Source organism: Providencia sp. wls1916 (genome assembly GCF_009706585.1).
Classification (GTDB): domain Bacteria; phylum Pseudomonadota; class Gammaproteobacteria; order Enterobacterales; family Enterobacteriaceae; genus Providencia; species Providencia lanzhouensis.
This window is the reverse complement of sequence record NZ_WLUL01000011.1, coordinates 57,672-228,136: the sequence shown is the minus strand read 5'-3', so window position 1 is coordinate 228,136 and position 170,465 is coordinate 57,672. Positions and strand designations below refer to the sequence as shown.

Here is a 170,465-nt window from a genome sequence, read left to right as displayed (position 1 = left end):
TCAGATAAATAGTGCGTAATTAATGTTAATGGAGCCAATAAAGGCTGTGTTCCTTGGCGGTATTCGAGGATTAACTTACTCAATGCTTGCCTTTGGTTTGATGTCAGATAACGTTTAAAGTAACCTTGGATATGCATAAGCACATTAGTGTGATTGCGCCTAGTCGCTTGGTGTTGTAATAAATTCATAAACTTATTTCGATACTCATCAAAATAAGAATCGATTGAATCCCATTCATTGTTACTAGCAACAAAACGACCAAGTTCTCGATAAAGAGGCTGTGAATGCGCCAATAAAAGGAGCTTATATCGAGTATGAAAGTCGATTAATGAGTGCCGATTGAAGGAGTTTTTCTTTAGTTCATTTAGCTCATGAAGAGCAAATACCCGTATAATAAAATTTTCTCGAATATGAGGATCGCTTAACCTGCCATCTTCCTCAACAGGCAACCAAGGCATTACTTTGAGTAATTGTTCAGTAAAAAGCCCAATTCCAGACTTTTTATTACCATTGCCAACTGAATCATATACTCGAACCCTTTCCAAGCCACAGCTAGGTGAGTTTTTACATACAATATAACCACTTAAATTTAAAAGCCCACTCAAATAAGTGGTCGAAAACTGAAGCATCTCTTCAGTTAAATCGCCTTCACGACCATCGCTGAACTTGAGTCTAACGCTATTTTCGTCAGATTTAACTAGCCTCAATGCAGGTCTAGGTGTTGGTAAACCAATCGCCATTTCCGGGCATGCTTGTTGGTATTCGAAATAATCTGATAACTCATCTACAGCAAAGTGAAAGCGCTTATGACCACCATCAAATCTAACGCTATCACCCAATAAGCATGAGCTAATACCTACAGTGATTTTTTTATCTGATGTATTGCTCATATCACTAGAGGTAAGAAGATTAACCATCATTGCCACCTTATATGAAATCACTTATATACGAAATTGATTTATAGTAATAATTGAATTCATATTAGTAACATTGCACTTTATTTACTAGCTTTATAAATCACTACTCCACACTCTAATAAAACAAACAAAAAAGCCCCACTGAAGTGAGGCTCATAAGCTGCTGACGTTGTAGTTATTCTTATCACAATATCAGCTATTTTACGATCGTAAAGTATTTTATTAAATCTTCTCTACATACCTATCTAATTCTAATTTTATGTCTAACATCATCAACATTCCGTCAATGACCCCCTCCGCTTTTTGAAGTTTTTTCCCTATATGGGTATCTGAGCATTTATGTTCTCTAGCTAGCTGCATGAATGTTTTCCCAAATAAATAATAATCCAGTAGCAGGTCATGCATCTCTCTATTCTTTATACTTAATTGAGCCATACAGCTAGAGATAATCATGGCGTCATCTTCACAACATTGAGGTCGAGATTTCACCTTACTAGGTATTAAGCGACTAAATCCTGCCGCTGTCGAATACCATTGAACTGACTCGATGTTATCCGCAGCCCATGCGCCCCACATTTCTAGTACTTGTTGAATATTACGCATCCGTTACCTCGTATTAATTTTCGAGCTTTTGCCGTCGGATTCAGCGTTAATACGTTTAGCTATAGAAATGGCACTATCTGATTCTTTGGCGAGATTTGAAGTGCCTCTTTCTCTTGTCTTGTACATAGTCATTAATCGCCCATTTATCACAGCATGATTTTCAGCCTTAACATCGGTAGAATATTTTTTTACTGTCGCACGATAACATCCTAGGTACCGAGAAACCTCAGCCATATTTCCATATGTCTTAATAAGCAACTCTGGAATAGTCATGATTTCAGCTTTCATAAATCCCCCATCTGATAAGTGATCCCTTTCTGGTACCAATCAGGTAACGTGAACTCAATTCGACCTATTACACCGCTAGCCCGTAGTGCCTGAATTCTTTTAAGCTCAATCTTCATGTGCTGATATAACTCATCCATTTGCCACGGTTTCAACTTCACTGAAGCACCTGCTAAACGAGCTATGCGGTCAATCGTCATTTCGCTGTAAGTGATAACAGCGTGAGCATTGAATTCGTGTGGGTCTTCGCCAAGTTTTCGATGGCAACCTACGCAGTGAGCGAAAGCATTAAAGGGATGGTATCGGGTTGATTTGTGTCGTCGTGATTTGAAATGTGAACAGTGGAGTTTTGAAGGTTCGTGTCTAAATTGTCTTCCGCAGTAGTCGCATTCATAAGTTGCTCTTTCCCGGACCAACTGCGAAAACACAATATCGTGCTTGTCGCGTTTTAATGCCATTTATTTCTCCTGAATATCCCACTCAGCGACAACAATCACAACCATCGGGTTTTCGCTTAACTCTATCGTCCTCATAGTATCTACGGCATGCGGTAATATAAATTTGCGCTTTAACACTCCAGCACACTTCCTGACCGCATCATTTGATTTATGAATAGCCCAGCATAATTTAAGGGTAGTAAGTGCGCTCATAAACACTTCAGCCTCATTTCTCATCTCTCTTGTTGCTCCTTAAGTTTCATATACTCCGAGTTATTGGGAATGATGATTGGGATGCCTTTCTCAATACACCATTGTTCATGCTTCTCCATCATTAGAAGCATCCGTGCTTTATCCATCTTGCGGGTTTTCTCACGCTCTCCGTTTTCATCACGACCTAACCAGTGACCGACAAAATATTCATGAGTTTCTTCATTAGTGATTGGCTTTGATAGAACGACTTCACCAGCTCCATTTTTAATATCAATGACAACACCACGCGCACGTAGCCAATCGCCTGTAGTTTCTATCCACATGCGCCATGTTCTATTCATTGATATTGTTCTGAGGTCACGCCATTCGGTGATTCTGATTCGGTATCGCTTACCGGTTTCTGTTACTTCTGAGAGGGTTTTGAAAATGCCTTTGAGATTAGATTTGTGGAGACAGATATCATCTGTCAATTAGCCTCCTATTTTACCCTTGCGAAAATTAGTTTTGAGGCGTAGCCTAATAACGTTAACTCGTTAATTAATCAGTTTTTACCTAGCGGCCATCGTATAATGGCTATTACCTCAGCCTTCCAAGCTGATGATGTGGGTTCGATTCCCACTGGCCGCTCCAATCGTCTTATCGCTCCCCTTACTTAAATCCATATTTGTTTTTCCAATCGGCAATGATTGATAACGCTTTGTCACGCTTAGTGGGTATCACTGCGCTTTCAAGTTGCAAAACTGGATCAGGTATTTTCTCACCTGATTTAATACGATTAGCCATAGCCTTAAGCTCAGACGCGCAAAGTTTTATAACCTCTGAATCCGATAAGTTTCGACTTCGCATTTCTGAGTAAATTTTAGTGACCATCCAGTAACAAGCGCTCGACTGCCAATTAAATCTACGCCAACCTCGCTCTGAGCAATACTTCTTGAACACGTTGTATAGTTCAGTTTCCGTGGGCAATCCGAGCTGAGTAAAGTCTTCCTGTTTGCACCACTTGATGAATTGACCGACTGCGGGGAAAAAAGGCGAATCACTTGCCCTCGCGTGTCTCATTCCGTTTTGAAGTTGCTCACGGGTAGTAATTCCATTTTCAGCAAAAGCGGCAATCCACTGGCGTTTAGCTGCGAGTTCATCACTTTCATTTTTGAAGATGGTATTTACTGCGGCAGGAAAGATTTGTTTCAGATTTCGGAATAGCACATCAACAAGTTGCTCAGCCTGTGGGCTTACTATTTTTTGCGGCGTACTGTCTTGAGCAATTTTAGCCAGTGCGCCTGCATCTCGATTAGCAATTACAGTTGCCAAATGAGGTTTCATATAAATTCATTCTCCCATGCTTCACGAGTATTCCAGCTTTGTGTTGGCTCTTGCTCTACAACTCGTTTGTTTCGGTTTGGTTGCTGACTTTGAATGACTAAAGTCGCCCATTTTTTGCGAAGTTTTGCAGGAGATAACACGACGCTACACCAAAACGAATCGCGGTTAGCCCATTGGAATAATCGGCAAATATCTTTGTGTGAATACCCGTCTAGTTGGCGCATCAAGCGGATATCATTAGCCCATGATGACCAGTTTGGCTCTTTGGTTGCAGGACTGATTATCAACACTTGCGAGTAAATCCATTGAGCTGCCTTGAGGTCATCAGCATTTCCCCACTTGTTACCTTTGGGGGAACAAACAACAGCATTGGGATCAACCACTGAAATTTTTTCGGATGGTTGGTCAGGGGATTCGATAGAATTCTCTGACGATATATTATTTATTTCTTTTTTCTTTAAAGTATTTCTTTTGTGTGTCTCCAGATTAGAGACATCATTTGTCTCTAAGTTAGAGACGTTTTTTGTCTTCAAGTTAGAGACACTGTCTCTAGATTGATTTTTCCATGCTGAAACCTCTTTGTTGACACCAATTTTTTTACCATCAAGAATGATATAATTCATTGAAAGTAATTCATTCTTTGCCTTATTAACGTTCTGCCTTGATAGTTTGGTCATCTCAGCTAATTGAGAGTCAGATATTCGATCGCTTTTCTTTCCAAAACCATAAGTTTTACGAATTAACGCAAGCATGACTCTAAATTGCCTTGCGGTTAGGTCGCAGCACATCAGCGATTCAAGTAACTCGTTGGCAAGCTTTGTATAGCCACTGTCCAACTCTGCCATTCTTGGTTTCTCCGGCTTAACGGGAAATTTAAATACCTCCGCTGTATTCATAGCGACCTCCATATCGATTTGTTTTGAAATTAATATTCATGTAAAATTACTCCTGCATAACGAAATACGATGAAGGCCTAGTTGGTTGCCGCCTCCTAGGCTTTTGCTTTTTAGAACATTGAAACTTGCTTGATAGTCTGTTTGGCTCTTCGTTTACTTACCATTGCTGGCTTACTGCCATATTTATCTATCCATGTGTTAGCTACGTGATAACAATCATCAAATATTGCTCCACGACGACTAGCTTGTGAGCACCGTCTAAAATGAGATATCCCCTCATCCGCGGCTAATTCCAAAGCCACTCCATCCTGATAACCTAATTCAATCAATTTTTTAATAATATTTTTTCGGATAAATTCATCAGGATTCATTGATATTTACCTCCTGTAATGAACCTGTTTTCCATAGTGAAAACTCAGCCATTTGCTTCCACAAAAAGCGATATTCCTCTTCACTAATTTTCTTTTCACCCGGCAAAACAAAATCAATTACCCCTGCCGCTGCTAATGTCTCGCATAGCTCAGGTATCTTTTCGGTTCTACGAGTGATAGTTGAGTCATGAACGCCTAATGATTTAGCGATGACTGTTTGAGATGTTGTTCTGATAACTTGATAAGCGGTTGCCACCAAGTGATTGGATACAAATCGGTTAAACGATTTGCGTGAATTTGCGTTTTCCATAATTTATATTCCTTCATATACAGTTAATCCGTTACCCACGATCCTGTGGGTGTGCTGCTCTGAGAAGTTCCTCTGAGCGATTCCAAAGAATATAGACGCCCTAGAGTTAACTAGGGAAAACAAACCTATATTCAAATGTTAAAGAACGAGTAAATCTATACTGCTTTTGGAGGAAAAATGTCATCGATAGTGACGTTAATTCCCTTATTGTTAAAAAAACTTACTAGCTGCCTGCATACTTCAAGGTCTGCTTTACGCCGACCATTTTCATAATGGCTAATGTTTCCCTTTGTGCAGCCAAGCTCTTTAGCTAAATCAGTCTGAGTAAGCCCAAGTTTTTTTCTATATCGGCTTATGTAATTCATCTAAACCTCCTTATTCTTTATCACGAAAGTATACGTAAGGTATCCGTAATTTCAACAAAAAAGTATACACATTGTCGGTCTACATTTATGTATACATATCGTATTATTAGGTTATGAAAATGAAATGGTATGAACTAGCCAAGTCCCTTATGAAAGATAAGGGCATTACATACGATCATATGGCAGAGCATTTTTCGGTATCGAAAGGTGCCGTTGGGCATTGGATGACAGGAAAGAGAGAGCCTGCATTTAGTGAAATAGCTAGAATACTTGCATATGTGGGCATCAATAACCCAACCATAAATCAAGATGGTACTATTAGCATTAACGAAGATTCGATCAGTAGAACTGAGCCAATCTATGAATACCCTTTACTATCTAAAGTACAAGCAGGTTCATTTACCGAAAATAGTAACTCTTATACGGAGAAAGATGCCATTGCATGGATACCTACAGCCAAGAAAGCAAGTGATCGCGCTTTTTGGCTTGAGGTTGAAGGTCACTCAATGACAGCAGCACAAGGAGGCAAACCTAGCTTTCCTGAAGGAATGTTGATACTTATTGACCCAAAAGAGCCTGTGAATGTTGGTGATTTTTGTATCGCTAGGCTAAACGGTAACGAATTTACATTTAAAAAATTAATTAGAGAATCAGGGCAAACATTCCTTGAACCTCTTAACCCGAAATTTGATTTAATCCCAATAAATGAAAACTGCGAAATCATAGGTAAAGTTATAAAGTGTCAATGGTCTGATGACACCTTTTGAGGAGAAAGCATGGCATTCAATGATATTGAACTAGCAAATATTGAAAAGTGCATGGAATTTTTCTTAGAAAAACGCCGCCCAGCAGAACATCTCAGAGATGAGCTCGATTTACAGTATCGTATTGAAGATGACTCGGTCGTTATATTCGAGGTTAGACAGCTAACATGGAGTGACTCAAGAGTAGAAGAACCTGTAGCAAAAATAATACATAACAAAATCACTGGTTCTTGGTCACTACTATGGATGGATAAAGACAGTAACTGGCATCATTACGATGAAAAAATGTTAGGTAGTTTTTCAGATGCCATTAAGCTTGTAGAAGATGATTTACAAGGTTACTTTTTTGGCTAACGATACATTCAGAGTATTACTGACAAAACAACAGTAAATAGCTTTAAATAACCTCAGTCCTCCCCACGAGGGCTTTTGTATGTAAAATTCGCAGCCTCCCAAACGGATAACCACATGAAAAAAATCATTATTTTATCAGCTTTAATTTCGTTAACTGCCTGCTCTTCAGGAAAAAATGACAACTCTCCTGCACAAGTAGGAATGGCTAACCCTGCTTCTGTTTATTGCGCGAAAATAGGCGGAAAACTTGACATAGTTAACACTAACGATGGACAAGTAGGATATTGCACCCTCCCCTCTGGTGAAAAAATTGAAGAGTGGTCTTTGTACAGAAGAGATCACAAATAAACATAAAAGCCCTAATGGGCTTTTTTTATATCCTCAACTTCACTCCTATTTAAAATCACTCTTACAAGACAAATAATTTTTCAAATAAATTACCTGAGAATACAGATAGTTGACAATTAAACACAAACAAAGTCTACATTTTGTATTTACAAGCATCTACGATTAGTATACATTCAAGCACATCGAAGGCACACACCCTGAGATAAATGCTCTTTAACATCTTGCCGATTACGTGTGTTTTATACAGTACGGCATAGCGGAACGCTCAGAGGAACTTCTCAGAGCAACCACTGAGTGGTTTTTGGGATTAGTAAAAGCACTACGGCACATATGGTATTAGGTGACCATCCCAATCACCAAAGATCACTTAGGAGGCAAATATGACAGCTATTATTTTTTTACCAGCAAAAGAAAACTCAAAGATGCGCAGATATAAACGTAACGGAGAGTACTACAAGCAACGTAACAAGTTAAAAGCTAAACAAAAAAGCCGCTCAGTGGAAGAAATATGGGACTCGATATTTAAACCAGTAGATGAAACAGATGTACTGGCAAACTTGCTTGTCAGGATAAAAGACACACCCGATGTGCAACACAAGCAATCACGGCTACGCAAGCCAATTACGCAAAGTGGCGAAGTGACAGCGAGAGCTTAAAGCTTATTAGGTGAGCGGGTGATAGATAAGAATTAGAAATATGATAAAGCCCTATTAAGGGCTTTGAATGACTAAACGTTTTTACGTTCGATTGTCTGCTCACCCCAAAACAACTTATCGTCTGTTGTTTTAGAAAAAGCTAGAGGGAGCACTTCATCAGAACCTTCTTCCCAAATTTTCTCAGCTAAAACTTCATCATTTTTAGCTAGCTCAAATATAGCTTGAGCAATCTCAATTGAAGTTTCACGGACTTTCGCCCACTCAGATATGTGATGATCTTTCATGCTTTATATCCCTTAGTAGTTGGTACTAAGGGAAATAATAGCATGAATACAGAAATTTAAAAAAGCAGCTTAACTTGCACTGCAATTACAAAAGTTCACGCTCAACAATACCCCACTAAAAGATTAATAAGGAGGCAAAATGCCACACGCTAAAGCATCAGTAGATATTAACTTGAAACTCATTCTGTCTGATGAAATGCAACCAAAAGTAAAAGGTATGGCTGAAATATCTGTACCTGAAAATGAGCCAAATATTCAAATGCTATTGGATGAATTTGTGAAAAATCTAATCGGGAACGAAGCGGTGAAAACAGCTCTCAAAAAAGCCGCATTAGAAACACTAGTCAGAGACATTATCCATTAAAAAAGACTTACCCCTTTCATATTTAACCGAATAAATATTACCAACATCAGGGGACTTTCTATCGCTATCGCAAGATAAGTGAGGATTTCGCACATCCGGAGATAAGCATGAATATAGATAAATACAAACTTTGTTTAGCTCAATCACAAGCTGGAATTGCACGCTATCTCAAGGATGAGAACGGATGGAGCGAAGCAAATGAAACATTAAAGACAGCATATGGAGTCAAATATGAACGCAAAGCAGAAATACATAAAACAGAAAATATTCGCCCTACTGCGCGAGTCTGACATGACTGATAAACAAATAGACGAATTAGTTGCTGATTGGAAATTTAAACAGCAATGCGAAAAGACAAATCGAATCCTACGGCAAGTTAACTCTCGTGGGTCATACGCATTCACGTAAGGAGATAGCCATGCCCCTTATTTTGGATATGTGCTGCGGTAGTCGTATGTTTTGGTTTGACAAGGAAGACAATAGAGTAATTTACAGCGATATAAGGGTAGAAAAACACATTCTATGTGATGGCAGGAAGCTAAATATAACACCAGATATTATCGCTGATTTCAAAAGCCTTCCCTTTCCTGATAACTCATTTCACCAAGTTGTATTCGACCCGCCGCATTTAATGAGCATCGGAAACAATAGTTGGATGTTTAAAAAGTACGGACGATTAAACAAAGAAACATGGAAAGAGGATTTAGCTAACGGATTTAGTGAAGTATTCCGAGTGCTGCGGCCAAACGGAACATTGGCTTTTAAGTGGAACGAAACTCAAATTCCTACAAAGCAAGTATTAGCCCTTACTGACCAGAAACCGACGATAGTTCAGCGCGTAGGCAAGAACGATAAGACCCACTGGATATTATTCGTTAAGGACGCCCCTATGAGAATTCAAATATATAGCCCTGATCCTAAATTTGATATTGGGGAAATGGCTATTGATATTTATAACGAAATTGACGGAGAGGAACTTCGACAACTATCTGAATCAACCAAGGATAGGATTCTAAAGAAAATACAGGATGTATTGGAAGAGAGGCTTATTCAATGAACGAAGGTATTTATTACGACATTTCAAATGAAGACTATCACCATGGATTAGGTATTAGTAAGTCACAACTTGACCTGATAGATGAATCTCCGGCTGATTTTATATGGCATAGGGATGCGCCAGTAGATAACGAAAAAACAAAAGCTCTAGATTTTGGTACGGCTTTGCATTGCTTATTGCTAGAGCCTGATGAATTTCAAAAAAGATTTAGAGTTGCACCGGAAGTAAATCGTAGAACCAATGCAGGAAAAGAACAAGAAAAGGAATTTCTTGAAATGTGTGAAAAGGAAAATATCACACCAATTACCCATGAAGATAGCAGGAAGCTATCACTCATGAAAGATAGTGCGATGGCTCACCCAATAGCTCGATGGTGCTTAGAGGCGAAAGGAGTCGCTGAAAGTAGCATCTATTGGAAAGACAAGGATACGGACATTCTTTGTCGTTGTAGACCGGACAAGTTAATCGAAGAGCATCACTGGCTAGTTGATGTAAAAAGTACTGCCGACATACAGAAATTTGAACGCTCTATGTATGAGTACCGATATCACGTACAGGACTCTTTCTATTCGGATGGATATAAGTCACTAACGGATGAAATACCTGTTTTTGTTTTTCTTGCAGTAAGTACAACCATTGATTGCGGACGTTATCCTGTCAGGGTATTTGTTTTAGACGAACAAGCCAAATCAGTTGGTCGCACCTCTTATAAACAAAACTTATTCACCTATGCGGAATGCCTTAAAACTAACGAATGGGCAGGCATTCGCACGCTGTCACTGCCTCGCTGGGCTAAGGAATTAAAACATGAGCACGCCACCGCTAGCTAAATCTGATCTACAAAAGACTCAAGGAACAGAAGTAAAAATAAAAACTAATGAGCAAAAACTTGTAGAGTTTATTAATCAGCCCGGAATGAAAGCCCAATTATCCGCTGCGTTACCTAAACATATCACATCTGACCGCATGATTAGAATTGTCAGTACCGAGATTCGTAAAACCCCCTCTCTTGCAAATTGTGATATTCAAAGTTTTATTGGTGCTGTAGTTCAATGCTCACAATTAGGATTAGAGCCGGGTAATGCATTAGGTCACGCCTACCTTCTGCCTTTCGGTAATGGTAAGTCAGATAACGGACAACAAAATGTTCAACTCATCATTGGCTACCGAGGAATGATTGATTTAGCAAGGCGCTCAGGTCAAATCATTAGTATATCCGCAAGAACAGTACGCCAAGGCGATAACTTTCATTTTGAATATGGGTTAAATGAAAACTTAACTCATATACCCGAAGGAAATGAAGATTCACCAATTACCCATGTTTATGCTGTTGCTAGGCTAAAAGATGGAGGTGTTCAATTCGAAGTTATGACCTATAACCAGATAGAAAAAGTTCGTAATTCAAGTAAAGCGGGTAAAAATGGTCCATGGGCAACCCACTGGGAAGAAATGGCAAAGAAAACAGTCATTCGCCGACTTTTTAAATACTTACCTGTTTCCATCGAAATGCAAAAAGCCGTCATACTTGACGAAAAGGCAGAGGCAAATATTGAACAAGATAACTCTGCAATTTTTGAAGCTGAATTTGAAGAGGTGAATAGCCATGGCAATTAACCTATTCATCGTGACAGCTCACTTAGGGAAAGACTGTGAGCAACGATGGACGCCAAACGGAAAGGCAGTTGCATCTTTTAGCTTACCAGTAAAACAAGGTTATGGAGAACACGAAAAAGTATCATGGGTTATCTGCAAGATGTTTGGAGTTAAAGCTGAAAAACTTCCCCAATACTTAACAAAAGGAACAAAAGTTACGGTCACTGGTGAGTTCGTCATGGAAGAATGGACAAGCCAGAATGGAGAGAAGAAATCAACACCAGTCATTATCGTTAACCAGTTAGATTTTAGTGGTAACAGCAATCAGGCAGGAATCCAGCAGCCAGCACGACAACCTCATCGGTCACAGCAGCAAGCTCCACAGAATGAGCCACCTATGGATTGGAATGACGAAATCCCCTTTGCCCCTATCGGACTCCCCTATCCTCGCCACGCTATTTACGTGATTTAACGATGGGCTCAATGCAAAGATGCAAAGATGCAAAGATGCAAAGATGCAAAGATGCAAAGATGCAAACAGGATATATATGTACATTAAGCAATTGCAACAACAAATTCATCAGCAAAATAAAGATGCTGGATGGTGGGACAATCCACGCGAAAAAGGAACGCTACTCTGCCTAATTCATTCAGAAATCAGTGAGGCAATGGAGGGAGAACGCAAGGATTTAATGAATAGCCATTTGCCACATCGAAAAATGGCTGAAGTTGAACTTGCTGATGCTGTTATTCGTATTTTGGATTATGCCGAGGCTTTTGGCTATGACATTGAAGGCGCAATAACTGAGAAACTCGAATACAACAAGCATCGCACAGATCACCAACGTGAAAACCGCGCAAAGGAAGGTGGGAAGCAATTCTAATCTAACTCGCAGTGAGGCAATGAAGGTGATGACACATAGATATTGATTCAGTTTATTAGGCGTGGATTAGTCACATGGATGTGAGTATGATTCCTGCTTTAAATAAGGAGGGGTTATGGATAGTGATGATAAACTAGAAAAAATAGAGCACGCTGTTATTCTTATTCTATACATCGGTTTTTTTTTAATGGTATTTTTTGTCATTTTAGCTTTAATAGCATTGAATGATGTATCGCTGAGCTTTGGAGATGGTAGCTTGTGGTCATCTATATTTAGCTTCATTTCATCGCTAGGAGTAATTGCCACTTTATGGGTTTATTGGAAGCAAAAAATAAAATCAGATACTGACGCAAGAACAAAGTTAGAAAAAAAAGAAAATGCAATTAAAAAATTATATACTCAAGAGATATCTAAAACAGTGGAAATCTATGACGAAATAAAAAATCTAATAGATTACGCAAGGAATAACACAATAACAAATAAGCAAAGGCTTGTAGTTATATATAACATTTCTCCCTCATACGTTATATCTATAATCAATACCAATAACACTGATATAGAAAAATTACTAACAGTGCAAAAAAGAGATAGTGACACCCTAAAAGGGATATTGTTAAACTCCACTGATATAAGTGATGAACTTTATGAGCATATATTCAGCTGCCTTAATGCTATTACTGACATAACTCAATTAATGAGTTCCTTTTTCTCATTAGCTAAAAGAGACCCAAAAAACATTAGTCAAGATAAAGAGATGATTTACTGCGATTTGAGTTTTTTAGAAACGTTTTTTATAGGAACTGGAACGAATGACCAAGTTTCACAATTAAACATAATAAGAAATCGTCAAACTATTAAAGATATATACAGGCAATATCAATAATAAAAGCCCTGCACTAGCGGGGTTTTTTACACCTAAAATTCAGAGTAACAATTCATGCAAATAATCGGATATGTATTACTGTTTGTAATGCAGGGTTCTGCTGTACAGTTACTAAGCAAATATACACAGCAAGAGTGAGAGGGATGTAGTGAGGTTTTTAAGAGAGAATCAATAATTAAATTCATCTATAGCAAAATATGGAGACTATTATGAATACAAACCTTTCTGTTGAGTGCTTACCAATATCTAAATACTGCGAATTGTTTGGTGAGAGCACTGATGCAATCAATAAACGAGTTCAAAGGCGCTTCTGGCAAGAGGGAGTGCATGTATTAAAGGTCGATGGTTCAAAAGAGCGTTGGATTGATATAAAGGAAGTCAACAAATGGGTCAGAAAAAACAAACAGAATACCTACTACCAAGAGGCGTAACCATCCGCCAAAATAAAACCAAAAATACCTTGGTTATTACATTCACTTATAAAGGGGTTCTGTGTAGGGAACCTCTATCCAGACTAACCGTAGATAATAAAAACATTAAATACGCAGAAAGGTTACTTGCTGAAATTCAAAATAATATTGAAAAAGGTACATTTAATTACCACAAGTATTTCCCTAACTCTAAAAAATCAAATTTCTTCGGTGATAATAATCGTGAAAAAAGAGTTATTGATTATTTGGAGGAGTATCTTGTGATTTGTGAAACAAGAAATCTATCACCATCGACTATCAAAGGCTATGAAAAGTGTAAAAATGCCTTGTCTGATTTGCATCAATTACATGTTTCATCACTAACACCGGCAATACTAAAAAACTGGATACAGAAGCAAACGACAGTATTAAAAACCATCCGCAATCAGCTCTCTTTCTTGCGTAGCTCGCTAGATGAGGCCATTACTGATGGGATTATATCAATTAATCCTATCAGCCTTGTATCTGCATCAAGATATAAATCAAAAAATAGCGGTGCAGAAAGTAACTATATTGTTGACCCATTATCACCACAAGAAGTATCCGCCCTACTCGCTGCAGCAAAATACGAGCAATGGAAAAACTTATTCCAGTTTGCCATTAATACTGGATTAAGAAGCTCCGAATTATGTGCATTGAGATGGAGTGATATAGATTTCATAGAAAATACCGCACATGTGCAGTCCGCAAGTGTCGTTGGCGTTATTAAGAAAACCAAAACTAAAGCCGGTACCAGAAAGGTAGAATTGAACAGTGAAGCAATGAACGCCTTGAATGACCAGAAGCAATTCACGTTTATGAAAGATGGTGTGATTTTTGAAGACCCAAAAACAAATAAAGCTTGGGCAGGCGCTGATGCAATCAGAAAGAAAGCATGGGTGCCAACGCTGAAAAAAGCGGGCATTCGATATCGCAATCCATATCAAACAAGGCATACATTTGCCACAAGACATATTAGCCAAGGCGCTAACCTGTTTTGGCTAGCTGGGCAAATGGGGCATAAAGGGCCTGAGATGTTATTTAGGCACTATGGGAGTTATCTTAAGGAGTATGATGGAGGTACGGTGAACAATAACGATAATCTATATTCCGTTACACTCATTTAGACTTGGGCTGACAGCGTTAGTAGATAGAGCACAACTAAACCTAGCCGCCTAACTTGTGTGAAAGTATACTAACCGATGGGTATAGTTCATGAAAGAAATATTATTTATTCTATTTTAATCAAGCTGAATAAAAATAAGGTTACTTTTAAAAACTTCAATAATTTGTGTTTTTATATATTCCATAGTAAATTTTCACATTATTTATTATTTAGTACAGCTAGCAAATAATTAAATATGTGGCTAAATATTTCTATACGCATGCAGTTATAAATATTGGGTAAATAAAAATGCTTAAAATAGAAGATGTCTTTGGGGTTAGTGGAAAACAAGTTGAAAGTTACATCGAACGTGAGCATGTTGATGCAAAGCTAATAGATGCATTAAGAACAGAGAAGCAAATTATAGTTTATGGTGCGTCAAAGCAAGGAAAGACAGCCTTGGTTAAAAAGTATATTAGCTATGATGACCATATTTTGATTAGTTTATCACCTGCACATACTTTAAAGCAGATATATCAAGCAATACTTAGAAAATGTAATGTTGTGCTTAAGACTTCTTACTCAGAAGGTACAGGAGAAAAAAGTAAGGTTACTGGAAAAGCATCAATTCAAGGAGCTGTAGCACTGATTGCTAAAGCAAGTGCATCTCTCGCGATACAAGATGAAAAAAACACAAGCAATATAGAAAACTACGATGAAATTGAGTTTAATTTAGAGTTGCCTGATGATATTGCACATTTGATTCATCATGTTGGTAGCAAGAAAATTATTATACTTGAAAATTTTCACTACCTTCCAGAGGAAATACAAAGAGCATTTTCTTTTGATCTTCGTACATTTAATGACCTGAAAGTACGGTTTATTATACTAGGGGTATGGAAAGAGGCTAACCGACTCACCCAATTTAATGGGGAACTACAAGATAGAATTAGTGAAATACCTGTTGAACCGTGGCTGGAGGACGATTTTAGAAGCATAGCAAGGAAAGGTGGGAATCTATTAAATATAGAAATTACACCTGTGATTATTGAAAAGTGTATATCCAATTCGTTCGGAAGTGTTGGTGTTTTTCAAGAGTTATTAAAGGGCTCATGTATTGCGGATGGTATTCTCACAAAACAAGAAACAATAAAACACTTCATTAATATAGATGCTGTTGACACTGCAATAGAGATAAAAACTAGTGAATATTCTGGGCGTCATTTACGAAACTTAGAAACTATAGCTGTTGCGAATAGCTCATCTATAACTAAAGGCGGTCCTTTGCCATATTTTCTAAATTATTATATCGTAATACATATTCTTACCTTAGGATATCATGGTTTAAATGGCGGAGTTAGCAAAGAAAATATCCTTCATGCAATAAAACAAACACATCACAGAAAGGATGAACTAAAAGGACACCAGTTGGTTACGACTTTAAAGGCTCTTACAGGGTTACAAGCTAATAAAGGAATAACTCCTCCAGTAATTGCGTATGATTCAAATTCTCGACAATTAAAGGTTGTAGATTCTACTTTTTACTTCTTTTTGAAAAATGCAAATTTAGAGGAAGTTAAGTCAGAAATACCTTGCCCAATGGATGGATTAGATGTATAGCTTCAAATTTAGTTCTTAGCTTGCTTTGAGCGAGGGCATCAAACTAAATTGTTAGCCCTCTCTTATATTCCATTTTTCAATAGTTTATTTGTTTATATTTACACTACCATCTAAGAATATTAAAATTATTGCTAGTATAGTCTACTACATTATCGAATAGTTAATTAAGTAACGTCCGTCATTGGTAATGAGTGACCTATCAGATTAGAGCTAATCAATAGCTTAAACATGTCCGGTTAATTCTGAATTAATATAACTCAGCCTAAAATTATTAAAACTGAATAACCATTGATTACTAAATTTATAGCATCCATTCCCGCTTTAAAAACCAAGATATCACCAATAACCTGTTCTTTTGAGCCCATACAGATTTTATAGCCAGCACTATGACAGCGAATAGCCCTCCATGTGCACTCCTAGTGCACATGATTGCTCCTTACTAAAAATATCTTTTCATAATCAATGCATTAAAAAATTACGGACTCGGGTTCAACTCCCGCCAGCCCGCCAATTCATCATTAGCGGGCTTTTTTTATATCCTACGCAGCCTAATATAACCTAACTACCACAACCACTTTAGACTGCCTCCAACAACCCATCAATGATGCATCATTTCATGCACAATATCCTTACCGCTCATAGAATATGGATAATACGTTGGCCAATTATCTAATTGAGTCAATAAAGCCTCTTGAGATTCATTTCCCATATAGAGATGAAAATGCCCAGCTTTTTCTGGCGCAATAATATGATCACTAAATTGAATAAATTTAGGGGCTTGGCTATCTTTATCCTTACACTCAAATAAATAACGGACGCCCTTCTTACCTGAAGAATAATTTAAAACTCGGTAACCCGCGTAATCATATTGGCACTGAGAGACTTTATCCCCTCGGTGAAATTCAATAATATTATTCTCAATGCCAATCATATCCACATCAGTTTTATACCCTTTGGCATAATAATCTCGATATTCTTGCGCTGTTTTATCCTTATTCTTTGCAGCCTTATTCTGCATTACGGGATCTAACGTTCCATTAGCAAGATAAGGCTCCACAGATTGCCAAACACCATCCCAATCACTCAATTGACGGTCTTTAACATCACTATTATCAAAAATACCTTTTGCAGCATTGCGTTGTGCTTCCGTTTGCGGCTTATCATGATGATGTTCATGCGCCATCGCTGTGTAACTGAATAAACTAGTAAGCACAAGCAATGAAAGAATATTTTTTACCATCATTTTTCTTCTCTCGTTTGAACAAAATTCCCAAAACGCTTATTAAAGCGAGCAACATTCCCTTCCTGTGAATGGGTTTTCTGTTTCCCTGTATAAAACGGGTGTGAATGAGAGGACACATCGAGAAGAACATATGGATAACTTTGCCCTTCAAACTCAACAGTTCTCTCTGTTTTTATCGTCGACCCAACTTTGAAATACACATCAGCAGCGGTATCGTGAAAAATCACTGTCCGATAATCCGGATGAATATTCGGCTTCATAGCCCCTCCAATTGTTATGTTATAATATAACAATAATATTTTTTTTCATCGTTGACTACTCTTTTTTAGCCTTAATATTTATATGGTTTATTCAGTTTATTGTTGGCTGATGATTAAAAATACCAAACAGTACGATCGGAAAGCCAAACGAGGACGATGAAACAAATCCAAAGTTGATGGTAAAAATTGCAGTCAATGATGAGTAATGAAAGCGTTTAATGATCAATAGCAATTCATTTTTATAAGAAGAGAATTAAGGTAGAAGCAATTCTAAACTCTCGATTTTGATAACAATTAATACTCCGCTATCGCCCTACCCATAGAAAATTCACCGTTCAAAACATCATGTTAACTATATATTTCTCATCAAGGGCTCCAACTTGACAGTATTTAATCCGACATAACTACTATTAAGTTACTATTTAGATAAAACAACTGTATTTTTGAATTGGTAAGGATAAACATCCGTATTTTATCGTATCGTTTACCTGAAAAATGACGCCCTGCTCTATGATTGTTTCATTAAATTTAATATAAGAATAAAGAAATAACCTAATTTAGTCTGAACTAAACAATTTTAATAAAAAAAACTAATGATTATTTTTATATCTTACTCGTCTACGCATTTGAGGTTTTATACTTATTTAATTAGAATTTTTGCCTATTGATGTTAAGCACTACTCAAACTTATATGTCATGAAGGAAATGAAAATGACAGGAAAATATCCTATTGCCAAAATAGTGGGGAGCAGAATAAAGAAACTTAGAAAAGAATACGGATTAACAGGAACAGAAGTAGCAGCGTATCTCAATGTGAGTCAACAACAGTATTCTCGTTATGAGCGTGGTATCAATAGAATTGATATAGATTCGCTCGTTATAATAGCTGACTTCTTCAAAATAAGTATACATTACTTCTTTGAAGACATCTCCATCGCACAAGTAAATAACAGAGCGGTGCAAGCAGAAATATATTAATAATGAATACCTGCATTCGAAGTTACGCTCTAAATTTTAAGGATCTCCTTATATTTATCCTATCATTTAACGAATAATCTATGCTCATATTTTCGGGCACTATAATTCATTAGAGTTAATGAACATTACGCTTCCATTAAATTACTGTGGTATCAATATATTGATACCACGTTATTAACCTGCTAAGGCACAGTCTTAGCCTATTAAAATTAGTATTACATAAAGGATTTAAAAATGAAAAAGACATTATTAACCACTTCAATTATCGCATTAACTTTAGGTGCGGCGTCGACTGCATTTGCAGCTGATGTAGGAAGCGGCACAATTGAATTTAATGGCACAGTGAATACCGGTGCTTGTACTATTGCACCTTCTTCAGTAAATAAAGAAGTTCAATTAGGTTCTGTACCAGTAGCATCATTGAAAACAGCCGGAGCACAAGGTCCAAACGTTGACTTCACATTAGAATTATCTGACTGCGTATTAGATCCAACTGAAAGTGAGACAGATTATTCTAAAGTTAAAGTAAGCTTTACTGGCCAAATGGATACCGCTGGTAACTTATGGGCGAGTACAGGTACGGCACAAAACGTAGGTGTCTTATTCCAAAATGATGCTGGTCAAAGCATCAAAACTGGCGACACTATTACTCAAAATCTGAACGCAGGTGCAAATACAATTCACTTATCTGCACGCATGCAAGCATTAGGTCAAGCAACTTCAGGTTCTGTTAAATCAACTGTTGCATACGTTTTAGATTATCAATAATTTTTAATATTACTATTCATTGTAATAAACTTTAATTAGTAATTAATTTACTGGATATGCTACGCCTAAAATTCATAGCATATCCAGTTATTATTTAAATAAAAACCTATAACAATAATACTTTTTATATAATATTCCGGTCAATTAAAATGAACAAATTTAAACAAAACATAGTGACGAGTTTAATATCTAGCTTATTTTTATATTCAAACTATGTAAATGCAGACTCTGTTCAATTTAATCAGGATGCTTTATCTATTTCTGGTGATACAAATATTGACTTGAGTTCATTTGAAAAAAATCACTCACAGGAAGGCGCTTATTTTTCTAACGTATCAATTAACGGTAGAAGGACAAACTTTTTTGATAAAATTGACTTCTTTAATAAAGAAGGATCTATACAACCCTGCATTTCACAAAAAATAATAGATGTTATTGGCTTAAAAGAAGAGTTCATCAATAAAATACCAACATGGTCAGATGGCCAGTGCTATGATTTATCAGCACAGGACGATAATATTTCATCACTCTTTGATGATGAAAAGCAAGAACTTTCATTATCAATACCGCAAGCTTATTTCCTATACTCAGATGAAAACTGGGTGCCGCCTATGCAACGTGAAGTAGGCATTAATGCACTAGTATTTGACTATAATATAGTAGAAAACTACATAAAATATAAGAATGCTCAAGATACAAATAACTTAAGCTCATTTGGTGCCATTGGTACAAATATGGGACGTTGGAGATTCCGTAGTAACTATCAATTCCAAAAAGATTTTAATAATAGCAACAATGATAGTTTTAAATGGGTTCAAACCTATCTTTTTACTGATTTACCTGACTTATCAGCTAAGTTCTTTGTAGGAAAATATTATACAGCTAGCCAGATTTTTGATTCTGTACGCTTTAATGGCGTAAGTGTTTTCACTGACGACAATATGCTGCCATCAATTCTAAGAGGTTATGCACCAAATATAACCGGTACAGCAACCAGTAACGCGACTGTCGTTATTTCTCAGAATGGACGTATATTAAGCCAAGTAAAGGTTGCTCCAGGACCTTTTTCTATTGATAACTTGAGTTCTGCTTTATCGGGTACCTTAGACATCAAAATTACGGAAGAAGATGGTTCTGTTAGAGAGTACCAAATATCATCAACTAACATTCCATTTTTAACTCGACCAGGTATGTTTCAATATAAATTAAATGCCGGTCGATTAGCACCAATGGGTGAAAATAATGTTGATAATGATTTTATTTCAACCGAATTTTCTTGGGGATTATTTAATAACTTATCCGTTTTTGGTGGTTTATTTTCAACATCAGATAGTGAATATATTGCTTATAATGCGGGTCTAGGTATAAACATGGAGCGCTTAGGTGCAATATCATTTGATATTACACAGTCTAAAAATCGCTTACATACTACAAATTCAAGTACAGGTGAAAGCTATAGAATCAATTATGCAAAACGATTCTCTAACTCCAGTCGACTCGATTTAACTGGATATCAGTTCTCAAATGAAGGATTCATGTCCGTTAATAATTTTATTTATACGAAAGGTAATCCATCGAACCATCATTTTCGCCAGAAAAATGTTTTTACAACATCATTTACTCAGCAAATACCTGATTTCAATGCTGATGTAAGCTTAAGTTATTCAAGAGAAAGTTATTGGAATGAACCTAAAAACAACGATACTTTAAGTGTATCGTTTAATAAAACAATTAAAAATGACTTTTTTGATAATGCGCTTTTATCATTATCAGTCAGTGAAAGTAGTTATGTGAGAGGAAGTAAATCTAAGCAGGCTTATCTTTCATTAAGTATTCCTTTTGTTGGCGAAAAGAATTCGCGATTACAATATTTTAGTTCATACAATGACCAAGATAAAAAATACAGTAATAATGTTAATTACCATACAAAAATCGATAGCAATAATTTAAGCCTGGGACTTTCGACAAGAGACTTTTTTGAAAATACAACGATAAACGCATCTGCATCTCGTGATACCCAATATGGGACAGCACAGATAACGGGTTCATTTGGTGATGATTATCGTACATTAAGCGGAACGCTAGATGGCTCATTAACAATTACAAGCCAAGGTCCTGTTTTACATAGAAGAGTCTATGACAATCAAGCAAGAATGGTGATTGATACCGATAATGCTAAAGATGTTTCAATCAATCAAAACGAGTCAATTACAAATAGATTTGGCTTAGCGGCAATTAGTAATGTGCCGACATATTACAAATCAACTCAATATGTTGATCTGAATAATATACCTGAAAATGTCAGTGTGGATGATAGCGTCATTGAATCAACTTTAACTGATGGTGCCGTCGGTTATGCAAAACTCAATACGATTATTGGCGAAAAAGCATTAATTACCATCAAGTTTCCTGATGGAAAAACACCACCGTTTGGAGCTTTAGTTTATGACTCAGCAAAAGATACCGTATTAGGTATGGTTGCTGAGAATGGTCAAGTTTATTTAACCGGAATTCAACCGAACCAAAAATTAATCGTTAAATGGAATGGTGGGCAATCATGTCAGTTAGTGACGGATAGCCAGATCATTCAAAATATCAATAATGTGATTTGTAATAAAGAATAAAATATTATGAAAAAATTTAAATTAATTATCAGTAGCTTATTACTAGTTAGTGCATATACACATGCATCAATTTCAGCAGACCGTACACGAGTCATTTATAATGAAGCCAGCAAAGGCGTTAGCATTGTTGTAGAAAATACTGACAGTAAAGACCCTTTTTTAGTTCAATCTTGGATTGAAGATGAAAATAGCCATAAAATTTCTGATCCATTAATAGCATTGCCATTATTGCAGCGTATTGAGCCCAATCAAAAGAAGCAAGTCAGGATCAGCACTACGAAAAATAATTTGAAAGCTCCAAGTGATAAAGAATCATTATTCTATTTTAATGTACTAGGAATACCGCCAAAAAGTGAACTAGAGAATGCGGTTGAAATTGTTATTCAATCTAGATTTAAACTTTTTTATCGACCAACAGGATTGAAAAAATACCCTGATAATAACTGGCAAAAAGAATTAAAAATTGAAAAAAGTGGTAATTCATTAAAGTTAACAAATCCAACTCCTTACCATGTTGTGATTATTAACATTAATGATAATGCGAGTAAAGTTGAAAATTTCCAAGAAATAGTTATTAAACCAAATAGTAATGCCAGCTACTCCTTGAATGATAAAAAAATAAAGTCATCCAACATGGTATTAACGTATATTGATGATTATGGAACACCAAAACTATTAAATTACACCTGCCAAAGTGCAACATGTTCATTAGTTAATGAAAAATAGGAAGAGATCATGACACCCTATTTTAATAAAGTAGTATCAATTATTATAATTTCGCTTTCGTTTTTAAGCTTTAATGCACTTGGAGCCGTAGCAAACTGCAAACCCGCGGCTGGTGGAACATCGATACAACAAGATATTAAATTTGATATTACAAGCAATAGTAGCGCTATAACAACCGGAACACAATTAGCGACTGCATTATCTTCTTTTATGTCTTTACAATGTGATTTTACAGGAAGCGTAGCTACACCTAATCACGTTTATTTTAAAAATGTTGTTCCTCAACAAACTAAAACACTATTAATAAATAGCGGCGTTACCGTTACTCAGCAAAGCGCAATTGGTGGGGGTACAATTGCAACAATTACCAACGCCAGCGTACCTAATATTGACTTAGGATATTGGAGCCAACCTTCAGTAGGCACTGCTGTAAATATTGGTATCATGTATAATTTTGCCGTCCTAAAAGGTAGTAATGCATTAAAACCATTTGATACAGGTAATTTTTTATTAGGTTATCATGAAGATTATCAAGGTAAATATATTGGTGCTCCTGTATATGCACATATCATTGGTAATTTAACGTTACTCTGCCCTACTCCTGAAGTCAGTGTGACTACATCAAATGGAGGAACTGTTGGCTTTGGTACTATTTCGCCAAAACAAATGAATGCTGGGGAAGTTGTCAGCCGTACATTTAATATAGGCATGTCAGTTCCACAAAATTGTGAAACAGGGTTAAATGTATCTGTTCGATTTGAACCAAATAATAATTCTATATTGGGAAATAAATACCTTGATATGGGAAATGGATTACAGACCGTAATTAAAAGTAATTCAACCGAACTCGAATTTAACCAAAATTATGCTATTGGCGAAATTAAACCGCAATCACCTGTAAATGTGCCATACACTGCAACCTTAAGTCAAATTAGCGGGCGCTCAATTACGTCTGGTCCATTTTCTAAAACAATACGTGTCGTAGTTTCTTATTAGTAATTCGAGGCATCTGTGATAACTGCGTTTTTATCATTAATGCCTTTCTTTAAAAATAGCCCTAAATAGACGATCGTTATTTGACATTTTTTGGGTGTTGCTGTACTAAGTACAAGTACACATAATAAGGAGTAACTTAGATGAAAAAGTTAACCTTAGCCTTAGTTGATGACCACCCGATTGTCTTATCAGGCTTAAAAGAAACACTATCCCAATCACACAACTTATCCATCGAAGGTGCATTTACCAGCGATGCTGAGTTGTTTTCTTTTTTAAATCACCATACTGTTGATGTCATTGTTACTGACTATATGATGCCCAATAACACGCAATCAAGTGATGGGCAAAATTATATCCAATTTCTACAGCGTAAATACCCAAATACAGCGTTAGTGGTATTAACGATGATATCTAACCCCATGATTATTCAAACGTTATACGATAACAATGTCAATGCGGTTGTCTCGAAGGAAGCGCCACTACCAGAGCTAATCAAAGCCATTACCTTAGCGGGTCAAGGAAAACAATACCGTCAACCTATTGCAGATTTAACGACAACAATAAAAAGCCGTAAAGCTTCGACCCTTGATGAAAGAGTGAAAACACTCTCGCCTCGAGAGTTAGAAGTATTGCGCTTATTTGTTCAGGGAAAACCGATTGTTGAAATCGCCAAATTGCTCAATAGAAGTGATAAAACCATTAGTCTGCAAAAAAATGCAGCCATGCGTAAATTAGGTGTTGAAAATAACCAAGCTCTAATCAGTTATTGCATTACACACCATTTGTTTGACTAAGCTTATTTAGCCAAAACGTTAATTCATCGCAAATCACTTTATAGGTATCGGCTATGTTTAAGTTTGGTTTTTCCATATTCAACAACTCTTCAAGCACGTGAAGTCTACTAGCAAGTTCACGCTGTTCCACGCTCACTAATGCGCCCCGAATACGATGTGACAGCTGTTTTACTGCCTCTATGTTATTATTTTTCACCGCTTCGCAAAGATCATGAATATCAACAGTAAAATGTTGAATAATATTATCTCGGTCATTGCTATCAAGTGGGTTAATAAATACCATAGTGGCAGAATCAGAGAGAAGCGTAGAAGAATAGGTAGGGAAGAAACGGTTGAATAATTGCGCTAAAGTATCTAGTTCAATTGGCTTAACTAACCAGGTATCCATCCCTGCGGCTAAACAGCGTTCTTCTTCATCCTTCAAACCATTTGCCGTAACACCAACAATCGGGCAAGTTTCACCTTCACTCCGCAGCTGTTTAGTTAACTCATACCCATTACGGTAAGGCATATTGACGTCAGTTAAAACAATATCAATGACTTCATTATCCCAAATAACTAAGGCCTCTTCGCCATCGCTAGCCATAAAGACTTCGCAACCAAGTAATTCTAACTGCTCTTGCAGTATAACCTGATTTATTGGGTTATCTTCTGCAACTAAAACACGCAATGAGTATTCATTCGCATAAGATGGTGTCTGTTGAATTGGACAGCTTAAAGGCAATATTGAATTTTCATCATTTTGCAGTAAAAAAAGCTGTTGATTTAATTCAGATAAACGGAAGCTTGCTTCATCACTTATCCATATTTTCCCTTGCCAATTTTTAGGTAATGAAAAGTTCTCGATTAAAATACTTACGGCAATGACCAATGATGAGTCTTCAGGCAACTCAGCCTCTGTGAAATAGACTTTTGCTCCCCAACGAGTTAGCCAATCATACACATTGTTGGTTAGTAGAGGATCTATTGTCCGCAGCCAAATATGTGAACCCGTTAAACTCTTCCAATGTATATTGTTGTGATCTAGTTCTAACGGCAATGTCACTTTAAAAGAGCTACCATGCATCAGCTCGCTTGCTACGCTGATTTCGCCCCCCATCAGCTTGACTAATTTTGAGCAGATAAATAAACCTAAGCCTGTTCCTCCGTAGGTATGGTCTCCAGAGTGTGCTTGATAGAAAGGTTCAAATAACTTTTCTTGTTCTTCTTTACTAATTCCAACGCCAGTATCGTTTACAAACAATATGATATTGTTATTGTCACCATTTTTTAATTCAATCGTCACTTTACCATGATGTGTAAACTTAATAGCGTTACTGACTAGGTTACCAAATATTTGTTGTAATCGTGCTGAGTCACCAATTCTAATGGCATAGATATTAGGATCAATAATGGCAAATAACTGAAGTTTCTTCTGTTGAGCTAGGCCTTGATATAACTGAACGGTTTGCTGTATTAAATCGAGTAGGTCAAATGACTGGTGTTGAATATGAATTTGATTGGCTTCTATTTTACTGATATCAAGAATATCCCCGATAAGATGCATTAATAAATGCGATGTTGTAGACATTCTATCAAGAAAATGTTTTTGCTTAGGAGTTAATGCTGTATTTTCTAATAATTCTAATGTCCCAATAATACCATAAAGCGGAGTTCGTATTTCATGGCTCATCGTGGCTAAAAAGGTTGATTTAGCTTGGTTAGCTTCTTCAGCTAAACGCTTAGCATGATTAAGCTGTGCTTCTGTTTCTGCTTGTATAGTGATATCAGTAAATGCACATAAAATAACTGGGCGTTGCTGATAATGAGTTGCAGTGCTAACAATATAGATAGCGTGCTTCCCTGATTTTAAAACAGTCGTAACCTGCTTCTGATCAGAAATAACACGGCGAAGTAATTCATTATATTCAATAGAATCATAAGGATGAGAAGTATCTGGAATTTTTAACCAGTGCTGAGCTAGTTCATTAGCAAAACGAAGTCCTAGTGTTTCTTTATCAATAACACAAAGCCCTATCGGTGTGGTTGCAATCAATGTTTGATTGAACTCTTCACTTTCTAAAATAACTTGTTGTGAATGTACCGCAGGCTGTAATATTTTTTTATGGTACCAATGTTTATAACCCCAGCCGCAGAAAATACTAAACAGAAGAGATATAACAAGGCTAATTGGCAACCATAAGTTATCTTCAAAAAATGCGGCATAACTAATTCGGTAATAGCCCACCCAATCTGTATTTTCAAAACTTAATTTCATCACCAAGCCATTTTGTGTATAAAAAATACCTTCTAATGGCTCAACAGGAACAGCTGACTCTCCCAATAATAGGCCAAAATCTTCATGCAAAAGCCAGAATTCATGCCTCAATGTTGGGTTTAACATTTTCTCTAGCATACTAAGATGATCTTTACTTAACAGAGAAACTGCATAAATATCTTTTGGTGAAAGATGAGCACTTTGCCACAAATCAGCATTGAAGCCTGCTGGAACAATGCCCATTAAATTATTTTTAAAATTTTCTGCTTTTAGCCAAATAACTGGGGGTTCTTGCTCGTCTTGTTTTATATCAGCAAACTGCTTATTTATTAATGATAAATTTTTTCTAACACTATCGGTTACTGAGCGAAATAATTCAGGCGAAATAGCCTCTCCCCCCATTAAAGTACCAACCGATGGAACGCTAATGCTAATATAGTCATGCTCGTTAACAAAAAATACAGCAGCGGCTGGATAGTATGAGCGCCCCCAAAATGTGGAGTAAAAATCTGCTAAATAAGCCCCTAATGAAAATAAAATACTCGGAACTCTGGAGCACTCTAAATTGGTTCCACAAGCTAAAGTGAATGGCATAGCAACGATAGACTCTTTACCTTCTAATAGTCTTAATGGCCATTCTTTCGGTAAAAATTGATCATTGATGGAGTAAGTTCGACTTTCAAGCAGTTCAGATAAATCTTGATTCTGTTTATTTAGTGCTTTTAAAAAAGTTTCTTGTTCAATCAAATAACCAATAAAAGATTTGAATTCAACTTCTAAACGCCTGGTTTCTTGCTGAACAATCCTATCAGCACTCCAAAATAATGTTGTGATTAATACAAATAAAAGAGGCAGAGTAACTGTTAATATACTATTAGTACGCCCAGAACTGCGCGTTATACGAGAAAAAGCAGTTGGTGATTTATTTGGCATCGTACTATTCTCTGCTATGACAGGGACAATCCAATATATCTATCATAATATAAAATAAGCCAAGTAAACAGAAAAGTTTTTACTTTAATATTTATACAATTGCAGATGTATAATAATCTTTTAAGTCATCTAGTTCCCAACCAAAACCATTTAAACCTGAAATATACATAGATAATTTAGGATGACGCCCAATTATATAGAATAACCTATTATAAAACTCAGGAAAATTAACTTCAATAATTAATAGATATTTGAATAAAACATCAACTGTAAGCGCATTTTCACCACGCTCATATCTTGATAATTGTTGTTGACTAATACCTAACTTTTTTGCAACACATTCCCCACTAATACCTTTTTCAATGCGATACTTTTGCATACACTTTCCTACCAGTTGACTGATATAATATAGTTTTTCTTTTTTCATGATAGATAACAACCTTAATGTCATAAATTAAATCTACTGCCTAGCGCCAAATTATACTAGGTTAGAATCCCTATAATATAAGGCATTCCTTATTTGATGGTCGACAAAGATAATGAATTGAAAACTAAGAATTTTATATTAATCAATTAAACAATATCATTACAAAAGCACAGTTCACCCTTTACTTATAAAGTATAGTAAATACGTAAGGCGAATATTAATGAAAAGTTTCAATCTTTCATACAACACTATATTTTATTTAAATATTCGTTAAGTACAACAACATATCATAAAAAATAATATTCTGTTTTTTTTAATTAAAAACCCTGCTTGCTTGTATATAAAAAATCACTTTTATATACATAAATAAAATAAGTCACTCAACCAAACACCAATAAAGAGTGATGATAAGTATTATTCTTACGCTTACAACGCTGAACTTTAGACTAAAAATACACCGGTATAGCTTTAAGCATTAAAATATAAACTAAATCAAGAGATAAAGCTGATGGTGTTCCAAAAAAGACTTTTATATGAATTTAATAAATAAAATTTACATATCACACCATAAAAACATAGCTAGGTAAAAAAACCATTTTGACAAAAAGTGCGAAAAATTCCCTCACTATTTTCGTACCATAGTAAATACAATAGCTTAATTAATTATCAAAATAAAAAACTTCATATTACAATCATATTTTACTAGTAAAATATTCAAAGTAGCAGACTAGAACATTAAGAATTCAATATTATTTAAATATAAAACTAATATTTTTGCCATCTGATCAGCTCAAAAAATGAATTGCATTAAATCGTCAACAAGCACATCGAGTCAAAGTGAAACCCATCTATTTACCTCCCCTCATCATGAAATTTCTTCATGTTCGAAGTGAAATTAAGTCGCTTTAACTCCCTGTCTCGCTCTGGCATAAATTAAACATATTAACTTACTGGCTACATAAAATTGATGAATGAGAAAACGTGCAACATCTCTGTAATCAAGAAATAAACGCCGTTTTCCTATTAGAGCTAGGATGCAAAAATCATGAATACAGAATTTACCTTTAATATTACGCGCAGCATTTTTGATGAAAATTACAACCCATCGGAAAACACGCGGATTACTACCAACTTTGCAAATTTAGCCAGAGGCAAAAGCCGCCAAGAAAATCTGCGTAATGCATTGTCGATGATCAACAACCGCTTCAATTCATTGGCGTATTGGGATAACCCTAAAAACGATCGCTATGCTGTTGAGTTGGAAATTATCTCTGTCGAGATGAATATCGAAGAAAAAGATAGCGCCTTCCCTGTCATTGAAATATTAAAAACCAGCATCATCGATAAAAAAACGCAGCAACGTATTGAAGGGATTGTAGGGAATAATTTTTCTTCCTACGTGCGGGACTATGATTTTAGCGTTTTACTTTTGGAACATAACAAAGACCAAGCAGAGTTTAGTATTCCTACTAAATTTGGCTGCCTGCATGGCAATATTTTTAAATCGTTTATTAATTCCAAAGAGTACAAAGCGAACTTTAATAAATCACCGGTGATCTGTTTAAGTGTCTCAAATAGAGATACCTACCATCGCACTGGGAATCAACACCCTATATTAGGTATTGAATATCAGCCAAGTAACGCTTCTTTAACGGAGCAATACTTCGCAAAAATGGGCTTACAGGTTCGTTACTTTATGCCAAAAAATAGCGTTGCCCCTTTGGCCTTTTATTTTACGGGAGACTTGCTGAGCGACTACAGCAACCTTGAGTTAATCAGCACTATTAGCACCATGGAAACGTTCCAAAAAATTTATCGTCCTGAAATTTATAATGCCAACACGGTAGCGGGTGAATGTTATCAACCGAGCTTAAATCAGCAGGATTACTCATTAACAAAAATTGTTTATGACCGTGAAGAGCGCAGCCAACTTGCCATTGAACAAGGTAAATTTACTGAAGAGCACTTCATTAAGCCTTACCAAACGATCCTTGAAAAATGGTCTGCAAGCTATTCCGTTTAATAAAAATCGGTCAATTTAATAAAATCGCGTATTTATAAAAAATAAAATAAAAGGTCACCTGCAATGAAAATATTATTACCTACTTCCACAGCCGGTAGCTTACCGAAACCATCTTGGTTAGCTGAACCAGAAAAGCTTTGGTCCCCATGGAAACTGAACAACGAAGAACTTATCACCGGCAAACAAGATGCCCTGCGTTTATCACTGGACGATCAATTACGTGCGGGTATCGACATCGTGAGCGATGGCGAACAAACTCGCCAACACTTTGTGACCACCTTTATTGAACACTTGAGTGGTGTGGATTTTGAAAAACGCCAAGTGGTAAAAATTCGTGACCGTTACGATGCCAGCGTACCAACCGTTGTGGGCGCTGTTGCTCGCCAAAAGCCAGTATTTGTGGATGATGCTAAGTATCTTCGTCAACTCACTGACAAACCGATTAAATGGGCATTACCGGGTCCAATGACCATGATCGACACGCTCTATGATAACCACTATAAAAGCCGTGAAAAATTGGCGTGGGAGTTTGCTAAAATTCTTAACCAAGAAGCCAGAGAGTTAGAAGCCGCAGGTGTCGATATTATCCAATTTGATGAACCCGCATTTAACGTATTTTTTGATGAAGTCAATGACTGGGGGATCGCTGCCCTCGAAAGAGCCATTGAAGGACTGAAATGCGAAACTGCAGTACATATCTGTTATGGTTATGGCATTAAAGCCAACACCGATTGGAAGAAAACATTAGGTTCTGAGTGGCGACAATACGAAGAAGCTTTCCCGAAACTGCAAAGCTCAAATATCGATATCGTTTCACTGGAATGCCACAACTCCAATGTCCCGATGGACTTGATTGAGCTTATCCGTGGTAAAAAAGTGATGGTCGGTGCAATTGACGTGGCAACCAACACTGTCGAAACTCCGGAAGAAGTCGCCAATACATTGCGAAAAGCCCTACAATTTGTTGATGCAGACAAACTTTACCCATCAACTAACTGTGGCATGGCGCCATTATCTCGCGATGTTGCCAGAGGGAAACTCAACGCGTTAAGCGCAGGCGCAGAGATCATCCGAAAAGAACTTGGCGCAAAATAAATTACCCCAGATTTGGTGATCTCATCCATCGCCAAATCTCATCATTTTTAAACCCTTCATCGCCACTCACACCCTTTATTCGTATTTACTGAAAATCTCTGAAATTCTTTCAGCCATTATCACAGAAACCCTCTATCAATGTTGCTGTCTAGACATTTTCCCTCCTATACTTTTTTTGCTCAAAAAGTGACTAATAACAAAATAACTGGAAGGAAATAATCATGAAATTATCTCTACTAGGATGTTTATTGGCAGCTTCATTTTCTTTGCACGCTTATGCCGCAAGCGAGCCACCAATCCGATTAGTGATCCACGGGGGAGCCGGTACTATTACCAAAGACACCATTACTCCAGCACAAGAAAAAGAGTATCAAGAAAAACTGACCGAAGCCTTAGAAGCAGGCTATGCGGTACTCAATAAAGGCGGTAGTAGCCTTGATGCGGTACAAGCCTCTATTAATGTGATGGAAGATTCCCCGCTATTTAACGCAGGAAAAGGCGCCGTTTTTACCCACGAAGGCAAAAATGAAATGGATGCGTCGATTATGGATGGCAGCAACCGTAAAGCAGGGGCTGTGGCAGGTGTCACCAACATTAAAAACCCGATTAATGCCGCTTATGCCGTCATGACCAAAAGCCCTCATGTCATGATGGTTTCTAAAGGTGCTGAGCAATTCGCCGCAGAACAAGGTCTTGAAATCGTTGACCCATCCTATTTCCGCACTGACTTCCGTTGGCAGCAACTTCAAAAAGCCAAAGAAAAAGAGAAAGTGGTACTCGACCATGACGGTAAAACTGCCGCTCTCTTTATTGATCCAATGATGTATGACTACAAATATGGCACTGTTGGCGCGGTCGCTCTCGATAAAAACGGTAATATCGCCGCAGGGACATCCACAGGTGGCATGACCAACAAACGCTTCGGTCGCGTCGGTGACTCCCCTATCATTGGTGCAGGGAACTACGCTGACAACAATACCGTCGCCGTTTCAGCCACAGGCTCTGGCGAAATGTTCATCCGTACCGCAACCGCCCACAATATCGCTGCTCAAGTCAAATACAACAAAACGCCTATCGACCAAGCAGCCCGTAATGCACTGGATGAAGTCAAAGAGCTAAACGGAAGTGGCGGTGTGATTGTGTTGGATAAAACCGGTAACTACGCGATGGAGTTTAATTCAGAAGGGATGTACCGCGGAACAATAGGTAATGATGGTAAACCGCAAGTCGCGATTTATAAAAACGATTAAGTTCCTAGTATTTAAATTTGCTACACCATAAAAATACAAAAGCCCACCAATGTGGGCTTTATAAACGATATCTCTATAAGCTCGTCTCTATAAACCATGCCTATATAGACAACAGCTTTCAGCCTAATGACTTTTCAACTACGCCACTGGCCAAATACCCTTTATGGAACGCAGCTTGCCTTGGAGAGATACGCGCAACCGCCTCTGCTGAGCAAGAGGCATCCACCAGTACAAAACTGGCATCATCCCCTTTTGCTGGCCACACTTGCTTGCCCTTTTCATCCAGTGGCAATACATTGCCCGTGGCGATAGCAAGGGAGCGAGATAATGCCAACTCATCAGGGCGCGTGTACAACTGCGCATATAGATTGGCTTTTTCTAACATGTCCCCGAGACCAAATGGCGACCAGTGATCAATCACACTGTCAGTCCCTGTCATCACAAACACACCATTTTTATTCAGCGTTTTTAATGGCATATGTAATGTACCGATAGGCACTGTCGACGCTATCGTAATCTGCTGCTCAGCCAACCGTTTTGCCATCACATCGGCATCTTCAGGATTTAACATAGCTAACGCAAATGCATGGCTAATCGTCACCTTGCCACGCAAGCTGCGGTTTTCATCCACCGTTTTTATCATATAGCTGATAGCAGCAAGTCCTGCCGGGCTTGTCTCATGCAGATGGATATCAACCCCTTTGTTGTAATCCAGCGCAATCTGGAACATCGCATCAAGGGATTTTTCCATCGCACCATCCACATTGGTCGGATCTAACCCTCCCACATAGTGTGCACCCGCTTGCATCGCTTCTCGCATCAAAGGGACTGATTTTGACAGCAACAAGCCATGTTGAGGGAATGCCACAATTTCACACGTGAGATCTTGCTGACGTTTATCCAACACTTTTTGCAGTGCTTCAAGGTTTTTTAATCCAGAAACAGGCTCAATATTGCAATGGCTGCGCGCGATAGTCGACCCCTGAGATTGAATCAAATCAATCAGCGCATGCGCTCTTTCTTGCGTGAAAGGCTGCAATTCAGGCAACATTTTCTGTTCAAGGGCTATCATATCCATAATGGTTTTACCTTCACGGGACTGTGGCGCTTGCCATGCTCCTCCGTAAAAGGTTTTATCCAGATGAATATGCATATCTCGAAATGCAGGAAGCATCAATTTGCCTTGCGCACTGTACGCATTCAGAACGGTATTTGGATGCTGTTTATTGGGTAACACCGCCACGATTTTACCATCATTAATTTCGATAGTTTTTAGCTCAGTTTGTGTCCCAATCACCGTACTATCACGGAAATTAAAACCTGTTTCGAGTAACGCATCATCAAGATAATAATGTTTATCTGTGATACGAGAAACACCAGACTGCGGTACGCTTTGCACCGCCGCCCCCGCAGATACTGAACCTAATAATGTACAAGCCGCCACCACTTTTGCGCTTGTCGTCAGAAACTCTCTGCGACCAGACAACTGTTCTGTATTCATAGCAACTCCTTATCATCGGGAGTTCGACCTTATCGTATAAGGCCGAACGAGTGAGGCTTAGCCTTGAATAATATGGGTTCCCGTCTCGCCACGTAATGCTGCTGGCAGAGCTTCAGGCGTCGTGATAATCACGCGCTTACCGCCATTAGCGATAAACGATAAACTGGCTTCGATTTTCGGTAGCATGCTTCCTGCTGGGAAGTGCCCCTCTGCCATATAGCGTTTCATATCCGTCGTTGAGGTTTCACCAAGGGCTTTTTGTTCCGGTTTGCCAAAGTGAATACACACCTTTTCAACGCCCGTGGTGATGATTAAAATGTCCGCATTGAGCTCTTTAGCCAGTAGCGTAGTCGATAAATCTTTATCAATAACAGCATCCACACTTTGATAACCGCCCTGCCCATTATTCACAACAGGGATCCCACCGCCGCCAGCCGCAACAACCACATAATCATGTTCGGTCAATGTACGAATTGCTGCTGACTCAATGACTCGTTTAGGTTCAGGGGATGCCACCACGCGGCGATATCCGCGTCCTGAATCTTCAACAAAGTGCCAATCAGGGTTTTCCTGCTGCAATACATCAGCTTGTTCTTTACTGAAAAATGCGCCAATCGGCTTAGTCGGAGCCGCAAAGTTCGGGTCATTTTTATCAACTTCCACTTGGGTCACTACCGTTACTGCTTGGCGATGTTGCTGTTTCGCTAATACGTTAGTAAGTGCTTGCTGGACTAAATAGCCAATCCCCCCTTGAGTATCCGCCACACAGTTAGCCAGCGGTGTCAGTGGTAATCCTTCCGTCACATGAGCAATTTCAGCGCGACGTAAATCCAACCCCACCTGCGGTCCATTGCCGTGAGTCAGCACAATATTGTAATTACCTTTAAGCATATCGCTGATGTGCTGAGCCACTTCCTGAACCGCTTTTTCTTGAGCTTCAATGGATTGGCTGCTGTTATCTTTAATAATACTGTTGCCCCCGATGGCAACAACCACGAGTTCTTTCATGATTAAGGATCCTGATACCGAATATTTAGCAGATAGTGGGTGTATCGCGTACACCCACTATAAAGATTGGCTTATTACGCTGATTTACTAAGCTTTTCAGCTTTTTCAGCTTGTTGCTGCTCCACTGATTGGCGACCATCTAAAAAGTGTTTGATAACAAACAAAGCCGCCATCATGAGGTATGCGTAGACAAACATCAATGCCGAACCTGTTGCAATACCCACAGCCGGAGAATGGATGATGCCAAAGAAGACCAATACTGCACCCACTGCCGCCGCAATCGCGCCACGTAACGGCTTGTTTAAGATAGCGAAGATAGCGATACAGCCCCATAACATACTTGCCAACGGTGCACCGTTACCTAAGTGAACCAGACCTTGATAGTAAACGCCTTTATGTAACAGAACTTCCGTACCAATCGCGCTTGCAGACGTACCTGCCGCTCCCATGACACTGTTAACCATCGTCAATGCCCAGTTCGCAATCCATGGGAATAGACAGATGAAAATCACAGGTACTTCGACTTTCGGTGTTTCTCGCACCACTTGGTTAGCGGTCACTACACCGATAAACACTAAGATAGGGACAATGGCCGTCATTGGGATCACTGCGAGCATAAATGCGCCAATACCAAATAACGGGACGATAAACATGGTGATACCGGATGCTAAGGTATAACCCACACTCGCGCCCATCGCTTTCCAACCCGCATGACCCACATACACTGTCACAGGGAATGGATTACCCAGCACAACACCCACGGTTGAAGATAAACCGTTTGCCAGCATCACTTTACGTGTGTTGTATTCATCACCCGCTGCGTGAGCACTTTCAATATTTTCAAGGTCAAAGATGTAGTTCGCTAAACCTAAAGGTACCGCTGAGGCTAAGTACGGCAGTGCATGAGGTAAACCTTGGAAGAAGCTATCCACATGGATGCTTGGCGGGTTAAAACCAAATGACGCCATGGATGCCGTAATCGCTTCTGGGCTTTGTAAACCCGAAATCCATGCTAAGGCAGAACCCGCGATAAGCAGCAGCAACCCTGTAGGAATACGTGCAAAGATAGGCTTTTTACCAAACCAGTTGATGAAAATTAACAGTAGGACAATAAACGATACCGTTGGTGCTTCAAATGCTTGCAGCATCGGGTTCATTGCCAGTAACAATAATCCGAGACCCGATAAACACGATAATAATACGGTACGCGGGATCATCTTACGGATGGTTTCACCAAGGAAAGAGCCCCCCACTAAAATCATTGATTCCACAAAACACCAGACCAACGCAATTTGCAGAGCAAATTCAGGATCTTTGGTGGTTTGGTAAACCGGCATGATCACTAAGAAGGTCACGGTGAAGATAGAAGGCGCACTTGGACCTGATGGTAGTGCCGTAACGTCATTTCGTCCTGTTTGCTTGATCATCTGCTGACCAAAGTAAGCGTAACTTACACTGGCAAGCAATACAGCAAAACCAAACGCTGGCGCGATACGACCATAAACAATTTCCGCTGGGATGCCGACAACAAAAATCAGTAAGCCCATCATGGTGAGTAGGTTCGTGAGGTTATTGGTCATCAAACCAAAATAGGCCGCCAAATCACCACGTTTCCATTTAATATTTAATAGACTCATATTCTTACTCCCATTCCCCTCACACCTTAGCAGCACGTTGTTGACGGTCTATCTCTTATGCCACTGAACAATTCAGGGAATGCGTTGCTTTATTTTTATCGCCCGGCCGAAGCCGGGCATTATTTTTTGCTTAGTGAGTTTTGGGCTCAATACCACTATGCATAGTGTTTCGCGTAAGAAAGCATCGCTTTTTCGAAGCAATCAAACGGAGGATGTACAATCCCTGCCCCAATCATTCCAATACCTGCATCTTTATGCGCAATCGCCGTGTTAATCACCGGAAGAATGCCACTAGCTGCAACTTTCGTGATATCAATCGCTGTCGGAATTCCCATGAAACCTAGCAATGGAATGGTGACGTTCGGGTTCTCACCAAGGGTGATTTCACGCATTTGGCGAGAGAAATCCACCGCTTCTTCAACGGTTCCCCCAACGAGCGCCACGATAGCCGGTGCTGTTGCCATCGCAAATCCACCAATCCCGTAAGTTTCTGTGATAGCCGAGTCACCAATATCTAAACCTGAATCTTCCGGTTTATAACCCGCGAACATTGGACCAATAACTTGCTGAGAAGGACCTGTAAACCACTGCCCCGGTAACCCGCTAATGCGTAAACCAAACTCATAACCATTACGTGCCATGGTAGTCACGACAGTACTGTATTCAATGCCGTGCGCCGCATCCATTGAGGCTTTACACATTGCCATCCATGTAGGACCCGAGAAATAGTCACTACTTGCCACGAAATCAAACACTTCTTTTTGCTGTGCAACCGTAAAATTGGTTTGAATAATTCCCGTGATCAGCGCTTGGATCAGCAATGTTGTTCCCGCATTGTTACGGTTATGGCATTCATCACCCATATGTAACGCTTGTGCCAACATTAAGCGCAGGTCGATTTCACCGACGATTTTCATGGCGTCACGCAGCATTGGACCCAGTACATCACGCATCCAATTCAAGCGGTCAATAACGCTTTGGTCATTGGCACCCATGCGCAAGATTTTTGCCATCTGCTCACTCAAGTTAGTGAATGCGCGGTTGCCGTAAGTTTTGTTTTCGACAATATGCATAAACATCGATGCCGATGTCACGCCCGCCATTGACCCTACGCAATCATGTTCATGGCATGGGGAAAAGATAATTTCACCAGAGGCCGCTACACGTTCCGCATCCGCTAAGTCTTTTGCCAATCCTTCAAAAACTAAAGCACCTGTCACTGCGCCTTTCATTGCACCACACATATCTTTCCATGCCACTGGCGGGCCGGCATGTAGAATGGTGTTTTTCGTCATGCCCGGTACCACATTAATGGCTTGGTCATAACCCACGAGTACTGGCTGGGACTGAATAATGCGCTCAAGCGCTTGTGCGTTCGCCGCTGCGATTTTTTCTTGTAACGCTGCGTTGCCTTCAATTTGGTCAAGCGCACGGATCACGGCTACGTTACCTTGCCCCGGTGGAGTCCAATTCAGTTGAGTCACCGGAACGTGCTGTTTTTTCAGATCATCACTGAACATCTCAATGCCGATATTGATAACGTTCAATGGTTGTTTAAATAATGAAGTCATTACGCTTTCTCCCCTTTCCAGACAAACTCACGTCCTAATAAACCTGTATTGGTACTGCTACTCGCCCAAATCACACCTGCGTCAGTGAGCATCTTGACCTGTGCATCCATCGATGGCGTATCTTGGTCAGTACCCAGCACATAGCCAAGGATCACCAGTTCACGTCCTTCTTGTTTCGCTATCGCTTTTGCTGTTTTGATAGCGTCAATCATCACGCCGACCGGATCTTCATGAGAGCCAAAACCAAGCACGAAATCCATCATGATCACACCAACTTCCGGGTCACGAGCTTCTTGCAGTAAACGCTCTATTCGGTTTGTTGGATCAATCATTGGGTGTGGCTTACCATTGGTAAAATCATCATCACCAAAGTCGAGGAAGGTATGGGCGACACTTTTATTGATATCTTTCAGACGGTAGTCAGGGTTAGGTTGAATATTGCTGTAGACGTCATCGTATTTTTCCAGCGCTGCAAACATGGCTTCATCACACAATGTCCCGCCACAGAAAAGACCACGAATGTATTTTTGTTCCGGTTTAAGTAACGCTCTAACTTCATCAATTAAAGGTAAGTTGAGAGGATGAAGGTCTAAATCTTCTTTACGAATACCTGTCAGTAAAACCGCTTTCAGAGCAGCTTCTTTGGTGCCTTGGGCAAAGGTTAAGCCTGGTTTATCATCCGGTAACGGTTGACTTCCTAAGAAACAAACCACCACTGGCTTATGGCATTTTTCAGCTTGTTCTAACACTTTTTTGGCAACCATTGGTGCTGGTGGCTTAGAAATGAGTGCAATGACTTGGGTTTCATCATCCGCATCCAGCATTTTGAGTGCATCAATCATCATGATGCCGCCAATTTTTTCACTTAGGTCACGACCACCCGTACCGATTAGCTGAGAAACTCCAGCACCAAATTCATGGATTCGCACGCTCAGTTCTTGGCTCCCCGTACCGGATGCCCCAATAATTCCGATGCTACCGCGACGAACATTGTTACCAAAACACAAGGCTGTCCCATTGATGATCGCTGTCCCGCAGTCTGGTCCCATCATCAACAACCCTTTTTGGCTCGCCAACTGTTTCAGTGCCAGCTCATCGTCTATCGAGACGTTATCGGAGAACAGCATCACGTTGAGATCATTTTCCAGTGCAATACGCGCTTCACGAGCCGCAAATTGCCCATTAACCGAAATAACCGCTAAGTTGGCATCAGGAATGTGCGTTTTTGCAGAGTTGATTGTGGCGTATTTGGCTTCATGCTGCCCACCGCCTTGATTTTTCTTATTAAACAGGTCTTCGATAGCAATCAATGTCGCATCATTGGCTTCATCGCTAGGTCCTTTAATCACTATCATTAAATCGCCGTTTTTGGCTTCTTCTAATTCTGGTGTTAATAAACCTAAGTTTCTTAATACGCCTTTATTCATTTCTGTTGCCATTGCCACAAAGGCTTGCTCAACATTTTCAAGTTGATTGGCTTTGGTGGAAATAGACATCAATGACACTGAATCAAAATAGGTATTCTTTTTTATGACCACTTTAGTCGACATGTGTTTCTCCGAAATAATGAGTCAGAAACAGCGCATCGCGAATGCCAAATAGCATGTCGCAACCTGAACTAGACCCGATATTTAAAATCTCTAAAATTTGTGGATAAATATTTGTTTCTCGCCCATCAACTAAACATTGGATCAGTTGATGCATATTTTCGCGATACTCTTGGTTTAATGCTTTTTCTAACGTGATGGCACTGATGGGTGTTGTATTCGCCTTGCTTTGCGAAATCCCTTGATAAAAGCTCGGATAGCAGGAATTCGCAGGGTGATGTTTCAACAACAAAAAAGCCATTAGTCCCACTAAATAATCATCTCCCGAAGGCGTTAACCCAATTCCTAACCCAACAAACTGGCTCACAATATGAGTTAATGCTTGGTACCGTTTATTGATTAATAAATTAATTAAGCTAGAGCGTAATTCATTTAATTTTTTTGATGATTCAAGATAAAAACAATTATCCCCTTGGTAGTTAAACAGAGAATGTGTTTTATCATTTAAAATAGAATCAATTTCGTTAATTTTAGACTGAAGAAAATAACGGTATTTTTCTTCGGTTAATTTTTCATTAATAAAATAAACTGTTGGTGGGTTCCATTTTTTACATAATAAAAATGAAATAGTATATTTCTCACCAATATGGATTTCATTATTTAAAATATAAACAGAATCCCCCGTAGTGATATTTAACGGTGAAAAATCCTTATTAATAATTCGGCAGCTATTAGGAGCATTATCCGTTTGCGAGCCAAGCAAGGTATAAAGTTGATTATCAATTGAAAAATTAATGGCTTTATTAAAAACCTGCTCTATATTCCCTGTTAATGATGGCTGATGCAAAAGATGCAAGAAATGTGCATCAGCCGTTAACCCATAAATGCTTTGCCGCTGAGATTGGTGTCTGTTCACAATCCCCCTTATGGGTGGTTACGCACCCGCTGCAATCAGTAACTCAGCAATTTCGTGATAGCCTTTTTCCTGTGCCAGCTCTAACGGCTTTTTACCGTATTTATCTGTCATATGTGGGTTGGCACCGTGATCTAACAGCATTTTTACGATTTGCTGCTGTTTTACGCCACCATCATTCAGCACAATCGCTTCTAGCAACGGAGTCCAACCGACAAAGTTGGTGTGATTAACATTAATGTCCGTGTTTTCCAGTAATTCACGCACAATTTCCACATGCCCTTTTTCACTCGCTGGCGTGATCCCAACACCACCAAAACGGGTTAGTAAATCTAAATTAGGATTAGCAGGTAATACTAAACGTAATAGTGTTAAATCATTATTTAGGCAACTTAATAAAAATGGGTTAAAACACGTTTGGTCTTGTTTATTAATATCAGCACCCGCATGAATAAGAAAATCAACGCACTCATAGTGCTGATTTAAACTGGCATTCACAATAGCAGTGCGACCTTGTCGATTGGTACTATTAATATCAACACCTTTTTCAAGGCAATTTTTTAAAATAGCTAATTGACCTTGTTCTGCTGCTTTAAGAAAATCTTGAACGAGTGTGTTTTCTGTCATAATGCTCTCCACATTTAGCTATTTAAATTTCCTGATAGCCAAATTAAATATGAATTAAAGATTATTTAGCATGGTTAGAGCATAACAATTGCCATTAATAAATAGAATCCATTTAAATTTAATTCATCAATCTGCCACCTTATTATTGATTTAAATTCAACAATTGAGCATTTTTGTGCGTGAAAGCATCCTTCACTGACCTTTACCGATGTTTTTTTGTCTATTTTATATGCAATTTGACCAAATAATTTTGTTAATCTTTTTGCCAATTTTTTCTTTCTTCAATTTTGTGACAGCCATCAAATCAAAGGTTTTAGAATTGTTAATATTGTGATTTTTTTGTTTATGAACTCGATATCCCCTAATGGCTATTTTTTCATTTAATTCAATAATATTAATTAGTTTGAATGTAAACATGCGTTTCATTAGTTGCTTTTTTGAGTGACATAAATTAAATACTATTTATTGTACAGAATAGATAAATATCCCCGAAGAGGGCTATTAAAAACAATCGATAAAAAGCCTGTTTTTTAAGCTATTGAATTGTATTCACAGAAAACGTTATTTAGGCTAATTTTCACGCACTTTGGGACACGACACATGAACTCTATTTTTACTGAAGAAAATTTATTGACCTATACCACCGCGGCTAAATTTGCCAGTTTCAGTAAAGCAGCCGAAGAACTTGGGATTACCACCTCCGCGGTGAGCTACACCATAAAACGTATCGAAACTTATTTAGATGTCGCACTGTTTATTCGCGATACCCGTAATATTGAACTGACCGAAGCGGGATACTATTTTTATCGCAAAGCCACAGACCTTCTGAATAATTTTCATCTCATCAAAAAAAGTATCGACTCCATTGAACAAGGGATTGAAGCACGTGTTCGCATCTGTATCAATCAGTTGATCTACACCCCTTACCATACGGCGAAGTTGCTACAAATCTTGAAAAAGCAATTTGGTACCTGCCAGATCACTGTGACCACAGAAGTGTATAACGGTGTTTGGGATGCCATTATCAATAACCATGCGGATATTGCGATTGGGGCGCCGGGTACACTCATGGATGGCGGCGGGATTGATTACACAGAAATTGGTGCCATACACTGGCAGTTTGCCATAGCGTCTAGCCACCCTTTAGCCTTAATGCCTGAGCCAATTGCCGAAAGCCAGCTTCGCCTCTACCCAAATATTATGGTGGAAGATACGGCGCATACCATCAATAAACGTGTTGGATGGCTACTGCACGGGCAAGAGGCGATTCAAGTGCCTGATTTCAACACCAAATGTCAGTGCCAAATTTTAGGTGAAGGGATCGGATTCCTACCCGACTATATGGTCAAAGAACATGTAAAAACCGGAGTCCTAGTCACTAAGCAAATACAAAACCCAAGGCAGGATTCTCACATGTTATTAGCCACTCAACACTCTGCGACAGGGCTAGTCACCCAATGGATCAGAAAAGAGTTTATGGCAAATGGGGTCTTAACGGAACTTTACAGTGATTTGCTCAAGCCCATCGCCAATTAACGCGGTTCTAATTGATGAGCTAACTGCTCCGCCAATACTGAAACCATCTCCGATGACTCTTTGTGGAAATGCATCGCCAGTTCCATCTCTTGGGCTGGAGGAAACCCCTCTTCTGCTGTCAAGATTCGATGCTGGGATAATTTCGCGCGTACGGGTAACAGGCTAACGCCTAATCCGTCGGTAATCGCACTTTGGATACCTGCCAGACTAGTGCAAGTATAAGTAATGTGCCAAGGGCGTTGTTCATTATCTAACAACCTAAACATATCATTCCGGTACAGCCCATTCTCTGGAAAAACAATCAGAGGAACAGAATCTGTGGGAAGAACATGTTGCTGGCGACTCGCTAGCCAGCAAAGAGGCTCTGACCAATGATAATCACTATGAAACTCCCCTTTTCGTTGTTTCACAATGATCAAATCCAACTCACCATGTTGATAGCGTTGCTGTAGTTGGCGACTCAACCCGCTAGTCACCTCTAATCGGACATTAGGATGCGCTTGCATAAATGCCGCCAATGTTGGTGTCACTAATCCCGACGTCAAATCTTCAGGAAACCCTAATCGCAGAGTTTGAATAATCGCATTGCCTGTTATTTTCATAAAAAACGTATCGTTAAGTGCCAGAATATTTTTCGCGTATCCAAGCAACACTTCCCCTGTTTCTGTCAGGGTTAACATCCGATGCCCCCTTACAAACAACGGCTGTCCAATAAGACTTTCTAATCGCTGAACTTGCTGACTTAACGTCGATTGCGTTGAATTTAATTGTTGTGAAGCCACCGTAAAATTTCCCGTTTCTGCGACGGTAACGAATGTTTTCAATAATACAAAATTAAGCAACGAATTCATTTTTTTAATACCTGAGATTTAATTATTTAATTTTTAAATATCACAGTTTTTGATTAGATTGAAGGGAACAACGCATTTGATGGACATTACTGAAATGACACCATGTCAACTCATCAGTAATCTTATTAGAATACTCGATAAATCAGGAGCACAAACCATGCTCGATAAACAATTTTTACAACATGCAATCACCCTCGCCGCTGACAATGTTGCCGCAGGTGGGCGTCCATTTGGTGCAGTGGTCGTCAAAAATGAGCAAATTATTGCCACTGGCGTGAATCAAATGTTGGAGCGACACGACCCTACCGCACACGCTGAATTACTCGCATTACGCCAAGCAGGAGAGGTGCTAAATAGCGTCAGACTCGATGATTGCACCGTTTATGCTAGCGGTCAGCCTTGTCCTATGTGCCTTGCTGCGATCCGCATGTCTGGCATTAAACGTGTTGTTTATGCCTATTCGAACCAAGATGCTGAACCTTTTGGATTATCAACAGAGGCGATAGCTGAGGCATTAAGAGTCTCTCCTGACCAACAAAGTGGTTTGCAATTTATCCAATTAAAACCGAAGGATGAGACGCAATCCATGCTGTATCAAACTTGGTGGCAACAGCATCACGCGTAAACATGAAAAAACCACTTTCTGCCTCTTTTGGCTTGATTCTGACGATTGCCCTTGTCGGTATTAATTTACGCCCCTTTATGACAGGACCTGGGCCAGTCATCGAAAATATCATTAAAACCACCGGAATGAGCTACCAGAGCGTTTCACTGTTAACGCTGATCCCCATGTTACTCATGGGTTTTGGAGCTTTGGTCGTCCCCGCATTAAATCAAAAATTAGGTGATAAGTGGGGTATCAGCCTCGCGATGCTACTGCTGCTGATAGGCTCTTTCTGCCGATTATTTGTTTCTGATGCGAACGCACTGTTAATGACCGCATTTTTGTGTGGAATGGGAGCGGCTTATATTCAAGCGGTTTTCCCCGGTTTGATAAAATTTTCGTTTCCACAAAAAATGGCCGCCATGACGGGATTATATTCAGCTACCTTGATGGTCGGTGGCGCGCTGGGAGCGCAATTAACACCGCTAATTACCCACCTTTCAGGGAATTGGCAAAGTGGGCTAGCATGGCTTGCATTTCCAGCACTGATCGCCCTGATTGCCGTCTTCATGAATATTCGCTCTTCGAACACGAAAAATACGCCAGCTCAGCTGAGTGTATTAACTTATCTTAAGCTGCCCAGAGCATGGCTATTAATGGCGGGATTTGGTTTAGTGAATGCGGGTTATGCAACTGCCGTGACATGGCTGGCACCTTTCTTTCAACAACAAGGATTTAGTGCTACAGAAAGCGGTTCTCTGGTGGCGATTTTAACCGTTTTTCAAGCTGCTGCGGCACTGATGATCCCGGTATTAGCATCCCATAATATTGACCGTCGCTTTTGGCTCACTGTCACGCTGGTGAGCCAAGCATTGGGATTTGCCGGGTTAATCCTGTTTCCTAATACACTACCGTTGCTGTGGGTAGGTCTGCTGGGCTGCGGACTGGGTGGCTGCTTCGCCTTAACCATTATTACCTCTTTAGATCATATCCCTCATCCTGCTAGCGCGGGGATCCTGACTGCCTTAATGCAAGCAGGCGGTTTTATCATCGCCGCTTTTGGACCTTTGGTTGCGGCAGCATTACAGCAATTTAGTCACAGTTTTACCCCTGTTTGGTTGCTGCATTGTGTCCTAGTTATGATGACATTACTGCTATTTTTGCGTTTAAATCCTAAAAAGTATCACCAGATTTTTAGCGTGAAATAAGCTTAGTTACCAAGGAGATGGCCTCATTGCCATCTCCTTCACGCTACGCAGTGGTTTTTTCTTGCGCCAATGCAGATTTTGGTAACCCAAAAATTTTGTCAAATGCCCAGTTAAAGAAAAAAGTATAAATCGGGATAAAGATAATCAGGGCAAAATCTAAAATAAGTGCCTGCCAGAGCGATATTGATAACCACCATGCAATCAATGGGATCAAAAATACCACCAGCGTTAGCTGGAATAACACCGCATGAGCAAAACGACGTCTAAACGTTCTAATTCTTGATTTCTGCTTTGATTCCCAATATTCAAATACCACATTGAAAATAAAATTCCATGTCACCGCAATCGTGGTGATCACCAGTGCTAAAGGTCCTGTGGTTCCCGCGGAATTCCCCGAAAGAAAAGCCAGTGCCAACGATGAAATCATCCAGCCAATAACTTCGTAGCTCGTAATAAAAACCACTTTACGTTTAATACCTTGCATTTTTTATCTCATATTCTGTTTGCCGAAGGCTGGTAAATTAAATCAATATTAATGATAATAAAAGTCAGCTACTATCAACAAAACTGAAAGATCTAAGATGCCATTTAATAGTGAAAACCTGATGATTTTCTTAACTGTGCTCGATAAAGGCTCTTTTTCCGCAGCGGCAAGAGCACTTCATCGAGTCCCTTCCGCGATTAGCATGGCAATTGCCAACCTTGAAGCAGAGCTTGGTTTTTCGCTGTTTGAGCGCCATACGCGAGAACCCAAACCTACGGAACAAGCGCTTTCCCTCGCCCCCTATGCACGAAATATTGTGGATAACTTACGTCAGTTGAATGTTTTCTCACGAGAACTCACTCAGGGGGTGGAGAGTACACTCACAATCGGGGTCGCTGAAGGGGTTAATCCCAATGTGTTAGTTGATACATTGCACGCCCTGAGCCAACGTTATCCGTTGATGCATGTGGAGCTGATCACCGCTCCTCAAGATGATATTTTGCCACTATTGCACAGTGAGCGCGTTCAATTGGCTATCGCTTTTGGTGGGTTATATGTCAATGCTCAGGAACAGTTCGAATGTATTGGTTATGAATCATTAACAGCGACCATCAGCGCCGATTATCCCTCTAATAAACCGAATAATGCGCTGTATATCGAAGATCTTGTTCAAACACGCCAGATTATTGTCGCTAGCCCTCACCACCCTATCAGTGATTTCCGCTCTATTGTTTCTAGCCATTATTGGCGTACGGATAGCTTCACGATGGCGTTAGAATTAGTTAAAAAAGGGATGGGTTGGGGAAATTTACCGGCTTCATTAATCAAAACTGATTTAGAGGCAGGTTTACTCAAGCGTTTAGAATTTAAAAACACCCCGAATGGCTTAGTGCTTCCTGTCCATGTGGTCTGTTTAAAAGGTCAAGTACTCAAACGCGGTGCCCAAGAGTGTATCGAGCTTTTAAAAACAAATATGTACTAACAAATTTCAGTAATTTCAGGATCGGCTCAATCCCCCTCCAAAAGTTAGGTAAATCCCCATTTACATCATAAAGGTAGCCCGTATCCGCGATACGGCTCTTTTGTTGGTAAACAGTGTTTGTTGATCAATTGTGAAAATCACTTGATATTGCCAATGCTTTTAAAGATAATAATTATCAATATCATTCTTATTGACAACAAAATTTCTGTGGTGAACAACATGACCAAGCCACTTTCTGACATTATTGAAGAAACCACAAAATCAACCTCACTGACTGATTTTGCTGCTAAAAATGGGCTTATTGAAAGCCAAAAATTATTAGGTGCATCAGGCAAAATTGCCATTGAACACCGCGGTGAAATTTATCAATTGCGCCAAACTCGCACAGGTAAATTAATTCTGACCAAATAGTTTTTAGTCTTCACAACGCAGTTTGCTTTAAAAGTACTGTTTGTTTCAAAAATACAATTAGCTTTAAAAACACAATATATCTCGCAAGCCACCTAAGTCGTCATACTAGGCAGCCAGCTTAACTCTATACATCAGGACACAGTTTCTTATGGTGTTTATTACGGGCTTTGCTGCTGTAAATCTGGATAACCTCAAGGCGAACTTTCGAACCCTATCATCACTTGTTGGGTTCAAATACCCCTTTTCCCCTATTCCGTTGAAAGCGTCTTTGTCTCAACACCCTATAAACACGCCATAACGCTCTGATGATAAGTCAGTTTTTAACGGTGCATCGCACTCATCAAAGAGTTAACAATTTTTAGGGAGTATCACCTGTATGTCTCAAGTATTACGCTTATCTGTGCTGGCGAGTGCCTTGCTGCCTCTAATGGCAACCGCACAGACTGAAAAATCTCCAACTAACAATAACCATTTAACTAACAGTCACCACGATGTGATGACTGTTTATGCCACGGGTAATGAGCGAGATAGCTTTAATACGCCGATGATGGTTACCGTCATTAAAAATGATTCACCAGAAACCAAAACAGCCAATAATGCTAACGATATTTTGCGGAAAGTGCCGGGCATTGCACTGACAGGAACTAGCCGTACTAACGGTCAAGATATCAGCATGCGCGGATTTGACCGTCGTGGAATTTTGACGTTAGTCGATGGCGTTCGCCAAGGTACGGATACTGGGCACATTAACGGAACATTTCTTGATCCCGCGCTTATCAAACAAGTGGAAATCATTCGCGGTCCATCAGCGCTTTTATATGGCAGCGGCGCGATGGGTGGCGTGATTGCTTGGGAAACCGTGAATGCGAAAGATTTACTGCGTGAAGGTCAAAGCCAAGGTTTCCGCGTTTTCACTCAAGGCGCTACCGGGGATCACAGCTTTGGCTTTGGCGGCTCCGCTTTTGGTAAAACCGATGACTTTGACGGGCTATTCAGCTTTGTGACGAAAGAAAGCGGTGATGTTCGTCTTGGCGGCGGCGAGAAAATGGATAACAAAGAAACCATTGCCAATATGCTCGGTAAAGGCACATGGCAACTGGATGATGCGCAAACCCTGTCGGGACAAATTCGTTATTACAATAATGATGCTTATGAGCCAAAAGACCCGCAACAGCTCGCCACCAGCAACGATAATAAGAAGGTTAACCGCACAACGCGTCAGCGTGACTTGCAAGCAACCTATCAGTTAAATCCAGACGATAATTCATGGCTCAATTTAAAAGCGACTCCGTATTACTCTGATGTGAATATCACCTCCAAAGGGAAAGAGTCTAACTACGAAGGGCGCAGCCAAAAAACGTATGGTATCAAATTGGATAACCGCTCCGATATCTATGAGTTACCACTCGCTGCACACAACTTTACCTACGGTACTGAAGCGTATCGTCAAAAACAGACCCCTTACGCTGGAACCACTCAGTTCCCTGATGCAGAGATCACCTTTGCGGCTGGCTTTATTCAGGATGAGATTACCTTAAAAGATTTGCCTGTTTCCTTCATTTTGGGAACTCGCTATGACAACTACAAGTCCACCGCCAAGGGCAATAAAGATGTCAAAGAAGATCAATGGTCATCAAAAGCGGCAGTGAGCATCACCCCAACCGATTGGTCAATGCTGTTTGCGTCATACTCTGAAGCTTTCCGTGCTCCAACAATGATGGAAATGTACAACGATTCCCTGCATTTCCAACAAGGCCCAATGACTAACTACTGGCGCCCTAATCCAGACTTAAAACCTGAGTCCACGCGTACTGCAGAATATGGTTTTGGTTTACGTTTTGATGACTTACTTATGGCTCGCGATAACCTGCGCTTCAAAGCCAGCTATTTCGATACAAAAGCCAAAGATTATATTGATACTCATGTCAATTTTGACCGCTTTAACCTGAAAAATAACTACACCACATCCATCAATACCAAGCGTGCCAAAATTTGGGGAACGGATGTGTCATTGGATTACACCACCGACTACTTTGCGTGGGGTCTAGCTTATAACCACACCGTCGGCGTCAATGAATATACAGGCAAAGCCATTGAATCCATTAAACCGGATTCACTCACCAGTAACCTCTCCATTCCAGTTGCAGACAGCGGTTTCTCTGTGGGCTGGTTAGGTGAGTTCACTACTCATACCGATTTCGATAAAACATCCAAATTGAAGCAACAACCGGGCTACGCCGTTCATGATTTCTATCTAAATTATCAAGGAGATGGAAGTCTTAAAGGGTTAGATACCAGTGTTGTTTTAGGAAATGCTTTTGACAAAGAGTATTACTCCTCTCAGGGGATTCCCCAAGATGGTCGTAATGCTAAGCTGCTCGTCAGCTTCCAATGGTAATTCACACTACATAAAGGAGAAACCTGTGAATTCAGCACTTTTCGAACGTTATCAACAAGCCAAAGCAGATAATAAAGCTAGGTATGCGAGAGACCTCGCTGCTTATCTGAATGTTTCTGAAGGGGAATTACTGCATAGCCGCGTTGGGCGCGATAAGGCTAAACGCCTGAGCATTGATGCGCCAACGTTATTAACTGCTTTGGAGGCTGTCGGTCCAGTCAAGGCTATTACCCGTAATGAGTATGTGGTCCATGAGCAAGTCGGGCGCTATGAGAATGCTAAATTTAGCCCTCACGGCGGTTTAATTCTTAATCCACGCGCACTGGATTTGCGTATGTTTTTCTCTCATTGGGACAGCATTTTTACGCTCTCTGAAGAGGCTAAACGAGGTGAACGTCATAGTATCCAATTCTTTGATAAACATGGCGATGCACTGCACAAAGTGTATACCACCGATGAAACCGATATGGATGCATGGAATGCGCTTATCGAAAAATACGTAACCACCGAAAACCCACTATTATCCGTTGAAAAAGTGCAGCCACACCACGCTCAGCCAATTAGCGATGAGCTAAAACAACAGCTTGACCAAGAGTGGCGCAATATGACGGATGTTCACCAATTTTTCATCTTATTGAAGAAAAATAACTTAAGCCGTCAACAAGTGTTCCGCGCTGTCAGTGATGATTTAGCTTGGCAGGTGCCAAATGATTCATTCAATCAGCTGGTTAATACAGCTTTCGCTGATCAAAACGAAATTATGATTTTCGTAGGTAACCGTGGATGTGTGCAAATTTTCACAGGCAAAATCAAACGCTTGATGCCACACCAAACTGAAGGTTCTGACATCAAATGGCTGAATATTTTCAACCCTGATTTCACGCTGCATATGATTGAAAATGGTGTTGCAGAGTGTTGGGTCACTCGTAAACCAACGGAAGATGGTTTTGTGACAAGCCTGGAAGTGTTTGATGACCAAGGCAATCAAATCGCACAAATGTACGGACAACGCACTGAAGGGACGCCAGAGCAAGAACACTGGCGCCAGCAAGTCATGTCCCTGCCAAGAATCTAACACAGGTATTTGACGATGAAACAATGGCTTCTAATGGTAATCACACTGGCAACCTCATTGGTTGCCCATGGCGCTGACCGTTTAGTGACACTCGGTGGCGATGTAACTGAAATTGTCTATGCGCTCGGCGCACAAGATAGTCTGGTTGGGCGCGACAGTAGCAGTTTACATCCCGAGCAAGCAACTAAGTTACCCGATGTCGGCTATATGCGAACACTGAACCCAGAAGGCGTGCTCTCTTTGCGTCCAACGTTGGTGCTCGCCAGTGAGCTTTCCCAACCTTCAATTTCATTAACCCAAATTGAAAAAAGCGGCGTTAAAGTGATTAAAGTGACAGGAAAACCGAAATTAGAAGCCATTCCTGAAAAAATCACCACCATCGCCAATGCGGTGGGATTACCCGAGAACGGAAAAAAGTTAGTCGAACAATTTAATGCCGAGCTACTCGCCATCCCCACTAGCCCTCTGAATAAAAAAGTGGTTTTCTTAATGAGCCATGGTGGAATACAACCGATGGCAGCTGGGCAAAAAACGGCAGCCGATAGCATGATCAAGGCCGTTGGTGCACAAAATGCCATGCAAAACTTCTCTAGCTATCGTCCGCTATCTCAAGAAGGTCTTATTTACAGCCAGCCAGACCTCGTCGTGATCTCTGAGCAAGGTGTAAAATCCTTAGGTGGCGTTGACAAAGTTTGGGAATTACCGGGGTTAGCACTCACTCCTGCAGGAAAAAATCGTGCTCTTTTAGTCGTGGATGATACTGGTATGTTGAGCTTCAGCTTAAGCACCCCCAAAGTCATGCAGCAGTTAAGAGAGGCGTTAGAAAAAAGCGAATGAGCCGTTTTAAGCACCCTTTATTTAAAATTTTGATGTTATTGGTGTTACTGGGGGCAGTCACTTTGGCTGCCTCTACCGCTGGTGCAATTAACTTACCGTTAAAAGTGCTTTGGTTTGCACCATCCACCGATCCTGACTGGCAAATTTGGCTCACCATTCGTCTACCAAGAGTGTTACTCGCCATTTTAGTGGGATTGGCTTTAGCGGTTTCCGGTGGGATGATGCAAGGGTTATTTCGCAACCCTCTCGCTGACCCCAGTTTATTAGGGGTAAGCAGTGGTGCCGCATTGTGTGTAGCAGCATTCATCATTTTACCGTTCTCCTTACCCACATTAATGCTCAATTACGGCCATCTTGGCGCAGCATTCGTTGGCAGCTTAGCGGTTTCACTGATCATTTTTAGCCTCAATCGTATGTCTAATGGCAATTTGGCACGGCTGCTATTAGCAGGAATTGCCATCAATGCCCTATGTATGTCACTAATTGGGGTACTGAGCTATATGAGTAATGACCAACAGTTACGCACATTTAGCTTGTGGATGATGGGGTCATTAGGCAATGTGAATTGGACATCGCTAGCGATTGCCGCCAGTGTGATTATCCCCACTTGCTTACTCTGCTTTTGGCAAGGCAATACATTGAATATTCTGCAATTAGGGGATGAAGATGCACACTATTTAGGGATAAATGTTGAACGCAGTAAGTTTGTTTTATTATTCCTAAGCGCCCTATTAATTGGCTGCGCCGTTGCTATGAGTGGTGTGATTGGCTTTATCGGGCTCGTTGTTCCTCACTTAATACGTATGACATTGGGACCCGATCATCGTTGGCTTATTCCTGGTTCTGCCATTGTGGGTGCTTGCTTACTCTTAGTTGCCGATACCCTTGCTCGCACTTTAGCCGTTCCCGCAGAAATCCCCGTGGGCTTATTAACGGGTTTGATTGGCGGACCTTACTTTTTATGGCTAATACTGCGCCAACCTGCCGGAAGGATCTAACCGATGCCCAATTTACTCGATGCTAAAAACCTCAGTTATCGTATTAATAATCGAACATTAATCGATGATATCAGTTTGTCTATACAGCAAAATCAAATGGTGGTGATTATTGGTCCTAATGGTGCGGGAAAATCCAGTTTATTGAAATTGCTCACAGGCTACACCTCCCCCTCTCAAGGTGAGTGCCAGCTAGAAGGTCGCCCATTACCTGAATGGGAGCCTCAAAGCCTCGCTAAAAAACGTGCCGTGATGAAACAGCATAGCCATTTACAGTTTGCGTTCAGTGTTGAGGATGTTGTGGCGATGGGAAGAACTCCTTATGGTTCTGAACATAAGCAACGCGCCATTGATATTGCTATGGAGCAAACCCACTGCACCCCACTACGCCATCACGATTATCGCCAATTATCCGGTGGTGAACAGCAGCGTGTTCAGCTTGCGCGAGTGTTAGCTCAATTATGGCAACCGGAACCAACACCAGCCTGTTTATTCCTTGATGAGCCTACTTCTGCCCTTGATTTATACCATCAACAGCACAGTTTGCGGCTATTGCATCAGCTTACCCGTGAAAGGCCGCTAGGCGTTTGTTGTGTGTTGCATGATTTGAACCTCACCGCACTCTATGCCGATAAAGTGTATCTTATTCATCAAGGGAAATTAGTTGTGGCTGGAACACCACAAGAAGTGTTAACTACCGAGAATTTAACCCAGTGGTATCAAGCGGATTTAGGGGTACAGCCGCATCCAGAAACGGCAACCCCTCATGTGTATCTGCGCCATTAATAAACAGCCGCGGCTTTCATCATGCTCTATCACATAATGAAGACCGCGACTTAACATCATAATAAATTGAAGTATTTATTTGGCTTCGGTGGTGGCGGTAACTGCTTAGCATCAATCATATCAAGAGCATTGCGTTCAAGCCCGTTACATAACGCATTCAGTGGCAAGCTGTTGTCCAGCACATCGAATGGGTCTTCCAATTGTTCCGCTAATGCATCCCACGCCAAGAACGTATAGGAAACAAATACTGAAACCAAAGGCGTCATGTAATGTAAATCCCCCACCAACGCAAACGGTAATAATGTACAAAATAAATAGACCGTACGTTGCAGGATCAATGTATAAGCGAAGGGGATCGGCGTATTCGAAATACGTTCACAGCCGCCTAAAACTTCAGATAACCCGTTCACATCTTTATTGATAGACTGAAACAGCACATCGCTGATCAGATTGTTATCTCGCAATGCCCCGACACTCAAACCAATATGCATAAGAATTCGGCTGGTGGGAAAAGGGCTTCTAATAACATCTAAAAAAACATCTCGCGGCAATAAACGATACAAATCTATATTTGGGTTAGTACGTCTAAGTTCGTGATTTAAGCTCCAACTAAACGCAATCAACAAATTAGCAAATGTGCGATGCGCTTCAGGATCATTCGGCAATAATCCTTTTATGTTTCTTAAAATATTACGTTGGTTGGTTAATATTGCGCCCCAAAGCGTTCTTGCTTCAACTAAGCGGCTGTAGCAGGCGTTATTACGGAACCCCAAAAAGATAGCTATTGCTATCCCTAATAAGCTAAATGGGGCTATTGTCAGATGGATCCCTAATTGTTCGTACCATTGATAGATTAAAATAGCGACAATGGACATCATAATATTAAGCGATAATCTAAAGGTGATTTTAGACAGCACGGAACCGTGCCAGTCGAACAACCTAAAGAACCAGTGTTGATGCGGGCGAATGACCATAAATTAATAATAATTGAAAGGATAGTTATGTGTGATGATTATCACATAAATTATTTTGGCAATCCATATTTTGATGATCTCATCAATTTACTCATCTTAAGCTAAATAGTTTAGTAATAAACTATTTAATTGTTTATCTATTCTATCATCTATTTATTATTTTTCATTTTTTAAGATTTCAGGTATTGACTCAGATTAATTTATAATTAATTTAACCTAGGCAATACTAGCATTTGAAATACTTATTTAATTTAAAATTAATAGCCAAGTAAATTAAACAATTTATATACAGCACGCAAATATAATCAATTGATTAATTTTTGGTTATATTTTGATTAAATATCAAATATCTAGCATTATATTAAGTTAAATTCTTAAGGAACTCTTAATATTAGCGGCAATATTACCGTTATCATTTAATCATCATTTAAAAAATGATTAATATAATTCCAATTATAAAAAAATTAATAAAATTTTAATTTATTAAGAATGGTTGTTTGTTTATGAAAAAAACAGAATATTTTCTAAAAAAATTCCGTGCGCTAATCATGAGTGACAAAAGTTATCTCACGAATAAATTTATTAAAAAATTAGGGTATTACCCTAACTTTAATGCGCCGAAAAGCTTTAATGAAAAAGTGAATTTCCGTATGATCCATGACCGAAATCCACTGCATAGTCAATTCGCCGATAAACTCGCGGTGCGTGACTATGTTACGCAGACTATCGGGCAAGAACATATCGTTCCTATTCTCGCCACTTATCAACATGTGGATGAAATTGATATTACGAAACTGCCCCAGCGCTTTGTATTGAAATGCACCCACGACAGCGGCAGCAGTATTATTTGCACCGATAAATCACAGTTTGATTTACAAAAAGCCAAAGACAAGCTGTCATTCCATTTACTCAAAAATCTCTATTACATTACTCGTGAACGCCATTATAAAAATATTCCTGCGCAGATTATTTGCGAGGAATATATCGATTTGTTTGAGCAGAAAAAGAGAAAGCTAGTACCCGAAACCTGCCGCATTCATTGTTTCTCGGGTAAACCCGTTTACGCAGAAATCGATTATACCGACGAAGATGGCACCGAGTTTATCAACCTTTATGATACGGAATGGCAATTGCAGCCGGTCAGTTTTGGTTATCCTCAAATGCTAGAACCGGTCAGTGAACCAACACAATTTAGAGAGATGCTAAGATTAGCTGAAATTTTAGTGACGCCATTCGATTATTGCCGAGCTGACTTTTTAATGGCAGAAAACAAACTCTATTTTAGTGAACTTACCTTCGCACCCAATGCGGGACGTACCGTGATCAGCCCACTCTCTTGGGACTTTAAACTTGGAGAGTTATGGGAGCAGAAAATCACAACGCCAAACATGCTTCATTCACGCAAACCTGAGCTCGTACTCGCCAACCTCAATAAGAAAAAATAGCCATAAAAAAACGCGCTACTCATTCAAGATAGCGCGTTTTTTTTTCATTACTAGTGGCGAGCAATTTATCAAGCACGGTCAGTTTGCCAATACACTTGCCTTACGACGTAAACTTGCAATCAGCATATAAATTGCCGTCACTAACAGCACAATAAAGAAGAAATTCGTTAACCCGCTATGTTGTTCTAACATTGTTCCCGCTGCGATAGGTCCCATCGCAGAGCCCACACTATAACTAAATAACATCACTTGGGTCGCTGCCACAATAAATGACGAGTCCAAATTATCACACGCTAAAGTGATCGCTATCGGATACAAGGCAAATGATGACATTCCTAGCAGGGCTAGCGCCACAATCATCACCACATAATCTGATGAGATGTAAATCATACCCATCGCAAAAACACCTAATAATGAAACCATGGCTAATAATAAGGTTTTGCTCATCATTACTGACAATTTACTGATCACTGGCTGAATTAACATGCCACCCAAAATAATGGATGCCATCAAAACACCAACTTGATCCGTCGTAAAATTATCTTTTTTCAGTGATAGCGGCATTAGCCCATAAATGGTTCCCATCACAATACCGGATACCATACACCCCATAATAGCTGGCTTACTTAAACGAGTGATCTGCTTAAATGATAATTTTTGATGCAAGCCACTTGCTGGTTGCCCTTGACGTACCAATAAAGGCGGTAAAACTGCCACTAGCAGTAAACCGAGTACCACAATAAAAGGAACAACGCCCTGAGTACCAATCACACCAATAGCAAGCTGCCCAAGTGTTGTTCCCCCATATAACGAGGTCATATAGAAACTCAGTCGTTTTGCTCGCTCTTTTGGATTATCTCCAATCAGTAACCAAGATTCCACCACGACAAAAATTCCTGCTACCGCAATACCCGCAATTAAACGATTTGGTAGCCAAGCTTCAATTGTCGGTGTCCATGGCAGTAAAACAACCGTTGCTGCCAACATTAATAAGAAACTAATAAAGGAGAGACGGTGACCAATTTTTGCGATCACAGGCTCAATCATCATTGAGCCAATTAATAAACCAATATAGTAGGCACTCGCTAACCAGCCTGCATATTGCGTATCAATGTCAAAGCTACCCATTGATAACGGGATCAAGCTCATCAAGTAACCTGAAGCAATAGCAAATAGTGTTAAGCCTGCAACAGGTACAAAGGTATTGTCGCCTTTACGCATTAACATGGTGGACATTTTCACGTCCTACTCTCCAAAAATAAGATAAATATTGTGCGCTGCAGACGTCGATAATCACGGCAAAATCATTCATAAAAATGAATATATTTTAGCGACTGGTGCAGTGATGAAATTAAATAGATGAGGCTAATTTGAGCGCAATATAGATCTTTCAAGACCGGAATGACAATGAGAAAAACTAATGATGACTAGTAAATTTATTTATGTGAGAAAAATCACGTTTTTTTATGCAGTAAAACCCCCTAGAAAATCGCCATAAAAACAAACAATTCATTTAATATCAATATCATAAAAAGAAAACCGAAAAATCCCTATCGTTACTTTTTGAAACAAAACTTCCTACTTCCATCCTCTCTTTCAAAATATATTTATCACTTTTCTTAAAAAGAAATCTATTCAAAACTATTTTTGCTAATTAATTAGCATCAGGCTTATCAATATACTTAATTAGTGGTATTTATTACTCAAACGCCCATTATTTATAAATTATTATCTTTTTTTAATAATCATCTTCTAACTTCTGGTTGTCTTCTAACTGTCTTCTAACTTCGAGTTGCCTTCTAACTAGTTTTTGCTGTGGCAAGGCGGTAAGCATCAGTTAGCCTGGGGAGCATACATAAGTATGTGACTCAGGTAACTTATGCGAAACCAACACAGCCACAGTGAAAACTAGGACGAAGACAAGCGTCGCCATAAAGTTGTCCGACTGATACCGAGAAACTCCGCCACCGCCTTACGATCCCCATTAAACCTTGCCATCACTTCCTCTAGCGTCTCGGTTCCTTCCTGCGTCTTTGCCGGATTTACCTTTGTTTTCCTTTCTGGCGATAGCATCTTGAGCATGTCTGGATTGATGCTTTTATCCGCATAGGCACTACAATAGAGCGCGACACGCTCCATTAAGTTACGTAATTCTCGTACATTGCCTGGCCATGAATAGGAGAGAAAAAAGTCTCGACAACTGAGAAGTTGCTTAACTCTAAAGGCTGGAAGAGGCAGTTGTAATCCGGCAAAAGCAAGTTTCAATAATCGTTCTGCAAGCGTGAAAATATCCTCATTACGCTCTGATAATGCGGGAACTTTCATGCGAAGAACACCTAGGCGATAGAAAAGATCGCCACGGAATTTGCCTTGCGCTACCCATTCATCAAGGTCGCAGTGGGTCGCACAGATAACACGAACGTTAACCTGTAACGGTCGATACCCTCCTACTCGTACCACGGAACGCTCTTCTAACACACGCAATAACCGAGTTTGTAACGCTATTGGCATCTCACCGATTTCATCAAGAAAAAGGGTTCCCCCATTCGCTAGTTCAAACAACCCTGCTCGACCGCCTCTACGCGAGCCAGTAAATGCGCCTTCTTCGTAACCAAACAGTTCCGCTTCCAGTAATGTTTCAGGAATGGCACCACAGTTGACGGCCACAAATGGCATTTGCTGTTTACTGCGTTTTTGCTGATTAAACAAACTGTATTCGTGATGAATAGCTTGGGCCACCATCTCTTTCCCCGTGCCACTTTCACCTTGTATTAACACCGTGGCATCTGAACGGGCATACAACATAATGGTTTGACGAACTCGCTCCATTGCAGGCGACAAACCAATCAGGTCATTAATCGTGTGTCTAACTTTTGCTGTATTCAGCTGAGGATAACGTGATTGCTCAGTCACATGGCGATGGGACATTCTGCTGAGCTCAATCGCATCAGAAAAGGCTTGTCGAATGGTCTGTGTCGAGTAGATAAAAATCCCTGTCATACCCATTTCTTCAGCAAGATCTGTAATTAATCCCGCTCCCACAATGACTTTTACCCCCATGGCTTTTAGTGCTTTTAGTTGTGCTCGAGCATCTTCGGCAGTGACATAGCTGCGCTGTTCAATCTGTAATCCAAAATTATGTTGAAACTGCTCTAATGCAGGGATAATTTTTTGATAACTAATAATGCCAACTTTATCGCTAATTTCCCGAGCCTTCGCTAATGCTTGCATCACATCAAAGCCATTAATATTCACAATAATAACGGGAACCGAAACATGACTTTTTAAATATGTCCCATTAGAGCCTGCGCTGATAATCGCGTCACAATGCCCCTTCTTTAAACGGCGTCGAACTTCTTCCGCGGCTTGCTCAAAACCGATATTCAGTGGAGTGATGTCAGCTTGTGCACTAAATTCAGGGCTAATATCACGAAATAGCGTGTAAAGACGAGATACTGACACCGTCCAAATAATGGGTTTATCCATTGTTCTCCTCCACTGGGTTTACTTCTACGCGGGGTTTGCTTCGCGCTGTGATGTTTCACTTTTGTTTCATGAAACAATATATCGACTCAATGAAACATGCTAACCAATTGGTTAAAAAATGGCTTTCTTGTCACATAAAAATAAAAGCTTTTATCTTATTGATATTTAAACTTAATAATAACCTCACGCTTTCCTTCTGAACTGGCACGTCAATTGCTACCTAACTATAGTTAGTAAAAGTCATATCGTTAGTAAAAGTCATTTACACATGATTAACCAACTCCGAGGTGTTTATGTCTAGCCGTTCCGCAGGTCAAAAATTTCGAGATGCCGTTAACAGCGAATCCCCTCTTCAATTGGTCGGTACTATCAATGCAAACCATGCACTCCTTGCTCAACAAGCTGGGTATAAAGCCATTTATTTGTCTGGCGGCGGCGTGGCGGCTGGTTCATTAGGGATCCCAGATTTAGGCATTTCTACACTGGATGATGTGCTGATTGATATTCGTCGCATTACTGATGTCTGTGATTTACCGTTAATGGTGGATGCGGATATTGGTTTTGGTCCTTCCGCATTTAACGTAGCCCGTACCGTCAAGTCGATGGTGAAAGCGGGTGCTGCTGGGCTGCACTTGGAAGACCAAGTTGGCGCGAAACGTTGTGGTCATCGCCCTAATAAAGAAATTGTGTCCACTCAAGAAATGGTTGACCGAATCAAAGCTGCTGTCGATGCAAGAACAGATGAAAACTTTGTCATTATGGCACGCACTGATGCGCTGGCCGTTGAAGGGCTTGAGGCAGCTTTAGAGCGAGCAAGTGCTTACATCGAGGCGGGTGCCGATATGCTGTTTCCCGAAGCGATTACTGAGTTAGGCATGTATCAGCAATTTACTCAACATACGCAAGTGCCTGTATTAGCTAACTTAACTGAATTTGGTCAAACTCCGCTGTTTACTTTAGATGAGTTACGAAGTGTCGGCATTGCCATCGCCTTGTATCCACTTTCCGCTTTTCGTGCCATGAATAAAGCCGCTGAGCAGGTATATAACACCTTACGCCAGCAAGGCACCCAGAAAAATGTCGTGTCACTTATGCAGACTCGTGAAGAGCTCTATAAATCCATTAATTACTATCAGTATGAAGAAAAACTGGATGCGTTATTTTCACAAAATAAAAAACGCTAATTTCTTTTCTTGCAGCACATAAACCGTGAATCGAGCAAGTTGTAATCTCTTCTGCCCCCTACAAGGAATCAATGATGAATGAGCAACTTAAAAGTACTGGTTTCAAACCCAAAAAATCAGTCGCCTTATCAGGCGTAACCGCTGGCAATACGGCACTTTGTACCGTAGGTCGAAATGGTAATGACCTCCACTATCGGGGCTATGATATCCACGATTTAGCCACTCAGTGTGAATATGAAGAAGTCGCCTATTTACTTATCCACGATAAACTCCCTAACCGCACTGAATTGTCAGCGTACAAAGAAAAACTTAAACCTCTAAGGGGTTTGCCGACAAATGTAAAGCAAACATTAGAGTCCATCCCTGCCAATACGCATCCGATGGATGTCATTCGCACTGGCGTTTCGATGATGGGCTGTGTATTACCAGAAAAAGATGTGCATACCGTCGCTGGCGCTAAAGATATTGCCGACCGATTACTTGCATCTCTGGGTTCCATTTTGCTGTATTGGTACCACTTTAGCCACCATGGTCGCCGTATTGAAACCATGACTGATGATGACTCCATTGGCGCCCATTTTTTGCATCTGTTACACGGTAAAAAACCATCTCCTCAGTGGGAAAAATTCATGCATATTGCCTCTATTTTATATGCAGAACATGAGTTTAACGCCTCAACATTTGCAGCTCGTGTGATTGCTGGAACGGGCACCGATTTTTACTCAGCAATTACAGGTGCCATTGCGGCGTTAAGGGGACCGAAGCATGGTGGCGCCAATGAAGTTTCATTAGAAATTCAGCAACGCTATGCCTCTATTGAGGAGGCGGAACAAGACATCGTGGCTCGAATTAAAAACTCAGAAGTTATTATTGGCTTTGGTCACCCCGTTTATACCTTGGCTGATCCCCGCCATCCAATCATCAAATCCGTCGCCTTACAGCTTTCAGAACAAAGTATGAATCGGCATTTGTACACCATTGCAGATCATATTGAATCCGTTATGAAACGTGAAAAAAACATGTTTCCTAATCTAGATTGGTTCTCTGCGGTGGTTTATCACTTAATGGGCGTTCCTACGGCGATGTACACCCCATTGTTTGCCATCGCACGGATTGCGGGATGGTCAGCTCATGTGATTGAACAACGCCAAGATAATAAAATTATTCGTCCTTCAGCAAACTACACTGGCCCAGAAAATAAACTCTTTGTTCCCATTGAACAGCGCTAATTAAGGTAAAAATAATGACCACGCAAACTCAAATGACCCCACATGTTCAATTTGATAAAGTGATGACGGATATTGTCGATTATGTTATTGATTTTCCTATCACTTCAACGTTAGCTTACGATACCGCCTATTACTGTTTACTGGACACACTAGGCTGTGGAATGGAATCACTTGAATATCCGGCTTGCAAAAAGTTATTAGGCCCTATCGTCCCTGGTACACACGTCCCAAATGGCACAAAAATTCCCGGAACACAATTTCAATTAGACCCTGTTCAAGCTGCATTTAATATTGGAACCTTATGCCGCTGGTTAGACTTCAACGACACTTGGCTAGCCGCGGAATGGGGACATCCTTCCGATAACCTAGGTGGTATTTTAGCCACCGCGGATTGGCTTTCTCGTGAAAATCTCGCTAGAGGCAAAAAGCCGTTAGTGATCCGAGACGTCCTCACAGCCATGATCAAAGCTCATGAAATTCAAGGCTGTATCGCTCTCGAAAACGCGTTTAATAAAGTCGGTCTTGACCATGTCATTCTGGTCAAAGTGGCATCAACCGCCGTCGTGGCTCAAATGCTAGGACTCTCCCGTGAGCAAATTCTCAATGCTGTTTCCCTTGCATGGGTTGATGGTCATAGCTTACGTACCTATCGACACACTCCAAACACAGGCTCCCGCAAGTCATGGGCAGCAGGTGATGCCACCTCGCGCGCAGTTCGCTTGGCACTCATGGCGCAAAAAGGAGAAATGGGCTATCCAACTGCATTAACTGCCAAAACATGGGGCTTTTATGACTCTCTGTTCCGTGGTCAGCCGTTTAAATTCCAGCGACCTTATGGCTCTTATGTAATGGAAAATGTATTGTTCAAAATTTCTTTTCCGGCAGAATTTCACGCTCAAACCGCAGTTGAAGCCGCTTTACAATTGCATGAACAACTTAGTTCAATGGGAAAAACCGCTGACGATATCGAGTCTATATCAATTCGTACCCATGAAGCTTGTGTGCGCATTATTGATAAACAAGGACCATTACAGAACCCGGCAGACCGCGATCATTGCATTCAATATATGGTAGCAATTCCGCTTATTTTTGGTCACCTTACCGCATCTGACTATGAGGATAGTATCGCTCAAGATAGCCGAATTGATACGCTGCGTGCCAAAATGCATTGTCATGAAGACCCTGAGTTTACACAGGATTATCATGATCCTGACAAACGCTCTATCACCAACGGTCTGACTATCACATTAAAAGATGGGCAAACCTTGAGTGAAGTCGTTATCGAATACCCTGTTGGTCACAAACGCCGTCGTCCAGAAGGTATGCCTCTATTACTTAAAAAGTTCAGAACCAACTTAGCGCGTCAATTCCCAGAAGCTCAACAACTGAGAATTTTATCTGCATCATTGGACAAGCCATTGTTTGAGAATATGCCTGTTAATGAATTTCTCGATTTATGGGTGATTTAGTTTTGTTATTTTTTTGATTTACAGACAGTCAAAGGCTCCGCTCCATCGAATACCGTTGACTGTCTGCTCATCACAAATACCCCGGTTTATGGCATTTGTGGCACAAGTGTAGAAGTATCATCTTGTCCCGTGGCAATATTTTCCGCTGGTCCTAATGACGCCATCACTTCTTCCCTTAACTTTTCTACCTCTTCATCAATTTCTTGACGCATTTCTGGTGAACATTTTTCTAGTAACTCGCTTAACGTACCCATAATCCCTCCGGTTTCACTAAGTGAGATGCATATTCCGCATCTGCTGATTTAATCAACTTGATATAAAATTGACTCTCGTCACAACCCTTTTTATTACCTGCACATAACACAATTCCACAACTTCTTGGATCAAACGCAAAACAAACTCGAATGGGTACCCCCGAAACTTGGATCCTGAGTTCTTTCATATGAATAAATTTAGAAAGTTTTAATCTATCTGCATAAGGGCGCCCTAAATGAGGTCCATATTCAGAAAGAATCAAAAGCATCGAAAGTACTTTCTTTTTTACTTGATAGTTTTGAATCTCTAACCAATCGTCAAACAAAATCCTCGTTCTTATCGTCCATGTCAACAAATTAAACCTCCTTACTTTGAGAAAAAAATTCAACTCTCTGGTTATTAAGAAAAACTCATTTTCTAAAAAAACAGAAATCAAATAACCGATTAAATACGGGGTATTGCTGTTATAACGAAAAAATTAAGTAGATTAAATAAAAAAAGAAACTCGATAAAATGAATGGAATGCGCTTCGCAGAAATCGCGGCAAGAATAAAACAGGCGAAATAATATCAAAGTAAATTATTAAGTTTTATTTGCTTATTTTGATTATGATAGAAACAAAAAAGCCCCAGTTTACTCAACTAGGGCTTCAAAAATGTCAGTCTAGGAATTTACTTTAGCAATCTCGCTCTCACTGATTTGCCTTTGATTTTACCTTGCTGTAATTGCTTCCACGCTTTGTTCGCCACTGATTTTTTAATAGCGACATAGGCATGCATGGGGTGAATCGCAATTTTACCAATATCATCCCCTTCTAGACCAACCTCTCCAGTTAATGCGCCCAGAATATCCCCAGGACGTATTTTGGCTTTTTTACCGCCATCTAGGCATAAGGTTGCCCATTGGGCTTCTAATGGTGTAATGCGCAATCCTGTTGGCTCTGGCAGCCAATTCAGCTTCATGTTAAGCATCTCTTCGAGCACGTTTGCGCGTTGAGCTTCTTCAGGTGAGCATAGGCTTATTGCTAAGCCGCTTTGTCCTGCACGAGCTGTACGACCAATGCGATGAACATGCACTTCAGGATCCCAAGACAATTCAAAGTTAATCACCATTTCCAGTGCTTTAATGTCTAAACCTCGAGACGCCACATCCGTTGCGACCAAGACTCGGCTACTACCATTTGCAAATTGGACTAAGGTTTGGTCGCGATCGCGCTGTTCCATATCACCATGCAAGACTAGGACACTTTGACGGCTATCCATTAAAGCATCATAAACCGCCTGGCAATCCTTTTTCGTGTTACAGAACACGACACAAGAAGCTGGCTGTTCACGGCTTAACAGCTTTTGCAGTAAGTCAATTTTGTCATGTCGAGACACTTCATAAAACTGCTGCTCCACGTCAGGTAATTCGTTAACCGAATTAATTTCAATGGTTTGTGGATTATTTTGGATACGTCGGCTAATTGCTGCAATGCTATCCGGCCATGTTGCTGAGAATAAAAGTGTTTGTCTATCTTCTGGCGCGAAAGAGATTACTGCGTCAATATCATCCGCAAACCCCATATCTAACATTCGGTCGGCTTCATCAAGTACCAGTGTCTGTAAATGATCTAACCGCACCGTTTCTTTATGTAAGTGGTCAAGCAAACGCCCTGGTGTTGCCACCAAAATATGTGCTGCATGCACTAAAGAATCACGCTGAACACTAAAAGGTACACCGCCACATAAAGTTAAAATTTTGAGATTAGGAATATAACGCGCTAAACGGCGTAATTCATTCGCGACTTGATCCGCTAATTCTCTTGTTGGGCATAAAACGAGGGATTGGGTATTAAAGTTTTTTGCATCAATACGTTGTAATAGCCCTAGACCAAAAGCAGCTGTTTTTCCACTCCCCGTCTTAGCTTGAGCTCGCACATCTTTGCCAGCAAGGATAGCGGGTAATGCCGCTTCTTGAATTGGGGTCATGGTTAGAAAACCCAATTCATTGAGATTGGAGAGCTGCTCCGCAGGAAGCGCATTTAGTTCAGCAAATGAAGTCACAGTTAACATTCCGAATAAAATAAAAGAGATCATCACGAGGGATCATAGCCCCTCGTACATGATACTAAAAAATAAATTGATAGCGAGTTTGACTGGTATAAATATGATTAGCTTTGGCAATGATAGGGTTTGCGCCATCTGATTCAGCATGCCCTAAACCATCAAATGGGTATTGCGGAGCCAACACTATTCCAGAAAATGGCGTATAGGTTTTACTTTTACCTAAAACGGAGACTAAATGGTTCCCCGTATACAGATGGATTGCAGGTGATGTACTCATCATATTCATTTGTACATCACCATTGGGAGAACCCAGTGTCGCCACAATTTGTTGCCCGTCGACTACTGGCTCATCAAACACAAAAGTATGATCGTATCCACCTACCGCTTGTTGCTCTTCGTCTTGTAAAAAGTCACAACCAATGCGTTTCTTTTGCCTAAAGTCGAAATAAGTGTCAGTAACTTCACGCCACTCTCCCGTTGGAAGCCCTTCATTATCTTGTGGCAAGAAATACGCAGCCTGCATTTGGAGATCATGCTCAAATGCAGTACGATCTGATTGTTCACCCGCAAGATTAAAATAGGTGTAATTAGTCAGGTTAACCGGGCAATCTTGGTTACATTGATATCGGTAGTTAATGACTACTTGGTTATCATCAGTGAGCTCATAATGTACTTCAACTTTTAATTCCCCCGGAAAACCTTGGTCACCATCAGAAGATACAAGGGTAAAAATCGCTTGCTGTTGGTCAGGTTGAGCGATTGACCACACTCGATAACTAAAGTTATCACGCCCACCATGCAAACAATGTGCACCTTGATTATGTGCAAGTTGATACTTACGACCTTCAAGATCAAAAGTGGAATTTGCAATACGATTTGCGACTCGTCCTACCGTTGCGCCAAAATAGACTCGCTGCTCCATTTGAGCGGCCATATTAGGCGATCCTAAAATGATATCGCGTTTACCACTCGCCAACGGTAATATACAACTCACCCAGCTGGCGCCTAAACTACTCAAAATAATTTTCATTCCCTGTTTATTTGTGAGTGCTACGACCTTCGGTGTGCGCAGAGTGTGACGTTGTTGCTTGGTAAACTGCATTTTTCCCTAATATCCCTTATATTTCCACTTATCGTGTAACCAACATAATTTAACAATAATAAAACGAATTCTCGATGACGTAAAAAGAAAAAAGCTGAGCGCATAATACGTCAGCTTTTTCAAAAGTGCTTAATGATTAAATAAGAATTAATGCAAACAATCTTTATCATAAGGGTCTAAGTGGGTCATAACATCCAGTACTTGTGGGTTTTTCATTAATTGTTTCCTTACGTTTACCGCTATATCATGCCCTTCTAGAATTGTCATTTGACCATCTAACTCTAAATGAACATCCACAAGGAAAAAGTCGCCAGATTTGCGTGTCTTCAAATCGTGGAATCCTTTAACTCCCGGAATACCTCGAAGAACATCGCTCAATTGTTCAAGCGTTTCTTCATCAGCCCCTTTATCCATTAAGTCTTGCATAGATTGATAAGTGAATTTGAATCCCATTCGGAAGACAAATGTCCCCACAATTAAAGCAGCAATAGGGTCAAGAATGCGGATACCGCATAAACTACCAATAATCCCGATAGCGACGACTAATGAAGAGGCTGCATCAGAACGCGCATGCCAAGCATTCGCCACTAACATGCTAGAATTAACTTTATTTGCTACATGCAGCATGTAGCGGAATAAGCCTTCTTTCGCAACCAAAGCCGTTAATGCAGCAACTAATGCAATCGTATGAACTTCTGGGATTAAATCTGGGTTAATCATTTTTTCGACCGCAGACCACCCCATTCCCACACCCACGATCAACAAAATAATCCCTAAAATAAGGGATGCACCATTTTCATAACGGAAATGACCATATGGGTGATCAGCATCTGGCTTCTTATGGCTTTTTTTATTCGCAATAAGGACAACAAAGTCTGCAACTAAATCCGAAAGTGTATGAATACCATCAGCAATTAAGCCTGAAGAGTGGGAAAATATCCCAACAATAATTTGCCAAATAGACAATAGAGTATTCACCGCCACACTGATCAAAGTGCTTTTTTTTGCGGCTTTAAATTTCTCTTGTTGCAATTCGAATTCATTTTTCCCGGAAGCTGGGATTTCATGTTTATGCATAGTTTATTTTCTTAATGAAAAACAAAACAATTATCATTTAAATATAGTTTATTTTCAATGACTTAATCAAGCTCAATGATATTCTCATATTGTTTGTTAAATGTCTCATAATAAATTGTAAATAATTGATTATATTGATTGAGAATGGTTATTCTTTATTTTTCTATCCTTGATAAGATAAAAAGCCATAATCAGATAAAAGCTATAAAGGAAGATATTCATAACTAACCTATCCTCTATTATAGATAGAGTGTAGGTTCATCTTTATTAGATAGCCATGTTACTGTGAATTCAATATCACAAAATCATAAGTGTAATATGACTTATAAAATGATAGGTATATAATCAAATTAAAATAACAAATGAAGAGGTGGCTATGTATAAGAAAATATTGGTTCCTATTGATCTGTTAGAAGATGATTTAAATTCAAACATCATCAAACATGTGGAAGATTTGGCAACGTTGGGGAAGCCTGAGATTCACTTTTTCTCGGTGATCCCAAGTGTAGAACTATTTTTTGGTATTGAAGTCGCTATCTTACCTGAAAGCCATAAAAACTCGGCTGAGCGTGCAACACTCGCAATGCGGGCATTAGAAGAAGTGATCAAAGATACTAAAATTCCAAGTTCTCAAATTACATGTCAAGTGAGTATTGGTTCAGCAAAAGACGAAATTTTAGATTACTCAAAAACCATTAATGCCGACCTAATTGTCGTCGGTTCTCATCATCCAAGCACATCCACTTATTTATTAGGTTCGACTGCATCCGCCATTGTGCGTCATGCGCAAACATCAGTGTTTGTCGTTCGTTAATCTAAAGCTTACAAAATAAAAATGCCGCATCATAGAAAACTGACGCGGCATTTTAATGCATTATTTCTTAACAGAGTTCATTAATTTATCGTCTGTCGACCAAATGCGGTATTTCACTTCCATATCTTTTGGCGCATAAACAACAATTGGGAGTTTGCTGTTATAACGAACAAATGCTTCATCACCTAATTGAGTGGTAATAAAGCGGTCTTTTGCAGGTTCGCTACAAGCCATCATTGTTGAGGCAGGTCCTTTGACTTCGTCTAATTTGTAGTAGTTATATCCCCAACCCTCTAAGGTTTTTTCTTCTAAGTCACCCATAAACCATTGGCGATTACAATCTGCTTTAATGGTTTTTCCGATAACCAGCTCAACCATGTAGTCATATTCATTTTGCTGAGTATCAAGCTGGATCACATGACGAGTCATACCAGATTCTGCTTTCGGGTAAGGCGCGATCTTTCCTAAATCTTCAGTCGCCATTGCACAAGAAGACACTGCTACCGCAGCCATTACAGACAAAATCGCTTTTTTCATCATAAAATTCCTATTGGTAAAAAAATAACAACATTAAAAACTAGGGTTTGATACATAGTAGGTCAATTCAACCACTTTAATCACTATAGATGATTCTTAATTACAAAAATATAGATAACTCATTAATCCTTTAGTGATAATACTTAATATTAGTATAAGGATCATAAAATTAATAAAAATTATGTAAATCCGCCCCATCAATATGTACATAAAACAATCAATGGTTATACTGAAAGTGAGGCTTAATTCATTATGAGGAGGTAGTATGTTATCTGCTGATCAAGATTTAGTTTCACAATTAATCTCCACACACCCCCGCTTTCAATCTCTCTATGAGAAGCATCACCAATTAGATAAAGAAATTAGCAAGCTTGAAGGACCTTCAGGTGCCGGCTATAACGAACAGGTTGCCAAACTTAAAAAAGAAAAATTGCATCTAAAAGATGAAATGCAGAGAATAATGCAAACCAGTCGATAAGGTGCCTTTAAACTGCAGCTAATCTTACTTTATCAAATACATTGGGGTCTTAGCTTCAATGCATTAGGCTCCAATAAGTTAGCTACAACACAATTGGCGATAATACAGTGTTAATGGCATAAGAAATTTCTCTTATGCCATTTTTGCTATTAATGGGGGGAAAATGCTTTTATATTGATTTAAGCGCCTATAAATAGTTGCTATAAAGATATATATTAAATATATCTTTATTTGAGGAGAAGCGATGATGGTGGGTAAAAGAATATCGAGGGAAATCGTAACGATAGAAAAAATGATAAAAATCTATGAAAAGGCACATCCTGCTCCTGAAGACAACCCAGAACATTACCAAATACTTTTTTCCTATGCCGTAAAACGCCTAAATAAATGCCGTTATGGTGAAGAAAAACCAGCCTGTAAACAATGCCCTATACATTGCTACCAACCAAAGCAACGTGAACAAATGAAAATCATTATGCGTTGGGCCGGCCCTAAAATGCTATATCACCATCCTATTTTAGCAATTCGTCATCTCATTGATGATAAAAAACCTGTCCCGGAGCTACCTAGTCGGGAACGTACTACATCCAACCTGAAAAAATGATCTTATCAACAGAATATTTCACCACACCAATTCGGAATTACATCACTGAGAAAAACAAATTTATCGGTGTAAATGTTAAATATATTTAACGACAACTTGTTCGTTAGCCTCGTGTGTTTTTTTTCACTATCTTATTGGTTTTTTATCAGTTTTTAAACTCACTCACGTTATCTTCTCAATTTTCATCGAATCTCGATAAAATGACTTTAGCTCTCTATCATGTTTCTATTTCCAGAAATGACGTTCATATAAAAATTAGTAACAGAACATAATTAATAATCAAAACCCATGCTTATGAAAAATACAAAAATGATAACACTGCTCAATTAATACTAAAAATGAGATATACATCTCAATATTTAGCTTAAAACGCATGTTTTGATAAAAAACAAAAATCAATATGATTCAATAATTTTATCAATAATGTCATTAACAATTTTATACATTAGATAAATTTATTATTGATACTTTTAACGAATATACCCTAAATAATTTGCATCACTATTATTTATGATAAGACACAAATAATGACTACTTACCTTTAAAAGATAAAAAAACAATGAAAAAGCGTAAAAAAATACAAAATATTAAAATCTAAAAAATATCGAAAAACTGGAATTTAAAACCACAGTTACCGGTAACTTGTAGAATAAGTGAATAGAACACCAAATAGGTTGCTCGGAAAAACCGATTAGTTTTCCTATAAGCATCGTAAAAACCATATTTCGAAACATTTATTAATACTTTAATTTACGATATGACATATAAAAAAACAGCTCATATAATTTCAATCATCAAGGTTATAGTGATTTTTTATATCAATAGAATTTAAAAACTTGATATTTGATTTCGACTATTACTTAAAGAGCTAATTTTAATAAAGGTGCTACTATGAACAGTCAATTAAGTCATCAGGTGATAAAAAAAGTACGCATAGATAAAAGTAACCCACATGCGATACTCGATTTAACCTCTAAGGGTCTTATCATAATAGAAAAAGGGTCAATATTGCTGGAAACTCCAGCCGCAAATGAGAGCCTACATGAAGGTGATATTCTCTACCATAAACAGGGGTCATATTCGTTTAAAACAGAGAACAATACACTAGATGGTGAATTCTTATGGATCTCATTGGATGATAAGTTTTTACGTGAGTATTTATCTCATTACGGATCACAATTAAGTGAGATTGAGCGAGCTGACAATGTCGCTAATGACATCATCAAGTTTACAACAAACCCATTGATTAATGAGTTAAAAAATAGCTTAGAATCATTTATTCAAACTCAATATCCTGAAATGATCCTTAAATTAAGGATTAATGAGCTACTCTTGTTATTATCTTATAGTGAGCAAGGTGCAACTCTGTTGTCCAATTTACGACAACTCAGTAATCGTCAAGCTGAGCGTTTGCAGACATTCATGGAAAATAATTATTTAAAAGAGTGGAAGTTAAATGAGTTTGCCAGAACGTTTGGCATGGGCTTAACAACATTCAAAGAGCTATTTCATACTGTTTATGCAACATCACCTCGTTCTTGGATCAGTGAGAAGCGCATCATGTATGCACACCAATTATTGATAAATACGTCGATGAGTATTGTAGAAGTTTCTATGGAAGCCGGCTTTTCAAGTCAGTCTTACTTTACTCAAAGCTATCATAAGCGCTTTGGTTATACCCCCAGTAGGTCGCGTAAAGCCGCCTAGTACCTTCCTCACGTTATATGCCCTGTCAGTATAGGATTAATGTCTTAGCTACACTGACAGAAAGGCAACCCCGCAATAAATCATATCGTTGAAAATAAAAAAAGAGCCTACTATTTAAGTAAGCCCCTTCTTTTTATTTAGAACCTTATTAATCAGTTCGCTTGAATCACTTTCAAATCAATAATTGACATTGAGTTTGGCGGCACTTCACCAGGAATACCTTCTGGGCCATAACCACCTTCAGGCTCAATATAAATTTTGACCATTCCGCCAACACCCACTTTCTCTACGAACGAGTTCATGGGTGGTGGAAGTTGATCATAAGGTAACACCATTGGATTTTTTTCTGTATGCATAACGGTCACCTTGCCATCGGTAAGTTGTTCTCGCATGATCAATGTGATTTTTTTGTCTTTCACATTTGTAATTGGTGTACCTTTTTGTAAAACCTTATAATAAGTATAATTATCTAACTTACTGTATTTCTGCTGTTTTATACCCTGCAGGATCTTCTGATTCCGCTTTTCATTCTCTTTGGCAATAGTCGTATTATCCGCAGATGGGATTTGGATAATGGTCGGCGCTTTACCTGTAGGTGACTTTTTGCTCGTTCTTAATGCATCATTCTCTTCACGTAACTGAGTCACGCGCTGATTAAGATCCCTAATTTGCGCTTTCAGTCCCTCATCTGTTGAAAATGATTTCAAGGATGCCAACTCATCTTTTGCTTTCTTCAAACTATCTTGAACACTAGCAAGCTCCAGCTTAGATTTGTTATCCGCCGCTGTTTTTTCATCGAGCTGCTTCTTGAGTTGAAGCAATTCCTGATCTTTTTTCGAGAGATTCTCGGCATTAAATTTTTCAGCATCTAACTTTAACGCATTCAATTGTTTGTTCGCATCTAGCAGCTTTTGCTCGATGTCTGCTTGCTGTTTGTTGCGATTGGCAATGTCACCTTCAAGCTTAGCAATCAATGCTTCTTTTTCTTTGGCTTGTGACATCAATTGAGTATTTTGAGACTCTAGCTGCTGTTTATCAGACAGTTGCGCTTTTAACGAATCTTGAATGCCTTTATTCTCTTGATCTAACTTTGTTAAAGCTTCTTCTCGGCCTTTGAGTAAGCTAATTTGCTTATTCAATTCCGCAGTTAATTCTTTGACTTGTAGGTCAGTATCTTTGCCTGCAAGTTCAGTCTGTTTTTCTAATTCAGCACGCAGTTTTTGCACTTCAGTATTTGCTTGTGCTAACTGTTTTTTCGCATCCGCATAGCTTTGCTCATTCGATGTTAGCTGCGCTTGTAACTGTGCGTACTGATTTTGGCTATCCGCCAGTTGCTTAGCTATTTTTTCATGGGCATTTTGCTGAGTAACCTGTTGTTTCTTCGCTTCTGCTAACTCAACATCCAGTGCATTTTTTTGCACTAACTTAGCGGTTTGCTCAACTAATGTTGCTTGAATTTTATCGTTCTGCTGTGATTTTTCAGCGAGTTGAGTCAAAAGCTTCTGGTTTTGCTCAGATAAAGCTTTAACTTGTTTGTCGCTAGCTTGAGCCATCAACGCGGCTTTATTTTCCAGCTCTTGCTTCACGTTTTGCAAGTCTGTACTAGCCTTAGCTAGCAGCTGCTTAGATGTAGCTAATTCAGCTTCTACCACAGATTTTTGTTTTACTTTATCTGCCAGTTGCTGATTTTGTTGTTCAAGCTGCTTAACCGCGTCTTGCTGTTGTTTCAGTGCTAATTGGACATCATTTTTTTGCGCTTGAGCCTGCTTTAGCTCATCTTCACGCTGTTTCAGTAAGGCTTGTTGCTGTACTAAGTTGGCACTTACAGACTTCAGCTGTTCATCAGTATTACCAGATGACTGCAATTGCTGCTTCGCGTCAGATTGCAATTTGGTAATCTCGGAGGTTAATTGCTCGATGTGCTGATGAGCATCCGTGACTTGTTTGTCTTTGTCAGCCAACTGCTGCTTCATTTGCGCGGTCAGTTGCTGATTCTGTTGTTCAAGCAGCTTAACCGCATCTTGCTGTTGCTTGAGTGCTAATTGGACATCATTTTTTTGCGCTTGAGCCTGCTTTAGCTCATCTTCACGCTGTTTCAGTAAGGCTTCTTGCTGTACTAAGTTGGTACTCACAGACTTCAGCTGTTCATCCGTATTGCCGGATGACTGCAATTGCTGCTTCGCGTCAGATTGTAGTTTGGCAATCTCGGAGGTTAATTGCTCGATGCGCTGATGAGCATCCGTGACTTGCTTGTCTTTGTCGGCAAGTTGTTTTTTCGCATTTGTCGCTTCAATCACACCATCACTCAGCTGTTTTTCCAACTGTTTGATAGTGTCTAATGACTGGCTATTTTGTTTGGTAAGGTTATCCAGATTAGCTTGTTTTTCAGCAATCACTTTCTGCGATTTAGCTAATTCACTATTCAGCCCATCGATAACAGCTTTATTATCAACAGATTTTACAACACTTTGTAATTGCTCAATTTGCAACTTACTTGCTGCAATGTCGCCACTGAGTTTAGCTATCGTCGTTTGCTTTTCAGTAATGATGCGATTTAATTCAGCAATGTCTTTATTGTAGTTAGTCAGTTTAGTGACTAACTGACCATCAGTTAGCAGCTTATTGTACGAAATCAGCTCACCAACACCTTGAGCAACGCCAAAGCGATACAGATTTTTTAATTGCTGTTGCTCAATGAGCTTTGCCAACTGAGCCAGATTGACTGAGTTTTCAGTCCCTGCTTTCTTCGTGAAATTCGAAGAATATAAGCCAAGAGGATCAATAATGACTTGGTATTTGGCAAAATCCTTCGCCAAATACTTAGGATTCCATTGATTACCTTGTAGCAAATAGGAAGATGCAGGCTGGTAAGATTGAGACTCAGAAGGCAACAAACAGACGTCGATAGCAGGTTTGATATCTGTGTCTGCTACTTGAGCTGGTTCTGCTACTTGAACAGGTGTTTTAGGCTCAATAGGTGTTGATGCCGATGCTTTTGTATTTTGAGATTCAGATGACGTCACCGCATTCGATGATCGCTGAGCCACCTTTTTCTCTTTAGTATTCTTTACTTTACCCGCCGTAACTTGACGGTTTTCTTTCGGCACAGGAACTGGCGAAAGAGAGGATAAGACATCATAACCTTGGGCTTGTGATTTAACACTCAGTGGTACTTCGACAGGTCGAGGCTTTGGTTTTTGACCTTCATTTTCAGATTGAAGGTAAGTATCAAAGTCATCGATGACATTGTTAAAACGCTCCGCGTAGGAAGCTGTTGAAAAACATGTCGAAAAAAGTGCCAGAGAGACACAAAGCCTTAGGTTAAGTCTCATAATCCATTAATTTTCTGCAAAGTTGATTCCGTTGATAGCACTGCGTTGTAACGCACCTTAGCACAAAGAACTTTTGTTTTAGATTCAATAGCCATTTGCAATAGCTCAATGGTATCTGGGCTAGCAGTTGCTTCGATTTGTTTGTATAGCTGATTAATTTCACTCACTTCTTTAAATGAGCCTACCAGACGGTTGTAACTTTCTGGTGATAGCGTTTTCAATGAACTGAGTTCTTTAATACAAGTATTTAGTGGCGCAACACCCTGCTGCTCAACAGCACTTGGTGAACGATCTAAAGCATTATTTAAAACGTTCTGAGATTCAGGGTAAGAATCATCAGCCTTACTATTTTGCTGTGAATTATTCGTTGCTGCTGTGGTGGTTTGAGAATCAGCTAATGCCGTCTTTTGCGCATTTGGACCAGTGACACAGCCAGAAAGTAAAGCCGTGCTTACCGCAAGCAAAGACGCGACATAAAATTTATTTTTTAAAAACATATATTTACCTTACCAGTACTTTTCTTCGCTATTATTATGATGTCCTAGAAACCTAGTGTAAGCTAAAAACTCGCTATTTTCTATATAGCCGAATAGAGAAATAGAGACTTCTCATAAATCTTATGCATTTTTATTTTGTGCCAATTTAGTTTTACAACCACGGAATTGTTATTTTAGTACATTAATACTCATATCTCTCTAAATAAGATATCGCATACCTGTGTATATTGATTATTCTTGCACATTAATTAACATCAAAAACACATTTTATTAGTAATAAATCAAAACAAGCGTTGCTCGCTCATCCTATCCCTCAAGTTTTTATCAACTTAATCTAATTAATTAAATTAAAATCATGATATTACAAGCAGGTACATTTACTCAGTCAAAAATTGAAAATACTCATATTTTGAAATGTCGCAATGAAATGATAAAGATCACTTCGATAACAAAGCTAGGTATTGAGTAAAATAAAATCCTACACTTATTAAATCAGCCAATGAATAGCAGTTATCTTAAAAAGATATTGAGCTTAAATTAACGCATAACGTGATGTAACGCAGATTTTTATTTTAATACTAGAAAGGTACAACAAATTAATTGTGGGTTTGAATGAGAGAATTAAATAAAAATGCCATGATTAATTGAGAAGATTCATGCCCAGTTATTAACTGGGCATGAAAAACAAAACTTAAGCTTTGCTAGGACGTAATGCAGGGAATAGGATTACATCACGAATAGTATGGCTATTAGTAAATAGCATGACCATACGGTCAATACCAATACCTAAACCTGCTGTTGGTGGTAACCCGTGCTCTAATGCGGTCACGTAATCTTCGTCGTAGAACATCGCTTCATCATCACCTTCGTCTTTCTGACGAACTTGCTCAGCAAAACGTTCTGCTTGGTCTTCTGCGTCATTTAACTCAGAGAAACCGTTACCAATTTCACGACCACCAATGAAGAATTCGAAGCGATCAGTAATGAATGGGTTATCATCATTACGGCGCGCTAATGGAGAAACTTCAGCCGGATATTCTGTAATAAAGGTTGGTTGAATTAAGTGGCTTTCAGCAACTTCTTCAAAGATTTCGCACTGAACACGACCTAAACCCCAGCTCTTCTCAATCTTGATTCCGATAGACTGCGCGATCGCAACCGCTTTATCCATATCATCCAGGTCAGCAACGTTAGTTTCTGGACGGTATTTGCAGATAGCTTCTTTCATCGTCATTTTGGTAAATGGTTTACCAAAATCGAACTCTTGTTCACCATATTTAACAACGGTATTGCCTAATACTTTCTGCGTTAAAATACGGAATAAGTCTTCAGTCAGCACAATCAGGTCACGGTAATCGGCATACGCCATATACAGTTCCATCATCGTGAATTCTGGGTTATGACGAGGAGATAAACCTTCGTTACGGAAGTTACGGTTGATTTCGAATACGCGTTCAAAACCACCGACAACTAAACGCTTCAGATACAGTTCCGGCGCAATACGCAGATACATATCAATATCTAATGCATTATGGTGAGTCACAAATGGACGTGCAGAAGCACCACCTGGAATAACTTGCATCATCGGAGTTTCTACTTCCATAAATCCATGTTCGACCATGAAGTTACGAACTTCCGCTAAGATCTTAGAACGGATGATGAAAGTGTTACGAGATTCATCGTTAGCAATCAGGTCAAGGTAACGTTGACGGTAACGTGTCTCTTGGTCTGATAAACCGTGGAATTTATCTGGTAATGGACGCAGAGCTTTAGTCAGCAAACGAACTTCATGACAGTGAACGGTCAATTCGCCAGTTTTAGTTTTAAATAAACGACCTTTAGCACCTAAAATGTCACCTAAGTCCCATTTTTTGAACTGTTCGTTGTAGATACCTTCTGGCAGATCATCGCGTGAAACGTAGATCTGAATACGGCCACCAACATCTTGTAATGTTGCAAATGACGCTTTACCCATGATACGACGAGTCATCATACGACCCGCAATAGTCACTTCAATGTTCAGGTCTTCCAGCTCTTCTGCAGATTTTTCACCAAATTCAGCGTGAAGCTTATCAGAGACATTTTCACGACGAAAATCATTTGGGAATGGAATACCCTGTTCGCGTAGCGCAACCAGTTTTTCTTTACGGGCTTTGAGTTCGTTATTTAAATCGGGAGCTTGTTCTGCACCCTGTTGCTCTTGAGACATTTTTTCCTCACAGGCCAGCTTTTAAACTAGCTTCAATGAATTTATCCAAATCACCATCCAGCACGGCTTGCGTGTTACGCGTTTCCACACCAGTACGTAAGTCTTTAATGCGTGCATCATCAAGGACGTAAGAACGAATTTGGCTTCCCCAGCCAATGTCCGATTTATTCTCTTCCATCGCTTGCTTATCTGCGTTCTTCTTCTGCATTTCCAGTTCGTATAATTTCGCTTTTAACTGGCGCATGGCTTGATCTTTGTTTTTATGCTGTGAACGGTCGTTCTGGCACTGAGTCACAATGTTGGTCGGTATATGGGTGATACGCACCGCAGACTCAGTTTTGTTAACGTGCTGACCACCGGCACCCGAGGCTCGGTATACGTCGATACGTAAATCAGCAGGGTTAATTTCGATATCAATATCATCATCAACTTCAGGATAGATAAACGCTGAACTAAATGAAGTATGACGACGACCGCCGGAGTCAAATGGGCTTTTGCGCACTAAACGGTGAACACCCGTTTCTGTTCTTAACCAGCCATAGGCATAATCACCGATGATTTTAATTGTTGCAGATTTTAAACCCGCCACATCACCATCTGACTCTTCGATAATTTCTGTTTTGAAGCCTTTTGACTCAGCCCAACGCAGATACATACGCATGAGCATACTTGCCCAATCTTGCGCTTCTGTACCGCCAGAACCTGCTTGTAAGTCGATATAGCAGTCAGCGCTGTCATATTCACCGGAGAACATTCGGCGGAATTCAAGTTGCTCTAACTTGCCTTGCAGTGCTTCTAACTCAGCGCCCGCTTCGTTGAACGTTTCTTCATCATCAGCTTCTACCGCCAATTCCAATAAACCTTCTACGTCTTCAATACCTTGGGTCAGTTGGTCAATTGTCTCAACAATCGCCTCAAGGGAAGAGCGTTCTTTGCCAAGTGCTTGAGCGCGTTCTGGTTCATTCCAAACATCCGGCTGCTCAAGTTCTGCATTCACTTCTTCTAAGCGTTCTTTCTTGGCATCATAGTCAAAGATACCCCCTCAGAACCGTTGTCCGTTCAGACAGGTCCTGAATTTTGCTTTTTACTGGGTTTATTTCAAACGTCATTTTCACTATCTTATAGTTGATCAATAAAGATAAATATTTTCATTCACGAACCGTTTAGTATAACGGAATTCCTGTCAGGTTTATAGGGCATCAATCCTCTATTTCTGAACGAACTTTTACCGTGGTTTTAATCGGGCCAAATGTGTTCAATCATCAATTGCACATTTTTATTTCCGCGAAACTCGTTCACATCTAACTTAAACGCGATTTTCGCTTTTTTGACGCTATTATCTGGCCATCTACGGACATCAATATTGAACATAATGCCATCCAACATCGGCCCTCCATTCACGGGTTCTAACATCAATTTTAAATGTTTCTCGCCCACCAACTTTTGTTGCAATAACTGGAAATGCCCATCAAATACAGGTTCAGGAAAAGACTGCCCCCACGGACCGCTTTCGCGAAGTAATTCCGCCGTCTCTAATGACAGTTGATTACGCAATAATTCGCCGTCACTCCAAATAACGCCCGATAATTGCTCAGGTTGAATAAGTTCTCCCATCAGCATTTCGAAATGGTATTTGAATGCGTCAAATTTGCTCTCTTCAAGCGACAGACCCGCAGCCATGGCGTGTCCACCAAACTTTTGCATTAACCCCGGTTGCAGCGTATTTAATCGCTCTAATGCATCGCGCATATGAACGCCCTGCACTGAACGACCAGAGCCTTTTAATAACCCATCTCCGGCAGGCGCGAACGCAATAACGGGGCGATGGAATTGCTCTTTAATTCGTGAAGCTAAAATCCCAACCACCCCTTGATGCCATTCGGGATGATATAGCGCTAAACCGTTCGGTAACTGATTTTCGCTGTATTCGATTTTGTTAAATAGCACCAATGCTTCTTGCTGCATACCCGCTTCAATTTCACGGCGGGTCTGATTTAAACCATCTAACTCATTGGCTAGCTGGCGTGCATGTGCCATATCATCCGTCAACAGTAATTCAATACTGACAGACATATCATCCAGCCGACCAGCCGCATTAAGTCTTGGTCCCAGCGCAAAGCCAAAATCATTCGCGACCAGACGAGAGGCATCTCGCTTAGATACCTCAATTAACGCTTTGATCCCAGCACAGCAGCGCCCTGCTCTCACTCGATTCAACCCTTGATGCACCAGAATGCGGTTGTTCGTATCCAATGGCACCACGTCTGCTACGGTACCCAGCGCGACTAAATCAAGGTATTCCGCTAAATTAGGCTCGCTGATCCCTTGCTTTTCAAACCACTGCTGTTGACGTAAATGGGCTCTTAACGCTGACATTAAATAAAACGTTACCCCAACACCAGCCAGTGATTTCGATGCAAATTGGCAATCATTAAGATTCGGATTGATGATAGCATCCGCCGTCGGTAGCGTTTCTCCCGGTAAATGGTGGTCGGTAATAATTACCTTCATCCCATACTCGTGAGCAGTCACCACGCCATCATGAGAAGAGATACCGTTATCTACCGTAATAATCAGATCCGTTCCCTGCTTATAGGCTTCGTCCACCACCAATGGCGTTAAACCGTAGCCATTTTCAAAACGGTTTGGAACGATATAGTTTAAATTCCTATACCCCATCGCTTTAAGCGCACGGATAGCTAATGCTGTACTCGTTGCACCATCAGCATCAAAATCCCCAACAATAGTGATTTTTTGGTGCTCCACCAGCGCCAAATAGAGCAGCGTTAGTGCATTTTCAACCCCTGATAGCGAACGGTAATCAAGCAAATTAGACGCTTTACGCTCCAATTGAGCGAGAGAAGTTATCCCTCTAGAGGCATAAATGCGCTGCAAAAGTTCAGGAACATTAGGTAATGCCGCGGCATTACCTGTTAATTCTCGTTGACGTAAAAAAGTTTCGACATTCACAATGATGATTATTTCTGTTCAAGTATTTGGAGTAATTCGTCAGGTTTTAAAAAGCCAGGGAGTACTTGTCCGCTTGGTAAAATAATGGCAGGCGTTCCTGTAACTTTAAATAATTGACCTAATTTCAAATGATTGCCTAAATCGATTTTACAGTCATCAATCATGGCAACTTCGTCACCTTTGAACGCTTTAGTCAACGCATCTTTTGGTAATGCATTACACCAGATTGATGCCATCTGTTTTGCTGTGTCGCTCTTCATCCCTTGACGCGGGAAGGCTAAGTAGCGCACAGTCACCCCTTTGCTGTTTAACTCACCCACTGTTTCGTGTAATTTCTTACAGTAACCACAGCTAATATCAGTAAAGACCGTTATCGCATATTTTTCATTGGGTGCTTTAAAGATGATCATCTCGTTTTTCAACGCTTCCATCTTCTTCAACAAAGGCTGGTTACTGATGTTCACCGGAACTTTTCCGCTGAGATCATAAATTGGGCCTTGTAACAGGTATTTACCATCGTCCGTCACATAAATTACGCCATTATCCGTTTCCACCGTATTTAATCCCACAATTGGGGAAGGCTTAATGGATTCCACTTGCATATTATAATGTGCCAGTTTTTCGATAATCAGTTTTTCTTCCGTTGCGCCATAAACCGATGCCGTTAATGACGCGATACAGGCGGCTAAAACAAGTAGTTTGCGTTTCATATTTATCCTTTCACCCATCACCCTCTCGGATGATGCTGCTCATGTAAAGCACGTAGCCGCTCAGTAGCGACATGTGTGTAAATTTGGGTTGTGGATAGGTCGCTATGACCTAACAACATTTGTACAACGCGTAAGTCCGCGCCGTGATTCAATAAATGGGTTGCAAATGCATGCCTTAATACGTGAGGAGATAACGCATCCCCATCAATATTAGCAAGTACGGCATAATATTTTATTCGGTGCCAAAATGTCTGGCGGGTCATCTTTGTACCACGTTTGCTTGGAAATAAAACATCGCTAGTTTTCCCATTCAGTAAATCTGGGCGCCCTTGCGCTATATATTTTTCCAGCCAGTAAATCGCCTCTTCTCCCAGAGGGATCAAACGCTCTTTATCACCTTTACCAACGACCCGAACGACGCCTTGACGCAAGCTGATATCCGAAAATGTCAGCCCTGTCAGCTCAGAAACCCGTAAGCCACAAGCATACAATACTTCCAACATGGCTTTGTCCCGTAACTCGAGCGAGTCTTCAGTCGCAGGTGCATTAAGCAAATCTTCAACTTGTTTTTCACTGAGATCTTTGGGTAATCGCTGCGGAATTTTTGGTGCTGCGATTACCGCGGAAGGATCATCCGCTCTTATCTTTTCGCGATAAAAATATTGAAATAACCGGCGAATCGAACTCAATAAACGCGCAGAACTTGCAGCTTTGTATCCGCCATCAATACGTTCTGCGAGAAAAGATTGTAAATCAATCGACTGAACACTTTCCAAATGCAATTGCTGTGCATCCAGCCATCTATCTAACGATTGGAGGTCATTACGATAAGATGCCAAAGTGTTTTCAGCAAGATCTTGCTCCAACCAAATTGTATCAAGAAACTGTTCAATTAACGGATTCAGTTGTTTACTTTCCACGCCAGATCCTATGCCTCTTTATTATTACAGTGCAATCTATTATGCCTGATTGTAGCACCATCTGTTACAATACGTCCCTCGTGATAAAAACCAGCGCTGGATATAGTAATAATATATATGAAAATAGGTCTTTTTTACGGTTCAAGTACCTGCTACACCGAAATGGTCGCAGAAAAAATACGTGACATTCTTGGTGATGATTTCATTACCCTCCATAACGTCAAAGATACACCGCCAGAATTAATGGAACAGTACGATGCTCTTATTTTGGGTATCCCTACGTGGGATTTCGGTGAAATTCAGGAAGATTGGCTAGAAATTTGGGAAGCGCTTCCCAAACTTAACCTTGCGGATAAAATGGTCGCAATGTATGGCATGGGTGACCAAGTTGACTATAGCGAATGGTTTTTAGATGCACTTGGCATGCTCTATCACCAGCTTAAACCGACTGGCGCACAGTTTATTGGCTTTTGGCCGACTGAAGGTTATGAATTTGAAAGCCCGAAACCGCTCACGGAAGATGGTGAGATGTTTGTGGGTCTTGCATTAGATGATGTGAACCAGTTTGAACAAACCGATGAGCGAGTCGCACAATGGTGTGAGCAGATCCTACAAGAAATTGAAGCTGCTCTTTAACACGCCAAAAAACAACTAACTGCAATATCAAATATCAGGGTATTGCAGTAGTAATTGATTGAGATTGCGCCAATTCTCTTCGGAAACAGAATCCTTTACAATCCACAAGCGAAGCTTCTGAGGCTTACCTTGCAATGCATTAAGCGTTAATAAAATACCAAAGCGGCTACACCATGGCGCTTTGATAATTTCCCACTCATTCTTTTTCCATTGAAGCTTATTCCCATTCACCAATACAGCCACACCTTTGACTTTAGCGATATTTTTTTGGCTTTTTGCCCAACTAGCTACCAACACCACTAATAATGGTAGCCAAATCATTGAATTACCAGGAGCCCATGGCGCAACAAGCAAAATAATGCCCGTTACCCCATGAAGACAGGTGGAAAAAAGCTGAGTTTTCCATGAAATGGAAAGATTAGATTTCCACAGGACCACGATTTTTATTTCTTTCTTGAATGAGTTTAATCATAGAGAACAGTTCTTCGTCCTCCGGACGCCCGTGATTCATCAACCAATTGAACAAATCTGGGTCTGGACATTCGAGCAGGCGCACAAAAATACGCTTATCGTGGTCTGTTAGCTCGTCATATTCATATTCAAAAAATGGCATGATAGAAATATCAAGCTCACGCATGCCTCTCCTGCACGCCCAATGAATTCGCGCCTTGTTATTGATATCGATTTGACTTTGCCCGCTAGGCATTCCATTATCCATTTCACTACGACCTTTTGTTGCAGTTGACTGATAAGATTGATTATTTTAAATACTCTATCAGATAATCTGTCAATAAAACATGTCACACTCTACATAGTTCACATTTTAGGTTGTAAAATACCGTTTTTCTACAAACTATTTACCCTCTTATGCTGAATAATAGGTTAATGGCACTTTAGTTCGGTTTGAGGCTTGCAATGTGACCTAGCTATTTTACCATTAAGCACCATTATCAAATAAAGAACAACAGGTGAAATCATGACTTCCCATGTAGACAACGCACAACAGTTTCCCCTCGATTCTCAGTCTTTACCCCTTGTTTTGATTTCACTGGAAAACTGGGAACTTATCCACCTACACGGCGCTGATGCAGAAAAATATCTGCAAGGACAAGTCACCGCCGATATCAGCACACTTGAGCATGCACATACACTAACCGCTCATTGCGATCCAAAAGGAAAAATGTGGAGTGACCTACGTTTATTCCATCACTTAGCCGGTTATTCTTATATTGAAAGACGCAGTGTTGCTGATGCCCAACTCGCAGAGTTAAAAAAATACGCTGTTTTCTCTAAAGTCACTTTTGAAAAGAAACCAGAACTGAAATTACTGGGTGTGGCAGGCCAAGGCGCACGAGAAGCGCTTTCATCCGTGTTCGCCACACTACCCGATACCCAAAACCAAGTCATCGCAGAAGGCAACAGTACCCTTCTACATTTTGACCTTCCCGCAGAGCGATTTTTAATTATTACAGACGAAACGACTGCTCAAAACATCACCGAGACCTTAAATGCGACATTGGTTTCTGACCAACAATGGTTAGCATTAGAAATTGCGGCGGGCTTTGCCGTTATCGACCAAGAAAATAGTGCCCAACATCTGCCTCAAGCTGCAAATTTACAAGCCATCCCTCACGGAATTAGCTTTAAAAAAGGCTGCTATACCGGCCAAGAAATGGTTGCACGCGCCAAGTTCCGTGGTGCCAATAAACGCGCGATGTACTGGCTAACGGGCACTGGCTCCTCACTTCCAACTATTGGTGATGGTGTTGAGTGGCAACTCGGTGAAAACTGGCGCCGTACCGGAACAGTACTCGCCGCCGTGCGTTTAGGGAATGGAGAACTTAGCATCCAAATCATCATGAACAACGATATGGAAGCTGATAGCATGTTTCGCGTTATGGGTGACGAGCAAAGTCGCCTGACCATTGCACCACTGCCTTATTCATTAGAAGAAGATAAATAATTGGGGTTTTTATGTCATCTGCAATAAGTAATAAGCCACTCGACGTTTTGAATTTTGGGGCTTTTACTGAAGTCGTACAATTTTTGATGGAGCTCGATAAACTGAAAAGCGTTTATCGCAAGAATAAATTATTAAACCGCGAAAGACACGAAAACACAGCCGAACATAGCTGGCAGTTTGCTGTTGCTGCTATGGCTTTTGCCCCTTATGTGCCGGGCGTTAATCTTGAACGCGCCATTAAACTTGCGCTCGTTCATGATATCGTCGAAATTGATGCAGGTGACGTTTTGGTGTTTGATAATGCCGCTCGTGAAGCCATTCATGATGACGAAGTCAAAGCAGCTAACCGCCTGTTTAATCTACTGCCAAGCCCGCAAAATGCTGAATTCTTAGCATTATGGAATGAGTATGATGCCGTCGAGACATTGGAATCGAAATATGCCAATGCCATTGATAGAGCCATGCCGATGTTATTGAACTTGCATAATCAGGGTCAAAGCTGGGTTGAAAACCATATTCGTCATGAGCAGGTCGTTAGTAAATGTGACTATATTCAGGAGATCCTCCCTGAATTTTGGTTGCAGCTTAAACAGCAATTAGAGCAAGCCCACCAAAAAGGCTGGCTGCTGTAATTAAAAAAATAAAACAAAAAACGCCAGATAAATATCTGGCGTTTTCATATTAAAAAGCTAAAAAATTAATTACATATACTCATCAATAGGCACACAAGAGCAATGTAAATGGCGGTCGCCATAAACATCATCAAGGCGTTTTACCGCTGGCCAGTACTTGTTCACTCGTGTTGCGTGAGATGGGAATACCGCCAATTCACGGCTATAGCTATGACCCCACTCTTCTGCCAACTCAGTTTGAACGTGTGGCGCATTGACTAACGGGTTATCTTCCAGCGTCCATTTACCTTGAACCACTTGATCAATCTCATCGCGGATAGCCAGCATTGCATCGATAAAGCGATCGATTTCCACAATACTTTCTGACTCAGTAGGTTCGATCATCAACGTACCTGCAACTGGGAATGACATGGTTGGCGCATGGAAACCATAGTCAATCAAGCGCTTAGCAATATCCAGCTCACTGATGCCTGTATCTTTCTTGATTGGACGTAGATCCACGATACATTCATGAGCCACATAACCTTCTTGTCCGGTATAGAGGATCTCATAGCGACTCGCTAAACGCTTCGCAATATAGTTAGCGTTCAAGATTGCCACTTGGCTGGCTTTTCTCAGCCCATGAGAGCCCATCATTCGGATATACATCCAGCTAATTGGCAGAATAGAAGCGCTACCAAATGGCGCAGCAGAAACCGCACCTTGTTCGGTTAGCATTTCTTGAGTGACGACAGAGTGCCCTGGTACAAACGGTGCTAAATGTTTCTTCACACCGATAGGTCCCATACCTGGGCCGCCACCGCCATGAGGAATACAGAAGGTTTTATGTAAGTTCAAGTGAGACACATCCGCGCCGATAAAGCCCGGTGTTGTCAGCCCCACTTGTGCGTTCATATTCGCGCCATCTAAGTAAACTTGCCCGCCATATTGGTGGATAATTTCACACACTTCGCGAATGCTCTCTTCATACACACCGTGAGTTGACGGGTAAGTCACCATCACGCATGAGAGCGCTGCACTATGCTCCTGCGCTTTTTCTCGCAGGTCAGCAAGGTCAATGTTACCTTCATCATCACAGCGTACCACCACCACTTCCATACCCGCCATGTGAGCAGAGGCTGGGTTAGTTCCGTGAGCAGAGGCTGGGATCAAACAAATATTACGTGCGCCTTCATTGCGGCTTTCATGGTAACGACGGATTGCTAACAGACCCGCATATTCCCCTTGAGCCCCTGAGTTAGGCTGCATACAGACAGCATCATATCCCGTCAATTGCACTAGCCAGTGGGAAAGCTGCTCAATCATTTGATGATAACCTTGCGCCTGCTCCGGTGGACAGAACGGGTGTAACTCACCAAATTCAGGCCACGTAATTGGCAGCATTTCCGCAGCAGCGTTAAGTTTCATAGTGCAAGAACCTAATGGGATCATCGCTTGGTTCAACGCTAAATCCTTACGCTCTAAGCTGTGCATGTAGCGCATCATTTCCGTTTCGCTATGATAACGATGGAAATTTGGATGGGATAAAATCACGTCATCACGCAACATGGCTGCTGGAATTGCACTTTCACTTTCCGAAACTTGCTTATCTAATTTTTCGAAATCCAGTTTTTGGTCAGTACCCGTGATCACAAAGAACAGTTCGTTGAGATCTTGGCGAGTGGTAATTTCACTGAACGTAACACCCACTGCACCGTGAATATCTGTCCGTAAGTTTATTTTTGCTTTTTCAGCGCGCGCTAAGACCGCCGCTTTGTCTACTACTTCGATAGCCAGAGTATCGAACCACGTTTTATGGCGCAGAGCGATGCCTGACTCTGTAAGCGCTTTCGCAAAAATTGAGCTAAAGCGATGAATGCGCTGAGCAATCATTTTCAAGCCTTCAGGCCCATGATACACCGCATACATCGCGGCAATATTGGCCAGTAAAACTTGGGAAGTACAAATGTTGGAGTTCGCTTTTTCACGGCGGATATGCTGTTCACGAGTTTGCATCGCCATACGTAGCGCAGTATGACCTGCAGCATCACGAGAGACCCCGATAATGCGTCCCGGCATCGCACGTTTGAATTCATCTTTACACGCAAAGAATGCAGCATGAGGGCCACCATAACCCATTGGTACACCAAAACGCTGCGCTGAGCCGAAAACAATGTCAGCCCCTTGTTTTGCAGGTGCTGTCAATAACACTAATGCCATCATATCGGCAGCCACACAGCTGACAATATTCTTCGCTTTTAGTTTGGTAAATAACTCGCTGTAATCATGAATATTCCCTGTGGTGCCAACTTGTTGCAGTAATGCACCAAACACACCTTCGTGTTCCAGCACTTTTTCCGCACTGTCGACAATCACTTCAAAGCCAAATGTGCCTGCACGAGTCCGCACAACATCAAGGGTTTGAGGATGGACGTCATCCGCAACGAAAAAGCGTTCTGCATTTTTCAATTTACTGATGCGTTTTGCCATCGCCATGGCTTCTGCTGCCGCTGTCGCTTCATCCAGCAAAGAAGCTGATGCTAAATCTAAGCCCGTTAAATCAATCGTTAATTGCTGGAAATTCAGCAGTGACTCAAGACGACCTTGGGAAACTTCGGGCTGATAAGGGGTATAAGCCGTATACCAGCCTGGGTTTTCGAGCAAATTACGTAAGATAACAGGAGGAAGGATCACTGGGGCATAGCCCATGCCGATATAACTTTTATAACGTTTATTTAGGGAAGCAATCCCTTTTAATTCTGCGAGCGCTTCTTGCTCGGTTGCACCACCGCCGACTCTTGGTGGCTCAGGCAGTAAAATGGCTTTCGGGACAATTTTGTCCATTAAATTATCGAGGGAAGTCGCGCCAACAGTACCTAACATGGTTTTTATTTGTTGTTCTGATGACCCTATATGGCGCGAGATAAATTCTGAACGGTTTTCTAGTTGACTCAGTGACATCGACATATCTGTGTTCCCATCCTTTTTGCTATGCGTAGCGTAGGTTATAAGACTCTAGCGATGATAAAACCTATTGATAAACTGCGAGATAAGTGGACTAGTTCAAACTAACCTTGGTTAAAAATATTCATTATGTTCTTGATATTTCGCACTGTAGCAAGCGATCACACTACAGTGCGAAACATGATGCTGTGGATTACTCTTCCGCAGCGATCATGCTCAGATAACCTTGAGCATCGATAAGGTCAGCTAACTGAGAGTCATCGCTCATCTTAATACGGAAAATCCAGCCTTCTTGATATGGCGATTCGTTCACCAGCTCTGGAGAGTCGCTGAGTGCACTGTTAACTGCAATAATTTCACCACTAATCGGTGCATAAATATCGGATGCTGCTTTCACAGATTCAACGACAGCACAGTCGTCCCCTGCGCTCACTACATCACCCACATCGGGTAAATCAACAAACACCATGTCGCCTAAAGTTTCTTGCGCATGTTCAGTAATACCCACAGTGAACTCACCATTTCCTTCATCACGCAGCCATTCGTGTTCGCGGGTATATCTTAATTCTTTAGGTGCATTGCTCATTTCTAGCCTCTCTTTTGATTCTGACCATATGTTCTTGAGAAAAAGTTTTTGAGAAAACGTTTTAAAATCAATTTGTATTAGAAAATATCTAATTACACTAATGCCTTACCTTCACGGACAAATCCTGGTTTTACCACTTCAACCGGCATTTCCCGCTGACGAATTTCAACGATGGCGTGATTTTTAATGTCACCCGGTACACGCGCTAGCGCGATACTGAAACCTAACGTTGGAGAGAATGAACCACTAGTGATCACTCCCTCATGCAATTTACCTGATTCATCCGTAAAGCGCACAACCTGTTCAGCACGTAAAATGCCTTTTTCGCGCATCACAATACCCACCAGCTTATCGGTACCTTTCGCTCGCTGTTTTTCCAACGCTTCACGGCCAATAAAGTTTCTGTCTTGCGGCTCCCAAGCAATTGTCCACCCCATATTGGCCGCTAATGGAGAAATAGACTCATCCATATCTTGCCCATAGAGATTCATACCCGCTTCAAGACGCAGAGTATCACGAGCGCCTAAACCTGCTGGATGAACGCCTGCCTTCAGTAACTTATGCCAGAAATCCACGATATGCTGTTTCGGCATCGCAATTTCATACCCTTTTTCACCGGTGTAGCCCGTGGTCGCAATAAACAGATCGCCAGTTTGAACACCATAAAAAGGCTTCATATCTTTGATGGCAGCACGTTGTTCTTCAGTCAGCAACGCGTGAACTTTTTCTTGAGATTTCGGACCTTGAACGGCAACTAATGCCAAATCATCACGTACAGTAATCGCGACCGCATAATCTTTCGCGTGCTGCTCAATCCATGCTATGTCTTTGTCTCGCGTCGCAGAGTTAACCACAAGGCGGTAGAAATCATCTTCAAGGTAATAAACAATCAGGTCATCAATCACACCACCTGATGCATTCAGCATACCTGTATACAGTGCGCGACCTTTGATGGTGAGCTTAGCAATATCATTGGCGAGAAGATAACGAAGAAAATCGCGGCAACCTTCGCCATGTAGGTCAACAATCGTCATGTGGGAAACATCAAACATTCCTGCATCGGTTCGAACAATATTATGTTCGTTGATTTGTGAACCATAGTGCAGTGGCATCATCCAGCCATGAAAATCCACCATTTTTGCGCCGCAGGCTATATGCTCATCATATAGAGTCGTTTGCTTTACCATGAATACCCTCTTTACATTACTGTGTCTGATGGGGTGATTGCGTAATGAACGGCATAAATTTTTTTCTGTGAACCCCGTTTCATCAAAACGCAAATCATCGGATTTGATTCAAAACCGCTAACATTCAAAATTGGATGCTATAAATAAAAATAGGGTGATGTACTCTCTGTATTACTGATTGCGCCCTCACATTACCAGTGGTTTTTGTTAAATAATTGAGAACGATCACTCAATCCCTTCATATTTGGCTTATTAGTGCGCAAAATATCATCGTAATTGAGACTTAACCCAAAAATGTGGACAAATTCAGAAAAACACATAAATTAGAAAAACTAATCCGAAATCATGGGTAAATTAGTTTTTCTCAGCTATTGCTAGGCAAGACTGGTTGCGAACAAAATGGAAAGAGAAATAAAAAACCCGAGTATTTAAAATTAAACACTCAGGTTATTTGGAAGAGAAAATTCAGGCGGAATTAAGCGTTATTAGTCGGTAGTTGCTTTAGCCATTTTGGCATATCCGATAAGCCCATCGCGTGGTTTAGTAGTTGAGGCTTAACACCCGGTAAACTGTCCGCTAAAACAAGACCAATATCTCGCAGCAATTTCTTCGCAGGGTTGTTGCCATCAAACAGTTCACGGAAACCTTGCATTCCCGCTAACATCACCGCTGCGCTGTGCTTGCGGCTACGTTCATAATCACGCAAATAGAAATATTGACCAAAATCTTTGCCTTCACGATGTAGCCTTCTGATTTCACCAATCAGCATAGCGACGTCCATAAAACCAAGATTCACCCCTTGGCCCGCCAAAGGATGAATGGTGTGAGCCGCATCCCCGAGTAGCGCTAAACGCTGCGCCGCAAACTGACGCGCATAACGTCCGGTTAATGGGATAGTTAAACGGTCGCTTTCTAATTGGCAAAAACCTAAATTAACATCAAATGCGACGGTCAATTCTTTCTCAAATTCTAACTTATCTAAATCTTGACGACGCGCAGCGGCTAAGTTTGGCTGAGACCAAACAATCGAACATAAGTGCGGGTCGCTTAGCGGTAAGAACGCGAGGATGCCTTCCCCATTAAAAGCCTGGCGAGCAATACCTTCATGGGAACGTTCGGTTCGAATAGTTGCTACCAGTGCGGTATGTTCATAATCCCAGAAAGTGAGCGGAATATCTGCATGACTACGCAGCCATGAATTTGCGCCGTCAGCCCCGACTATCAAGCGAGCCGTCAGCATATTTTCATCATCTAACGTGATGAAAACGTCATTTTCTCCCCATACCACCTTCTTGATGGTTGCAGGGGCCAGTAAAGTTACATCACGCAATTGGCTGGCTTTTTGCCATAAGGCATCGCGCACCACATTGTTTTCAACGATATGACCTAAATGCGAGAGATTTTGGTCTTTAGCAGAAAAAGCAATACGACCGAAACTGTGGTTATCCCACACTTCCATCCCGCTATAGGCGGCAGCACGCATCCCTTTGATTGCTGACCATACATCTAAATGAGTCAATAATTTTTCACTGGCGGCATTGATTGCCGACACGCGTAGCGCATGGGGATCGTTAGCAGAGAATGGCGTTTTAGGTGGATGGTTTTCAACGACCGCCACACGTAAACCACTGCCTTCGAGTCCACATGCCAGTGCGAGTCCAACCATACCACCACCGGCGATAACCACATCAAACGATTGCATATTTTTATTCCTCTTAGTTTTGTGGTTATTTATGTGCGACCCAGCCAAGGGTTTGGCGGGCTAAAACATCACGAACAGGCGGCAACATCTCCATCGCCATCAGACCTAAATTACGCCCCACAATTAATGGGAAGCAACGATTAGCAAATAAGCGCACCAGACCATCGGTCATGGTGACTGTTTTTTCTCGATCGGCTAATCGGGTTTGTTGGTACTGACTTAGCAATGAATAACTGCCAATATCTTGCTGATTATCATGAGCATTGACGACTAACTCAGCTAATTGCATGACATCACGGATCCCAAGGTTGAAACCTTGCCCTGCAATTGGGTGTAATGTTTGCGCTGCATTTCCCACCAACGCAACACGGTGACTGACAGGATTCACCGCTTTTCTTAACACTAATGGGTAACAATTACGTTTACCAGCTTGGGTTATTTCCCCTAAACGCCAGCCAAATGCTTGCTGTAATTTGCGAATAAAGGTTTCATCATCCCACGCATTAATATCGTCAGCATGTTCTTGGCGATGACACCAAACTAACGAGCTACGCCCTTCGGACATAGGTAATAATGCCAAAGGACCAAATTCAGTAAAGCGTTCGAAGGCACGCCCTGCGGGGTCAATCGATGTTTTCACATTAGCAATAATTGCCACTTGTCCATAATCATCTTGCTGCCATTGCATATTGCAAGCTTGACCAATCGCAGAACGGCTACCATCCGCCGCCACTAATAAACTGCCCGTGATTTGCTCACCGCTGTCTAACGTGACAGTCACGTTGTCCACTGTACGCTCAACATGCTCCACTTTAGCAGGACAATAAAGTGTAACGCCGGGTGCTTTACGTAACAGTGAAAATAAACGAGCACCTGCTTCATGCAATTCGATCACATTACCCAATTCAGTGATTTGGTGATCTTCAGCATGAATATTAACAAACCCTGCATGCCCTCTATCGGACACATGAACGTGATTAATGGGGGTAACGCAATCAGCAAATGCAGACCAAACACCAATCGACGATAGGTACTGGCAAGTGCCGTGCGCTAACGCAATCGCTCGTGCATCAAAGCCCGGATGCTGGTTATCCGGTTGAGATGCTTCGATTAGTGATACCGAAACACGTCCTCGACTGAGTGATGAAATTGCCAGTGCCAATGTCGCGCCAGCCATTCCTCCCCCAACAATAATCACATTCATAGGTTGTTAATTACCTTCTATTATTACTTTTTACTGCTTAACCTAAGCGTTTTTTAGCCGCCGCCATTAACGCTTCAATTTCATCAGGATCTTTAACGACCATCGCCGTTAAGTTTTCATTCCCATCTTCAGTGATAAGAATGTCGTCTTCGATACGTACGCCGATACCACGGTATTGAGGCGGTACGTCAGCATCTGGCGCAATATATAATCCTGGTTCAATGGTTAGCACCATGCCCGGCTCTAAAATGCGGTCTCTTTCTACACCGTAAAAACCGACATCATGAACATCTAAGCCCAGCCAATGGCTTAAACCATGCATAAAAAATGGATGATACGCTTTGTTTTCGATCAATTGTTCGACGTCACCCTGCAAAATGCTTAATTTCACTAAGCCTTCTGTTTTAATGCGAACAATTTGACGAGTCACTTCGTGGATACTGGTGCCTGGGCGGTAAAGTTCTAATGCGGTGTTAATAGATTGAAGCACGATATCGTAAATTTCACGCTGTTCTTTGGTGAATTTTCCGTTCACAGGGAAAGTTCGGGTGATATCCCCTGCGTAACCTTCTAACTCTGCACCGGCATCAATTAGGACTAAGTCCCCATCTTTCATCGCACATTCATTTTCTGTGTAGTGCAAAATGCAGGCGTTTTCGCCACTACCGACGATGGTGTTATAAGATGGGAAACGCGCACCATGGCGAGTAAATTCATACTCAATCTCACCACAGAGTTGGTATTCATACATATTCGGGCGGCAAGTTTCCATTGCACGAATATGGGCTAATGCTGAAATTTCACCCGCTTTGCGCATGACGGCCATTTCTGCATCCGACTTAAATAGGCGCATTTCGTGCACCATTGGACGCCAGTCAATGAGCGTGCGAGGGGCTTTTAAGTTGCGACGGCTTCCTCGACGCAGAACATCCAATGCACCGAAAACCAGTTTATCCGCGTAATCAAATTCACCTTGAGCGTGATAAACCACATCGAGACCATTGAGTAATTGATAAAGCTGGTCAACGATTTCATCGAATGGCAGCGCTTTATCAATACCTAATTTTTCTGGTGCAGCATCTTGTCCTAAGCGACGCCCAAACCAAATTTCTGCGGTAAGATCGCGAACACGGTTGAATAGCACGGTGTGGCTATGTTTCTCGTCACTTTTTATTAAAACTAAAACCGCTTCTGGCTCACTAAATCCAGTCAGATATAGAAAATCACTGTGCTGGCGATACGGATATTCGCAATCCGCATTACGTTGTGCTTCAGGTGCTGAAAAAATAATAGCAGCACTTGCTGGCGCCATTTGAGCCAATAATGCATTACGACGAGAAATAAATTCCTGCTTATTCATACCGTTATTGCCTTATTATTTGGGTTTTAGATTGGTTGCTTGTTTGATAATTAGCTAAAAATCAAACGGCAATCAGTTCAAATTAGGTAAATCCGTTCCTTAACCGTAGGTGACTGACAATGCAGAAAGCCTACAGTTAGTGGGTCGCTACCTAATATTATAGATTAGTGAAGAACGGGCTTGATATTCTCAACAGCGGTTGGGCCTTTTTTCGGCTCAGCCAATGCGATATAACACAGTTGAACGGCAACTCTCACATATTCAACAACTTCTTCTAATGCTTGCTCTAACTCTTCTTGGTCTTCTTCTTCATCATAACCAAGCATACCGATGTTACGTAGATCGGTAATTACTTCACTAATCTCTTTTTTATCAGTCAGTTTAGGTTGAGCAACACCAATGCCAAGTAAGAAGTGGTTAACCCAGCCAGCTAGTGCATCCGCATGGTCAAACACAGAAGCGTCTTCATCCGGAAATAGCATATTGAATGCAAATTCGGTGTCATCTAATGCTTCAAATGTGAGGTCATACAGTTCACGCAGCGGTTGTGAAACGGTTTGCGGAAACGCAAGTCCGTCATTTGCTAGATCATGAACAAGGGTTTGCCAACCGAGGTCACGGCTTCCTCCACAAATCAGTCCGGTTATTAAACCATGGATCTCGGCGGCAGTGAGTGCGATTGAGTGCTGTTGGAGTAAGTTGTCCAACGATTCATAGTTAGGTAAAGATTTTTGTATAGACATCTGAATTCGTCATGTTAGCTTGGGATTCGTGATATGCTACCACCAAGGATAGCCGCTAGACCAGTCTGCTTTTTTTGTCTGAGTTATTATTAGCTTATTTTTATTCTAAACTAGTAATATATCGCCAATGCCTATCTAAGCATAAGCTATGCAAAAATTAACAACATTTACGCCAAATGTCCTACTTTTATTGGCGAAAAAGATTTTAGTATGGAGGTATCATGTCCGCACAACCCGTTGATATTCAGATTTTTGGGCGCTCTATGCGCGTTAATTGCCCAATAGAACAAAAAGAAGCGCTCTTAGAGTCAGCAAAAGAATTAGAAGAACGCTTAAAAACGTTAAAAGACCGAAGCGGTGTTACTAACACTGAACAACTTATTTTCATTGTCGCATTGAACGTCTGTCACGAATTAGCACAAGAAAAGACAAAAACGCGCGATTATGCTTATAATATGGAAGAGAAAATAAAAGTATTGCAGCAGACGATTGAACAAGCGTTGCACGATCAGGTGAAAATCACTGAGAGGCAGGTATTGCCCCTAGAGTAAATATGCTTATTAATCAATCACTAGTAAAATAATAAAACGAAAAATTAGGTTGCATTTACACTCTAATTTCGTACAATGAAGTCACTGAGTAACGAAAGTTCTCAAAACAAATTTCTCTGAGATGCGCGTCAGTGGGTAAGTCCCCTGAGCCGATATTTCATACCAAACAGAATGTGGTTATTGCGCTGGTGAGCATGCCTGATTCGCTCAGGAAGCCTAAAGGTTGCTAAACTGCGTTCACCTTGAACCAAGGGTTCAAGGGTTACAGCCTACAACGGCATCTTGGAGACCTCCCTTCTATTTAGTCTGCGCTGTATTCTTTGCACAAAATCTCAAACCCACACTAAAAATTACGTATTCCTATTCCTTGCGATATACTGTTTTGTAAATTTTTCCACGAGTTATCAACTTGATATTAGGAATATGATTTATGGAAACGGTTATGTCAGATACGCTATCTTCACTACGTCAGCAAATCCGTAAATCTATTCGAGCTACCAGACGGGAACTGACGCCTGAAGTTCAAGATGATGCGGCACAACGCATTATCGCCCACACACTTAATCACCCAAAAGTCGCACAGGCTAAAACTATCGCCCTATTTCTTTCGTTCGATGGTGAAATTAATACACGTCCATTAATCCAAGCCCTTTGGGATCACGGTAAACAAGTTTATCTTCCCGTTATTCACCCTTTTGATCCTCACCACCTATTATTTTTGCACTACACGCCGAAGACTACCTTAGTAAAAAATAAATTTAATATTGAAGAGCCACAATTGAATGTATTAGATGTATTACCTATCGAGCGACTGGATATTATGATGATCCCGCTGGTAGCTTTTGATAGCCAAGGGCAACGGTTAGGAATGGGAGGCGGATTTTATGATAGAACATTGGCAAATTGGCAACAAACTGGCTTTTATCCTATTGGACTCGCCCATGATTGTCAGTTAGTTGAAGATTTACCTGTCGCGCACTGGGATATTCCATTACCAGAAATTATCACCCCGAAAAAAATATGGCGCTGGTAAATACCAACGCCACTGTGCTTTTAATGAAATGTTTTTAATGCATCGACTGATTAGAACAGCAGACGAGCACGGATGGTGCCTGGTAGAGATTTTAATTTCAGTAATACTTCATCCGCTTGGCTTGGTGACTGCGTCAACACATCAATAACCACATAGCCCACATTCCCCGAGGTTCGCAAGTATTGCCCAACCACGTTAATGTTATTTTCAGTAAACACTTGGTTGATACTGTTCATGATACCAGGGCGGTTTTCATGAATGTGCAGTAAACGGTTAGTATCATCCATATGCACTGGCAGCGAAACTTCAGGGAAGTTAACCGCAGATAATGTTGAACCGTTATCTGAGTATTTTGCCAGTTTACTTGCCACTTCTAAGCCAATATTTTCTTGCGCTTCTTCCGTTGAACCACCGATATGTGGAGTCAGAATAACGTTATCGAATTTAATCAACTCAGAAATGAATGGGTCATTAGGATCGTTGTTTGCTGCTGGTTCCGTTGGGAAAACGTCAACCGCTGCACCTGATAATTTCTTGCTTTCTAACGCTGAACTTAATGCAGGAATATCAACAACAGTACCGCGTGATGCGTTGATGAAAATCGCACCTTGCTTCATTTGCTCAAACTGCACTTCGCCAAACATGTTTTTCGTGCTGGCCGTTTCAGGCACATGTAAGCTCACCACATCGCTCATTTTTAATAATTCTGGTAATGAACGAACTTGAGTTGCGTTACCTAATGGCAATTTGTTTTCGATATCATAGAAGTAAACATCCATACCGATACCTTCAGCTAAGATCCCTAACTGTGTACCGATATGACCATAACCGACAATACCTAAGCGTTTGCCACGAGCTTCAAAGCAGCCTTTCGCTTGTTTTTCCCAGATCCCGCGGTGTGCTTGCATATTCGCTTCAGGAATACGACGTAACAGAAGTAATAACTGACCTAATACCATTTCCGCCACGGAACGGGTGTTGGAGAATGGTGCATTAAAGACAGGAATACCGCGCTTCGCTGCAGCATCGAGATCAACTTGGTTGGTTCCAATACAGAAACATCCCACAGCCACCAATTTTTCTGCTGCGGCAAAGATCTCTTCCGTCAAATGAGTACGGGAGCGGATCCCCACAAAACGTGCATCTTTAATCGCTTCTTTTAATTCTTCGTCCGACAGCGCACTTTTGTGATATTCGATATTGGTGTAACCCGCTGCTTTGAGGTTATCCACAGCACTTTGGTGAACACCTTCAAGCAGTAAAAATTTAATTTTGTCTTTCTGCAAAGATACCTTGACCATTTACCCTACCCTATCGTACTTAATTTTTGACCGATGAATTTCGTATGAACTCAAAATAATTCGAGATGCACGCCATGAAATTAAGGCACTCCAGCCCCCTCACATGCACCTTGAAATAAAACGAGAATACCAACATAGCAAAATTCAGCGCAGTAGCAATACAAACGATTGCTTAGACTCTGCTAAAAAGTGTGATGAAAAAGAAGTTATGTGGTGGAAAATCTAGAGCGGTAACACAAAATAAGCATTTTGCCCACCCAATGGGCATTTGTGTGAGATATATCACCAAAATAACGGAAGGTAAAAAAAATTTAAATAATTTTCATGTTGATGATATTTACAAAAGTCATTAACCATCAAACTATTTAGTTAAAAACACGCTAATCAAAAACAAAATAAGCCAGTGAACTCAAAAAGCCACTGGCTTATCATTACATTCTGATTAATTACAACTTAATGGTTTTTACGCCATCAGCCGTTCCCATCAGCACAACATCCGCACCACGGTTAGCAAATAACCCGACTGTTACGACACCAGCAATGCCATTGATTTTATTTTCTAATGCGACTGGGTCGAGAATTTCTAAATTGTGAACATCTAAAATAACGTTGCCGTTATCCGTCACCACGTTTTCACGGTAAACTGGCTGACCACCCAGTTTGACTAGCTCACGAGCCACATAGCTACGCGCCATTGGGATCACTTCCACTGGTAGAGGGAATTTGCCCAGTACGCCCACCAGCTTAGATTGGTCTACAATACACACGAATGTTTTAGCAATGGCAGACACGATTTTTTCACAGGTTAACGCTGCACCACCGCCTTTGATCATGTTCATATTACCGTCAACTTCGTCAGCACCATCAACATAAACATCTAATGAATCCACGCTATTACAGTCAAAAACGGGAATACCCAAGGATTTTAATTTTTGCGTTGATGCTTCAGAGCTAGAGACTGCGCCTTCGATTTGCCCCTTCATTGTTGCTAATGCATCAATAAAATGAGAGGCAGTAGACCCCGTACCAACACCAACAATGGTGCCTGGTCTAACATATTCTAATGCTGCCCAACCTACTGCTTTTTTTAATTCATCCTGAGTCATGCGAGAGCCTTATACTGAAATAATGAGTCATTAAGTAGATGCTCAATAGTATATACCGGACACCCAGCAAGTTGCAGTATTGTTATTAGGGATTGTGCACTACTTCTTATGAAAAATACCCTTTAGGAATATTTGCAAGTGTTATCCCTAAAAATATGGCATAGTGATTGGCAGAATAACAAGAAGGAGAGTTTTTGATGAAGCGCCCTGATTATCGCGCCTTGCAAGCACTGGATGCCGTCATTCGTGAACGCGGATTTGAACGAGCAGCACAAAAATTGTGTATCACCCAATCTGCGGTTTCTCAACGAATCAAACAGTTAGAAAACCTTTTTGGTCAGCCTTTACTCGTGCGCACCGTTCCGCCACATCCGACTGAACAAGGTCAAAAACTGCTAGCGCTGCTTCATCAAGTAGAATTACTCGAAGAACAGTGGCTTGGAGATGAAAACAGCGGCTCTACCCCATTATTGCTCTCCTTAGCGGTCAACGCCGATAGCTTGGCAACCTGGTTCTTACCTGCATTGAATCCAGTTCTGGGCAACACCCCTATTCGCTTGAATATTCAAGTGGAAGATGAAACTCGTACCCAGGAACGTTTAAGACGCGGTGAAGTAGTCGGTGCTATCAGTATTCAGCCACAAGCGCTACCGGGCTGTTTAGTCGATAAACTGGGTGCTCTGGACTATATTTTCGTGGCATCTCCTGGCTTTGCGGCTAAATATTTCCCTGAAGGTGTAACTCGCGCATCGCTACTAAAAGCACCTGCCGTGGCTTTTGACCACTTAGATGATATGCACCAAGCCTTTGTACAACAAAACTTTGGTCTATCGCCAGGTAGTGTCCCTTGCCATATCGTTAACTCATCGGAAGCGTTTGTGCAGCTAGCAAAACAGGGCTCAACATGCTGTATGATCCCACACTTGCAGATTGCCAGCGAATTAGAAAATGGTGAACTAATCGATTTAACACCGGGGTTATGCCAGCGCCGTATGCTTTATTGGCATCGTTTTGCGCCAGAAAGCCGCACAATGAAGAAAGTGACTGACGCCCTGCTAAAAACAGGACGCCAGATGCTAAAACAAGATGATGAAATTGCGGCTGAAATTAACGCTTAATTTCAAAAACCACATCGACTTGGTCATTAAAATCAATACTTTGTTGCTCATAGGTCTCATCAACATTGAGATCTTGAGCAGCGGCTTTCAATGAACCGCCACGGCTACGCATCGCCATTGGGTATGGCACATCTGATGGAGCATTGTAATTAATGCTGTAAATCGGTCCTAACTGGGCATTAAACCCTTTCGCCAACGCTTCAGCCTGCTGTTGAGCATTCTTCATTGCTTGGTCACGCGCAGCATTACGATATTTCTGCGGATCATTCACGCCAAATTGTACTGAATTAATTTCATTCAATCCTGCCGCTAATGCACCATCGAGTAGAACATTCAGTTGATCCAGTTTTCTCACTTTCACTTCAACAGTTCTTGTCGCGGTATAGCCTTTTAAGGATGCTTTCGCAGACGAACTATAATCATAATTTGGTTGCGTACGCACATTGGCAGCTTCAATATCTTGCTTTTCAATGCCATTTTTCTTTAGAAATTCATAGTATTCAGCAACACGCTTATCAACGGCGGTTTTCGCAGCAGCGGCATCTTTATTGGTTACTTGCACATTAATGCTCAGCGTGGCCATATCTGGCGCCACTTTCACAGTACCACTTGCTGATGTCGAAATATGCGGCCCCTCTGGTGCGGCGCTTGCCAATGACATGGTTGGTACCGCAAGACCTGCCAGCAGGGCAGCAACAACGATAGATTTCAATTTCACAGAACCTCCCAATGGTATTTTTCTCTACAAGAAAAAGGAAGTTCATCATAAACTTCCTTTGATTAAGGTTCACATTATCATATTCAGCGCAAACTGCGATTCAGAATAATGCTAATTAATAACCCAGACCATGCATCGCGAGTTTAAATGCAATAAACCACATGACACAACCGACAAACAGGTTAATAAAACGCTGAGAGCGTGGTTTATTCAGTATAGGAGAAAACCAAGCGGCTAACATGGCTAATAAGAAAAACCACACGAATGAAGCCGTTAAGGCCCCTGCTGTAAACCATGGGCGTAATTGGCTTTCTAATTGCCCACCCACACTACCTAACACCACAAACGTATCTAAATACACATGAGGGTTAAGCCAAGTGACCGCAAATAAAGTCACAATCACTTTCCAGCGTGTCATCGTTTTGCTTTCTAGCTGTAAGACCTCATCATCTGGGGTCATGGCGGTACGAAACGCACCATAGCCATACCACGCTAGGAAAGCGACCCCAGCCCATGTAATTAACGCCATCAATAACTCAGACTGGCTTAATAGCGCACTACCGCCAAATACACCAGCAATAATTAAAATCGTGTCACTTAGCGCGCATAATAATGCACTCATTAAATGAAACTGTTTGCGACTACCTTGTTGCAACACAAACGCATTTTGTGGCCCCAGGGCAATATCATTGCAGCCCCAAGCAGAGCCCCCTGAAAATAAATCGTAAACATGCAATTTTTCCTAATAATTATTCAGATTATCTGCAAAGAATGATATCCAGAAAAAATTATTAGTGAAAACGATTAACTCTAATGGACCATAAGTAGAGCTAATCAGGATTGGCAATAACGAAATGATGAAAAGTCAGGATGAAGTTAAGGACAAAGTGCAAATAAAAATGGCGCAACTTTTAGATCGCGCCATTTTTAAAGATAAATACGTTAATACTTATTCAGCAGAAATATTTTTTGCGCTGGTATTAACTTGGTGAAGATGAACATCCATTTGCGGGAATGGAATACCAATATTGTGCTTATCAAGAGCACGCTTAAAGTTTTCCATTAAATCCCAATAAACTGGCCAAGTATCGCCATTCGTTGTCCAGAAACGCACTAAATAGTTTAATGAAGATGGTGCCATTTCATTTAAACGGATAGTCACGCCTTTATCGTGCAGAATGCGCGAGTCAGCAGCAACGATATCACCCAATACTTTTTTAACCACATCAATATCAGAATTGTAAGCAACACCGACCATAATATCTTGGCGACGAAGCGGCTCACGAGTCACGTTAATGATGCTGTCACCAATAATTTTACCGTTTGGGATCACCACAATACGGTCATCTGCCGTTCTCAATGTAGTTGAGAAAATTTGCACGCTTTGTACTGTACCGTCAATCGCACCAATCTTAACAAACTCACCCGCTTTTAATGGTCTGAATACCACCAGCAGAACGCCCGCAGCAAAGTTACCTAATGAATTTTGTAATGCTAAACCAACCGCTAAACCGGCGGCACCCATTACCGCGATGACAGAGGCAGTTTGTACGCCAATTTTGCCCAGCACAGCAATTAGGGTAAATGCCACAATGGTATAGCGAGCAATAGCAGATAAGAATTCGCTAACAGTGGAGTCAATTCCTCTCATTGTCATCACGCGATTCAAACCACGGCTAACCCATTTAGCAATCATCAAACCCACAATTAAAATAACAAGTGCGGAAACGATATTGACGACATACTGGACTAGCAGATCCTGATTTGCCACAAACCAATTTGTTGCATCATTCAATGCGCCTGTAACATCATCAGTATTCATATGTATATCCTTTTCGATCAAATTTAGACTAGGAAAACTCGCTCAATTCAATTAATAACCTTGGAACCTATTAGTAAATAATTGAATAACACGCTTAAAATAATAGCTATAAATTATCAAAATATAAAATTAATCGATAAATAAAATGCTATTTATCGATTTTCGATAACAAACTCACGGTAGTCATCCAACATGTCGAAAAAGTCATTTACACCGCAAAAGGCAATACTTTCATTATCATAGTAACTCATGCCTTCTTCTAACCCATCCGTCTCAAAAGCTAATTGGTTCGCACGGATCATCACTTCCTCATCATCAAGAATAAGTGTGTATTCGTGACCAATAAACTCCCATTGCTTTTCACTGCCTTTAATCAGTTCATAATTTTCTGCGATGGTATCCAGTAAACTGAGATCATTTTTGATTTCCTCATTTAACCAGTAACCGATAGCTTCATGATCCATTGAAAATTTAGCGGTAATACTTCCTGTAATATCCTTTAAAAATTGGTAGTCCATATGCAATACCTCACACTTTGCGTCTTTGAATTAAGTATAACGCGAGTCAAGCGGGTTTGCTTAGCGCTATTACGGGCTGTCAGAAAAAATTAATGGTCGTGACTATTACGCTGCATAAATATATTTATTCGATTAAGATTGATACACACTACCCAACTCGGTAATAGGAACGTTAATGATTAATCGATTAGACCATTTAGTCTTAACCACCACAGATCTTGATGCCTGCCTTGATTTTTACCAACGTATTTTAAAGATGTCTGTGATCACCTTCGGTGAACAACGTTTTGCCCTGCAATTTGGTCAGCAAAAGATAAACATTCACCAATATGGGAAAGAGTTTGAACCTAAGGCACATTTGCCTGTTCCAGGATCGTTAGATCTCTGCTTTATCAGTGATATGCCACTAATAGCAGTTCAAAAGCACATTGAGCAGCAAGGTGTGAAAATTATAGAGGGGCCAGTACAACGAACTGGTGCTATCGGTAAGATTATCTCTTTGTATATCAGAGATCCTGATTTGAATTTGATTGAAATTTCACAATATATTTAACGCTCACCTAGCTATATTCGTATTCTTTGCTAAAAGCAAGATAGAAAAAACCCCAAAAATTGAATTCTCAATTCTTGGGGTTAAGTCAGTATGATTCTATCTACTGCTGATTAAACAGCAGTTTGGAAAATCACACCATCGGCTTTTTCAGTGTACTGATCCAGTCGGTCAAAGTTCAGATAGCGGTATGTATCTTCCGCAGTCTCGTCGACTTTATTCATAAACTGTTGGTACTCAGCTGGCGTTGGTAAGCGACCTAACAGAGAAGCAACTGCGGCTAACTCTGCGGATGCCAGATACACATTCGCCCCTGTACCTAAACGGTTAGGGAAGTTACGAGTCGATGTAGAAACGACTGTCGCACCATCAGCCACGCGTGCTTGGTTACCCATACACAGTGAACAACCTGGGACTTCGATACGCGCTCCGCTCTTACCAAATACGCTGTAATAACCTTCTTCAGTTAATTGCGCTGCATCCATCTTGGTTGGTGGCGCAACCCACAGGCGAGTTGGTAATTGACCTTTATGGGAATCCAGCAGTTTACCTGCCGCACGGAAATGACCAATGTTAGTCATGCAAGAACCAATGAATACTTCATCGATTTTTTCATTCTGAACATCAGACAGTAAGCGCGCATCATCTGGGTCATTTGGTGCACACAGAATTGGTTCCTTGATCTCATTAAGATCAATTTCAATCACTGCGGCATATTCTGCATCGGCATCGCCTTCAAGTAACTCAGGGTTCGCTAACCAGTTTTCCATACCTTTGATACGACGCTCAATGGTACGACGGTCGCCGTAACCTTCTGCGATCATCCATTTCAATAGGACGATGTTAGATTGCAGGTATTCGATGATTGGCGCTTTGTCCAGTTTGATAGTACAGCCCGCTGCAGAACGCTCGGCTGATGCATCCGCTAATTCAAATGCTTGCTCAACTTTCAGCTCAGGAAGGCCTTCAATTTCCAGAATACGACCAGAGAAAATGTTTTTCTTACCTTTTTTCTCAACAGTCAGTAAGCCATCTTTAATCGCATACAGTGGAATAGCATGAACAAGGTCACGTAATGTGATACCCGGCTGCATTTGTCCTTTGAAGCGAACTAATACAGATTCTGGCATATCTAGAGGCATAACACCGGTTGCTGCGGCAAAAGCCACTAAACCAGAACCTGCTGGGAATGAGATACCAATTGGGAAACGGGTATGTGAGTCACCACCAGTACCAACAGTATCTGGCAATAGCATACGGTTTAACCAAGAGTGAATGATACCGTCGCCCGGACGTAGAGAAACCCCACCACGATTCATAATAAAATCAGGCAGCGTATGGTGCGTGGTAACATCGACAGGTTTTGGATAAGCTGCCGTGTGACAGAATGACTGCATGACTAAATCTGCAGAGAATCCTAAACACGCTAAGTCTTTCAGCTCATCACGCGTCATTGGACCCGTAGTATCTTGAGAACCGACAGACGTCATTTTAGGTTCACAGTATTCGCCTGGGCGAATACCTTGGCGACCGCATGCACGACCGACCATTTTTTGTGCTAATGAGTAACCACGATTGCTTTGTGCAACAGGTTTTGCAAGACGGAACATATCCGTTGCACCTAAACCTAATGCTTCGCGTGCTTTTGTGGTTAAGCCACGACCGATAATCAGAGGAATACGACCACCAGCACGAACTTCGTCGATTAACACATCCGTTTTTAATTCGAATGTTTCTAACAATTCGTTAGTTTCGTGATTACGAACTTCACCTTTATATGGATAGATATCAATCACATCGCCCATATTCAGCTTTGATACATCCACTTCAATTGGCAGTGCACCCGCATCTTCCATTGTGTTAAAGAAGATAGGGGCAATTTTACCGCCCAGCACCACGCCGCCGCCACGTTTGTTAGGCACGAATGGAATATCATCGCCCATAAACCATAAAACAGAGTTTGTTGCTGATTTACGAGAAGAACCCGTACCGACAACGTCACCCACATAAGCCAGCGGGAAACCTTTTTTATTCAGTTCTTCGATCTGTTTAATTGGACCTACGCTACCTGCTTCATCAGGAACGATACCATCACGCGCGTTTTTCAGCATTGCTAAAGCATGCAGAGGGATATCTGGGCGCGACCATGCATCTGGTGCAGGAGATAAATCATCGGTGTTTGTTTCGCCAGTCACTTTAAATACAGTCACTGTCATTTTTTCAGCTAATTCAGGACGTTCGTTGAACCAATCGGCATTCGCCCATGATTCAATCACTTGCTTAGCATGTGCATTTCCCGCTTTCGCTTTTTCTTCGACATCGTAGAAGTTATCGAACATGAGTAAAGTATGGGAAAGTGCTTTCGCTGCGATGGCTGCCAATTTGGCATCATCAAGAGCTTCGATTAGTGCGTGAATATTGTATCCGCCCTGCATGGTACCAAGCAGTTCAATAGCTTTTTCAGGGGAGATCAGAGGGGAGGATGTTTCGCCTTTTGCGATCGCGGCTAAAAATCCAGCTTTAACGTACGCTGCTTCATCGACGCCCGGTGGAACACGGTTGGTCAGCAGGTCTAACAAGAAATCTTCTTCACCTTTGGGTGGGTTTTTCAGTAACTCGACTAGTGCAGCTACTTGTGACGCATCTAATGGCTTAGGGACAATCCCTTGAGCGGCACGCTCGGCTACGTGCTTACGGTATTCTTCTAGCACGACGTTCTCCTCGCTTCTTTGTTATTTATATACCCGGCTGTCTGCACCATCCTGAAAAAAATTATCATCCGGTGCCAGGTCAGAGGAATTTGCTCACATAATCTCAATGGCGATAAAATTATGTCCAGCTTCGGGCAATCAGCATAGCAGAATTTAAACGTAATGTTAATTCATTCACAAGAAAGTAACATTCTTCTGCTAACTTAACCCATTAACAAACTTTATAGGGCAATTTTTAAGCTTGAAACATCATAATCCATTATAAACATCCATTAAGACCCTACTTTTTATAATCCATTTCATGGCTGAAAGCACTCTAATTAGTGACTTTTTTCATCCCTTATCACAAATTATATTTAATAACTCATTTTTACTTATCTGACTAATTGATAAGGCAAATCATTGCGATTGGTTTAAAATTTTTTAACGGATTTTATGGGGTTTATTGGCGTTGGAGCAATGCAGGTTTAGGATAAGATAATTAAGGAAAATATAAATTGATATCGTTTTCTTCATTGAAATAAAAAAGACCAAAACATTTCTGCTTTGGTCTTCAATTCGCTTATTTTTTGCTAAAAAAGAAAATTATTTTTTCTTTTTCGCTTTAGCGTTTGGTAAGTCAGTAATGCTACCTTCGTAGATCTCTGCCGCCATACCAATTGATTCATACAGTGTCGGGTGAGCATGGATGGTTAATGCTAAATCTTCAGCATCACAGCCCATTTCGATTGCCAGACCGATTTCGCCCAGTAATTCACCACCGTTAACACCAACAACCGCACCACCGATAATACGGTTAGATTGCTTGTCAAAAATCAGCTTAGTCATACCTTCAGAGCAGTCAGATGCGATTGCACGACCTGATGCAGCCCATGGGAATGTTGCTGTTTCGTAGCTGATGTTTTTCTCTTTCGCTTCTTTCTCAGTTAAACCAACCCAAGCAACTTCTGGCTCAGTATAAGCGATTGATGGAATCACTTTAGGATCGAAGTAGTGTTTCAGACCAGAGATAACTTCTGCTGCAACGTGACCTTCGTGAACACCTTTGTGAGCCAGCATTGGTTGACCAACGATGTCACCGATAGCAAAGATGTGCGGTACGTTTGTACGCATTTGTTTATCAACATGGATGAAACCACGATCATCAACTTCAACGCCAGCTTTACCTGCGTCTAAGTTCTTACCGTTAGGTACGCGACCGATAGCAACTAACACAGCGTCATAACGTTGTGGTTCAGCCGGTGCTTTTTTACCTTCCATTGAAACGTAGATACCATCCTCTTTCGCTTCAACAGCAGTCACTTTAGTTTCTAACAGTAAGTTGAATTTCTTGCTGATTTGCTTAGTGAATACTTTAACCACGTCTTTATCCGCAGCTGGGATAACTTGGTCAAACATTTCAACCACATCAATTTGTGAACCCAGTGCATGGTATACAGTACCCATCTCAAGACCGATGATACCACCACCCATTACCAGTAGACGCTCTGGAACTTCTTGCAGTTCTAATGCATCTGTTGAATCCCAAATACGTGGATCTTCATGAGGAATAAATGGTAACTGAATTGGACGTGAACCCGCAGCAATGATCGCATTATCAAAGTTGATAGTGGTGCTGCCGTTTTCGCCTTCAACAACCAGTGTATTCGCACCAGTAAATTTACCCAGACCGTTAACTACGTTAACTTTACGGCCTTTCGCCATACCCGCTAAGCCGCCAGTCAATTGAGTAATCACTTTTTCTTTCCACAGACGAACTTTGGAAATGTCAGTTTTTGGCTCGCCAAATACGATACCATGTTCAGCTAATGCTTTAGCTTCTTCGATAACTTTAGCAACGTGCAGTAATGCTTTAGAAGGGATACAACCAACGTTTAAACAAACTCCACCAAGAGTTGAGTAACGTTCTACCAAAACAGTTTCTAAACCTAAGTCAGCGCAACGGAATGCCGCAGAATAACCTGCTGGGCCTGCACCAAGCACAACGACTTGGGCTTTAATTTCAGTACTCATCATGACCTCTTTTTGTTTTGTCCAGCGGGGCCGCCGAATAAACGAATTTTCCACTGGTAAAGTACACACCGCAAGCAGTTTACAGAATTGTTAACATCCTGAAAAGGCTGAATACGTGACGTAACTCCCAACCTTTCGTTGCAACAGCGAAAAACTCTGCCCCAGCCTAAATAAAACAGACCGGTCAATTGACCGGTCTTATTAGTTACATTACCAGGCGGCGAATATCGCTCATCAGTTGTCCAACTAAAGTGATGAAGCGCGCACCATCAGCACCATCAATCACACGGTGGTCAAATGACAGAGACATAGGCAGCATTAGGCGTGGAACAAACTCGCTACCATTCCAAACTGGTTTGATAGAAGAGCGAGATAGACCCATAATTGCCACTTCTGGTGCATTCACAATCGGTGCAAAACCGGTAGTTCCGATACCACCTAAGCTAGAAATAGTGAAGCAACCACCTTGCATGTCAGCGGCGGTCAGTTTGCCTGCACGTGCTTTCTTAGACACTTCACCCAGCTCACGAGATAACTCCATAATGCCTTTTTTGTTCACATCTTTGAAAACAGGAACAACTAAGCCATTTGGTGTATCTACAGCGATACCGATGTTGATATATTTTTTCAGGAACAGACGCTGTGCATCTTCTGAAATAGAGCTGTTGAAGCGTGGCATTTCTTCCAAAGCACGAGCAACTGCTTTCATCACGAAGACCAGTGGCGTGATTTTCACATCCAGTTTTTTCTTCTCAGCTTCTTTGTTCTGCTGTTTACGGAACTCTTCAACTTCAGTGGTATCCACTTCTTCCATCAGAGTTACGTGCGGGATCATGACCCAGTTACGGCTCAGGTTAGCGCCAGAAATTTTCTGGATGCGACCCAGCTCAACTTCTTCAACTTCACCAAATTTGCTGTAATCAATTTTCGGCCATGGAAGCATACCCGGTAAACCACCGCCAGCTGCTGCTGGTGCTTCTGCACGTTTAATTGCATCTTTAACGTAAGCTTGAACGTCTTCACGTAAGATACGACCTTTACGGCCTGTACCTTTCACTTTCGCTAAGTTCACGCCAAATTCGCGAGCTAAACGACGAATTACTGGTGTTGCGTGAATATACGCATCGTTCTCAACAAATTCATTTTTGCTATCAGCTGCTTTAGCTGGCGCAGAGGCTACTGGCGCGGCTGCTGGAGCTGCAACTGGTGCAGAAGCAGGAGCTGCTGTAGGTGCAGGTGCTGCACCCGCAACTTCAAAAGTCATAATCAGGGAGCCAGTTTTGACTTTATCGCCAGTCGCAATCTTAATCTCTTTAACTGTACCTGCGAATGGTGCCGGTACTTCCATTGATGCTTTGTCGCCTTCAACGGTGATTAAAGATTGTTCAGCAGTTACGGTGTCGCCAACTTTTACCATTACTTCGGTAACTTCAACTTCATCACCACCGATATCTGGTACGTTAACGTCTTTGATTGCCGCTGCTGCTGGTGCCACAGCGGATGCTGCTGGAGCAGAAACCACTGCCGCAGGCGCTGCGCCTGCAACTTCGAATACCATGATCAGCGAGCCAGTTTTCACCTTATCGCCAGTCGCAATCTTAATCTCTTTAACTGTACCTGCGAATGGTGCCGGTACTTCCATTGACGCTTTATCGCCTTCAACGGTAATCAGAGATTGTTCAGCCGTGATTGCATCACCTACTTTAACCATGATCTCAGTGACTTCAACTTCATCACCACCGATGTCTGGTACAGCAACTTCTTTCAGTGCTGCAGTAGCAGGAGCAGCTGGTGCCGCCACTGGAGCCGCAGGCGCTGCTGCTGGTGCAGATGCACCTTCTGCTGAATCAAAAATCATGATTAATTTACCAGTAGTAACTTTGTCACCCACTGCAATTTTAATCTCTTTAACCACACCCGCTTGTGGAGATGGGACTTCCATAGAAGCTTTATCACCTTCAACAGTGATGAGCGATTGCTCTGCTTCTACTTTATCACCAACTTTTACCATTACTTCGGTGACTTCAACTTCATCAGCACCGATATCTGGCACTTGGATTTCAATAGACATTGATTATTACCTCTTATGCCAAACGTGGGTTAACTTTATCTGGGTTGATGTTGTATTTTTTAATCGCTTCTTCAACGACTTTAACATCAATCTCACCACGTTTAGCCAATTCACCTAACGCTGCAACGATGACATACGTTGTATCCACTTCGAAGTGGTGACGTAGGTTCTCACGGCTATCAGAACGACCGAAACCGTCAGTACCTAATACACGGTACTCACTGGCTGGAACATAAGTACGGATTTGCTCAGCAAACAGTTTCATGTAGTCAGTCGATGCAACAGCTGGTGCATCATTCATAACTTGCGCTACATAAGGTACACGTGGCGTTGCTGATGGGTGCAGCATGTTCCAACGCTCACAGTCTTGACCATCACGCGCCAATTCAGTGAATGAGGTTACGCTGTATACGTCAGAACCAATTCCGTATTCCGCAGCCAAGATATCGGCAGCTTCACGAACGTGGCGCATCATAGAACCAGAACCTAATAACTGCACTTTACCTTTGCTGCCTTCAACTGAAGCCAGTTTATAGATACCTTTACGGATACCTTCTTCAACGCCTTCCGGCATTGCGTGCATGTGATAGTTTTCGTTCAGAGTCGTGATGTAATAGTACACGTTCTCTTGTTTCTCACCATACATACGCTCTAAACCGTCTTGCATGATAACCGCAACTTCGTAAGCGTAAGCTGGGTCATAAGAAATACAGTTAGGGATAGTCAGTGATTGAATATGGCTATGACCATCTTCGTGCTGTAAGCCTTCACCGTTTAGTGTTGTACGACCAGAAGTACCACCAATCAGGAAGCCACGAGCTTGTTGGTCACCTGCTGCCCACATTAAGTCACCAATACGTTGGAAACCAAACATAGAGTAGTAGATATAGAATGGGATCATAGGCAGGTTGTTAGTGCTGTATGATGTTGCAGCCGCTAACCATGAAGAACCTGCGCCCAGTTCGTTGATACCTTCTTGCAGGATCTGACCTTTAGAGTCTTCTTTATAGTAAGCAACTTGCTCACGATCTTGCGGTGTATATTGCTGACCTTTCGGGCTATAGATACCAATTTGACGGAATAGACCTTCCATACCGAAAGTACGTGCTTCGTCAGCGATAATTGGTACTAAACGCTCTTTGATTGAGTTGTTTTTCAACATGACATTCAGTGCGCGAACGAATGCAATTGTTGTTGAAATCTCTTTAGATTGTTCTTCCAGTAATTGACTAAAATCTGACAGAGCTGGAATTTCCAGTTTTTCATCAAATTTAGCGCGACGAGCTGGTAAGTAACCACCCAGAGCTTGGCGACGTTCGTGCAGATATTTGTATTCTTCAGAATCTTTATCGAAAGTGATTAATGGCAGTTTTTCGATTTGATCATCAGCAACTGGCACATTGAACTGATCACGGAAGTGGCGAACGCCGTCCATGTTCATTTTCTTAACTTGGTGAGCAATGTTTTTACCTTCTGCTGTTTCACCCATACCATAGCCTTTGATGGTTTGAGCTAAAATAACAGTTGGTTTGCCCTTGGTTTCTTGTGCTTTTTTAAATGCTGCATATACTTTCTTCGGATCGTGACCACCACGGTTCAGCGCCCAAATTTCGTCATCAGTCATATCTTTCACTAATGCAGCCGTTTCTGGATAACGGTTGAAGAAGTGTTCACGTACGTATGCACCATCGCGTGATTTAAATGTTTGATAGTCACCGTCAAGGGTTTCGTTCATCAATTGAACCAGTTTGCCGGTTGTATCTTTACGCAGCAGTTCATCCCAACGGTCGCCCCACATAACTTTGATAACTTGCCAGCCAGCACCACTGAAGATGCCTTCTAATTCGTTAACGATTTTACCGTTACCTGTTACTGGGCCATCAAGACGTTGCAGGTTACAGTTAATAACGAAGACTAAGTTATCTAACTTATCGCGAGTTGCGATAGTAATCGCACCTTTAGATTCTGGCTCATCCATCTCACCATCACCTAAGAACGCATAAACACGCTGTGCTGAAGTATCTTTCAGACCGCGGTTATCCAAATATTTTAAGAATTTAGCTTGGTAGATAGCATTGATTGGCCCCAGCCCCATCGATACGGTTGGGAACTGCCAGAAGTCAGGCATTAATTTAGGGTGCGGATAAGAAGACAGACCATTCCCACCAATTTCTTGACGGAAGTTATTCATCTGTTCTTCAGTTAAGCGGCCTTCTAAGAATGCACGCGCATAGATACCAGGGGAGATATGGCCTTGGAAGAAGACTAAATCACCACCGTCATTATTGTTATGAGCACGGAAGAAGTGGTTGAAGCAAACTTCATATAAAGTTGCGGAAGACTGGAATGATGCCATATGACCACCCAGTTCTAAATCCTTTTTAGATGCACGCAGAACGGTCATTACAGCGTTCCAGCGAATTGCAGAACGGATACGGCGTTCTAAATCCATGTTACCAGGGTATGCAGGTTCATCTTCAACAGCAATTGTGTTGATATAATCAGAACTACCAGATGCACCAGCGGCAATGTTAACACCGCCTTTACGTGCTTCGCTTAATACCTGTTCGATAATAAACTGTGCACGATCAACACCTTCTTCACGGATGACCGATTCAATCGCCTGTAGCCAGTCGCGAGTTTCAATCGGATCCACGTCATTTTTTAACATATCTGACATGGTGTATTCCTTATCTGTTATCTATTTTATATGGTTATGTGGAGCCTATCTTCCTGCCATTTTCTTCATGTTAATGAAAACAGCAGGAAGATAGGCCCTAATGTAGTTGCCGCTTTATCTCTAATTAAGAGTACTCACAGTAATGTAGACGCAGCAGTCAGGATCTACACTACCAATTTTAAATCTGGTCTAGCTTTGAAGCTGATCTAGATCTGGATGTTGCTGTAAGCGACGTAATGAACGCTCTCGGCGAGTTTGCTCACGGCCAATGTCCAGCAGCAAATCTTCAATAAAAGCAAGATGTCGATGAGACGCTTCTCTCGCTTTCTCCGGTTCCCTTGCGACAATAGCAGAAAAAATCTGTTCTCTATGCTCGCTTACTGCGTTGTACATCTCTTTTCGGGTATATAGGAACTCAAAATTCTGGCGGATATTTTGCTCTAACATAGGGATCATGCAGCGTAGCAAATGTAACAGCACTACATTATGAGCAGCTTCCGTTACAATCAGTTGATACTGTAATACCGCATCTGATTCCGCGTTAAGATCACCACTTTTCTGAGCTGATTTAATCAATTCATAGCTTTGGCGAATACGCTCTAAATCTTCTTCCGTACCACGTAATGCCGCATAGTAAGCAGCAATGCCTTCTAATGCATGGCGCGTTTCAAGAAGATCTAATTGAGATTCTGGGTTACCAGCAAGTAATTCGGTCAATGGGTCACTAAAACTTTGCCACATCTGTTTTTGTACAAATGTGCCACCACCTTGACGACGAGATAGAAGACCTTTGGCCTCTAAGGTTTGAATAGCTTCACGCACTGATGGTCTTGAGACATCAAATTGCTTAGCAAGTTCACGTTCAGGAGGCAGCTTTTCGCCGGGGCGTAAAGTCCCCTCGAATATGAGATGCTCAAGCCGCTGCTCGATTACATCTGATAACTTTGGTTGGCGAATTTTACCGTAAGTCATAATCTGCCATTTTTATAGTGAGTAATTATTGATTATCTAGTACCCAGTGTTAATTGGTCATACCAATTATTTTATGGCTTAATAAAGTAACAAAGTATTCACTATCTGTCCATAAAGACCTTGAGCTAAATCATAAAATCCTGCAAGTTTTAACGGTTTATTTTAAAAAAAGCATTAATTAATAACCAAGCCTTGATTAAACAACACACAAATTTAACAAAAAATATGACTTTTTATGCCAATGAAACCAAAACTGAACCGTTACAGCTTACCAATTTTAGAATAAAAAATCACAATAATTGAATAACCACCCAAAAAGTAAACATTGCGTACATTTTTACAAAAAAATGCCCTGAACATGGTTAATAATTTGTTAAATTCATAATTAACAAAAATACACTTACGCAATCAATCAAATGAAAACTTCATACCAATGGTAAAAAAGTATTCCGTAAATATTCAGTGCAATTCAATAATCATGAAAGAGTGTTCAAAATATAATCGCTATCTATATAGTCATTCATTTTTAGGGGGGAGATGTATAATCTATCCCCCTTATCTTTGTAGCCTCTCGGTCTAGCAGCCTAAATTAGCTCAGACTAGCTTTCAGGTTCAATGAATCGCATTGAGAGATCTAATGCCTGAATGTGTTTCGTCAATGCGCCTACTGAGATGAAATCAATACCTGTCAATGCAAACTCTCTAATCGTTTTATCTGTCACATTTCCTGATACTTCTAAAGCAGCCTTGCCATCCGTGAGAACAACGGCATCTTTCATCATGTCAGTCGTAAAGTTATCAAGCATAATAATATCCGCTTGAGCTTTGAGAGCTTGTAGCAGCTCTTCTAGATTTTCGACCTCTACTTCGATAGGAACATCTGGGTGTGCTTGGCGAGCAAGCGATACTGCTTGGGAAACAGAACCTGCCGAAATAATATGATTTTCTTTGATTAGATAAGCATCAGACAAACCTAATCGGTGATTATATCCGCCCCCCATGAGCACTGCATACTTTAATGCGCTCCGCAAACCAGGGATAGTTTTGCGAGTATCTAATAACTTAGTTCGAGTACCTTCAAGAAAAGCCACATACTTTGCAGTCACAGTGGAAACCGAAGATAGAGTTTGTACAAAATTCAACGCTGTTCTTTCACCAGTGAGTAGAATTTGAGAAGGTCCTCTCATCTCGCATAATACTTGGTTTGGTGAAACCTTATCGCCATCTTGAACCTTCCAATTCACCTTAACTTTATTACCGAGTTGGTAAAAAACTTCTTCTAGCCATTTTTGCCCGCAAAAAACCCCCTCTTCACGAGTAATAATTCGAGCTGTAGCTTGGGAATCTTCATTTAATAGCTGCCCTGTAACATCCCTTTTATAATCAACGATCTGACCGAGATCTTCTTTTAAAGCAACACTGACCATAAAAGGAATATCGGTAATCAATCTTGCCATTAACAGTTTGCGTCTTTCTTGTTCATCATAGCGTCGTGTAGTCATTATTTACTCCAAAATATGCACCCGTATGGATCTCAACTATGCTAATCTTTCTTAATTACGGGTACTTACAAAAAAGAAAAGAGCATACTATGGATACTGATATGAAAATACATGATGGTTGGCTAAATAATGTGACTCATATCCCTTCCCCACATCATGATGACCGCCCAGAGGACGAAGAACCTTCACTTCTCGTCATTCATAATATCAGCCTTCCACCAGGGCAGTTTGGTGGTCCATATATTAACCAACTATTTACCGGTACTTTAAATCCCGAAGAACACCCTTTTTTTGAAGAAATTAAACATCTACGTGTTTCAGCCCATTGCCTCATCCGTCGTGATGGAGAGATTATTCAATATGTTCCTTTCAACAAGCGCGCATGGCATGCAGGGCAATCTAATTATCAAGGGAGAGAAAAATGTAACGACTTTTCTATTGGTATTGAACTTGAAGGTACGGATTATCAAGCTTTCACCGAAGCTCAATATATAACGTTGGCCAAGCTCACTAAGTTACTGATAACTGAATTCCCTCAGATCAAACAGAATATTACAGGTCATAGCGATATTGCTCCCCATCGAAAAACTGACCCAGGTCCTTACTTTGATTGGCAGCACTATAAAAACGCACTCTAAGCTTTGCCAATTGATAATTTTATGAATTATCCATCTATTATCTTAGCTAATGAGGGTAACCACCCCATTAGCCTCTCTTTCTGATGTGCCTCTATTTATATCAATCTGACAAACTCATTTTTATTAGAAAAAATATTCTTGATATATTTTTGCGAGAGCGCTCGAAATAAAATGAGACAACCCACCATTTGCAAGATCACTTTACAAAGCCACTCGTAACCTGAATTTTCAATTCGTATTTTCACTAAAAATGTCTTTTATGATGGAACCTCACACTATCAGAGAGGTTTTACTTATGGATCAGAAAGGATTTTCCTTAATCGAAATAATGGTTGTTATCGCAATAATTTCAATACTCAGTGCCGTTGCTATACCGGGCTATCAAAGCTATATGCAAAAAGCAGCCATGACCGATGTACTACAAACTATCTTGCCTTATAAAAACAGCGTAGAGCTGTACAGCTTTAACCAAGGTCTTTTAGCCAAATGTAATTCAGGAAAAGAAGATATACCGAGCAATATAAAAGGAAAGTATCTAAAACAGATTGATGCAAAAGCTGGTGTCATTACCTTTGTTGGAGACAAAACCTTAACAGGCCTTACGGGTATATTGACACCTACCAGCTCAACAGCCACATCGCCATTTTCATGGAGTATCAGTTGCCAAGCTGATACTAATGCGGATCTAAAAAAACTTTGTGAAAAAACACTGAGCTTCTAATTAAGGGATTAACATGCGCACATCTAGGGAAAGCCATTATATTTTCAAAGAACTCAAAGTGCTTTGTGACAAAAACTATATTGTGATTATCGATCACAACGAAAAAAGATTATCCATAGCTACGATAGAAAAACCCAATGATAATTTATTATCCACATTACGTTTTATTGCCAGCGTACCTGTTTGTTATGAAATATGGGCTAAAGAAAAAATTGATCATTATTTCAATCGCCATACTTTAGAAATCAATGAAGATGAAAATGCTTATCCGACTAACACTATTGAACCTATCAACGTGCCATCTCCTGCCGTTGATTTTGTCGATGATTTATTAAAGATGGCGGTAAGAAAGCGAGCATCTGATATTCACCTTGAACCAACCAAGCATAGCCTAAAAATTCGCCTTAGAGTGGATGGGAAACTCTACGTTATTCCTTCACCACCACATGAAATAAGCAATGAGGTTATTGCTCGAATAAAAATATTGTCAAAAATGAATATTGCGGAAAAAAGAATCCCTCAGGATGGGCAAATGAACTGGAGCTTTGAGCGTAAAAACTTTAGCATCCGTCTTTCCAGCATGCCTACACTTCATGGTGAAAAATTAGTTCTGAGATTATTAAATACACAGCTGAAATACTCTCTCGAACAAATTGGAATGTGCCCGACTTTATTACCCCTACTAAAAAGCACATTACAAAAACCGCAAGGATTGATTCTCGTGACAGGCCCCACGGGTAGCGGTAAAACTGTCACACTTTATAGTGCACTGGAATACCTTAATCAAACATCAAGAAATATATCTACCATTGAAGACCCTATTGAGATCCCCCTTGGGGGGATCAACCAAACGCAAGTAAACGAAAAATACTCACTTACTTTTGCTTTTATTCTTCGTGCACTCCTTCGACAAGATCCTGACGTGATTATGATTGGTGAAATTAGAGACGAAGAAACGGCACAAATAGCTGCTCGAGCTGCGCAAACAGGCCACCTTGTTCTATCAACGCTCCATACTAATTGTACAGTCAGTGCCATTACACGCATGGAACAGCTAGGCGTTGACAGAAACCAACTTCAATCTTGTTTAAAAATGGTTATCGCTCAGCGCTTAGTTAGAAAACTTTGCACATACTGCAAACAAGAAACTGCACGTATTACTCCGATAAACCCAATGCAGAATATTAGCGAATACCACTCTACTGGGTGCGAACACTGTTTTTCAGGATTTATGGGGCGTACCGCAATTTATGAACACCTTGATAAAACACAACTCAACTTTCTATTAAAAGACAATGGTAAATTAACTGATAATTTTAAAAATCTATTTCAGGCAAGCCTTGAGCGAGTCGAAGCTGGCGAAACAACATTACAAGAAATTTATTCTGTTATAGGGCAAGGAGAGTAAATTAATGTTTGTATATCATTACACTTCACTTGAAAATAATTCGTATATAACTGATAGCTTAGTAGCAAAAAACAAGAAACAAGCTTTCTTAGTGATAATCAAACGAGGTCAAACACCAATATCAATAAAATTAAAATCTATATTTATATTGGATATGGAAAATTTAAACTACAGAATTCATTTTTTCCATCAGCTACATATACTATCTTCCTCAGGAATTAGTTTATTAAAATGCTTTCAATTACTTAAAATTAATTGTCATTTACCTTTTTGGAAAAACCTCATTAATCAGGCAATCGATGATCTAGAAAAAGGTATTGATTTTATTAAAAACCTAGAAAAACATCCGCATATTTTTAATAGTACAATAATTAGCTTGATTGTAATCGCCGAAAAAACAGGAAAATATGATGAAAGCTTTTTAATTATCAAAAATATGCTTGAAAATAACCAAAAAACATCAGTTTTAATAAAAAAAGCCCTACGTTATCCAATTACCCTCGTAGGGTTTTCAAGCCTATTACTTATCATTATGCTAGTTTTTGTCATCCCTCAGTTCGTTGAAATTTACGAAAGCTTTCAACAGGAATTACCCTCTATAACAAAGGTAGTCATTATAATATCGAATACTTTGATTGAGAATATTCAATGGATACTGTTAACACTGTCCTCAACCATATTTTTATTTATTAAATATAAATCCTTTGCATCCAAAAAACTGAGTCAGTTAATGCAATATTTTCCTTATATCAATAACATCATCAAAGCCAAAAATTTGAACATCTACTTTTTAACATTATCTTCAACATTAAAATCAGGACTGCCTCTCTTGGAATGCCTTGATTGCTCAACTAAAACGATAGTGCATCATAAATACAAGAAAGAATGCCATGAAATATATCACGCTATCCTTAGAGGAGCTTCATTATCTGATGCAATGAGAAATACTCAGTTTTTTCCAAAATTAGCAACTCAGTTAATTTCTTTGGCAGAGGAATCTGGCAAGCTAGAATATTTTACATTATATTTATTTAAGTATTACTCACAGCAATATAAGACTATTACAGAGCATCGCCTTAAGAACCTTGAACCTATATTGCTCTTATTTATAGCTATCATTATCTGCCTAATAATGTTTGCAATGTATTTACCAATATTTAAATTAGGCTCAGTCATCTCTGGAATGTAACTTATTTCCTAAAGAAAGTAGTTTAATTTGGATAGTAAAAATAGATTGGAATCACACATATATCCATAACATGATAACTTGACTCAATTGTATACAGACAAATTAAAACTTTCAGTGTAACCTGACTTATTTCCCGTGAACTAATGAATCATTTATGTCTTATATAGTTGCCCTCACAGGGGGGATAGGAAGTGGTAAAACAACCGTTGCCAACGAATTTGCTAAACTTGGGGTACCCCTTGTTGATGCTGATATCATCGCACGCCAAGTGGTTGAACCTAATACCCCTGCATTGATCTGCATTCAGCAGCACTTTGGTCAAAACATGTTAAACCATGATGGCACCTTAAATAGAGGTTTTTTACGATCAGTTGTTTTTTCCGAACCAAAAGAAAAAGCGTGGCTAAATGCACTGCTTCATCCTTTGATACAACAAGAAACACAGAAACAACTTCAGCAGGTTAACTATCCTTATGTTTTATGGGTAGTCCCCCTGCTTATTGAAAATAAAATTTCGCATTTAGCAGATCGTGTTCTTGTCGTAGATGTAACAAGAGAAGAGCAAATAGAGAGAACCATCAAACGCGATGATACTAACCTAGAGCATGTTATTAATATATTAAATGCTCAAGCATCTCGAGAAGAAAGGTTGTCGTATGCTGACGACATCATCACTAATCATACAAATAATACTGAGCTGCCAAATAGAGTTGCAGAACTACACAAACAATACCTAGCACTTGCAGCACAAAAAGAATAGGAATGAGCATGAGCGAAAAAATCGAAACGACTTTGGTTACTTATGAATATCCAATGAATGAAAAAATTCGTTCTTGGCTACGGCTTGAAACATTATTAATGCAAATCTATGAACAGAGCCATATAACTTCCTACTCTTCTGGAATCGCCTTTTTCCGTTCTGTTTCTGAACTGATTGAAATTTTAGATAGAGGTGAAGTTCGCTCTGATCTTATCAAAGAACTCGAAAAACAAAAAAGTAGGCTACTCAGTTGGGCCGATGCCCCAAATGTTGATAAAACATTAATCACCTCTCTTTTAAATGACCTAACGCCGAAAATAAGCAGTTTAATGTCCGCACCTCGATTTGGTCATCAGCTACGTAACGATAAAATTATTAGTATGGTTCGCCAACGCCTCAGTATTCCCGGTGGATGCTGTAGCTTTGATTTGCCCACCCTTCAACTGTGGCTAAATATTCCCCAATCAGATAGAGATAATGAAATCAAAAACTGGCTAAATAGTTTAGATCCACTGCATGATGCCTTACAAACCGTGTTATCACTAATCCGTCAAAATGGAAGTTTTGAATCTGCCGAATCTCACAATGGTTTCTTTCAAGGTAATGTCGAAGGAAAAGAGCTTTTACGTATTAGGTTATCGCCAGAGCATTTGATATACCCTCAAATTTCAGGACATAAAACGCGCTTTGCCTTACGTTTTCTTCATATCGATAGCGAGAATGGTATACTCCCAGACGTAATTCGTTTTCAGTTAGCCTGTTGTTAGTTTGAGAGTCCATGTATGAATGAAATTATTGAAGTCAATTGTCCGACTTGCCAAAAAGTCGTGACTTGGAATGAATCCAGCCCTTTCCGCCCATTTTGCAGTAAGAGATGTCAACTGATTGATTTAGGCGAGTGGGCCGCAGAAGAAAAACGCATTGAAAGCCAAGGTGATATCTCCGATAGCGATAATTGGAGTGAAACACCTGAGCACTAATTTCACTTTATCTGTGTTGATAATGAAAATAGCCAAATCGCTGCATTAGGCTATTTTCATCTTCATTACTGACGACTTGCTGTTATGCATCCTTGGTCAGCATATCAACAATCACGCGATTAGCTGGTGGAAACTCATCAGCGATTAAGCTTTGCTGCTCAATCCAACGTGATTTTTGCCCTTCTTTTCCATAGGGATCATTATCCCAGCCTGAAACCATAAAGAAGTAGAGCGTAATAAATCTATCGTCAAATTCATGATCAACTTGATGGAATAAATCACAGTCAATCACCGCAATACCCACTTCTTCTTCCAATTCTCGGATCAGTGCGTCCTTGGGGTCTTCCCCTTTTTCTAACTTCCCACCAGGAAATTCCCAAAACCCGGCCATGTGTGTGCCTTCAGGTCGCTGAGTAATAAAAATATGTTTCTGAGCATTACGAATGATCCCAGCGGCAATATGCAGATGTTTTTTTTCCATAATTTCTTCACTAAAAAGGCGGGTTTCCCCGCCTTTATTGATTATTTATTGAATTCTAAATTAGTTTAAGCGGCCGTGGCACTGCTTGTATTTTTTACCGGAACCACAAGGGCATGGATCATTACGACCAATTTTATTACCTTGGGTTGCAATCTTCGCTTCTGCTTCTGTCATTAAAGATTCAGCTTCAGCTTCATGGCTTAAATGCTGTTTCTTCGCCAGACGTTCAGCTTCTTCACGACGTTGTTGCTCTAACGCTTCAACTTCTTCCGGTAAACGTACTTGTACTTTTGACAAGGTACTGATCACTTCATATTTCAATGCTTCCAACATATTGGCAAACATACTGAAGGATTCACGTTTGTATTCTTGTTTTGGATCTTTTTGTGCATAGCCACGTAAATGGATACCTTGACGTAAATAGTCCATGGAAGCCAAATGCTCTTTCCATAATGTATCCAGCGTTTGCAACATAACGCCTTTTTCAAAATTACGCATTGCTTCAGAGCTAACGATCTCTTCTTTACGCTGGTAAATTTCAATCGCTTTTTCCATGATACGTTCGCGCAAAGTTTCTTCGTGAAGTTCAGGCTCTTTGTCTAACCACTCTTGAATTGGTAAGTCGAGGTCAAAATCGTTCACTAAACGTTTTTGCAGACCATCAATGTCCCACATTTCTTCCAGTGATTGAGGCGGAATATACGCATCAATAATAGTGGTAAAGACATCCTCACGAATACTGTCTACGGTTTCTTTAATATCGCCGCCATCCAGCAATTCATTACGCTGAGTATAGATAGCGCGACGTTGGTCACTTGCCACATCATCATACTCAAGTAATTGTTTACGAATATCAAAGTTACGGCTTTCAACTTTACGCTGGGCGTTAGCAATTGCTTTTGTGACCCAAGGGTGTTCGATAGCTTCGCCCGGTTTCATACCCAGTTTTTTCATCATCCCCGTTACACGGTCTGATGCGAAGATACGCATTAAAGCATCTTCCATTGACAGATAGAAACGTGATGAACCAGCATCACCTTGACGTCCCGCACGACCACGTAACTGGTTATCGATACGGCGAGATTCATGGCGTTCTGTGCCGATGATATGTAAACCACCAGCTGCTAACACTTCATCGTGACGAATTTTCCAGTTCGCTTTGATTTCATCAATTTGTTCTTGCGTTGGGTTCTCTAACGCAGCCACTTCTGACTGCCAGCTTCCCCCTAACATGATATCGGTACCACGACCCGCCATGTTAGTTGCGATGGTTACAGCGCTTTTTTGCCCCGCGTTAGCAATAATGTCAGCTTCCATTGCGTGGAATTTCGCATTCAATACGTTATGAGCAATTTTTGCTTTAGTCAGCGCATGAGAAATTAATTCAGATTTTTCAATCGAAATAGTACCAACCAGAACTGGCTGACCTTTGGCGGTTTTATCACGGATATCTTCAATAATTGCTTCAAATTTGTCTGCTTCAGTCATATAGACTAAGTCAGGCATGTCTTTACGAACCATTGGACGGTTAGTTGGGATAACAATCGTATCCAGCTTATAGATTGAGCTAAATTCGAATGCTTCGGTATCCGCAGTACCGGTCATACCCGCTAGTTTTTCGTATAGGCGGAAATAGTTCTGGAAAGTAATCGATGCTAATGTTTGGTTTTCATTATGGATCTCAACACCTTCTTTTGCTTCAACAGCTTGGTGCAGACCATCAGACCAACGACGCCCTTCCATTGTACGGCCAGTATGCTCGTCGACAATGATAACTTGGTTATCTTTAACAATATAATCAACATCACGAGTAAACAGCGCGTGGGCACGTAAACCGGCCATGACGTGGTGCATCAGCATGATGTTTGATGGTGAATAAAGCGATTCGCCTTCATCCATTAAACCTGCTTTTGCTAGTAATTCTTCAACGAGAACTAGACCGCGCTCTGTGATTGTTACCTGACGAGATTTTTCATCAACCGAGAAGTGACCTTCGCCTTGGAAAGTGTCCGAGTCTTCTTTTTCTTGGCGAACTAATTTCGGGATCAGTTTATCCACTTTAATATACAGGTCTGAGCTATCTTCCGCAGGACCAGAAATGATCAGTGGCGTACGCGCTTCATCGATAAGAATGGAGTCCACCTCATCCACTAATGCGTAATGCAATTTACGTTGAACGCGATCTTCAGGGCTAAATGCCATGTTGTCACGTAGATAGTCGAAACCAAACTCATTGTTGGTACCGTAAGTAATATCTTCCGCATAAGCTTGGCGCTTAGCAGGTGGAGCCATACCCGATAAGTTAATACCAACGGTTAAGCCTAAAAACTCGAATAATGGACGGTTATTTTCCGCATCTCGTTTTGCTAGGTAGTCGTTCACCGTAACAACGTGAACCCCTTTGCCTGATAATGCGTTAATGTATGCTGGTAGCGTTGCAGTTAGTGTTTTACCTTCACCTGTACGCATTTCTGCGATGCAGCGCTCGTTCAGTACCATACCACCGATTAACTGAACGTCGAAGTGACGCATACCAAAGACACGCTTACTTGCTTCACGCACTGTCGCAAACGCTTCAGGGATCATATTTTCAATACTTTCGCCTTGTTTTAAACGCTCACGAAATTCTACGGTTTTGGCTTTCAGCTCGTCATCCGATAATTTCTCAAACTCAGGCTCTAGCTTGTTAATTTTTTCCACTTCTTTACGCAGACGGCGCAGAGTACGGTCATTACGGCTACCAAATACTTTGGTTAATAATTTAGTTAACATATTTTTTCTCAGGTAAATCAATTAATTATTTGAATCGATGATTTTTGACACGATGAGAAACGACCCAATGGTAGGCTTAACATCGTTAAATGGATTTAAGCAAAAAAGGGCCCAGCCCGAATGCCGTGTACCTGAGCAACCCAAATCGCGGGCTGATAAACAGTAAAGAGAGGGTAGATATGTTCGCTAGCTTGAGTCGTTGCCACATCCCATTGTAAAGATCGCTGCGCTAACATTGCGTACAGCGTATCTAACATTAATTGAGGGGCAAATAGCGTCTCTTTTTGTAGCTTACTTTTATCGGTATCTTCATCTTCTGTCGCTGAAAAGGCAAAAGTCAGTTGGCGGATAACATTACGTACCGCATGCTGCTGCCAGTAGTTGACGGAGTAAGAAGATGAGGATGAAGAGCGTTGAGAATTCTGCTGAGCAAATAAGTTATCGAAAGCATTTACAGCTTGGCTTTGTCGATTGGCTGGCGCAGAATTAACTTGAGCCTGCTGAGATTCTGATAAGGCATTTAAAATTGTAGGCAAGCCAACACCCGTAGCCACAACACCTAATAACAGGTGGGACCAAAAGTATCGTCTACCTAAATGTCGCCAAAAATTTAAAATGCCCATCAAACTCTTATATAATTTATAGATTAAAGTATGATTCCCAATTATGTTCTGACATCTTTAGCAATCGCGTAAAATGAGAGTTCACAATGAGAGATAGTCATCCACAAGCACTTTTCGATGTTCTCGAAGAGTCTCTGGCAAAAACATCAAACACTTTACAAACTATTCAGCGAAATGCAAAAGCTATTCTAAAATTGAATCGTGTTGTAAAAAGTTTGCTGCCAGCGGAAATTAAACCCATGTGTCGGGTGGCAAACTACCGTAATAACATTATGGTTATCGAAGTGGCTAATGCCAGTTGGATGACCCGCCTTAACTATGAAAAAATAAACCTTCTTTCTGCATTAAGGTCGTCTATTCTACCATCTTTATCTTCCATCGACATCAGAATCAACCCCGATCTTATACGAAAATCTAAGCAAAATAGCTCATTGAATAAGCAATCAGTGAATCATAAAGAAAATCGTAATCAAAGAAAGATTAGTACGCAAACCGCTGAGCAGTTATTAAGATTAGCGAAAAAGAGTCCGAAGGGATTAAAAGAGAAGTTTGAGCGGCTGGCTGCATTAGCCGGAGAGAGTACTAATGCAACCAACAGAAAAGACTAACTCTGACTGGCAGAGATAGCCGCATAATAGAAACTATTATGCGAATACAGTCGAAGGCGCTTTGAATGCCATAGGTAATTCAGCTTCATCTTCAAAGGTGACCAGATCCCAAGCAGATTCTTTAGCCAGAACCGCTTGCAGCAATTTGTTATTCAGTGCGTGACCCGATTTGAATGCAGTGAATGCACCAATAATATTATGTCCACACATGAATAAGTCACCAATTGCATCGAGCATTTTGTGACGAACGAATTCATCTTCAAAGCGTAAACCATCTTCGTTGAGTACTTTATAGTCATCAACGACGATAGCACAGTCAAAACTACCGCCTAAGCATAGGCCTTTCGATTGCAGATATTCAATGTCACGCATGAAACCGAAAGTGCGCGCGCGGCTAATTTGGTTCACAAAAGATTCCGCAGAGAAATCCATTGCATAGCGTTGCGTGCTGCTATCAATTGCAGGGTGTTGAAAATCAATAGTGAAATCAAGGCTAAAGCCATTGTATGGAGACATTTCTGCCCACTTATCACCATCTTCAACACGTACAGTTTCTTTAATGCGTAAGAATTTCTTCGCACAATTTAATTCTTCAATACCGCCATCTAGCAGTAAGAAAACAAACGGTGCAGCACTGCCATCCATAATCGGGATTTCAGGCGCATTGACTTCAATAACAATGTTATCGATGCCTAATCCTGCTAAAGCAGCATTCAAATGTTCAACCGTCGAAATACGTACGTTATCTTCGTTGACTAAGCAAGTACATAACATCGTATCGCGAACTGATTTCGCATCTGCCGGAAAATCTACCGGTGGATTAAGGTCAGTACGACGGTAGATGACCCCGGTATTGGCCGGTGCCGGACGTAAAGTAAGCGTAACTTTCTTGCCGGTATGTAAACCAACACCAGTCGCTTTAATAATACGTTTAAGTGTCCGTTGTTTGATCATCGTATTTTCTCGCAATGTTATAAGTCCTACTGGCTATCTTAATTGATAACCAGTAGAAAATTTTAGCACAAAAAGCGGAAAAACCAATCTAATTAAAAATTAATCGGCCTGTTTACGCAAGAAAGCTGGGATATCTAAGTAATCCGGCTCTTTATTTACTTGTGTATTTTGGTCGTTAACGGCTTTTGCAGCTGGTTTTTCATCATTTAATGAAGACATGCTATTTTGCATTTGCTGATAGCGTTGCTCCATAGAAGCTTGTTGAGACATTTTATTGCTCACTAAAGTAATTTCTGGACGCTTGTCCATACCAATACCAGTAGCAACAACAGTCACGCGCAATTCTTCATGCATTTCTGGGTCTAAAGAGGTACCGATTACGACAGTCGCATTATCTGATGCGAATGCACGAATGGTATTACCCACTGTTTCAAACTCATCCAAGCGCAGGTCAAAACCAGCAGTGATGTTGACCAGAACACCGCGCGCACCAGACAGGTCGATATCTTCCAGAAGTGGGCTAGAAATTGCCATTTCAGCAGCTTCTTCCGCTCTATCTTCGCCACGAGCGACACCTGAACCCATCATCGCGTAGCCCATTTCTGACATCACAGTACGTACGTCAGCAAAGTCCACGTTCATTAAGCCTGGGCGAGTGATCAGCTCAGCGATACCTTGAACTGCACCTTTTAATACGTCGTTAGCCGCACCAAAAGCATCCAGTAAAGAGATACCACGACCAAGTACTTTCAGTAACTTGTCGTTAGGGATAGTGATCAGCGAGTCAACGTGCTTAGACAGCTCAGTGATACCCGCTTCCGCGAATGCCATACGTTTTTTGCCTTCGAAATTGAATGGCTTAGTCACGACAGCAACGGTTAGGATACCTAATTCTTTAGCCACTTCAGCAACGACTGGCGCTGCACCCGTACCAGTACCACCGCCCATGCCTGCAGCGATGAACACCATATCTGCGCCATCAAGAGCATTGCGCAGTGCTTCACGGTCTTCTTCTGCCGCATTACGGCCGACTTCTGGGTTTGCACCCGCACCCAGACCTTTAGTAATACCGGTACCGATCTGAATGGTTTGTCCGACTGCGGTTTTACGCAGGGCTTGTGCGTCGGTGTTGACTGCGAAGAATTCAACACCCTCGATGCGCTCGCGTACCATGTGTTCAACGGCATTTCCGCCGCCGCCGCCAACGCCGATGACTTTAATCACCGCATCGTTGGTTAGCTCCATTGGTTCAAACATAATGTCTCTCCGTTTTGTGCTTACTATTGAAGCTAATAATATGCTTCTAAATAAAAATTAAAATTCTTTTCTCAGCCAGCTGGTGAGCTTACTAAACCACCCGCTAACTGAAGCACGTTTTTCCGTCTCGGTATCATCGCCAAGGTGGCTTTCTTTACCGTAATGCAGAAGCCCTACCGCTGTGGAGTAGTACGGCTCCTGAGCATAATCCGTTAATCCTGTTATATTAAGTGGGGTACCGATTCTGACCTGTGTATGGAACACTTTTTGAGCGCATTCAACTAGCCCATCAATCTGTGCTGCCCCACCCGTCAAAACTATCCCTGCCGCTAAGTGGTGTTTGACACCTTGCTGGCGTAACTGTTCCTGTAAATTTAAAATTTCTTCATTCACTAAATTTAACAGCTCAGTATACCGTGGCTCAATCACTTCCGCTAAGGTTTGACGCTGTAAACTTCTCGGTGGACGACCGCCAACACTCGGTACTTCCACCGTTTCATCTTTACTCACAATCGAACCGACTGCACAACCGTGACGCACTTTAATCGCTTCGGCATCTGTTGGCGGCGTACCAAATGCGTAAGCGATATCACTTGTCACCACATTACCTGCATATGGGATCACTTTGGTATGACGCAAAGCACCACCCGTATATACTGCCATGTCCATTGTGCCGCCACCGACATCAACAACACAGACACCTAATTCGCGCTCATCTTCAGTCAACACACTGTAGCTTGCAGCAAGACCGGCAAAAATAAGCTGATCAACTTTTAACCCGCAACGCTCAACAGCTTTCACAATGTTCTTTGCCATATCGTTATGGCAAGTGATCAGATGAACTTTAGCTTGCATACGAACACCAGAAAGACCGACTGGATTTTTAATGCCTTCTTGGTAGTCAATCGCGAATTCTTGCGGGATAACATGCAAAATTCGGTGTTCGTCTTTAACTCGGACAGATTTCGCCGTATGAACGACGCTGTCTACGTCTTCTTGTGTCACTTCTTCTTCTGAAATTGGCACCATACCAATTTCATTTTGGCAGCTCACATGTTTACCTGATAATGCAAGGTAAACAGAAGAAATTTGGCAATCTGCCATTAATTCAGCTTGGTCAATCGCTCTTTGGACGCATTTAACAACCGACTCAAGATCGTTAACGCCACCTTTGTCCATTCCGCGAGATGGACAGCTTCCCACCCCAATAATATTAACCATACCATCGGGCAGAATTTCTCCTACAAGGGCTGACACCTTGGAAGTTCCAATTTCAAGGCCTACCACTAATTTTCTGTCCGTTGCTTTAATCATTTGCTTCTGCCTATCTGCCTAATTTGAGTTATTAGCAATTTGTCTTATTGGAAGCCTTGCGGTGCGTCAACTAATAGAGGAGCCCACCCCACCGCTGCCCCACTGGTATAACGCAAATCAACATAGTCGACGCGTTTATCAGTCGTTTGCTGTAAGAGCGGATAAAGCTCGAGAAAACGGTTTAACCGCTCTAACACATCTTTTTTCCCAAGTTCGACTCTTACATCATTATCTAAAATAATCTGCCATGCATGGCGCGCTGTCATAGAAACGGATTTTAGTTTCAAGTTATTTTTCGCCAAAATACCACTTAGCACAGCAAATTCTTTCAAAACCTCTGTTTGGCTTCCTTGCGGACCATACAGCAACACATAATCGCCTTTACCATTTTGACTTGGTGGAAGGGTAAATACGCGCCCTTCTTGGTCGACCATGTTTTGGTCATTCCATCTTGCGTAGGGTTTGTACTCCGCAATATGGATTTTTAATTCATCCGGCCACTGTTTACGCACTGTCACTTGGCGTATCCACGGCATCATACTGATTTGGTTTTGAATCGCATTCACATCCACCGTCATAAAGGTTCCCGGCTGACCTAATGACAAAATTGCCTTTCGCACATCGTCATTGGTGGTGTAGTTACGCTCTCCCGTTAATATCAGTTTGGACATTGGCAGCCTATCGGCATCCTTCATCCAATTCATCACAGTCCAGCCGCTCCACACAATGGTGCCGACAACCATCAGGAAGAAAATCAATCCACCCAGAAAAGCCCCATTACTTGGTCTTGAGCGCGGATCTTCATCTTGCTGACCGCTATTGTGATTATGATGCCTTACGTTTAACGCTGCCTGTGACATATCAACTAGCCAATTCCAAAATACGTACCACTAACTGCGAAAAATCCAAACCTGCTTGACGCGCAGCCATTGGAACTAAACTGTGACTGGTCATTCCTGGCGAAGTATTTACTTCGAGCAAATAGAATTCCCCGTCACTATCTTGCATCACATCAACCCGTCCCCAGCCACGACAGCCTACCGCTTGATAAGCTTGCATTGCGATATCTGCCAGTTTCGCTTCAAGGTTGCTTGTTAATCCACTTGGGCAGAAATATTGAGTCTCATCGGACAAATATTTTGCTTCATAATCATAGAAAATACCCGGTGGCTGAATACGAATCGAAGGCAAAACTTCGTCCCCCAGTACCGCTACCGTATACTCAGGACCACTTAACCACTTTTCAATCAACAATGTATCGTCAAATTGGAAAGCAAGCTCAATGGCTTCTGGCAGTGCATCCAGAGCATCAACTTTGCTCATTCCAACACTGGAACCTTCCAAACTCGGTTTAACGATAAGTGGCAGTCCTAAGTGCTTAACTTGCTGAGCTAACTGCTCTTTTTTAATATTAGTATATTTCTGCTTGTTAAGTGAAATATATGGAGAAACACTTAGTCCAGCACCTTGCCAAAGTTGTTTGGTGCGTAGTTTATCCATACTCAGTGCAGATGCCATTACGCCACTGCCGGTGTATGGAAGCCCCAGAAACTCAAGCATTCCTTGGATCGTACCGTCTTCCCCGCCACGACCATGTAAGGCGATAAACGCTTTATCAAACCCAGCTTCTTTTAATGTCACAACAGGAAAATCTTGGGTATCAATTGGATGTGCATCAACGCCCGCTTGGCGTAATCCCGCCAATACAGCATTGCCAGACTGAAGTGACACTTCACGTTCAGCAGATGTGCCGCCAAAGAGAACCGCGATTTTTTCTGTCATGCTTATTCCTCAACCATCGGTGGCTGTAATTTCGTTTCTGCTAGGTTTTTGGCTATTTTACCAATATTTCCTGCGCCTTGAACTAAAATTAAGTCGTTATCATCAAGAACTTGTGCCAGCATATGTGAAACTTGTTCAGGTTCTGCCACAAAAATAGGGTCAACCTGCCCACGACCGCGGATTGTACGACATAATGAGCGGCTATCAGCTCCTGGAACTGGCTTCTCACCCGCAGAATAAACTTCCAGCATTAGCAAGACATCTACCTGCCCTAGCACGTTTGCGAAATCATCGTATAAGTCACGAGTACGCGTATAACGATGAGGCTGGAAAACCATAACGATACGTTTATCTGGCCAGCCTGCTCGAGCGGCTTTAATCGTGGCATCCACTTCTGTTGGATGGTGACCATAGTCATCCACCAGCATCACTTCGCCTTCTTTACCATTCACATTACGCAGCGCGTAGTTACCTAGGAAATCGAAACGACGACCTGTCCCTTGGAATTCCACGAGTGCGGACAGAATGTGTAAATCGTCGATGCCTTCTTCGGTTGCTACCGCAACCGCTGCCGTTGCATTGAGCGCATTGTGGCGACCAGGTGCATTTAGCACAACAGTTAATTCTGGCATGCCTTCACGAGCAATCGTGAAAAAGCCTTGATTCCCTTTTTGCTCGTACTTGGTGATACGAACATCCGCATCGTCACTAAAGCCGTAAGTGGTAATGTAACGACCGATTTTTGGTAATAATGAGCGGATCACTGGGTCATCGATACACATCACTGCACGGCCATAGAATGGCAAGTTATGCAGGAAGTTGATGAAGGTATCTGTCAGGTTTTCAAAATTGCCCTGATAGGTATCCATGTGATCAGCTTCAATATTTGTCACAACTGCAACAAGTGGCTGTAAATGCAAAAATGATGCATCACTTTCGTCCGCTTCAGCGATTAAATAACGGCTGCTACCTAAGCGAGCATGAGTTCCCGCTGATTTCACTAATCCGCCATTCACAAATGTTGGGTCTAAGCCCGCTTGAGCGTAGATCCCAGAAATCATTGCCGTTGTCGTTGTTTTACCGTGAGTTCCCGCCACTGCGATACCATGACGGTAACGCATTAATTCAGCCAGCATTTCAGCACGGCGAATCACTGGGATACGCAGCTCTTTTGCAGCTTGAATTTCAGGGTTCTCTGCAGAAATAGCCGTAGAAACGACTACCACACTTGCATTTTCAACGTTTTCAGGACGATGGTTAAAATAGATAGTGGCGCCTAACTCAGTCAGTTGCTGAGTCACTGCATTAGGTGCTAAATCTGAACCACTAATTTCATAACCTTCGTTAGCCAACACTTCAGCGATACCACCCATGCCAGCACCACCGATGCCGACAAAATGAATGTGCCGTACTCTACGCATTTCTGGCACCGATGTTCTTAATTTCGCTAACTGTTGTGTATTCACTGTATTTCGCTTCTCTATAAATTCTGTCTACATTCTATTTTGTATGGTCAGGCTATTTCGCAACATCGCAAATAACCGCCGCAACACGTTCGGTTGCATCCGTGATGGCACAGCTATAGGCTTTATCTGCCATCGACAATAATTCGGCTCTATCCCACTTGTTGAGTAACTCAACAACAGCTTCGGGTGTAAATTGCGGTTGTTCAATAATCTTCGCAGCCCCTGCTTGTTCTAAAGGCAGTGCATTCCAATATTGTTGGCGGTCTTTATGCTGGAAAGGAACAAAAATCGCAGGTAAACCTGCCGCAGCTATCTCACTGACAGTTAATGCACCTGAACGACAAACCACAATATCAGCCCATGCGTAAGCTTGCGCCATATCATCAATAAATTCAGTCACTTTAAACTCAGAATTGCCTGAATTTTGCAAGCAATCATTATACAGTGCTTCTGTCGATTCCTTACTGCCTTTTCCAGCCTGATGCCAGATATTTAACTGTTTGCTCACATTTCCAGCGACTACAGGCATGACTTGATTTAAAATTCGTGCCCCTTGGCTACCACCTACAACTAATACGCGTATCGCGCCTTCACGACCAGCTAAGCGCTCTTGTGGCGCCGGCAATGCCAATACATCTTCACGCACAGGGTTACCTACAACGGGTGCCTCAGGGAATGCGCCAGGGAAAGCTTGTAAAACACGTTTAGCGATTTTTGATAACCATTTATTGGTTAATCCCGCGATCCCATTTTGTTCATGGAGAACAACAGGGACGCCACATTGCCAAGCCGCGATACCGCCGGGGCCAGATACATAGCCGCCCATACCAAGAACGGCATCAGGTTGATAGCGCTGAATAATCGCTTTCGCTTGGCGAATGGCTTTATAGATACGCCAAGGTGCACCAATTAATGCACCAATGCCTTTGCCTCTTAAACCCGAGATCTGAATAAACTCAATATCAATACCGTGTTTCGGTACTAAGGTGGCTTCCATGCGATCCGCAGTACCTAACCAGCGAATTTCCCAACCTTGAGCCTGCAAATAATGCGCCACAGCTAAGCCGGGAAAAACGTGTCCCCCAGTTCCGCCTGCCATAACGAGTAATTTTTTTGCCTGACTCATTTGGAACTCCTTACAAACGCCTGAGCTTTCTCAAGTCGTGTTTCATAATCAATTCTAAGTAACACAGCGATCGCCGCTGACATCACTAATAAACTCGACCCCCCGTAACTGATTAACGGGAGTGTTAAACCTTTCGTTGGCAACATGCCTGCCGCAGCTCCCACGTTAACCAATGCTTGGAAGGTAAACCAAATACCGATGGCACACGCGAGATATCCACCAAATAATTGCTTTGTCAGTAGCGCTCTACGTCCTACCATCATCGCTCTAAACGCCAGCATGAATACCATCAGTAACACCAGAACCACACCTACATAACCCAGCTCTTCAGCTAGTACGGAGAAAATAAAGTCAGTGTGTGCTTCCGGTAAATATTCTAATTTCTGTACTGAGTTGCCCAGACCTTGACCAAGTAGCTCGCCTCGACCAAACGCCATCAAAGATTGCGTTAACTGATAGCCACTACCAAACGGGTCATCCCACGGGTTTAAGAAGGATGTCACGCGGCGCAAACGATACGGTTCAAAGACAATCAAAGCCAGTACGCCTACACCACAAGCCGCGATACCGATGATAAACGGCGCTAAACGCGCACCGGCTAAAAACAGCAACCCTAACGTAGTCACAACCAGTACAACTACCGTTCCTAAGTCTGGCTGCAACAGCAGCAATAACGCCATCATGATCAAAATACACATCGGTTTTACGAAGCCGAAAAACTTGGTGCGCACTTCATCTGACTTACGAACTAAATAGCTGGAAACGTAACAAAACAACGCGAATTTCGAAATTTCTGCGGGCTGAATTTTCACAATACCGATGTCAATCCAACGTGATGCCCCGTTGACAGAACTACCAGCCACCAGCACCACTGCCAGCATGCCCAATGCGCCCATCAGCAAAATAAAACTGTATTTTTCCCATGTTGCCATCGAGACCCGCATTACCCCTAAAACCAGAAGAAATGCGACGACCAAATACACCACGTCACGCTTAGCAAAATAGAATGGGTCATCCGTTAATCGTTGTCCTACAGGCATCGATGCGGAGGTCACCATAATGAAGCCGATTGCCGCCAGACCGAATGCTAACCAAACCAATGTACGGTCGTAGAGCGTCGTGCCTGAAATCACGCCATTCTTTTCACCGATGATCCAGTTTTTTAAACGCAAAGCACCCGGTATGGTCATTAACCTAACTCCTTAGCGAGTTGAGCAAAAACATCACCTCGCTGCTCAAAACTTTTGAACTGATCTAAGCTGGCACATGCAGGGGATAACAGCACCATATCGCCCGATTTTAACAACGGCGCAATTTGGCGCATACTCTGTTCCATCGTATCTGTCAGCACAGATTTTTCTGGTGCGAGTTCCGCTAATTGCTGACCGTCACGACCAAAACAATATAAACGGTAGTTATCTGCCGAAATGTATTCTTTGAGCGGAGAAAAATCAGCTGATTTGCCATCACCACCCAACAATAAGTAAATGTTACCATCCACATGTAACCCATTGAGTGCAGCTTCTGTACTGCCCACATTGGTCGCCTTCGAGTCGTTGATCCAACGCACACCTCGGTTGAAAAAGACCAACTGGAAGCGATGAACTAAACCGGCATACTCTTTTAAGACTTTAAGGCTCGCATCACGCGGGATTGCCACTGTATCAGCTAAGGCTAATGCAGCCAGTGCATTCATATAGTTATGCTGCCCAGTCAGATGCATTTGCGCCACATCCAACACCTCTTCACCTTGAGCAACTAAGACACGTTTTTGCGTATCAAAGTAGTAATCACCGCTATTTAAACCAAAACTGGTGTATTGGCTAACACTCTGGTCATGTGGGAGCGTTAGCGGGTCTTGCGCGTTCACAATACAGTGTTGCGCATTATCATAAATACGTAATTTTGCTGCGCGATATTGCTCAAGCCCCAATGGATAGCGATCCATATGATCTTCAGTCACATTCAACACGGTAGCAGCTGCTGCACGTAGGCTAGATGTAGTTTCCAATTGGAAGCTAGACAGTTCCAACACAAACAGGCTATGCCCTTGATTGAGCAAAGAAACTGCAGGAATACCAATATTCCCGCCCACACCAACGGAAATTCCAGCTGCTTTCGCCATTTCTCCCACAAGGGAAGTTACCGTGCTTTTACCATTAGAACCTGTGATTGCGACAATCGGCGCATCCGCCTCACGGCAGAACAGCTCAATATCTCCCACAATTTCAATACCGTTGCTTGCAGCTTCCTGTAACTGTGGCGTTGCTAACGCAATGCCTGGGCTGGCAACAATCAGATCCGCTTGTTGCAGCCATTCATTATTTAAGCTGCCACTATGACAAACAACATTCTCAGGCAGTTTATCAACACCAGGTGGCACAGCGCGGGTATCCATCACGCGAGGAACAACCCCACGAGCAAGGAAAAAGTCAACGCAGGAAAGCCCGGTTAAACCTAAGCCGATAATCACTACGTTTTTACCCTGATACTGCTGAGCCTGTGAACCAATCATCTTAACGCACCTTCAATGTTGCTAGTCCAATCAGAACTAACATGAGAGAGATAATCCAGAAACGCACGATAACGCGTGGTTCCGGCCAACCTTTCAATTCATAGTGATGGTGAATTGGTGCCATACGGAAAATTCGTTGACCACGTAATTTGAAGGAGCCAACTTGTAAAATCACCGACAGTGTTTCAACCACAAACACACCGCCCATGATCACTAATAAGAATTCTTGGCGCAGTAAAACAGCGATAGTTCCTAATGCTCCACCTAATGCCAAAGAGCCTACATCACCCATAAATACTTGTGCTGGGTAGGTGTTGAACCATAAGAAGCCTAAGCCTGCCCCAACAATCGCCGTACACACAATCACTAATTCCCCCGCGTGCGGTAAGAATGGAATGTGTAAATAGTTAGCAAAGTTAACGTTACCCGTTGCCCATGCGACTAATGCAAAACCTGCGGCAACAAACACGGTTGGCATAATCGCTAAACCGTCTAACCCATCGGTTAAGTTAACGGCGTTACTGGTTCCAACGATAACGAAGTAAGCCAGTAAAATGTACAGCACACCTAATTGCGGCATCACATCTTTAAAGAATGGAACCACTAACTGAGTTGCTGGTGTATCTTTACCAATCGCATACATAGAGAATGCAACAACGAGCGCCAATACTGATTGCCAGAAGTATTTCCAACGTGCAATCAAACCACGGGTGTCTTTTCGAACGACTTTGCGGTAATCATCAACAAAACCAACAATACCGTAGCCCACTAAAACCAGCAGCACACACCAGACGTATGGATTATCCAAACGCGCCCATAACAGCACTGACATGCAGATAGAAAATAGGATTAAAATCCCACCCATCGTTGGCGTGCCACGTTTACTAAAGTGAGATTCAGGGCCCTCGTTACGTACCACTTGCCCAATTTGCATTTTTTGCAAATAAGCTATCAGGTGCGGCCCCATCCACAGAGCAATAACTAATGCTGTCAGCAAACCGACAATGGCTCTGAACGTCAAATAGGAGAAGACGTTAAAAGCAGAAAATTTATGAACCAATAATTCGGCTAACCAGACTAACATTCGAAGCACTCCTTCAATGCATTCACGACATCTTCCATCGCGGAGCTGCGTGAACCTTTAACTAAAATAGAAACAACATCATTCTGCTGTGCTAGCGGAATTAGTCGGGTTAATAAATCTTGTTTCGCGGTAAAATGCTCACCACGTTCGCTAGATTGGCTAATGATTTCGCTTAACTGTCCAACACTAAGAACTTTATCCAAACCCGCTTGCTTCGCGGCTAAACCAACACGTTCGTGGCACTCATGGGCATAATCACCAAGCTCCCCCATGTCACCGACAACCAAAATGCGATAGCCCGGCATTTTCGCCAGCACATTAATCGCTGCAATCATCGAACCATCATTGGCATTATAGGTATCGTCCAGTACGACTTTCGTCTCACTTAAACTCACTGGGAATAAACGCCCAGGTACCGCTTTCGTGGTAGCTATACCTTGTTTGATATCTTCTAAGGTTGCTCCCACAGAAATGGCTAATGCACTTGCCGCTAAAACATTGGCAATGTTATGTACACCCGGTAATGGCAATGTGATCTCAACCTGCCCTACCGGCGTATGTAGCGTAAAATCAGTTGTCAGCTGTTTGATTTGAATATCTGAAGGATAGAAATCCGCTTTTTCAGTCAGCGAGTAATACCAAATGGTTTGACGAGGGTTAAATTGCCACTTATCCGAGTAGCTATCTAAGTTCACAATCGCCGTGCCTTCATCTGGCAGACCTTGGTAGATTTCACCTTTGGCTTTAGCAACGCCTTCTGGGGAACCAAAACCAGCAAGATGCGCACCAAATAAGTTATTCACTAATGCAGTTTCTGGCTTAACGATATTGGTTGTGTATTCAATTTCATGTGGGTGATTAGCCCCCATTTCGATCACGGCAAATTGGTATTCATCCGTTAAACGGAACAGCGTCAGTGGAACACCAATATCATTATTCAAGTTACCTGCGGTATATAAGGTTTTACCGCGTTGCGCCAGAATCGAGGCAGTCATCTCTTTCACGGATGTTTTGCCGGAAGAGCCAGTCAACCCAACCACTCTCGCTTTAGATTGTTGGCGAACCCAAGCGGCGATTTGCCCCATCGCGATACGCGTATCTTCAACAATCACCTGTGGGCAGCTCACTTCCAGTTGATGGTCAACTAACAGTGCTGCGGCACCCGCATCCACCACTTGAGCGGCAAAATCATGGGCATCAAAACGCTCGCCTTTTAAGGCAATAAACAGGCAGCTAGCATCGATTTTACGGCTATCGGTACTCACGTTTAATAACGCTAATTCGTTATTGCTCGCTTTTTCAATACGACCGTGAGTGATTTGTGCCAGCTGGGTTAAGGTCATCGGGATCATGCCATCACCCCCAACAATCTTGCGACAGTCAAGCGGTCTGAATAATCTAAACGGCGAGAACCAATAATTTGATAATCTTCATGACCTTTACCCGCCACTAAAATCACATCATCAGGTTGTGCTTGTAAGATAGTGTTGGTAACGGCTTCTGGGCGCCCTGGGATCGCAAATACGCGGCTAGAATCCAAAATACCCGCCATGATGTCGTTGATAATATCCAGCGGATCTTCGCTGCGAGGGTTATCGTCGGTGATCACGACTTTATCAGCGTATTGTTCAGCAGAAGCACCCATCAGAGGGCGTTTGCCTTTATCTCTATCACCGCCACAACCAAAGACACACCACAACTTGCCTTTACAATGTAAACGCGCAGCCGCTAACGCTTTTTCTAATGCGTCAGGGGTATGAGCATAATCCACAACCACAGTTGGTTTGCCTGCAACGCTGAAAACTTCCATACGGCCACAGACTGGCATTAATGCGCCGGTTGTCGCTAAAAGCTTCTCTAATGGATAATCCATCATCAATAGCGTCGCCATCGCCAGCAATAAGTTGCTTACGTTAAACGCCCCCATTAATGGGCTTTCAAACGAACCTTCACCCCAACTTGACATGAAATGAATAGTTGCGCCTTTATCGTGATAATCCACGTCGGTGGCTTTTAACCATGGACCTTGCCAGTTAGCTGGAATACGATTCTCCATCGTCACCGCACAAGCTTGCGGCAAACGCTGCAACCACTTCAGCCCGACTTCATCATCAGCATTAATAATTTGAGTTTTGGTTTGATGAGTAGAAAACAGTAACCATTTAGCGGCTTCATAGTTAGCCATATCACCATGATAATCAAGATGATCACGGCTTAAGTTAGTGAACACTGCCGCATCAAATTGCAGCGCAGCAACACGACCTTGCACCAAGCCATGAGAAGAAACTTCCATCGCCGTCAACGTCGCTTTTTTATTCAGTAATTGAGTCAGTTCTAATTGGATATCAACAGCGGAGCCTGTGGTGTTCTCGCTTGGAGAAACTTGCCCCAGTAGCCCATTACCTACCGTTCCCATCACTGCTGATGTTTCGCCTAATCCTTTTGCCCATTGCGCAATTAATTGCGTGGTGGTGGTCTTACCGTTGGTCCCCGTCACACCCACTAATTTCATTTGGGATGAAGGTTGATGGTAAAACTCACCCGCTAATGCGGATAAACGATTGTTTAGGTCGTTAAGATAAATGACAGGCACACCATGAATAAAGCGAATTTCGCCTTCTTCTGCTTCGCCTTGTGCTTCTGCGATAACCGCAGAAACCCCTTGTGCGATAGCTTGAGGAATATAGTGTCTACCATCTGACTGATGGCCTTTTATAGCAATAAACAGATCGCCCGCGGCAGCCTTTCGACTGTCTAGCGTCATCTCTCGTAAAGAGATATTTGTTGTACTCACACCAAATGGGGCGAGGAGTTCACAAAGATTACGATCTGCCACTTTTAACCTCTTTTTGACTGTTCACGATTTCACTTTTATCGTCTGTTTGCAATGCATCAGGCTCGACGTTCATGAGACGTAAAACCCCGCCCATGATAGAACCAAAGATAGGTGCAGATACTGCACCTCCGTAGTACTTACCGGCTTTTGGATCGTTGATTAACACAACGAGGGCATAGCGCGGGTTGCTTGCGGGAGCAACCCCTGCGGTATAAGCGATATATTCATTGATATAGCGCCCTTCAGGTCCGACTTTTTTCGCGGTACCTGTTTTAATTGCAATACGATAGCCTTTAATTGCGGCACGTGTTCCCCCGCCACCTGGCAGAGCAACACTTTCCATCATATGCACAACGGTGCGCATTATTGGCTCAGGAAACACTCGCGTCCCCGGAACAGGCGGGTCGACTTTAGTAATCGATAACGGGCGATATATCCCAAAACTACCGATCGTTGCATAGGCACGCGCAAGTTGTAATGGAGTCACCATCTGCCCGTACCCGAAAGAAAAGGTGGCCCTTTCTAAATCTGACCACCGTGTTTTTTTACTTGGAAAGATGCCACTACTTTCCCCGACTAACCCCAGATTAGTCGGCTTGCCAAACCCAAAGCGGCTATACACGTCCACCAGCTCTGTAGCAGGCATCGCTAACGCTAATTTTGAAACACCAACGTTACTCGACTTCTGTAAAATACCCGTAATGGATAACTCTGCGTAACGCGCAACGTCTTTGATTTCATGACCATTAACGCGGTACGGATAGGTATTTAATACGGTATTTTCTTTTATAATTTTGTTTTGTAGCGCACTCATGACGACAAGTGGCTTCACGGTTGAACCCGGTTCAAAAATATCCGTGATAGCACGGTTACGCATAAAATCCATCGGCGTACCCGCGAGATTATTTGGGTTATAGGATGGACTGTTTGCCATCGCTAAAATTTCCCCAGTATTCACATCCACCAGGATTGCCACACCGGACTCAGCTTTGTTCTCTTGAACGCCTTTCGTCAGCTCGCGATACACAATAGATTGAATACGCTCATCAATACTGAGCATCAAATTATGTGCTGCTTGGCTATCGACGGAAGAGACGGTCTCAATCACGCGTCCATTACGATCTTTACGTACCGTACGTTCACCCGGAGAGCCTTTTAACCAACGGTTAAAGCTTTTTTCTACCCCTTCAATGCCTTCACCATCGATATTTGTTACGCCTAATAAGTGGGCTGTAACCGGACCTGATGGGTAATATCGGCGAGATTCTTTACGTAAATAGATCCCCGGAACTTTTAGTTTGCGGACATATTCACCGATGGAGGGGTTAACTTGACGAGCGAGGTAAACAAAGCGCCCTTTCGGGTTAGCAGAAATTTTGGTGGTGATTTGTTCAAGAGGAATATCTAATGCATCGGCGAGCGCTTTCCAGTGTTCATCGTTACTTACGCCGCCTTTTTCAAAGACTTCTTTAGGATCAGCCCAGATAGCGTTAACCGGAACACTGACTGCTAATTGGCGACCTTCACGGTCACTGATCATTCCTCGAGCCGTTGATACTTCTTGAACGCGAAGGGAGCGCATATCTCCCTCTTTAACCAGTTTTTCAGGGGCAATAATTTGTAGGTACGCAACGCGAGTCAACAACCCTGCTAGTGCCAACCCAATACATCCACACAACAAAACAAAACGCCAGCGAACAAAGCTGGTGACTTCTTCTGTTTTCTTGTTCTTAGCGGGTTTGGTTGCTTTCATTCTTAACCTTCGTTATTGCTTGGAAACAATAATGTTTTCTTGGGATGGCTCCACATGAACCATTTGTAATTTCTCAACAGATAAACGCTCAACACGGCTGTGACTGGCTAACGCATTCTCTTCAAGAATCAAGTTTCGCCATTCGATATCGAGAAAATCTTTTTCTTCGTACAACTTATCTTTGGCGGCGGTCAGCAGTCGTGTTTCATGAGCGGTGGTCACCACAAACACAGCGCTAATCACTATCGCGGCTAGCAAAATCATCGGAATAATTCCGTAACGAAATAAATCGCGACCGATGACTCTGGCTAAACTGTGTCTTTCTGGTGTCATTACTCTACCGCTCTCTCTGCAAAACGTAACACCGAGCTACGTGCTCGTGGGTTTTCGTCAACTTCAATCTCGGAAGGCTTCATTTTGCCTAATGCGCGTAATTTAGCGGCACCTAGCTCTTTAATTTGCGCTTCTGTCAGCGGGATCCCCGCAGGAACAGAAGGTCCGGTACTGTTTTGACGAATAAAGCGTTTTACTAATCTGTCTTCCAATGAATGGAAACTGATTACGGATAAACGCCCTTCAGGTGCTAAAACAGACATCGCACCATTTAATGCTTTCTCAATCTCTTCCAGCTCGCTATTGATATAAATACGAATCGCTTGGAAGCTGCGGGTTGCTGGGTGCTTATGTCGGTCTTTAATCGGACTGACTTTGGCAATCAGCTCGGCCAAATGACGCGTACGCGTTAGCGGCTCTTCTTCTGGATTATGGTTACGCTCAACGATGGCTCTTGCGATGCGCTTTGCAAAACGCTCTTCACCAAATGTTTTTAATACCCATGCGATGTCGTCAGCTTCTGCCGTCATCAGCCATTGCTGCGCTGATTGACCACGCGTTGGGTCCATTCGCATATCCAGTGGTCCATCACGCATAAATGAGAATCCACGCTCTGGGTCATCTAACTGCGGCGAAGAGACACCGAGATCCAGCAACACACCATCAATCTTGCCCACTAAGCCTTCTTCTTCCACATAATCTGCAATTGCTGAAAATGGGCCATGCTTAATCATAAAACGTGGGTCATCAATTCCTTGAGCGGCTTTAATCGCCTCTGGGTCACGGTCAATGGCAATCAAGCGACCTTGCTCTCCCAGTTGGCTTAAAATCAAGCGAGAGTGTCCACCGCGACCAAATGTGCCATCAATATAGATACCATTTGGTTTAAGATTTAAGCCGTTCACTGCTTCATCGAGCAGTACTGTTACATGTTTAAATTGCTGCTGTGTCATTGTTATAGTGACAAATCCTGTAGACGGGCGGACAGCGGTTCGTCGGCTAGACGCTCAGCAGCGATGTCATTTTCCACTTGCTGGTACCACATCTGTTCATCCCAAATTTCAAATTTATTTATTTGGCCCACCAACATGACCTCTTTTGTTAGCCCTGCGTGTTGACGCAGCGTGCTAGCTAGCAAAAGACGTCCTGCATTGTCTATCTGACATTCACTGGCATGACCAAGTAAAAGGCGCTGTACTCGACGTTCTGCGGGATTCATGGTGGATAACTTAGATAGTTTTTCCTCAATGATTTCCCATTCGGGTAAGGTATAAAGCAGCAGGCATGGCTGGTGAAGGTCAATGGTACATACCATTTGCCCTTTCGATTCCTCGCTCAGCATTCCTCGATAACGAGTAGGCACGGTTAGCCGCCCTTTGCTGTCGAGATTAACCAGTGTAGCCCCACGAAACATACCTGATTTTTCCCCTTTATTTCCAACTGCCCCACTTTACCCCACAATTCTCCACTTATAAAGTTTACGAATGGTATGAAAACGTTGTCAAGCCAGCCGCACGTAGCTTTAGCTTTATTTACAGAACGTTTTAGAAAAGAAAAAGTGGGAAAAAATCTTACTTGGAAAGAAAAAGAGAAATAACGAGTTGATATAATTCACTTATTTATAAAACGCAGGTAAAACATATTTAAATCTATTTCATTGCTGCAAAATCATACAAATTTGAGTAAATGATATATACGTCTCATTTTTAATCAGTTTATTTCGTGTCTATTTTTTACCTTTTGATCATCATTTATTGATGATTATTTAAACAAAACTACCAAATAATACGTATTTCAATATAAAATCATTATATTTCAACACATTAAATAACTGTTTTAATTCACAGTGTTATTTTGCTGACAATAATTTGCTCATTGTATTTATCGGTTTTTTTATGGGTAAATAAAAAATTAATTTGTCAAAAAAACAATCGATGCAAAATAATCAAAAAAAGTATTAGGAAAACTCCTAAAGTGAAATATTTACAGGATAACGCAATAAAAAAAATCGCAATCACCCATAAATTTCACCAAAAAAAAGCCCCTAATAGATAGGGGCGGATATATTACTAAGAATCTTGGTTAACATCACTAACTATTAAACTGGTTTTTTCACCATTGGGTAAGGTTTATCCACTACTGTTTGCGACCTAAACTACCACGGCGACATAAGTCCCTGCGAATTCGACGAATTCCAGTTTCTGGCTTCTGCTTCTCATCTAGGCTGGCTAATACCAATTCTAAAATACGCTCTGCGATATCGCGGTGACGCTGAGCAAGAGACAGCACAGGGCAACCGAGGAAATCCAGCAATTCGTTATCACCAAAAGTACTGATAACCATATTTTCGGGTAACCGACCATTGCGTTTCAATGCCACATCCAACACGCCTTGCAGCAAAGAAAATGACGTTGTAAATAACGCATCCGGCATCGCGTTACCGCTATCTAGCCAATGAGAGAAAACATCTGCTGCAGCATCGCGCTCATAACTATTGGCGTAGAGATAATTGACTTCACGAGAGTCCCCTTCCCATGCCTTACGGAAACCTTGCTCACGTAAATAGCTAACAGAAAGTTCAGGTAATGCCCCGAGATACAAGACCGATTCAGCTGAGAATTTTCGTAATTCTTTAGAGATCATCAGCGCATCTTCTTGGTCATCACCGACCACGCTAATGAAATGCTCTTTTTCTAATGCTCTATCCAGCGCGATGATAGGTAGTGAACGGTTTGCCCAACGCTGATAAAACGGATGTTCAGGAGGTAACGCGGTAGACACAATAATCGCGTCAACTTGGCGCTGAAGCAAATGTTCCACGCAACGAATTTCGTTGTCAGGTTGGTCTTCTGAACACGCAATTAAAAGCTGATATCCGCGCTGACGAGCCTGTCTCTCCAGATAATTGGCTATACGGGTATAGCTCGTATTTTCAAGATCAGGGATCACCAACCCGATAGAGCGAGTGCGACCTGCGCGTAACCCTGCAGCGACTGCGTTTGGATGGTAATTGTGCTCTCTGACGACTGCCATCACTTTTTCTACAGTTTTATCGCTGACTCGATACTGCTTGGCCTTGCCGTTGATCACATAACTAGCCGTTGTGCGGGAAACACCCGCTAGACGGGCTATCTCATCCAGTTTCACGTTAACCTCTTTGCAATTTGGGAAACAGCCCCGAGTCATTCGGGGCTTTAATCCGCTCTATTCTACCTGCGGCGGATAAATTTTTCATCGCATAATTTTATCGCCACGAGAAACGCCAACGATCCCTGAGCGTGCAACTTCAACAATTTCAGCAACACCACGCACAGCTTCAAGAAATGCATCTAGTTTATCGCTTGTTCCCGCGAGCTGAACGGTGTACAGCGTTGGTGTCACATCCACAATTTGCCCACGGAAAATATCGGCACTTCGCTTAATTTCATCACGTCCATAACCGGAGGCTTGCAGCTTCACTAGCATGATTTCACGCTCGATATGGGCTGACGCAGTCAGCTCGCTCACTCGCAGCACATCCACCAGTTTATGTAGCTGTTTTTCAATCTGCTCTAGCACCTTGGCATCCCCTTTTGTCTGGATGGTCATCCGTGACAATGTCGGATCGTCGGTCGGTGCTACGGTCAAGCTTTCGATGTTATAACCTCGCTGTGAAAAAAGCCCAATCACGCGAGATAGTGCCCCTGATTCATTCTCTAATAACACTGATAAGATACGACGCATGATCAAGTCCTCTCCGTTTTACTTAACCACATTTCATCCATTGCTCCACCACGGATTTGCATTGGGTAAACATGCTCAGTTTCATCAATATTAATATCTACAAACACCAGACGCTGGTTTTCATTCACTTCGACTAGCGCTTGTTTCAGCTTATCTTCAAGTTCATCTGGGGATGCGACTGAAATACCCACATGCCCGTAAGCCTCAGCTAATTTTGTGAAATTCGGCAATGACTGCATATAGGATTGCGAGTGACGACCTTGATAAATCATGTCCTGCCACTGTTTTACCATGCCAAGGAAACCGTTATTCAGGTTCAAAATCAACACCGGCAAACCATATTGCAGCGCGGTCGAAAGCTCTTGGATGTTCATCTGAATACTGCCGTCGCCAGTCACGCATACCACGGTGGATTTTGGGTGAGCCAGTTTCACCCCCAAGGCTGCAGGTAAACCAAAGCCCATGGTGCCTAAGCCCCCTGAGTTAATCCAATGACGCGGTTTATCAAACGGATAATAAAGCGCAGCGAACATTTGGTGTTGCCCCACATCTGACGTCACATAGGCTTCACCGTTGGTTAAGCGGTAAATAGCCTCAATGGCTTGTTGTGGCTTCACTTTGTTTGGATTTAATGCATATTTTAGACACTGTTTTTCGCGCCAAATACCGATTTCCTTCCACCATGCTTGTAGTGCCGCAGTATCTTGCTCGGCAGCTGCATGGTCTAGTTGAGCAATCATCTGTTCTAACGTGAGTTTTGCATCACCAACAATAGGAATATCCGCTTTGACTGTTTTCGAAATTGAGGTTGGATCCACATCAATTTGAATCACAGTGGCATTCGGACAATATTTTTCTAAGTTATTGGTTGTACGGTCGTCAAAGCGAACACCAACAGCAAAAATCACATCAGAATGATGCATCACTTTATTAGCTTCGTAGGTACCATGCATGCCGAGCATACCCACAGATTGTTGGTGAGTTTCAGGGAATGCGCCTAGCCCCATCAATGTTGATACCACGGGTAACTGAAGTTTTTCAGCTAATGTCATTAGCTCCGCAGAGCAATTGGCATTGATCGTACCGCCACCGATATACATCACGGGCTTCTTCGCTGCGACTAATTTGGTCAGCGCTTTCTTAATTTGACCTTTGTGCCCCTGTAAGGTCGGATTGTATGAGCGCAGTGAGACGGATTCAGGATAGCGATAAGGGAATTTAGCGGCAGGATTCACCGTATCCTTTGGAAAGTCGATCACCACAGGTCCTGGGCGCCCACTCGCCGCAATATAAAACGCTTTTTTGATGGTTTCAGGGATCTCTTTCGCGTGTTTAATGAGAAAACTATGCTTCACGATTGGGCGCGAAATACCCACCATATCGCACTCTTGGAATGCATCGTTCCCAATTAATGAGCTGGCAACCTGCCCCGATAAAACCACCATGGGTACGGAGTCCATATATGCGGTAGCAATACCCGTTATCGCGTTGGTTGCGCCAGGTCCTGACGTTACCAACACCACGCCGACATCCCCTGTTGAGCGCGCATAGCCATCTGCCATATGCACCGCAGCTTGTTCGTGACGCACTAAAATATGCTCTACGCCACCCACGGTATGCAGTGCATCATAAATATCGAGAACTGCGCCCCCCGGATAGCCAAATACGTGCTTAACTCCTTGGTCAATCAATGATTTGACGACCATTTCTGCTCCCGACAACATCTCCATGAGTTTGCCCTCAGACTATTTGCAAGTTAACAGAGAGCCGTACGACCCTCTTTAATTTTTATTAAGTTAGTCATAAATTCAGCTATTAACATATCCCTACCATTTGTGGGACGCAAATTTGATTTCACAGAGAAATTAAGGAAGATTTCATTTTGTCTTGAACATGAAAATTCGGCAGATTCATTGACTAGTTTTCAATCAAAATAGAGCGGAAATAACTAAAAGGTAAGCAAAAATAGTGGCAACGCGATTTTACATAAATAGCAGGTAAAACAAAGCCCTTCAGGGATAACTCCTGAAGGGCTTGGAAAATATGATTAAATATCAAATTACTCTTGATACATGGATTCAATTTCTAATCGGTAGCGCTCTGAAATAATTTTACGGCGTAATTTCAGTGTAGGCGTTAATTCCCCTTTCTCCATTGAGAAGTTGCTTGGTAACAGTGTAAAACGCTTCACTTGATGGAAGTTTTCCAGATTTTTTTGCAGCTCTTTGAGGCGACCTTCAAACAACGCGACAATTTTAGAATCTTTTAACAGTTCCAAACGATCACGGTATTTTAAGTTAATTGAATTTGCATACTCTTCAAGGCTGTCATAGCAAGGCACAATCAGCGCAGAGACAAATTTACGTGCATCGGCAATGACGGCAATGTGCTCAATAAAACGATCTTGACCTAAAACACCTTCGATAACCTGTGGCGCAATATATTTTCCGTTAGACGTTTTCATTAAATCTTTTAGTCTATCCGTAATATATAAGTTGCCCTGCTCATCGATTTTTCCGGCATCCCCTGTACGTAACCAGCCATCAGCCGTGAATGTATCTATCGTTTCTTGTGGGCGATTATAGTAGCCTTTCATAACGACAGGGCCTTTAACTTGGATCTCGTCATTTGCTCCAATACGCACAGAAATGGCAGAAAGCGGCGTACCAATAGAGCCTAATGGGTATTTATTCGCTTCCCAACACGAAACTGTCGCGCAGGTTTCACTCATCCCATAGCCATATTTAATATCCACACCCGCAGATAAGAAAAATGCAATCACATCATCATCGAGACGCGCGCCCGCCGCTGGCATAAAACGAATACGACCACCGAGCCCTTGGCGAATTTTGCTCAGAACCAGCTTATCTGCCAATGCATATAAGCGGTTGTTGATAAATGAAAGTGATTTACCTTTTGCCATCGCCTTCACTTTTTGTTTCCCTATCGCAATCGCCCATTTGAAAATTGCACGACGCATGAAAGGCGATTGCGATACTTTACTTTGTACTGCACTGTAAACTTTCTCATAGAAACGCGGTACGGCACACATCACCGTTGGTTTAACATCAGTAAGAGCCTCTTTCACCAAATTAGTATTGGTTAAATAGACATTGCGCGCGCCGCTGTGCATGACATAAAAACTCCATGCACGTTCAAAAACGTGGGAAAGTGGTAGGAAACATAATGAAACATCGTCTTCGGACAGTTCTAAACGGTTGTCATGAAGATAAAGCTGGGCTGCCATATTGTAGTAATCCAGCATCACCCCTTTCGGTTCACCCGTGGTGCCCGAGGTATAAATAATGGTGAATAAATCACTTAAATTTTGAGCCGCAATTCGCGCATCTAATTCAGCTTGATATTGAGGCTGAGCGAGGGACATAAATGTCGATAAGTGCATGCTGTTAGCCACTTGCCCATCTAATGCAACATTATCGTCTAATGCAATGATAGCGGAGAGCTGTGGGCAATGTGTGAGTAATTGGCAAGCAACTTGGTATTGTTCTTGAGCACCAACAAAGAGGATCTTAATGTTGGCGTCATTAATGATATAGGCGGCTTGATCAATGCTGCTTGTGGCATAGAGAGGTACCGTCACGGCTTTGATTTGTAGTGCCGCGATATCGACCAAAGACCAATTCATACTATTATGAGCAAAAAGCCCAATATTCTCTTGCGGGGCAACGTTCATCGCCAAAAGCTGACGGGCAATCGCGATGGTTTTAGTGTCTACTTCCGCCCAAGTCAATTCTGATTGATGTCCGTTGTCCCATTGACTGAAAGCTATCCGATCCGCTGACTCGCTCGCGTCCATTCTGGAACGTATGCGGTTAACAATATGATATGGATATAGATTTTCAGTAATCAAAGTGTATTCCCTATAGGTCATTAGAATTTTAAGTCATTCGGCAAACTCACAAACAACCTAATCTTAATACTTTTTATTATTTCAGCTTACATCTGTTAGCTGAATATTTTGAGTGTATAGCGGAAAGATAAACGAGGAAAGGAATAAAGTGTAAATTTTTTGCAAATGCTACAGACACAACAAAACTCGCCATTTTTTTCATCATGGCGAGTTAGTATTTAGGGGAATATGCTAAGGTTGCCTTAGAATGAATTGAGCCAATTTAGCTTACAGCTGTTCTATCATTTGGCAAAACTGCGCTTTCATCCATTGATGGCCTTTATCTCGCGCCGTCGATTCATGCCACGTTAAATAACATGGGCGAGAACTCTCTTCCCAAGGCAATGATAAGGTACGCAGTTGCAGCTGACTTGCATGATGTTCCACTAACCATTTGGGGGCAATAGCCACTAAATCTGTTTGTGCCACAATGTTCAATACACTGTTTAAGTCAGTTCCTTGATAACTGACAGTGTGGGAAAGTTCCGTATTATGGTAATATAGTTTGCTAAATGACCCAATATTATCCATTGCCATAATAGCGTGTCTTTCACTCACTAACATTTCTTGATTAATAGTATCTTCAATTCTTGGATGTTGATTAGCGACAACTAAAACCAATTCATCATTAAATAAAACCTGATGTTGATACTCGGGTTTTTCGAATTGATTATATCCCAAGAAAAAATCTATCTCTTGGTATTTTAATTGATGCGCTATATTATTTCCTAAAAAAGAATGAATAAAAACTTGAACATTTGGCGACGCAATTTTAAATTTATCAACAATTATTGCCGCTAAGCGAATATCTAATGGAGAGCAAATAGATAAGCTAAATGCTCTTTCGCTTTGCTTAGGATCAAACCCTGCCCCCGGTAATTCATTATGCACCAATTGAAGAGCTTGCCTTACTGGTCCAAATAATTGTTTTGCGCGCGAAGTCGGTTGAATTCCACGCCCATAGCGAACAAATAATTCGTCATTGAACATGGATTTCAAGCGGGATACGGCGTTACTTACTGCAGGCTGAGACATACCGAGAACTTGCGCTGCACGAGTGACATTTTGCATTTGCATCACAACATCAAAAACAGTTAATAAGTTCAAATCAACATTGCGCAGATGAATATCGCTACTTTCTTTTTTTGCTGTTGAGATCGTATCAAAATCAGTCATTTTTAACTCCACTAAATATATTTATCATTTTTAATTAATGAACATGATCCATCAAAGCAATATTGACGAAAAATATAAAATCATTAAATATTATTTTTAAAACAACTTATACATGATAAGTTATTTCGCTTTCCCTGCATTTATTAAAACGACGCTTCTATTCTTTTTGCCCATAAATTAGAATCGAGGTATAGATATCATCATAAAATGCAAATATTCATCAGTGTAATGGGTACATGTAACTTATTAAAGTCAGCATCATTCCGATAAAAATAATAAAACAATTTCAAGAATAAATCATAATAAATCTCTTCTATAAACGCGTTTGAATCTCATTATCAGATTAATTTTTAATTATTTATTTATTAGATAATTAACCTTATTTGAAGCATAGCCACGATCAATACCAATGAAGTCTGATATCTAACCTCTGCATACTTTCATTACATAAACATAATAAAAATCATTACGTTATAGAAATATAGTTATGCCACTAATTTTTAGGTGAAATTTTAGCCTGATTTTTACTCCCTTATATAGGCAAAAACATCATGAAAATTATAAATATCAGACGTAAATTCCAATAATCAGTAACAACGCACTTCCAAGCATTTAACGCTCAAAAAATTAAGTTTGACATTATTATTGGAATCGCGTATCAATAAATACAGATTATTTGAAATTAAAAGAGAGACAGTTAACCATGACATCTTCTATCCGCCTACTAAGCCTACTACTACTCGCAGCCAATTTGCGCGGTATGCTTATGGATGGAAAGTAAAACAAATACTGTCCACAAACATAAAGAAGCCCGCGCAACCAGCGGGTTTTTTTATGCCTGCGGCTAGATGGGAATCCAACAAACAGAATTAAAAACAACAAAATTTAGTCTATGAGGAACGCATTATGAGCAACCAAGTTATCATCTTCGACACAACCTTACGTGATGGCGAACAAGCCTTGCAGGCCAGCTTATCAGTTAAAGAAAAATTACAAATTGCTTTTGCATTAGAGCGCTTAGGTGTCGATGTTATTGAAGCTGGGTTCCCTGTCTCATCCCCAGGTGATTTTGAATCTGTTCAAACTATCGCCCGTGAAATTAAAAATAGCCGTATCTGCGCATTAGCACGCTGTGTTGAGAATGATATTGATGTGGCAGCAGAATCATTGAAAGTGGCTGAAGCATTCCGTATTCATGTTTTCTTAGCGACATCCAATTTGCATATGCAGAAAAAGTTAAACAAAACGTTTGATGGCGTGATGGACATGGCAATTAACTCTATTAAACGAGCACGCCGCTACACTGATGATGTGGAATTTTCATGTGAAGACGCCGGTCGTACAGATATTGATAACTTATGTCGCATTGTCGAAGCTGCCATCGGCGCAGGCGCAACCACCATTAATATCCCAGACACTGTCGGCTACACTACCCCATATCAATTCGGTGGCATTATCTCTTCTTTATATGAGCGCGTACCTAACATTGATAAAGCCATCATCTCCGTTCATTGCCATGATGACTTAGGCATGTCAGTCGCTAACTCCATCAGCGCCGTTCAAGCTGGAGCTCGACAAGTGGAAGGTACCATTAATGGATTAGGCGAACGCGCAGGAAATACCGCATTAGAAGAAGTGATCATGGCGATTAAATTACGTGAACAGATGTTAGGTGTGCACACCAATATCAATCACAAAGAAATTTACCGTACCAGCCAGTTAGTTAGCCAATTATGCAATACCCCAATCCCTGCTAATAAAGCGGTTGTGGGCAGCAACGCATTCGCGCACTCATCAGGGATCCACCAAGATGGCGTGTTAAAGAATCGCGAAACTTACGAGATTATGACCCCTGAATCCATCGGCTTAAAAGAGCAACAATTAAACTTAACGTCCCGTTCAGGTCGCGCCGCCGTTAAACACCGTATGGAAGAGATGGGCTATAGCGAAGGTAAAGATTTTAATTTAGATGAGCTGTATACCGCATTCTTGAACTTAGCGGATAAAAAAGGGCAAGTATTTGATTATGATTTAGAAGCTTTAGCCTTTTTCGCGAAACAGCAAGACGAAACTGACCACTTTGTCATGGATTACTTTAGTACACAGTCAGGTTCAAGCATTGTTGCCACTGCGACCGTCAAAATGCAGTGTGGTGAAACAGAAAAATCAGAGGCGGCAACCGGAAATGGTCCTGTTGATGCTATCTATCAAGCGATTAGCAAAATCACAAACTACCCAATGAAATTGGTTTCTTACCAATTGTCCGCAAAAGGTCAGGGTGAAAATGCCTTAGGACAAGTGGATATCGTCGCTGAATGCTTTGGTCGTCGTTTCCACGGTATGGGATTAGCAACGGATATCGTTGAATCATCCGCAAAAGCCATGGTGCACGTATTAAATAGTATTTGGCGTGCAGAACAAGTCGAAAAAGAAAAACAAAAAATCTCTGACCAAGAATTACAAATTAATACAAAGGAAGCGGTGTAAACATGTCTACGAATTTTAATATTGCGGTATTAGCGGGCGATGGAATCGGCCCCGAAGTGATGGCTCAAGCTCATAAAGTCTTGAACTCAATTAGCAAGCGCTTTGCTATCACAATTTCAACCAAAGCCTATGATGTGGGTGGCGCCGCCATTGATAATCACGGCGAGCCATTACCGCAAGCAACAGTCAAAGGTTGTGAAGAAGCTGATGCCGTGTTATTCGGCTCAGTCGGTGGTCCAAAATGGGAACATTTGCCACCGGACAGCCAGCCTGAACGTGGTGCATTATTACCATTGCGTAAACATTTTAAATTATTCAGTAATTTACGCCCTGCTCGTTTATATCAAGCATTAGAAGCATTTTGCCCATTACGCGCCGATATTGCCGCTCAAGGGTTTGATATTTTATGTGTCCGTGAATTAACTGGCGGGATCTATTTTGGTCAGCCAAAAGGACGTAAAGGTGAAGGCGCTGAAGAATATGCTTTCGATACCGAAGTTTATCACCGCTATGAAATTGAACGCATTGCCCGTATTGCCTTTGAATCTGCGCGTAAACGTAGCCATAAAGTGACATCTATTGATAAAGCTAACGTTTTACAAAGCTCCGTATTATGGCGCGAAGTGGTTAACCAAATTGCCAAAGAGTACCCAGACGTTGAAGTGAACCATATGTATATCGATAACGCGGCGATGCAAATGATCAAAGCCCCTTCTCAGTTTGATGTGGTGCTGTGCTCGAACTTATTCGGTGACATTATTTCCGATGAGTGCGCCATGATCACAGGATCAATGGGTATGCTGCCTTCCGCCAGCTTAAATGCTGATGGCTTTGGCTTGTACGAGCCTGCTGGCGGTTCAGCGCCAGATATCGCAGGCAAAAATATTGCCAACCCAATCGCACAAATTTTATCAGCATCCATGTTATTACGCTTCAGTTTGAACCAAACGGAAGCGGCAGATGCTATCGAAAGAGCCGTGAATAAAGCATTAGAAAATGGCTATCGCACTGCGGATTTAGCAGGCAATGGTCAATCAATCAGTACCAGTGAGATGGGTGACATTATCGCCCGTTATATTGAAGAAGGGGTTTAACATGTCGAAGACTTTATACCAAAAATTATATGACGCTCACGTTGTCCGTGAAGTTGAAAACGAAATCCCTTTAATTTATATCGATCGCCATCTGGTACATGAAGTGACTTCACCGCAAGCGTTTGATGGTTTAAGAACCAAAAACCGCCCGTTACATCAACCAAGCAAAACATTTGCAACCATGGATCATAACGTGTCAACGCAGACTAAAGACATCAATGCCTGCGGCGATATGGCGCGAATTCAAATGCAAGAGTTGATGAAAAACTGCGAAGAGTTCGGCGTAACTTTATACGATTTAAACCATCCATATCAAGGTATTGTCCATGTTATGGGACCAGAGCAAGGTATCACTTTACCGGGTACAACCATCGTGTGTGGTGACTCTCATACTGCCACTCACGGCGCATTCGGCGCATTAGCTTTTGGGATTGGAACATCCGAAGTTGAACACGTCATGGCGACTCAAACTTTGAAGCAAGCGCGTGCCAAAACCATGAAAATTGAAGTGGTGGGTAAAGCGCCTGCTGGGATCACGGCAAAAGATATCGTCTTAGCTATCATTGGTACAACAGGTAGCGCAGGTGGAACAGGCTACATTGTCGAATTCTGCGGTGACGCGATTGAAGATTTGAGCATGGAAGGTCGCATGACCGTCTGTAATATGGCGATTGAATTAGGCGCTAAAGCCGGCATTATCGCTCCCGATGAAACCACCTTTAATTATATGAAAGGTCGCCAATTTGCACCGAAAGGCCAAGATTGGGATGATGCTGTCGCGTATTGGAAAACGTTAAAAACCGATGATGATGCGAAATTTGACAAAGTGATCACCATCCAAGCCGAGACTATTGCCCCGCAAGTCACTTGGGGTACCAACCCAGGGCAAGTGATCGCTATTAACCAACTGATCCCTGCTCCAGAATCGTTTGTCGACCCCGTCGAACGCGCTTCTGCGGAAAAAGCCTTGGCGTACATGGGATTGGAATCAGGTATTAAGTTATCCGACGTGAAGATTGATAAAGTTTTTATTGGCTCTTGCACTAACTCACGTATTGAAGATTTACGCGCTGCGGCTGCCATTGCTAAAGGTAAAAAAGTCGCGTCTGGCGTACAAGCCATTGTGGTACCGGGTTCAGGGCCCGTCAAAGCCCAAGCGGAACAGGAAGGCTTGGATAAAATCTTTATCGATGCGGGCTTCGAATGGCGCTTACCGGGCTGTTCAATGTGCTTAGCGATGAACAACGACCGCTTGAATCCGGGTGAACGCTGCGCATCCACCAGCAACCGTAACTTTGAAGGTCGCCAAGGTCGAGCGGGTCGTACCCACTTAGTCAGCCCTGCAATGGCTGCTGCCGCTGCGATTAACGGTCATTTTGCTGATGTCCGTGACATTCAAATCTAAAGGAGAAAACCATGGATAAGTTTATTAAGCATGTTGGGATTGTCGCCCCTTTAGATGCCGCAAACGTCGACACCGATGCCATTATTCCAAAACAATTTTTGCAGAAAGTGACGCGCACAGGCTTTGGTCAGCACTTATTTAATGACTGGCGTTTTTTAGATGATAAAGGTCAGCAACCTAACCCTGATTTTGTCTTGAACAAACCGGTATTTAAAGGCGCTAGCATTCTGTTAGCCCGTGAAAACTTTGGTTGTGGTTCATCTCGCGAACACGCGCCGTGGGCATTAACCGATTTCGGTATCCAAGTGGTTATTGCACCAAGTTTCGCCGATATTTTTTACGGTAACTCGTTTAACAATCAGCTGTTGCCAATCAAATTAAGCGAACAGCAAGTGGATGAGATGTTCAGCTATGTGAACAGCCACGAAGGCTGCCAGTTTACTGTCGATTTAGAAGCGCAAACCGTCACCGCCGGCGAGAAAGTGTATACTTTCGAGATTGACAGCTTCCGCCGTCATTGCATGATGAATGGCTTAGACAGCATCGGCTTGACGTTACAGCACGTTGACCAAATCAAGGATTACGAGCAAAAGCTCCCTGCCTTTATGAATTAATCCCCAGCCCACTTCGGTGGGCTTTTTCTTGCCTATTTGTATTCATAAAAGTAGAACTCAACTCCAATAAACCGTACCAACCAATAAATCCTTCCCCATTAATTCCTAATATGCAATTATTCAATTAATTGCCTTTTTATATTTTTCAAAATAGTTCGCGTTGTGGCAAGGCGGCAAAATGAGGATATCTTGGGGAGCATACTTTAGTATGTGACCTGAGTAGCCGAGTGAAGCCAACGCAGTCACAGCGTGAAATATGAAGAAAAATAGGAGCATACATAAGTATGTGACTAGGATTAGTTTGTGAAGCCAACACAGTCACAACGTGAAATATGAAGAAAAAAGAAAAAAAGCCGATATGCATTCACATACCGGCTGGTAAAAATACCATTACTCAATAAAAGGGGGAGTAAACCTGCAACAGACAGGTCAATAGAGCTACTTACTGCCCCCTATTATCTACGGAATATAGGATATTAAAATTGATGCAATTTATTCTGGAGTTCCTCTTTTATGTCTAATTCTCGATTACAAACGCAATTTGTACGCTTGTGGCAGCATTTTCAGGGAAAAAACAGTGAAACCACATTGCAAGATATTGCCGATATTTTGTTTTGCTCTCGCCGTCATGTTCGCACCCTGCTCAATAATATGCAGTCCCATGGCTGGCTCAGTTGGCAAGCAGAATCAGGACGAGGAAAACGCTCCACATTAATTTTTCATATCAATGGATTAGAGCTACAACAAGCACAGGCTGAGCAGCTTTTAAAAGAAGAAAGTATTGAAAAACTCGTGGCGCTCGTTGGCGATAAAGAGACTATCCGCCAAATGGTCTTATCTGAGCTTGAGCGAAGTTATCGACAAGGTAAAAACTTACTGCGCATCATTTATTACCGTGATTTTCCTAACTTACTTCCTGGCACCCCAATGCGCCGCTCTGAAATCCACTTAATGAGCCAGATATTTAATGGATTAACTCACTTAAATGAGGAAAAAGGGGAAGTGGAAGATGGTATTGCTCACCACTGGCAAGCCATTAACGAACAACATTGGCGCTTTTATTTACGTCCAGCTATCTATTTCCATCATGGACGTGAAATGCAAGTCGAGGATATTATCCACTCGTTATTACGATTAAAGCAATGCTGGCCGTTATTCTCACATATTCACTCGGTCACTTCTTCGCAGCCTTATGTGATTGACGTCCATCTGAGCCATCCTGATACGCAATTTCCTTGGTTACTCGGTAGCCCACATGCCGCCATTCTCCCAAAAGAGTGGGAAACCATCAGCGGCTTTAGTCAGCGCCCTATTGGTACGGGTCCTTATGAAGTCGAAACCAATATCCCGCAGAAACTCACCATCAGCGCTTTTGACCGCTATTTTGGTTATCGCGCATTGTTAGATGAAGTGACCATTTGGGTGGTTCCCGAACTTTCTGAGCAGATGGTATGTACCACATTAAAAATGGATGGAGATAAGCGCCACAATGACTCCCTTGAAAGCCGCATGGAGGAAGGTTGCTATTTTCTGTTATTCGACCAACGCTCCGACATTTCTCAACGGGAAGATGTGCGTAAATGGCTGTGCAGCTTTTTAACTCCCGTCAACCTACTGGCGCACTGTGAATCCTTCTATCAGCGCCACTGGGCGCCTGCTTACGGGTTATTGCTTCATTGGCATCACAGTAAAATGCTTTCCCCGCGAACCAAACCTGAAGATTTAACTGAGCTAACTGTCACTTTTTATCGCCATCATCATGAATTCTATGCCATTAGCCAAATCATGAAGCGAGTATTAGAAACTCAGGGCGTGACGCTTAAAATTAATATCGTTGATTATGATGATTGGTTTAATGGAGATGCTAAAAGCGATATCTGGCTCTCCACCGCCAACTTTTATAAGCCTCTTGAATTTTCTATCTTCGCTACGTTGTACGAGATGCCGCTATTGCGTCAATGTTTGGGGAAAAACCTCGATGAAGAGTTACAACTTTGGCGCCAGCAAAAATTGGATGTGGAATCTTGGTGTGAGGGCTTGATTGATTCCCAAATCTTCCACCCAATTTTTCATCACTGGTTAGAGCTACAAGGGCAAAGAACGATGCGGGGGGTTCGTATGAATACTTTTGGCTGGTTTGACTTTAAATCAGCTTGGTTTAAGCCAACTGAGGATAATGCACAGAATTGATGATAGTTATAAACAGTTAGAGTGAGCAAAATGGATTTTATTCACTTTTTCTGTGGATATCCATGTGAACAACCAGATAGTAATCAGGGTATATCCCAACTGTTCATTTCTAACAAAAAATCACACTAAAAAATAAAACATTATAAATCATAGTAATAAATGAATTTCACACCAGATATCCACTGTGAGTTTTTCCGTGTTTTTTTGTTAGGAGTTCAACTGAGCAAAGATCAATCAATGCATGTTTTATCCACAAGGAATGTACTTAACTTACTCGCTTTTTGTGACGAGCTTCAATAAATGACATTAGTCAAGGCTGTAAATGCACACAGTAATCGCAGTTTTTCACAGTTATCCAGAAATCCTGTGGATAACCTAGTGCATGATCCTGTGATTATCTTGGGATGAAGTTGAATAACCTTAAATATTCATAATCCCGTCTGTGATTATTATCTAATATCCATATATATATCATGAAGTTAAATACGGTGACTAAAAAGTGTTATACTCACCCTATCTTGTGACCATTTTCTTGGTTATTTTTTAAACACAATGAAGTTCAGTCGACTATGTCTTTTATACCGCCTTCACCACCAGAAAATGAAACCGTCTTATTAGCGCGAGCCCAAGCCCTTGCTGGCTATACGCTTGGTGAGCTAGCAACTATTGCAGGTATCCCAATTCCCCCGATCTTAAACGAGATAAAGGCTGGGTCGGGACATTGTTAGAGTTTTTTTTAGGTGCGACCGCAGGCAGTAAAGCCGAACAGGATTTTGCAGATATTGGCGTGGAGCTTAAAACAATCCCAATCGATCGCCATGGCGCACCATTAGAAACGACATTTGTCTCTGTCGCACCACTCACGGGCAATAGTGGTCTAACATGGGAAAATAGCCATGTACGCCGCAAATTATCTCGCATTTTGTGGTTTCCGATTGAAGGTGAGCGTCAAATACCACTTGCCCAGCGACGTATTGCTAACCCTCTGATTTGGAGCCCTTCTGCGCTTGAAGAACAACTTTTACGCCAAGATTGGGAAGAGTTAATGGATTTAATTGTGCTGGGAAAAGTCGAAACCATCACGGCTCGTCACGGACAAGTTTTACAGATTCGCCCCAAAGCGGCGAATAATAGAGCACTAACCGAAGGTATAGGAGAATTTGGACAGCCTATAATGACATTACCGAGAGGTTTCTATTTAAAAAAAGATTTTACGGGTCCATTATTAGCGCGGCACTTTAACCTCGGTTAATTGATCAAGGCATCGCCTGTGCCAAACAGACGATTTTTTATTCCATTTTTAAGGCAATAAGATGTTTGAGTGGTTCTTAGATCCCCATGCTTGGATGGCATTGGCAACATTAACAATTTTGGAAGTCGTACTGGGTATCGACAATATAATTTTCTTAAGTATTGTCGTCAGCAAATTGCCCGCCCATCAACAAAATAGCGCCAGACGTATTGGGTTAATCGCTGCAATGGGAATGCGTTTGGCACTACTAGCATCTATTGCTTGGCTAGCTCGCCTCACCACGCCACTCTTCACATTAGCTGAACATACCGTTTCCGCCCGCGATTTAATTTTGTGTGCCGGTGGCTTATTCCTCATTTGGAAATCGAGTCAGGAGATTTTCGATACCATTGAAGGGGAAGACGATGAGGGGATAGCCCAGAAAAAAGTCACTTCATTCTGGGGAGCCATTATGCAAATCGCAATTTTAGATATTATCTTCAGTTTAGATTCGGTGATCACTGCCGTGGGGCTATCTGACCATCTGTTTATTATGATGGCAGCAGTGATTATGGCGGTCATGATCATGATGTTCGCCGCGAAACCTATTGGTGATTTTGTGGAGCGCTATCCTTCCGTCAAAATCCTCGCACTCTCTTTCTTGATCCTTGTGGGCTTCACTTTGTTACTTGAAAGTGTTCAGGTACATGTATCAAAAGGCTATATCTATTTTGCTATGTTCTTCTCCATGTCAGTGCAAATGCTTAATATTCTGCGCAGCAAAAAGTGGAAAATGAAAAACAAGCAATAAATGAAAAATAAATAGTCATAGCCAAGTTAGCGTAAGGCGTCCTTTGCTGCTGCAATAGCGCCTTCCACCGCTTTTTTAGCTTGAGGGCTGTTTTTCCAACAACTTGACCCCGTTAGTGCAGCACCCGAAATTAAAATTTCATCATAAGAAGCTTCACTTAACTGCGCTAAAGACGAAAACCCCATTTGTTCTAATCGGCTAATGACCGTTGATCCAACACCCTTCACTGCTAATAGAATTTGCTTTTCTGAGTCTGAAAATGGCATAAATCATCCTTTTGGCTGTAAAACAGCCGTAATTGAGCGTATATTTTGTAATTAACCTATTTCTTAATCTAAAATTCTGAGCGGTCTATAACAGGTTGAGTTACCTGCCCTATATATCTGTTTTAGCAAATAGGAAATAACAACGGTAAAGTCATTGACGACTCGCGATAGAAACTAACATGTCGCACTAAAAATTCTATCTTGTAGGTATTTATTATGTATAGCAACAAAATATCCAATACTCGCCATATGTCGATGACATTATCTGATGGGCGCCTTTTGTGTTGGTATGAATCAGGCCCTGAACAGGGGTTCCCCGTGATTTTTTGTACTGGCGCAGGGATGAGCGGTACACTGGGCTTTGGTATTGACCGTCTTGATGAGCTAAATATTCGCTTAATCACCCCTGAACGTGCAGGACTGGGTCAATCCACCTTTGATGAGCATAAATCCCTACAACGCTTTGCTCAAGATATTCAAGAACTTCTGAATGCTCAAAAATTGCCGTCATTTTCCGTTATCGGTTTCTCTCAAGGTGCCGTTTTCGCCATGGCACTCGCCCGCTACGCTTCCCCTGTTTCATTATCACTTGTGTCAGGGCAAGACCAATTTGAGTTTCCAGCAATCCGAGCACAATTAAAGCAAGATGTCATTAATATGCAGGAACAAGCCATTCATACCCCCGAGGCTTTATCAGAATGGTTGATGCGCAATGTGACTTCACAATGGTTACTGGCGTTTATTCTTAACTGTAGCGCAGAGGTAGACCAGCAGGTTTATAGCGAAGAGAGCTTCTTAGCCGCCTACAGTGACTGTATGGAACGTGCATTTATGCAAGGTAACCAAGGCTATGTTCAAGATCTCTTAATCGCCCTACAGTCTTGGCAGTTCAATCCTGAAGATATCCGCTGCCCTGTCGCGCTGTGGTATGGTGAGCAAGATGTGAGTTCTGTGCATTCCCCTGATTTTGGCAAAACACTGGCTCAACGCTTTCCTGATAGCGAACACTTTTTGTTCTCTCATGAAGGCGGCTCAGTTCTGTGGACACAAGCCTATTCCATTCTTGCCCAATTGAAAGAACACCGTTTTTAAGTATGAAACATCGCTTTTAGGTATAAAAAAAGGTGCCCAATGAAACATTAGGCACCTTAAATAACGGATTAAAACTTATTTCTTAGACGCTTGGATATATAACAGTTCCAATGCAATCGTTGCTGCAGCTAATGCCGTAATTTCTGATTGGTCATAGGCTGGTGCGACTTCCACCACATCCATCCCAACAATATTCAGTGACTTAATGCCACGCAGTAGTTTTAACGCTTTATCAGATGTTAACCCACCAATCACTGGCGTACCGGTTCCTGGTGCAAAGGCAGGATCCAGACAGTCAATATCAAACGTCAGATAAACGGGCATATCACCCACGATCTGTTTGATTTGAGCAACCATGTCATCAACACCACGGTCATTCGCTTGAGCGGCATCCAATACCGTGAAACCGTTGTCAGTATCATGTTCAGTACGAATACCAATCTGCACAGAATGATTTGGATCGATCAGACCTTCTTTTGGCGCATGATAGAACATGGTGCCGTGGTCATACAGACTGCCATTACCGTATGTGTCAGTGTGCGCATCAAAATGCACTAACGCCATTTTACCGAAATGCTTCGCGTGGGCGCGCAGTAATGGCAATGTCACAAAGTGATCGCCACCAAACGTTAAGCAACGTTTACCGGATTCCAACAGCTTTTCAGTGTGAGCTTGCAGTTTATCGCACATATCTTGCGCGTCACCAAATGCAAACACCACATCACCGCAGTCAACCACGTTGAGTTTGTTTTTTAATTTAAAATCCCACGGCCAACGGTGGCTTTCCCACGCAAGGTTCGTGGAAACCTGACGAATAGCAGCAGGTCCATGACGGCTACCCGCACGTCCTGAGGTTGCCATATCAAATGGAACACCCGTGATCACCCAATCAGCATCGGAGCTGTATGGTTGGAAATTTAACGGAAAACGTAAAAAACCAAATGCGTTTGAAACCAGTGAATTATCAACCTGATTTCCTAATGTGCTATTAATCATCACTGTTCCTTAATCATTCATCTTCTAAGTAAGTGTAACCGTACAACCCACTTTCAAACTCGTTCACAAAATCTTTTTGCAGCTCGTCACTCAGCCCAGTGCCTTTCACTTGCTCAATAAAGCTTTCTAACAGCACTTCAGGAACCAGCTTCACGTATTGCAGCATATCGGCAACTGAATCGCCCTCTTCACTTTGCAAGTAACGAATGCTGCCTTGGCTATCAACCCACACATCAATGGCGGCAGTATCGCCGAATAAGTTGTGCATGTTGCCTAAAATTTCTTGGTATGCCCCAATCATAAAGAAGCCAATCATCGGTGGATTTTCTGGATCATACGCTGGCATTGGCATGGTGGTTTCCACTCCATCACCGTCAACATAATGATCAATAATACCATCTGAGTCACAAGTGATATCTAATAATACCGCGCGTCTGTCTAACGGTTTATCTAAACCTTCAATTGGCAAGACTGGGAACACTTGGTCAATACCCCAAGCATCAGGGAGCGATTGGAACAGCGAGAAATTCACATAGAATTTATCCGCCATACGCTCTTGCAGCTCATCAATAATTGGGCGATGGGCGCGGTTGCTAGGGTCTAAATCTTGCTGAATACGGCGACAGATATTTAAGTATAGCTCTTCTGCCCATGCGCGTTGTGTTAAGTCCAACACGCCATGCGCATACTGGGTATGTGCTTCTTGCAAGTCAAACTGGCTATCGTGCAACCATTCACGCAGAGAACGGCTATTGCCTTGATGCTGCATGGATTCCCACGTTTCCCATAACGAAACCAGTGAACGTGGTGCGTCTTCGCTCGGAGGTGTGGTTTTGGTGAATTCGTTACGCTCAACCCCAATCACGTTAGAGACTAGCACGGTATGGTGAGCGGTCAATGCACGCCCAGACTCCGTGATCACTGTTGGGTGTGGCAAGTTAAATTCTTCACACGCATCGCCAATCGCCCAAATCACGTTGTTCGCGTATTCGTTCAAGCCATAGTTAACCGAACAATCTGACTGAGAACGCGTACCTTCATAGTCAACGCCTAAACCACCGCCCACGTCAAAGCACTGAATGTTGACACCTAATTGATGCAACTCGACGTAGAAACGGGCTGACTCACGAACACCTGTCGCGATATCACGAATATTCGCCATTTGAGAGCCTAAATGGAAGTGCAATAATTGCAGGCTATCCAAACGGTTCGCATTACGTAAAATTTCGACTAATTGCAGAACTTGTGTTGCTGCCAATCCAAATTTAGATTTTTCACCACCACTCGCCTGCCATTTACCTGAACCTTGGGATGCTAAACGAGCACGAACACCTAAGCGAGGCGTCACTTCCAGCTTCTGGGCTTCTTCAAGTACCATCTCGATTTCAGACATTTTTTCGATAACCAGGTACACTTTGTGACCCAATTTTTCGCCAATTAGTGCCAGACGAATATATTCGCGATCTTTATAACCGTTACACACAATCACAGTGCGAGTGCGACCTGCGTTGGCTAATACAGCCATTAACTCCGCTTTTGAACCCGCTTCTAACCCTAAAGGCTCGCCAGAATTCACTAGAGATTCAATCACACGGCGTTGTTGGTTAACTTTAATTGGGTAAACTAAAAAATAGTCTCCCTTATAACCATAAGATTCGCGCGCACGTTGAAACGCTGCGTTAATTGAACGCAAACGGTGTTGCAAAATTTGAGGGAAACAGAACAGTGCAGGTAAACGTAAATGTTCCTGTTCTTCTTTAACTTGGTAGACTAAATCAGCTAAATCAACAAAGGTGTCAGGGTTTTCAGGATTCGGGCAAACACAGACATTTCCGCGCTCATTCACCTGATAGTAACCACCGCCCCAATACGCAATATTGTAAGTTTGGCGCATCTTGCGAGCGATATTATCATTCATAATAAACTCCTAGTATGGAGGGGTGAGTGATGCGTTCTCCTTCCAGACAAGCAGCGACCAAGCGCATGATGCAACTGGGCAGTAATGTCAGGGAAACAGCGATACTCAGATTGTAATTAAAAGTGCTTAGAACTTCTAAACGGTGACAATATATATCCACAGACTTAGCAGATTACTCTTTGAGATTACTGACTAAGCATTAAGGATCTATGATAGGTATGACGGTAACTTCGCGATGAAGTCAACATAGACAGGAAAGTAAAAGCCAATGTCACACGGCGATCCGCGTAAGACGGTTGGATACTGTTATTCAGCAGATTATGGATCATCGCCCATTAACCCCCAATATAACTGTTTTCCCCTTAAAAATTTTAATTAATATTAAAATTCAACCGGTTATAAACATTCCTGATAGAAAGCAGACTCATGGCTGACCTGCTGGTATATAGCGGGAAATTAGAACCATCCGCTACGGTCGCAGTTTATACCTCGAATAGCCCCAAAATGCAAAAGCAAATTATCTAAAATTTCACATTTACAATAAAACTAACTGAATTAACCATTTATGCGCTTATCATTTTAGGCTTAAAAACAGGTAGAAATTATTCATTGAAAAGTCTAGAATAGCCGTCTAGATGTTAAAACATCCAACTATAATGTTCTTTGAATTCTTAAGGTATTAATCTCATGTCTACACACCTCTTTACTTCTGAGTCCGTATCAGAAGGGCATCCTGATAAAATTGCAGACCAAATTTCTGATGCGGTCCTTGATGCTATTCTTGAACAAGACCCAAAAGCGCGCGTAGCTTGCGAAACCTATGTCAAAACCGGCATGGTCATGGTTGGTGGTGAAATCACTACCAGTGCATGGGTCGATATTGAAGAAATTACGCGTAAAACCGTTCGTGAAATCGGTTATACCAGTTCAGACATGGGCTTTGATGCCAACTCTTGCGCAGTATTAAGCGCAATTGGTAAACAATCACCAGACATCAACCAAGGTGTTGACCGTGCAGATCCTTTAGAACAAGGTGCTGGCGACCAAGGTCTCATGTTTGGTTATGCAACTAACGAAACTGACGTATTAATGCCAGCACCGGTGACTTATGCACACCGTTTAGTGCAGCGCCAAGCTGAAGTCCGCAAAAATGGCACACTGCCATGGTTACGCCCTGATGCGAAAAGCCAAGTTACCTTCCAATACGATGACAACAAAATTGTCGGTATTGACGCGGTAGTTCTGTCCACACAGCACTCAGAAGATATTGACCAAAAAGCTTTACACGAAGCGGTAATGGAAGAGATCATCAAACCAGTTCTGCCTGCTGAATGGTTATCTCCAGCCACTAAATACTTCATCAACCCAACAGGTCGTTTCGTTATCGGCGGACCAATGGGTGACTGCGGTTTAACGGGTCGTAAAATTATCATTGATACTTACGGCGGTATGGCTCGTCACGGTGGTGGTGCATTCTCTGGTAAGGATCCATCAAAAGTTGACCGTTCTGCTGCCTATGCTGCGCGTTATGTTGCAAAAAACATCGTTGCTGCTGGTCTAGCTGACCGTTGTGAAATCCAAGTTTCTTATGCTATCGGTGTCGCAGAGCCTACCTCTATCATGGTAGAAACTTTCGGTACTGGTAAAGTTGACGAAGCATTGCTAGTGAAATTAGTCCGCGAATTCTTTGATTTACGTCCTTACGGCCTGATTCAAATGCTGGATTTATTACACCCAATGTACCAACAAACAGCTTCTTACGGTCACTTTGGTCGCCCACAATTCCCGTGGGAAAAAACCGACAAAGCGGCACAACTGCGCGAAGCTGCTGGTCTATAATTTTCGCTAACGGTCACTGACGCTAAGCGTAAAAATCAGCTTAAAAAACCCATCTTAATGATGGGTTTTTTTGTATCTAAAATTGCTCACTGATGTGATGAGTTAAATAACTTTTCTATTCGCCTCATATTTTGGGTCGAATAATCCCATTAATTGACTCATTCATCTTGATTGCTTTTCGGTGCATTGAAACTTACTTTTCAGTACGTTGAAATAACTGGAAAATGGCCATTCCTGCTATCATTGCCAACGCAAACAAAATACCTTGAGTCAGCCCCATACCGGTTAATAAAATGGCAGGTCCCGGGCAAATTCCCCCAAGTCCCCAACCTAAACCGAACAACACGCTGCCTATCACTAATTTTTTATCAATAACTTTACTGGTTGGGATCTGCAATGGGCAATTCAGTACACTCGTTTTGCGCTTTTTCACTAACTGGAATGCGATACCGCTTATCACCATTGCCACTGCCATGGTAACCAACAAAGAGGGATCCCAATTCCCCGTGATATCCAGAAATGCCAAAATTTTTGCGGGATTACCCATACCAGCTAGTAGTAAGCCCAGTCCAAATAAAATACCGGAAACTAACGCGATAATAATTGGCATTACTTTATCCCCTTAACCCAAAGTGGTTAATCACAGCGACCGTGATAAATGCCACCAGCATAAAAACAACGACCGCCACCATGGAACGACGGGAAAATCTCGCCATGCCACAAATGCCATGCCCACTGGTACAACCGCTACCTAATCGTGTCCCAAAGCCCACTAACAACCCCGCAGCTATCAGTAATGGCGTGCTCGTTGCGATAGTGACTTCTGGCGTATACACAAAGGTAATAAACAGCAATGGCGCAACTAAGATCCCGACAATAAACGCCAGTTTCCATGCTGTGTCCCCTTTAGTGGGTTTAAGGACTCCCACTAAAATCCCGCTGATCCCTGCAATTCGCCCATTAAAAATCAATAATATTGCCACAGCTAAACCAATCAACACACCGCCAATCGCCGCAGAGCCTGGCGTAAAATGCGCCCAATCAATCGTCATTTTAATTCCCCTTCACAGGACAATAGAGTTGATACAACGTATTGAGTAAGGTGAATAATTTCTCATCCGCAATAGAGTAATAGATTCGCTTACCTTCTCGACGCGTCGCGACTAATCCTTCATTTCTTAATACGGTTAACTGCTGGGATAACGTCGGCTGCACAATCCCTAACGAGGCTTCTAAATCACTCACACAAGCCTCGCCTTGTGTTAACTGGCACAGCAATAATAATCGGTCTGGATTCCCGAGTGTTTTTAATAATGACGCAGTTTGCGTTGCTGCTTGAGTCATTGCTAAAAGCAGCTGTTCTGAGTTTGATTGTTCACTCTTTGACATCATTGGATCTCTTGTTACTATGTATAATATTATACTATTTAATAATATATGTTTTGATATATTGAATGTCAATTATCACTTGTTGTTACTATATGACTTCACGTATTCTTGAGGACATGAAAACAATCCGAGTACCCATTCTGCTTCAACAGCGAGTGATGAAAACCCTACGTGAAAAGCTCGCGTTAGCTGAAGAAAAACTGGAACAGAAATTTCCAGAGCCCGCTATCAACTATAAACAGCGTGGAACCACCGCGGGCAGCGCCTATTTAAAAGATTGGGAAATTCGCGTTAATCCTACGTTGTTAATTGAAAATCCAGACAATTTTGTGGACGAAGTGATCCCCCATGAGCTCGCCCACTTGCTGGTTTACCGTGTATTTGGACGTAAAGGGGTCGCCCCTCATGGCAATGAGTGGAAATGGATGATGCAGACTGTTTTAGGGGTAACGGCGAAACGGACTCACAACTTTGCGGTGACCAGCGTCAAAAGCCAAACTTTTCGTTATCTTTGTGGTTGCGACACAATTCATGAACTTACCATTAGAAGACATAACAAAGTTGAGCGCGGGGAAAATCAGTATTTATGTCGAAAATGCGGGGAAATTCTCAAGCGAGAAATTGAGCCAGCGGCAGAGTGTTAATTCCCTGCCGCATCAAGAGGTAGAACCGAACTTAAGCGAACTCCGTCATCACTAATTTCGCGATTTCAAAGTAAATAATCAAGCCAGTACCATCAATAAATGTCGCGATAAATGGCGCAGAAACCACCGCTGGGTCAACCTTCAGCTTCTTCAGAACCATTGGAATAATAGAAGAAACAATCGCACTCCACACGGTAATAGCCACAATCGTTAAGCTCACCACGATAGTCACTTCATGACCCACACCTAAGATCCAAGCACGAATTAACGCCGCGCCACCAATGGTGACAGCCACTAAGAACGAGGTTGACACTTCTTTTTTCAATACCGCACCGAGGTTACGTAAACTCACCTCCCCCAACGCCATCGCTCTCACGAGGGTCGATGTGATCTGAGTTCCGCTGTTTCCGCCGGTACCAATCAATAATGGAATAAAGAACGCCAGTGAAATAGCGGCTTCAAGTTGCTCTTCGAACGCTTTTAGCACGGTTCCAGTATAGGCTTCCGCCACAAACAACATTAATAACCACACAACACGCTTACGCCATAAAGTGACTGGACTGGTGGTTAAATACGGCTCTTCGAGTGGCGTAGTAGCCCCCTGCAATTGTGCATCGAGGGTATTTTCGTCTTCAATAAGTTCTGCGATATCTTGAGGACGTAATACACCCATTAACTTGCCGAACTGAACAACAGGGATCATATCCAAACCACTATGATTAATTAAATCATAAACATCATGGCGTGATTGTTCAGGGGAAACAGAGAAATAATTGTGGCGCATAATATCCGACACTAATAAATCTTCTGCTGAGGCAAGTAATGATTTAACGGACAGAATTCCATTTAAATAGTTTTCACTATCTACGACAAATAAATACGTTGGAATTTGTTCGCCTTCGAGATGTTCAATAAGACTTTTCTTCACACATGCCACAGAGTCGGCAACCGATACTGGCAAATATGATTGGCTCATATAAGCGTG

157 protein-coding genes, 1 tRNA gene, 1 other RNA gene and 3 pseudogenes (1 of these 162 only partly in view) are annotated in these 170,465 nt (G+C 41.5%); 69 read left to right on the top strand and 93 right to left on the bottom strand.

Features of this window, described 5'->3' with window-relative positions:
* The 6 genes from GKR61_RS07880 to GKR61_RS07855 form a co-directional block, all read right to left on the bottom strand.
* A partial coding sequence (locus tag GKR61_RS07880; protein WP_154600003.1) for a YbgA family protein occupies positions 1–917 on the bottom strand: 917 nt, incomplete at its 3' end.
* A 222-nt stretch (positions 918–1,139) separates the two neighbouring features.
* Positions 1,140–1,520 (bottom strand): antiterminator Q family protein, encoded by a 381-nt coding sequence (locus tag GKR61_RS07875; protein WP_036950157.1) that lies wholly within the window; start codon positions 1,518–1,520, stop codon positions 1,140–1,142.
* Positions 1,521–1,523: 3 nt separating this feature from the next.
* On the bottom strand, positions 1,524–1,808 hold the full coding sequence (locus GKR61_RS07870) for a hypothetical protein (protein ID WP_154600004.1): 285 nt from the start codon (positions 1,806–1,808) through the stop codon (positions 1,524–1,526).
* Positions 1,805–2,263 (bottom strand): hypothetical protein, encoded by a 459-nt coding sequence (locus GKR61_RS17940; protein ID WP_154600005.1) that lies wholly within the window; start codon positions 2,261–2,263, stop codon positions 1,805–1,807. The genes GKR61_RS07870 and GKR61_RS17940 overlap by 4 nt, the downstream gene beginning before the upstream one ends.
* Entirely contained in the window at positions 2,264–2,479 is a 216-nt protein-coding gene (locus tag GKR61_RS17935) for a DUF7740 domain-containing protein (RefSeq protein WP_154600006.1), read from the bottom strand. It abuts the gene before it with no gap.
* Positions 2,476–2,925: a hypothetical protein gene (locus tag GKR61_RS07855; protein ID WP_154600007.1), complete on the bottom strand. Its 450-nt coding sequence runs from the start codon at positions 2,923–2,925 to the stop codon at positions 2,476–2,478. Before GKR61_RS07855 ends, GKR61_RS17935 begins: the two co-directional genes overlap by 4 nt.
* An 85-nt stretch (positions 2,926–3,010) precedes the next feature.
* Here GKR61_RS07855 and GKR61_RS07850 point away from each other — a divergent pair.
* Positions 3,011–3,085: transfer RNA gene (locus GKR61_RS07850), tRNA-Gly, on the top strand.
* 18 nt (positions 3,086–3,103) lie between these two features.
* Here GKR61_RS07850 and GKR61_RS07845 read toward each other — a convergent pair.
* From GKR61_RS07845 to GKR61_RS07825, 5 genes are all read right to left on the bottom strand, one after another.
* Positions 3,104–3,778, bottom strand: a complete 675-nt coding sequence (locus GKR61_RS07845; RefSeq protein ID WP_154600008.1) for a replication protein P — start codon at positions 3,776–3,778, stop codon at positions 3,104–3,106.
* The gene (locus GKR61_RS07840) at positions 3,775–4,674 is read right to left on the bottom strand and encodes a replication protein (protein ID WP_154600009.1); all 900 of its coding nucleotides are present in this window, start codon (positions 4,672–4,674) and stop codon (positions 3,775–3,777) included. Before GKR61_RS07840 ends, GKR61_RS07845 begins: the two co-directional genes overlap by 4 nt.
* Positions 4,675–4,784: 110 nt before the next feature.
* Positions 4,785–5,045, bottom strand: coding sequence for a hypothetical protein (locus GKR61_RS07835; protein ID WP_154609976.1), 261 nt, complete (start codon positions 5,043–5,045; stop codon positions 4,785–4,787).
* Positions 5,035–5,355, bottom strand: coding sequence for a hypothetical protein (locus GKR61_RS07830; protein ID WP_154600010.1), 321 nt, complete (start codon positions 5,353–5,355; stop codon positions 5,035–5,037). The genes GKR61_RS07835 and GKR61_RS07830 overlap by 11 nt, the downstream gene beginning before the upstream one ends.
* Positions 5,356–5,510: 155 nt before the next feature.
* Positions 5,511–5,720: a helix-turn-helix transcriptional regulator gene (locus GKR61_RS07825; RefSeq protein WP_036951015.1), complete on the bottom strand. Its 210-nt coding sequence runs from the start codon at positions 5,718–5,720 to the stop codon at positions 5,511–5,513.
* A 119-nt stretch (positions 5,721–5,839) separates the two neighbouring features.
* Here GKR61_RS07825 and GKR61_RS07820 point away from each other — a divergent pair, with 119 nt between their 5' ends.
* The 4 genes from GKR61_RS07820 to GKR61_RS07805 all read left to right on the top strand — a co-directional run bounded on the left by GKR61_RS07820 (position 5,840) and on the right by GKR61_RS07805 (position 7,842).
* Complete coding sequence (locus tag GKR61_RS07820) at positions 5,840–6,487, top strand: LexA family protein (protein WP_112837176.1); 648 nt, start codon at positions 5,840–5,842, stop codon at positions 6,485–6,487.
* Between the two features lie 9 nt (positions 6,488–6,496).
* The gene (locus GKR61_RS07815; protein ID WP_006658129.1) at positions 6,497–6,838 is read left to right on the top strand and encodes a DUF3024 domain-containing protein; all 342 of its coding nucleotides are present in this window, start codon (positions 6,497–6,499) and stop codon (positions 6,836–6,838) included.
* Positions 6,839–6,952: 114 nt separating this feature from the next.
* Positions 6,953–7,186 (top strand): putative hemolysin, encoded by a 234-nt coding sequence (locus GKR61_RS07810; RefSeq protein ID WP_154600011.1) that lies wholly within the window; start codon positions 6,953–6,955, stop codon positions 7,184–7,186.
* Between the two features lie 380 nt (positions 7,187–7,566).
* Positions 7,567–7,842, top strand: a complete 276-nt coding sequence (locus GKR61_RS07805) for a hypothetical protein (protein ID WP_036951026.1) — start codon at positions 7,567–7,569, stop codon at positions 7,840–7,842.
* 71 nt (positions 7,843–7,913) lie between these two features.
* On the opposite strand, the gene GKR61_RS07800 is transcribed toward GKR61_RS07805, so the two are convergent.
* Positions 7,914–8,126, bottom strand: coding sequence for a YccJ family protein (locus GKR61_RS07800; RefSeq protein WP_036951028.1), 213 nt, complete (start codon positions 8,124–8,126; stop codon positions 7,914–7,916).
* Positions 8,127–8,265: 139 nt separating this feature from the next.
* Between GKR61_RS07800 and GKR61_RS07795 the strand changes: the two genes are divergently transcribed.
* The 11 genes and pseudogenes from GKR61_RS07795 to GKR61_RS07745 all read left to right on the top strand — a co-directional run bounded on the left by GKR61_RS07795 (position 8,266) and on the right by GKR61_RS07745 (position 16,081).
* Complete coding sequence (locus GKR61_RS07795) at positions 8,266–8,490, top strand: hypothetical protein (protein ID WP_154639709.1); 225 nt, start codon at positions 8,266–8,268, stop codon at positions 8,488–8,490.
* A gap of 107 nt (positions 8,491–8,597) precedes the next feature.
* Positions 8,598–8,780: a hypothetical protein gene (locus GKR61_RS07790; protein WP_154638894.1), complete on the top strand. Its 183-nt coding sequence runs from the start codon at positions 8,598–8,600 to the stop codon at positions 8,778–8,780.
* 128 nt (positions 8,781–8,908) lie between these two features.
* Positions 8,909–9,373, top strand: a pseudogene (locus GKR61_RS07785) (class I SAM-dependent methyltransferase); the annotation flags it as partial.
* Positions 9,374–9,543: 170 nt separating this feature from the next.
* A complete protein-coding gene (locus GKR61_RS07780; RefSeq protein WP_154639708.1) occupies positions 9,544–10,377 on the top strand; it encodes a PD-(D/E)XK nuclease-like domain-containing protein in 834 nt (277 codons plus the stop codon).
* Positions 10,355–11,161 carry a recombination protein RecT gene (gene recT, locus GKR61_RS07775; protein WP_154634657.1) on the top strand — a complete coding sequence of 269 codons (807 nt, stop codon included), beginning with the start codon at positions 10,355–10,357 and terminating at the stop codon, positions 11,159–11,161. The genes GKR61_RS07780 and recT overlap by 23 nt, the downstream gene beginning before the upstream one ends.
* Positions 11,151–11,612 (top strand): single-stranded DNA-binding protein, encoded by a 462-nt coding sequence (locus GKR61_RS07770; RefSeq protein ID WP_154639707.1) that lies wholly within the window; start codon positions 11,151–11,153, stop codon positions 11,610–11,612. The genes recT and GKR61_RS07770 overlap by 11 nt, the downstream gene beginning before the upstream one ends.
* A 76-nt stretch (positions 11,613–11,688) precedes the next feature.
* Positions 11,689–12,024: a hypothetical protein gene (locus GKR61_RS07765; RefSeq protein ID WP_154639706.1), complete on the top strand. Its 336-nt coding sequence runs from the start codon at positions 11,689–11,691 to the stop codon at positions 12,022–12,024.
* 115 nt (positions 12,025–12,139) lie between these two features.
* Positions 12,140–12,907 (top strand): hypothetical protein, encoded by a 768-nt coding sequence (locus tag GKR61_RS07760; RefSeq protein WP_154639705.1) that lies wholly within the window; start codon positions 12,140–12,142, stop codon positions 12,905–12,907.
* 209 nt (positions 12,908–13,116) lie between these two features.
* On the top strand, positions 13,117–13,338 hold the full coding sequence (locus tag GKR61_RS07755; RefSeq protein ID WP_230083138.1) for an excisionase: 222 nt from the start codon (positions 13,117–13,119) through the stop codon (positions 13,336–13,338).
* The gene (locus tag GKR61_RS07750; protein WP_154639703.1) at positions 13,293–14,483 is read left to right on the top strand and encodes a site-specific integrase; all 1,191 of its coding nucleotides are present in this window, start codon (positions 13,293–13,295) and stop codon (positions 14,481–14,483) included. The genes GKR61_RS07755 and GKR61_RS07750 overlap by 46 nt, the downstream gene beginning before the upstream one ends.
* A gap of 287 nt (positions 14,484–14,770) precedes the next feature.
* Positions 14,771–16,081, top strand: coding sequence for a hypothetical protein (locus GKR61_RS07745; RefSeq protein ID WP_154600020.1), 1,311 nt, complete (start codon positions 14,771–14,773; stop codon positions 16,079–16,081).
* A 598-nt stretch (positions 16,082–16,679) separates the two neighbouring features.
* Here the strand turns inward: GKR61_RS07745 and zinT are convergent.
* Positions 16,680–17,321: a metal-binding protein ZinT gene (gene zinT / locus GKR61_RS07740; protein WP_410431442.1), complete on the bottom strand. Its 642-nt coding sequence runs from the start codon at positions 17,319–17,321 to the stop codon at positions 16,680–16,682.
* The gene (locus GKR61_RS07735; protein WP_036951056.1) at positions 17,321–17,584 is read right to left on the bottom strand and encodes a type B 50S ribosomal protein L31; all 264 of its coding nucleotides are present in this window, start codon (positions 17,582–17,584) and stop codon (positions 17,321–17,323) included. The genes zinT and GKR61_RS07735 overlap by 1 nt, the downstream gene beginning before the upstream one ends.
* Before the next feature lie 711 nt (positions 17,585–18,295).
* On the opposite strand from GKR61_RS07735, the gene GKR61_RS07730 reads away from it, so the two are divergent.
* The 6 genes from GKR61_RS07730 to GKR61_RS07705 all read left to right on the top strand — a co-directional run bounded on the left by GKR61_RS07730 (position 18,296) and on the right by GKR61_RS07705 (position 24,470).
* On the top strand, positions 18,296–18,562 hold the full coding sequence (locus tag GKR61_RS07730) for a helix-turn-helix domain-containing protein (protein WP_036951058.1): 267 nt from the start codon (positions 18,296–18,298) through the stop codon (positions 18,560–18,562).
* Between the two features lie 234 nt (positions 18,563–18,796).
* Positions 18,797–19,330, top strand: coding sequence for a fimbrial protein (locus GKR61_RS07725; protein WP_036951059.1), 534 nt, complete (start codon positions 18,797–18,799; stop codon positions 19,328–19,330).
* A 149-nt stretch (positions 19,331–19,479) separates the two neighbouring features.
* Positions 19,480–21,954, top strand: coding sequence for a fimbria/pilus outer membrane usher protein (locus GKR61_RS07720; RefSeq protein ID WP_154639702.1), 2,475 nt, complete (start codon positions 19,480–19,482; stop codon positions 21,952–21,954).
* Positions 21,955–21,960: 6 nt separating this feature from the next.
* Positions 21,961–22,680 (top strand): fimbrial biogenesis chaperone, encoded by a 720-nt coding sequence (locus GKR61_RS07715; protein ID WP_036951062.1) that lies wholly within the window; start codon positions 21,961–21,963, stop codon positions 22,678–22,680.
* A 9-nt stretch (positions 22,681–22,689) separates the two neighbouring features.
* A complete protein-coding gene (locus GKR61_RS07710) occupies positions 22,690–23,676 on the top strand; it encodes a fimbrial protein (protein WP_154600022.1) in 987 nt (328 codons plus the stop codon).
* Positions 23,677–23,816: 140 nt separating this feature from the next.
* Entirely contained in the window at positions 23,817–24,470 is a 654-nt protein-coding gene (locus GKR61_RS07705; protein WP_036951066.1) for a response regulator transcription factor, read from the top strand.
* Here the strand turns inward: GKR61_RS07705 and GKR61_RS07700 are convergent.
* A complete protein-coding gene (locus tag GKR61_RS07700) occupies positions 24,448–27,660 on the bottom strand; it encodes an ATP-binding protein (protein WP_036951068.1) in 3,213 nt (1,070 codons plus the stop codon). The genes GKR61_RS07705 and GKR61_RS07700 overlap by 23 nt on opposite strands.
* A 91-nt stretch (positions 27,661–27,751) precedes the next feature.
* Positions 27,752–28,087, bottom strand: coding sequence for a helix-turn-helix domain-containing protein (locus GKR61_RS07695; protein ID WP_036951070.1), 336 nt, complete (start codon positions 28,085–28,087; stop codon positions 27,752–27,754).
* 1,045 nt (positions 28,088–29,132) lie between these two features.
* Here GKR61_RS07695 and GKR61_RS07690 point away from each other — a divergent pair.
* The 3 genes from GKR61_RS07690 (at position 29,133) to GKR61_RS07680 (ending at position 32,455) form a co-directional block, all read left to right on the top strand.
* Positions 29,133–30,110 (top strand): DUF1852 domain-containing protein, encoded by a 978-nt coding sequence (locus tag GKR61_RS07690; RefSeq protein WP_036951071.1) that lies wholly within the window; start codon positions 29,133–29,135, stop codon positions 30,108–30,110.
* Positions 30,111–30,173: 63 nt separating this feature from the next.
* On the top strand, positions 30,174–31,205 hold the full coding sequence (locus GKR61_RS07685) for a methionine synthase (RefSeq protein WP_036951072.1): 1,032 nt from the start codon (positions 30,174–30,176) through the stop codon (positions 31,203–31,205).
* Positions 31,206–31,426: 221 nt separating this feature from the next.
* Positions 31,427–32,455, top strand: coding sequence for an isoaspartyl peptidase/L-asparaginase family protein (locus GKR61_RS07680; protein ID WP_036951074.1), 1,029 nt, complete (start codon positions 31,427–31,429; stop codon positions 32,453–32,455).
* A gap of 118 nt (positions 32,456–32,573) precedes the next feature.
* Here GKR61_RS07680 and GKR61_RS07675 read toward each other — a convergent pair whose 3' ends face one another.
* The 7 genes from GKR61_RS07675 to GKR61_RS07645 all read right to left on the bottom strand — a co-directional run bounded on the left by GKR61_RS07675 (position 32,574) and on the right by GKR61_RS07645 (position 41,259).
* Positions 32,574–33,956, bottom strand: a complete 1,383-nt coding sequence (locus GKR61_RS07675) for an amidohydrolase family protein (RefSeq protein WP_154639701.1) — start codon at positions 33,954–33,956, stop codon at positions 32,574–32,576.
* A 57-nt stretch (positions 33,957–34,013) separates the two neighbouring features.
* Entirely contained in the window at positions 34,014–34,964 is a 951-nt protein-coding gene (locus GKR61_RS07670; RefSeq protein ID WP_036951077.1) for a carbamate kinase family protein, read from the bottom strand.
* 74 nt (positions 34,965–35,038) lie between these two features.
* A complete protein-coding gene (locus GKR61_RS07665; protein WP_108478250.1) occupies positions 35,039–36,601 on the bottom strand; it encodes a xanthine permease in 1,563 nt (520 codons plus the stop codon).
* Between the two features lie 155 nt (positions 36,602–36,756).
* The gene (locus GKR61_RS07660; RefSeq protein WP_154639700.1) at positions 36,757–38,172 is read right to left on the bottom strand and encodes a DUF1116 domain-containing protein; all 1,416 of its coding nucleotides are present in this window, start codon (positions 38,170–38,172) and stop codon (positions 36,757–36,759) included.
* Positions 38,172–39,722: an acyl-CoA synthetase FdrA gene (gene fdrA, locus GKR61_RS07655; protein ID WP_154637632.1), complete on the bottom strand. Its 1,551-nt coding sequence runs from the start codon at positions 39,720–39,722 to the stop codon at positions 38,172–38,174. The genes GKR61_RS07660 and fdrA overlap by 1 nt, the downstream gene beginning before the upstream one ends.
* Positions 39,712–40,635, bottom strand: coding sequence for a DUF2877 domain-containing protein (locus GKR61_RS07650; protein ID WP_230085114.1), 924 nt, complete (start codon positions 40,633–40,635; stop codon positions 39,712–39,714). The genes fdrA and GKR61_RS07650 overlap by 11 nt, the downstream gene beginning before the upstream one ends.
* An 18-nt stretch (positions 40,636–40,653) precedes the next feature.
* Positions 40,654–41,259, bottom strand: a complete 606-nt coding sequence (locus GKR61_RS07645; protein ID WP_132495718.1) for an ankyrin repeat domain-containing protein — start codon at positions 41,257–41,259, stop codon at positions 40,654–40,656.
* Positions 41,260–41,859: 600 nt separating this feature from the next.
* Here GKR61_RS07645 and GKR61_RS07640 point away from each other — a divergent pair.
* Entirely contained in the window at positions 41,860–42,795 is a 936-nt protein-coding gene (locus tag GKR61_RS07640; protein ID WP_154600026.1) for a LysR substrate-binding domain-containing protein, read from the top strand.
* Here the strand turns inward: GKR61_RS07640 and GKR61_RS07635 are convergent.
* Positions 42,792–43,646, bottom strand: a complete 855-nt coding sequence (locus GKR61_RS07635; protein WP_108478253.1) for a LysR substrate-binding domain-containing protein — start codon at positions 43,644–43,646, stop codon at positions 42,792–42,794. The two genes, GKR61_RS07640 and GKR61_RS07635, sit on opposite strands and share 4 nt — an antisense overlap.
* A gap of 157 nt (positions 43,647–43,803) precedes the next feature.
* Between GKR61_RS07635 and GKR61_RS07630 the strand changes: the two genes are divergently transcribed.
* Positions 43,804–44,271, top strand: a complete 468-nt coding sequence (locus GKR61_RS07630) for a nucleoside deaminase (protein ID WP_036951092.1) — start codon at positions 43,804–43,806, stop codon at positions 44,269–44,271.
* Between the two features lie 2 nt (positions 44,272–44,273).
* Positions 44,274–45,458 (top strand): cyanate transporter, encoded by a 1,185-nt coding sequence (locus tag GKR61_RS07625; protein WP_154600027.1) that lies wholly within the window; start codon positions 44,274–44,276, stop codon positions 45,456–45,458.
* A gap of 43 nt (positions 45,459–45,501) precedes the next feature.
* Here the strand turns inward: GKR61_RS07625 and GKR61_RS07620 are convergent, their stop codons facing one another.
* Positions 45,502–45,942, bottom strand: a complete 441-nt coding sequence (locus GKR61_RS07620; RefSeq protein WP_036951098.1) for a PACE efflux transporter — start codon at positions 45,940–45,942, stop codon at positions 45,502–45,504.
* A 97-nt stretch (positions 45,943–46,039) separates the two neighbouring features.
* Between GKR61_RS07620 and GKR61_RS07615 the strand changes: the two genes are divergently transcribed.
* The 7 genes from GKR61_RS07615 to GKR61_RS07585 all read left to right on the top strand — a co-directional run bounded on the left by GKR61_RS07615 (position 46,040) and on the right by GKR61_RS07585 (position 53,426).
* Positions 46,040–46,924, top strand: coding sequence for a LysR family transcriptional regulator (locus GKR61_RS07615; protein WP_036951099.1), 885 nt, complete (start codon positions 46,040–46,042; stop codon positions 46,922–46,924).
* 219 nt (positions 46,925–47,143) lie between these two features.
* Positions 47,144–47,335 carry a hemin uptake protein HemP gene (gene hemP / locus GKR61_RS07610; protein ID WP_036951101.1) on the top strand — a complete coding sequence of 64 codons (192 nt, stop codon included), beginning with the start codon at positions 47,144–47,146 and terminating at the stop codon, positions 47,333–47,335.
* A gap of 376 nt (positions 47,336–47,711) precedes the next feature.
* Positions 47,712–49,733 carry a TonB-dependent hemoglobin/transferrin/lactoferrin family receptor gene (locus GKR61_RS07605; RefSeq protein WP_154600028.1) on the top strand — a complete coding sequence of 674 codons (2,022 nt, stop codon included), beginning with the start codon at positions 47,712–47,714 and terminating at the stop codon, positions 49,731–49,733.
* A gap of 25 nt (positions 49,734–49,758) precedes the next feature.
* On the top strand, positions 49,759–50,808 hold the full coding sequence (locus GKR61_RS07600) for a hemin-degrading factor (protein WP_036951104.1): 1,050 nt from the start codon (positions 49,759–49,761) through the stop codon (positions 50,806–50,808).
* 15 nt (positions 50,809–50,823) lie between these two features.
* The gene (locus GKR61_RS07595) at positions 50,824–51,645 is read left to right on the top strand and encodes a heme/hemin ABC transporter substrate-binding protein (RefSeq protein WP_154600029.1); all 822 of its coding nucleotides are present in this window, start codon (positions 50,824–50,826) and stop codon (positions 51,643–51,645) included.
* Complete coding sequence (locus tag GKR61_RS07590) at positions 51,642–52,643, top strand: FecCD family ABC transporter permease (protein WP_036951108.1); 1,002 nt, start codon at positions 51,642–51,644, stop codon at positions 52,641–52,643. Before GKR61_RS07595 ends, GKR61_RS07590 begins: the two co-directional genes overlap by 4 nt.
* A gap of 3 nt (positions 52,644–52,646) precedes the next feature.
* A complete protein-coding gene (locus GKR61_RS07585; protein WP_036951109.1) occupies positions 52,647–53,426 on the top strand; it encodes a heme ABC transporter ATP-binding protein in 780 nt (259 codons plus the stop codon).
* A gap of 56 nt (positions 53,427–53,482) precedes the next feature.
* Here GKR61_RS07585 and GKR61_RS07580 read toward each other — a convergent pair whose 3' ends face one another.
* Positions 53,483–54,400: a bestrophin family protein gene (locus GKR61_RS07580; protein WP_036951111.1), complete on the bottom strand. Its 918-nt coding sequence runs from the start codon at positions 54,398–54,400 to the stop codon at positions 53,483–53,485.
* A gap of 503 nt (positions 54,401–54,903) precedes the next feature.
* Between GKR61_RS07580 and GKR61_RS07575 the strand changes: the two genes are divergently transcribed.
* A complete protein-coding gene (locus GKR61_RS07575; protein ID WP_036951112.1) occupies positions 54,904–55,845 on the top strand; it encodes an ATP-grasp fold amidoligase family protein in 942 nt (313 codons plus the stop codon).
* A gap of 78 nt (positions 55,846–55,923) precedes the next feature.
* On the opposite strand, the gene GKR61_RS07570 is transcribed toward GKR61_RS07575, so the two are convergent.
* Both GKR61_RS07570 and prpR read right to left on the bottom strand, forming a co-directional pair.
* Complete coding sequence (locus tag GKR61_RS07570) at positions 55,924–57,066, bottom strand: MFS transporter (protein WP_036951232.1); 1,143 nt, start codon at positions 57,064–57,066, stop codon at positions 55,924–55,926.
* A 687-nt stretch (positions 57,067–57,753) separates the two neighbouring features.
* The gene (gene prpR, locus GKR61_RS07565; protein ID WP_036951114.1) at positions 57,754–59,331 is read right to left on the bottom strand and encodes a propionate catabolism operon regulatory protein PrpR; all 1,578 of its coding nucleotides are present in this window, start codon (positions 59,329–59,331) and stop codon (positions 57,754–57,756) included.
* Positions 59,332–59,624: 293 nt separating this feature from the next.
* Between prpR and prpB the strand changes: the two genes are divergently transcribed.
* The 3 genes from prpB to GKR61_RS07550 all read left to right on the top strand — a co-directional run bounded on the left by prpB (position 59,625) and on the right by GKR61_RS07550 (position 63,213).
* Positions 59,625–60,515, top strand: a complete 891-nt coding sequence (gene prpB / locus GKR61_RS07560) for a methylisocitrate lyase (protein WP_154600030.1) — start codon at positions 59,625–59,627, stop codon at positions 60,513–60,515.
* A gap of 74 nt (positions 60,516–60,589) precedes the next feature.
* Complete coding sequence (gene prpC / locus GKR61_RS07555) at positions 60,590–61,744, top strand: bifunctional 2-methylcitrate synthase/citrate synthase (protein WP_154600031.1); 1,155 nt, start codon at positions 60,590–60,592, stop codon at positions 61,742–61,744.
* A 14-nt stretch (positions 61,745–61,758) separates the two neighbouring features.
* A complete protein-coding gene (locus GKR61_RS07550) occupies positions 61,759–63,213 on the top strand; it encodes a bifunctional 2-methylcitrate dehydratase/aconitate hydratase (protein WP_154639699.1) in 1,455 nt (484 codons plus the stop codon).
* Between the two features lie 86 nt (positions 63,214–63,299).
* Here the strand turns inward: GKR61_RS07550 and GKR61_RS07545 are convergent, their stop codons facing one another.
* The 5 genes from GKR61_RS07545 to GKR61_RS07525 form a co-directional block, all read right to left on the bottom strand.
* Positions 63,300–63,467: a hypothetical protein gene (locus GKR61_RS07545; RefSeq protein WP_154600033.1), complete on the bottom strand. Its 168-nt coding sequence runs from the start codon at positions 63,465–63,467 to the stop codon at positions 63,300–63,302.
* Positions 63,455–63,823, bottom strand: a complete 369-nt coding sequence (locus tag GKR61_RS07540) for a type II toxin-antitoxin system RelE/ParE family toxin (RefSeq protein WP_410431437.1) — start codon at positions 63,821–63,823, stop codon at positions 63,455–63,457. The genes GKR61_RS07545 and GKR61_RS07540 overlap by 13 nt, the downstream gene beginning before the upstream one ends.
* A 316-nt stretch (positions 63,824–64,139) precedes the next feature.
* Positions 64,140–65,513 (bottom strand): ATP-dependent RNA helicase DbpA, encoded by a 1,374-nt coding sequence (dbpA, locus tag GKR61_RS07535; protein WP_036951234.1) that lies wholly within the window; start codon positions 65,511–65,513, stop codon positions 64,140–64,142.
* 64 nt (positions 65,514–65,577) lie between these two features.
* Complete coding sequence (locus GKR61_RS07530) at positions 65,578–66,618, bottom strand: galactose-1-epimerase (RefSeq protein ID WP_154600034.1); 1,041 nt, start codon at positions 66,616–66,618, stop codon at positions 65,578–65,580.
* A 147-nt stretch (positions 66,619–66,765) separates the two neighbouring features.
* Positions 66,766–67,695 carry a cation diffusion facilitator family transporter gene (locus GKR61_RS07525; protein ID WP_036951121.1) on the bottom strand — a complete coding sequence of 310 codons (930 nt, stop codon included), beginning with the start codon at positions 67,693–67,695 and terminating at the stop codon, positions 66,766–66,768.
* Positions 67,696–68,071: 376 nt separating this feature from the next.
* Here GKR61_RS07525 and GKR61_RS07520 point away from each other — a divergent pair, with 376 nt between their 5' ends.
* On the top strand, positions 68,072–68,509 hold the full coding sequence (locus GKR61_RS07520) for a universal stress protein (RefSeq protein WP_036951122.1): 438 nt from the start codon (positions 68,072–68,074) through the stop codon (positions 68,507–68,509).
* A gap of 60 nt (positions 68,510–68,569) precedes the next feature.
* On the opposite strand, the gene eco is transcribed toward GKR61_RS07520, so the two are convergent.
* Positions 68,570–69,046, bottom strand: a complete 477-nt coding sequence (gene eco, locus GKR61_RS07515) for a serine protease inhibitor ecotin (RefSeq protein WP_036951124.1) — start codon at positions 69,044–69,046, stop codon at positions 68,570–68,572.
* 265 nt (positions 69,047–69,311) lie between these two features.
* Between eco and GKR61_RS07510 the strand changes: the two genes are divergently transcribed.
* The 3 genes from GKR61_RS07510 to GKR61_RS07500 all read left to right on the top strand — a co-directional run bounded on the left by GKR61_RS07510 (position 69,312) and on the right by GKR61_RS07500 (position 71,835).
* Positions 69,312–69,524 (top strand): DUF465 domain-containing protein, encoded by a 213-nt coding sequence (locus GKR61_RS07510; protein ID WP_036951125.1) that lies wholly within the window; start codon positions 69,312–69,314, stop codon positions 69,522–69,524.
* A gap of 247 nt (positions 69,525–69,771) precedes the next feature.
* The gene (locus tag GKR61_RS07505; RefSeq protein WP_036951235.1) at positions 69,772–70,128 is read left to right on the top strand and encodes a nitrous oxide-stimulated promoter family protein; all 357 of its coding nucleotides are present in this window, start codon (positions 69,772–69,774) and stop codon (positions 70,126–70,128) included.
* Between the two features lie 891 nt (positions 70,129–71,019).
* The gene (locus GKR61_RS07500) at positions 71,020–71,835 is read left to right on the top strand and encodes a helix-turn-helix transcriptional regulator (protein WP_154600036.1); all 816 of its coding nucleotides are present in this window, start codon (positions 71,020–71,022) and stop codon (positions 71,833–71,835) included.
* Positions 71,836–71,987: 152 nt separating this feature from the next.
* Here GKR61_RS07500 and GKR61_RS17705 read toward each other — a convergent pair whose 3' ends face one another.
* The 7 genes from GKR61_RS17705 to xerD form a co-directional block, all read right to left on the bottom strand.
* A complete protein-coding gene (locus GKR61_RS17705) occupies positions 71,988–75,167 on the bottom strand; it encodes an FKBP-type peptidyl-prolyl cis-trans isomerase (protein ID WP_230083137.1) in 3,180 nt (1,059 codons plus the stop codon).
* Positions 75,164–75,664, bottom strand: a complete 501-nt coding sequence (locus GKR61_RS07490) for a hypothetical protein (RefSeq protein WP_036951127.1) — start codon at positions 75,662–75,664, stop codon at positions 75,164–75,166. The genes GKR61_RS17705 and GKR61_RS07490 overlap by 4 nt, the downstream gene beginning before the upstream one ends.
* Positions 75,665–76,355: 691 nt before the next feature.
* Positions 76,356–77,873 carry a lysine--tRNA ligase gene (gene lysS, locus GKR61_RS07485; RefSeq protein ID WP_036951129.1) on the bottom strand — a complete coding sequence of 506 codons (1,518 nt, stop codon included), beginning with the start codon at positions 77,871–77,873 and terminating at the stop codon, positions 76,356–76,358.
* A 7-nt stretch (positions 77,874–77,880) separates the two neighbouring features.
* Positions 77,881–78,982, bottom strand: a protein-coding gene (gene prfB / locus GKR61_RS07480) for a peptide chain release factor 2 (RefSeq protein WP_108478266.1) whose coding sequence is annotated in 2 segments (ribosomal slippage) — positions 77,881–78,903 and positions 78,905–78,982 — 1,101 coding nt in all. Because the reading frame shifts where the segments join, the coding sequence is not laid out codon by codon here.
* A gap of 127 nt (positions 78,983–79,109) precedes the next feature.
* Entirely contained in the window at positions 79,110–80,843 is a 1,734-nt protein-coding gene (recJ, locus tag GKR61_RS07475; RefSeq protein WP_036951130.1) for a single-stranded-DNA-specific exonuclease RecJ, read from the bottom strand.
* Positions 80,844–80,851: 8 nt separating this feature from the next.
* Complete coding sequence (gene dsbC / locus GKR61_RS07470) at positions 80,852–81,553, bottom strand: bifunctional protein-disulfide isomerase/oxidoreductase DsbC (RefSeq protein WP_036951131.1); 702 nt, start codon at positions 81,551–81,553, stop codon at positions 80,852–80,854.
* 17 nt (positions 81,554–81,570) lie between these two features.
* Positions 81,571–82,473 (bottom strand): site-specific tyrosine recombinase XerD, encoded by a 903-nt coding sequence (gene xerD, locus GKR61_RS07465; protein ID WP_036951132.1) that lies wholly within the window; start codon positions 82,471–82,473, stop codon positions 81,571–81,573.
* A gap of 117 nt (positions 82,474–82,590) precedes the next feature.
* On the opposite strand from xerD, the gene fldB reads away from it, so the two are divergent.
* On the top strand, positions 82,591–83,109 hold the full coding sequence (gene fldB / locus GKR61_RS07460; RefSeq protein ID WP_036951134.1) for a flavodoxin FldB: 519 nt from the start codon (positions 82,591–82,593) through the stop codon (positions 83,107–83,109).
* Between the two features lie 27 nt (positions 83,110–83,136).
* On the opposite strand, the gene GKR61_RS07455 is transcribed toward fldB, so the two are convergent.
* Together GKR61_RS07455 and sdhE are read right to left on the bottom strand one after the other, a co-directional pair.
* Entirely contained in the window at positions 83,137–83,547 is a 411-nt protein-coding gene (locus GKR61_RS07455; protein WP_336426613.1) for a protein YgfX, read from the bottom strand.
* Positions 83,528–83,794 carry an FAD assembly factor SdhE gene (gene sdhE / locus GKR61_RS07450; protein ID WP_036964213.1) on the bottom strand — a complete coding sequence of 89 codons (267 nt, stop codon included), beginning with the start codon at positions 83,792–83,794 and terminating at the stop codon, positions 83,528–83,530. Before sdhE ends, GKR61_RS07455 begins: the two co-directional genes overlap by 20 nt.
* A 291-nt stretch (positions 83,795–84,085) precedes the next feature.
* On the opposite strand from sdhE, the gene ygfZ reads away from it, so the two are divergent.
* Positions 84,086–85,072, top strand: coding sequence for a tRNA-modifying protein YgfZ (ygfZ, locus tag GKR61_RS07445; protein WP_154639698.1), 987 nt, complete (start codon positions 84,086–84,088; stop codon positions 85,070–85,072).
* Positions 85,073–85,083: 11 nt separating this feature from the next.
* Positions 85,084–85,704, top strand: a complete 621-nt coding sequence (locus tag GKR61_RS07440; protein ID WP_036951137.1) for an HD domain-containing protein — start codon at positions 85,084–85,086, stop codon at positions 85,702–85,704.
* A 69-nt stretch (positions 85,705–85,773) separates the two neighbouring features.
* On the opposite strand, the gene gcvP is transcribed toward GKR61_RS07440, so the two are convergent.
* The 7 genes from gcvP to GKR61_RS07405 form a co-directional block, all read right to left on the bottom strand.
* A complete protein-coding gene (gene gcvP / locus GKR61_RS07435) occupies positions 85,774–88,650 on the bottom strand; it encodes an aminomethyl-transferring glycine dehydrogenase (protein ID WP_154610105.1) in 2,877 nt (958 codons plus the stop codon).
* A gap of 190 nt (positions 88,651–88,840) precedes the next feature.
* Positions 88,841–89,233, bottom strand: a complete 393-nt coding sequence (gene gcvH, locus GKR61_RS07430; protein WP_036951141.1) for a glycine cleavage system protein GcvH — start codon at positions 89,231–89,233, stop codon at positions 88,841–88,843.
* A 92-nt stretch (positions 89,234–89,325) separates the two neighbouring features.
* Entirely contained in the window at positions 89,326–90,420 is a 1,095-nt protein-coding gene (gcvT, locus tag GKR61_RS07425; protein WP_154600040.1) for a glycine cleavage system aminomethyltransferase GcvT, read from the bottom strand.
* Between the two features lie 475 nt (positions 90,421–90,895).
* Complete coding sequence (gene ubiI / locus GKR61_RS07420; RefSeq protein WP_108478269.1) at positions 90,896–92,122, bottom strand: FAD-dependent 2-octaprenylphenol hydroxylase; 1,227 nt, start codon at positions 92,120–92,122, stop codon at positions 90,896–90,898.
* Positions 92,123–92,147: 25 nt separating this feature from the next.
* The gene (gene ubiH / locus GKR61_RS07415) at positions 92,148–93,326 is read right to left on the bottom strand and encodes a 2-octaprenyl-6-methoxyphenyl hydroxylase (RefSeq protein WP_036951146.1); all 1,179 of its coding nucleotides are present in this window, start codon (positions 93,324–93,326) and stop codon (positions 92,148–92,150) included.
* Between the two features lie 37 nt (positions 93,327–93,363).
* On the bottom strand, positions 93,364–94,686 hold the full coding sequence (gene pepP, locus GKR61_RS07410) for a Xaa-Pro aminopeptidase (protein WP_154639697.1): 1,323 nt from the start codon (positions 94,684–94,686) through the stop codon (positions 93,364–93,366).
* Between the two features lie 164 nt (positions 94,687–94,850).
* Complete coding sequence (locus GKR61_RS07405) at positions 94,851–95,429, bottom strand: YecA/YgfB family protein (RefSeq protein WP_036951150.1); 579 nt, start codon at positions 95,427–95,429, stop codon at positions 94,851–94,853.
* 221 nt (positions 95,430–95,650) lie between these two features.
* On the opposite strand from GKR61_RS07405, the gene zapA reads away from it, so the two are divergent.
* From zapA to GKR61_RS07390, 3 genes are all read left to right on the top strand, one after another.
* On the top strand, positions 95,651–95,980 hold the full coding sequence (zapA, locus tag GKR61_RS07400) for a cell division protein ZapA (RefSeq protein WP_036951152.1): 330 nt from the start codon (positions 95,651–95,653) through the stop codon (positions 95,978–95,980).
* Between the two features lie 110 nt (positions 95,981–96,090).
* Positions 96,091–96,273, top strand: a non-coding RNA gene (gene ssrS, locus GKR61_RS07395) — 6S RNA.
* Between the two features lie 137 nt (positions 96,274–96,410).
* Positions 96,411–97,013 carry a 5-formyltetrahydrofolate cyclo-ligase gene (locus GKR61_RS07390; RefSeq protein ID WP_230083136.1) on the top strand — a complete coding sequence of 201 codons (603 nt, stop codon included), beginning with the start codon at positions 96,411–96,413 and terminating at the stop codon, positions 97,011–97,013.
* 50 nt (positions 97,014–97,063) lie between these two features.
* Here GKR61_RS07390 and serA read toward each other — a convergent pair whose 3' ends face one another.
* Positions 97,064–98,314, bottom strand: coding sequence for a phosphoglycerate dehydrogenase (gene serA / locus GKR61_RS07385; protein WP_036951154.1), 1,251 nt, complete (start codon positions 98,312–98,314; stop codon positions 97,064–97,066).
* A gap of 446 nt (positions 98,315–98,760) precedes the next feature.
* A complete protein-coding gene (gene rpiA / locus GKR61_RS07380) occupies positions 98,761–99,420 on the bottom strand; it encodes a ribose-5-phosphate isomerase RpiA (RefSeq protein ID WP_154639696.1) in 660 nt (219 codons plus the stop codon).
* Positions 99,421–99,617: 197 nt separating this feature from the next.
* Between rpiA and GKR61_RS07375 the strand changes: the two genes are divergently transcribed.
* Positions 99,618–100,538 (top strand): LysR family transcriptional regulator ArgP, encoded by a 921-nt coding sequence (locus GKR61_RS07375; protein WP_036951157.1) that lies wholly within the window; start codon positions 99,618–99,620, stop codon positions 100,536–100,538.
* Here the strand turns inward: GKR61_RS07375 and GKR61_RS07370 are convergent.
* The 4 genes and pseudogenes from GKR61_RS07370 to GKR61_RS07355 form a co-directional block, all read right to left on the bottom strand.
* The gene (locus GKR61_RS07370; RefSeq protein WP_272537316.1) at positions 100,528–101,256 is read right to left on the bottom strand and encodes an oxidative stress defense protein; all 729 of its coding nucleotides are present in this window, start codon (positions 101,254–101,256) and stop codon (positions 100,528–100,530) included. The two genes, GKR61_RS07375 and GKR61_RS07370, sit on opposite strands and share 11 nt — an antisense overlap.
* A 115-nt stretch (positions 101,257–101,371) precedes the next feature.
* Positions 101,372–101,988: pseudogene (argO, locus tag GKR61_RS07365) on the bottom strand (arginine exporter ArgO).
* Positions 101,989–102,205: 217 nt separating this feature from the next.
* Complete coding sequence (gene mscS / locus GKR61_RS07360; RefSeq protein ID WP_036951161.1) at positions 102,206–103,078, bottom strand: small-conductance mechanosensitive channel MscS; 873 nt, start codon at positions 103,076–103,078, stop codon at positions 102,206–102,208.
* A gap of 152 nt (positions 103,079–103,230) precedes the next feature.
* On the bottom strand, positions 103,231–103,596 hold the full coding sequence (locus GKR61_RS07355; protein ID WP_036951163.1) for a YacL family protein: 366 nt from the start codon (positions 103,594–103,596) through the stop codon (positions 103,231–103,233).
* A gap of 175 nt (positions 103,597–103,771) precedes the next feature.
* Between GKR61_RS07355 and GKR61_RS07350 the strand changes: the two genes are divergently transcribed.
* The gene (locus tag GKR61_RS07350; protein WP_154600042.1) at positions 103,772–104,149 is read left to right on the top strand and encodes a VOC family protein; all 378 of its coding nucleotides are present in this window, start codon (positions 103,772–103,774) and stop codon (positions 104,147–104,149) included.
* 110 nt (positions 104,150–104,259) lie between these two features.
* On the opposite strand, the gene acnB is transcribed toward GKR61_RS07350, so the two are convergent.
* The 6 genes from acnB to nadC form a co-directional block, all read right to left on the bottom strand.
* A complete protein-coding gene (acnB, locus tag GKR61_RS07345; RefSeq protein ID WP_036951167.1) occupies positions 104,260–106,857 on the bottom strand; it encodes a bifunctional aconitate hydratase 2/2-methylisocitrate dehydratase in 2,598 nt (865 codons plus the stop codon).
* Between the two features lie 585 nt (positions 106,858–107,442).
* Positions 107,443–108,870 (bottom strand): dihydrolipoyl dehydrogenase, encoded by a 1,428-nt coding sequence (lpdA, locus tag GKR61_RS07340; RefSeq protein ID WP_036951171.1) that lies wholly within the window; start codon positions 108,868–108,870, stop codon positions 107,443–107,445.
* 205 nt (positions 108,871–109,075) lie between these two features.
* Positions 109,076–110,941, bottom strand: coding sequence for a pyruvate dehydrogenase complex dihydrolipoyllysine-residue acetyltransferase (aceF, locus tag GKR61_RS07335; protein WP_154600043.1), 1,866 nt, complete (start codon positions 110,939–110,941; stop codon positions 109,076–109,078).
* A gap of 13 nt (positions 110,942–110,954) precedes the next feature.
* Positions 110,955–113,621 (bottom strand): pyruvate dehydrogenase (acetyl-transferring), homodimeric type, encoded by a 2,667-nt coding sequence (aceE, locus tag GKR61_RS07330; RefSeq protein WP_036951175.1) that lies wholly within the window; start codon positions 113,619–113,621, stop codon positions 110,955–110,957.
* Between the two features lie 189 nt (positions 113,622–113,810).
* Positions 113,811–114,593, bottom strand: coding sequence for a pyruvate dehydrogenase complex transcriptional repressor PdhR (gene pdhR / locus GKR61_RS07325; RefSeq protein ID WP_036951176.1), 783 nt, complete (start codon positions 114,591–114,593; stop codon positions 113,811–113,813).
* A 599-nt stretch (positions 114,594–115,192) separates the two neighbouring features.
* A complete protein-coding gene (gene nadC / locus GKR61_RS07320) occupies positions 115,193–116,095 on the bottom strand; it encodes a carboxylating nicotinate-nucleotide diphosphorylase (RefSeq protein ID WP_036951178.1) in 903 nt (300 codons plus the stop codon).
* Between the two features lie 101 nt (positions 116,096–116,196).
* Between nadC and ampD the strand changes: the two genes are divergently transcribed.
* The 7 genes from ampD to yacG all read left to right on the top strand — a co-directional run bounded on the left by ampD (position 116,197) and on the right by yacG (position 121,791).
* Positions 116,197–116,733 (top strand): 1,6-anhydro-N-acetylmuramyl-L-alanine amidase AmpD, encoded by a 537-nt coding sequence (gene ampD, locus GKR61_RS07315; RefSeq protein WP_036951244.1) that lies wholly within the window; start codon positions 116,197–116,199, stop codon positions 116,731–116,733.
* 295 nt (positions 116,734–117,028) lie between these two features.
* Complete coding sequence (ppdD, locus tag GKR61_RS07310) at positions 117,029–117,454, top strand: prepilin peptidase-dependent pilin (protein ID WP_154639695.1); 426 nt, start codon at positions 117,029–117,031, stop codon at positions 117,452–117,454.
* Between the two features lie 13 nt (positions 117,455–117,467).
* Positions 117,468–118,862 (top strand): ATPase, T2SS/T4P/T4SS family, encoded by a 1,395-nt coding sequence (locus tag GKR61_RS07305; RefSeq protein ID WP_154600044.1) that lies wholly within the window; start codon positions 117,468–117,470, stop codon positions 118,860–118,862.
* Positions 118,863–118,866: 4 nt separating this feature from the next.
* Complete coding sequence (locus tag GKR61_RS07300; protein ID WP_036951182.1) at positions 118,867–120,051, top strand: type II secretion system F family protein; 1,185 nt, start codon at positions 118,867–118,869, stop codon at positions 120,049–120,051.
* Positions 120,052–120,205: 154 nt separating this feature from the next.
* Positions 120,206–120,811 carry a dephospho-CoA kinase gene (coaE, locus tag GKR61_RS07295; RefSeq protein WP_154639694.1) on the top strand — a complete coding sequence of 202 codons (606 nt, stop codon included), beginning with the start codon at positions 120,206–120,208 and terminating at the stop codon, positions 120,809–120,811.
* Positions 120,812–120,819: 8 nt separating this feature from the next.
* On the top strand, positions 120,820–121,578 hold the full coding sequence (gene zapD, locus GKR61_RS07290) for a cell division protein ZapD (RefSeq protein WP_036951246.1): 759 nt from the start codon (positions 120,820–120,822) through the stop codon (positions 121,576–121,578).
* Between the two features lie 15 nt (positions 121,579–121,593).
* Positions 121,594–121,791, top strand: coding sequence for a DNA gyrase inhibitor YacG (yacG, locus tag GKR61_RS07285; protein ID WP_036951185.1), 198 nt, complete (start codon positions 121,594–121,596; stop codon positions 121,789–121,791).
* A gap of 82 nt (positions 121,792–121,873) precedes the next feature.
* Here the strand turns inward: yacG and mutT are convergent, their stop codons facing one another.
* The 3 genes from mutT to secM all read right to left on the bottom strand — a co-directional run bounded on the left by mutT (position 121,874) and on the right by secM (position 125,667).
* Entirely contained in the window at positions 121,874–122,272 is a 399-nt protein-coding gene (mutT, locus tag GKR61_RS07280; protein WP_036951187.1) for an 8-oxo-dGTP diphosphatase MutT, read from the bottom strand.
* 60 nt (positions 122,273–122,332) lie between these two features.
* Complete coding sequence (gene secA, locus GKR61_RS07275; protein WP_036951189.1) at positions 122,333–125,044, bottom strand: preprotein translocase subunit SecA; 2,712 nt, start codon at positions 125,042–125,044, stop codon at positions 122,333–122,335.
* Positions 125,045–125,139: 95 nt separating this feature from the next.
* Positions 125,140–125,667 carry a secA translation cis-regulator SecM gene (gene secM / locus GKR61_RS07270; protein ID WP_154600046.1) on the bottom strand — a complete coding sequence of 176 codons (528 nt, stop codon included), beginning with the start codon at positions 125,665–125,667 and terminating at the stop codon, positions 125,140–125,142.
* 86 nt (positions 125,668–125,753) lie between these two features.
* Here secM and GKR61_RS07265 point away from each other — a divergent pair, with 86 nt between their 5' ends.
* Positions 125,754–126,275, top strand: a complete 522-nt coding sequence (locus GKR61_RS07265; protein ID WP_036951192.1) for a DUF721 domain-containing protein — start codon at positions 125,754–125,756, stop codon at positions 126,273–126,275.
* A gap of 36 nt (positions 126,276–126,311) precedes the next feature.
* Here the strand turns inward: GKR61_RS07265 and lpxC are convergent, their stop codons facing one another.
* The 21 genes from lpxC to leuO all read right to left on the bottom strand — a co-directional run bounded on the left by lpxC (position 126,312) and on the right by leuO (position 151,504).
* A complete protein-coding gene (gene lpxC / locus GKR61_RS07260; RefSeq protein WP_154600047.1) occupies positions 126,312–127,229 on the bottom strand; it encodes a UDP-3-O-acyl-N-acetylglucosamine deacetylase in 918 nt (305 codons plus the stop codon).
* 99 nt (positions 127,230–127,328) lie between these two features.
* Positions 127,329–128,486: a cell division protein FtsZ gene (gene ftsZ / locus GKR61_RS07255; RefSeq protein WP_036951193.1), complete on the bottom strand. Its 1,158-nt coding sequence runs from the start codon at positions 128,484–128,486 to the stop codon at positions 127,329–127,331.
* Positions 128,487–128,543: 57 nt separating this feature from the next.
* Positions 128,544–129,800, bottom strand: coding sequence for a cell division protein FtsA (gene ftsA / locus GKR61_RS07250; RefSeq protein ID WP_036951194.1), 1,257 nt, complete (start codon positions 129,798–129,800; stop codon positions 128,544–128,546).
* Positions 129,801–129,844: 44 nt separating this feature from the next.
* The gene (ftsQ, locus tag GKR61_RS07245; protein ID WP_036951195.1) at positions 129,845–130,660 is read right to left on the bottom strand and encodes a cell division protein FtsQ; all 816 of its coding nucleotides are present in this window, start codon (positions 130,658–130,660) and stop codon (positions 129,845–129,847) included.
* A 1-nt stretch (position 130,661) separates the two neighbouring features.
* Positions 130,662–131,582, bottom strand: coding sequence for a D-alanine--D-alanine ligase (locus GKR61_RS07240; RefSeq protein ID WP_154600048.1), 921 nt, complete (start codon positions 131,580–131,582; stop codon positions 130,662–130,664).
* Between the two features lie 2 nt (positions 131,583–131,584).
* Positions 131,585–133,003 (bottom strand): UDP-N-acetylmuramate--L-alanine ligase, encoded by a 1,419-nt coding sequence (gene murC / locus GKR61_RS07235; RefSeq protein WP_154600130.1) that lies wholly within the window; start codon positions 133,001–133,003, stop codon positions 131,585–131,587.
* 97 nt (positions 133,004–133,100) lie between these two features.
* On the bottom strand, positions 133,101–134,174 hold the full coding sequence (gene murG / locus GKR61_RS07230) for an undecaprenyldiphospho-muramoylpentapeptide beta-N-acetylglucosaminyltransferase (RefSeq protein WP_036951198.1): 1,074 nt from the start codon (positions 134,172–134,174) through the stop codon (positions 133,101–133,103).
* On the bottom strand, positions 134,171–135,364 hold the full coding sequence (ftsW, locus tag GKR61_RS07225; protein ID WP_036951199.1) for a cell division protein FtsW: 1,194 nt from the start codon (positions 135,362–135,364) through the stop codon (positions 134,171–134,173). Before ftsW ends, murG begins: the two co-directional genes overlap by 4 nt.
* Positions 135,364–136,689 (bottom strand): UDP-N-acetylmuramoyl-L-alanine--D-glutamate ligase, encoded by a 1,326-nt coding sequence (gene murD / locus GKR61_RS07220; RefSeq protein WP_036951200.1) that lies wholly within the window; start codon positions 136,687–136,689, stop codon positions 135,364–135,366. The genes ftsW and murD overlap by 1 nt, the downstream gene beginning before the upstream one ends.
* 1 nt (position 136,690) lies before the next feature.
* Positions 136,691–137,773, bottom strand: a complete 1,083-nt coding sequence (gene mraY / locus GKR61_RS07215) for a phospho-N-acetylmuramoyl-pentapeptide-transferase (RefSeq protein ID WP_036951201.1) — start codon at positions 137,771–137,773, stop codon at positions 136,691–136,693.
* A complete protein-coding gene (murF, locus tag GKR61_RS07210; protein WP_108478286.1) occupies positions 137,767–139,125 on the bottom strand; it encodes a UDP-N-acetylmuramoyl-tripeptide--D-alanyl-D-alanine ligase in 1,359 nt (452 codons plus the stop codon). Before murF ends, mraY begins: the two co-directional genes overlap by 7 nt.
* Positions 139,122–140,609: a UDP-N-acetylmuramoyl-L-alanyl-D-glutamate--2,6-diaminopimelate ligase gene (gene murE, locus GKR61_RS07205; RefSeq protein ID WP_036951203.1), complete on the bottom strand. Its 1,488-nt coding sequence runs from the start codon at positions 140,607–140,609 to the stop codon at positions 139,122–139,124. The genes murF and murE overlap by 4 nt, the downstream gene beginning before the upstream one ends.
* Positions 140,596–142,362: a peptidoglycan glycosyltransferase FtsI gene (gene ftsI / locus GKR61_RS07200; RefSeq protein WP_036951204.1), complete on the bottom strand. Its 1,767-nt coding sequence runs from the start codon at positions 142,360–142,362 to the stop codon at positions 140,596–140,598. The genes murE and ftsI overlap by 14 nt, the downstream gene beginning before the upstream one ends.
* A gap of 12 nt (positions 142,363–142,374) precedes the next feature.
* Positions 142,375–142,695 carry a cell division protein FtsL gene (gene ftsL, locus GKR61_RS07195; RefSeq protein ID WP_036951205.1) on the bottom strand — a complete coding sequence of 107 codons (321 nt, stop codon included), beginning with the start codon at positions 142,693–142,695 and terminating at the stop codon, positions 142,375–142,377.
* Positions 142,695–143,648, bottom strand: a complete 954-nt coding sequence (gene rsmH, locus GKR61_RS07190) for a 16S rRNA (cytosine(1402)-N(4))-methyltransferase RsmH (RefSeq protein ID WP_108478287.1) — start codon at positions 143,646–143,648, stop codon at positions 142,695–142,697. Before rsmH ends, ftsL begins: the two co-directional genes overlap by 1 nt.
* Positions 143,649–143,650: 2 nt before the next feature.
* Entirely contained in the window at positions 143,651–144,109 is a 459-nt protein-coding gene (gene mraZ / locus GKR61_RS07185) for a division/cell wall cluster transcriptional repressor MraZ (RefSeq protein WP_036951207.1), read from the bottom strand.
* Between the two features lie 722 nt (positions 144,110–144,831).
* Complete coding sequence (gene cra / locus GKR61_RS07180) at positions 144,832–145,842, bottom strand: catabolite repressor/activator (protein ID WP_036951208.1); 1,011 nt, start codon at positions 145,840–145,842, stop codon at positions 144,832–144,834.
* 84 nt (positions 145,843–145,926) lie between these two features.
* Positions 145,927–146,418: an acetolactate synthase small subunit gene (gene ilvN, locus GKR61_RS07175; protein ID WP_036951209.1), complete on the bottom strand. Its 492-nt coding sequence runs from the start codon at positions 146,416–146,418 to the stop codon at positions 145,927–145,929.
* A 2-nt stretch (positions 146,419–146,420) separates the two neighbouring features.
* Positions 146,421–148,148: an acetolactate synthase 3 large subunit gene (gene ilvI / locus GKR61_RS07170; RefSeq protein WP_036951210.1), complete on the bottom strand. Its 1,728-nt coding sequence runs from the start codon at positions 148,146–148,148 to the stop codon at positions 146,421–146,423.
* A 329-nt stretch (positions 148,149–148,477) separates the two neighbouring features.
* Complete coding sequence (locus GKR61_RS07165) at positions 148,478–150,235, bottom strand: AMP-dependent synthetase/ligase (protein WP_154639693.1); 1,758 nt, start codon at positions 150,233–150,235, stop codon at positions 148,478–148,480.
* 321 nt (positions 150,236–150,556) lie between these two features.
* On the bottom strand, positions 150,557–151,504 hold the full coding sequence (gene leuO, locus GKR61_RS07160; RefSeq protein ID WP_154600051.1) for a transcriptional regulator LeuO: 948 nt from the start codon (positions 151,502–151,504) through the stop codon (positions 150,557–150,559).
* 906 nt (positions 151,505–152,410) lie between these two features.
* On the opposite strand from leuO, the gene leuA reads away from it, so the two are divergent.
* The 7 genes and pseudogenes from leuA (at position 152,411) to GKR61_RS07120 (ending at position 161,336) form a co-directional block, all read left to right on the top strand.
* A complete protein-coding gene (gene leuA / locus GKR61_RS07150; protein WP_036951213.1) occupies positions 152,411–153,991 on the top strand; it encodes a 2-isopropylmalate synthase in 1,581 nt (526 codons plus the stop codon).
* 2 nt (positions 153,992–153,993) lie between these two features.
* Entirely contained in the window at positions 153,994–155,085 is a 1,092-nt protein-coding gene (leuB, locus tag GKR61_RS07145) for a 3-isopropylmalate dehydrogenase (RefSeq protein ID WP_036951214.1), read from the top strand.
* A 1-nt stretch (position 155,086) separates the two neighbouring features.
* Complete coding sequence (leuC, locus tag GKR61_RS07140; RefSeq protein ID WP_154600052.1) at positions 155,087–156,490, top strand: 3-isopropylmalate dehydratase large subunit; 1,404 nt, start codon at positions 155,087–155,089, stop codon at positions 156,488–156,490.
* Positions 156,491–156,501: 11 nt separating this feature from the next.
* Entirely contained in the window at positions 156,502–157,104 is a 603-nt protein-coding gene (gene leuD / locus GKR61_RS07135; protein ID WP_036951216.1) for a 3-isopropylmalate dehydratase small subunit, read from the top strand.
* A 513-nt stretch (positions 157,105–157,617) separates the two neighbouring features.
* Positions 157,618–159,294 carry an HTH-type transcriptional regulator SgrR gene (sgrR, locus tag GKR61_RS07130; RefSeq protein WP_154600053.1) on the top strand — a complete coding sequence of 559 codons (1,677 nt, stop codon included), beginning with the start codon at positions 157,618–157,620 and terminating at the stop codon, positions 159,292–159,294.
* A 569-nt stretch (positions 159,295–159,863) separates the two neighbouring features.
* A pseudogene (gene mutH, locus GKR61_RS07125) lies at positions 159,864–160,546 on the top strand (DNA mismatch repair endonuclease MutH).
* A 61-nt stretch (positions 160,547–160,607) separates the two neighbouring features.
* On the top strand, positions 160,608–161,336 hold the full coding sequence (locus tag GKR61_RS07120; RefSeq protein ID WP_036951219.1) for a TerC family protein: 729 nt from the start codon (positions 160,608–160,610) through the stop codon (positions 161,334–161,336).
* A 26-nt stretch (positions 161,337–161,362) separates the two neighbouring features.
* Here the strand turns inward: GKR61_RS07120 and GKR61_RS07115 are convergent, their stop codons facing one another.
* Positions 161,363–161,602, bottom strand: a complete 240-nt coding sequence (locus tag GKR61_RS07115; protein WP_036951220.1) for a Pathogenicity locus — start codon at positions 161,600–161,602, stop codon at positions 161,363–161,365.
* Positions 161,603–161,818: 216 nt separating this feature from the next.
* Here GKR61_RS07115 and GKR61_RS07110 point away from each other — a divergent pair, with 216 nt between their 5' ends.
* Positions 161,819–162,694 carry an alpha/beta fold hydrolase gene (locus GKR61_RS07110; RefSeq protein WP_036951221.1) on the top strand — a complete coding sequence of 292 codons (876 nt, stop codon included), beginning with the start codon at positions 161,819–161,821 and terminating at the stop codon, positions 162,692–162,694.
* Positions 162,695–162,769: 75 nt separating this feature from the next.
* Here GKR61_RS07110 and speB read toward each other — a convergent pair whose 3' ends face one another.
* Positions 162,770–163,690: an agmatinase gene (speB, locus tag GKR61_RS07105; RefSeq protein ID WP_006815030.1), complete on the bottom strand. Its 921-nt coding sequence runs from the start codon at positions 163,688–163,690 to the stop codon at positions 162,770–162,772.
* A gap of 13 nt (positions 163,691–163,703) precedes the next feature.
* Entirely contained in the window at positions 163,704–165,608 is a 1,905-nt protein-coding gene (gene speA, locus GKR61_RS07100; RefSeq protein WP_036951222.1) for a biosynthetic arginine decarboxylase, read from the bottom strand.
* 687 nt (positions 165,609–166,295) lie between these two features.
* On the opposite strand from speA, the gene metK reads away from it, so the two are divergent.
* On the top strand, positions 166,296–167,447 hold the full coding sequence (gene metK / locus GKR61_RS07095) for a methionine adenosyltransferase (RefSeq protein WP_154639692.1): 1,152 nt from the start codon (positions 166,296–166,298) through the stop codon (positions 167,445–167,447).
* Between the two features lie 193 nt (positions 167,448–167,640).
* Here the strand turns inward: metK and GKR61_RS07090 are convergent, their stop codons facing one another.
* From GKR61_RS07090 to GKR61_RS07080, 3 genes are read right to left on the bottom strand one after another with little or no spacing between them, the layout of a single operon-like run.
* Positions 167,641–168,057, bottom strand: a complete 417-nt coding sequence (locus tag GKR61_RS07090) for a DUF6691 family protein (RefSeq protein ID WP_036951223.1) — start codon at positions 168,055–168,057, stop codon at positions 167,641–167,643.
* A 4-nt stretch (positions 168,058–168,061) separates the two neighbouring features.
* The gene (locus GKR61_RS07085) at positions 168,062–168,499 is read right to left on the bottom strand and encodes a YeeE/YedE family protein (RefSeq protein WP_154639691.1); all 438 of its coding nucleotides are present in this window, start codon (positions 168,497–168,499) and stop codon (positions 168,062–168,064) included.
* Position 168,500: 1 nt separating this feature from the next.
* On the bottom strand, positions 168,501–168,836 hold the full coding sequence (locus tag GKR61_RS07080) for an ArsR/SmtB family transcription factor (protein ID WP_036951248.1): 336 nt from the start codon (positions 168,834–168,836) through the stop codon (positions 168,501–168,503).
* Between the two features lie 116 nt (positions 168,837–168,952).
* Here GKR61_RS07080 and GKR61_RS07075 point away from each other — a divergent pair, with 116 nt between their 5' ends.
* Positions 168,953–169,480 (top strand): SprT family zinc-dependent metalloprotease, encoded by a 528-nt coding sequence (locus GKR61_RS07075; protein ID WP_148444781.1) that lies wholly within the window; start codon positions 168,953–168,955, stop codon positions 169,478–169,480.
* A gap of 31 nt (positions 169,481–169,511) precedes the next feature.
* On the opposite strand, the gene GKR61_RS07070 is transcribed toward GKR61_RS07075, so the two are convergent.
* Positions 169,512–170,465: the 3' portion of a magnesium transporter gene (locus GKR61_RS07070; RefSeq protein ID WP_036951226.1), read on the bottom strand. It continues 117 nt past the right edge of the window; 954 of the gene's 1,071 nt are visible here — the last part of the coding sequence; its start codon lies off the right edge, out of view; it ends in the stop codon at positions 169,512–169,514.

What these genes read in the sequence shown, in the direction of transcription:
- GKR61_RS07875 (WP_036950157.1), bottom strand. Translation starts at nt 1,520, where the DNA reads ATGCGTAATATTCAACAAGTACTAGAAATGTGGGGCGCATGGGCTGCG.
- GKR61_RS07870 (WP_154600004.1), bottom strand. Translation starts at nt 1,808, where the DNA reads ATGAAAGCTGAAATCATGACTATTCCAGAGTTGCTTATTAAGACATAT.
- GKR61_RS17940 (WP_154600005.1), bottom strand. Translation starts at nt 2,263, where the DNA reads ATGGCATTAAAACGCGACAAGCACGATATTGTGTTTTCGCAGTTGGTC.
- GKR61_RS17935 (WP_154600006.1), bottom strand. Translation starts at nt 2,479, where the DNA reads ATGAGAAATGAGGCTGAAGTGTTTATGAGCGCACTTACTACCCTTAAA.
- GKR61_RS07845 (WP_154600008.1), bottom strand. Translation starts at nt 3,778, where the DNA reads ATGAAACCTCATTTGGCAACTGTAATTGCTAATCGAGATGCAGGCGCA.
- GKR61_RS07840 (WP_154600009.1), bottom strand. Translation starts at nt 4,674, where the DNA reads ATGAATACAGCGGAGGTATTTAAATTTCCCGTTAAGCCGGAGAAACCA.
- GKR61_RS07835 (WP_154609976.1), bottom strand. Translation starts at nt 5,045, where the DNA reads ATGAATCCTGATGAATTTATCCGAAAAAATATTATTAAAAAATTGATT.
- GKR61_RS07830 (WP_154600010.1), bottom strand. Translation starts at nt 5,355, where the DNA reads ATGGAAAACGCAAATTCACGCAAATCGTTTAACCGATTTGTATCCAAT.
- GKR61_RS07825 (WP_036951015.1), bottom strand. Translation starts at nt 5,720, where the DNA reads ATGAATTACATAAGCCGATATAGAAAAAAACTTGGGCTTACTCAGACT.
- GKR61_RS07820 (WP_112837176.1), top strand. Translation starts at nt 5,840, where the DNA reads ATGAAATGGTATGAACTAGCCAAGTCCCTTATGAAAGATAAGGGCATT.
- GKR61_RS07815 (WP_006658129.1), top strand. Translation starts at nt 6,497, where the DNA reads ATGGCATTCAATGATATTGAACTAGCAAATATTGAAAAGTGCATGGAA.
- GKR61_RS07810 (WP_154600011.1), top strand. Translation starts at nt 6,953, where the DNA reads ATGAAAAAAATCATTATTTTATCAGCTTTAATTTCGTTAACTGCCTGC.
- GKR61_RS07805 (WP_036951026.1), top strand. Translation starts at nt 7,567, where the DNA reads ATGACAGCTATTATTTTTTTACCAGCAAAAGAAAACTCAAAGATGCGC.
- GKR61_RS07800 (WP_036951028.1), bottom strand. Translation starts at nt 8,126, where the DNA reads ATGAAAGATCATCACATATCTGAGTGGGCGAAAGTCCGTGAAACTTCA.
- GKR61_RS07795 (WP_154639709.1), top strand. Translation starts at nt 8,266, where the DNA reads ATGCCACACGCTAAAGCATCAGTAGATATTAACTTGAAACTCATTCTG.
- GKR61_RS07790 (WP_154638894.1), top strand. Translation starts at nt 8,598, where the DNA reads ATGAATATAGATAAATACAAACTTTGTTTAGCTCAATCACAAGCTGGA.
- GKR61_RS07780 (WP_154639708.1), top strand. Translation starts at nt 9,544, where the DNA reads ATGAACGAAGGTATTTATTACGACATTTCAAATGAAGACTATCACCAT.
- recT (WP_154634657.1), top strand. Translation starts at nt 10,355, where the DNA reads ATGAGCACGCCACCGCTAGCTAAATCTGATCTACAAAAGACTCAAGGA.
- GKR61_RS07770 (WP_154639707.1), top strand. Translation starts at nt 11,151, where the DNA reads ATGGCAATTAACCTATTCATCGTGACAGCTCACTTAGGGAAAGACTGT.
- GKR61_RS07765 (WP_154639706.1), top strand. Translation starts at nt 11,689, where the DNA reads ATGTACATTAAGCAATTGCAACAACAAATTCATCAGCAAAATAAAGAT.
- GKR61_RS07760 (WP_154639705.1), top strand. Translation starts at nt 12,140, where the DNA reads ATGGATAGTGATGATAAACTAGAAAAAATAGAGCACGCTGTTATTCTT.
- GKR61_RS07755 (WP_230083138.1), top strand. Translation starts at nt 13,117, where the DNA reads ATGAATACAAACCTTTCTGTTGAGTGCTTACCAATATCTAAATACTGC.
- GKR61_RS07750 (WP_154639703.1), top strand. Translation starts at nt 13,293, where the DNA reads ATGGGTCAGAAAAAACAAACAGAATACCTACTACCAAGAGGCGTAACC.
- GKR61_RS07745 (WP_154600020.1), top strand. Translation starts at nt 14,771, where the DNA reads ATGCTTAAAATAGAAGATGTCTTTGGGGTTAGTGGAAAACAAGTTGAA.
- zinT (WP_410431442.1), bottom strand. Translation starts at nt 17,321, where the DNA reads ATGGTAAAAAATATTCTTTCATTGCTTGTGCTTACTAGTTTATTCAGT.
- GKR61_RS07735 (WP_036951056.1), bottom strand. Translation starts at nt 17,584, where the DNA reads ATGAAGCCGAATATTCATCCGGATTATCGGACAGTGATTTTTCACGAT.
- GKR61_RS07730 (WP_036951058.1), top strand. Translation starts at nt 18,296, where the DNA reads ATGACAGGAAAATATCCTATTGCCAAAATAGTGGGGAGCAGAATAAAG.
- GKR61_RS07725 (WP_036951059.1), top strand. Translation starts at nt 18,797, where the DNA reads ATGAAAAAGACATTATTAACCACTTCAATTATCGCATTAACTTTAGGT.
- GKR61_RS07720 (WP_154639702.1), top strand. Translation starts at nt 19,480, where the DNA reads ATGAACAAATTTAAACAAAACATAGTGACGAGTTTAATATCTAGCTTA.
- GKR61_RS07715 (WP_036951062.1), top strand. Translation starts at nt 21,961, where the DNA reads ATGAAAAAATTTAAATTAATTATCAGTAGCTTATTACTAGTTAGTGCA.
- GKR61_RS07710 (WP_154600022.1), top strand. Translation starts at nt 22,690, where the DNA reads ATGACACCCTATTTTAATAAAGTAGTATCAATTATTATAATTTCGCTT.
- GKR61_RS07705 (WP_036951066.1), top strand. Translation starts at nt 23,817, where the DNA reads ATGAAAAAGTTAACCTTAGCCTTAGTTGATGACCACCCGATTGTCTTA.
- GKR61_RS07700 (WP_036951068.1), bottom strand. Translation starts at nt 27,660, where the DNA reads ATGCCAAATAAATCACCAACTGCTTTTTCTCGTATAACGCGCAGTTCT.
- GKR61_RS07695 (WP_036951070.1), bottom strand. Translation starts at nt 28,087, where the DNA reads ATGAAAAAAGAAAAACTATATTATATCAGTCAACTGGTAGGAAAGTGT.
- GKR61_RS07690 (WP_036951071.1), top strand. Translation starts at nt 29,133, where the DNA reads ATGAATACAGAATTTACCTTTAATATTACGCGCAGCATTTTTGATGAA.
- GKR61_RS07685 (WP_036951072.1), top strand. Translation starts at nt 30,174, where the DNA reads ATGAAAATATTATTACCTACTTCCACAGCCGGTAGCTTACCGAAACCA.
- GKR61_RS07680 (WP_036951074.1), top strand. Translation starts at nt 31,427, where the DNA reads ATGAAATTATCTCTACTAGGATGTTTATTGGCAGCTTCATTTTCTTTG.
- GKR61_RS07675 (WP_154639701.1), bottom strand. Translation starts at nt 33,956, where the DNA reads ATGAATACAGAACAGTTGTCTGGTCGCAGAGAGTTTCTGACGACAAGC.
- GKR61_RS07670 (WP_036951077.1), bottom strand. Translation starts at nt 34,964, where the DNA reads ATGAAAGAACTCGTGGTTGTTGCCATCGGGGGCAACAGTATTATTAAA.
- GKR61_RS07665 (WP_108478250.1), bottom strand. Translation starts at nt 36,601, where the DNA reads ATGAGTCTATTAAATATTAAATGGAAACGTGGTGATTTGGCGGCCTAT.
- GKR61_RS07660 (WP_154639700.1), bottom strand. Translation starts at nt 38,172, where the DNA reads ATGACTTCATTATTTAAACAACCATTGAACGTTATCAATATCGGCATT.
- fdrA (WP_154637632.1), bottom strand. Translation starts at nt 39,722, where the DNA reads ATGTCGACTAAAGTGGTCATAAAAAAGAATACCTATTTTGATTCAGTG.
- GKR61_RS07645 (WP_132495718.1), bottom strand. Translation starts at nt 41,259, where the DNA reads ATGACAGAAAACACACTCGTTCAAGATTTTCTTAAAGCAGCAGAACAA.
- GKR61_RS07640 (WP_154600026.1), top strand. Translation starts at nt 41,860, where the DNA reads ATGAACTCTATTTTTACTGAAGAAAATTTATTGACCTATACCACCGCG.
- GKR61_RS07635 (WP_108478253.1), bottom strand. Translation starts at nt 43,646, where the DNA reads ATGAATTCGTTGCTTAATTTTGTATTATTGAAAACATTCGTTACCGTC.
- GKR61_RS07630 (WP_036951092.1), top strand. Translation starts at nt 43,804, where the DNA reads ATGCTCGATAAACAATTTTTACAACATGCAATCACCCTCGCCGCTGAC.
- GKR61_RS07625 (WP_154600027.1), top strand. Translation starts at nt 44,274, where the DNA reads ATGAAAAAACCACTTTCTGCCTCTTTTGGCTTGATTCTGACGATTGCC.
- GKR61_RS07620 (WP_036951098.1), bottom strand. Translation starts at nt 45,942, where the DNA reads ATGCAAGGTATTAAACGTAAAGTGGTTTTTATTACGAGCTACGAAGTT.
- GKR61_RS07615 (WP_036951099.1), top strand. Translation starts at nt 46,040, where the DNA reads ATGCCATTTAATAGTGAAAACCTGATGATTTTCTTAACTGTGCTCGAT.
- hemP (WP_036951101.1), top strand. Translation starts at nt 47,144, where the DNA reads ATGACCAAGCCACTTTCTGACATTATTGAAGAAACCACAAAATCAACC.
- GKR61_RS07605 (WP_154600028.1), top strand. Translation starts at nt 47,712, where the DNA reads ATGTCTCAAGTATTACGCTTATCTGTGCTGGCGAGTGCCTTGCTGCCT.
- GKR61_RS07595 (WP_154600029.1), top strand. Translation starts at nt 50,824, where the DNA reads ATGAAACAATGGCTTCTAATGGTAATCACACTGGCAACCTCATTGGTT.
- GKR61_RS07590 (WP_036951108.1), top strand. Translation starts at nt 51,642, where the DNA reads ATGAGCCGTTTTAAGCACCCTTTATTTAAAATTTTGATGTTATTGGTG.
- GKR61_RS07585 (WP_036951109.1), top strand. Translation starts at nt 52,647, where the DNA reads ATGCCCAATTTACTCGATGCTAAAAACCTCAGTTATCGTATTAATAAT.
- GKR61_RS07580 (WP_036951111.1), bottom strand. Translation starts at nt 54,400, where the DNA reads ATGGTCATTCGCCCGCATCAACACTGGTTCTTTAGGTTGTTCGACTGG.
- GKR61_RS07575 (WP_036951112.1), top strand. Translation starts at nt 54,904, where the DNA reads ATGAAAAAAACAGAATATTTTCTAAAAAAATTCCGTGCGCTAATCATG.
- GKR61_RS07570 (WP_036951232.1), bottom strand. Translation starts at nt 57,066, where the DNA reads ATGCGTAAAGGCGACAATACCTTTGTACCTGTTGCAGGCTTAACACTA.
- prpR (WP_036951114.1), bottom strand. Translation starts at nt 59,331, where the DNA reads ATGGATAAACCCATTATTTGGACGGTGTCAGTATCTCGTCTTTACACG.
- prpB (WP_154600030.1), top strand. Translation starts at nt 59,625, where the DNA reads ATGTCTAGCCGTTCCGCAGGTCAAAAATTTCGAGATGCCGTTAACAGC.
- prpC (WP_154600031.1), top strand. Translation starts at nt 60,590, where the DNA reads ATGAATGAGCAACTTAAAAGTACTGGTTTCAAACCCAAAAAATCAGTC.
- GKR61_RS07550 (WP_154639699.1), top strand. Translation starts at nt 61,759, where the DNA reads ATGACCACGCAAACTCAAATGACCCCACATGTTCAATTTGATAAAGTG.
- GKR61_RS07545 (WP_154600033.1), bottom strand. Translation starts at nt 63,467, where the DNA reads ATGGGTACGTTAAGCGAGTTACTAGAAAAATGTTCACCAGAAATGCGT.
- GKR61_RS07530 (WP_154600034.1), bottom strand. Translation starts at nt 66,618, where the DNA reads ATGCAGTTTACCAAGCAACAACGTCACACTCTGCGCACACCGAAGGTC.
- GKR61_RS07525 (WP_036951121.1), bottom strand. Translation starts at nt 67,695, where the DNA reads ATGCATAAACATGAAATCCCAGCTTCCGGGAAAAATGAATTCGAATTG.
- GKR61_RS07520 (WP_036951122.1), top strand. Translation starts at nt 68,072, where the DNA reads ATGTATAAGAAAATATTGGTTCCTATTGATCTGTTAGAAGATGATTTA.
- eco (WP_036951124.1), bottom strand. Translation starts at nt 69,046, where the DNA reads ATGAAAAAAGCGATTTTGTCTGTAATGGCTGCGGTAGCAGTGTCTTCT.
- GKR61_RS07510 (WP_036951125.1), top strand. Translation starts at nt 69,312, where the DNA reads ATGTTATCTGCTGATCAAGATTTAGTTTCACAATTAATCTCCACACAC.
- GKR61_RS07505 (WP_036951235.1), top strand. Translation starts at nt 69,772, where the DNA reads ATGGTGGGTAAAAGAATATCGAGGGAAATCGTAACGATAGAAAAAATG.
- GKR61_RS07500 (WP_154600036.1), top strand. Translation starts at nt 71,020, where the DNA reads ATGAACAGTCAATTAAGTCATCAGGTGATAAAAAAAGTACGCATAGAT.
- GKR61_RS17705 (WP_230083137.1), bottom strand. Translation starts at nt 75,167, where the DNA reads ATGAGACTTAACCTAAGGCTTTGTGTCTCTCTGGCACTTTTTTCGACA.
- GKR61_RS07490 (WP_036951127.1), bottom strand. Translation starts at nt 75,664, where the DNA reads ATGTTTTTAAAAAATAAATTTTATGTCGCGTCTTTGCTTGCGGTAAGC.
- lysS (WP_036951129.1), bottom strand. Translation starts at nt 77,873, where the DNA reads ATGTCTCAAGAGCAACAGGGTGCAGAACAAGCTCCCGATTTAAATAAC.
- dsbC (WP_036951131.1), bottom strand. Translation starts at nt 81,553, where the DNA reads ATGAAACGCAAACTACTTGTTTTAGCCGCCTGTATCGCGTCATTAACG.
- fldB (WP_036951134.1), top strand. Translation starts at nt 82,591, where the DNA reads ATGAAAATAGGTCTTTTTTACGGTTCAAGTACCTGCTACACCGAAATG.
- ygfZ (WP_154639698.1), top strand. Translation starts at nt 84,086, where the DNA reads ATGACTTCCCATGTAGACAACGCACAACAGTTTCCCCTCGATTCTCAG.
- GKR61_RS07440 (WP_036951137.1), top strand. Translation starts at nt 85,084, where the DNA reads ATGTCATCTGCAATAAGTAATAAGCCACTCGACGTTTTGAATTTTGGG.
- gcvP (WP_154610105.1), bottom strand. Translation starts at nt 88,650, where the DNA reads ATGTCGATGTCACTGAGTCAACTAGAAAACCGTTCAGAATTTATCTCG.
- gcvH (WP_036951141.1), bottom strand. Translation starts at nt 89,233, where the DNA reads ATGAGCAATGCACCTAAAGAATTAAGATATACCCGCGAACACGAATGG.
- gcvT (WP_154600040.1), bottom strand. Translation starts at nt 90,420, where the DNA reads ATGGTAAAGCAAACGACTCTATATGATGAGCATATAGCCTGCGGCGCA.
- ubiI (WP_108478269.1), bottom strand. Translation starts at nt 92,122, where the DNA reads ATGCAATCGTTTGATGTGGTTATCGCCGGTGGTGGTATGGTTGGACTC.
- ubiH (WP_036951146.1), bottom strand. Translation starts at nt 93,326, where the DNA reads ATGAATGTGATTATTGTTGGGGGAGGAATGGCTGGCGCGACATTGGCA.
- pepP (WP_154639697.1), bottom strand. Translation starts at nt 94,686, where the DNA reads ATGAATAAGCAGGAATTTATTTCTCGTCGTAATGCATTATTGGCTCAA.
- GKR61_RS07405 (WP_036951150.1), bottom strand. Translation starts at nt 95,429, where the DNA reads ATGTCTATACAAAAATCTTTACCTAACTATGAATCGTTGGACAACTTA.
- zapA (WP_036951152.1), top strand. Translation starts at nt 95,651, where the DNA reads ATGTCCGCACAACCCGTTGATATTCAGATTTTTGGGCGCTCTATGCGC.
- GKR61_RS07390 (WP_230083136.1), top strand. Translation starts at nt 96,411, where the DNA reads ATGGAAACGGTTATGTCAGATACGCTATCTTCACTACGTCAGCAAATC.
- serA (WP_036951154.1), bottom strand. Translation starts at nt 98,314, where the DNA reads ATGGTCAAGGTATCTTTGCAGAAAGACAAAATTAAATTTTTACTGCTT.
- rpiA (WP_154639696.1), bottom strand. Translation starts at nt 99,420, where the DNA reads ATGACTCAGGATGAATTAAAAAAAGCAGTAGGTTGGGCAGCATTAGAA.
- GKR61_RS07375 (WP_036951157.1), top strand. Translation starts at nt 99,618, where the DNA reads ATGAAGCGCCCTGATTATCGCGCCTTGCAAGCACTGGATGCCGTCATT.
- mscS (WP_036951161.1), bottom strand. Translation starts at nt 103,078, where the DNA reads ATGAATACTGATGATGTTACAGGCGCATTGAATGATGCAACAAATTGG.
- GKR61_RS07355 (WP_036951163.1), bottom strand. Translation starts at nt 103,596, where the DNA reads ATGGACTACCAATTTTTAAAGGATATTACAGGAAGTATTACCGCTAAA.
- GKR61_RS07350 (WP_154600042.1), top strand. Translation starts at nt 103,772, where the DNA reads ATGATTAATCGATTAGACCATTTAGTCTTAACCACCACAGATCTTGAT.
- lpdA (WP_036951171.1), bottom strand. Translation starts at nt 108,870, where the DNA reads ATGAGTACTGAAATTAAAGCCCAAGTCGTTGTGCTTGGTGCAGGCCCA.
- aceF (WP_154600043.1), bottom strand. Translation starts at nt 110,941, where the DNA reads ATGTCTATTGAAATCCAAGTGCCAGATATCGGTGCTGATGAAGTTGAA.
- aceE (WP_036951175.1), bottom strand. Translation starts at nt 113,621, where the DNA reads ATGTCAGATATGTTAAAAAATGACGTGGATCCGATTGAAACTCGCGAC.
- pdhR (WP_036951176.1), bottom strand. Translation starts at nt 114,593, where the DNA reads ATGACTTACGGTAAAATTCGCCAACCAAAGTTATCAGATGTAATCGAG.
- nadC (WP_036951178.1), bottom strand. Translation starts at nt 116,095, where the DNA reads ATGACTACACGACGCTATGATGAACAAGAAAGACGCAAACTGTTAATG.
- ampD (WP_036951244.1), top strand. Translation starts at nt 116,197, where the DNA reads ATGAAAATACATGATGGTTGGCTAAATAATGTGACTCATATCCCTTCC.
- ppdD (WP_154639695.1), top strand. Translation starts at nt 117,029, where the DNA reads ATGGATCAGAAAGGATTTTCCTTAATCGAAATAATGGTTGTTATCGCA.
- GKR61_RS07305 (WP_154600044.1), top strand. Translation starts at nt 117,468, where the DNA reads ATGCGCACATCTAGGGAAAGCCATTATATTTTCAAAGAACTCAAAGTG.
- GKR61_RS07300 (WP_036951182.1), top strand. Translation starts at nt 118,867, where the DNA reads ATGTTTGTATATCATTACACTTCACTTGAAAATAATTCGTATATAACT.
- coaE (WP_154639694.1), top strand. Translation starts at nt 120,206, where the DNA reads ATGTCTTATATAGTTGCCCTCACAGGGGGGATAGGAAGTGGTAAAACA.
- zapD (WP_036951246.1), top strand. Translation starts at nt 120,820, where the DNA reads ATGAGCGAAAAAATCGAAACGACTTTGGTTACTTATGAATATCCAATG.
- yacG (WP_036951185.1), top strand. Translation starts at nt 121,594, where the DNA reads ATGAATGAAATTATTGAAGTCAATTGTCCGACTTGCCAAAAAGTCGTG.
- mutT (WP_036951187.1), bottom strand. Translation starts at nt 122,272, where the DNA reads ATGGAAAAAAAACATCTGCATATTGCCGCTGGGATCATTCGTAATGCT.
- secA (WP_036951189.1), bottom strand. Translation starts at nt 125,044, where the DNA reads ATGTTAACTAAATTATTAACCAAAGTATTTGGTAGCCGTAATGACCGT.
- secM (WP_154600046.1), bottom strand. Translation starts at nt 125,667, where the DNA reads ATGGGCATTTTAAATTTTTGGCGACATTTAGGTAGACGATACTTTTGG.
- GKR61_RS07265 (WP_036951192.1), top strand. Translation starts at nt 125,754, where the DNA reads ATGAGAGATAGTCATCCACAAGCACTTTTCGATGTTCTCGAAGAGTCT.
- lpxC (WP_154600047.1), bottom strand. Translation starts at nt 127,229, where the DNA reads ATGATCAAACAACGGACACTTAAACGTATTATTAAAGCGACTGGTGTT.
- ftsZ (WP_036951193.1), bottom strand. Translation starts at nt 128,486, where the DNA reads ATGTTTGAACCAATGGAGCTAACCAACGATGCGGTGATTAAAGTCATC.
- ftsA (WP_036951194.1), bottom strand. Translation starts at nt 129,800, where the DNA reads ATGATTAAAGCAACGGACAGAAAATTAGTGGTAGGCCTTGAAATTGGA.
- ftsQ (WP_036951195.1), bottom strand. Translation starts at nt 130,660, where the DNA reads ATGTCACAGGCAGCGTTAAACGTAAGGCATCATAATCACAATAGCGGT.
- GKR61_RS07240 (WP_154600048.1), bottom strand. Translation starts at nt 131,582, where the DNA reads ATGACAGAAAAAATCGCGGTTCTCTTTGGCGGCACATCTGCTGAACGT.
- murC (WP_154600130.1), bottom strand. Translation starts at nt 133,003, where the DNA reads ATGCGTAGAGTACGGCACATTCATTTTGTCGGCATCGGTGGTGCTGGC.
- murG (WP_036951198.1), bottom strand. Translation starts at nt 134,174, where the DNA reads ATGAGTCAGGCAAAAAAATTACTCGTTATGGCAGGCGGAACTGGGGGA.
- ftsW (WP_036951199.1), bottom strand. Translation starts at nt 135,364, where the DNA reads ATGACCATACCGGGTGCTTTGCGTTTAAAAAACTGGATCATCGGTGAA.
- murD (WP_036951200.1), bottom strand. Translation starts at nt 136,689, where the DNA reads ATGATTGGTTCACAGGCTCAGCAGTATCAGGGTAAAAACGTAGTGATT.
- mraY (WP_036951201.1), bottom strand. Translation starts at nt 137,773, where the DNA reads ATGTTAGTCTGGTTAGCCGAATTATTGGTTCATAAATTTTCTGCTTTT.
- murF (WP_108478286.1), bottom strand. Translation starts at nt 139,125, where the DNA reads ATGATCCCGATGACCTTAACCCAGCTGGCACAAATCACTCACGGTCGT.
- ftsI (WP_036951204.1), bottom strand. Translation starts at nt 142,362, where the DNA reads ATGAAAGCAACCAAACCCGCTAAGAACAAGAAAACAGAAGAAGTCACC.
- ftsL (WP_036951205.1), bottom strand. Translation starts at nt 142,695, where the DNA reads ATGACACCAGAAAGACACAGTTTAGCCAGAGTCATCGGTCGCGATTTA.
- rsmH (WP_108478287.1), bottom strand. Translation starts at nt 143,648, where the DNA reads ATGACACAGCAGCAATTTAAACATGTAACAGTACTGCTCGATGAAGCA.
- mraZ (WP_036951207.1), bottom strand. Translation starts at nt 144,109, where the DNA reads ATGTTTCGTGGGGCTACACTGGTTAATCTCGACAGCAAAGGGCGGCTA.
- ilvN (WP_036951209.1), bottom strand. Translation starts at nt 146,418, where the DNA reads ATGCGTCGTATCTTATCAGTGTTATTAGAGAATGAATCAGGGGCACTA.
- ilvI (WP_036951210.1), bottom strand. Translation starts at nt 148,148, where the DNA reads ATGGAGATGTTGTCGGGAGCAGAAATGGTCGTCAAATCATTGATTGAC.
- GKR61_RS07165 (WP_154639693.1), bottom strand. Translation starts at nt 150,235, where the DNA reads ATGGACGCGAGCGAGTCAGCGGATCGGATAGCTTTCAGTCAATGGGAC.
- leuO (WP_154600051.1), bottom strand. Translation starts at nt 151,504, where the DNA reads ATGACTGATTTTGATACGATCTCAACAGCAAAAAAAGAAAGTAGCGAT.
- leuA (WP_036951213.1), top strand. Translation starts at nt 152,411, where the DNA reads ATGAGCAACCAAGTTATCATCTTCGACACAACCTTACGTGATGGCGAA.
- leuB (WP_036951214.1), top strand. Translation starts at nt 153,994, where the DNA reads ATGTCTACGAATTTTAATATTGCGGTATTAGCGGGCGATGGAATCGGC.
- leuC (WP_154600052.1), top strand. Translation starts at nt 155,087, where the DNA reads ATGTCGAAGACTTTATACCAAAAATTATATGACGCTCACGTTGTCCGT.
- leuD (WP_036951216.1), top strand. Translation starts at nt 156,502, where the DNA reads ATGGATAAGTTTATTAAGCATGTTGGGATTGTCGCCCCTTTAGATGCC.
- sgrR (WP_154600053.1), top strand. Translation starts at nt 157,618, where the DNA reads ATGTCTAATTCTCGATTACAAACGCAATTTGTACGCTTGTGGCAGCAT.
- GKR61_RS07120 (WP_036951219.1), top strand. Translation starts at nt 160,608, where the DNA reads ATGTTTGAGTGGTTCTTAGATCCCCATGCTTGGATGGCATTGGCAACA.
- GKR61_RS07115 (WP_036951220.1), bottom strand. Translation starts at nt 161,602, where the DNA reads ATGCCATTTTCAGACTCAGAAAAGCAAATTCTATTAGCAGTGAAGGGT.
- GKR61_RS07110 (WP_036951221.1), top strand. Translation starts at nt 161,819, where the DNA reads ATGTATAGCAACAAAATATCCAATACTCGCCATATGTCGATGACATTA.
- speB (WP_006815030.1), bottom strand. Translation starts at nt 163,690, where the DNA reads ATGATTAATAGCACATTAGGAAATCAGGTTGATAATTCACTGGTTTCA.
- speA (WP_036951222.1), bottom strand. Translation starts at nt 165,608, where the DNA reads ATGAATGATAATATCGCTCGCAAGATGCGCCAAACTTACAATATTGCG.
- metK (WP_154639692.1), top strand. Translation starts at nt 166,296, where the DNA reads ATGTCTACACACCTCTTTACTTCTGAGTCCGTATCAGAAGGGCATCCT.
- GKR61_RS07090 (WP_036951223.1), bottom strand. Translation starts at nt 168,057, where the DNA reads ATGCCAATTATTATCGCGTTAGTTTCCGGTATTTTATTTGGACTGGGC.
- GKR61_RS07085 (WP_154639691.1), bottom strand. Translation starts at nt 168,499, where the DNA reads ATGACGATTGATTGGGCGCATTTTACGCCAGGCTCTGCGGCGATTGGC.
- GKR61_RS07080 (WP_036951248.1), bottom strand. Translation starts at nt 168,836, where the DNA reads ATGTCAAAGAGTGAACAATCAAACTCAGAACAGCTGCTTTTAGCAATG.
- GKR61_RS07075 (WP_148444781.1), top strand. Translation starts at nt 168,953, where the DNA reads ATGAAAACAATCCGAGTACCCATTCTGCTTCAACAGCGAGTGATGAAA.